The organism is Janthinobacterium glycogeni (assembly GCF_051380725.1).
Taxonomy (GTDB): Bacteria; Pseudomonadota; Gammaproteobacteria; order Burkholderiales; family Burkholderiaceae_D; genus Janthinobacterium.
On the sequence record NZ_JBNYXP010000004.1, the window covers coordinates 56,102 to 282,633 of the forward strand.

A 226,532-nucleotide genomic window follows, 5' to 3' on the forward strand; every position below is an offset into this window, starting at 1 on the left:
AAGCCAGGTTATCGCGGCCATGTACAAGGGCACGCCCTTGCAGCAACCGGTCAGCGCCGGCTTTGCCGTGCGCGACGACGTGACGAAGGAATTGACGGGAGAAATGCAGGCGGCCAACCGCAACGCCATCAGTACCAAGGGCTTCGAACTGGAAGCGCAGCGCATTGCGCGCTTGATGAAGGACAAATACAACCTCGGTTTCGTCGACGTGGGCGGCTGGGATACGCACGTGGGGCAGGGCGGCGCCAGCGGCTACCTGGCGGGGCGCTTCGACGAACTGGGGCGGGGGCTGGCCGCGTTTTCGCAGGAAATGGGCGGCGAGTGGCGCAATACCGTGGTGGTGGTGGTCAGCGAATTTGGCCGCACCTTCCGCGAAAACGGCAACCGCGGCACGGACCACGGCCACGGCAGCGTGTTCTGGGTGCTGGGCGGCGGCATCAAGGGGAAACAGGTGGCGGGCGAGCAGGTGGCGATGTCGCAGGCGACGCTGTTCCAGAACCGCGACATGCCCGTGCTCAATGAATACCGGGCCGTGCTGGGCGGCTTGCTGCGCCGCACCTTCGGTTTGACACCGGCGCAACTCGATCATGTGTTTGCCGGCGTCAAGCCGGTGGAGCTGGGCCTCGTATAAATCAGCGAAACTCCGTGGTACGCTACGCCTGCGCAACTGGCGCGTAGCCTGGCACCTATCAAAACCTACTGCGCGTCGTAATTTGCGGCCTGCGATGCTCACTGTACCTTCGTACAGTTGCGCTTCTCAGCCATAACTTCCTTCCGCTCGCTACGGTTTTGTTAGGCGCTATAAGCCCGTACACCTTTAAAGGGTGCGGGGCAAGAATGGAGTGGCATGAACGATACCCAGCGCGACATCGTCAGCGCAGGCTTTTCCCTGGCCCTGATCGCCGTGACGGCCTTCGTCATGCAGCGTTTCTTTTTGCCGCTCGTGTGGGCCGGCATCCTGTGCGTGGCCACGTGGCCCCTGTACCTGCGCGTGCGCGCGGCGCTGGGCCAGCGCACCATCATCGCGGCCGCCGTGCTGACCCTGGCGTTCGCCTGCATTTTCATCATCCCCGTGCTGTTCGGCGTGGCGCAGGCGGCGCGCGAAGTGCCCGTGCTGGCCAATTTCGTCGTCCATGCGAATACCGACGGCTTGCCCGTGCCGGACTGGGTGGCGCACATTCCGCTGGCCGGCAGCGCCATCGGCGACTGGTGGCAAGCCACCCTGAGCCAGCCCCACGGCCTCGGCCACTTCTTTGCGGGCAGCGCCGTGGGCGGTTTTCATTCCGCGCGCGACATGCTCAAGGTGCTGGGCGCGGACGTCTTCCACCGCCTGGTCGACTTCGGCCTGGCCTTTTTATGCCTGTTTTTCTTCTACAAGGATGGCGAAGCGCTGACGCGCCAGATCACGGCCGTCGGCAGCCATTTTTTGCGTCCTGAACGGTGGGGCCGCTATGCGCAAAAGATCCCCACGGCCATCCGCGCCACCGTCAACGGCCTGGTGCTCGTGGGCCTGGCGGAAGGCGTGCTGATCGGCTTCGCCTACGCGATTGCCGGCTTGCCGTCGCCGGCCCTGTGGGCGTTCGCCACCGGCATTTTGGCCATCATCCCGTTCGGCGCGCCGCTCGCTTACCTGTGCGCGGCCGCTTTGCTGGTGTTCCAGGGCAATGTTGGCGCCGCCATCGGCGTGGCCGCGTGGGGCACCGTGGTGCTGTTCGTGGCCGACCACTTCGTGCGCCCTGGAATGATCGGCAACGCCACCCGCTTGCCTTTCCTGGCCGTGTTGTTCGGCATCCTGGGCGGCGTGGAAACCCTGGGCCTCGTGGGCCTGTTCATCGGCCCCGTCGTGATGGTGCTGTTCGTAACCCTGTGGTACGAAGCGAATGTGTCTGACAAGGTGCTGTCAGTGCCAACACCTGCCAGCCCGGCCGCACCGGAACGCACGCAGTAATGAGGGGGCGGCCAGCGTTGCCGCTGGCCGGTACTGGGCGTTCCCGGCGTGGCCGGGCGAGCTGACTTTAAAACAATGTGCGAGCACCTTGTTTTAAAGTCATTCTTAATGCGCCTTGGATAGAATAAGCAACCAACGGCGCATCAGCAGCACTTCAACATAGCCCGGCTCGATGCCCGTACCGCACTCGATCAAGGGATTGACCGTGTAGTAGCGCTTGCGGAAGTCGCGGCAGACGAGGATTTCGCGCTTGCCCATGCGGACGAGGAAAGAGCTTGGGGCGTATTCCAGGCCGAACCGTGAGCCAAAACCGCTATTCAATGTTGCCATGACAATTCCTTTGAGGGAGATGTGTTGAACGAGTCATCAGAATAGCATAACTACTGTATAAATACACAGCTACTGTATGAATAAACAGTATTTTTTTGCTGGTGTGGTTTTTTTGATCATCGCCAGGAACATGAAAGAGAGATCAGTTTGCAAGAGAATAATGACATGGGCATGACGACGGGCTGGACCATGAAACTGCGCCGCTTCGTCGAGGCGCGCCTGTCGCCCGAGGGCGAACTGGGCCTGCATATGACGGTGGGCGTGGCCCTGATGCTGGTGGCCATCGTGGTCTTCCACGAGATCGCCGAAGCCGTCATGGGCATGACCCAGATCACCGTGATCGACCTGCAGGTGGCGCAGTGGTTCAACCAGCATGCCGTGCCGTGGATCACCAGCGTGCTGCTGGTTGTCACGCATATGCATGGCGTGATCGGCGCCATCACCCTGGCCGTCCTGCTGGGCTGGTATCTGCACCGCAAGGGCGCAGATTACTGGCTGTTTACCCTGGTCATCACCATGCCGGGCGTCATGTTTTTGAACCTGCTGTTAAAGTACATTTTTGTGCGCGCGCGGCCCAGCTTTGACGAGCCCATCCTGCAGACGGCCTTGAGCACGTACAGCTTTCCCAGCGGCCATACTGCCACCTCGACAGCTTTGTACGGCTTGCTGGCCGCCTACCTGATTTGCCAGACGGCGCCGGGCGCCTGGGGCAAGCGCATCGTCATCGCGCTGGGCGCCTTCCTGATGGCGTCGCTCGTGGGCTTCAGCCGCATTTATCTGGGCGCGCATTACCTGAGCGATGTGCTGGCGGCCATGGCGGAAAGCTATGGCTGGCTGGCCATCTGCATCGCCGGCGTGTCGACCCTGCGCCGCCGCCGGCATATCCGGCAAACCAAATAAGGGGAAACCATCCTGAGCAAGATTGCAGTCATCATCAACGGGGGCGCCGGTTGCGGCTACGCGCCCGACTGGGCGCAGCAGCTCGAAGCGAAATTCGCCGCCGCGGGACTCGACGCCGCCATTACCCTGGCGCAAAGCGGGGCAGAGATGATTGCCACGGCCGAGCAGGCCTTGCGCGATGGCGCGCCCATCGTCGTGGCCGGCGGCGGCGACGGCACCATCAATGCCGTCGCGTCCATCGTCGTCGGCAGCGGCACGCCGTTTGGCGTCTTGCCGCTGGGCACCTTGAACCATTTCGCCAAGGATTTGAATATCCCGCTTGACCTCGATGCGGCGATTGCCAACGTGGCGCAGGGTGTGCCGCACCAGGTCGACGTGGGCGAAGTCAATGGCCGCATCTTCCTGAACAATTCCAGCCTGGGCCTGTATCCCGATATCGTGCGCGACCGCGAAAAGCAGCAGCGCCGCCTGGGACGGGGCAAGTGGCTGGCCTTCAGCTGGGCGCTGCTGGCCGCCTTGCGCCGCTATCCGTTTCTCAGCGTGCAATTGAAACTCAACGACGCCGTGCATGCGCGGCGCACGCCTTTCGTCTTCATCGGCAATAATGAATACCTGATGGAAGGCTTGAACATCGGCGAGCGCGAGCGCCTCGATGGTGGCCAGCTGAGCCTGTACGTGGCGCAGCGTCCGGGCCGCCTGGGCCTCGTGCGCCTGGCCCTGCACGCGCTGTTCGGCAAGTTGTCGCAGGCCAAGGATTTCGATGTGCTGACGGCCACCGACCTGGAGATCGCCACGCGGCACCGCCGCCTGCGCGTGGCCACCGATGGCGAGGTGACCGTGATGAACACGCCGCTGCGCTACCGCATCCGCACGGCCGCGCTCGAAGTGATCGTGCCGGCGCCCGTGCCAGCCGCCAGCTAGGAGAACGCCATACGTACCATCGTGCATTTGTCAGATTTGCATTTCGGCCGGGTCGACGCGGACTTGCTGGCGCCCTTGCGCGCGCTGGTCGAGCGCCTGGAACCGGATGTGGTGGTGGTCTCCGGCGACCTCACCCAGCGGGCCCGCAGCGCCCAGTTCCAGGCGGCGCGGCAATTTCTCGACAGCTTGCCGGGGCCGCAGATCGTGGTGCCGGGCAACCATGACGTGCCCCTGTATAACGTCTTTTCCCGCTTCCTGACGCCGCTGGTGAAATACCGGCGCCACGTGACGGGCGATTTGTCGCCCGAATACGTGGATGAGGAAATCGCCGTGCTGGGCATCAATACGGCCCGTTCATTGACGTTCAAGGATGGCCGCATCAGCCACGAGCAGATCGATTTCCTGCGTGAACGCCTGGGCCGTTTGCCGCCCGGTTTGACGCGCATCATCGTCACGCACCATCCATTCGACTTGCCCGAGCACTTCGATGAAGACGATCTGGTGGACCGCGCGCCGCAGGCGCTGCAGATGTTTTCCGAATGCGGCGTGGATTTGCTGCTGGCGGGCCATCTGCATGCGAGCGTGGCGGGCAATACGGCCGAGCGCTACAAGATCGCCGGCTACGCGGCCCTGATGGTGCAGGCGGGCACGGCCACGTCCACGCGGGGCAGGGGCGAGTCGAACTCCTTCAATGTGCTGCGCGTGGAAAACAGCTGCATCAGGGTTGAGCGCTACAGCTGGAATGAAGACAGCGCCGATTTTGAAAAGGTCAGCACGGAAGCGTTCGAGCGCCAGGGCGGCGTGTGGGCCAGCTTGCGGCCGCTGTAGGTCGGATTAGCGGGGCGAAGCCGCGCGTAATCCGACGCTATTGTTGGCGGTGGTGGTAGTTTTCGTGATGGTGTCGGCTGACGCTGATGTCGGCTTACGCTGCGCTAAGCCGACCTACGCCGACCTGCGCCGACCTGCGCCGACCTGCCGGGGCACAGTTCTGTGCCTTACAGCCAGTAGTTCATGAAGCGCGCCGCCCATTCCTTCATGCGGTCGGAGAGGGGCCGTGTTTCCCATTTCGCCCTGGTGATCTCTTCCGAGTCGCGCAAGTCTTCCTGGAAGGCGTTTTCCATTTCCCTGCCGAAGCTGTCGCCCAGCACGATCACGTTCAGTTCGCTGTTATGCAGGAAGCTGCGCATGTCGATGTTGGTCGAGCCGACCGTCGACCAGGCGCCGTCGATGACGGCCGTCTTGGCGTGCAGCACGGCCAGTTTCAAATGAAAGATGCGGATGCCGCCGGCCAGCAGCTGGTCGTACAGCGCGTGTCCCGCATGGAACACGAGGCCGCTGTCGGACACGCCGGGCAGCACCACGGTGACGTCCACGCCCCGCTTGGCGGCCGCGACCAGCGCGTCGACCGTCTGCTGGTCGGGCACGAAATAGGCGGACGTGATGTGGATCGATTTCTTGGCTTCCTGGATGGCCAGGATGTAGGCCTTGTAGATTTCAAAGCCGCCGTCCGGCTCGCTGGCCACCACGCGCACCAGCTTGTCGCCCACTTCGGAAAGCACGGGGAAATAATTGGCGTCCGGCAAGTCGGCCTGGTCTTGCTGGGCCCAGGTGCGGATGAACAGCCACTGGAAGGCGGCCACGGCCGGGCCTTCCACTTTCACGTGGGTGTCGCGCCAGCCCACGTCCTTCTTGTCGGTGGGTTTCGATTTCGAGCGGAACAGCGAGCTTTTCGCATAGGTGTCGCTGATGTTGATGCCGCCCGTAAACGCCGTCTTGCCGTCGACGATCAGGACCTTGCGGTGGTCGCGGTTGTTGATCTTCCAGTCGTCGCCCTTGAGCCTGGCAGGATTGACGGGATTGAACGCCACCAGGTGCACGCCGGCCGCGCGCATGCGCTCAAAAAACGCCTGCGGCACGCCGATGGTGCCCACGCTGTCGTAGATGACGTTGACCGTCACGCCCGATTGCTGCTTTTCGATCAGCATGTCGGCAAACTTCAGGCCCAGCGGGTCCTGGTCGAAGATATACGTTTCCAGGTTGATGCTGTTCTTCGCTTCGCTGATGGCCTGGAACATGGCGGCCATGGTTTGCGGGCCGTCGAACAGCAGGGTCACCTTGTTGCCCTTGATCAAAGGCACACCCGTGGCCGCCTCTTCCAGCGCGGCCTGGGTCTTCAAGTCCATGCCGGACTTGGCCCAGCGCTTGTTGAGCAGGGCGGCCCGGCTGTTGACGTTCAGCATGGCGCCCTTGCCCGTGATCACATTCGGCCTGGCCACGGGTTCCAGGGTAGTGTTGAGGTTCTTGACATTGGGCAGCGAGGCGCATGCAGCCAGGGTCCAGCACAGCAGGAGGGCGGTGAGACAGGGTTGCATGCGCCTGGCGGTCATTTTTGAGCCTTGGTTGTGGGTGACAGGTTTGCCGAATCGTCGGCCAGTGCCAGTGGCGGCGGGTTTTTCGAGCCGAAGAAGAAGACGATGGGTGAGCGCAGGAAGCGCTTGCCCAGGATCTTCAGCAATTGCATGCCGTGCTTGAAGCGCACCTGGCGCGAACGCAGCGCCACCCACAGGGCCAGGCCGAAGCTGACCAGCAGGTTGGCCGTGCCGATGGCGAAGATGCCCGACAGCGACTTGACGGCCAGCTGCCAGCTCATATTGTGGTCGAGTCCCACCAGGGCCGTCGCAAAGTTGGCGGCCGAGAAGGTGATGTGGCGGATATCGATGGGCAAGCCGATCAGGAAACCCAGGGTGCCGATGGAACCCAGCAAAATACCGAAATAGAAGTTACCCATCAGCCCGCCCAGGTTGTTTTCCAGGTACAGGCCCAGCCGCTGCAAGCGGTCCTGGCCGATCACGCGGCCCAGGCCGCGCAATTGCGCGATGCGCTGCGCCCAGCGCGTGTAGAGGGCCTGGTTGTCGTAGTAGCCGGAAATCAGGCCCGCCACGAACAGGCACACGCCGGCGATCATGGCGTAGAAGATGGCGGGGCTGCCGATGGGGTCGATATCGTGCAGCAGATGCATGGCTTTTTCCGGCGATACCAGGTTGTGCCCCGTGATCGCCTTGTAGCCGAGCGCGATCAGCCACGCCGTGGGGATGGCCGTCGCCAGGTTGCCCAGCACGGCCATGTTTTGCGTGCGGAAGACCTTGTTGATCAGTTCGGCCATGCTGTCGAGGTCGATATTCCGGCCATCCTTGCTGTGCAGGCCGGCGGCGATGCGCGAAGCCGTCATGGCCGGCTGCTTGGTGGCCACCGTAAAGTGCAGCAAGTGGATGAACATGAAACCGATCGAGTAATTCATGCTGAACATGAACGCTTCGACCAGCGGCGCCGAGCGCAAATACGACATCAATATCTTGAACAGGGCCATGAAGCCGATGATCACGCCCGCGCCCGCGGACGAGAGGAACATGGCGCCCATTTCGCGGCGGTTTTCCGCGATGTAGTGCTCGCCCGTGCGGCTGGCGTTTTCCGTCACATTGCGCGCCAGCAAGTTGATATTGTCGGAAAACAGGTCGCTGACCTTGTATTTGTGGTTGTGCGCGCGTATCAATTCCAGCGCCAGCCCCACGGCGCCCGCGCGGCGGCGGCTGACGGGTTGCGGGTGCAGCAAGTCCTGCGTGGCGTCGACCGTGATGGCGGCGATGTCCACGTTGTTCGATGGGGGCAGCTCGCCGCTCGTGTCGACGAGGAACAGCAGCTTGCGCAGGCGCTCGATGCTTTGCGCCAGCGCCACCAATAAATACGTGAGGGGAATGCTGGTGCCCTGGTACAGCGCCTTCTTGCGGATCTTGGCGATGACGGCGTCGCACTGGTCCAGCATCACCAGCAAATGGCGCGCATCCTCGATGTGCTCGATATCGCCCTGCAGCAGGCTCGTGTAGGCGTCCAGGTAGGCATTCACTTCCGTGTTCTGCACCATGAACGGCGACTGGAACACTTCAATTTCGCTGTGGAAACGCGTCAGTTCCGGTTCCAGGCCCATGGCGCAGACGCGGTAGGACAGGGTGCGGATGGCGTCGAGCATGCCTGGCAACATGATATTGCCGTCGCCCACGGCCAGTTCGACCTCGTCGCTGGTCAGTACGTCGAACAATTCCAGCCAGTCCGTGGCGGGCACGTTGCTGATCCACAAATAATCAGTCTTCAGGTACAGCACCTGGTCGAGCGCGTCGTTCAGGTATTCGTCGCCGAGGGCGGGCGGCAGCATGCGGTAGGCGATGCGGCGTTTTAATTCTGTAAAGAAACCGCTGTTCGACAGCACGCCGATGTCGGTGTACAGGCTGGCGTGGCGGCGCGCGGCCAGCACGCGCAGCACGTATTCGTGCAGGGCGCGCGCTTGCGCGGGGTTACCTTTGAGAAGCTGGCGCAGGGTGCGCACGTTGGCGATCGCGGTAGCGCTGTCGTGAGGGCGCTTGGGACGCAGTGAGTTGAATAATTCCACCAGCAAGTCGATATTGCTGGAGTTGGGGTCAATGCGTTCGAGGATAGCTAGCATGCAGAAAAAACGGGCGAGCCGCTGTCGGTAAAACCAGTAGTGTACCGCCTGCGTCAGATCGCGCAACGTTCGCCACCGAACATTGCTTTACGGCAGGGCCTGCAATTCACGCCATTTTGCCGCATATTGGCACAAACATGGTCAATCTTGCGTGTTGTCAGTGCGCGACGTGTTTCTTGAGGCTAAGCTGAAGTTTCTGTTGTACAACGCACGGATGGCTGGACAAAAAGCGAGGATAAGGTAACACTTGGATCAGACACACAGCGCATGTCCTGATCAATACCGGGTAGTTTACTTTTCACGTCACCGAGATATTTATCATGAAGACCTCGTATTTTGCGCTTGCTGTGATAGGAATGGGGCCTTTCGCGCTGGGCGCGACGGCCCAGGCTGCCGATGGCGCGGGCAATGCCGCATCCACCAACGTTGCCGTGTACGGCGTGCTCGACGCGGGCATCGTGGCCGAGCGGGGCTGCGCCCCCGGTTGCGCCGGCACCAGGGTGTCCGGCGGCGTCGCCTCCGGCTCGCGCCTGGGCGTGCAGGGGCGCGAAGCGCTGGGCAACGACGTCTCCGCCGTCTTTACGCTGGAAGCGGGCGTCCATAACGACACGGGCCAGTCGGAAGACGGCCGCTTGTTCGGCCGCCAGGCCTACGTGGGACTCGACAGCCGCCTTGGCGCGCTGACCCTGGGGCGCCAGTACAACCTGCAATACCTGGCGCTCACCGACGTCGCCGACCCGTTCAAGGGCGGCATGGCCGGCAGCGCCAGCAACCTGGCCGGCTACAGCGTGAAACGCTACGACAATACCGTCAAATACGTGACGCCCGCCTTGCGCGGCGTGACGGCCAGCGCCATCTACAGCTTCGGCGAGTCGCCGTACAGCAGCGCCAACAACCGCGCGTATGGCGCCACCCTCGGCTATTCGTCCGGCGCCGTGAATGTCAGCGTGTCGCACCAGCGCAAGAACAATTTCATCCTCGCCTCCGGCACCTTGCCCGCCATCGACATGTCGGCCCGCAACACCCTGATCGCGGCGAACATCGACCTGAAAGTGGCCACCGCCTTTGCCGCAGTGGGCGTGAACAAGGGCTATGGCAGCTCACCGTGGGACCCGAACAATGCCTACAGCTCGCTGGCCCTGTCGATGTCGTCGTCGGACAGCCGCGACACCCTGCTGGGCGTGTCCGTGCCCGTGGGCGGGTTCAAGCTGCTGGCCTCGTACGTGCGCAAGGACGACCGCGACCTGGCCAACCGCGACGCCAAACAGGTGGCCGTCGGCCTCACGTATTCCCTGTCAAAGCGCAGCGATTTCTACGCGTCCTACGCGAAGATCCACAACAAGAACGGCGCCCGCTACACGGTGGGCAATGCCAGCGATGCGGGGCGTGGCGACGCCGCCTTCAACCTGGGTTTCCGTCACGGCTTCTGACCAGCGGCGGCGGACGGGGCAGGGCACGTTGCTCCCAGCCACTTGCCCTTGCTCGTCACGTTCACCTGTTCCGGCGTGCCGCGCGCGCTGGTCACAACCGCCAGCTGCATGCTGAAGGCCTGGTCGCCATGGAAGCGCACCTGGCCTTCGCCGCTCGATTTCGGATTCGCACAGGTGAACGATACGTTCATGCCGCCCGCGGTGTCCGTGTTCTTCGAGGTGCAGTCGCCGGGCTGGCCTGTGGGAATCTGCTTGCGCGCCGCCATGTCCGGCGTCACGCACGCCGTCACGCGCACGGCGCCGTCGGCGCCCACGGTGGGCATGGCCATGCCGCGGCTGGCGGCCATGCTTTCCAGCTGCTTGCGCTGATCGGGAGGAAGGTTGCCCAGTTGCTGCAGCACCATGGACATGGCGTTGTCGGTGGCGGCGTCGGGTGACGCCATCTTGTTGTCGACTTGCCACAGGCCAGGCTTGATGGCGGCGGATGGCGAGGCGGCCATGGCGCCGGCCTGGCTGCCCAAGGCGGCGCAAGCGAGCAGGGTCAGGCGTAGCAGCGAGTGTTTCATGTCGGCGTCTCCAAAAAAGGCAGGCCCCAGCATACGGCATGGCAAGCGGTGCACGCTTGCCATTGTGTTACAAACTGTGATCGGGCTCGATGCGGCGCACGTCCACGCTGGCGATGCGACGCTCGTCGGCCTCGAGGATTTCATAGCGCAGATCGTCGAGTTCCAGCACTTCGCCCACGGCCGGCATGTTTTCGAAATGCGCCAGCAGGAAGCCGGCCAGCGAGTTGTACTCGCCGTCTTCGCTGACCAGGGTTTCCGTCTCGAACACTTGTTCCAGGTAATGCAGGTCCGTCGCGCCATCGATGCGCCAGTGGCCGGGACCGAGCACTTCCACATCCGGCTGCTCGTCCTCGTCGGGGAATTCGCCGGCGATGGCTTCCAGGATGTCGATCGGCGTGAGCACGCCTTGCACGGTGCCGAACTCGTCGACCACCAGCACCAGCTGACCGCGCGAGCGCTTCAGGGTTTCCATGGCTTTCAGCACGCCGGCCGCTTCCGGCACGACGACGGCTTCGCGCATGCTGGCCGGGTCGATCTTGCCGCGCGAGACGAGGTCTTCGATGAGGTCCTTGCTGCGCGCGATGCCGACCACATTGTCGAGGTCATCATTGCAGACAGGAATCATGCTGTGCGGCGTGTCGCGCAGCAGTTGCAGCATCTTCTCGCTGCTGTCGTTGAGGTTGACCCAGGAGACGTCGCCGCGCGGCGTCATCACGGAGCGGATCGAGCGTTCGGCCAGGGTCAGCACGCCGCTGACCATGTTGCGCTCCTCCACGCCAAAGGCGGACACGTCGGGCAATTCCTTGACTTCGTGTTCTTCCACCGCTTCGCGGCCCTTGCGCCCGCCCAGCAGGCTCAGCACGGCTTGCGCCGTGCGGTCGCGCAGCGGGGCGTTCGACTGCAGCTTGAGGAAGTTGCGGCGCGCCAGCTGGTTGAAGAACTCGATGACGATCGAGAAACCGATGGCCGCGTACAGATAGCCTTTCGGAATGTGGAAGCCCAGGCCTTCGGCCACCAGGGAGAGGCCGATCATCAGCAAAAAGCTCAGGCACAGCACGACGACGGTGGGGTGGGCGTTGACGAAGCGCGTCAGCACCTTCGAGGCCAGCATCATGACGACGATGGAAATGACGACGGCCGCCATCATCACGTACAGATTTTCCACCATGCCGACGGCCGTGATGACGGCGTCGAGCGAAAAGACGGCGTCGAGCACGACGATCTGCGCCACCACGAGGCTGAAGCCGGCGTAGACTTTTGGTCCCGTCTGGGCATGCGTGACGCCTTCGAGGCGTTCGTGCAGCTCGCTGGTGGCCTTGAACAGCAGGAACAGGCCGCCGATCAGCAGGATCAGGTCGCGCCCCGAAAACGAGAAGGCCCATATGGAAAACAAGGGCGTCGTCAGGGTGACCAGCCAGGAAATCAGCGAGAGCAGACCCAGGCGCATGACGAGAGCCAGGGTCAGGCCCAGCACCCTGGCCTTGTCGCGCTGGTGCGGCGGCAGCTTTTCGGCCAGGATGGCGATGAAAATCAGGTTGTCGATACCCAGTACGATTTCCAGTACGACCAGCGTCAGCAGGCCGACCCAGATTGTCGGGTCAAATAACCATTCCATGTGTGTAACCTTGTAAAGTCAGTAAGTATCAAGCTTGCCTGGCGGCCAGTGCCCCAGGGAACGATGTTGCTATTGCGTGATGTGGCGGCGGACGCGCGGCGGCCGGGTGGCCTGCCGCGCGTCCGCTTCGGCAAGTGCCCCCGGTCCCGCTTGCCAAATGATGGCGCAAAACGGCGCCTCCTGGCGCGAGGTCGGGTATAGCGTAATGGGATCGTTGTCGCATTCGTCGGCGTCGCAGCTGTCGCCGGGCTGGCCCGCATGGGCGCCGGGATCAAGGCAATCGGCGATGATGGCAGGCGTGGCAGTAACGCCGGCCGCGACTGCATGCTGGAATGGGGAAGGGCTGGCGTCAGCCATGCTGGCGAACGCCTGGGGTAAGGCAATGAAGACAAAAAGGCAGAGCAGGACGAGAGCTCGTCTCATATACAGGCAGATAGTTCTGGAACCGTGGAGTATAACACGCGCGCATAACAGCCCGATGACAGGCACTTGCGTAACTGACAAGTATGACGTAAATTGCGAGAGCAATGATTTCCCTGGGCAGCGAAGACGCAGCGCGGGTCCATGGCAATTCTTGCGTTCGTATTCCATTGCGCCCGCTTTTGCGCTCGTCTAATAACGTAGTGTTACCAGGATTCCGACTTGAAACCTATTACCGCCCTCCTGCTTGCCGCCGGCATCCTCTCGCCGTCGTTCATCCTGGCCGCCACCCCGGTCGAAGCCGCCCCGACCGAGAAAACCGGCAAGGCCGCACCGAACCGTGCCGCCGCCGTCAAAGTCACGTCCGTCGAAGGCATCACCGAATACCGCCTGGCCAATGGCTTGCGCGTGCTGCTGTTTCCGGACGCCAGCAAGCCGACCCTGACCACCAACATCGTGTACCTGGTCGGTTCGCGCCATGAAAACTACGGCGAAACGGGCATGGCCCACTTGCTCGAGCACTTGCTGTTCAAGCCCAGCGCCAACTTCGGCGTCAGGAAGGGCACGAAAACCCCTGTCGAGATCCTGAATTCGACGGGGGCCGATTTCAACGGCACCACCTGGTACGACCGCACCAATTACTACGCCACGTTCCCGGCCAACGACGACAACCTGCGCCAGATGCTGGCCATGGAAGCGGACCGCATGGTCAACGCGGCCATCGACCAGAACGACCTGTGGAACCCGGTCACGAAAAAGGGCGAGATGACCGTCGTGCGCAACGAGTTCGAGATGGGCGAGAGCGACCCGATCGGCGTGACGAGCGAACGCATCCAGGCCGTCGCCTACGACTGGCACAACTACGGCAAGTCGACCATCGGCGCCCGTTCCGACATCGAGCAGGTCAACATTCCCCGCCTGCGCGCGTTTTATCATAAATATTATCAGCCGGATAACGCCGTGCTGATGGTGGCGGGCCGCTTCGATGAAGCGAAGGTCTTGAAGCAGATCAATGAACTGTTCGGCAAGATCCCGAAACCGAAGCGCGTGATCGAACCGACCTACACGGCCGAACCGGTGCAGGACGGCGAGCGCGCCGTGACGGTGCGTCGCAGCGGCGGCACGCAGTTCGTCGGCGCCGGCTACCACGTGGCGCCGTCCGGCAACCCGGACGCTGTCGCCATCGAGGTGCTCGGTCACGTGCTGACGGACGCGCCCGCCGGCCGCCTGCACAAGGCGCTGGTGGAAACCAAGCTGGCCAGCAAGATCGAATACAACTCGGTGAGCAACCTGGAGCCGGGCTACAACCTGTTCGGCGCCCTGGTGCCTGTCGATGGCAACCTCGACGCGGCGCAAGCGGCCATGCTGAAAGTGCTCGAAGAACTGAAGTCGCAGCCGATCACGGATGCGGAAGTGGCGCGCGTGAAACAGCAGCTGAACAAGCAGGTCGAACTGATCACGTCGAACACAGCGCGCATGACGATCGCCCTGACGGAGTCGCTGGCGGCCGGCGACTGGCGTCTGTTCTTCCTGCAGCGCGACCAGCTCGACAAGCTGACGACGGCGCAGGTACAGGCGGCGGCCGAGAAATACCTGAAAAGCTCGAACCGCACCCTGGGCCGCTTCATCCCCACCGATGCGCCGGACCGCACCGTCGTGCCGGCCTATGCCGACGTGGCGCCGCAACTGGCCGGTTACACGGGCCGCGCCGTCGTGGCGCAGGGCGAAGCGTTCGACCCCAGCCCCGACAATATCGAAGCGCGCACCACGCGCTTCACCTTGCCGAACGGCTTGAAGGGCGCCTTGTTGCCGAAGAAAACCAAGGGCAATACCGTCAGCGTCGTGTTGAAATTGCAGCTTGGCAGCGAAGAGAGCTTGCGCGGCAAGGGGCAAGTGGGCAGCTACACGGCCAATCTGCTGTCGCGCGGCACTGATAAGCTGTCGCGCCAGGAAGTGAAGGACAAGTTCGACCAGCTGGGCACGCAAGTGGCCATCACGGGCGGCGCCGAGGGCGTGACCGCCATGCTGATGGGCAAGCGCGAGAACTTGCCGGCCGCCATGGACCTGCTGGCGCAAGTGCTGCAAAAGCCGGCCCTGAGCGAAACGGAATTTCTGGAGTTGCAGCGCGAGCGCGTCGGCCGCGCGGAGCAGGAATTGCCTGAACCGCAGCCGCTGGCCGTGAACGCTTTCCGCCGCCTGCTCGACGCCACGCCGGAAGGCCATGTGCGCCACGTGGCCACCTTGCCGGTCGAACTGGCGCAATGGAAAGCCATCAAGGTTGCCGATGTGAAAGCCTTCCATGGCGCCTACTATGGCGCGTCGAACGCCACTTTTGCCGCCGTGGGCGACTTCGACCCGGCCGCGCTGAAGGCGCAAGTGGCCAGCCTGTATGGTAGCTGGAAGACGCAGCAGCCGTATGTGCGCATTCCCGACGCCGTCAAGTCGGTGAGCGGCGAGAAAGTCACGCTGGAAACGCCGGACAAGGCGAACAGTGTGCTGTTTGCCATCCAGCCGATTCCCCTCAAGGATGACGCCGCCAGCTATCCGGCCTTGCTGATCGCCAATCACATGCTTGGTGGCGGCGCCTTGCGCAGCCGCCTTGCCGACCGCATCCGCCAGAAGGAAGGCCTGTCGTACGGCGTCGGTTCGCAAGTGAGCATCCCGTCGCGCGAACCGGCCGGCTACTGGATGGCCTACGCCATCAGCGCGCCGCAAAATACGGTCAAGGTGGAAGCGGCCTTGCGCGAGGAAATCGCCAAGGTGCTGGCCGACGGGTTCTCGGAAGCGGAACTGGCCGAGGCGAAAAAGGGCTGGCTGCAATCGGAAGAAGTGAGCCGCACGCAAGACAGCAGTCTGGCCAGCGGCCTCGCCAGCTACCTGGCGCAGGACCGTACCATGGCGTACGACAAGGACCTGGAAGCGAAAGTGGCCGCCTTGACGCTGGCGCAAGTGAACCAGGGCTTGCGCGAGTACCTGAAGCCATCGGCCGTGTCGATCGTGACGGCGGGCGACTTTGCCAAGGTGGCGAAAGAGGGTGACAGCGGCGCCAAGGCGACGACGTCGAAATAAGCTGCTTCAAAATAAGCTGCTTTAAATGGAAAAAACCCGCTGGCAAGTGACCTTGCCAGCGGGTTTTTTTACGATCTTGATTTTGATGTCAACATCCCGACACCGAACAAAACCGTAGCGAGCGGAAGGGAGAGGTGGCCGAGAAGCGCAACCGTACTTTAGTACGGGAGCGCCGAGCCGGTGAGCATCGCAAGCCGCCTATACCGACGCGCAGTAGGTTTGGTTCGGTGTTACCCCCGCGGGGCTAGCTCTGCTACGTAGATTTCCACGCGGCGATTGCGTGCGCGTCCGGCCGCATCCGCATTCGAGGCGATCGGCTCGCGGGCGCCGCGGCCTTCCGTGACGACGCGCGTCGGCGACACGCCGCGCATGGCCAGGTAGTCGCGCGTGTGGGCCGCGCGTTCCACTGACAGCGGTTCGTTGATGGAATCGCTGCCCGTGCTGTCCGTGTGGCCGATGATGCTGACCGTGGTGTTCGGGTTTTCATTCAGGGTGGCGGCAAAACGGTCGAGGATGGGGCGGAAGTTGCCCTTGATGTCGGCGCGGTTGGTGTCGAAGGAAATATCGCTCGGGATTTCCATTTTCAGGCGGTTATCGGCCGTTTGCGACACTTGCACACCAGTACCCTGTGTCGCTTGCTCCATCGCGCGCTTCTGGTTTTCCATGCGGTTCGACCAGATATTGCCGACCACGGCGCCAGCGGCTGCACCGATCAGCGCGCCGCCGGCCGTGCGGCCGCTGCTGCCGCCACCGGTGGTGCCGCCGATCAAGGCGCCCAGGCCCGCGCCGATGCCGGCACCCGTGGCCGTGCCACGTTGCGTCGAGGACATATCCGCGCAGCCGGTGGCGGCCAGCGCGATCACCAGCATGCCGATCAGGGATGTGGCGCCAGGGCCTTTTTTGAATGCTTCTTTCATGGATTTTCTCCTTGTTTTGTTATTGGGACATACCCAGGAATTACCTGCACACGTTACTGCAAAATGCCGCAGTGTGCCAGTGCGCGCACACTGTACGCAAAAGGCGGAAAAAGGGCGGCGCCCGTTTGCACGCGCGCCGCCCCTGTCTGGCCAATAGATGGGCCTCTATAAACCGCGCCCGCTGATCAGACGCAACAGGATCATGATGACTGCCACCACCAGGAGGATGTGAATGAAGCCGCCAATGGTATAGGAAGTTACCAGGCCCAGCAGCCAAAGAATAATGAGTACGACGGCGATTGTATACAGCATGATATGTCCTCCGAGAGTAATGTATGGATGACGGCGGCTGCCTTGGCCTTGCGCTGTCATCAGTTTTTTGTCATTGCGCGGCGACCGGGTCGCTGAACGCTTATGCCATGACTAAGTGTCTACTTTGTTTTCATTGCGTTCTGTACGCTGTCGTACACAAGGCTCAACTAGCGGGAGCGGTCGGCGTGTTCATCGGCCATGCCCGGTATCCAGGCCAGCATGCCGGCCATGCCGACGGCGCCGGCCAGGCAGCTGACCATGCCGCCGGTCAACAGCAGCATGACGCCAAACACGGGCGCGCTTGTTTGCACGGGCGCCAGGTCCAGCGCGCAAAAGCCCAGCGCGGTGGCCAATATGCCGCCACCGATAAAGCCGAGCCAGATCCGGTGACTGTTTGTCTTGTCGTTTTTCATCGCACCTCCTTGAAGATATTCGTTGAACTTTCTTGAATGCATCATCTCGCGGGAAGGCAAACTCATCTGTACGCCAACGAACATTGTCAAAAAGAAAACGCCCGGACTGGCCGGGCGTGTGTTGAATTTGCAACTAATCGCGGCAGCGGCGCCGCCGCGCTTCGCTTAGCCCATGGCGCGCAAGCCGCCGTTGACGACGCGCACGCGGTCGCCCTGGCGCCAGTTCGGCGCGGCGCTCTGGTGCACGGTGCGCGTCTTGCCGTTATCGAGGCGCACGACGATGTTGTAGCTGCGCGTGGCGCGCACGCTGCCTTCGATCTGATTGCCGGCCACGGCGCCGCCTACGGCGCCCAGCACGGTGGCCAGCTGCTTGCCGTGGCCGCCGCCTACCTGGTTGCCCAGCAAGCCGCCGACGACGGCGCCGCCGGCCGCGCCCACGCCGCTGCCTTCGGCGCGCGTATTGACTTCATGGATGGCTTCGATCACGCCGCAATTGCCGCATACCTGCGGCGCCGGCGCCGGGGCGGCCGCGTATTGCTGTTGCGGTTGCTGCTGCGGCTGGCGCACTGGTTGCTGCTGCTGCGGCGGCAGGGCGGCCAGCGGTTGCGCGCCGGCAGGCTGCAGATTCGCTGGCGGCTGGTTCGCCTGCAGGTTGGCCATCTGTTCGGCCGAGGTGCCGGCCGCCAGTGGCCGGCTGTCGCTCTGGGACGAAGGCAGCCAGCCCATCAGGGCCGCCGTGCCGACGCCGCAGAACAGCAGGACGGCGACGGCGGCGGCAAGTACCAGCGGATGGAGGGATTTGGTGGTGGTCATGGAAAGCTCCTTGTTTTTTAAAATAATGAAATGGGTCGTGCTGTTATCCGTGCATGCGGCCAGTGTGCTGTACCGCTTGCCGCGCTTCCGTGCGTCACCGTACATACATGGACGGTACTGCACCGTAGGCTAAGTAAAAATTATGTCGAGTTGTAACGACACCAAGGAAAAGCAATGCCACTAACGAACGCCAGCATGACCCTGTCCCGCGATACAGGCCGATCCGGCCTGGGGTCGTCCGTGGGCGCGCCTGACGCCGGCAACCGCTTGCTGGCCAGCCTGCCCGAGCACGATTTGCGGCACCTGACGGCGCTGTTCGATACGGTCACGGTCGAGGTAGGCGAGGTGCTGTACGAACCGGGCCAGCCTATCGGCCACATTTATTTCCCCCGCGACTGCCTGATCTCGCTGCTGGCCGTGGCGGAAGGCCGCATGACCCTGGAAGTGGGCTCGGTCGGCCGCGAAGGCGTGCTGGGCGCGTCCGTCGCGCTCGGTCATGACCTGGCGCAAGTGCGTGCCGTGGTGCAACGTTCCGGCACGGCCAGCCGCATCGCGCGGGCCGATTTCTGCGCCGAGTTCGCCCAGCTCGAGTCCCTGCAGCGCTTGCTGTACCGCTACACGGACACCCTGCTCGCGCAAGCCATCCAGATTGCCGTGTGCAGCCGCTTCCACGTGCTCGAGGCGCGTCTGGCCCGTTCGCTGCTGATCACGCGCGACCGCCTGCAATCCGAAAAATTTCACCTCACGCATGAATTCCTCGCCCATACCCTGGGTGTGCGGCGGGTAGGCGTGACCAAGGCGGCGAGCGCGCTGCAACAGCAAAAACTCATCACTTACAGCCGCGGCAACATCGAAATCCTCGATTCGGCTGGTCTGGAATCCGTCTCCTGCCGCTGCTACGAGCTGGTCAAGGACAGCGGCAGCATCGGCATGGCCAACGTCTTCGTCTGACTTTCCTCGCTTGCCTTGCATCAGGCTTGCCTTCATTCCGCTTGCTTTTATCCTTGTGCCGCAGACGCAAAAAAGCGGGGCGGGCGCCTGTGCACCCGCCCCGCTTTCTTGAGCAACGATTACTTCGGTTTGACCTGGTTACCGATCACGCCGCCGACAGCGGCGCCGCCGATTGCGCCGACAGCGCTGCCGCCGGTCAGCACGGAACCGGCAACGGCGCCGACGCCAGCGCCGATGGCAGTGTTTTTATCCTGGCCGGACATGTTGGCGCAAGCCGTCAGGCTCAGCAGCAGGGCGGCAACGGAAGTGGTAGCGGCGATTTTTTTAATGATTTGCATGATAGTTCTCCTATGAATTCAGACCTCGTGGCGCCGGCATGGTATGGGCCGGATGACTTCGTGACGCCGTGTGTTTCAGGCACGATCACAGCATAGAATTGCGGCAAGGCAGGGTCTGTTCGGCAACGCACATAGGGGTGTAACAATTGTAAAGGCGCCCAAGTGGCGTTCAGCGCACCTTGCGCACGGTTTTCCCCGGCTTGGGCGCCACCGGTTTCACGCGCGCCTGGGCCAGCAGTGCCGCGCATTCGCTATCCTCGACGGGGCCGGTATTAACCAGCGGCAGCAGCGCCGCCACGGGCGCCACCACGGCCAGCGCCAGTGCGCCGCCGGCGCGCAAGGCCAGCACGCCCTTGTCGACGCTCACGTCGGGCTTGCTGAAAGTGCCATGCACGTACAGGGGCGAGCGCAGCGAAAAGACGCGCAAGCCCTTGCTGTCCGGCCGCAGGGTCAGGTCCAGCCGTTCATCGGCCAGGTTCACCGTGCCATCGATATGCAGGACGGCATCATCCGTGTCGACGATGAACTGGCGCGTGCGCATCAATCCTTTGGTGACGGCGAAATCGGCGGCCATGCAGTTCAACTTGACCTGCTTGTCGCCAGACAGTTTGGCCAGCACGACACTGCCGATATTCAAGCCCATTTCTTCCAGCAGCAGCTTACTGATGCTGCCCCGGTTGATCAGTGCGCGCACTTCGCCGTTCGAGCTGCCCAGCAGGGTGGCGACGGAATTGCCCGTGGCCGACAGCGAAGCGTCGCCGTTGATTTCGCCCACGCTGGCTTGCAGGGCGGGCAGGCGGGGAAACAGTTGCTGGATGTGCAGATGGCGCGCGCTGGCCTTGAGTTCGGCCGCGATGCCGTTGGCGATGACCTTGCCGCTGCCGTCGAGCTTGATTTGCGACGTCAGGGTGCCGCCCGCCACGTTGAAGTTGAGCGGCATCAATGACAGCACGCCATCCGTCAGCACCAGATGCGTGTCGAGCTTGCTGATCGGCAGCTCGGCGTCGCGCGTGATCTTGTCGGCCGTGTATCGCACGTCGGCGTCCAGGCTGGTCCAGCGCTCCGTCTTGAACGTTTCCACCGGCAGCACGCGGCCGGCCGGCTGCGTCGATGCCACGCCCCGTTCCTTCTTGCTGGCGCTGGAATCGGCGCCCACCAGCGGACCGAGGTCGGAAAATTGCAGCAGGCGCGAGTGGACTTCTCCCGTCAGGCGCTTGCGCGGCGTGCTGGCGGAAAAGGCCAGCTTGCCACTGATGTCGCTCGATCCCACCTTGCCGCTGAACTTGTCGTACACCCACTCGCCGCCGCGCGGCGCCAGGGTGCCCGTCAAATGGCCTTCCGTGCTGAAGTGCGGCGTTTCCGGCAGCAGCACGCCCGTCAATGGATACAGGCGCGCCATGCTGGGTCCGGATAGCTTCAGGCGCACGTCGAGCGCGGCCAGGTCTGCCGGGCGCGTCAGCGTGCCTTCGATGGCCACGCTGCTGCCGCTCGCGCGCATGTCGGCCTGGATGGGGAAGGGTGTGCCTTGCCGCTGCAGCGACAGCACGCCGCCCGCCTTGCCGCCACCGGTGACGGTTTCGCCGTGGTAGGTGCCCGACAGTTTCCACGCGATGCCGTAGCGCGCATCGTCCGCGATGGTGTCGACATCGGCGCGCATCGCCGTCTTGGTGACGTCATCGTCCAGATGTATCGTGCCCTTGCTGAAGACCACGCCTTGCAATTCCAGTTGCCACGGCGATGGTTGCTCCTGCTTGTCGAAGGTCCAGTTGTTCTTGCCGTCCTTGTTGCGCAGCAAGTGCACCTGCGGCGTGTCGAAGCGCAATTGCGGAATGATGATTTTCTTGTCCAGCAGGGCCAGGGGATTGAGCGAGAACGCCAGCTGGCTGACGGTGGCCAGCTGCGCCTCGTCGTCCGTCCCTGCCCAGGCGCTCGGATTGCCCAGGCGCACATCCTTTGCCTGCAGGTGCGGCCATGGCAAATAGTCGCGCCAGCTTTGTTTGCCTCCAGTCGTGGGCTGCTGCCACGTCAGCGTCAGGTCGCCCTCGATGGCGAACGGTCTCCCCAGCGCTTCGCTGGCGCGCGCATTGAGCCAGGGCTTGGCGCTGTTCCAGTCCATATTTATCAGGACGATGGAGGCGGTGACGGGCAGGGCGATGAGCACGGCGGCGCTGGCGAGCGAGATTTTCTGACGGCGGGACAGTTGCATGGTAGACGATTCTTTCTGGACAAGTATTCACGATGCTACAGGAATCGCTCCTAAGCCGGGCCCGTTTCTCGCTTTTACGGTCCGGCACGTGCGCTGGCGCACGTTGCCGATGCAAGTATTGTCGATTTCTTACTCTATGTGCGGCACCGAACGGATATGCGGGGAGCCGGAGCCTATAACGTCTACATCAAACGCCGTTCCTGATTCCAGATGCACCGACGTATGAACCCTAACGCTAAACATTCTCCAGGAGAAAAAAAATGACAAACCGAGATTCCAAGATATCCCCATTGGCCGCCTTGGCCGCCTGCGCCACGGCCGTTGTCCTGATGACGGGCTGCTCCAGCCTGAAAACGCCAGCCACGGCAGACGTCGCCGTGTCGCGCGCCGCCGTCGATAACGCCGCCAGCGCCGGCGCCGCCGACCTGGCACCCGATGAAATGCGTTCGGCCCGCGAAAAAATGCGCATGGCCAACCAGGCGCTGAAAGACCGCGACTACAAAACAGCGCGCGACCTGGCCGACCAGGCGCAAGCCGATGCCAAGCTGGCGCAAAGCAAGGCCAACTCGGCCAAGGCCACCAGCGCCGCCGATGAAATCAACGAGAACATCCGCGTCATGCGCGAAGAACTCGACCGTGCCAATCAGCAAGCCCCAAAACAATAACTAACAACAATAACAGGACCCCATCATGAAAAAAGCTACCTACACCACCATTCCCGGCCTGCTGGCCATGGCCGCCCTCGTTGCCGCCTGCAGTTCCGCACCGACCACCACCAGCCTGCTCGACCAGACCCGCGGCGACTACATGGCGGCGCAATCGAACCCGATGGTATCGACCTATGCGCCACGCGAATTCCGCGAAGCCAGCGCTGCGCTGGAAGCGGCCAACGCCGCTGCCACGCGGCAGGAAGATAGCGAAAAAGTCGACAAGCTGGCCTACCTGGCCAAGCAAAAGATAGCCACGGCGCAAGAAGTCGCCAAGCAGAAAGCGGCTGAAGCCGATATCGCCAACGCCGGCAAGCAGCGCGACCAGTTGCGCCTCGATGCGCGCACGCAGCAGGCTGACCAGGCTACGGCCCGTGCCCAGTCGGCGCAAGCGGATGCGGAAGCGGCCAAGGCCCAGGCTCAGGCTGCCGAAGCGTCGGCCCGCGATGCGCAAGCCCGCGCCGCCGGCCTGGAAGCACAGCTGGCCGATCTGGCCGCCAAGAAAACCGAACGCGGCATGGTCATTACCTTGGGCGACGTGTTGTTTGGCACGGACAAGGCGAACCTGACGGCCGATGGCGTGAATACGGCGCGCAAGCTGGCCGAGGTGTTGAAAAACAACCCGCAGCGCACCGTGCTGATCGAAGGTTTTACGGATAGCACGGGCGGTTCCGCGCACAACCTGGAATTGTCGCAACGCCGCGCCGAATCCGTGCGTAATGCGCTGCTGGAGCAAGGCATCAGCCGCGACCGCATCGCCACGAAAGGCTATGGCGCCGCCTATCCGGCCGCCGGCAACGATACGGCGGCAAACCGCCAATTGAATCGCCGTGTGGAAATCGTCTTGTCGGAAGATAACACGGCCATTCCCGCCCGCCGTTAAAGCACCAGGCCAAACCTGCTGCGCGTCGCCACTTGCGGCCTCCGATGCTCACTGTGCCATAGCACAGCTGCGCTTCTCGGCCACAATTCACTGCCGCTCGCTACGGTTTGGCCTGGTGTTTGCTTTGTTCGTAGGCAGCACCGGCCGAATGTTGGCCGGTGGATACCCATGTAATACTTGAAAGGAAGCATCATGACCCAAACATCTGTTGAGATTCCAGCTGGCATCGATACGGCCGCCATCCGCGCTGCCGCCAAAAACCTGGACGACGGCGCCGTGACGGCCGGCTACCAGGGCGACCGCCAGGAGTTGATCACCCTGTTGAATGGGGCGCTGGCCACCGAACTGGTGTGTATTGCGCGCTATAAACGCCATTACTACACGGTGAGCGGACGCGACAACGGCAGCATCAAGGCCGAGTTTCTTGAGCATGCGCAGCAGGAGCAGGAACACGCCGACTGGCTGGCCGAACGCATCGTGCAACTCAATGGCAAGCCAGATTTTAATCCTGCAACATTGCTTGCGCGCAGCCATGCCGAGTATGATGACTCCGAAGACGTGCAAAGCATGGTGCGTGCCAATCTGATCGCGGAACGGGTAGCGATCGAGTCGTATCGCCAGATGATCGTCAAAATCGGCGACAAGGACCCGACCACACGCCATTTGTTGATCAAAATCATGGCTGTCGAGGAAGAGCACGCCGATGACATGCGCGATCTAATGGAATAGTGTTTTTGAGTAAAGTAGGTATAGTAACTACATTCATCCACAGCTAAGGAGCTAAACCATGTTGGAAAACAATATCACCACCGTCAATAACGATGTCAAAACCCTGGTCAAGGATGCGCAAGCCCTGTTCAGCGCCGCTGCCGCCCTGACCGGTGAAAAAGCCGATGAAGTGCGCATCAAGGGCATGAAAACCCTGGACGCCGCGCTGGCCAAGGCGCACGAAGCGCAAGCGTCGGCCATCGTCGCCACCAAGCAGATGGCTGCCCAGGCTGACGGTTATGTCAAGGAAAACCCATGGCGCACGGTAGCCGTCGCCGCTGGCGTCGGCGTACTGGTCGGCTTCATCCTGGGCCGCAAGTAATCCATTGTCAGGAGCGATATGGACAAGTCTGCTTCGTCTCACCAGGGGCCGGGATTGATCGGCTCGGTCGCCGGCCTGGCCAAAAACGCCGTCGGACTGATGTTGTCGCGGCTGGAACTGGCCACCATCGAACTGTCGGAAGTGCGCAATCACATGCTGCAGCTCGTGGTCATTTTCGCCCTGGCGACCGTGGCGGGCTTGTTCGCCATCGCTTACGGCAGCGTACTGATCGTTTTCCTGGCCTGGGATAGCCTGGGCTGGAAGATCCTGGCGATCATGACGGTCGTGTTCGTACTGCTGGCCATCGCGCTGGTCATGTATGCGCGCGCCATGCTGCGTCAAGGCAAGCTGTCCATGCCCGCCACCATGGCGGAATTGAAGGCCGACCGCGACATGCTGATGTAAGCGGGCTCACGAGGAGAATTCATGTCGGAAACCGACAAACTGGCGGCGCAAGCCGCCCGCAAGCGCATGCTGATTGCCCAGGGCGAAATGTATCGCGTGGGCATCGTGCATGCGCGCGCCAACGTGGGCTATGCCCTGCGTCCCGAATCGCTGCTGCAGGGCGTGGTCGAAACGGCGGTCGGCTTTGCCGGCCACCGTGTCGAGTCCCTGCTGGCGCCGGGCGGCATGCGTTTACAGGGCGCCATGCCCTACGTGCTGACGGCGCTATCGTTTATCGGACGCAAGAAGCTGGTCAAGCCGGCCCTGGTCCTCGTGGCCGTGGCCGCCGTTGCCGCCAGCTGGCTGCGCCGCAAGCGTTGAACGCCAGCCGCACAGGAACGCCGTCATTGACGGCGTTTTTTTTGGCTCTGTCCTCGTAAAATAGGGGACATGCCGGAATCTTCCCATGGCGGTGCTGTCTGACTCTGCATACCCACCACACAGGGAGCAGATCATGCAGCCAGCCAAATGGATCCGCTTTATCGCGCAGTTTGCGCAGTTGAACCGGCGCCAGCGGCAGACAGGCATGGCCCTGCTGCGTGGCAACACGCCACACGACGCGACCGTCGCGTTGCTGGAAAGCGTGGCGCAGCCGCGCCTAGCCTGTCCCGCCTGCCGTTCGGCTCACCTGCATCGGCATGGCCATGCGCATGGCTTGCAGCGCTACCGCTGCGTGCCTTGCGGGCGCACCTTCAATGCGCTCACCGGCACGCCGCTGGCCCGCCTGCGCCATAAATCGCTGTGGCTCGACTACGCCGATTGCTTGCTTGCATCCGATTCCGTGCGCAAGGCGGCGCTACAACTGGGCGTGCACCGCAACACCACGTTTCGCTGGCGCCACCGGTTTTTATCGTTGGCAAAAACGGACCGGCCGCATGGCCTGCATGGCATCGCCGAGGCCGACGAGCTATATGTGCTGGAATCGGAAAAGGGCTCCAGGCAGATGACGCGTCCGGCCCGCCGCCGTGGCGGCCGTGCGCAACGGCGCGGCATATCCAACGAGCAAGTCTGCATCCTGGTGGCGCGCGACCGCACGGGCCAGACCCTCGATTTCGTCACAGGCAGAGGCGCGTTGACGAAGGCGCAGCTGCACCGCTGCTTGTTGCCCGTCATCGACCAGGATATCCTGCTGGTCACGGATGGCCATGCGGCCTACCGGGCGTTTGCGCGGGAAGCGGGAATCAGCCACCAGGCCGTCAACTTGCGCGCCGGCATCCGCGTGCAGGGCGCCGCGCACGTGCAGAACGTCAATGCGTATCACAGCCGCTTGCGCGAATGGTTAAGGCCGTTTCACGGCGTGGCCACGCGCTACCTGCCCAATTACCTGGGATGGCGCTGGATACTCGATGCCAGGCGCATCCGCTCACCCGAAACGTTATTGAAAGCAACGCTGGGTGCATTCCCACATCTGACGGTGACATAGCCTTTTTTTTTGCCTGCACCCAAGGTCCGACGCGCACTGACGCAATCCCTTACAATGATTCACGCCGTATTTTGCGCGGCGGACAGAGGGGCCATCTTGATGACGAATTCGAAGACACCGATCAATCAGTTAAATCCCTCGCGCCTGCGCATCGTGCTGGTGCTGCAGGGCGGCGGCGCACTGGGCGCCTACCAGGCCGGCGTCTACCACGCGCTGCACGAACATGGCCTGGCGCCCGACTGGGTGGTGGGCACCTCGATCGGCGCCATCAATGCCGCCATTCTGGCAGGCAACAAGCACGAAGACAGGCTCGTGCGTCTGAAACAGTTCTGGCAGCGTGTGGCGCACCGCGACAGCGTCGATATGAATCTGGTGTCGGACCAGCAGCGCCGCTCGAACATCTGGCTCGCCACGCTCGATACCGTGCTGCGTGGCGTGCCCGGTTTCTTCAAGCCGCGCGCCTTTAGTCTGTTTCCCGTCGGAATCGCCGTCAAGCCGGAAGAGGCCAGCTTCTATGACACCAGCGACCTGGCCGATACCCTTGAGGAACTGGTCGATTTCGATTACCTGAACCAGCCCGGCGGCATGCGCCTGACGGTCAACGCTTTGCGCGTCAAATGCGGCAGCCTCACCAGTTTCGACAGCCAGCAGCAGCTTCTGACGGCGGACCATATCCGCGCCAGCGGCGCCTTGCCGCCCGGCTTTGCCGGCGTGCGCGTCGATGGCGATTTATATTGGGACGGCGGCCTGTACTCAAACACGCCGCTGGAAACCGTGCTCGACGACACCCCCCACGTCGATACCCTGGTCTTCATGGTCGACCTGTGGAGCTCGGAAGGGCCGGAACCGACCACCCTGGACGAAGTGCAGACGCGGCAAAAGGACGTCACCTTCGCGTCGCGCTCGAAGCGGCATATCGCCGATTATGTCAATACGCACACCTTGCAGCGCAAATTGCGCGAGCTGTACGCCGGCCTGCCCGATACCAAGCACAACCGTCAGCAGACGGAAGAGCTTGTAGCGCTGGGCTGCGACAGCACCATGCACATCGTGCGCCTGCCGTACGCAGGGCGCGACTGGCATATGGCGGCCAAGGACATCAATTTCTCCAAGGGCTCCATCGAGTGGCGCTGGGAGCAGGGCTACCAGGATGGCTTGCGCGCGATCAAGGCGGCCGGCTGGCTGGCCTTCGTCACGGAAGACACGCCGCTCGTGGTGCACGAGTTGCCGCCCTACGAGCGCGACGCTGCCTGATCAGGCAGCGTCGATATAACATGCGCATCACTGCGGATGGGCCGCTTCGCGCAGTTTTTCCGCGTTCGCCATGTCTTGCCGGTAAGTGTCCTGCGCTTCCTTCAGGCAGGTGGCGCGCGTGGCGGACGGTTCCGAACGACATGCTTTTTTGGCCTCGGCCAGGGCGGCGGCGATTTCCTTGCGCAAAGTGCGCAGCTGGGCTTGCGCCGTGCTGTCTTCCTGGTACCAGCGTTGCGGGTCGCCCGGCTGTGGCGTGGCCGTCTGCGCCAATGCCATCGGCGCCAGGCTGCAGGCGAACAGGGTGGCCAAGAGTGTGTTGTGGATAGTCATGATATTTCCTCCTTGAAATAAAAAAGGCGCCGTAGCGCCTTTTTTTACAACCTGCCCGTCAGTAATAGCAGGATCAGTATCACTACGACCAGGCCGGCGATGCCGCTGGGGCCGTAACCCCAGTTGCGGCTATGCGGCCAGGTGGGCAGGACGCCGACCAGGGCCAGGATCAAGATGATCAGAATGATGGTGCCCATGGCAACTCCTTGTTATGGTACGACTCATGCGGATGGCGGATGCCTGCTGACAAGCTCCGCCGAGAATTAATAGCGGTAGACGCGGCCGTCGACGACGCGCACGCGGTTGCCCGGGCGCAAATCGTTCGCGTTGTCCTGCACCACGGTGCGGTATTCGCCGTTGTCGAGACGCACGCTGATCTGGTAAGCCTGCGCCTGCTGCCTGCGGCCTTCGACCTGGTTGCCCACGACGCCGCCGGCGACGGCGCCCGCCACGGTGGCGGCCGTGCGTCCGCTGCCCGAACCGATGGTATTGCCCAGCAGGGCACCGGCGATGCCGCCGACCACGGCGCCCGCGCCGCTGGTTTGACCGCCACCCTGCACGATCTGGATGGAGTCGACGGTGCCGTACATGGCGGACTCAGGCTGGTTGGCCGGGTAATATTGTTGCGACTGGGTAGGGCCGGTGGCACAACCGCTCAGTACGGCGGTGGCGGCGAGCATCAGTGCAGCCAAGGTGGCGTTGGTTTTCATTTTATTCTCCTGACGAGGTGAGGGTGTAGTGCCATCTTAGTCATGCCCCTGTCCCCGGTCTGTACGCTGCCGCACGTACTTATTTGCGGTCGAAAAGGGTATTGCGGGCTGGAGCGATCCGGCAAAAACGTTGTTATTTCTCCATATTGACCTTCCGCTTTCAAAATAAATTACTTGTGTACGGCAGCGTACAGAAGAGCGGCGGCGATCCACGTAAAACGGTAGTCATGCCAAGCAGACATGCTTGCTACCACCAGGGAGAAATACAACATGAACAAGAATAAGCTCTTCACCGCCATCGTAGTCAGCCTGGCATGCGCCGCTTGGGGCGGCCAGGCAGTGGCGGCCACGCCGGAAGCAAAAGCAGCTTACAAGGCGGCCAATGAACAGGCTGGCCTGAATTACAAACTGGCGCATGCCGAGTGCGAAAAAATCACGGGCAACCCGAAGGATGTCTGCATCGCCGAAGCGAAGGCCGTGCGTACCTACGATGAAGCCGTGGCCCAGGCGCAATACACGAATACCCTGCGTGCCTACACCAAGGCGCGCATCAAGATTGCCGATGCCAACTACGACGTTGACCTGGCCCGCTGCAATGCGCTGACGGGCAACGACAAGGATGTCTGCGTCAAGCTGGCCAAGTCCACCAAGGTGGCGGCCCTGGCCGACGCCAAGGCGGACAAGAAAGTCATCGAAGCGCGCAGCGATGCGCGTGAAGCAAAAAGAAAAGCCGAGTACAAGGTCGCGACAGAAAAATGCGATGCATTGGCCGGCGCAGCCAAGGATGACTGTATCAAGGCTGCAAAAACCCAGTTCGGCTACTGAGCTCCTTCCGGCGCGCAGTCACCAAACTGGTATAAGAAGCTCATTGTGAGCACATTGATTGACCACTCCTAAGGAAAAAACCATGAAATTCACTAAATCTATCGCTACTGGCCTTTTCGTCGCTTCCCTGTTCGCCGTGGCAGGTTGCGCTTCGACCCCAACCAAGGAAGGCACGGGCGAGTACATCGACGACGCGGCCATCACCACCAAAGTGAAAGCCAGCATCTTCAATGAGCCTACCCTGAAATCGACGGAAATCAACGTTGAAACCTTCAAGGGCGTGGTTCAGCTGAGCGGCTTCGTGGCCCAGCCAGCCGATGCCGCCAAGGCCGGCGAAGTCGCCCGTGGCGTCAAGGGCGTGAAGTCGGTGAAAAACGACATCCGCGTCAAGTAATGGCCTGACCTGCCGCAGCGGCCAGCCCTACGGCTGGCCCTGCGGCCCTCCACCGACCGTCGCGGGAATCGCATGCATATCCAGCCTACAGATACCCCGCCCGAGCCGGTGGCGGCTGCCTCCACCGAGCCTGTCGGGCCACCTCCCGACGCGCCAGTGGAGCACCCGGACGCATCCCTGCGTTTGCCGCTGCACGTCAATGCACGTGGCATGGCCCTGGGCATCATCGCCACCTTCAGCTTCATTTATGCGCTGCAGTGGGCACAGAAATTCCTCATTCCCGTCCTTTTCGGCATTTTCATTGCCTACACCCTCAATCCCGTCGTCGCCTGGCTGGAAAAGCTGCGCCTGCCGCGCGCCATCGCCGCCACGGCCGTCACGGCCCTGATCCTGTTCGGCTCCTTCGTCGTGGTCGAGCGCGTGCAGGGCGAATTCGAATCCATCGTGGAAGAGTTGCCGGCCGCCACGCACAAACTGTCGCGGCTGATCGCCGCCAATACGGGCGGCAAGAACAGCACCTTCCAGAAGATGCAGGCCGTGGCCAATGAAATCGAGCAAGTGGCCGCCGGCGCCGAGGCGCGCCGCAATAACCGCCGGGCCGCCGCCGCCGAGGCGCCCAATTTCAAGATCATGGACTGGGTCTGGGCCGGTTCGCTGGGCCTGGTGGGCTTTCTCAGCCAGGCCACCATGGTCATCTTCCTCGTGTTTTTCCTGCTGCTGTCGGGAGATACCTTCAAGCGCAAGCTCGTCAAGCTGACGGGACCGTCGCTGAGCCGCAAGAAGGTCACCGTGCACATCCTGGAAGACATTAATACATCGATCCAGAACTATATGTTCATGCTGCTCGTCACGAATGGCTTGCTGGCCGTCCTGATGTGGATCGCCCTGCGCGTGATCGGCCTGGAAAACGCGGGCGCCTGGGCCATCGTGGCCGGCTTGTTGCACATCATGCCGTATTTCGGGCCCTTGCTCATCACCATCTCCACGGGGCTGGTCGCCTTTTTGCAGTTCGAATCGCTGGAAATGGTCTTGCTGGTCACGGGCACGTCGATGGCCATCGCCACCCTGGTGGGCACCTTTGTCACCACCTGGATGACGGGGCGCATCGCGCGCATGAATCCCACGGCCGTGTTCATCAGCCTGCTGTTCTGGGGCTGGCTGTGGGGCGTCTGGGGCTTGCTGCTGGGTGTGCCCATCATCGTCATCGTGAAGGTGGTCGCCGAGCGCGTGCAGGGCATGGAAGTGGTGGCGGAGCTGCTGGGCGAATAGCTTGCGGCAACGCCAAGAAAAACGGCGTCCGCGGGCGCCGTTGTTGCATCCGGAGCGACACCTTACGACTGGTGGCGTTTCAGTATCTTCACTTGCACGTCGCCGTCGTCCGTCTTCGGCATATCTTTCATGCTGCCCAGCTGCAAGGCGAACTGGCGTGTAAATTCGGCGCCCAGGAAGAAGATTTGCGCCGAGTAATACACCCACAGCAGCAGGGCTACCAGCGAACCGGCGGCGCCATAGCTGCTGGCCACGCCGCTATTGCCGATATACACGCCGATCGCATATTTCCCCAGTGAAAACATGAAAGCCGTGCCCACGGCGCCGATCACCACGTCGCGCCAGGACAGGCGCACGCGCGGCAGCATTTTATAGATGACGGCAAACAGGCTGGCGATGACGGCAAAGCCGATCAGGTTCGACAGGATGGTAAACAGCACGGCAGTGTCTTTCCACACTCCTTCCCAGAAGTTGGCGAGGATGGCCATGGCCGCGTTGACCACCAGCGACACCATCAGCAGGAAGGCCAGCACCAGTACCAGGCCAAACGACAGCAGGCGCGTGCGCACCATGTCCCAGGCGCCCGCTTCCTTCAAGGGCGGCACCTGCCAGATTTCATCAAGGCTGGCTTTCAGTTCGGCAAACACGCTGGTGGCGCCAAACAGCAGCAGGGCGCTGGCGATGAGGGTGGCGATGCGGCCCTGTTCATGGTTTTTCGCGCCGGCCAGCACGAGCTGGATGGCTTCGGCGCCCTGCGTGCCCAGCAAACCCTGCAGTTGCCCCATCAGCTCGCCGCGCGCGGCGGCCGGGCCATAGAAGAAGCCGGCGATGGCGATCACCAGCACGAGGATGGGAGCGATGGAAAACAGGGTGTAATAGGCGAGGGCGGCGCCCTTGCTCGAGGCGCGGTGTTCCAGCCATTCGGTGACGGAGCAGACGACGACGCTGCGCATCTGCTTGCTGAACGGCGCGAGGCCGGCCAGTCTGGGATAGCGGGTAGAGAAATTCATGATGGCTTTCAATGCAAAAAAGGGGCGCGAGCCCCTTTTTTTTAATTCACAAGTGGCGGACCACTGTCGAGCTTACTGCACGCGGCGTTCGATGGTGATTTGTTCCACTTCAACGCGGCGGTTAGGTTCCAGGCACTTGATCAGGTCGGCACGTTTCTTGTTGTTGCACTCCACGACCGGATTGGTTGAACCCTTGCCTTCAGCCGTCAGACGGTTGGCGGCGACACCGTGGGCGACCAGGTATTCCTTGACTGCATCAGCGCGCTGCTGCGACAGTTTCAGGTTGTACTTGGGCGAACCGATACGGTCGGCATAACCACTGATGACGACGTTGTTGACGTCCGGCGATGCGTTCAACACGCGCGCGATTTCGTCGAGCTTGGTTTGTGTCGGGCCCAGCTTGGCGCTGTCGAACGCGAACAGTTCCGTTGCCGACATCGTCACTTTTTCAAAGCGTGGTGGCGGTGGTGGCGGTGGCGGCGGCACGACCACGACGACTTCTTCACGCACTGGCGGCGGTGGCGGTGGCGGCGGCGGTGCAGGCGGTTTGTCGAACGCGTAGTTCAGGCCCACGGTGACGTAGTAGTTGTTGGACTTGCTGCTCGGGTCGAAGGTATTGCCGCGCAGGAAACCGTGCACATTGCGCACGTCAGCCTGCAGGGACAGCTGCTCCGTGATGCTGGACTGGAAACCCAGGCCCACGCTCGCGTATGGCGAGCTCTTCGTGCGTTCACCGAAGGCGAAGCTGGTGTCCTTGTCGCGCTGCATGCCGGCACCGACCAACAGGAAAGGACGGAAGGCTTTGCGCGAGAACATGTACAAGCCGTCTACGCCCAGCGTATTTTGCTGGTAGCGCTGACCGCCATCCTTGGAACGGGCATACGTGGTGCCCAGCTGGATATCCCAGTCCTGGGACACAGGCTTACCGAAACGCAAGCCTGCGCCATAACCGGTTTTATCCGTGGCGAAGTCGGAATCTGGCTTGAGTGCGTTGATGCTAGGTTGAATATACCAGGAGGGATTGATTTCCTGGGCCTGTGCGCCGAGGGCGGAGCACAGGACTGCGGCGGCAACGGCGATTTTTTTTAGATTATTCACAAGTAACTCCCAACGTTGATAAGAGATTTTCTCTACGGCATCAAAGACACATCGTGCTACACGTGCTATTGCTTGATATAGACCACACTTCCAGGTGCGCATTCTTGTGATAAATGCACTGCTGTTGGACTAGAGAATACGATTGCAGGTTCAGGTGGTCGGTGCGCTGGCGCACAAAGCATTGTGGTATATCAATAGTGTTGCAGATTCACGACAAGGATTTTGGTGTTGAAAAAAACTAAACTTATTGGTGAAACTTTTACAAGCACGGCCCTTTCCTGACACCGCCGCTACAGGCAATCGTACGACTTTCACCTGCATGCCACTGTATATTAGCAACAATGATGAGCTTGATAACTAATATTACATTGATGTTGTATTACTGCCGCGTTCTGTTGCTTTTCCGGGCTTCCGCCAGGCAACTTTTGCGCGCCGCAGCCAGCTCCGCCACTTTTCCTCAAGGAGTTATCCGTGCCTGACCTGTCCCGTGTTCTTACTTCCCCGCTGTCTGGCAAGCTGGGGCCGCTGTGCCTGCTGCTGTCGCTGGGCCTGGCGGCGCCAGCGTGGGCCGATAGCGGCGTGTCCCTGTTTTCACCGAGCGGCACGGTCAAGGCCGTGCGCCAGGTGCGGGCCCAGTTCGCCACGCCGATGGTGCCGTTCGGCGATATGGGCTTGCCCGCGCCGTTCGCCATCGATTGCGGCAAGGCCCAGCCGGCCGTCGTGGCGGGCGCGGGTCGCTGGGCCGACGAACGCAACTGGAACTTCGATTTCGAGCGCGACTTGCCGGCCGGCGTGGCGTGCAGCTTTACCTTGAAGCCGGGGCTGAAGGATCAGGCGGGCCAGGCCTTGCAGGGCACTGGCGCTTACCGCTTTTCCACAGGCGGCCCGGCCATCGTCGAGGCCGTACCGTATGACGGCCAGCCGTACATCGATGAAAACCAGATCTTCGTGCTGGGCCTCGATGCTGCGCCGAACGAGGCCAGCGTGGCTTCCAACGCGTATTGCCGCGCCGATGGCATCAATGAAAAGATTCCCGTGCGCCTGCTCAAAGGCAAGGAGCTGGAGCAGGTATTAACTTTGCGCAAGAGCTTTCTCGACCGCTACCTGACCGTGTACTTCAAGAAGCGGGGCGTCGTGTGGAAAGCGGGTATGCCCGTCGCGAGCAAGGGCGCGCCGCCGCTGCCCGTCACCGTGCTGCAATGCAAGCGCAGCTTCCCCGCCAACGCCAAGGTGTCGCTGGTGTGGGGCGAGGGCATCGCCAGCGCGAGCGGTATCGCCACGGACAAGGCGCAAACCCTGCAGTTCAAGACGCGTCCCGACTTCACGGCCAAGTTCAGCTGCGAGCGCAGCAACCCGAAGGAGCAATGCATACCCTTCCTGCCCATGCGCGTGCAGTTTTCCGCGCCCGTGAGCGCGGCGCAGGTGCGCGCCATGACACTGAAGGGGGGCGGCAAGACCTATGCGCCGACGATATCAAAAGAGGAAGAAAAGGCGGAATTCTTGTACGGCGCCACCTTCAACGGTCCGTTTCCCGTGCAGGCCAGCTTTGTGCTGAACTTGCCGCCGAAACTGACGGATGATGCGGGCCGCGCCTTGCTCAACCGCGCGCGCTTTCCCATGACGGTGCGCACGGGCGAACAGCCGCCGCTGCTGAAGTTTCCGGCCCCGTTCGGCATCATCGAAGCGAAGGGCGACGGCTTGCTGCCCGTGACGGTGCGCAATATCGAGCCCGTGCTGTCGGGCAAGGAAATCGCGCAGCCAGCCGCCGCCACGGGCGCCACCTTGCGCGTGCCCGACAATGACGACAAGTTCATCATCGAGTGGATGCAGCGCCTGGCCGGCAATGGCGACGGCGGCGAATACTGGCAGCCGTACGCCCAATATGCGGGCAACATGGGCAAATCCGTGCTGGCGGACGCCGCCGGCACGCGGCCCATCAGCCTGCCGCGTCCCGATGGCAGGAAAACTTTTGAAGTGATCGGTATCCCGCTGCAAAAGCCGGGCTTTTATGTAGTCGAGCTTGCCAGCCCCATCCTCGGCAAGGTGCTGCTGGGCAAACCGACGACCGCGTATATCCGCACGGCCGCGCTGGTGACCAACCTGGCGGCCCACTTCAAGCATGGCGCGCAATCGTCGCTCGTGTGGGTGACCTCGCTGGACAAGGGCGCGCCTGTCGCGAAGGCGCAAGTGGCCGTGCGCGACTGCGCCGGCAAGCTGCTGTGGCAAGGCGCCACGGGCGCGGACGGCGTGGCGCACATCCCCGGCGAGCTGGCCAATTCCAGCTGCAAGAACAATGGCCGCTATTTCATCAGTGCGCGCAGCGGCGGCGACATGACCTTCACCCTGTCGGACTGGGTGGGCGGCATCGAAGCGTGGCGTTTCAATCTGCCCACGGACGACACGCGCGCCGACAACACCCTGCTGGCCACGGTATTCGACCGCACCCTGCTGCGCGCCGGCGAAACCGTGCACATGAAGCATTTCATCCGCAAGCACACGGCCGAGGGCATGAGCCTGGTCGACAAGAACAACGGCCCCGGCAGCGCCACCTCCATCGTCATCACGCACCAGGGCAGCGACCAGAATTACCAGTTGCCCCTGCGCTGGTCGGCCGGCGGCACGGCGGAAAGCGACTGGGTCATTCCCGCCGACGCCAAGCAGGGCGAGTACAGCGTGACGATGGCGGGCCGTCCTTCCGGCAGTTTCCGCGTGGAAGCGTTCCGCGTGCCGACCATGAAAGCCGTGCTGCAGGGGCCAAAGGCGCCCGCCGTGCAGGCGAAGCAGCTGGCGCTCGACGCGCAAATCACGTATCTGGCCGGCGGCGCGGCGACCAACGCGCCCGTCAAGCTGCGCACGGTGCTGCAGGACAAGAGCGTGACGTTTGCCGATTATCCCGATTTCAGCTTCAGCAATGGCGACGTCAAGGAAGGCCTCGTCAAGCAGGGCACGGGCTACGACGACGATGAGGGCGAGTGGCAGGACGAAGGCCATGGCGCGGGTGTTGCCGGCGCCGGCGCGACGGCCGCGCGCACGCAAAGCCTGACCCTGGACAAGGCGGGCGGGGCGCGCATCGTCATCGACCAGCTGCCGCAGCTGTCCACGCCGCGCGACCTGGTGGCGGAAATGGCGTTCCAGGATGCAAATGGCGAGACGGCCTCGGTGGCCACGCGCGTGCCGTTGTGGCCCTCCAACTATGTGATCGGCATCAAGCCCGACGCCTGGGCCTTGAGCAAGGATGCCTTCAAGTTCACGGTGGCCGTGCTGGGCACCAATGGCAAGCCCGTGGCGAACGCCCCGGTCGCCGTGGATTTCTTCCAGCGCAACAGCTATTCGCACCGCCGGCGCCTGATCGGCGGCTTCTATGCGTATGAAAACAGCAGCGAAGTGGTCAAGCTGGGCCCGGCCTGCAACGGCAAGACGGACAACAAGGGCCTGTTGATGTGTGACGTGAAGGCGCCCGCCAGCGGCAACTTGATTCTGCGCGCGCGCACGCAGGATGCGTCCGGCAATGCGGCTGTCGCCAATCGCGACACCTGGGTGGCCGGCAGCGGCGACTGGTGGTTCAACGCCAGCGACAACGACCGCATCGACGTCTTGCCGGAAAAGAAACGCTATGAACCGGGCCAGGAAGCGAGCTTGCAGGTGCGCATGCCGTTCCGCTCGGGCACGGCCCTGATCACGGTCGAGCGCGAAGGCATCCTCGACACGTATGTGCGCCAGCTCAATGGCCGGGAACCGGTGGTGAATATCCCCGTCAAACCGAATTACGCGCCAAATGTGTATGTGTCCGTGTTTGTCGTGCGCGGGCGCGTCGATGGCGTGCAGCCGACGGCCCTGGTCGACCTGGGCAAGCCGGCCTACAAGATGGGCATCGCGCCGCTGAACGTGGGGTGGCAGGCGCATGAACTGAACGTCATGGTGGTGTCCGACAAGGAAGTGTATAAAACGCGCGACAAGGCGGAAGTGTCCGTGCGCGTGCGCCGCGCCGATGGCAAACCGCTGCCGGCCGGCGCCGAAGTGGCGCTGGCGGCCGTCGACACGGGGCTGCTGGAATTGATGCCCAACGATAGCTGGAAGCTGTTAGATACCATGATGGCGCAGCGCAGCCTGCAGGTGGAAACGGCGACGGCGCAGATGCAGGTGATCGGCAAGCGCCATTTCGGCCGCAAGGCCTTCCCGGCCGGCGGTGGCGGCGGCAAGGGCGCCAGCCGCGAACTGTTCGACACCCTGCTGTTCTGGAAGGGCACCGTCAAGCTCGACGCCAAGGGCGAAGCGACGGTGCAAGTGCCGCTCAACGATTCCTTGACGGCGTTTCGCATCGTTGCGATTGCCAGCGCCGGCAAGGAATTGTTTGGCACGGGCAGCACGGACATCCGCAGCTCGCAAGACTTGATCCTGCTGTCGGGCTTGCCGACCCTCGTGCGCGAAGGCGACCAGTTGCGCGCGGGCTTTACGGTACGCAATACCTCGGCCGCATCCTTGAGCGTGGACCTCAACGCCAGCGCGGCCGGCAAGGCCTTGCCGCGCCAGAGCTTGACGTTGGCGGCGGGCGAGGCGCGCGAAACGGGCTGGGATTACCAGGTGCCGCTCGGTGCCCAACAGATTGTGTGGGAGATCGGTGCGAAAGCAGGAAACCATAGCGATAAACTGAAAATTACGCAAAAAGTGGGCCAGGCCACGCCCGTACGCACGTATCAAGCCACCTTGCAGCAGATCGACAAGCCCATCAATATGTCCGTGCAAATGCCGGCCGGCGCCTTGCCGGGCCGGGGCGGTATCCAGACCAGCTTTGTGGCCAGGCTGGGCGGCGAGCTGCCCGGCGTGCGCGAGTACATGGCCGCCTACCCCTACACCTGCTTCGAGCAAAACACCTCGAAGGCCATCGCCCTGCAAGACCAGGAGGCGTGGAACAGGCTGGCCGCCAGCCTGCCCGCCTACCTGGACGGCGACGGCTTGCTGAAATACTTCCCCATCATGGAGCAGGGCAGCGACAGCCTGACGGCTTACGTGCTGTCGGCAACGAAAGAGGCGGGCTACGCGATTCCCGAGCAGACGAAAAACCGCATGGAAGCAGCCTTGACGGCCTTCGTGCAGGGCAAGATCGTGCGCCGTTCCGCGCTGGCTACGACCGACCTCGCCGTGCGCAAGCTGGCCGCGCTGGAAGCGCTGTCGCGTTCCAATAAAGTGCCGCCCGATGCGCTGGAAAGCATCAGCATCAGCCCGAACCTGTGGCCGACATCGGCCGTCATCGACTGGAGCTTGTTGCTGCAACGCACGCCAAGCCTGGCGCGCCGCGATGCGCTGCAGGCCGAGGCGCAGCAGATCTTGCGCAGCCGTTTGAACTTCCAGGGCACGACCATGGGCTTTTCCACCGAGCGCAAGGATAACTGGTGGTGGCTGATGGTCTCCGGCGATGTCAACGCCAACCGCCTGCTGCTGGCCGTGATGGACGACCCGGCGTGGAAAGACGACATCGGTCGCCTGGTGCGCGGCAGCATGGGGCGCCAGAAGAAGGGCCGCTGGGATACGACGGTGGCCAACGCCTGGGGCACTCTGGCCATCAATAAATTCTCGGCCAAGTTCGAGTCCACCCCAGTGACGGGCGCCAGCGCCGTCAAGCTGGGCGGCGATACGCAAGCGCTCGTGTGGAATGGCGCGGCGAAAGTGGGGCCCGTTCTGCAAGCGTGGCCGAAGGGCACGGACACCCTGGGCCTGGCGCACAGCGGCACGGGCAAACCGTGGGCCACCGTGCAAAGCCTGGCGGCCATCCCGCTCAAGGCGCCCGTCTCCAGCGGCTACACGATCAAGAAAACCGTGACGCCCGTGGAACAGAAGACGGCGGGCGCGTGGTCGCGCGGCGACGTCTACCGCGTGCGCCTGGACTTGTCGGCGCAGGCGGACATGAGCTGGGTGGTGGTCGACGACCCGATCCCGGCCAGCGCCACGGTGCTGGGCAATGGCCTGGGCCGCGATTCGCAGCTGCTGACGGCCGGCGAAAAATCCACGGGCTGGGTCTGGCCCACGTTTGAGGAACGGGCCTTCGACGCCTTTCGCGCCTATTACGCTTTCGTGCCGAAGGGTAACTGGAGCGTGGAATACACGGTGCGCCTGAACAATGCCGGGGATTTCAGCCTGCCGGCCACGCGCATCGAAGCCATGTATTCGCCCGAGATGTTCGGCGAGTCGCCGAATGCGAATGTGAGGGTGGGGCAGTGAAGAAGTTAATTTTTGTCATGGGTTGCTTGCTGGCCAGCCCGGTCTTCGCCGAGGCGGTGCTGACGCCGGCCCAGGTGCAGGCCGCCTACCGCAGTTCGGAAGCGCAATTGCTGGACCGCGGCGGCGCGCCGCTGCAATCCTTGCGCGTGGACATGAAGGTGCGGCGCCTGCCCTGGGTGCCGCTGGCCGACATCTCGCCCGCCGTGCAACAGGCCGTGCTGCTGGCGGAAGACCAGCGCTTCATGCGCCATGGCGGCGTGGATGTGTCCGCGCTGGCCACGGCCGCCTGGGATAATCTGTTTTCGAAAAAGCCCCGGGGGGCCTCGACCATCACCATGCAGCTGGCGGGCCAGCTCGACGCGGACTTGCAGGCTCAAGCGGGCGGACGCAGCCTGCGCCAGAAATGGGACCAGATGCGTGCCGCCCAGGCGATCGAGGATAGCTGGAGCAAGGCGCAGATTTTCGAAGCATATCTGAACCTCGTATCGTTCCGTGGCGAGCTGCAGGGCGTGGCGGCCGCCTCGTACAGCCTGTTCGGCAAGGCGCCGTCGGGCCTGAACCAGACGGATGGCGTCATCCTGGCCAGCCTCGTGCGGGCGCCGAACGCGCCGGCGGCCACCGTCACGCGCCGCGCCTGCGCGCTGGCGAAGGAATGGCGCATGGACAGCAGCTGCCAGCTGATCGGCCAGCGCGTGCAGACGGCCTTGCAGCGCACGGCCCTGTACGCCGACCTGGCCCCCGCGCCGCAAGTGGCGCAGCAACTGTTGAAGCAGCCGGGCGCGCAGGTCGCCAGTACCCTGGACGGCGCCTTGCAGCGTTTCGCGCAGGACAACCTGCGCCAGCAACTGGCGTCCTTGCGCGAGCGCAATGTCAACGACGGCGCCATCATCGTGCTAGACAACCGCAGCGGCGAGATCCTCGCCTATGTCGGCAATGCGGGCGGCAGCCACGTCGATGGCGTGACGGCCCTGCGCCAGGCCGGTTCCACATTAAAACCATTTTTGTATGAACTGGCCATCGAGCGCCGGCTGATGACGGCCGCCTCCGTCATGGACGACTCGCCGCTCGACGTCGCTACGGCGTCCGGCATGTATGCGCCGCAAAACTATGACCGCAATTTCAAGGGTTACGTCAGCGCCCGCACCAGCCTGGCCAGTTCGCTCAACATTCCCGCCGTGCGCACGGTGCTGCTGACGGGCCAGGACGGCTTTTATAACCGCCTGAAGGAAGTGGGCCTGTCCAGCCTGACGGAACCGGCCGAATACTATGGCCCTTCGCTGGCGCTGGGCTCGTCCGAGGTCACCCTGCTGGAACTGGCCAACGCCTATCGCGCGCTGGCCAATGGCGGGTTGTACAGTACGGCCAGCCTGCAGCCGGGCCAGGCTGGCAAGGATAGACGCCGCGTGATGGAAGCGGGCGCCGCCTTCATCGTGGGCGACATCCTGGCCGACCGCGCCGCGCGCAGCATGACCTTTGGTTTACGCAACGAACTGGGAACGAATTTCTGGAGCGCCGTCAAGACGGGCACGAGCAAGGACATGCGCGACAACTGGTGCATGGGTTACTCGGCGCGCTACACGGTGGGCGTCTGGGTGGGCAACTTCGATGGCAAGCCCATGTGGGACGTGTCGGGCGTGACGGGCGCCGCGCCCGTGTGGCGCGACGTCATGGATTACCTGCACAAGAACGTGCCCAGCCACGCGCCGAAAGCGCCGCCAGGCGTGCTGCAGCAGATGGTGGCGTACCAGCCCGCGCTGGAAGCGCCGCGCCGCGAATGGTTTATCGCCGGCACGGAAAGCCCCGTCATCGCCGTGCTGGGCGACACGGTGAAGCCGGCCGCCATCGTGTATCCGGCCGAGGACAGCATCCTCGCCATCGACCCCGACATCCCGCCCGCCCTGCAGCGCGTGTTCTTCCAGGCCCAGGGCAGCCACGCCTTGCGCTGGGTGCTCGACGGCAAGGACATGGGCGGCGCAGCGGAGAGCATCAGCTGGCGCCCCGTGCCGGGCAAGCATGCGCTGGCCCTTGTCGATGGCGCCGGCAAGACGGTGGCGCAGGTGGCGTTCCAGGTGCGGGGGAATGCCTTGGCGCAGCTTGCCGCACAGGGAAAATAATCAGTTCGATGGATAATTCGCCGGGTCGATGGCTGGCGTGACGTAATGCCGCAGCACATCGCCGCCGTGCGGATGCTTTTGCGTGCGGCGTTTTTCGTCCGATGGCGGACTCACCAGCACGATGGTCGCTTCTTCCGGATTGCGCAGATTCACCACGGCGCTGACGCCGCCGTCGCGGTAGCTGCCCATCACGGCTATGGCCATCTGCACGAACAGGGTGGCCGCGCCCGTGTTGCCCAGGCGCTGGTCCGTATCGATCCACTGCGCCGTGTTGCCGCTGTCGAGTTCCGTGCCGCCATCTTCCGCATGGCTCAACAAGGTCTTGTGCAATGCAATCAGCTGTGCCTGATTGCCGCCCGTGGCGGCGACCAGGCGCGCCGGCGCGGCGGGCCGCTCGGCTTCCGGCAAGCTGCGCAGGGCCTCCTGCCAGCCCGCCTGCAAGGCGTGTTCGCGCCGGTCGCGGCGCGTCAGCGGCTTGCCGTGTTCATCCGTCATCCTGACGAACGTGGGCCTGTGGATGAAGCCGAAGGTCGGCAGGCGGTCCAGTTGGGCCAGCTGTTCCTTGTTGAAGGGCACAGGAAACCAGGGCGTGGGTTGCCAGTCTTTCGGTGGCTGATAAGTCTTGTGCTGGAGCTTGTCGAACATGCTGAAGCTGCCCGTGCCACGGATGTCGGGGCGCTGCGCGAATTGTGCGGCGACGGGCAGCCATTCGGCAACTAAAGGTGGGCGCTGCGTAATGGCTGACGGATCGCTTTCCAGGCGTGCCTGCGGCACGGTTCCTTTCAGATGATCGTATGCCAGATACAGCCGCCGCGCCACGCCGTAGGTATTCAAATCATCGACGCTGTCTTCGGGTGGCGCATCGTCATAGGCGAACTTGCGCACGGCGTCGATGCGCTCGCGCCGCGCCAGCACGAACAGGGCGGAGGCGTCGGGCATTTCGGGGATGTAGCGGCCGTCCTTGACCAGTGATGGCGAATCAATGGGCCGGTACAGATCGCGCGTGGGCGTGCTATCTTCGGAATTGAGCACGATGTAAGGTACGTCGGGGTTGGCGTCAAAAAAGGCAAACACGTCTTCCAGGATACGGTCCGGATGCTCGCTGAAGCGGCGCGGGCCGGCAATGAACAGATGCCAGTGCAGGCCGGAGGGTGCGGCGCCAGCGGCCAAACCTATTACCGGTGCATCGGGGCGGTCCAGCATGCGTGAATTAAAGATCGGTGGTTCTGCGTTAAACACGGGCACGCCAAAATACATGGGGATGTACTTTGCGCCATTTTCCAGCGCATCACCACTGCGCCCCCCCGACATCCCGGATCTTTCCATGGCATCCCATGGATATTTTTCCTTGTCCTGTTCGCGGATACTGGCATAGGCGTTTCCCTTCTGCAGGGCTTCCCACAGCTTGCCCTGACGATACTTGTCCAGGGTGACGCCGAGGCCGATAACCTCGAGCACATATTCCCGCTTTTCCTGCTCGCTTGGCGCCGCCTGCTGCACTTGCGGCTTTGCGATGGGCACAGGCTTGGACGAATGCAGCCAGCGTGCGCCAAGCAATGCGGCCGCCACGATGGGTGGGATCAGCAACAGCCATTGCAAGTGCTTCCATATTTTGCTGCTCATCGTTGCCTCCAGCAAGAAAGGTGAGTGATTGCTCAGTGCGGACCAAAGCAGTAGCAGTGCCAGTGCACCAAGGCCAGCACCGAGCGGATACGTCAAGCGAGGAAGCAAGTTGTTCATTTTGGGATGTCATCGCTGGCTTTGTGGACGACTGGCGTGATGACCGATTCGGTGCGTTTGCCCGTGACGGTTTCACACACGACGGTGGAGGGCAGGCCAGCTTCCAGGGCAGGTAACCAGGCCGGTAGCACTCCCGAACTGTAGTACTGGGCATTACCTTCGATAATTTGTCTGTGTTGTGTGGATTCAGATGCCCAATAGATACCAAATTGCGTCAAGAACTCTTCCCATCTGCGAATAGACGGCCGGTGAGGTATCAGTGCATCTCGTTGCATTCGCCAATCCGCCACCGCACACAAATACCGGTAAAACTTCGGATCGCTCGAGGCCTTGCCGCCACCGATGGCCACATCATATGCCGTCACGTTGCGGTGGTTTTCCGCGTTGCCGATGATGGCCCCGTGGAAGGATTTGGGGCTGACCTCGTTCTGCCAGCGTTTGCGCGCCTGGTTTGGGGTTTCCAGTGGATCGATGTACAGCAGGTCGCCGCCGCGCGGGTAGCGGGCCACGCGTTCCAGCTTGCGCCAGTCTCCCGGATCTTTGCCCAGATTGAGCGCTTGCTCCACCTGTTTGAGTGCCGACGGACTGAAGGGGCCATAGTTGTACTCCGATTTCCGGTCGTGCAGGGGCCGAGGATCGTCGACGACTTCCCTCGGGAGTTTTCGCACGCCTTTTTTACTGGTAATGGCGATGGCCGCATCGATCGGGTCGACCTCTTCGCAGGGTCCTTGCTGGTCGCGCGGCAGCCTGGTCTGGTCGGAATCCTTGGGGAACTGCCCAGGGCGGATCTCGCCGCCGTCCAGCACGGCGGCCCTGGGCACGCGCAAGGCTTCGCCATTGATCGTGCGCAAGCCTTCGCGCCGACCCGCCTCCGTGGAAAAGATATTCCATTTTCCGGGTTTGACGGGCGGCCACGGCGCCTCGTCATGTATGCCGCGATGGCCACGGTTGGCGCCGGCCACGTGGGCATGGTCGTCCTCGCCGTCCAGGCGCAGGGCGAAGTCGTGCGGCGGCAAGCCCACCAGCACCGGCCCGTTGTTCTTGCCGGCCGCATCGAACCGCTGTTTATTGGTGAAGACGCGCTGGTAGAATCCCGCCCCCAGTTCCGCCAGCGGCTTGCGCATTTGATACTCCTTTTCCCAATTAGTGGGACCGGCGCCCCAGATACCTCCCTCCTTCTTGCCCTTGCTTGTCGACAGGCCATGGCCGTTCTGATGATCGGGTATGCCTTGCCAGCCGATGCCTTGCATATTGTCCAGCGCCACAGTCATGTCTTCGGGGCAAAAGTACAGGTAGACCTTGCCCCGGTTGTCGCGGTCCGCTTCCGCGCGCCATGCAGCGCCCGCCATGCCGTGACAGACTGCGTGATCCTTGATCTGCGCAAAGGCGGGACTGGCATGCTTTTTTTCGACCACGCCCTGCACGATCTGCACCAGGGTTTGCAGGCGCGCATGAAAGGTCTGGCGGTCGTTGATGGCCATGTACTGCGTGCGCATGACCGCATCCTGGCCACCGCCAAAGATGCGGCTGGTTTCTGCCGCGCCGAAAAACATGGTCGTGTCTTCCTCCAGGCTGTAGGGGGGATGCGTGAGGATCAGCGTGTCGGCGGGCCGCTTGCCCTCGTCGAGCAGGAAGGCCTGTGCCAGCAGCGAGATCAGACAGCCCTGGCTGTGCGCGACGATGGAGACCACGTCATCGCTGTCGTAGTCGCGGATCATGGCGATGAGGGCCGCCAGGCGCTTGGCGGCCAGCACCATGTACATGCGCCCGGGCGCCGTCATCAGCGGGCGCACGGGGTCGCCGCCCACGTCGTAGGGCGAGAACAGCCCCTTGTTCCACATGTCGGGCAGGGTGTTGGTGGCGTTGCCGAACGGGCCGCCGTTCTTCGACATGTCCTTGTCCAGGCGATTGCCATAGCGGTCCGTGTTCTGGCCGTTGACCACTTTGCTGGCGTTGCCTTGTTCGCGAAAGCCCCAGTAAAACGGGATCACGGGGCTGTACGTCGTGTCATCAGGCTGGCGCTTGAAAAAGATGGCGTCCGGATCGGCGATGGTTTCACGCTTGTCGGCCTCCTGCGGCAGGCGGTAGGTGGCCGGGGTGAAAACGTGGCCGCCGCCATACATGCGCGCATCGAGTCCCTGGCAGAGTCCCTTTTCCACGGCGCCGAAACTGGTGCCGACATCGTTGACGCCATGGATGACGATCACATTGCCGGGCAGTTCAGGGCGGATGCGCACGATGGCTTCCTGCATGCGGTCGTAGTGCAGCAGGGCGGTACGCTTGCCGCTGCTATAGGGAAGTTTGGGATACGCCATCGCCGCTCCATGCTGGCCAGACAGGACAGCGTAGAGCGGCGGGATGGCGGATTAATTGCGTTTACGCAAGCATTGGGGAAAAGATGGCAGTGATGCCGGGAGCGATGTCGCTACCGCTTGGCCAGCGTCTTGTCGGCCAACCCCGGCGCGCCCCACAGCAAACCGAGCCAGACACAGAACGACAGGCCCCGGTGCAGCGCCACGAAGCACAGGCCGAAAATCAGGCCGCGCGCGAACGGGTTCGTGTGCGGCACGCGGGCACTATCGAGTAGGAACATCGTGGCGACGGCGGCGACCATCGTGACGGGCAGCATGAACCACCATTTGCGTTCGATGGGCGACATGGCTTCCTAAAAAAGTGGGTGTCACCGATTCTAGCGCAAAAATTGCCAAAAATTACGGCGCACTGATGATGTTCGTCAGCGCGATGCGGTACGCGGGCTGCACGTCGCCATCCTTGTCCAGCTTGTCCGTCATGATCACGCCGTAGCCTTGCGCGTACCACACGTATTCGCCGCTCTTGCCACGGCTCTTGCCACCGACGTCGCGCAGTTCGAACTTGCAGGCGTCGGGGAAGCGGCGGCCGCCCAGTTCCAGGCGTTCCCAGCCCAGGAAAGTGATCGAGAAATCGCGTTTATCGGTGCGCGTGGAGGTGGTGATCTTGTCGGACAGGCCCGCCAGCGGGTAGTGGGTGTCCGTTCGCGTGTCCGTGAACTGCACGCGCACTTCCTGGCCGGCGCGCATGTTGGCGGGGATGGCGGACTGCGGCGTGTAGACGTTCTTGCTGCGCACGGTACCGTCTTCGTTGTAGTGGATCGCGCCCGTCAGGAATACCTGGCCGTCGCGGATATCCTGGTAGGACGTGGCCAGCAGCACGCCGCCGTCGAGGATCAGCTGCGTGCCCTTTTGTTTCTTGCCTTCGAAGGTTTCCTCGACGTTGACTTGCGCATCGCCATTGTTCTTGCTGAACTTGATGCCCGTCGTCAATTCCATGCACTCGCCCACCGTGGGCGCCGCCTGTGCACCGGCGGCGGCCAGTACGCCTGCCGCCACCATCGTTTGCCATGCTGCTTTCATTGCCATCCTTGTTATTTTTAATGATGCGATGATAGCGTGCGGCTACTGTTCATGAGTGCACGATTGCCTTATGCTGGAGGCGCGGGCGGCATCAGGACCACCTGCGACTGGCATCAGCGGGCCGCGCGTTTCGCGGCAGGGATCGTTGCAGGAGTTAGCCCATGACATTACGATTATCGATATTGCTGTCCCTGCTGTGCGGCGCGCTCGCGCTGCCAGCCGCGCAGGCGGAAGATGTGCCCTATGCCATGCGCGCCGCTTCGGCGCCTGTGCAAGGCGCGCTGGATCTGGGCTTCATGAATGAGGCGCCCAACCGGAAATTCAAGCGGCGCGTGGACTTGTCCGCCATCACCCGCGCCGACGACCTGGTGATCGTCAAGGCTGCCATCAATCCGATCGTGCAATTTTTCCAGGTGACAGGGCAAGTACGCCAGCCTGCGCATGCGATACGGATGGTGACGACCCGCAACGGCGAACTGGCCTTGATCAAGCCGCCGCGTATCGATGAATACAATTATCTTCTTGCGCGCCGCTTATGCAACTGGACCGTGCATGACGCACAGACCATCAGCTTGACGGTCGAGTTCGTGGGACTCAGTCATACTCAGCTCCACTATTCCAACACCTATGTCTTTGTCGAACGCTATGGCACGTGGCTGTTCGACCGCCACGTGCTGTAGTTCAGCGCGTCGCCGCTGCGCTGGCGGCCGGGGTGTCCGGCGTCGCCACGGGCTTCCCGCGCCGCGTGCGTTTGTCCGTGCGCGTCTTGGCGGGCTTGGCGTCGTGGATCAGCTTGCCTTTGTTGTCCAGCTTGTCGGACTGGTCCGATTGCTGGCCCGGATCGTTGGCATTGTTGGTGTGGTTGCCCGTCTGGTTGACATTCGTCGTTGACTGGGCTTGTACCCAGGCGCCGCCGACGGTCATCAGGGTGGCGGCCAGCAAGAGAGCGGCGGTTTTCATGGTAGTGTCCTGTGCAAAGATGTAGATGAGCCTGCATTCTTGCACAGGAGGCCGCCCGCACGGGTAGGACGCCGCCGCATGGCTGTGTCGGCTATTTGCCCATGATTATCGAAATTGCTCCGTCGAGATATCGAAGCGCTTGAGCTTGTCGTACAGGGTTTTCTTCGGGATATTCAAAGCTGCAGCCGCCTCGATGACGTTGCCATTGTGGCGGCGCAAGGCTTCCTCGATGATGGAAATCTCGAAGGTGTCGACTTGCTCGGCCAGGGATGCCTCGCGGCAGCCGGCCGGGCTCAGGGTATCGTCGAGCAGGCCCAGCACGAAGCGGTCGGCCACATTGTGCAGTTCGCGCACATTGCCGGCCCAGCGCTGCGCCATCAATGACGCGATCAGTTCGCCGCTGACGAGGGCGGCCGGCTGGCCATAGCGCAGCGCCGCCTGCAGCACGAAAAACTCGAACAGCAGCGGGATATCCTCGCGCCGGTTGCGCAGGGCGGGGAGCGTGAGGCTGGCCACGTTCAGGCGGTAGTACAGGTCGGGACGGAATTTCCCCTGTTCCGCCAGGACATTCAAATCTTCCTTGGCGGCGGCGATCACGCGGAAATTGACGGAAATCAGCTTGTTGGAACCGAGGCGCTCGACTTGCCGCTCCTGCAGCACGCGCAGCAGCTTGACTTGCAGGGCCAGCGGCATGCTTTCGATTTCGTCGAGGAACAGGGTGCCGCCGTTCGCGTATTCAATCTTGCCGATGCGCTGGCGCTGCGCCCCCGTGAATGCCCCTTCCTCGTGGCCGAACAGTTCCGATTCAAAAATCGATTCGGGCAGGGCGCCGCAGTTGATCGCCACGAAAGGGTGGTCGCGCCGTTCGCTGAAGTCGTGCAGGCAGCGCGCGATCAGTTCTTTTCCCGTGCCCGTTTCGCCCAGGATGATGATGTCGGCGGACTTGGGCGCCAGGTTCAGCACCAACTGGCGCACCTTGGCCATGGCCGCGCTGCGGCCCACGATGCGCGCCTCGATGCCGACCCGTTGCTCGAGCTGGCGGCGCAAATTCATGTTTTCCAGCACCAGATGGCGTTTATCCAGGGCGCGGCGGCATACTTCCACCAGCAGGTCGGCGGAAAACGGTTTTTCGATGAAGTCGTAGGCGCCGCGGCGCATCGCGCCCACGGCCATCGACACGTCGCCGTGGCCCGTGACGAGGATGACGGGCAGGCTGGCATCCTGCGCCACGGCGATATCGAGCAGTTTCAAGCCATCCATGCCGGGCAGCTTGATGTCGCTCAATAAAATGCCGGCAAATTCGGGCACCAGGTAGGGCAGCGCTTCCTCGGCCGTGGCGACGGCCGTCACTTGCAATCCCGCCAGTTCCAGCGATTGCCGGGCGCCCTTGCGCACGACGGCGTCGTCTTCCACCAGCAGCACTTGCATGCCTTCAAAATTATTCTCGTGCATCGGGTGTTTCCTCTGTCTCTGTATTCTTTTCCCCCGGGGCGCAGCTCAGGGTGATGGTAAATTGCGCGCCGCCCCCTTCCTGCGCGCTGCGGTTGCGTACGGCCAATGCGCTGCCGGCCGCGCGCAGTATGCCAGCGCTGATCGACAATCCCAAGCCCAGCCCGTGTTCCTTTGTGGTATAGAAGGGGTCGAAGATCTTGTCCAGCGAGGCCAGCGGAATGCCGGGGCCATTATCGGTGATATGCAGCACGGCGAGGTCGCCTTCGCGGCGCACCTGGAACCAGATTTGCACTGGTTCGCTTTCCGGCACGGCATCCATGGCGTTGGTGATCAGATTAGTAAACACCTGTTCCAGGCCGATGGCGTTGCACAGCACGATGATGTCGTCCTCAAGCCAGCTTTCATGCAGGGTCAGGCGTTGCGAATTCTTGCGCGTGCGCATTTGCAGCATGGTTTGCGCAAACGCCTGGCGCACGCTGACGGGTTTGCGTGCATCGCCGCTGCGCCGCGCAAAGCCTTTCAATTGCGAGGTCACATAGCCGAGGCGCTTGACGAGGTCGGAAATGGTCGACAGGTTGTCGAGCGCATCGTCGATCTGGCCCCGCGCCAAAAAGACCTTGGCATTGTCGGAAAACGTCTGCAGGGCGGCCAGCGGCTGGTTCAGCTCATGCGTGACGCCGGCCGCCATCTGGCCGATAGCCGCCAGCTTGCCGCTTTGCACCAGTTCCGCCTGGGCGTAGCGCAAGGTCTGCTCGGCCCGCTCGCGCTCGGCCACTTCTGCCTGCAGGCGGCCGTTCGCGTGTACGAGGTCGGCCGTGCGCTGCTCGACCTTGATTTCCAGCTGTTCATAGGCACGGGCCAGCGTCTGCTGCGCGTTGAGCTTGTCGGCGATGCGGCGCCGGCGCTGGCGCGCATACATCAGGGCCAGCAGCAGCAAGGCCCAGCCCAGCGCGGCGGCGATGGCCGCGTTGCGCGCCGCCTCGTTGACCTGGTCGAGTTCGGCCAGCACCGTGATTTGCCATTGCAGCGGACCGAGCGCGCGGTTCACGGCCAGGTAGTCCACCTTGTCGGCGCTGCCGGACAGGGCGGGGATGTCGCCCGTCTGCGGACGCTCCAGTGTCATGACGCTGGCGCCGTCGGCGAACTGGCGCTGCACCTGGTGCGGCAAGATGGGCAGATTTTCTTGCAGGAACTGGCGCTGTTCGCTGATGTCTTTCTTGGCGGCAGGCGACAGCGGGGCCAGGGTCTTGAACTTGAAGGCGGGTGTGGTGGCGAGAATGATCACGCCATTCGCATCCTTGACCCAGATCTGCTCGCCCGCGCCGGGCGTGCGCCACGATTGCTCGATCCAGTCCAGGTTGACCTTGGCGGCGACGATGCCGATGATGCGCCCGTCGCGCTGCACGGGCTGCGAAATGAAATAGCCGGCCTCGAAGGTGGAAAAGCCGATGCCGTAGAAGCGGCCGATGCCGCCCGCGATGGCGTTCTTGAAATACGGACGGAAACCGTAGTTGACGCCCACATACGAGCTGCGGTCTTGCCAGTTGCTCGACGCCAGGGTCGTGCCCTTGTCGTCGAGCACGTAGACGGCGAAGGCGCCCGCGCGGCGGTTCATGTCGACCAGATAGGCGTTGATCTGCGTAACCTTGTCGGCGCTGGGCCGCTCCAGCAGCTGCGCCACGGCATCGCTCTGGGCCACGGCCAGGGGCAGGAATTCGTACTTGTTGAGGGCGCCGCCGATGGACGCCGCATACAGTTCCGCGCGCGAATCGAGCGTGCGGTGCAGTTCATCGAGCTGGCGCTGCTGGACCCAGGCATACGAGGCCCACGTCAGCGCGGCCAGCGAGCCCACGGCCAGCAGGGGGCCGAGCGCGGGTCTCAGGGTCCATTTGCCGAATGCCATGGTGCTCCGTGTGTCGGGTTAAGCTTGCGTGCGCAGCAAAGAAGGAATGGTAGTGTACGGCGGGATTCACCCGAATGGGTGAATCCTGATTTATGACTGACATGCAAACTTGCAGTGTCTGACAAAACCGTAGCGAGCGGAAGGGAGAGGTGGCCGAGAAGCGGAACCGTACTCTAGTACGGTGAGCATCGCAGGCCGCCTATACCGACGCGCAGTAGGTTTGGTCAGACACCACTAATCTGCTGTGCTGGCCATGGTTTCGGCATTGTGATGACGTTGCTGCTCTTCCATCACCATCTCGCCCAGCATGCGTTTCAAGCGGTTGAACTCGGGGTCGCTCGGGTCGCGCGGGCGGGGCAGGTCGATGGCCACATCGCGCTTGATGGTGCCGGGACGGTAGGTCATGACGATGGTGCGGTCGGCCAGGTAGATCGATTCCTCGATCGAGTGCGTGACGAAGACGATGGTGGTGCCGAAGACTTTCCAGATTTTCAGCAATTCATCTTGCAGGTTGCGCCGCGTCAAGGCGTCCAGCGCGCCGAAGGGCTCATCCATCAGCATGATCGGCGAATCGAGGGCCAGCACGCGGGCAATGGCCACGCGCTGGCGCATGCCGCCGGACAAGTCTTTCGGGTAGCGGGCACGGAATTCCGTCAAGCCCAGCATGCTCAGCAGCATGTCGACCCGTTCCTTGATCTCGGCCGGCGTCTTGCCGGCGATTTCCAGGCCAAAGGCGATATTGCTCTCGATGGTCATCCATGGAAACAGCGCGTATTCCTGGAACACCATGCCGCGGTCGGGACCGGGTTCGGTGATCAGCTTGCCGCCGGCCAGGATCTGGCCCGACGTCGGCTGCGAAAAGCCGGCGATGGCGTTGAGCAGGGTCGACTTGCCGCAGCCGGATGGCCCCAGCAGGCAGATGAATTCGCCGCTGGCGATTTCCAGGTTGATATCCTTCAGGGCGATGACGTCCGCGCCGCCCGTGGTGAAGATTTTATTGACTGCATTGATATTGATCGTGGTCATGGCCGTTCCTCTCAGTGTTCCAGGCCGCGGTGCCACTGCAGCAAATGATTATTCAGGGCATTCATGGCGATATCGATGGCCAGGCCGAACAGGCCGATGGTGAACATGCCGGCGATAATCTTGTCGGACCAGAAGTACTCGCGCGCTTCCAGGATGCGGAAACCGAGGCCGCTGTTGACGGCGATCATTTCCGCCACGATCACGACGATGAAGGCCGTGCCCATGCCGATGCGCGCGCCGGCCAGGATGTAGGGCGTGGCGGCCGGCAGGATGACGCGGCGGAACATGGTCATCTGGCTGGCGCCCAGGTTGCGCGCGGCGCGGATATAGATGCCGTCGACCTGGCGCACGCCGGCGATGGTATTCATCAGCACGGGAAAGAAGGAACCGATGCTGATCAGGAAGAAGGCGGGCGGGTTGCCCAGGCCGAACCACAAAATCGCCAGCGGGATGTAGGCGATGGGCGGAATCGGGCGCAGCACCTGCACCAGCGGATCGAACAGTTTATAGATGGTCTTGTTGGTGCCCATCAGCAGGCCCAGCGGCAAGGCCAGGCCGGCGCCGATGGCAAAGCCGCCCAGCACGCGCGACAGGCTGGCCCAGGCGTCATGCGGCAGTTCGCCGGAGAACATCCACACCAGGTAATTGCCCGCTTCGGGCGTGTACGCCTGCATGGGGATCAGGTATTCATACCACTTCACGACCACGGCCACGGGCGAGGGCAGGATTTGCGGATTGATCCAGCCAAACGTCGACATGGCTTGCCACAACAGCAGCACGGCGACGGGCACGGCGGCGCCGTGCGCGAAGCGTCTCATCATTTGAATATTCATCGTGACACTTTCAGATTAGCGTGGTCGTGATTAGCGTGGTGCGTAAGACTTCTTGGCTTTTTCCAGCAGGTCCAGCTTGACCCAATCCTGGGCGGCAGGCGCCTTGGCCATGCGGCCGACGCCGAATTTCACCATGTAGTCGGTGGTCAGCTGCACGTGGCTCTGCGTGATGTCTTCCGTGAAGATGGCGTTGTCGATGGCGTCGCGGTAATCGTCGGACGTGATCTGGTTCTTGAACATCGATTCGCGCACGTATTTTTCCGCCAGTTTCGGGTCGGCAAGGAAGGCGCGCGTGGCGGCGACGAAGCAATCCATGAAGCGCTGGGCCACGGCAGGTTTCTCTTTGTACATCTTTTCCGTCATCACGAGCGCGCGCACGGGCTCGCCCAGCGGCGTGTCGTAGGGCTTGATGATGGCCGCGCCGTATTTCTTGTGGATGGCCTGGGTCGAGTACGGCTCGGACTGGCTCATGACGTCGATATCCTTGGTCAGCAGCGCCTGGTTCAGGTCCGGGTAGCCCATGTACAGGATCTGCACGTCCTTGCCCGGCTTGTCGGACCAGGTCAGCTTGGCCTTGGTCAATTCGGCAAACAGCAGGATCTCCTGCGGGCCGCCGCGCGTGACGCCGACTTTCTTGCCTTTGAGGTCGGCGATGCCCTTGATGTTCAGGTCTGGGCGGCCGACGATCTGCACGCCGCCCTTGGCGAAGCCGCCCACCAGGTACACGGGCAAGCCAGTGGCGCGGCCCGTGATGGCCGCTTCCAGCGCGCTGGCGGACACATCGATTTCGCCGGCGATCATGGCCGGCACGATGTCGAGGCCCTTGGCGAAGATGCGCTCTTCAATTTTCAGGTCGTATTTCGGCGCGATTTCCTTCATGTAGGCGACGGCGCCGTAATGGGCGAATTTCAGGTTGCCCAGGCGGACCAGGTCGGCCGCGTGGACGGCCAGCGGGAATTGCGCGGCCAGTGCGACGGCCACGGTCAGTGCCTTGGTGTTCAGGAAGGACGAGATGCGGAAGGTGCGTGCCATGCTGTTGTCTCCAAAAGGTAGATGGTTTTTATATTCGGTGAGGCTGCCGCTCTGGTGGCGGTTATGAAAATATAAAAGCATCTTCCGTGCCAGTGGAGCGCATTTTGACGTTTATTGCAAGTGATTGTTTATAAAGGTTTAATTTGCATCTATTGAAAATGGGAAATGACGGGATTCCGTCTTTCCGCACGTAGAGAGAAAAGACTGTGCGGATTGCCGCATTTTGATTGGCTGCTACGGTGCCGGCTTGTACTGCCGCATGCCGGTGAACCTTCAGGGCGTGGCCGACTCCAATCGTAAAAAAACGCGTTGCAAACAGGCCGGCAACGCGTAACTCCCCCGTGGAGTAGGAGCGGCGCCGCAGGGACGCCTGATGGATGGGCTTGGCGTCTGCCGGCCTCGACTCCAGGCTTTACTTCGGCGCCGTGGCGGGCGGCAGTGCCGGCGCGGTGGCCGGATCGGTCAGCGGGGCAGGCGGTGTTGTGTTGCCCGGGCCCGCTTCCGGCGTGGCTGGCGTGACGGGAGCGGGCATCACTTGTGGGGCGGAAGCGGGGTTGGGCGCCGTTTCCGGCAGCGGCGCTTCGGCGGGTTTTTTGCAGGCGGACAGGGTGATCAGGGCGGCGGCGGCCAGCAGAGTAGGCATGTTCATGATGGTTCCTTTGCAAAGTATCAAGATGGGTTGGCGCGATGCGGACGGCGGGTGCCGCGCGCGAAGCTTGAATTTATTACAAGAATGCCGACGCTTCTGTTCGCTATTTCACTTTGTGCGCGCATGGAGGCACAGCGGTTTAGATGCTTTTTATAGATGCCCAAGAGAAATAATTCAGTAAGGCAATATTTTTCACTTTCTTGCTTCTAATGTTCGTTAACGCACAGACCAGTGAGTAGCAGGATGGCATTCTGTGCCCAGACGCTCAGGATTCGTGGTGTTCTGGTATAAAAATTGCCAAGAACTTAACAATCCGGGCTACCGGCAATCGTTTAAAAGGAGTATTCAAATGCATGCAATGACTCAGTCTCACGTGAAGAGCGAATTAAAGGCAGCGCACCAGGAACTTCGTAGCCCCGAAAAAGGCTCGCAAATGGTAGAACGCGCAGCACCGATCCCCCCGGAACGCATGAATCCCATTTCCATGGCACCGATCGAGCGCGTGCGGTCGACGTCGGCCACCCTGCGCCGCATCGAAAACATGCAAAAGCTGATCGGCGAATTGTCGCTGCACGAGATGCTGGCCGACGAAATCGCCTGGTTCCTCAAGTTTTCGCCATCGGGCGCCCGCAAATACATCCGCGACCTGCGCGAAGCGGGCGTGATCGAACTGGCCCGCTACATCGAAGGCACCGCCACCTACCTGGGCAAGGCAGTGTACCAGCTGACGCCAGACCCTGAGCGCGTGCGCGCCTTCCTGGCCGCCATCGTCCAGCCGAAACGCGAAGGCGCGCCACCGCGCAAGGACCGTCCCGGCTTGCGCGAGCAAAGCATGGCAGGCAGCGGCCGCCACTTCCACATCCTGGCCGATGACACGCATTACGCCATCCGCGTCAACCGCGGTCCCGTGACGCGCGATCCGCTCGTCGCTGCATTGTTCGGCGCGCCACAGCAAAAATCGGCCGAGTAGTACCCGACGTTGTTGTCGGGTGCGGTGACGTTGCAATGAAAGCCGGGTAACACCCCGGCTTTTGGCGTTGGCGCTCGCCCCTTGATCTTGGCGGATTGAAAAGATGTTAATCAACCCCATGTGGGCTGGACTGCCCGCCCGTTCCGATGCGGGTTTATTCGAAGGAGCTTGTCCTTGTCTGCCTACGCCGCCCTGTTATCGTCTCCGCCACTGCCCTGCCTGAAACGGGACTCCGCATGAATCCGCTGCTGTGGATCGGCCTCGTCACGGCCGCCATCGTCTTTTCATTATGGTTCCCCCGCTGGCGCCTGAAGCGTGCCCTGTCCAGGCCCTTGCCGCCGGAGGGGCTGGCCGTGCTGGAAAAGAATATCCCCGTCTATCCGCGCATGCCGGCCCCGCTGCAGCAGCAATTGTGCCGGCTCGTCGTGCAATTTTTGTATCAGAAGAAATTCGTCGGCTGCGGCGGCCTGGAGATCACGGACGAGATGCGCTACACGATTGCCGGCCAGGCCTGCTTGCTGCTGCTCAATCGCCAGACGCAGGTGTATCCCGAGCTCGACACCATCCTCGTGTATCCGACGGAATTCATCGTTACGCGCGATGAAGTGGGGCCGGGCGGCGTGGTGACGCCATCGGCCAATGGTTTATTGGGCGAATCCTGGGGCGATGGCCGCGTCGTGCTGGCGTGGGACCACGTGCAGCGCGGTGCGGCCGACTGGACCGATGGCCACAATGTCGTGCTGCATGAATTCGCCCACCAGCTCGACAGCGAATCGGGCGCCGCGAATGGCGCGCCCTACCTGCCCAGCGTGTCGAGCTACCGCAGCTGGGCCACGGTGCTGTCGCGCGACTTCGACAACCTGCGCCACGACGCCATCTACCAGCAGCAAAGCGTGATGGACCATTACGGCGCCACGAATCCCGCCGAATTCTTTGCCGTGGCCACGGAAACCTTCTTTGAAAAGCCGTACCAGATGGCCGAGCACCACGAAGAACTGTATGCGCAATTCTTGCAGTACTACAAGGTCGACCCGCGCGACTGGATGGCGCCGCCCGTGGAGCCCGAGCACATGGCCTCGCCATTCCCCAACTACGCACCGCACTGGTAAGGGAGCTTCAGCCCAGCAGCCGCTGTTTCAGCGCGGGATAGCTGCTGCGCGAGACGGGGATGCCCGTGCTCGTCTGCGTATCGAGCGCGTATTTTCCGCCCGCGGCGATATGCAGCCGCCTGAAGCCCAGGCTGTTGACGATGTAGGAGCGGTGCACGCGCAGGAAGTGGGGCGGCAGCAGGGCCATGAGCTTGTCGATCGGCAAGTCGTGAAAGCACTGTTCGCCGCTGCGCAGCACGATGTTGCTGTAGTGGCCATCGGCTTGCACGTGGTCGATCTCGGCCATGGCGATCCATTCCAGCGCCCCGCGTTTCTTGACGGCCAGCGAGGCCGCTTCCGTATGCCGCCCAGTATAGCGCTGCAGCGCCTTGTGCAGCCGTTCGCGGCTGAAGGGCTTGGCAACGAAGTCGAGCACGCCGAACTCGAAGGCCGTGATCGAGCGTTCCGCGTGGGCCGAGACGATGATGGTCTGGAACGGGGCTTGTTGGGCCAGGCGCAGCAGGTCATAGCCGTCCGCGCCATGCAGGTTCAAGTCCAGCAGCAGCAAGTCGATCTGCCCCTGCGCCAGGGCGGCCAAGGCTTGCGGCACATTGTCATGCAGCACGAGATTGCCGAGGCGCGCGCCGAAATGCGCGCGCACCTCGCGTTCGAGACCTTGTGCGATCAGCGGTTCATCTTCCAGTATCAATACATTCATGGCGCCGCCGGCAAGGTGAAAATGAGGCGCCAGCCTGCCGGATGCTGTGCGCAAGTATAGTTGGCCGCGTCGCCGAACACGGCGTGCAGGCTGGCGCGGATGTATTGTTCGCCCACGCCGCTGCCCGCATGCGGACGCGCCTCGCCTTCCGGCAAGACCAGGGTGAGCACCTGCGTTTGCGCCAGCCTGGCGCTGCGCAGGATAAACAGGGCGCCGTGGCGGTAGCGGTTGTGACTGAATGCATTTTCCAGCGCCGTCAGCAAGATGGCGGGCGGCACGGTGACGCCGGCCGCCTCGCCGTCGAGCTGCAGGCGGCATGGCTGTTGCAGCCGCGTGCCCATGATGCTCAGGTAATTCTCGCACAGGGCCAGTTCCTGCGTCAGGGCGATGCTGGGCTGCTGGGCAAATTCGTTGAGCATGCGCAACTCGGCACCGAGCGCCTCGATGAAGGTTTCGGCCGCCTGCGGCGATTGCGCGTTGAGCTCGCTGATCAGGCTGAGGGAATTCATCAGGAAATGCGGCTGCATGCTTTTGCGTAAGAGCTGGTTTTCCAGCTGCTGGGCGCGCGCCGCCTTGCTGCGTTCGCCCAGCAGCTGCGCCAGCAATTGCGCGCATAAAGGCAGCAGCAGGAAGCACACGACGAGGGCGAAGCCGCCTTCGGCAAACTGGCTGCCCGTCAGCAGGAACAGCGCACACGAAGCGAGCGCGATCAAGGCGCCGCCGCGGCTGCCCGGCAGGCGGCGCCACAGGGCGCCCAGGTTGAGCGCCAGGCTCGCCGCCAGGCCCGTCAGAAACATCCACCAGCAGCGCGCGTCGAAATGCGTGGGCAATGCGCCGGCTAGCGCGATGCCCGTCAGCAGCACCGCCGCCGCCAGCGGCCAGCGCGGCAGGCGCCAGGCCGTATAAAAATACAGGGGCAGCAGGGCGGAAAACAGCCAGGTCAGGGCGCTGACGGCATACAGGCGCGGCAGGTGCCAGGGATAGGCATAGCCGGCAAAGCTGCGCCAGAGCTCCGCCACCAGCAGCAGGGAAGCCGCCAGGCACAGCGCGGCAAACACGGCCCAGTGCCGCTGCCGCTGGTACAGTGCCGTCAAGGCGAGAAAGAGCAGGGCGGCGGCGCCCAGCGCTCCGGCCAGCAGCAGCGGCGGCAGCCGGTACCAGGCCAGCGCCGCGCGGTAATCTTGCCGGTCGACCAGGTACAGCGCATAGAATGGCGACGTCAGCTGCGCCGATACTTGCTGCGTCGACAGCAGCAGGCGCAGGTGGTGCTTGCCCATGGCCAATTGCTGCGGCGTCAGGTGGATGGCGAAGTCGATGTCGCCCGCACCTTCCCCGCTGGCCTGGCGGGCCGGCTGGCCATTGCTGCCGATCAAGACCCCATCGAGCCACAGTTCGCTGGAAGCCAGCGCCGACAGCACCAGCAATTGCGTCGACGACGGCGTGGCGGCCAGGGCGACTTCGCGCTCCACGCACAGCAGCCGGCCCGGCCGGAGCAGCTGCTGCAGCGAGGCGGGTGCAGACGGGGTGTTGCCGCAGGTGCGCCAGCCTTCGTCCAGCGAGAGCTTGTCCATGCCCATGGCGAAACAGGGCAGAGCCATGCAGCAAGCGAGGCAATACCGCAGCAGGTAGCGCAAGAGGGTGGGCATGGCGGGCATTGTAGCTGCTCATTTGCCAACCCTTTGCAACATTTTCATCGACGTCGGTGCCGTTCATGCACGGCAAGTGCATTTCGTGCACGGTGCGCCAACCGTATGTGAAAGACATTTACCATGCATCAGCGCCGTGCTGTGTACACGGCCCTCACCATGGAATGAAGACTATGCAAAGCAGCAAATATTACTGTTTCGCCGGCGCGCTGGCGCTGCTGTGCGGTGCGGCGCAGGCCGCATCTCCCCCTTCCGCCGCGCTGGCCGCGCGCCTGGCGGACTTCGATGGCTGGGTTGCCCAGCGCATGGGCGCGGAGCGCATCCCTGGCGTGACCGTCGGCTTCAGCCAGGGCGACGTGGAATGGGTCAAGGGTTACGGCTATGCCGACGTGGAAAACCGCGTGCCGGCCACGGCCGAATCGAGTTACCGGCTGGCGTCCGTTACCAAGCCGATGACGGCGGTGGCCATTTTGCAGTTGGTCGAGCAGGGCAAGGTCGACCTGGATGCGCCCGTGCAAACCTATGTGCCGTATTTCCCCGTCAAGCCGTTTCCCGTGACGGTGCGCCAGCTGCTGGGCCACCTGGGCGGCATCGACGCCTACCGCGACAGCAGGGTGGAACAGCATTTCAAGGAGCACAAGGATACGCGCCAGTCCATCGCCGTCTTCGAACAGTTCGACCTGGTCGCCGAACCGGGCACGCGCTTCCGCTACACCAGCTATGGCTACAACCTGCTGGGCGCCGTCATCGAGGCCGCCTCGGGCGAAAGCTATGGCGGCTACATGCGGCGCCACGTGTGGGGGCCGCTGGGCATGGACGCCACCGTGATGGACGACCCGGACGCCGTGATCGCCCACCGCGTGCGCGGCTACCGGCTGGATGGCAAGGAGTGGAAGAATGCGGAATTCGTCGACATCAGCAGCCGCTTTTCGGCCGGCGGCACGCGCGCCAGCGTGCCCGACATGCTGGCCTTCGGCCGGGGCGTTCACGCAGGCAAGATCCTGTCGGCGGCCAGCGTGGCCGCCATGGTGCAGCCGATGGCCACGCGCGCGGGCCGCTTGACGAATTACGGCATGGGCTGGGAAATCCTGCCGACGGGCGGGCGCTACGCCATCGCCCACGGCGGCCAGCAGCCGGAAACCGTTACCTACCTGTACAGCTTTCCTTCGCGCAAGCTCACCATTGCCGTCGCCGCCAATCTCGAGCGCGTCAATCCCGAAGCTTTCGTGCAGCGCCTGTTCGAAGTGGTCACGGGCGAACCGTGGCAGCTGAACACGTATATCGCCGACGCGGGCGCGCAGCGCGCCTACCAGGTGGCGCAAGGCCTGTTCGAGGAGGGCCGCGCCTACGTCGAACGCACGGATCAGGCGTATGCCGATGCGGCCGCCACGCGCGCAGCCTTCACGCACATCAACCGCCAGGCGCTGGCGCCCGACGCCCAGGCGGCGCGCGCCTACATCGAGGCGGCCCGCCATCCCGCGGGCGGCCGCGTGTTTCTCGCGGCCGGCGCCAGCATGGCCCGGGCATTGCGCGAATCGGGCGCCGACCTGCATCAATACTCGCGCGGCGGCGCGCTGGCGTTTGCGCGCGACTATGTACGCTTGTCGCAAGATGCAAAGGCCGGCACCGTGCCCCGTTTCGACCCCGCCTTCGAGCAAGCCATCGTGGCCCTGGCGGCCAGCTGGGACCGCACGGCCGCCATCGCCTGGCCGCAGGCGCCCGCGACCGTCGCGGAACTGGACGGCAGGCTGCGCGCGGCCTTCCGCGGCCAGCGCGCCTATCCCGATTTCGTGCCCGAGTTGCAGGAGCTGGCGCAAGCGTCGGCCGCGCGCGGCGAGGCGGAGGCGGCGCTGGCGGCCAGCCGCCTGGCCGTGGCACTGTATCCGCTCAGCGACCGCGCGCATGCGCTGCAAGGCTTGACCCTGCTGCGCGCCGGCAAGTGGGAATCCGCCCTCGCGGCCCTGCGCCTGGCGCTGGCCCGCGATCCGCTGGGCGCGGCCAGCCCGGCGGCGCTGAACCTGGAAGCCTACCGTTTGAAAAGCAGCGGCGCCGTGACGCAAGGCATGGCCGTGCTGCAGGCGGCCGTCAGCCTGCATCCGCGCGACGCGAATCTGCACGATAGCCTGGCCGAGTTTTATGTGGAGCAAGGCTTGCGCCCGCAGGCCGTCGAGGCTTACCGCCAGGCATTGCAGCTCGATCCCCGCTATCCGGGCGCCGTGGGCGCCAGGGCGGCGATCATTCGCTTGGGCGGCGAGACGAAGGCGCAGGCGCCGTAGACGACGCCTTAGATGAATTCTTTATAAGCAAGGCTGAAAAGATTCCTTTTTGGAAATAAGGGCGCTGCGGTTTAATGGCGGCATTCGTTATCCACCAGAGGAATCCCATGCAGACCCGCCTTCATTTCGCCGCCCTGTTATTCACCAGCATCGCCTTCACGCAGGTGGCGCAAGCGGACCAGCTGGCCGCCATCAAGGCGAAGGGCGAGCTGGTCTGCGGCACCCTGGGCACGGACGAGCCGAACAGTTTCATCGACGCCAGGTCGCGCCAGCTGGTCGGCTATGAAGTGGACCTGTGCCGCGCCATCGCCCAGGGCCTCGGCGTCAAACCCGTCGTGAAGCAGCTGGCCGTGGCCGCCCGCATTCCCGAACTGCAGCAGGGCCGCATCGATATCCTGACGGCGTCCTTGACGCACAACAAGGAACGCGAAGCGCTGATCGACTTTTCCCTGTCCACGTTTTACACGGGCCAGCGCGTGCTGGTCAAAAAAAGCAGCAACATCACGACGGTCGCGGGTCTGGCCGGCAAAAAAGTGCTGACCGTCAAGGGCGGCACGCAGGAACCGAATATCCGCAAGGCCGTGCCCGGCGTGGACGTGGTGACGTTCGAGACGGCGGGCCAGGCCTATCTCGGCTTGCAGCAAGGCAAGGGCGTCGGCTATGTCGACGATGAAGTCTCGCTGCTCAACAACTACGCCAAGCTGGGCGCCGCGCAAAAAGACTACATTGTGCTGCCGCAAAACATCAGCCAGGAAGTGTTTGCCTTCGGCATCCGCAAGGGAGAAGCGGGCCTGAAGACGGCCGTCGACCAGGTGCTGCGCGGGCTGGAAAAATCGGGCGAGGCGGAAAAGCTGTTCTTCAAATGGTATGGCCCGACGAGCAATGTGAAGTTCCAGAAGCGCACCTTCAAAATCGAATCGGACAAGATCGACGCCTAAGAAAACCTACTGCGCGGCGCGCTTTGCGGCCTGCGATGCTCACCGTGCTCCAGCACGGTTGCGCTTCTTAGCCGCAAATCACTGTCGCTCGCTACGGTTTTCTTAGGCATCAATGATATTTCACCATCATGCTCCAATTTGATCTGAACTTTTTGCTGGCCGGCGACTACCGCGACTGGTTGCTGTCCGGCTTGCTGCTGTCCTTGCGCCTGATGGGCATCACCTTGCTCCTGTCGCTGCCGCTGGCGTGCGGCGTGGCCATGCTGCGTCTGGCGCCGTCGCGCCTGCTCAACGGCCTGGGCGCCGCGTATGTCGAGCTGATCCGCAACGTGCCCTTGCTGGCCCACTTCCTGTTCTGGTATTTCGGCGCGCCCGAATTGCTGCCCGACACGTGGAAGGAGCGCTTGTATGCCGGCAATATCGAAGCCGTCAGCGCCGTCACAGCCCTGACTTTATATACGGCCGCCTATATGGCGGAAGACATCCGCAGCGGCATCCGCGCCATTCCTGCGCAGCAATTCGAGGCGGGCCGGGCGCTGGGCTTCAGTTTTCTCGCCACCATGCGCCTGTGCATCGTGCCGCAGGCGCTGCGGCTGGCCGCGCCGCCGCTGCTGTCGCAAACCCTGAACCTGTGGCAAAACACCAGCATCGCCACCGTCATCGGCGTGGCCGAGCTGATGTACCAGACGCAGCGCGTGGAAGCGGCCTCGTTCCGCAGCGTGGACGCCTTCGTCTTTGCCAGCGTGGCCTACCTGGCCGTCTCCCTGCTGATCGCGGGCCTGGCGGCCTTGCTGCAAAAGAAGGTGTCCTGATGGGGGAACTGATCCACGATTACTGGCTGTATTTCCTCGTCGGCCGCTATCCCGAGGGGCCGCTGGGCGGCCTGGCGCTGACGGTGCTGCTGGCCAGCCTGGCGCTGGTACTGAGCCTGCCGTTGGGCTTGTTGCTGGGGCTGGCGCGTTTGAGTCCCTGGCGCCTGCTGCGCTGGCCCGTCGCCGCGCTGATTCACGTGGTGCGGGGGATTCCCTTGCTGCTCGTCATCTTCTGGGCGTATTTCTTCCTGCCCAGCATCACGGGCCACGAAAGCGGCCAGTTCGGCACCATGCTGGCGGCCCTCGTCATCTTCGACGGCATTTATCTGGCCGAGATCGTGCGCGCCGGCATGCAAGCCGTGCCCAAGGGACAGGTGGAGGCGGCCCGTTCCCTGGGCTTGAACTATCTGGACAGCATGCGCTCGGTGGTGCTGCCGCAGGCGCTGCGCCACATGCTGCCGTCCCTGGTGAACCAGTTCGTCTCGACCATCAAGGAAACCTCGCTCGGCTATATCATCGGCTTGGCCGAAGTGTCGTTCATCGCCTCGCAAGTGAACGGCCTCGTGCTGACGAAACCCGTGCAAGTGTATTTCCTGCTGGGCATGACGTATTTTGTTTTGTGTTTCAGCCTGTCGCGCGCCGCCTTCTGGCTCGAGCGGCGCCAGGCGCGTCTCCTGAAAGCGGCTGCATGATTACCTTTGACAACGTCAACAAATACTATGGCGGGTATCGCGCCTTGAACGGCATCGATGAACACGTGGCCAAGGGCGAGGTGCTGGTCGTGTGCGGGCCGTCCGGCTCCGGCAAGTCGACCCTGATCCGTACCATCAACCGCCTGGAGCCGATCGCGTCGGGCCGCATCACGGTGGCCGGCCAGGACATCCACGCGCCGGGGCTGGACGTGAACGCCTTGCGCTCGCATATCGGATTTGTGTTCCAGCAATTCAACCTGTTTCCGCACTTGTCCGTGCTGGACAATTGCGCGCTGGCGCCGCAGCGCTTGCGCGGCCTGACCCGCCGCGAAGCGCAAGAGCGGGCGCTGGCCCTGCTGGAACGGGTGGGGCTGGCGCACAAGGCGCACGCCATGCCGGCGGCCTTGTCGGGCGGGCAGCAGCAGAGGGTGGCGATCGCCCGCGCGCTGGCCATGCAGCCGCCGCTGATGCTGTTCGACGAGCCCACCAGCGCGCTGGACCCGGAAATGGTGGGCGAGGTGCTGCACGTGATGCGCGACCTGGCGCAGGGCGGCATGACGATGGTGTGCGTGACGCATGAAATGGGCTTTGCGCGCGACGTGGCGGACCGCATCTGGTTCATGGACCACGGGCAAGTGCTGGAACGGGCCACGCCCGACGAGTTCTTTGCGCGGCCGCAACATGCGCGCGCACAGCAATTCCTGGCCGATATCCGCAGCCCATATGGGGCGCCGGCCTGAGGATTTCTGGGCTGTGTGCGCAAGCGAACGGTATCGTGGCGCCGTCCGGCGCACGCTATCGGAGTGGCGCACGGGGCGCCCGCAGCCGACCAGGAGGGCACATCATGTCACGCATCATCGCAGGTCATTTTCAGTTGCAGGAGCAGATAGACGCCGCGCGCGCCGCCCTGAACCAGGCGGGCTTTCCCGATAGCCGCATCAGCGCCTTCTTCGTCAACCAGCCGGGCCAGCACGACTTGCACGCGCTGGGCGGCGACCGCGACATCTCGCCGGGCGCCAAGGAAACGCCGGCAGGCGTGGTCGAGGGCGTGGCCGTCGGGGCCGCCGTGGGTGCGGGCATCGGCGCGGCCACCACGCTGGCGACGGGGCCGCTGGGCCCGGTAGTGGGCGCGCTGGTGGGCGCCCACGTGGGCTCGCTCTACAGTTTCAACAAGATGAAGGAGGCGGGCGAAGCCGAGAAGAATGGCGAAAACAACGGTGAAAACCGCCGCCAGCCGCGGCATCCGGGCATGCTGATCGCCGTGGCGCTGGGCGGCCTCGACGAGCGCGAACGGGCGCTCGAGGCGCTGCACCGGCTGGGCGCCGAGCATATCGAGGAAGCGGAGGGCACGATCGCCAATGGCGACTGGCATGACTTCGATCCGCTCAGCATTCCCGTGCTGGTGGCGTGAATCGGCGCCTCTGTGGCGCAAAATGCATAAATTCCGCGCTGCATGAAATTTAGGTATGATCCTTGTTAGTATTCGTAATTATTGGTAAACAATGCCGACAGGGATAGTTTCCGTGTGCCCGAAGTGACACTGGACCAAGGTGACTGCCCGTAATACTTGCCTCGCATGCTAACGAGTATGGATAGGAGGGCGCGTCATGACACAGGCATGGTTCATTCTGACACGGGCCGATGGGCGCGACATCTGTGCGCCCTCGCCGGCACAGCTGGCCGATGCGCTGGCCGAGGTCTACCGTGGCGGCGCCGTCACGCCGGACGGCAGCCCGGCCGCCGTCCTGTTGCGCTTTGGCTACGACGATGGCTTGATGTATCAGGTCGAAGTCGCTAGCGGAGGTGAAGTCACTTTCGAGGAATGGTCGGACCGCGATTGCGAAATCGCCCTGGCCACGCCGCGCCACATGTCGGCCCTGCCGCAGGACGCCGCGCTGCAGCTGTGGCAGTGGCTGGCGCAGCGCCAGGTGGCGAAGATCCGCAGCCAGCCCTGGCAGGGCGGCTAGCCCTGCCGTCTTTCCAAAGGTCTAGTGCGCCATCAGCACGGGGATCGTCATGCTTTGCAAGATCGTGCGCGTGACGCCGCCGAGGATGGTTTCGCGCAGGCGCGAATGGCCATACGCCCCCATCACCAGCAAATCGGCCGACAGGTCGGCCGCCTGCGACAGCAGCGCTTCGCCGATATCGCCGCGCCGCACGCCACCGCCATCGAGCAGATGCAGCCGCGCTTCCACGCCGTGGCGCGCCAGGTAGTGCGTCAGTTCCGCGCCCGGTTGTTCGCCATGCTCGGCGGCATGCACCTGGGCGTCGAAGATGGCCACGTGGACTTGCCCGGCGCGCTGCAGCAGGGGCAGGGCGGCGCTCACGGCGCGGCTCGCTTCCTTGCTGGCATTCCAGGAAATGAGCACATTGCGCGCGGCCGCCGGCGGCGCCAGCAGGGGCAGCGGCGGCGCATACGGCACGATCAGCACGGGGCGGCCCGAATGCAGCAGCACATAGGCGGGAAAGTCGCGCATCACGGACGGCGATTTATCCTTGGCATTGTATTGGCTGATGACGACCAGGTCCGCATAGCGGGCCAGCAGGCTGATGCCGCCCGCCGCCTCGTCGTCGAGCACGCGCTGTTCGAACGAGGCGACGCCGGCCGCGCGCACCTGTTGCTCGAAACCGTCGAGGGCGCGCGTGGCGCGGTCGCGCAGGAAGTTGAGGTGCAGGCTCAGGTTCGGGTCTGCATCGAGGTCGGGCTGGTGCTGGTACAGCAGACGCGACACGCCCGTCAGGGCCACGCCCGTCAGGTGGCCGCCGCACGCCTGGGCGATGCTGGCCGCCGCTTCGATGCGGGCGACGCGCCCGGCGCTGTCGTCGATGTGGAGCAATACGGTTTTATACGTCATGGCCTGTCCTCTCGCTGTGCAGTAGCGGCCATTCTGGCACAGTCCGGGGCGCCGGCCGCGCACGACTGCGGCCGGCAGGCGGCGTTTCAGCTCATGGCGATGATGATGATGTCGGCGTCGCAGTTGCGGTAATGAATCACGATGACGATGATGCGCCGCAATTGCGCCGCCTTTTGCGCCACGTCCGGCATGCTGCGGCTGGCGCGGTTCTTCATCGTCACCTGCACTTGCGAGGCATCGCTGACGGGAATGCCCATGGCTTTCAAGGCCGCTTTCGGATTGGCCATCAGGGCCAGCGCATGCTGTGGATCGAGCTCCGCCTGATGCACCGATTCCACGTCGCTCATGCCGGGATTGATGTCGTTGAACAAGTCCCTCAATGCTTCTGTATCGTCCTGGATTTCCATCGCGTTCTCCCTGTGAGTCTTACCGTCAAGCAAAGTCCGCACGGCTTGCCTGTCGAGGTGCCATCACCTCTCAGGGAAGTATAATTTTGATCATTTTCCCTGCATCGATGCAGCGCAGACGGACGCTGCAATATGCAGGCTCAGCCTTTGATCTGGCGCAAGGCACCGTTCAAAAGCGCCACCTACACTTGATCCCACGCAGAACAACCATAACAAGCGGGGAGAGACAGCAATGAAGGAACAAAAAGTAGCGCTGGTCACGGGCGGCATGGGCGGCCTGGGCACGGCCTTGTGCCGGCGCCTGCATGCGGCGGGCTTTGCCGTCGTGGCCGCGCATACGCCGGGCAATGCACGGGTGGCTGGCTGGCTCGACGAGCAGCAATCGCAGCAGTACTATTTTCATCCGCTGGCGCTCGACGTGACGGACTTCGCCGCCTGCAGCGAAGCTGTGGCAAGCGTGCTGGCGCGGTTCGGCCGCATCGACGTGCTGGTCAACAACGCCGGCATCACGCGCGACCAGAGCATGCGCAAGATGGAGTTGCCGCACTGGTCCGAGGTGATGCGCACCAATCTCGACAGCCTGTTCAACATGAGCAAGCAGGTGCTGGAACCCATGCTGGAAAAGAAATGGGGACGCATCATCAATATCTCGTCCGTCAATGGCCAGAAGGGTGCGTTTGGCCAGTGCAATTACGCGGCCGCCAAGGCGGGGGTGCATGGTTTCAGCAAGGCGCTGGCGCTGGAAGTGGCGCGCCACGGCATCACCGTCAACACGGTTTCGCCCGGCTACCTGCGCACGCAGATGGTGACGGCCGTGCCGGCCGATATCCTGGAAACGAAGATCCTGCCGCAAATCCCCCTGGGCCGCCTGGGCGAGCCGGACGAGGTGGCGGCCCTGGTCGCTTACCTGGCGTCCGATGAGGCGGCATTCGTCACGGGGGCAAACATCGCCATCAATGGCGGACAGCACATGAGTTAAGCAAGCGTACAGCTTGCATAGAGGCAATGGCAGTAGAGGAGACCCGTCCACCCAGCCGGCGCACAGACGTTGGCGGAGGACGGCAGGCAGCATGGTAATTACGCTGGAAAACAAGGGGCAGGGCAGCGATGCCTTGCCCTTTGTTGTCGTGCCGCCGTTAAGGTAAGGTCATGGGATGGAGCGCCGGGCCTTTTCCAGCCGCGTCTGGCAATCGATGCACAGGCGCGCTTCGGGGCGGGCGTTCAGGCGCGACAGGCCGATGGCTTCGCCGCAGTTGTCGCACAGGCCGTAGCTGCCGTCGGCAAACTTGGCCAGCGCGTGCTTGATGATGGCCAGCTGCGCCTGATTGTGCTCGGCCGCTTCGCTGACGAGGGCGTTCAAGGTGCGCACGCTGGCGTTGTCGGCCGGCGAGGCTTCGATTTCATTGAGCAGCGAGGCGCGCGCGTCCGCTTCGGCCGCTTCGTTCTCTATCTGTTCCAGCAACGCCAGCTTGCGTTGCTCCAGCACGCCTTGCAGGCGCTGTAGCTGGTCTTGCGGCAATCCATTCATGGCTGTCCCCGATAGGCTTCTCTCCTCTATGGTAGTCCAGGATGGGCGCTTCTGCTTGCGCTACTACCCGCGCCGCGTTTGACGCGGCGCAGGCAGGCGCGGGCCGTTCTATGCTGGCTCTTTCAGGCAGTTGACCATCCAGGCCACGCCGAACTGGTCTTTCAACATGCCGAAGCGTTTGGCCCAGAACGTTTCTTCCAGCGGCATCTGGATGGTGCCGTCGCGCGCGAGCGCGCTGAAGGCCCGTTCTGCCTCCTCCGGCGTATCGACGGTCAGGCAGATCGCGCTGCCGCTCATGCCCTTGGCGCCCTCGTCGCAGCCGCCGTCCGAGCCCATCAGCATGGTGGGGCCCAGCTGCACGGAACCGTGCATGATCTTGTCGTACCAGTCTTCCTTGACTTGTTCCTGGGCCGGCGAGCCCCGATACGGCATCAGGCACAGGTCCGTGCCCTGCAGGTGCTGCCGGTAGTATTCCAGCGCTTGCGCGCAGTTTCCATTGAATTGCAAATACGGTTCGATACGCATATTGGTCTCCTCTGGCAATCGCCCCGCAGGCACGATTGCCAGGCGGGGACGTCCCAGTATAGGCGCTCGCCGGCCGATTTCAATCAGTCCGGCGCCATCTCTTGCAGTCGCTCACGCACCTTGCCCAGGGTGCTGAGGATGCGCTCGGGATTGCCGGCCAGGACGGCACTGCCCAGATGTAACAAACTCGTCGACAGGCTGATCCAGTGCCGCACGTCGTCGTTGCGGGCGATGCGCAGGCGCACCGTGTCGAGCAGGCCGCTGAGCTGGCGCTGCGCCGTTTCCAGTCCCATTACGGTGTGCCCGGCGGCATCGGCATACAGCTGGTTGGCTTGCTGGCGCAGGGCCACTTCCAGGGCGAAGACGGCTTGCGCCTGGCTATGGCTGATGCCGTTTTCTCCCTGGCTGGCGCGCTTTCGGATGGCGCGCATGACGGCGCCGTGCAGGGTGACGGCCGCCTGCGACAGGCTGTCGGCCAGTTGCTCGACGCGCATGGCGCTACTGAGAGCCGCTTCGCGGCGTTCGCTTCCGCTGCTCCTGCCTACCGATCCGTCCATCTTGCCTCCGTGGTGGTGAGGGCGGCGGCCAGCTGTGCGTGGTCGCGCGCCAGTGCCGCCAGTTGCCGGCGCGCCAGGGTGTGGCGCAAGCCAAGCAGCCGGTACTCTTCGGTTTTGCTTTGCTGCATGGTTTTCGCCAGCACGGCCAGCAGGCGCTGCTGCGGCGTGTCGGCATACGCGATTTCCACGTCGAGCAAGCCGAGCACCATGTCGCGCTCGTTATCGCCGCTCTTGTCGTACAGCACCAGCAAGCTGTCGAGCGCGGCCAGCAAGGCTTGCAGCGGCGCGTCGCCGTCGTGCAGCACTTGCGCCAGGTGCGCCTGCTGGCTGGCGGCCCCGCCCAGGCGCGACAGTTGCTGCAGCAACAGGGTGTAGGCGCTGACATGACGGTCGTCGATGCCGCTGCCGGGCCAGGCGCGGATGGCGGCGCCGGCGCCGGCCAGTTCCGGCTGCACCTCATACGCATCGGCATCGGCCAGACGGCCCAGCGCCTGCAGGTACAGGCGCACGGCCTGCGCCAGGCGCGCGACATCGGCCTGCGCGGCGCGGCGTTGCGCGTCGAGCAGGCGTTCGCGCGCGTCTTCGGCGAGCGACAGATAGGGGCGGGCGCGCTGGTAGCTGTCCACGTGGCGCTGCGACAGTTCGCCGAAGGCCGTCAAGGCATCGCTGCCGGCGGCCAGGGCGCGCACTTGCGCCAGGTCGGTGCGCGGACTGGCGCAGCCGCCCAGCGCGACGGCCAAGAAGAGGCTCAGGAACAGGTTGAGGCAAAGGGCGCGGCGATGGCGGGCGGGCAGGGTGGACACATCACCTCTCGACAGGAAATACTGTATGGAAAGGTATTGTCGTGCCGGCCTGCGTTGCACGCCTTGTGCGGGCGCAAGCGCGCTGCGATCAGGCGCCTATCGTGCCCATGGTGGTGGTCAACTGTTCGCGCCAGCCCAGTCCGGCTACGGTGTCGCTGGCGGGACGGTATTCGCAGCCGACCCAGCCTGCGTAGCCGACCTGGTCGAGCAGCTTGAACAGGTGGCGGTAATTGATCTCGCCCGTGCCCGGTTCGTGGCGGCCCGGCGTGTCGGCGATCTGGATGTGGCGGATCAGGGGCAGCAGGGCGCGGATAGTGTTGCTCAGTTCGCCCTCCATGCGCTGCATGTGATAAATGTCGTACTGCAGGAAGATATTGCTGCGCTGGCAGTCGGCGATGATATCGGCCGCCTGCTGGCTATGGTTCAGAAAGTAACCGGGCATGTCGTAGCGGTTGATCGGCTCGATCAGCACGTTGATGCCGTGCGGCCGGCAGGCGTCGGCCGCAAATTGCAGGTTGCCGATCAGGCTTTGCCGCGCCCGCTCCAGGCTCATGCCGGGCGGCACGATGCCGGACATGCAGTGCAGCTGCTTCGCCCCGAGCGCCAGCGCATAATTGAGCGCCAGTTGCACGTTGCTGCGAAATTCCTCGCCCCGGCGCGGGTCGCAGGCGATGCCCCGCTCGCCGTGTTCCCAGTCGCCGGGCGGAAAGTTGAAGACGGCCAGCTGCAGATGGTGGCGTTCCAGCCGCATGGCGATCTGCCGCGCCTCGACGGCATAGGGAAACAGGAATTCGACGGCATCGAAGCCCGCTTCCCTGGCGGCGGCAAAGCGGTCCAGGAAGGGCAGTTCGGTAAACATCATGCTGAGATTGGCAGCGAAGTTCGGCATGGCGGCACGCAGGTGTGGAAGATGGACACTATCCTAGCCCAAATCGGCAAAAGGTGGCGTGCATGAAAAAACCGTTCCAGAAGCAAGTCCTGGAACGGTTTTGTCGTCTTTTTGATAAAGACAAACGCCGCCTGAAAGCGTAGCGAGCGGGAGTGATATTGCGTCGAGTCGCGCAGCCGTACTGGAGTACGGCGAGCAACGCAAACGCAATAGCGCCCCGCGCAGCAGCTTTCAGGCCGCGTTTTAACGGCCGCGGCCGCCGGAGCGATGCGACGCCGCCGAACGCGGCGCATTGCCGGAACGGTTGCCGCCGCCACCGCCGCCCGATGGGCCGGCGCTGCGTGGCTTGGCGCCGCTGCCGCCGGTTTTCACGCGCACCACGGCGCCGGCTGGCGCGCGGCTGTTGTTGCGGTGGCCGCCGGTGCCGCTGCGCAATTGCACTGGCTGGGCGCGGGCGTTCAGGTCCGGTTCGAAGCCCGGGATGACTTCACGCGGCAGGGTTTGCTTGATCAGCTTTTCGATGTCTTTCAACATTTCGTGCTCATCCACGCAGACCAGCGACACGGCTTCGCCCTTGGCGCCGGCACGGCCCGTGCGGCCGATACGGTGCACATAGTCTTCCGGAATATTCGGCAAGTCGTAGTTGACGACGTGCGGCAACTGGTCGATATCGATGCCGCGCGCGGCGATGTCGGTGGCGACCAGCACTTGCAGGGTGCCGTCCTTGAACTCGGACAGGGCGCGCGTACGCGCCGACTGGCTCTTGTTGCCGTGGATGGCCAGGGCGCCGATGCCGTCCGCGCCCAGCTGCTCGACCAGCTTGTTCGCGCCATGCTTGGTGCGCGTAAACACCAGCACTTGCGTCCAGTTATTCGACTTGATCAGGTAGGACAGCATCGGGTGCTTCTTGTCGCGGTCGACGGGATGGATCTTTTGCTTGATCACTTCCACGGTCGAATTGCGGCGCGCCACCTCGATCATGGCCGGCTTGTTCAGCAAGCCGTCGGCCAGGGCCTTGATTTCTTCCGAGAACGTGGCCGAGAACAGCAGGTTCTGGCGTTTCGGCGGCAGCACGGCCAGCACTTTCTTGATGTCGCGGATGAAACCCATGTCGAGCATGCGGTCGGCTTCGTCGAGGATCAGGATTTCCACTTTCGACAGGTCGACGGTGCCCTGACCCATGTGGTCGAGCAAACGGCCCGGCGTGGCGACGAGGATGTCGACGCCATGCTTGAGCTGCTTGATTTGCGGGTTGATGCCGACGCCGCCGAAGATCACGGTGGAGTTCAGCTTGGTGTACTTGCTGTAGGCGCGCACGCTTTCCTCGACCTGCGCGGCGAGTTCGCGCGTCGGTGCCAGGATCAGGGCGCGGATCGGGCGCGTCGAGGTGTTGCTGGTGATGGACGCGCCATTGGCGTCCGTCGACAGGCGGTGCAGCACGGGCAGGGTGAAGCCGGCCGTCTTGCCGGTACCGGTTTGTGCACCGGCCAGCAAGTCGCCGCCAGCGAGCACGGCGGGAATCGCCTGCGACTGGATCGGGGTCGGCACGGTGTAGCCGTGTTCGGTAACGGCACGTACGATAGCGTCGGACAATCCGAGGGAGGAAAAGGACATGGTAACTTTATTGTGAGATCGGCCTGTCGCCATCGTGGGGCGCCAGTCGCAGGCAATCAGATTAGGGGTCGAAAGACAGCGGCAAGGGGACTGGTCATATGTGCCGCACACGCGAAGTATAACAGCATGGCAAAAAACCGCCGAGTTTGTTTAAAGTATGCAATGCCACAGGTAAAAGAAAGATATGGCTAAAGCGCGCCTTTGCATGTCGTTCTTCATTATTATTCCCTGTGGCACTCCATGCGCGGGATTCGCCGCGGCGCCGGGTGTTCATTCCTGGAGGAATATCATGCGTATCGCTGATCTTCGCATCGCCACCCGCCTGTACGGCGGTTTCGCCACCATCGTCCTGTTGCTGGCCGCCCTGGTCACCGTCGCCACATTGAACGTCTCGCGGCTGGCCGACGCCAATGCCATCAATACCCACACTTACCAGGTACTCGCTGAAAACAGCATGATCCTGGAAAGCCTGATCAATATGGAAACGGGCCAGCGCGGCTATGTGATCACGGGTGCGGAGGCCTCGCTGGAACCGTACAAGGCGGGGCAGGCCGCGTTTGGCGCGCACCTGGACAAGGCGCGCGCCCTGACCAGCGACAATCCTGCCCAGCAGGAGCGCCTGGCGAAGCTCGATGCCGCCAAGCAAGCCTGGCTGGCCGGCGCGCTCGAACCCGTGATCGCCCTGCGGCGCGCCGTGGCGCAGGGCACGGCGGCCATCGAGCCCGTGCTGGCGCTGGAGAAGGAGGGCCGGGGCAAGCAGGGCATGGATGCCATGCGCGCATTGCTGGGCGAGATCGGCCAGGCGGAAACGGTGCTGCTGGCGCAGCGCGCGGAAGCGGCGGCGGCCTTGCAGGCGCGCACGCACTGGACCTTGCTGGGCGGCGGCGCGGCGGCGCTGGTCCTGGCCGCCCTGATCGCCTGGTGGCTGGCGCGCAACATCAGCGTGCCGCTGCGTTCGGCCATCGACGTGGCCAGGCAGGTGGCGCAGGGCGACCTGACGGTGCAGGTGGAAGTGCGTTCGAAGGACGAGACAGGCGAGTTGATGCAGGCCTTGAAAGACATGACGGCCAGCCTGCTGCGCATCGTCACCGAAGTGCGCGGCGGCACGCAGGCCATCGCCACGGCGTCGCGCCAGATTGCCTCGGGTAATCTCGACCTGTCCGCGCGCACGGAACAGCAGGCCAGTTCGCTGGAACAGACGGCGTCCTCGATGGAAGAACTGACCAGCACGGTACAGCAGAACGCGCAGAATGCCAGCGAAGCCAACGGGCTGGCGGCGTCGGCTTCCGCCGTGGCCGGCAAGGGCGGCAGCGTGGTGGCGCAAGTGGTCGACACCATGGGCTCGATCAACGACTCGTCGCGCAAGATCGTCGATATCATCGGCGTGATCGACGGCATCGCCTTCCAGACGAATATCCTGGCCCTGAACGCGGCCGTCGAGGCGGCCCGGGCGGGCGAGCAGGGGCGCGGCTTTGCCGTCGTCGCCACCGAGGTGCGCAACCTGGCACAACGTTCGGCTGGTGCCGCCAGGGAGATCAAGGCCCTCATCAACGATTCGGTGACACAGGTGGAGAACGGCGCGCGCCTGGTCGACGAGGCGGGCCACACCATGCACGAGATCGTCGACAGCGTGCACAAGGTCAGCAGCATCGTCGGGCATATCTCGTCTGCCAGCGACGAGCAACGGGCCGGCATCGAGCAAGTGAACCAGGCGATCAGCGAAATGGACCAGGTGACCCAGCAAAACGCTGCGCTGGTGGAAGAGGCCGCCGCAGCGGCGGAAGCCATGCAGGAGCAGGCCGCCCGGCTGGCCGATGCGGTGAGCGTGTTCAGGACGGCGCAGGTGGACGCCGTCGCCACGCCGGCACCTCGGCCCGCCGTGCGCCGTCCCGCGCCGCCCAAGGCGGCGCGCGCGCCCGCCCGTCTCAGCGGCAAGCCCGTGGCGCGCCATGCGCCGCAAGTTCCTGCCGGCAAGCAGCGTCCGGGGGACGATGAGTGGGACGAGTTTTAGCACCGGTGTCTAGTGCATGCGACAGCTGTCGCAAATAGCGCTTGCGTGCATGTGACTGTTGTCGCATAATTGTGTCAATAGTCACTCAAAGGATGCACCATGAGCACGCCCTCCGTCACCGAACTGTCGTTATTGAAAGCCTTGTGGAAAGACCACCCGCTGTCCGCGCGCGAATTGCATGCCCGCGTGGAAGAAGAGCTGGGCTGGTCGTTTTCCTCCACGCGCAAGACGCTCGAGCGCATGCTGGACAAGGGCATGTTGCTGCAGCGCAGCGTGCACGGCGTGCTTGTGTACGAGTCCAACGTGGACAAGGTGGCCACCCTGGCCGCATTCGCCCACGACTTTGGCCGGCGCGTGATGGAAATCGACAGTCCCTTGCCGGTCAGTATGTTTACGGGCAGCAAACTGGTGGATCAGCAGGAACTGGCGGCGCTGGAACAACTGCTGCACGACTGGCCGGCGGACGCGAAGGAATAGGCCATGACCCTGTTCGCCCTGACCTTGTTGCAGGCGACGGCCGCCTGCCTGTTCGCCGGCTTGCTGCTGCAAGGCTTGCTGCACCTGGCGCAGGGGCGCTGGCCCGCGCTGGCCGCCCAGCGCAGCCCATGGCTGGCGGCCGCGCTGGTGCTGGCCGCCGTGTTCCTGCTGCCGCTGCTGCCGCAGGGCCAGCAGATCAGCGTGGTACCCGAGTTCAGCCTGCCTGCCGCCGCGCAGGCAGCGCCCGAGGCGGTTTTGCCGGTGGCCGCGCCCGCGCTGCGCCCCGCGCCCCTGCCTGCGCCGCTGCTCGACGCGCCATCGGTGACGGCCTGGCTGAGCATGCTGGCCACGCTCTGGCTGGGCGTGTATCCGCTGGGTCTGGCCGTGCTGGCCTGGCGCCGCTGGCGTAGCCGCAGCACACTGCGGATCTTGCTCCAGGCGGCGCAGCCGCTGGCGCCGGCAGCCCTGGCCGCGCATGGCGCGTTTGCGCCGGCGCAACTGCGCCAGCTGCAAGCCCAGCGCACCGCCGTGCTGGAAATCGACGCGCCCATCTCGGCCATGCTGGTGGGCGTGTGGCGGCAACGTTTGCTGTTGCCCGCGCATTTGCGGCAATTTACGGCCGAGCAGCAACAACTGGTCATCGAACACGAGCTGACGCATGCGCGCCGCCGCGATCCTGCGCTCCAGTTGCTGGCCAGCGGCGTGCAACTGCTGTTGTGGTTCAACCCGGCAGCGCGCTGGCTGGCAGGCAAGCTGGCCTGGGCGCAGGAACTGGGCTGCGACCGCCATGTGCTGGCTGGACGTCCGCAGCAGCAGCGCCGGGAGTATGCGGCCGCGCTGGTGCGCCAGCTGGGCCTGCAAACCCGTTCCCCTGCCGGCCTGGCGTTTGGCGGCCAACCCGACAGCATGCTGGAACGCGTGGCCCGCATGCGCGACAGCAGCGCCGCCAGTATGCCCTGGCGCGCCCGGCTGGCCATGGGCCTGGCCCTGTGCGCACTGGGTGCGGCCAGCGTGGCCTTGCAGCCGGCACTGGCCTTGCAGCCGGCACGGGCCTGGACGTCGGCTTCGTCCGTTGCCGGCCCGGCCCCGCTTGCGGCGGCGGCGCCTGTCCATGCGCCGTGGCGCAATCCGCTCGCCACCATGCGCGTCACGGGTTTCTTTGGCGTGGTGCGCCCCATCACGCAGAAGGGCTTGCGCGGGATTGACCTGGCGGCGCGGCGCGGCACGCCCGTGCAGGCAGTGGCCGATGGCATCGCCACGGTGACGCAGGACGACTGGCTGGGCAAGGCCGTGCACATCGCCCATGGTGGCGGACTGCAATCGGTATACGTCCACCTCGACAGCGTCGCGCTGGAAGATGGCGCCATCGTCGAGGCCGGCCAGCGCATCGGCACGGTGGGCGACACGGGCCGCGCGACGGGGCCGCACCTGCACTTCCAGGTGCGCCAGGATGGCCGCCTGCAAGATCCGCAGCGCTGGCTGGCCGGCCTGGATGCCAGCGCCAGCGAGCGGGCCCTGCGCATGCGCAAGGAGCAGTTCGGCCGCTGACGCCGTACGGTTTTTTGTCACCCAGGAACAACAAACGGGGTCGGGCTCGGCAGGGTCGGCCTCGGCGTGATGTGCCTGGTTTTCACTGAAATATCCTTTCTTCGGGAATCCCCATGCGATTGAGTATCTTGTTGTGCAGCCTCGTGCTGCCGTTGACGGCGCACGTCCGTGCCGACGACATTCTCCCCTCCGTGACGGTCCATGCGGGCAAGGCGGAGCAGCGCCGCAACGACACCGTCGCCGCCATCGTCGTCGGCCATGATGAATTGATACGCCAGGGCGACCGCGTGCTGTCCGACGCCCTGAAGCGTCTGCCCGGCATTTCCATCGGCGGGCCGTCCGGCGCGGCTGCAGGCGCCGCTGGCGGGCAAATCCAGATGCGTGGCCTGGGCCAGGGCTATACCTTGATCATGCTCGATGGCGTGCCCGTGGCGCCCGGCTTTTCGCTCGACGCCCTGGACCCGGAACTGGTCGAGCGCGTGGAAATCATGCGCGCCGCCACGGCGGAATTTTCCACCCAGGCGATAGCCGGTTCCATCAACATCGTGCTGAAAAAGTCGGGCGGGCGGCGCGAACGCACGTTCAAGCTGGGCGCGTCCGCCAGCCACGGCATGCCCGCCGGCAGCGCCACCGTGCAGTGGTCGGACAAGGATGGACGCCTGTCGTACGCGCTGGCTGGCACGCTCAGCCACACGGGACGCGAAGCGCTGCTCGACGAGTGGAGCCGCGAATTCGACGGCGCGGGTGCGCCCACAGTGGTGCGCCACGTGCCGCTCACCGAGCGCGTGACGAGCGACGGCATCGAGCTTGCGCCCCGCGTGCAATGGGCGCTGGCGGGGGAGGGCAGTCTGGCCTGGCAAAGCCTGGTCAACGTGCGCCGTCTGGCCAGCCGCCGCCTCGCGCTGGAAACGGCTTACCTGGGCGGCACGACCGCCTATCCGGAGAACCAGGCCCATTTCAACCGGGATAGCAGTACCGTGCGCAGCGACCTGCACTGGCTGCGCAAACTCGACCATGGCGCCAGTCTCGACGTGAAGCTGGGCGCCAGCGTCAACCACCGCGCCAATGATTATCTGTTCCTGGGCCGCGGCGCGGCGCCGGGACAGGGCATCACGCGCCTGGTCGATTCAGGCCTGGACGAGGTGGGCGTGCAGGCGAGCGGCACCTACCGCCGCGCGCTGGGCGAACACCACACGCTGGCGGCGGGCTGGGATGCGGGGCACCGCCGGCGCACGGATTTTCGCCGCGAACGCCAGCAGGAGCCAGGCGGGTCGCCCGTGCTCAGCGACGAAGACTATGCGGCCACGGTGCGGCGCCTGGCCATGTTCGCGCAGGATGAATGGGAACTTTCCGCGCATTGGTCGCTCTACCTGGGCTTGCGCTGGGAAACCTGGCGCACGGCCAGCGCCACGGGCGGCGGCGAGCCGGTCGATGTGCGCGCGCAGGTATGGAGCCCCTTGCTGCAAAGCCTGTGGAAATCCGGCGGCAAGCAGCAGGTGCGCATGGCCGTTACGCGCACCTACAAGGCGCCGCAGATTGTCGAGCTGATCCCGCGCCCGTACATGGTCGACAATGGCAACAGCCCCACGAATCCCGACAACCAGGGTAATCCGGCGCTGCGCCCTGAACTGGCGTGGGGCCTCGATGCCGCCTATGAATACTATCCGGTCGCTGGCGCCATGCTGGGCGCCAGCGCCTCGCTGCGGCGCATCAGCGACGTGATGGTGGAGCGCCTGTACCAGGACAATGGGCGCTGGGTGAGCACGCCCGTCAACCATGGCCATGCCGGCGTGCGCTCGATCGCGCTGGAAGCGAAGCTGCCCTTGACGGCGCTGTGGGCGGGCGCTCCCGCGCTGGACTTGCGGGCCAACGTGGCGCGCAACTGGTCGAGGCTCGATGCCGTGCCCGGCCCCGATAGCCGCCTCGACAGCCAGCTGCCGTGGAGCGCCAACGTGGGAGGGGATTACCAGCTGGCCCGCCTGCCCCTGAGCCTGGGCGCCGACCTGAATTACCAGGCGGGAGGACGCTCGCGCGAGTCCGGCCAGCTGCTGGCCTGGCAGGGCGGCAAGCGCGAACTCGATATGTACGCGCTGTGGAAAGTCAGCGACAGGCTGCGCCTGCGCCTGTCGGGCGCCAACCTGCTGGGGCAGGATTACCGCACGCGCAGCCTGTATGCGGACGGTGCGCGCAGCCTGCTGCGCACGATCGATACAGGCAGCTACCGCATCTGGCGGCTGATGCTGGAGGGCGCCTTGTAGCGAGCCTAGTCGTCGATCTCGTCGACGGTGTAGCTGACGCCCTGCACTTCGAGGTAGCCGCGCACGGCGTCCAGGCCGTGCCACGGGTCGGGGCGCAGGTGCTGGCATATATACAGACCGGTGTCCGTCAGCCTGGCGTCGGTGTCGGGCATGGCGGCGCCGGTTGCGCGCGGCGCCTGCGGCAGTGCCGCCAGCAGCTGTTCGAGGTGCTGGCGCTGGCGCGGCGCCAGGCTGGCCGCGATCCTGAATTCAAATCCCATGTTCTTCCCCTTGTGCGTCTGTCGGTGTGCTTATTTTATATCATCGAAAAAATTGCACATAGCTTGGCATTCTTTCCGTTTTTGTTTTCAAAGTATCTCGTCCATACTGCATAGCACTGGCCCGGCACACGCAGCGTGACGCAAGGGCAGGAGCAAAAATGCCGTACCAGGACATCTCTTTTTCATATTCAATTATTTTCACTAAGGAACACATCATGCCTATCGCCACCGCCCAAGCCGCCCAAAAACTGCTGACCCCGAACGATCATACCCTGATCATGATCGACCACCAGTCGCAGATGGCGTTCGCCACCCGCTCGATCGACCTGGCCTTGCTGCGCAACAATGCGGCCCTGGTGGCCAAGGCGGCAGCGGAATTCAAGGTGCCGGCGATCTTGACGACGGTGGCCGCCAAATCGTTCTCCGGCCCTATTTTTGACGAGATCCAGTCCGTCTTCCCCGAGCAGGCGCCGATCGACCGCACCAGCATGAATACCTGGGAAGACGCGCGCATCGCCGACAAGGTCAATGGCTACGGCAAGGGCAAGATCGTGCTGGCCGGCCTGTGGACGTCCGTCTGCATCGTGGGCCCTGCGCTGTCGGCGCTGGAGCAGGGCTTTGACGTGTACGTGATCGCCGACGCCAGCGGCGACGTCTCCGACGAGGCCCATGCGATGGCCATGCAGCGCATGATACAGGCGGGTGCGCAGCCGATGACGTCCGTGCAATACCTGCTGGAACTGCAGCGCGACTGGGCCCGCGGCGAGACCTACAACGAGACGGTGGCGACGGCCGTGGCGCACGGCGGCGGCTATGGCCTGGGCTTGATCTACGCCAAATCCATGTTCAACGCCAGCGAAGGCCATTGATTGTTCACTGACTCGGGCTCTGCCGCCCGCCGGCGGGGCCGTGTTTTCACCTGATTCGGGAGTTCCCATGCACGCACACACGATCTTGCTCAATGGCCGTTTCCACACGGTCGACAGGACGCAGCCGCTGGCGTCCGCCGTCGCCATCGCCGATGGCAAATTCCTCGCCGTGGGCGACGTCGAAGACGTGATGCGCCATCGCGGCCCCGCCACGCAGCTGATCGACCTGGGTGGCCGCACCGTGATTCCCGGCCTGAACGACTCGCATCTGCACCTGATACGGGGCGGCTTGAACTACAACCTGGAACTGCGCTGGGAAGGCGTGCCCTCGCTGGCCGACGCCCTGCGCATGTTGAAGGAGCAGGCCTTGCGCACGCCGAATCCGCAATGGGTGCGCGTGGTGGGCGGCTGGACGGAGTTCCAGTTCGCGGAAAAACGCATGCCGACCCTCGACGAAATCAACGCGGCCGCGCCCGACACCCCCGTCTTCATCCTGCACCTGTACGACCGGGCCCTGCTGAACCGCGCCGCCCTGCGCGCCGTCGGCTACGACAAGAACACGCCGAACCCGCCGGGCGGCGAAATCGTGCGCGACGCGGCCGGCAACCCCACCGGCTTGCTGATCGCCCGGCCGAACGCCATGATTTTGTATGCGACCCTGTCGCAAGGCCCCAGGTTGCCGCTGGAATGGCAGGTGAACTCGACGCGCCAGTTCATGCGCGAACTCAACCGTCTCGGCGTCACCAGCGCCATCGACGCGGGCGGGGGCTTCCAGAATTATCCCGAGGATTACGCGGTCGTCGACGAGCTGGCGCAAAAGGAGCAGCTGACCATCCGCATCGCCTACAACCTGTTCACGCAAAACAAGGGCGCGGAATTGCAGGACTTCCAGAAGTGGACCGGCATGGTGAAACCGGGCGACGGCACGGATTTTTACCGGCATAACGGCGCCGGCGAAATGCTGGTGTTTTCCGCCGCCGACTTCGAGGATTTCCTCGAGCCGCGCCCCGAACTGGCGGCCGGCATGGAAGACGAGCTGGAAAAGGTCGTGCGCCACCTGGTCGAGCAGCGCTGGCCGTTCCGCCTGCACGCCACCTATGACGAATCGATCGGCCGCATGCTCGACGTGTTTGAAAAGGTTAACCGCGACACGCCGTTCGGCGGCCTGTACTGGCTGTTCGACCACGCGGAAACCATCAGCGCGAAAAATATCGACCGGGTCAAGGCGTTGGGCGGCGGCCTGGCCATCCAGCACCGCATGGCTTTCCAGGGCGAGTATTTTGTCGAGCGCTACGGTGCCGAAGCGGCGAAGGCCACGCCGCCCGTGCAGCGCATGCTCGACGCGGGCGTGCCCGTCGGCGGCGGCACGGACGCCACGCGGGTCGCCAGCTACAACCCGTGGACGGCGCTGTACTGGCTGGTATCGGGGCGCACCGTGGGCGGCCTGGCCTTGACGGATGCGGCGGGCAGGCTGTCGCGCGACACGGCGCTGGAGCTGTGGACGGCGGGCAGCGCCTGGTTCTCTAGCGAGCAAGGCAAGAAGGGGCGCATCCGCGAAGGCATGCTGGCCGATCTGAGCGTGCTGTCGGCCGATTATTTCGCTGTGCCGGAAGAGGCGATCAAGTCCATCGAATCCATGCTGACCATGGTGGGCGGCAAAGTCGTCTACGGCCAGGGGGAATTCACGGCGCTGGCGCCGCCGGCCATCCCCGTGCTGCCTGAGTGGTCGCCCGTGCGCGCGGTGCCCGGCCATTACCGGCCCGCGGCCGGGCCGGTGCAAGCCATGCTGCCGCACCAGTGCGCGGGCGCCTGCGGCGTGCATGCGCATGCGCACGACCGGGCGCGCAAGTCGGCCGTGCCGGTTGCCGACTTTTCCGGCTTCTGGGGCGCCCTGGGCTGCAGCTGCTTCGCTTTCTAGATGGCGGTCAAGCCTTATTTGGAAATGCGCAGGATGGCCGAGGCGAGCCGCGTGAAACATGGGCTCAGCTCGCTTTCGGTGGCCGCATAGCAGTACAGGCCCGCAGGTTCGGCCGGCTTGCGGCAAGCCGCTTTCGCATCGGTGGTATTGGCCAGGCAGCGCAGCAAGTCTTCGCCCAGCTCGTTGTCCGGCCCTTCCTTGGTTTTCAGCGAGGCGCCCATGCCCAGGGTAAAGACGAAAATGCCTTCCTGGCGCGCCTTGGCCGCCATCGCTTCGACCAGGTTGCGCGAGGCGCGGTGCACATTCGTCCATTGCGCCTGCGCCGTGGCGGTGGAAGCGGTCACGACGCGGGGGGTATTGGTGACGATGGGAAACTCGCGCCGCGCCGCGTCATTATTCGCGTTATACCATGCGGGAAGCGCGGTGATCTGCTTGGCGTCGCAAGCGCCGTACTGGAGCGAGTCGCTCACTTTCATCCTGTACAGGCCCGCCAATGCCGGGTTTTGCAGTTTCGGAAAGGTGGCGAGGCCGCCTGCGTTCTGGCATTTGTTGTCCTTGGTGGGGAAGTACGAGGAAAACGCCGCCGGCGAGCCATCGGAAAAAAACACGATGACGCGCAGGCTGGAGCGGTCGACCTGCGCGATATCGTTCAGCTGCTCGCGTGCCTGGAACATGCCGGCGGAAGAGTTGGTGCCGCCGACAAAGGCGAATTGATCGATCTTTCCACCTTTCATGGTCATGCCGCTGCGGTCGAACCCGCGCTTGACCTGCCTGATCGGCACGTCGATTTGCGCTTCCGAGGCGAAGTGCAGCAAGCCGACCCGGTCGACCGTGGCGTTGAATTTGTTCAGGAAGGACTTGCCTGCCGCCCGCACGGCGTCCGCATTGTTTTCCAGCGAACGCGACGTATCCATCACCAGCACCATGTCCAGGTCCTTGCGGATGGTTTGCGCGCTGGCGGCCACGTCCAGGGTCTTGAAGCCGAGTACGCCCATCAGCGAGACGGGCAGCGAGGCGCTGGCCGCGACGTCGATGGTGACGGTGCCTCTGTCGAACACCACGCCGACGGGATGGAGGACCGGCGTCGAGAGCAGGAAGTGGTCCGGATAATTGACGTTAAAAAAATCCCTTGCCGACTGGCGCGCACTGTCCCGCTGTTCTTCTTCCGAATTGCCCGCGGTGACGCCGCGCGCCGCCGCCAGGCTGGCCGCGTCGACGGCCGCATTGAGCTTGGCCTTGACGAAGTAGCCGAGGGCGGAATCGATGGCCAGGCCCACCGAGGCGATCAGGACGACGGCCGACAGCGCCACCATGATCAGCACTTGGCCGCTTTGCCGCTTGTGTGGAATGCGCATCAGAATACCGTCATCGAAGTGAGGTTGGGCGCCAGCACGGGCGTCGTGCTGTTGCCAAATTTCAATGTGCCGAACAGCATGTCGAAATTGTAGAACGTTTCCACGGCGTAGATCAGTTCGCCATCGGCCAGCTGGCTCTGCATCAATGCCACCGTGGGGGCGTATTCGTCCCTGGCGATGCCTGTGCACGTGCCATTGCTCCAGCTGCCGCATTGCCACACCTGGCTGGCGGGCAGGTAGCCGCTGGCCTTGGCGCCGGCATCCCAGCGGTACTGTTCCAGCACGATATTGCGCAAGCCGCTCTTTGCCGTGTAGCCCATGATCTTGGTGATGTAGATCATGCCGCGCTTGTTCATGTCCAGTGGCGGCGTGCTGGCGGCCAGCGCATTCATGATGGTCTGGCCCGAGCCGCTCAGGTCGGACGTGGAGCGCGAGGCCAGGTTGGCGCCTTCGCGGCTGATGTTGAGCAGGATGGTCTTGGCCTGGATGGCGCGCGACAGGTCGGCCAGCATGAACAGCAGCAAGGCCAGCAAGGGCAGTACGATGGCAAATTCGATGGCGGCGATGCCGCGCTCGGCGCGGCGCGGAAAACGGAGAGTTGGCGCGCGCATCACAGACCGCCAAAGCTTTCATTACGCATGGTGGCCGCCACCACGAAATGCGCCTGGCCATCCCGGAACAGGGCACGGATCAAAGGCGTGGCAAACGCCCAGCGGCAATCGACGGAAATGACGACGATATCGCCTGCCTGGCCGAACATGGCGGCGCCCACCGCATCGCTGCCGTTGACGGAGATCACGGGGCTGACCTTGTCATACATGCCCATGGAACTGTCGCGTATTTTTTGCATGACGGCGTGGTAGCGCTGCTGGTTGGCGCTGTCGGGGTCGAGGTCCTTGGCCCCCGTGACGGCATAGCGCGCGCCTTCGCGCACCGCGTGCTGCATGGTCATATTGGCAAAATACGCCATGCTCAATTCAATGATGCCGATTATCAGCATGAGAAAGACCGGTGTTATCAGGGCCAATTCGACCAGGGTGGCGCCACCCTGTCCGCTTGGCTTGCGGAATATGCGGGAATCGGCCTGTTTTAAACGCATGGGATTAATCCGGTTAGGTGCCGCGATGAAGAATGTCGGGCGGATGGTGTTTCGCCATTTGACTGGCGATTATTCTATATCGATTTTCAAGGGCATGTCTTCCAATTAAATTATTACAGGTCAAGATAATCGTAATTAACTGCCTTATTTGAATTGTGCCGGCCCCGTCCCCGCAGGGCCGGGAGTACTATGCGCGGGTATGAAAACAGGCTTGATGTCAGGATTGTCCTGCGTGCAGGCAAAGACTTGTTTTGCAAGGTGATGCAATAAAAATGCTGCAATGTAAGCAACAGCAGCGATGGCAGCAGCGATGGCGCGCCGGCGGCGCGCCCGCCCCGGCCGCGCTGCCCATCCATCGGCATGCGCCCGGCATGCGGCGACCGCTGGCGTGGGTCACGCACCGCGTTTGCGCGTGCCGGCCCAAGGCCTCTTCCTTCGTGCCCCCATGACTTCCTCCCCTGCGCGCGGCAACAGAGCAGAGGCGCGCGCGGACGAGGCTGGCAATCCGATTCGGATCAATAACATTCCCCGAAGGGAATGGGCTACACGTTAAGAGGTAAAGCATGTCAACAAACAATGTCATCCGCGTCATGCTGGTGTCGGACCACAAGACCTGGCTGTGGGGCCTGGAGCAGCTGCTCGCCGGCGCCCAGCCGGCAATGCAGGTGGTGGCCAGCGCCACCGAGATCGACGGCGCGCTGCTGCTGGCCCGGACCCTGTGTCCCGACGTCATCGTGCTTGACGCCGACCTGGGCTGCGGCGGCGCCTGCGCCATCGATTATCTGCCGCAGCTGCTCGGCAATGGCGTCTCGCGCGTATTGCTGTTCAGCGGCACGCAGGACCAGGCCGAGTGCGGGCGCGCCGTGCGCAGCGGCGTGCGCGCGGTGGTGGGCAAGGAGACGCCCGTCAAGCAAATGGTCGACGCCATCGCCCGCCTGCATCAGGGCGAGTTGTGCCTGGCCCCGGCGCTGCTCGACAGCATGCTGGGGGGGCTGAACAAGCCGGAAGCGGCACCCGATCCGGAAGAGCAGCGCATCGCCAGGCTGACGCTGAAGGAGCGCAAGATCGTTGCCATGATGGTGGAAGGAAATGGCGCGCTGAACCGTGCGATCGCCCAGCGCGCTTTTATCTCGGAGCAAACCTTGCGTAATCATCTGACATCGATCTACAGCAAGCTCGATGTCACCAACCGCCTGGAATTATATGTGTACGCCACCCGCAACCGGCTGGCCGAGTCCATGCCTGCGGAGGGGTAGTACATATGTCCTGATTATAGACAAAAAATTAAGATGGTTTGTACTGTGCATAAAATGACTTTTCTCTGATTCGATTTAATGTTTGTTTATATAAAATACACGCATCAGAAATTGGCAAATAAAAACAAGGTGAGTGTTTTTATTTTCAGACTGTATTTTCAGTTTTTATCATGTTTAAAACTTGACCTGAAAGGGAATAATATGAATTACATTAAAAACTTTATCGCCGAAGAAGATGGCGTGACCGCCATCGAATATGCGCTGATCGCTGCGCTGGTGGCTGCGGCGCTGGTCACGGCCGTCGGCTATTTCACCACCGGCCTCGATGGCGCCTTCAAGGCCATCGGCACCAAGCTGACGGGCGCGGCGATCTAAGACGCCCGCCCACCGCGCTGCACCCCGGCAGGCCAGCCGCCCATGCGCACTGGCCTGCCGGCTCCCGCCCAACGATGCGCATGCCGTCATGCGCTCGGCTTGCATCAGGTACACGATGGACCCTCATTCTTTCTGGACGTTCAGCCCCGCCATAGTCTTGTGGGGGCTGCTTGCCGCCGCTGTCTGGCATGACGTGCGCCGCCGGCGCATTCCCAACCGGCTGGTGTTTTCCGGCGCCTTGCTCGGCGTGCTGCTCAACAGCCTGGCCTTGCCCGGGCTGACGCCGGCCGGTCCGTGGCTGGCGCTGGGCGGCCTGGCCGTCGGCCTGGGCTTGCTGCTGCCCATGTATGCGCTGAAGGCGCTGGGCGCGGGTGACGTCAAGCTGATGGCGATGGTGGGGGCGTTTCTGGGCCCGCGCCCCGTCGTGCTTGCCGTGCTGTGCAGCCTGCTCGCGGGCGGCGTGCTGGCGCTGGCCGTCGCCCTGTGCCAGGGCACGCTGCGCCAGGCGTTGGGCAATGCCCGGCAATTGCTGCTGCAAGGCTGGCTGCGCGCCGCCGCAGGCGAAATGCCGCGGGTCGATGCGCCCGCCGTGCCGGGCGGCAGCTTGCCGTACGCGATCGCCATTGCCGCCGGCACCGCCATCTGGCTGGCCCTGGCGGCAGGCGGGTATGCATGAGGTGCCCGTCCGGAAACCCAAGTTTTACCAAGAGGAAAAATCATGAGAAATAGCCGCGTTGCGATCGTGCTGCTGCTGGCGTTGCTGATGGCGGGGGGCGCCGTGCTGGCGGCCGCACGCTGGATGTCAGGGCAGGGTGCGCCGGCCAGCCAGACGGTGATGGTGGCGCTGGTCGATATCGGCGTGGGTGCGAAGGTGACGCCGGCCATGCTGCGCGGCATGGACTGGCCGGTGGGCGCCATGCCGCCGGGGGCGTTTGGCGAGGCCGGCGCGCTGGACGGGCGCATCACGCGCAGCGCCGTCAGCCGGGGCGAGCCTGTGCTGGAAAGCAAGCTCGCGCCGCCCGGCGCCACCGGCGGCCTGTCGGCCATCGTCGCGGCCGGCAAGCGCGCCATGACCGTGCGCGTCAACGACGTGGTGGGCGTGGCCGGCTTTGCGCTGCCGGGCAACTTCGTCGACATTCTCGTGCATACGCAGGATGACCGCGCCAGACCGGCGGGCGGCGGGCCGCTGGCCATTTCCAAGATCGTGCTCGAACGCATCCTGGTGCTGGCCGTGGCGCAGGAATCCGGCCGCGACGACAACAAGCCCAAGGTGGTCAACGCCGTGACCCTGGAGCTGACGCCGGAGCAGGTGGAAAAGCTGGACCTGGCGCGCAGCGTGGGCAGCCTGTCTCTGGTGCTGCGCAACCAGGTCGATCCGGCGCCCGCCGACACGGGCGGCGCCACCAAGGAGTCGCTGCTGGAATGGAAGGCGCCGGCGGCAGCGCCCGTGCGCGCGGCGCGGCGCCAGACAGCCCCGGCACGCGCTGCCGCGCGCGACAGCATCACCGTCATCAAGGGCATGGATACCAGCGTCCAGCAATTTTAAATCAGCAGGCAAGCAAGGATGATCGATGAATACATTTCGTAAGCACGCCGCGGGTGCGGGCATGCGCCTGGCCCTGGCATTGGGCGGCGCGGCGGCGGGCCTGGCCTGGCCCGGCAGCGCCGGCGCGGCGGCGCCTTCCCGGCAGGCCGTCATGACCCCAGTCGCGGCGCCGCCCATGTCGCTGGGCGCCGATATCGCCCGCCTGGGCGCGCCCGTGCGCATCGCCGTGGGCAAGTCCACCTTGCGCAGCCTGAGCCTGCCGGTGTCGCAGATCGCCGTCAACGATCCGCGCGTGGCCGGCGCCAGGATGCTGGGCTCGTCCAGCCAGCTGTTCGTCTGGGGCCTGGCCCCGGGCAGCACCAACCTGATTTTGTGGGACCGGCAGCAGCGCCCCGTGATCGTCGATATTGAAGTCGAGATCGATGTCGAGGGCTTGCAGGCGCAGCTGGCCTATGTCTTCCCCGGCGAGCATGCCGTCAAGGCGGGCGCGGCCGGCGGCAGCATCGTGCTGTCGGGGCAGGTCAGCGACAGCGTCAAGGCCAGCCAGATCCTCGAGATGGCGCAAGCCTACGCCCAGCGCGGTGCGGGCGAAGCGGCGGCGCCGGCCGACGGCGCCGCCAATGTGGCCGGCGGCGTCAAGGTCATCAATATGTTGACGATCGCGGCGCCGCAGCAGGTCATGCTGGAAGTGAAAATCGCCGAAGTGTCGAAGACCCTGGTCGACCAGCTGGGCGCCAGCGTGGGCATCAGCGGCACGCGCGGCAACTGGACCTACGGCCTGCTGTCGAACCTGCTTAGCGGCCATCCCGGCCAGCTGGGCGCCGTCAACGGCAAGAACGGCAACGGGCTGACGCTCGATGCGCAAAAGCGCGACGGCCTGGTCAAGGTGCTGGCCGAACCGAACATCATGGCCATCAGTGGCCAGGAAGCCAGTTTCCTGGCGGGCGGCAAGATTTTCATTCCGGTGGCGCAAGACAGCACCACCAACAAGATCACGCTGGAGGAAAAGGAATTCGGCATTGCCGTCAAGTTCACGCCCACCGTGCTCGAAGGCGGGCGCATCAACCTGAAGGTGGCGCCGGAAGTGTCGGAGCTGAACCGCGAAGGCATCGGCATCACCACCGGCGGGGGCGCTGCCGCCAATGCGGTGCTGCCGGCCTTTACCACGCGGCGCACCACCACGACGGTGCAGCTGTTCGACGGCCAGAGTTTTGCCGTGGGCGGCTTGATCAAGAACAATGTGACGACCAATATCAAGGCCTTGCCCTTCCTGGGCGAGATTCCCGTGCTGGGCGCGCTGTTCCGCAGCAGCGATTTCCAGACGGACCGCACCGAGCTGGTCTTCATCATCACGCCGCACCTGGTCAAGCCGCTCGACAGCGAGATCGTGTTGCCGACCGATGCCTATGTGGCGCCCAGCCGCGGCGAGTTCTTCTTGCAAGGAAAAATGGAAGGCGCCGCCGCACCACGGCCGCGGCAGGATGCGGCCACGCAGACAGCGCCGGCCGGTCCGGACATTCAATAGGAGCACATCATGCAGCATCCCGTTTCCCTCTCCTTGCTGCTGGCCGCCCTGGCCGCCAGCGGCTGCGCCGCCACCCCGAACCTGGACCGCCAGTTCGGCCACAGCGTCGAGCAATTACGCCTGCGGCAAGTGTTGTCGCCGCAGGCGGGCGCGAACCGCGACCCGGTGGGCGGCATGGACGGCAAGGCCGCCCAGGCCGCCTACGCGGCGTATCAGAAAAGCTTTGCCGCGCCCGCGCCGCAAGCGGCCGCTTTCACCATCGGCGTCGGGGCGCGCAAGTGAATCTGGCGCCGTCACCACAGAACCAGCAAGGCCTATCGTGAAAATCGCCATCAATTCCAGGGATGAAAAAACGCTGTCCGCACTGGGCCAGCTGCTGCGCAGCCGCAACCGGCTCGACGAGATCGAGGCGGGCGGCGAAACGCTCGAACCGCTGCAGGCGGCGCAGTCGCCGCCCGACGTGCTGATCTTCGACCGTCCGTCGAACGACGGCGCCGACCTGGCCGCCATCGAGCGCCTCAGCAACCTGCATCCGCGCATGGCCTTCATCGTGCTGTGCCATCAGCAGCCGCCCGAATTCCTGCTGCAGGCCATGCGCGCGGGCGTGCGCGACGTGCTGCCGTTTCCCGCCGCACCGGCCAGCCTGTATGCGGCGCTCGAACGCATCGAGGAAAAGCTGGAGCGGCGCGAGCATGGCAATGGCAAGGTGCTGGCCTTCATCTCGTGCAAGGGCGGCAGCGGCGCCACCTTCATCGCCAGCAACCTCGGTTATGCGCTGGCCGCCGGCGGCCAGCAGCGCGTGGCCCTGATCGACATGAATCTGCATTTTGGCGACGCTTCGCTGTTCGTCTCCGAGAACAAGCCGCTGGCCACGCTGTCGGACGTCACGCGCGACATCCACCGGCTCGATTCCTCTTTCCTGGGATCGAGCATGCTGCACATCCTGCCCAACTACAGCGTGCTGGCCGCACCCGAAGACCCGGCCCACGCCAGCGAAGTGGCGCCCGAACACATCGACGCCATCATCCGGCAAGCCAGGCGCCAGTACGATTTCATCGTGCTCGACGTGGGCCGCAACCTCGACGCCGTCAGCGTGCGCGCGCTGGACCACGCCGACATGATCTTCCCCGTCCTGCAGGCGACCTTGCCCTACATCCGCGACGGCAAGCGCCTGCTGGGCATGTTCCGCTCGCTCGACTACGCCAGTGACAAGGTGCATATCATCGTCAACCGCCACGACAAGGGCGGCGAGATCCGCCTGCGCGACCTGGAAGCGGCCTATGGCACGGCCGTCTACCGCACCGTGCCCAATCACTACGCTTCGGCGGCCGCCTCGGTCAACCAGGGCGTGCCGATTTTACAGCTCGACAAAACCAGCCCGATCACGCGCTCGCTGCAGGAATTCGCCGCCAGCCTGGCCGGCGGCGCGGCCAGCACGGCGCGCCAGGGCTGGCTGGGCCGCGTCCTGCGGCGCGCCTGATCCACTTGCTTGATCCATGCCTTAGAACAGGAGCATTCCATGGCTACTTCCCCCATCGCCGCCTTGTCCATCCGCGAACGGCTCGGCAGCGCCAAGATCGCCGCGCTCGCGCCGCAACGCATGGCGGCCATCGACAACCGCGGCTACCGCGACCTCAAGCTGCGCATCCATGGGCTGCTGCTCGAACGGGTCGACCTGGAAAGCATGCAGCGCCTGTCGCAGGAGCGCATCCGCGAAGAATTGCGCGGCCTGGTCGAGCGCTTGCTGGACGAAGAGGCGGTGGTCATCAACGAGGCCGAGCGCAGGAGCCTGACGCGCGACATCCAGCACGAGATGCTCGGTTTCGGGCCGCTCGAAACCCTGCTGTCGGACGCCAGCGTGTCGGACATCCTCGTCAACGGCCACAAGCAGGTCTATGTGGAGCGCGGCGGGCGCCTCGAGCTGACCGACATCTGCTTCGACGATGACGCCCATTTGATGAAGATCATCGACAAGATCGTCTCGCGCGTGGGCCGCCGCATCGACGAATCGAGCCCCATGGTCGATGCGCGCCTGCCCGACGGTTCGCGCGTTAACGCCATCATCCCGCCGCTGGCCATCGACGGCCCCGTGATGTCGATCCGGCGTTTTTCCGTCGATCCGCTGCGTCTGGCCGACCTGGTTGCCTACCGCAGCATGACGGCCGAGATGGCCGAGGTGCTGCAGGGCCTGGGCAAGGCGAAGATGAATATCCTCATTTCCGGTGGCACGGGCAGCGGCAAGACCACCATGCTCAACGTGATTTCCGGCTTTATCGGTCAGACCGAACGCATCGTCACGGTGGAAGACGCGGCCGAACTGCAGTTGCAGCAGCCGCACGTGGTACGGCTGGAAACGCGTCCGCCGAATATCGAAGGCAAGGGCGAAGTGAGCCAGCGCGCGCTGGTGCGCAATGCGCTGCGCATGCGTCCCGACCGCATCATTCTGGGCGAGGTGCGCGGCGCCGAGGCGCTCGACATGCTGGGCGCCATGAACACGGGCCATGAAGGCTCGATGGCGACCATCCACGCCAACACGCCGCGCGACGCCATCACGCGGCTGGAAAACATGATCAGCATGGCGGCCGCCAACCTGCCCAGCAAGGCCATCCGGCAGCAGATCAGCTCGGCAGTGTCGGTGGTGGTGCAAGTGTCGCGCCTGATCGACGGCAAGCGCAAGGTGACGTCGATCCAGGAAATCACGGGCATGGAAGGGGAGGTCATCACGATGCAGGAAATCTTCAGTTTCCGGCAGACGGGCGTGGCCGAGGGCGGCGCGGTGGTCGGGCATTTCTCGGCCAGCGGCATCCGCCCGCGCTTTCTCGAACGCCTGAACAGCTTCGGCATCGGCGTGTCGGCCTCGCTGTTCGAACCTGCCGCGGCGGGGCGCTGAGCCGCCATGCTTTCCTATCTTGTCTATCTGTTTATTTTCCTGGCCGTCCTGCTGCTGGTAGCCGGCGCCTGGCTGGCGTGGCAGGCGGCGCGGGGGCCGGGCGCGGCGCGCGTGGCGCGGCGCCTGCAAGCCATGTATACGGCCAGCGATGGCGAACAGGCGCTGTCGATCGCCAAGCAGCGCCCGCTGAGCGCCTATCCCTTCCTGCAAGGCGTGCTGGAAGGCTTGCCCGGCGCGGGGCGCATCGAGCAGCTATTGCTGCAGGCGGGCATGCGCTGGCTCGTGGCCGGTTTCCTCGGCTATTGCGCACTCGGTGCGCTGGCCGGCCTGCTGCTGGCCGGCGCGCTGCCGCTGCCCTGGTATGTGCGCCTGGGCCTGGGCGCGGGCGGCGCCATGCTGCCATATCTGCTGGTGCGCCGCGCCAGAAGCCGGCGGCTGGCGCGCATCGAGCAGCAGCTGCCGGATGCGCTCGACCTGATGGGCCGCGCCATGCGCGCCGGCCATGCGTTTCCCACCGCGCTGAAAATGGTCGGCGAGGAGATGACGGGGCCGCTGGCCGAGGAATTCCGTGCGGTGTTCGACGAAGTCAGTTTCGGCGTCGCGATGGCCGATGCGCTGGGCAACCTGGCCGCGCGCGTGCCCAGCACGGACTTGCGCTATTTCGTCATCGCCGTGCTGATCCAGCGCGAAACGGGCGGCAACCTGACTGAATTGTTGGGCAGCATCAGCGCCATCATCCGCGACCGCCTGAAATTGCTGGGGCAGGTGCGCGTGCTGTCGGCCGAAGGGCGCATGTCGGCCTGGGTCCTGGGCCTGCTGCCGTTCGGTGCGGCGCTGATGATGCATGTGATGAATCCGCAGTTTATCGCCGTGCTGTACACGGATGGGGGCGGGCGCAAGATGGTTGCCGTATCGCTGGGCTTGCTGATGCTGGGCGTACTGTGCATCAGAAAAATTATCAATATCCGGGTGTGACATGAAAGAAAAAACACGATGAGCAACATGAGTACGGCGCAGCTGGCCTTGCTGGGCCTGCTGTTCCTGATTGTTTTCGCGCTGGCCCTGCTGGTGCTGCGCCTGTTCGCCGGCACTGCCGTGCAGGGGCGGCTGCAGGCGCTGGGCGATGCCGGTGCCGCCGGCGACCGCGGGCGCCATGCCCGGCGGCGCTGGCTGGCGCATGCCGTCAGCCTGACGCGCCCGCTGGCCCGATTGTCGCTGCCGGACGAGGGCTGGGAAAGTTCGCCCATCCGCAGCCGCTTTGTGCATGCAGGCTGGCGCAGCCAGGCCGCGCCCGCGCTGTTTTACGCGGCCAAGACAGCCTTGTTCGTGGGCTTGCCGCTGCTGGCGTATTTCCTGCTGCGCCACGGCGGGCACAATATGCTGTTGTGGCTGGTCGCGGCGGCCGCCCTCGGCTATTACCTGCCCAATGTCTGGCTGTCGCATTGCCTGAAACAGCGCCAGCGCGAAGTGTTCGAAACCTTCCCCGATGCGCTGGACCTGATGACGGTGTGCGTCGAAGCGGGGCTGGCGATGGATGCGGCGCTGGCGCGCGTGGCGCAGGAAATCGGCTTGAAAAGCGCCGTCCTGGCCGAGGAGCTGCAACTGGTGACCTTGGAACTGCGCGCCGGCAGCGCCAAGGACAAGGCCTTGCGCAACCTGGCCCTGCGCACCGGGGTGGAGGACGTGGATGCGCTGGTGACTTTGCTGATCCAGGCCGAGCGCTTCGGCACGAGCATCGCCGCATCGCTGCGCGTGCAGTCCGACCAGCTGCGCACCAAGCGGCGCCAGCGCGCCGAGGAAACGGCGGCCAGGATCGCCCTCAAGCTGCTGTTCCCGCTGATCTTTTTTATCTTCCCGTCGCTGATGGTGGTGCTGATGGGACCGGCGTTCCTGCAGATTTACCGCGTGCTGCTGCCGGCCATGCGGGGCGGCTGAGGGCTGGCCGGGGGGGCAAAAAAAAAGCTGCCGGAGTTTCCTCCGGCAGCTTTTTTTACATCAGGGCGCGTCTGGCGATCAGGCGAATGGCGCCAGCAGGGTGATCATCTGGCCGAAGATCTTCGGGCTGGCGGCGATGACGTCGCCCTTGTGCAGGTAGTCCGATTCGCCGGAAAATTCACCGACGATGCCGCCCGATTCCGTGATCATCAGGGCGCCGGCGGCGATATCCCAAGGCTTCAAGCCTTTTTCATAGAAGCCGTCCAGACGGCCGCAAGCGACGTTGGCCAGGTCCAGCGCGGCCGAGCCGGCACTGCGCACGCCCTGGCTGCGTTCGGCCATGATCTGGTACATCTTCAGGTATTCGTCGAGCGCGCGCGGGCCGGCGCCGTGGCCGGTGCCCAGCATGGCGTTCGAAATGCGGTCCAGCTTGGTGACGCGGATGCGTTTTTCGTTCAGGTAGGCGCCGGCGCCCTTGGTGGCCGTGAACAGGTCGTTGCGTACCGGATCGTAGATGACGGCTTGCGTGACGACGCCGCGATGCGCGAGCGCGATCGAGATGCAGTATTGCGGGAAGCCGTGGATAAAGTTGGTGGTGCCATCGATCGGGTCGATGATCCACTGATATTCATTCTCGTCGTGCGAGTTGGCGGAAGCTCCCGATTCCTCGGCCAGGAACGCGTGGTCCGGGTAGGCTTTGGACAGCACCTCGATGATGGCTTGTTCGGCCGCCTGGTCGATGTCGGTGACGAAATCGTTATGTTGTTTTTCCGTGACGACGACGCGGTCGAGGTCAAATGAGGCGCGATTGATGACGGCGGCGCCGCGGCGGGCGGCTTTGATCGCCGTGTTGAGCATTGGGTGCATGTGAGCTTCCGTTAAAAGCACGCGACCGCCCATGGCCGCCTCGCGGCGCCGGTACGATAGAGTGCAAGAATGAATTAAAGAGCGGAGCGGTGCCGAAGTGGTTAAAATCCCGGCCTGGAGTCAGCGTTGTGTGACTCCGTTTCCCGAAATTTCCTGTATCGATACCGCGCAATAGCGCTATTTTAAATGAATCTGCCCGAAATCAACACGTCTCTTTTCAACCGCCTGCGATTTATTCTTGTCGAAACTAGTCGTCCTGGCAACATTGGCGCCGTCGCGCGCGCCATGAAAACGATGGGTTTTTCCGATCTGGTGCTGGTCAACCCCCGTTTTCCCGATGCCTTGACGGATGCGGAAGCGGTGGCCTTCGCCAGCGGCGCGCAGGATATTTTGTCCGGCGCGCGCATCGTCGGCTCGATCGCCGAGGCGCTCGAAGGCTGCAATTACGCGGCCGCCGTGTCGGCGCGCCTGCGCGAATTCTCGCCGCCCGTCACGGCCCCGCGCGCCATCGCCGCGCAGCTGGCCGCCAGCGCAGACCTGCATGCGGCTGTCATTTTCGGCAACGAGCGTTTCGGCTTGCCCAACGAGATCGTCGAGCAGTGCAATGTGCTGATCAACATTCCCGCCAATCCCGAGTATTCCTCGCTGAACCTGTCGCAGGCGGCGCAGGTCGTCGCCTACGAATGTCGCGTGGCGGCCCTCGGCGATGGGCAAATCGCCAGTCCCGTCGGTTTCCACGGCGACGCGGCCAGCCTGGCGCAGGTCGACGGCATGTATGCGCACCTGGAACAGGCGCTGGTCGCCATCGACTTCCTCGACGCGGACAATCCGAAAAAGCTCATGCCAAGGTTGAAACGCCTGTTTTCGCGCACGGGGCTGGAAACGGAAGAAGTCAACATCCTGCGCGGCATCGCGCGGCATATCCTGGCGGTCGTCAAAAAAGGCCCATGATCGAGACCCGGCTGCTGCGCCAGTTCATCGCCGTCGCCGAGGAACTCAATTTCCGGCGCGCGGCCGAACGGCTGCACATGGCGCAGCCGCCGTTGTCGCAGGCGATATTGCGGCTGGAAGAGGCGCTCGGCTACCCCGTATTCGAGCGCACGAACCGCAAGGTCAGCCTGACGCCGGCGGGGGATGCTTTCCTGGCCGCGGCGCGCCAGGTGCTGGCCAGCCTGGAAGAGGGCGTGGCCGCCACGCGCCGCGTGGCGCAGGGCATCGAAGGGCACTTGCGCCTCAGTTTTATCCACATCACGCCGTACGTCCACGTGCTGGACGCCTTGCGCGCCTTCCGCGCCGCTTCGCCCGCCGTGCAATTCACCTTGCGCGAAGCGTCGACGCAGCAGCAGGTCGAGTGGCTGGAGCGGGGCGAGGTCGATATCGCCCTGCTGCGCGCGCCCGGCCGCAGCACGCCGGGCCTGCGCTTCGAGCGCCTGTCGGGCGAAGACATCCTTGTTGCGCTGCCGTCGAACCACCGCTGCGCGGGGCAGGCGCGCGTGGGCCTGGCGGACCTGGCCGGTGACGATTTCGTCGCCTCGCCGCGCGAGCTGGGCCAGGGCTTCCACGACCAGCTGGCCAGCCTGTGCCTGCATGCGGGTTTCGTGCCGCGCGTGGTGCAGCAGGCGCGCCGGCTGCAAACAGTGCTGGGACTGGTGGCGGCCGGTTTTGGCGCGGCCCTGCTGCCGGCCAGCCTGGGCGCTTGCGCGCCAGCGGGCGTCGTCATGCTGCCGCTGGCAAGCAGCGCGCCCGAGGCATTGCGCCAGCTCGACCTGTACATGGCATGGGACCCGCGGCGCACCTCCGCCGTGCGAGAACGGCTGCTGGTGCAGCTGCGGCGGTCTGCCGCTCAGTGAGACGTTAAACGTCTCGTTTCAAGATAAATAAGATATTTTACAGATGGTGGTGCAGGGGGCAGCATGGCGTTTTTGATTGTCAGGAACTGCCATGTCCACCATGTCCTCGCGCGCAGTGCTGCCGTCCGCCACGCTGCCATCCGCCATTTATCTGCTTTCCCTGTGCAGTTTTGCCTTTGGCTTGTCTGAATTCATCGCCGCCGGCCTGTTGAGCCCCATGGCGCGCGACTTGCACGCCAGCGTGGCGGCGGCCGGCGGCGCCATCGCCGCGTATGCGCTGGGCGCGGCCATCGGCGCGCCCATCCTGACGGCCCTGCTGGCGCGCCGGCCCACGCGCCAGGTGCTGGTGGCCACCATGCTCGTGCTGGCGGCCGGCAGCATGGCCATGGCGGCCGCGCCGGCGTTGGGCGCGCTGCTCGGTGTGCGTTTTGCCGTGGGCCTCGCGCATGGCGTGTTCATGGCCGTCGCCTCGCATGCGGCCACCAGCCTGGTCGACCCGTCCCGCGCGGGACGGGCGCTGTCCGTCGTCTGGCTGGGCCTGACCCTGGCGCTGGCGTGCGGCGTGCCGCTGGGGACGTGGCTGGGCGCCGTCTCGTCGTGGCGCTGGGTATTTACGGCCATCGGCGTGCTGGCCCTGTGCGGCGGTGCCGGCTTGCGCTGCGCCATGCCGGCCGCGCGCCAGCAGCTGGCTGCCACGTCGGCGCTGGCCAGCCTGCGCGCCATCCTGCAGCTACCCCTGCTGCTGGCGGCCGGCGTGGCGGCGCTGGTCAGCGTGGCCACCTTCAGTTTTTTCACGTATGTCTCGCCCTTCCTGCTGCAGCTGGGCGGGCTCGATGCGGGCTGGCTCAGCGCCGCCATGCTGTGCTTTGGCGTGTGCGCCATCGGCGGCAACCTGCTGGGCGGCTGGTGCGCGGATCGTCCCCACGCGCTGCGCTTCACCGTGCTGGCCCTGGCCGCGCTGGCGCTCAACCTGCTGGGGTTTTATGCGCTGCGCACGCATCCCCTGGCCATGCTGGCCCTGTGCGGCTCCCTGGGCTTGCTGTTCTTCGCCCTCGTCACCCTGTCGACCATGCGCTTGCTTCGTCTGGCGCAGCGGCATTGCCCGGGCAGCGATGCGGTGGCGGCGGGCTTGAATATCGCCGCCTTCAATGCGGGCACGGCTGCCGGCGGCGCGCTGGGCGGCGTGCTGATCGTCGCGTTTGGCTTGCCCGGCATCGCCATCGGCGGGGCGCTGGCGGCAGTGCTGGCCATGCTGCCGCTGTGCTTACAGTCGCGCAAACTAGACGCGCCGCTCTAGTTTTTGCGTTCAAACGCCCGCTGCCTTTGGCGTACACTGGCTTGCAAAAGGCCGTACACAACAAGGGGAGACATGGCAATGGAGACATGCAGATGCGACGCAGATCGTTTCTGAAACTGGGCTTGCTCGGCGCCTGTGCGCTGGCCGCCGGCGGCGCCGCCTACCGGCTCGTGCGCGGACCGGCGCCCCCTGGCCGTTTCGTGCTCGACGGCGAAGCGCGCGCGGCGCTGGCGGCCATCGTGCCGGCCATGCTGGGCAGCGCGCTGCCGCAAGATACGGGCGATACGGGCGCGCGGGCCGCGGCGCTGGACGGCGCCATCGCCGGCGTGGCCACGGCCATCCATGGCTTGCCGCTGGCGGCGCAGCAGGAAGTGCAGGATTTGTTCGGCCTGCTGGCGCTGGCGCCCGCGCGGCGCTTTGTCGCCGGCGTAACAGGTGGCTGGCGCGAAGCCGATCCGGCCCAGGTGGCCGCCTTTCTGCAGGCGTGGCGCACGCACCGCCTGGCCACCCTGCAGACGGCCTACCTGGCCCTGCATGATCTGATCCTCGGTGCCTGGTACGCCGATGCCGCCCACTGGTCCGACATCGGCTATCCGGGACCGCTGCCCGAACTGAGCGCATAAGGCATCCATGAGCACATCCCCCATTCCTGACCCCATCGCCATCGGCGTGGCCAAAGGCTGGAACGTCATCGACGCCAGCAGCCTGAGCACCGACCGCAGCTTCGAAGCCGATGTCGTCGTCATCGGCAGCGGCGCCGGCGGCGGCGTGACGGCGGAAATCCTCGCGCTGGCCGGCCTGAAGGTCCTGATCGTCGAGGAGGGCGGCTTGAAGTCCTCGCGCGATTTCAAGATGCGCGAAGCGCAGGCTTATCCCGCGCTGTACCAGGAATCGGCCGCGCGCAAGACGCGCGACAAGGCCATCAACATTTTGCAGGGCCGCACGGTGGGCGGCTCGACCACCGTCAACTGGACCTCGAGTTTTCGCACGCCGCCCGGCACCCTCGAATACTGGCGCCTGCATTTTGGCTTGTCCGGCTATGCCGTCGACACCATGGCGCCGTGGTTCGCCATGATGGAGAAGCGCCTGCACGTGAGCGACTGGGCCGCGCCGCCCAACGAAAACAACGATTTATTGCGCCGTGGCGCCGCGGCGCTGGGGATTCCGACTGCCGCCATCCGGCGCAACGTGAACGGCTGCTGGAATCTCGGCTACTGCGGCATGGGTTGCCCGACGAACGCCAAGCAGTCGATGCTGGTGACGACCATCCCGTCGGCGCTGGCGCTGGGCGCGGGCCTGCTCGTGCATGCGCGCGCCGAACGTTTCAGCTTCAAGGGCGAGCGCGTCGACAGCCTGCAGGTGACGGCGCTCGACGCGGCCGGGCAGGCGCCCACGGGTGTGCGCCTGACGCTGCGCGCCAAACACTTTGTGCTGGCCGGCGGCGCCATCAATTCGCCGGCGCTGCTGCTGCGCTCGCAGGCGCCCGACCCGCACGGCTTGCTGGGCCGGCGCACCTTTCTGCATCCGACCGTGGTGTCGGCAGGCCTGTTTACGCAGCGCGTCGACGCCTATGCGGGTGCGCCGCAGACGATTTATTCCGACCATTTCCTGCACACGGCGCCCATCGACGGCCCCATCGGCTACAAGCTCGAAGCACCGCCTTTGCACCCGCTGCTGATGGCCACCACCATGGGCGGCTTCGGCGACGAGCATGCGCGCACCATGCGCGAATTTCCCCATGCGCACGCCTTGCTGGCCTTGCTGCGCGACGGATTTCACCATGAGGCGGCCGGCGGCAGCGTCTCCATCGACAGCTTCGGCGCGCCCGTGCTCGACTATCCGCTCACGCCTTTCATCTGGGATGGCGTGCGGCGCGCGCTGCTGTCGATGGCGGAAATCCAGTTCGCCGCCGGCGCGCGCAGCGTGTATCCCGTGCATGAGCTGGCCAGCCACTACACGAGCTGGGCGCAGGCGAAGCAAGCCATCGACGCCTTGCCGATGAAGGCGCTGCTGGCGCGCGTGGTGTCGGCCCACGTGATGGGCGGCTGCGCCATGTCGGACGATGCGCGCCTGGGCGTGACGGGCGCGGATGGCCGCTATCACGGCGTGCGCAACCTGTCCGTGCACGACGGCGCGCTGTTCCCCACCTCGATCGGCGCCAATCCGCAACTGACGATTTATGCGCTGGCCGCGCGCCTGGCCAGCGGCCTGGCGCAGGAGCTGACGGGCAAGCCCGCGCCCGTTCCCGTCGCAGGCTCGGCATGATCGCGCGCATTCTCAGGTGGCTGCTGCTGCTGCAAGTGCTGGCCGTGCTGGGGTTGGCGTACCTGGCCATGCAGGCGTGGGGCGTCGCCTCGCCCGCCATGGCCCTGCTGCTGGCGGGCGCCATGCTGCTGGCTGTTCGCGCGCTGATCGTGGCGCGCAATTTCTGGCAGAGCCGGCGACTGGGCAGCCCCGTGCCGGCGGAATACCAATTGGGTGCCGGGGGCGCCGCGCGCCTGTTTTTCGGCGAGCTGCGCGCCACGCTGTGGACCTCGTCGTGGGGCATGCTGCGCCCGCGCCTGCATGCGGCCGACACCATCGCTGGCCAGGGTCTGCCGGTGCTGCTGGTGCACGGCTATGTGTGCAACCGGGGCTACTGGACAAAGCTGAGCCGGCAGCTGGCGCAGGCGGGCATCGCGCACGACGGCATCGACCTGGAGCCGATAGGCGCCGATATCGAGGACTTCGTGCCGCAGGTCGAGCAAGCGATCGAGGCGCTCTGCGCCCGCACGGGCAGCGACCGCGTGATCATCGTCGCCCACAGCATGGGCGGCCTGGTGGCGCGCGCCTGGCTGCGCCATTACGGCGCGGCCCGCGTGGCGCGCATCGTCACCATCGGTACGCCGCATCACGGCACGGCGCTGGCCAACCTGGCGGCGGGGACGAATGCGCGGCAGATGAGCCGCATCGACGATGCGCCCAGCGGCTGGCTGGCGCAGCTGGCCGCCAGCGAGACGCCGGAAACGCGCGCGCTGATCACGTCGATCTATTCGCATCACGACAATATCGTCGTGCCGCAGTCGTCCGCGCAGCTGCCCGGCGCGCGCAATCTCGCCTTTGGCGGCATCGGCCACGTGGCGCTGGCCAGCGACGCGCGCGTGCTGCGCCGGCTGCTGGCAGAAATCACTATCAAGAACGAAGTCGCCCAGCCCCCGTCGGTCCCCCATTTCGCCTGAGTCCTGTTGTGTTTTGTCTGCATGGCAAGACTGTCTCTTTTGACTCTGCTGTTGCCGCTGTTTAACAGCGCAAGGGGCAGAAAGTGCTGTTTTCCACTGGCGTACTGTATTAAGCTAACGTCAGAAGATCGCCGGAGAAAATTTGTTCATGAGGCCGCTTGCGCCGTTCCGCAGGCGTCCGGACGCGAGATATTTCTCTGGATGTATGGCAAGATATTGTAGGATTGCTATGTAGGCGCGCATGCGGAAAGATCAACGCAGGCGGAAAATGAGTCCATGCAGCTTTTATTGGGGGCGCTAATTGTCCGCACGTATACTGATTATCGAAGATAACGCCACCAATATGGAATTGATGGTGTACTTGCTGCGCGCCTTCGGGTACACGCCGCTGGCCGCCTATGACGGCGAAGAGGGCGTGCGCATGGCGCGCAGCGAATTGCCCGACCTGATCATTTGCGACGTGCATTTGCCCAAGCTCGACGGCTATGGCGTCGTGGCGGAGCTGAAGAAAGACCCGCTGCTGCGCAAGATTCCTGCCTTGGCCGTGACGGCGCTGGCCATGGTGGGCGACCGCGAACGCCTGCTCGAAGCGGGCTTCAATGGCTACATCGGCAAACCGATCGAGCCCGACCTGTTCGTCGCGGAGCTGGAGTCTTTTTTACCCGGGGCGCCGTCGACGCCAGCTAAAAACGACATAGCCACCATCCTGATCGTCGATGATCATGTGCTGAACCGCGAGTTCCTGACCGCTCTGCTCGGCTACGGCGGCCACCGTCTGCTGGAGGCGGCCAATGGCGCCGATGCGCTGGAAATCCTGCGCACCGAGCGGCCGGACCTGATCATCTCCGACATCCTCATGCCGAACATGGACGGCTACGAATTCGTCACGCGCGTGCACGCCGATCCCGCGCTGACCGACGTGCCCATCATCTTTTATACGGCCACTTACCGCGAGCAGGAAGCGATCCTGCTGGCGCAGGCGTGCGGCGTGCGCTGGGTGCTGCCCAAACCGTCCGATCCCGAGGTTATCGTGCGCACCGTCAACGAGGCGCTGGGGCTGATGCCGGCGGCCCAGGTGGCGGCGGGGCCGGGCGCGGGCGGCGGAGCGGCGCTTCCCGCCACGGGCAAGCTGGCCGGCATCGAGCATCAGGTCAGCGGCTACCTCGACGAACTCGAATCGAGCAGCCAGCAGATTTCGCAGCTGGCCAGCCAGCGCGAGGGCCAGGCCGCGCTTCCCGAGGACCTGGGCGTCATGACGGAGCGCCTGTCGCGCTCGCTGTCGAGCCTGCAGGCGGTCAGCCTGCGCCTGACGGCCCTGATCGAACTGGGCATCGAACTGGGCGCCGAACGCGATCCGCGCGCCCTGATCGAGGCGGGCTGCAAGGTGGCGCAGAATATCTGCGTCTCCAAGTACGCCTGCATCGGCGTGCTGGAAGAGGGCGCCGAAAAGCTCAGCTATTTTTCCTCGTGCGGCGCCGAGAAAAACCTCGAGCGCATCGCCAGCGCGCCGCGCACGGGCATTTTGAACCGCTTGCTGGAACAGCGCCAGCCCTACCGGGTCAACGGCTTGAAGGGCGATCCCGGCGCGCTGGGCCTGCCCGACACGCACCCGCCCGTGCATTCCTTCCTGGGCGTGGCCATCGCTTCGCGCGAACGCAGCCACGGCTGGCTGTATCTGGTCGACAAGCTGGGGGCGCATGAATTTTCCGAAGTCGACGAGCGGGTCGCCGCGACGGTGGCGGCGCAGATCGCCGTCGCCTACGACAACCTGCTGCTGTACGACGAGATCAAGCGCCATCACGAGCAGCTGACCCTGGATATGGCGGCGCGCATCCGTCTCGATGAGGACTTGCGCCGCTTCCGCCTGGCGATGGATGCCACGGCCGACGCGATTTTCCTCGTCGACCGCGCCGGCATGTGCTTCGTCGACGTCAACCAGACGGCTTGCCGCATGCTTGGTTTCGAGCGCGAGGATTTCCTGCGCGTGGGGCCGGGCCGCGCGCACGAGGGCGAATCCCAGCTCGAAGAGCTGTACAACAAGCTGCTGGCCGGCGACCAGGGCGGCCCGATGACGGAACTGCAGCTGCAGCGCAAGGATGGCTCGCCGCTGTCGGTGGAAGTGCAGCGGCGCACCCTGCGCTCGGGGCAGAGCTGGATCCTGGTGGCCGTGGCGCGCGACATCACCGAGCGCAAGGATGCCGAACAGCGCCTGATGAAGCTGGCCCATTTCGATACCTTGACGGGCTTGCCGAACCGCAGCCAGTTTTTCGCCTCGCTGACCCATTCGCTGGCCCAGGCGGCCGAACACCAGTGGGCCGTGGCCGTGCTGTTCATGGATGTCGACCGCTTCAAGAATATCAACGATACCCTGGGCCACACCATCGGCGACGACCTGCTGCGCCAGTTTTCCAGCCGCCTCGTCGATTGCCTGCGCGTGCGCGACACCATCGGCCGCTTCGGCGGCGACGAATTCGCCGCCATCCTGCTGCTGCCCGAAGGCGCCCAGCATGCCGTGGGCGTGGTCGACAAGATCCGCGAGGCGATGCGCAAGCCCTTCGACTTGCAGGGCCACGAGGTGACGGTGACGGTCAGCATCGGCATTTCCGTGTTCCCCGAGGATGCGGTCGATGCGGATACCCTGATTCAATACGCCGACACGGCCATGTACCGCGCCAAGGAAGCGGGGCGCGACGCCTTCCGCTTCTTCACGGCGGAAATGAATGCGCAATCGATGGCGCGGCTGGACATGGAAAACGCCTTGCGGCGCGCCATCGACAACGAGGAATTCGTGCTGTTCTTCCAGCCCAAGGTGAACATCATCTCGGGGCGCATCAGCGGCGCCGAAGCCCTGATACGCTGGCGCCGTCCCGGCCAGGGCATGGGCTCGCCGGCCCTGTTCATCCCCCTGCTGGAAGAAACGGGTCTCATCGTACGCGTCGGCAACTGGGTGCTCGACGAGGCGTGCAAGAAGATCAGCGAGTGGGGCGCCAGCAGCATCGGCCCCGTGCACCTGTCGGTGAACGTGTCGGGCATCCAGTTCTTCGTCGGCGGCCTGGAAGAGGAAGTGCTCAAGGCCATCCGCAAGTACGATATCGCGCCCGACCTGCTGGAACTGGAGTTGACGGAAAGCTCGCTGATGTCGAATGCCGAGGAAACCATCTCCGTGCTGCGCAACCTGAAGGCGCTGGGCATCCAGATTTCCATCGATGATTTCGGCACCGGCTATTCCAGCCTGGCCTACCTGAAGCGCTTCCCCATCGACAAGCTGAAGATCGACATCGCCTTCGTGCGCGAAGTAACGAGCAATCCGGACGACGCGGCCATCGTGCTGGCCATCATCAGCATGGCGCACAGCATGAAACTGGACGTGATCGCCGAAGGCGTGGAAAACGATGCGCAGCTGGCTTATTTGCGGCGCCACGGCTGCGACGAGATGCAGGGCTATTATTTCAGCCGCCCCGTGCCGCAGGAAGAATTCGAGCAGATGCTGATGAAAGGCCAGCAGCTGCAGGCGCCGCAGGATGCGGACAGCGAAGAGCAGCAAACCTTGCTGATCGTCGACGACGATGTCTTCATGCTCGACGTGCTCAGCGACTTCCTGGCGCAGGACGGCTACCGCATCCTGACGGCGCAGACGGCGGCCGAGGGCTTCGACATCCTGGCGCGCCACAAGGTGCAGGTGATCCTGTGCGACCAGTGCATGCCGCTCATGAGCGGCACCGAATTCATGGAGCGGGTCAAGCACCTGTGCCCCGACACTTTCCGCATCATGCTGTCGGCCTTTGCCGACCTGACGCCCATCATGGCGGCCATCAACCGCGGCGCCGTCGACCGCTTCTACACCAAGCCGTGGAAAGGCGCCGTGCTGCGCGAGAATATCCGCGAAGGCTTCCGCCTGCACAAGCTGCTGCATGGCCCCGTGAAAGCGGCGGCTTAGGCGTTTGCTGCGCGCAAGCAGCCGGCCGCAGCGTGCGCTGGCGCACCGTGAGCAGCAGCTTTCCATCGAATTAGACTCCCGTCTCTAGTTTTGCTCTCTAGAATAAAAACATCCATGTAGTGGCATGGCCTTTCACATGACGGGAGCTGGCGATGGTAAAGAAATTGAAGGAACTGGCGGAAGACACGGAATTGGCAAGCGCCGTGCGCTCGTCCGCGCAGCAGATCTGGCAAGCGGGCCTGGGCGCCTTCGCCAAGGCGCAGGAAGAGGGCGGACGCGTGTTTTCCCGGCTGGTGAAGGAAGGCACGGAATTCCAGAAGCGCGCCGAAGACAAGGTGGCCGATGTCAGCGGCAGCGTCGGCAAACTGGCCGATGGCGTGGGCAAGCAGGCCAGCGGTTCCTGGGACAAGCTGGAACAGGTGTTTGAGGAGCGCGTGGCGCGCGCACTGGCCACCATCGGCGTGCCCATGCAAAACGATATCGCCGCGCTGCACGCCAGGATCAATGCCTTGAGCGTGCAGGTAGCGGCGCTGTCATCCAGGGCCGCTCCGGCGGTCAAGCCGAAGGCTGCGGCCCAGCCCGTGGTAAAGGCGGCGCCGAAAGCGGCACCGAAGGCGGCCGTCGTCAAGGCACCGGTCAAGACGACAGCCAAGACGCCCGCCAAGACGCCCGCCAAGACGCCCGCCAAGACGCCGGCCAAGGCGGCGCCGCGCACCGCGGTCAAGCCCGTGAGCAAGCCCGCCGCCAGGCCGGCGGCGAAGAAAAAAGCATCGCCGGCCTGAGCCGGTGCCGCATCTCTCCAGCCTGCGCGAGCAGGCTTTTTCTTGCCCTGGCTTTTCGTTGGCGCCCGGGGGCGGAGTGTTTCATTACAGCTATCTTAGGTGGTATGCTTGAGGCAGAACACAGAGAGATTGCCCGCCATGCTACAAAAAGCACCACGCCGTACCCGCGAACGCATCCTGGAGTTGTCGCTGCGCCTGTTCAATGAGTTTGGTGAGCCGAATATCACGACGACCGTGATTGCGGAAGAGATGAACATTTCGCCGGGAAACCTGTATTACCACTTCCGTAACAAGGACGACATCGTCAACTCGATCTTCGTCCAGTTCGAGGCGGAAATCGAACGCATCCTGACCGTGCCCGACGGGCGCCGCTCGAATATCGAGGATGTCTGGTTGTATCTGCACCTAATGTTCGAACTGATCTGGCGCTACCGCTTTTTCTATCGCGACCTCAACGATTTGTTGTCGCGCAACCGCAAGCTGGAATTGCACTTCAAACTGATCCTGGCGCACAAGATCAAGGTGGCCACGCAGCTGTGCGAAGATTTGCGCAGCGAACAGTCGCTCGAGGCGTCGGACATGGAAGTGGCCGCCATGGCGACGAATATGGTCGTCGTCGCCACCTACTGGCTGTCGTACGAATACGTGCGCAATCCGCGCAAGTACAGCGAGCAGCAATCGATGTCCGATGCGCTGGCGCGCGGCTGCTACCAGGTGCTGTCCCTGATCGGCCCCTATTTGCGCAATGAAACGCATTTGCTGTTTCGCAAACTGTCGGAAGAGTATGTGACCAAACTCAAGAACGACTGACGCTGCTGCTGGCGCCACGTCGTCCATCACTGGAGAGAGATATGGCTTGGAAACAATTCCCCTATCCGGACGAAGCATATGTCTACACGCCGCAGACCCTGGAAGCGGCCTGGGCGCGCCTGCATGCGGGCGATGTGGAACCGTTTCCCACGCACCCTGCGCTGGTGCAAGCCTGGCTGGCCTTCCATGCGGGCGACTTCGAGCGGGCCGTGAAGCTGGGCCTGGCTGTCGGCGTGCCCGGCTATGCGGTGGCGCACAAGGCCACCTGCATCTACGCCACGCACCTGGAAGGCAACGACAGCCAGAAACTCGACATGTACGAGGAGGTGGCCGAGCGCTGCGAGCGCCAGCAGAGCGAGCAGCCGGACAATCCGGCCGGCTACTACTGGCATGCCTACAGCCTGGGCCGCTACGCGCTCGGTACTTCCGTCGTCAAGGCCCTGGCGCAAGGCATGGGCGCGCGCGTGCGCAACAGCCTGGACCGCACGATGACGGTGGCGCCCATGCATGCGGAAGCGCATATCGCGTTTGGGATTTATCATACGGAAATTATCGACAAGGTCGGCGCCATGATAGGGGGGCTGACCTATGGCGCCAACAAGGAAGACGGCTACCAGCACTTCAAGACGGCGCTGGCCCTGACGCCATATTCGGCGCTGGCGCACAGCGAATATGCGCGCGCATTGAATATGCTCGATGGAAAGAAAAAGCTGGCGGAAGCGCTGGCCCTGTATGAAAAGGCGGCCGAGTGCATGGCACTGGACGCCAAGGAACGCCTCGAAGTCGAGGCGGCGATCGATGAATTGAAAGGGTAGGGATACTGTGATCAAGGCTTTATGTGTGTATTGTGGCGCCAACGCGGGCGTCTCGCCGGACTATGCCGTGGCGGCGCGCGAACTGGCGCGCGTGCTGGTGGCGGAAAATATCTCGCTCGTGTATGGCGGCGGCAAGGTGGGCCTGATGGGCGTGATCGCCGATGAAGTGCTGCGCCTGGGCGGCGAAGTGACGGGCGTGATTCCCACCCAGCTGGTGGAGCGCGAAGTGGGCCACATGGGCTTGACGCGCCAGTTCATCGTGAAGGACATGCATGAGCGCAAGGCGATGATGGCCAGCCTGTCCGACGCCTTCATCGCCATGCCGGGCGGCTATGGCACCCTGGAAGAACTGTTCGAGATGCTCACATGGGCCCAGCTGGGCTTGCATGCCAAGCCTATCGGCCTGCTCAATGTTGACCGTTTCTATGATGGCTTGATTGCTTTCGTGCAAAACGGCAAGGAGCAGGGTTTCATTCGCCCGCAGCACGCGGCGTTCCTCAATGCCGACGCCGATCCTGCCGCGCTGGTGCAGCGCCTGAAGGAGTGTGCGCCGTAACGCCGTTTTTGTCTGGCCGTGCTTCCGCCGTCAGGCAACTATTTTCCCTGTCGCTTGAAAGGGCCATGCAGTACGCACTGCATGGCTTTTTTATTTCCGCATGGGAAAATTGATCGGCCCTGATGAGTTAATTAATAAAAATATGGCAAAAAAATTGCAGTGAAGGCATGTTTTTTTGAAAATGAAGATGCTTTTTAGGTATGGCTGTGGTCTACTGACATGGTTCAAAAGTTAGGAATATCGGACACCGACGAGCGTTGTACAGACTCCCCAAAAAAGGTGCCGGTCCATTTCAAGTTGCCACAACCACGCTACTTCATCATCTCGAAAGGATGCTATTTTGAAACCTATGACCTTCTTGCGCGCGACCGCTGTCGCCGCCATCCTCGCCGCTGGCGGCGCCCACGCGCAAACCACCACGATCACTTTCGATCCGCTGGAACAACCCGGCCACTTCGCTTCCCTGTTCCCCTCCTATTCCGAAGGCGGCTACAATTTCGATAGCAGTTTCCTGGGTCTGTTGAGTTCGGCACATCAAAGCAGCTTCGCCTACGCCGGCTCGGCCGGCCTGGGGGCGACAGCGCTGTCGACAACGACCCTGTCGCGTGCCGACGGTGGCGCTTTCTCGCTGAGCTCGATCAGCCTGGCCGACTTCGTGAGCTTGCCGGGTTCCTTCGACGTCACGTTTGTCGGCCACCAGGTGGGTGGCGGCACGGTAACGCAAACCTTCAGCCTCAACGGCAGCCATACTTTCAGCAATTACAACTTCACGGGCTTCGACAATCTGCTGTCGGCATCGTGGAAAGAGGGCGCCTTCCGTACCTTCCAGGTCGACAATATCTCCGCCAGCGTGAGCGCCGTGCCGGAACCGGCCACCTACGGCATGCTGCTGGGCGGTTTGGGCCTGCTGGGCTTCATGCTTCGCCGCAAGAACGCCGCCTGAACCTGAACCTGAACCTGGCGCCGGCCACGCCGGCGCGCCAGTCGCCATGTAAAAAGCCGCCTGTTTTGCAGGCGGCTTTTTTACGCCATCCGGCGCCAGCCTTTACGACCACAGGCGCTGGCCTGCCAGGTCGAGCTGGGTCAGGTACAGGCGCACGTCGAATTCGTACTGGTGGTATTGCGGTTCCATATATGTGCACAGCTTGTAGAAGGCTTTGTCGTGCTGCTTTTCCTTGACGTGCGCCAGTTCGTGCACAGCGATCATGCGCAGGAATTCCAGCGGCACTTCCTTGAACATGGTCGCCACGCGGATTTCATGTTTTGCCTTGAGCTTGCCGCCCTGCACGCGCGAGATCGAGGTATGCAAGCCCAGCGCATGCTGGATCACATGGATCTTGCTGTCGAACGCCACCTTGTTGATCGGGTCGGCATTGCGCAGGAATTCATTCTTCAAGTCCTGCACATACTGATATAAAGCCTTGTCGTTGCGCACATCGTGCGCGTTCGGGTAGCGTTTTAACAACACTTCGCCCAGCTTGTCTTGCGCGATCAGTTGCTGCACTTGTGCCTGCGTTTGTTCGGAATAGGCGCTCAGGTATTTCAGGGATGGCTGCATGCGGGGAAGGGCGGGACGTGGCGCGGAGGTATCGGTAAGGCGAGAATGTACCATACCGCCGCGCCCTGCGCTGCGCCAGCCCCTGCACGGAGCCGCCAGGGCCGCCCTGTGCCTTCCCGCGCCAAGCCGCGCGTGGCCGGGCTAAGCCGCTCAGCCCGGCCAATCCCGCCAGCCCGGTCAGCCCTTGTCGTCTTCGTCCTTGCCGCCCTGCCGGCCGCTGCCGCCGCTGCGTCCCGCCGTGCTGCTGCGGTTTTCATTGGCGCGCTGGGCCGATTGCCGGCTTTCGCCGCCTTTCCTGCCGATTTCCGCCATGTGTTCGCGGTTGCGGCTGACGGCTTCACCGCCTTTCTGCCCGGCACGGCGTGCTTCTTCCGAGTCGAATTCATGCGCCGTGCCCTTTTGATGGGCTGCCTGGCCGCCCTTGCTGGCAATTTCGCGTTGCTGCTCCTCGTTCATGGCGGCGAAACCGCGCTTGGCCGGGCCTTTGGCGCTGCCCGATTCGCCGGCTTTCTGGCTGCTGCCAGCGCCTTTGCCCTGTTCATTACCTTGATTGCTAGCCATGTCGCTCTCCTTGCTGTCAAGTGGGGGTCAAGTGGTTTGTGCAGGCGCTCAATGCGCCTGATCGGATTGCCTGCCGGTATCGTGGCTGCGGCCCGCGCCGTCGCGGTGGCCCGTGGCGTGCATTTTTTCGATCATTTCACGCTGGCGCTGCGTGGCTTTTTCCGTTTCCTCGGCCGTCTTGCGCACCACTTCGTCAGCGAAGGCCACGGCCGTGCGGCTCGTTTCGGGCAGGTGGTTCTCTGCCGTGCGGTTCATCTCGACATTGGCGTTGGCGACGAGATTGCCGAGCTGCTGCTGGTATTGCTGCAGCTTGTTGCTGCTTGGCTGCAACTGGCTGGCGGCCAGCGACATGAACTCGCCCGTGTCGCGCGCGCCCAGCAGTTGCTGGCTGGCGTTGCTCCACTCCTGCAGCAAGTCTTGCGCCAGCCGCAGATGCAGCTCGCTCAATTGCTGCGCCGTATCGAACATCTTGCGCGATAGTTCCGTGGCGAAATTGCATTGGGCCTCGAGATGGGACTTCAGGGCCGGGCTGAGACTGGGAAACATACTGTTTGTGAACATGTTCTACCTCAATGAAAAGCTGATCCAGAAAACACCCGGCGCACCGGATGCGGCGTATGGTGAAACAAGCAAAGAGATAGACGCCGGATGGCGTGCCAGGTTCCACGCCAGTTACCGGTTTGGCGCGAGAATGGGGCTCGGCAGGCGCAAAAACGCGATGACCTTGTGTTAGATCAAATGAACGCCAGTTAGCTCGCTGCGGCTGGCAGCCATGCTGTTTGTGTGGAAAATGCCGGCTTACCGGCCCGGCCGTGCGACAATAGCCGGCTCGCGGCAGCGCAGCCGATGGCCGGCGCGCGTGGCTGAGCCGAGCATAGCCCTAATTTTTTGCCTTTTCCGCGACCATGACGCATCCCGAATACATCCTGACCCTGTCCTGCCTGGACCAACGCGGCATCGTGCACCGCGTGTCCGGCTTCCTGGCCGATCACGGCTGCAACATCCTCGATTCCGCCCAGTTCGGCGACCAGGAATCCCGGCTGTTCTTCATGCGCGTGCATTTCGCGCTGGAAGACGGCGCCGTCAGCGACGCCCAGTTGCGCGGCGACTTCGCCGACCTGTCGCAAGCCATGCAGCTCAATGGCCCCTTCCATGGCCAATTGCACGATGCGCGCGTCAAGCCTCGCGTCATGCTGATGGTGTCGAAGATCGGCCATTGCCTCAACGATTTGCTGTTCCGCTACAAGAGCGGCTTGCTGAACGTGGAAATTCCCGCCATCGTGTCGAACCACATGGAGTTCTACCAGCTGGCGGCCAGCTACAATATTCCCTTCCACCACCTGCCGCTGGCGGCCGGCGCGCCGGAAGCGGCCAAGCTGGCGCAGGAAGCGAAGATCATCGAGCTGATGGAGTCGCACAAGATCGACCTGGTGGTCCTGGCGCGCTACATGCAAATCCTGTCGCCGGGCCTGTGCCAGGCGCTCGACGGCCGCGCCATCAATATCCACCACTCCTTCCTGCCCAGCTTCAAGGGCGCCAAGCCGTATGCGCAGGCGCATCACCGCGGCGTCAAGCTGATCGGCGCGACGGCCCACTTCGTCACGGGCGACCTGGACGAAGGCCCGATCATCGAGCAGGACGTCGAGCGCGTCGACCATGCGATGGATGCGGAAACGCTGACGGCCATCGGCCGCGACGTCGAGTGCGTGGTGCTGGCGCGCGCCGTGAAATGGTTCGTCGAGCATCGCATCCTGAAAAATGGCGACAAGACCGTGGTTTTCCGCTGATACCGACTTCACTATTTACTTTACCGAGACAGAAACACGATGGCCCTCAAAGCAACCATTTTCAAAGCCGATCTGCAGATCGCCGACATGGACCGCAACTACTACCAGGATCACGCGCTGACCCTGGCGCGCCACCCGTCCGAAACGGACGAGCGCATGATGGTGCGCCTGCTGGCGTTTGCCATCCATGCCGACGAGGCGCTGACCTTCACCAAGGGCCTGTTCGATACCGAAGAGCCCGATCTGTGGCAGAAAGATTTGACGGGCGCCATCCAGCTGTGGATCGAAGTGGGCCAGCCGGACGAAAAACGCATCCTGAAGGCCTGCGGCCGTTCGGAACAGGTCATCGTCTACAGCTATGGCGCAACCAGCCACATCTGGTGGAAGCAGATCGCCAACAAGCTGGAACGGGCAAAAAACCTGACCGTGATCAACCTGCCATCCGAGGCGGCGCAAGACATGAGCAAGCTGGCGCAGCGCAGCATGCAGCTGCAATGCACGATCCAGGATGGCCAGATCTGGCTGACCGACAGCGTCAACACGGTGCTGATCGACCGCGAACCGGTGAAGCCGGCGCGCTGATGTTGATGGATTGAAATGCAGAAAGCCCGGATCGCTCCGGGCTTTTTGCATTCTGATCGATCAGTTCGGTGCGTTGCCGAGGCGTTTGATGCTGCTCGAACGCTGCATGCTGCGGCTGATGCGCGGATCGCCGTAGTAGCTCACTTCGCCCGAGCCGCCGATGCTGATGCTCAGGTCATCCTTCGCCCACACGGTGGCCTCGCCCGAGCCGCCGATGCTTACCTGCACCTCGCGCGCGGCCAGGCGGCCCGCCTGGATATTGCCCGAGCCGCCGATCGACGCCGTCAGCTGCTCCGTCTTGCCGCTGGCCTTGAAGTTGCCGCTGCCGCCGATGGCCACGGCCACCTGGCGGCTGTCGAGGCCGCGCGCGTCGATGGAACCGGAGCCGCCCACGTCGAAGCGCAGATTCTCGGCGCGCAAGCCCGTTGCCGTGATGTTGCCCGAGCCGCCCACGCTGACGCGTTCCACCTGGCGCGCCTGGATGACGATGGTCAGGCTGCTCTGACGGAAGTTGGTATTGCGCTTGGCGGGGCGGATGCGCAAGGTGCCGTTTTCCACGGCCGTCTCGATCAGCGGCAGGATATTGTCGTCGGCTTCGATGGTGATGCTGTCCGTGTTGCCGATGCGCAGTTCGACCGTGCCGGGCACGTTCAGCGCCACGGCATGGAAACTGCCCACTTCGCGCGTCTGCTTTTGCAGCTTGCCGCTGCCCTGGATGTTGTTGCCGGAAATCCAGTCGAGCGGCGAGGCCAGCGCTGGCGCGGCCGGGATGGCCAGCGCGCAGGCGGCCAGCAACAGGGCGGTGGCGGCGCTGGCGCGGCGGCGGTGGAAAAGTGTCGGTGTCATTCTTGCTCCCTGTTTTGAATTGGACTGCAGGCATGGTAGGCCAGCCGGCCGCGCCTGCGTAGCGCGCTGCGACAGACTGCGCCAGTGGTGGCATGGAATGCGCGAGGATGCGACAGGATGGCATGAGGTATCATGCCGGTATTGGACATACGACGAGCGGCACGCGCCGCTCACACTACTGGAATTACATGCTGATCATCACCATCAAACAGGGCAAGGAAAAGAGCTTGCTGGGCCAATCGTGGATTTACGCGTCCGCGATTGAAAAAGTCGAAGGCAAGCCGCAGGAAAAAATGAAGCCTGGTTCGACGGCCATCGTGCAGAGTTCTTCGAAACAATTTATCGCCCGCGCCGCCTACAATTCGAAGTCGCAGATCCGCGCGCGCATCTGGAGCTTCAAGGAAGACGAACCGGTCGACCACGCGCTGATCAAGCGCAGGGTCAAGGCCGCCATCGAGAAAAAACTGCCAGCCATCAAGAAGGCGGGCGAGAACCAGTTGTTGACCCTGATCAAGGGCGAAGAGGAAGGCTTGCCGGGCCTGGTGGTGCAGCTGTTTGGCGGCGTGCAAGGCTATCTGATCTGCGAATTCAACGCCGGCGGCGTCGATGCGTGGAAAGTGGCCATCGTGCAATCGCTGATGGCGTCCACGGGGTGCGTCAACGTGTACGAGCGCTGCGACGACCTGATGCGCAAGGGCGAAGGCTTGCCCCTGATCGACGGCGCCCTGGCCGGCGAAGAGCCGCCCGATGAAGTCATGCTGACGGACAACGGCGTGCGTTATGCGCTGGACCTGAAGACGGGTCACAAGAGCAAGTTCCGCTGAGAACAGCTGCTTGACGTGAAAAAACCGGCGCTGGCCGGTTTTTTTATTGGCTTACGCCATGAACACACTGGCGGGAACATTGAACCGTTGTGTCAGGGCCTTGATCTGCCGCACATTCAATGCTCGCTTGCTGCTGAGTATTTCAGAGACGACGCCCTGGGTGCCAATTTCCGGCAGGTCGGATTGCGTCAGCGCATGCTGTTCCATCAACAGGCGCAGTGTCGCGGCAGGCGAGATGGCGGCAGGCGGAAAATGCTCCTGATCGTAGTCGCCGATCAGCCGGCCGATACTGTCAACCAGACCGGCCAGCGGATGCTGTTCATCAGCCGCCCCGGCATCCAACAGATGATGCAATACGCTGACAGCCTGTTCATAAGCGGCCGCATCAGGAATTGCCTGCAGAGGAACGAGCTTGGACAGGGCTTGATAGTGGACAGTGATTTCCGTAATCATTTCACGATGCATCAGGGTTGCCATGCGTCGTACTCCTTATGCGTCAATACTTCCCGGATGAATAGCAGCTGGCGATTAAAGTGAATCGCGGCGATGATCCGGTACTTGTTGCCGCCGATATTAAAAACATAGTAATCACCGACGCAATCGGTGGCGTTAAATGTCGACTTCAGCACGGCGAAATTGGCAAACGGCCGCGATTCGATGATCTTGCGCCACGCTTGCATGGGTTCGCCCGCCAGGGGGTGTTTTCTGGCGAAATCCATCAAAGCCTTGTTGGCGACGATGCGCATATGTCAAAGCGATGCCGTGACGAAGTGATATCGTGATGTACAGATTATCTCAATTTGAGATAATCGTCAAACGGCTCTACTCCAGCGGCACGCTGCGGTACTTGTTTACCTCCAGCGCCGACACCGCCGGCGCATCATTGCCCCACGACGCGCGCAGATAGGTCACCACGGCGGCCACTTCCGCATCATCCATGACGGGGCCGAACGGCGGCATGCCATACGGGCGCGGGTTGCCTGCCGTCCCGGGCGCGAAGCCGCCGTTGAGCACGAGGCGGATGGCGTTCACGGCGGATGCCGTCGTCAGCGCGCGGTTGCCGGCCAGCGGCGGGTAGCCGGGCGGCACGCCCTTGCCGTCGGCCTGGTGGCAGCTCGCGCATTGCGCTTCATACAGTTTCGCGCCCAGCGCCAGCTGCTGCCTGGCTTGCTCCGACGTGTCGCGCGGCGCCCGTTGTGCGGGCTGCGCCGGGCCGGGCAGGCTTTTCAGGTAGACGGCCATCGCTTGCACGTCGCTCGTCTCCATGTGCTGCAGGCTTTGCCGCACGACTTCCGCCATGGGGCCGAAGACGGTGGCGCGCGGCGACACGCCCGTTTGCAGCAATTCCACGATATGCGCCGTGTCCCAGTCACCGAGGCCCGCTTCCGCGTCCGACGTCAGCGACGGCGCATACCAGCCCAGCACGGGGATCAGGCCGCCCGACAGGCCGTCGTCGCTGCCGCCCAGGGTCGTGCGGCTGCTATGGCAGGCGCTGCAGTGGCCCAGGCCCTGCACCAGGTAGGCGCCGCGGTTCCATTCCATGCTTTTACTCGTCAGCGGCTGGTACACGCCCGGCTTGAAATACAAGGCGCGCCAGGCGGCCAGCGCAATCTGCTGGTTGTAGGGGAAGCGCAGCGCGTGCGGCGCGTTCGCCTGTTTGTGCGGCGGCACGCTCTGGAAATACGCATACAGGGCGTCGCTGTCTTCGCGCCGCACCTTGGTGTAGCTGGTGTAGGGAAAGGCCGGATACAGCAGCCGGCCGTCTTTCGACTTGCCGTTGTGGATGGCGCGCCAGAAATCGTTGGCCGTCCAGCTGCCGATGCCCGTTTCCTTGTCGGCCGTGATGTTGGGCGAGAGCACCTTGCCGAACGGCGTCTGCAAGGCCCGTCCCCCCGCGTAGGGCACGCCGCCGCGCGTCGTGTGGCAAGCCATGCAGTCGCCCGCCTTGGCCAGATAGGCGCCGCGCGCGACCAGCTGTTCCTGGCTCAGGGTGCTGGCCACGGTGGGCGGACCCATGTCGTCCGCCGGCCACAGCAGGAATTTGACGCCGGCCGCCACGATGGCAGCGCCGGCAATCGCGATCATCCATTTTTTCATGGCGCCACCTGCGCATGGGAGCCCGGCACGCCGCCGCAATGCAGGGGCAGGGGCACGGCGATGCCGCTGGCGGGGCGCGCGTCGGCGCTGGCCACTTGCGTGCCCAGCCAGGCCGAGACGGCGCCCACGTCCGCGTCCGACAGGCGCTGCGCCACTTGCGCCATGCAGTCGGGCGCGTGGGCGCGGCGGACGCCGTTCTTCCACGCACCGAGCTGGGCGTTGATATAGTCGCGCGGCAAGCCCAGCAAGCCGGGGATGGCAGGCGCCACGCCGGCCAGCTGCTGGCCGTGGCAGGCGATGCAGGCGGGAATCTTCTTCCCCGCATCGCCATGCAGCACCAGCTGCTTGCCGCGTTCCAGGGCCGTCGTGCCGGCGCCGCTGGGCTGGGCCGGCGGCGGGGCAGGGTGCTGCGCCGCAAAATACTCGGCGATTTCGCGCAGGTAATCGTCGGGCAAGTGCTCGACCATGTAGTTCATCATCGGATACTGGCGCCGTCCCTCGCGAAAGTTCAGCAGCTGGTTGTACAGGTAGCCTGAAGGCTTGCCGGCGATGCGGGGAAAGAAGGCGTCGTGGCGCTCCTTTGGCGCATGGCAGGCCGTGCACGCCTTGATGCGCTGTTCCAGGCTGTCGTGGCTGGCGGAGATGGCGGCGGGCGCGGCCAGCGCCGTGCCGGGCAGCGCGGCGGCCAGGGCCAGGGTCAGCACCGGCACGAGGGGGGAATGCAGTAGCATGGAGAGTTGCATGGAAAAGTAACCTGTCTCGTCGGTCGATTATGGCGTGCCGGTGTTGCTGCCCGGATGTTGTTACCCTAGCATATAACGGGTGCTGTCACTGTGACAGGATCAGTTGTGCAATAAAACTACGGATCAGTTTGAGGAGCAGGGTTGAAACGATATGAGGAATTGGCGGAAGAAGTCGCCGCCATGATAGCCACGCAGTTGTTGTTGCCTGGCGATAAATTGCCGTCCGTGCGCCAGCAGCATGCGCGCAGGGGCGTGAGCCCATCGACGGTGTTCCAGGCGTATTATTTGCTCGAAGCGCGCGGCATGATCGTCTCGCGTCCCCGCTCAGGCTATTACGTGGCGCCGCAGCGCGCCGCGCTGGCGCCCGAGCCGGACAGTTCCCATCCGCTCGACGCCAGCACCACCGTCGACGTCAGCGATCTCGTGTTCGAAGTGCTGGGCGCCGCGGGCGCGCGCGATATCGTGCCCTTCGGTTCGGCCTTTCCCAGCCCGCAGCTGTTCCCCATGGAACGGCTGGCGCGGGCCGTGTCGGCCAGCATGCGCCGCCTCGACCCGTGGAGCACCGTCACGGATCTGTCGCTGGGCAATGCCGAGCTGCGACGCCAGATCGCCCTGCGCTACCAGCTCGACGGCGTGCCCGTTTCCAGCGACGACATCGTCATCACGAATGGCGCGCTGGAAGCGCTGAACCTGTGCCTGCAAGCCGTCACGCGGCCCGGCGACACGGTGCTGATCGAGTCGCCCAGCTTCTATGCGTGTCTGCAGGCGCTGGAGCGGCTGGAACTCAAGGCGGTGGAAATTGCCACCAGCCCCCGTGACGGCGTCGACCTGGCCGCGCTCGAGGAATTGCTGCAGCGCCACCGGCCCAAGGCGTGCTGGCTGATGACGAGTTTCCAGAACCCGCTGGGCAGCCTGATGCCGCCGGAAAAGAAGCGCGCGCTGGTCGAATTGCTGGCGCGCCATGGCGTGCCGCTGATCGAGGATGACGTGTATGGCGAGCTGTATTTCGGCAAGCAGCGTCCGGGCCTGACGAAAAGCCACGACAGCGCGGGCCTCGTCATGCATTGCAGCTCGTTTTCCAAGACCCTGGCACCCGGTTTCCGGCTGGGCTGGGCCGTGGCGGGCCGCTATGCGCGCCAGGTCGAGCGCTTGAAACTGACGACGAGCCTGTCGGCGCCCATCCCCCTGCAGATGGCGCTGGCCGATTACCTGGCGCAGGGCGGCTACGACCGCCATTTGCGCCAGCTGCGCCTGACCCTGGCGGCGCAGCAAAACACCATGCTGCAAGCCATCGCCGTGCATTTTCCGCCCGGCACGCGGGTGACGCGGCCGCAGGGCGGTTATTTCGTCTGGGTGGAGATGCCGACGGGCATCGATGCGCTGGCCCTGCACCGCAGCGCGCTGGCGGCCGGCATCAGCATCGCGCCCGGCCCCATCTTTTCCGCCACGCGCGCGTTTCGCCACTGCATCCGCCTCAACTATGGCCACCCGTGGAGCCCGCAACTGGAAGAGGCCATCGCCACCCTGGGGCAGCTGGCGCAGATGGCGGCAAGCGGCACATGAAAAAAAGTCCTTGCGCCAGCAAGTGTTTCATTCCAAAAGGAAATATTGCTGTTATATTGAAGTATCTATAACTAATGATGGGAATGATAATGGATAACACGCTGCCGGAACCGGGTCGTACGCAAGATACGACGCTGGCCATTCTGTCCCACGTTGGCGGCCTGTTCACCAGCTGGGTGGCGCCGCTGATCATTTACCTGATCAAGAAAGACGATGCGGATAAATTCTCGGCCGAGAACGCCCGCGAGGCGCTCAATTTCCAGATCACCCTGATCATCTGGTATTTCGCCTGCTTCATCCTGTCGTTCGTGCTGATCGGCCTGTTCCTGTTCTGGATCGTGGCGCTGGCCAACCTGGTGTGCTCGATCGTCGCGGCTGTGAAAGCCAGCAACGGCGTCACGTACCGCTATCCCCTGACCTTGCGCCTCGTTAAATAAGGCTGCGCCGGCCGCCGGGTTTCAGCCCGGGCGGCCGGGCAGTGTCAGGAAGGAAGCAAAGTCGGGCGCCACCGTGCTGGCAGCCCCTGTTTCGTGCGACCACAGCACGACTACCGGCTCGCCCGATGACCCCGTTTGCGCATAGTCAAAACAATAGTAATCGCCCGTGCCGAACTGGGCAAAGGGCAGCAGGGCATGGGCTTCGTCGCCTGCGCCCGCATTCTCCAGCCATTCCTGCCAGCCTTCGCGGTAATGGCGCGTGATCGATTCCCACGTCTTGCGCGCGTTGGCCGCGTCGTAGACGGGAAACACGCACAAGGCGCCCAGCGCGCGGCCATTGTTGACCAATAACCATTGCGCGTAGGACGCAGGCAGTTCGCGCCCCAGCGCCTGTTCCGTCAAGCGTGGTGCCGATGGACTTGCTCTTGCTCATGCTGCAAGACGGCGCGCCGGCTCAGGCGGCGACAGGCGGCGGGGCGGGCGGCGTGCTGGCGCGCGGGGCTTTTTGCGGCGTGACTTTGCCGCCTTCGGCGATCCAGCGGCGGTACACGCGCAGGGCCACTTGCGCATCGTCGGCCGCATACAGGATCTGCTTTTCCGTCAGGCGCGAGGTGGCCCAGTTGGTGGTGGAGATCTTTTTCGATTTCTGCAGGTGCAGGCCGAAGAACTTGGCCACGGCCGTCTTCGCGCCCAGGTCGTTGCGCTGGCCGCCGCGCAGGGCGACGGACAGGTCGAGCACCTGGGCCGGCGCTATGCCCAGCTTGTTGCGCAGGCGCTTGACGTCGTCGGACAGGCCAAAGCCCACTTTCAGGGTAGTGGTCGATTCGAGGATGGCTTTGAGTTCGGCCAGGGCCGGCGCCGGCGTGCTGCCCACCTGGAACAGGTAGGCGATGTCGTCGGTGGCCAGCTGGATCAGATGGGGCCCCGTGGAGGACTCGCCCTTGACGAACGTCGGCTTCGATTCCGTATCGAAGCCGATGGCGTCCGCTGCCAGCAGGGCGGCCATGGCCGCCTGTGCCTCATCGCTGGTGCGTACCAGCTTGACGTGGTCGAGGGCGATGCCTTGATACGGGGGGAGTGGCGGTACGGCAGCTGTGTCCATGAAACCGGATCAGCCTTTGCGCGAGAATTTCGCGGTCAGCTGATTCAGTTTTTCCAGGCGCAAGCGGTTCGCTTCTTCGGCGGCCGCCGCGTCGCGCTCGGCTTTCTTGCGCTCGGCTTCCTTCTTGAAGCGTTGCTGCAAGACTTGCGTGGCGTGGTCGCGGTGGGTTTGCGTCACTTCCGCGCCGGCCGTGCCGTCGAGGTCGTAGCGTACCTTGGCCTTTTCCATCACGCGCAGGTAGCGCAGCGAACCCGTGTGGATGCCCAGCGCCGTGCGCATCAGCTTGCGGTCCAGGTCCGGCAGGCGCGCCAGGATCTGCTTGTCGATGCCGATCGACAAGGGCAGGCAATCGCGGAATGGCGGGAATTGCTCCTGGAACTGTTTCAGCAGGGCGCGCGCGGTCAGGCCGGCAGGCGCCGGCGTGGTCGCTGCGGCCGGTGCCGCCGCTGGGGCTGCATCGACTGGCGTGTCAGGAGTGGTGGCTTGCTGGTCTGGCGTGGAGCTGGTCATCGACATCATTGGTTGGGCTATAAAAGGGGAGCATAGCACGCGCCACAGGCAAGTGCATTGTCTTTTTTGGCAACTTGACCTGCGATAAGCGGCTTCGCGCTACAGCGGACACAGCGCGAAATACGGGAAATGTGTATAATGTCGGCTTGCGCTGATGACTGGACCCCGTTTTTGATGGTCTGGCTCAGGTGTGCAGGGGATAGGAGCAGTGCGGTGCAGGGCCATCATTATTGATATTTTTGATATCAGATATTTTGCTTATCAATTATCCAGATAACTGGCCTTCGTGCATAATCTTGCTCTCCGCTGTGTCTTCACTGAACAACAATAGATTCAAGCCCGTTCTGGTACGGGCTTTTTTTCATTCCGCAATGTACATCGCTTATTTATCTGACCCGGCTTCGGCCCCGCCGCTCCTCATGACGGATGCGCGGGCTTTGAACGTCCCGATAGACAGGCGCCGCTGCCGTTAACACGGCAGCCGCAACAATACGCTCCATCGAGTCCGGTTTCGCAGGCTTAGGTGGAATCATTCACTTCGCGCCGACACCATCTGGTCTCGCATTAAGAGATATCTCATGAAGAATACGCCAAAAACTTTAACGTTGTCCGCCAAGGCGCCACGCCCAGCCGCGGCGCCACTTGCCGTACCCAAAACGACTTTATCTTACTTCATCGATAATGCGCAAGCGAATCCGGAAGCCAGCGTCACGACGGCGCCCACCGTCGTCACCGTGGTGAAGAAAAGCCGCTCGCGCCTGGCCGCCGTGCCGCCGGCCGACGCGGCTGCCGAAGCGCCAGTGGCGGCTGTCGAAGCCGTTGCCGAAGCGGCCGAGGTAGCCGAAGCGGCACCGGCCAAAACGCCAAGCGTGAAGGTCGCCCCTGGCGCCAAGGCCCCGGCCGCGCCGCGCAAGGTCAGCGAAAGCGCCGCCACGAACAAGGTGGTGACGGCAGCCCGCGCGAAAGTCGTGCGCGCCAAGCCTGAGGCGGCGCCCGTGACCATCATCACCGGTGCGCAAGTGGTCAGCAAGACCACGGACGCCGATGCCCTGGCCGCCATCGATACCTCGAATTACTTCCTGCCGACCGTCAAGGTGCCGGGCCGCCGTGGCCGCAAGCCGAGCGAATTCACGCCGGAAAACGATGAAGTGGCAGCACTGAACGCCGTCGAGCGCGCCGAACTGAAGGCCGTATCGAAAGCGCGCGACCGCAAGGCCAAGGGCGGCCTGGCGGACGCATTGGGCGATCCGGAAGCCTCGGCAGCGGACCTGGAACGCCGCCGCAAGCAGATCACGGGCTTGATCAACATGGGCAAGGAACGCGGTTTCCTGACCTATGCCGAGATCAATGACCAATTGCCGGAAAACATCATCGATCCGGAAGCGATCGAAGGCATCATCGCCACTTTCAACGACATGGGCATCGCCGTCTACGAGCGCGCCCCTGACGCGGAAAGCCTGTTGTTGACTGACAACGTCGCCACCGTCACCAGCGACGATGAAGTGGAAGCGGCTGCCGCGACGGCCCTGTCGACGGTCGACTCCGACTTCGGCCGCACCACCGACCCCGTGCGCATGTACATGCGTGAAATGGGCGCCGTGGCGCTGCTGACGCGCGAAGGCGAGATCGAGATCGCCAAGCGCATCGAAGGCGGCCTGAAGGATATGATCCAGGCCATTTCCGCCTGCCCGACCACCATCGGTGAAATCGTCGCCCTGTCGCAAAAAATCGCGCGCGACGAAATCAAGGTCGATGAAGTGGTCGACGGTTTTGTCGACTTGAACGAAAGCAATGCCCCGGCGCCTGCCGCTGCCGCCGCGCCCGTCGCTGCCAGCGGTGACGACGAGGAAGAGGAAGAGGAAGCCGAGGAAGAAGACGGCGACGCCAACGGCGGCGCGGCCGGTTTCTCCAGCGAGCAGTTGGCCCAGCTGAAAAAGAATGCGTTGGAGAAATTCAACGTCATTTCGACGCAGTACGACAAGATGCGCAAGGCGCCCGAGGGTTACAACTCGAAAGCCTACATCAAGGCGCAGGAAGCCATTTCGCAGGAATTGCTGGGCATCCGCTTCACGGCCAAGGTCGTCGAAAAGTTGTGCGACACCCTGCGCGGCCAGATGGAAGAAGTGCGCCACATCGAGCGCGCCGTGCTGGAACTGTGCGTGAACAAATGCGGCATGCCGCGCGCCCACTTCATCAAGGTCTTCCCGGGCAATGAATGCGACCTGGAATGGGTCGACCGCGAAGTCGATTGCAAGTACCCGTACAGCGCCATCCTCAGCCGCAACGTGCCTGCCGTCAAGGAACTGCAAAAGAAGATGATCGACCTGCAAGCGCGCGTTGCCCTGCCGCTGGCGGATTTGCGCAAGATCAACAAACAGATGGCTGCCGGCGAAAAGCGCGCGCGTCACGCGAAACGCGAAATGACGGTCGCCAACTTGCGCCTGGTCATTTCGATCGCCAAGAAATACATCAACCGCGGCTTGCAATTCCTCGACCTGATCCAGGAAGGCAACATCGGTCTGCTGAAGGCCGTCGACAAGTTCGAATACCGCCGCGGCTACAAGTTCTCGACCTACGCCACCTGGTGGATCCGCCAGGCCATCACGCGTTCGATCGCCGACATGGCCCGCACCATCCGCGTGCCGGTGCACATGATCGAAACGATCAACAAGATGAACCGTATCTCGCGCCAGATCATGCAGGAAACGGGCAGCGAACCGGATCTGGCGACCCTGGCCGTCAAGATGGAAATGCCGGAAAACAAGGTGCGCGAAATCATGAAGATCGCGAAAGAGCCGATTTCCATGGAAACGCCGATGGGCGAAGATGGCGATTCGCAACTGGGCGACTTCATCGAAGACAACACGACCCTGGCGCCGCTGGACGCCGCGCTGCACGCATCGATGCGCAACGTGATCAAGGAAGTGCTGGACTCCCTGACGCCGCGCGAAGCGAAAGTGCTGCGTATGCGTTACGGCGTGGAAATGTCGAACGACCACACCCTGGAAGAAGTGGGCAAGCAGTTCGACGTGACGCGCGAGCGCATCCGCCAGATCGAGGCGAAAGCCATGAGCAAGCTGCGCCAGCCTTCGCGCTCGGACAAGCTGAAAACCTTCCTGACGCAAAACTAGAGATACCTGTCAGAACCTACTGCGCGTCGTGACTTGCGGCCTGCGATGCTCACTGTACTAAAGTACAGTTCCGCGTCTCGGCCACCATTCACTTCCGCTCGCTACGGTTCTGTCAGGTGTCGCGATAGTTGTTGAGTATGTTTAAAAAGAGGCGCAAGCCTCTTTTTTTTCGCCCGTCCCCGGCGTCGCCTTACAGAAAATGCATGCGCTGGCCCGTCACGCCGACGCGGTGACGGCGCCGCAGCTGGTACAGCGCCACGCCGCTGGCGGAGATGAGGAAGGTGATGACCAGCCAGTCCAGCGGGTTGCGGCGCGGCGGCGCCGGCGACGCTTGCGAGGGCACGGCGAAGGCCTGGAATTTATGCCCCGTGTAGACGGCGCCCACCACCAGGCCGGCGTCCGTGATCTTGTTGGTCAGGTACAGGCCGTCGTCGCGGCGGCGCACCGTCATCACGCCTTCCTTGTAGACAAAGGTCATCGGTTCAAAGCCGTTGATGTTGACGCTGCCGACGACGTGCCCGGCCGCGTTGACGGCCGTGGCGTAGCTGTCGCCCTGGCCGATCATGGCGCCCAGGTCGAGCATGCGCTTGCCATCCCAGGCAAACGCGTGCCAGCGGCGCTTTGCCGTTTCCGAGGCGCCCACGATCAGGCCTGCGTCATTGATGGCGGTGGCCGAGCTGATGCGCCCGCCGGGCAGGGTGCCGATTTCCCGCATGCCCGCGCCGGGGTGGTAGACGAAGGCGCGCCGGTAGCCATCGTCGCGCTGGGCCGTGCCCACCACCACGCCATGGCTGTTCAGGCCGCTGGCATAGCTGCTGGCGCCGCCCAGGGTGCCCAGGTCTTGCAGGCTGTGGTCGGCTTTTGTCACAAAGGCGTGGAAATCGCCGGCGCTGGTATCGGCATAGCCGGCCACCTGGCCGCCTTGTGCGATGGCCGTGGCATAGCTGCTGGTGCCGCCCAGGGTGCCCAGGTCGCGCATGCCGCCCGCCGCGTCGTAACGGAAGGCGTGCCAGGCGCCGCTGGCCGTTTGCGCCGAACCGACCACCACGCCATGGATATTGATGGCCTTGGTGAAACCCTCGTCGCCGCCCAGGGTGCCCAGCTCGCGAAGGCGGCCATGCTGGTACGTCACTGCGCGGCGCCGTCCTTCTTCTTCCATGATGATGCCGGCCACCAGGCCGGCCGGGTTCAGGTCGGACGCGATGCTGCCGTTGCCATCCCTTTCACCAAAGCCCCGTTCGGCATAGATGGCGGCGTTGGCGGTGGAAACGGCGGCCAGCAGGCACAGGCCGAGCAGTGGGGCGGGGAAGCGGGTGTGCCGTGGCGGCATGATAGTTTCCTCAAAGAAAAAAACTTACTATACTTTCTAATGCTGAAAATACATACTTAATTTTCTACTGTTTTTGCTAATTTTTGTGTTGTGTCATGGTTGGCTGGCGCGCCTTTCCTGGACCTCGGCAGGTGGATGGCCAGCACCGTACCCTGGCCGGCCTGGCTGTCGATGCGCAGTTCGCCGCCCAGCGCGTGGACGCGTTCGCGTATGCTTTTCAGTCCGAAGGCGGCCCGCTTGCCGTGGTCGCCCGGCTGTATGCCGATGCCGTTGTCGCTGATGCGCAGCACGATGGCATCCGCATCCTGCGCCAGCGCCACTTCCACTTCGCTGGCCTGGGCGTGGCGCACGATGTTCGACAGCGATTCCTGCAGCACGCGGAAGATGGCCGACGTCTGGCGCTGATCGAGGCCCAGGTCCGGCGCCTCGCTGTCGAGCGTGAGCCGGTAGCGGATGGCGCCGCGGCCCTCCATCTGGCGGAGCAGCCATTCGGCCGCCGGACCCAGTCCCAGTTCGAGGGTACTGGGATGCAAGTCATTGATGATGGCGCGCACGGAGCGGATGGTGGTGTCGATGGTGTCGAGCACGCGCTGCGCGTGGCGGTGCAGGCGCGGGTGGGTCTTGGCCGTGCGCGCGTGCAGCAGCGACACATCGATGCGCAGCACCATCAGGTTCTGGCCCAGGTCGTCATGAATGTCGAGCGCGATGCGCCGGCGTTCCTCTTCCTTGATCGTTTGCTGGTGGTCGCTCAGTTCACGCAGCTGGGCCAGGGTGCGCTCCAGGTTTTCCTCGTTGCGCTTGCTGTCGGTGATGTCGATGGCCATGGCGATGATCATCTGCGGCAGCCCTTCGGCGTCGAAGATGGGTTTTTTGTGGGTCTGCAGCAGGCGATTTTCCTGCAGCTGCGCGTTCCATACCAGTTCTTCGCGTATCACCACCTGGCGGCTGGCAAACGCTTCCTGGTCCGCCGCGTGGAAGCCCATGTTCTGTTCCTTGGGGAAGTGCTGCAGGTCGCGCCCGTCGGCGATGTCCTGCTGGCGCACGCCCCATTGCTGTTCGCAGGCCTGGTTCATCAGCACGATGCGCGAATCGGCATCCTTGAGGAACAGCGACAGGGGCATCATGGAAATGATGTCCTGCAGCCGTTCTTCGCTGCGCGCCAGGGCCGCTTCCGTTTGCGCGCGCATGGCGATTTCCGCTGATAACTGGAGATTGACATCGAGCAACTGGGCCGTGCGCAGGGCCACGCGGCTTTCCAGCTCCGCATGGGCGACGCTCAATGCATGTTCGGCCCGCTTGTGTTCGGTAATGTCGCTGGCCAGCACGAGCGCGCCTGTCAGGCTGCCTTGCTGGTCGTACAGGCAGCGGCCGCTGATCATCGCCCAGCGTTCCGAGCCGTCGGCATGCCGGTAATGCAGTTCTCCCATGCAGCTATCCGTGGCTGTCTGGCGCAGCGGACACAGGCGCAGCAAGGTCGCTTCGTCGTGGAATTCGCTCATCTTGTGCCCCAGCAGCTTTTCCGCTGGGACGCCCAGCATGTCGCACAGGCGTTGGTTGATATGCAATATCGTGCCTTGCACATCCGTTTGCCACATGCCGTCCTGCGCCGCCTCGCTCAGGTCGCGGTAGCGCATGGCGCTGGCGTCGAGCTGCAGGCGCGTGCTGGCGAGGTGGGCGCGCAGCTTGCGCAGCAGCCACATGGCTGTGCCGGCGGCGGCAGCGAGCAGCAGCAACAGCCAGATATGTTCCCAGTAGTCGAGTTCCTGCCAGGCCGCGCCCGCCAGCCAGCCCAGCATGACCAGGACGAGGGTGGCGCATGCCGTACTCAGCATTTCAATCGACCATTTGCTCATACGCGTCCCTGGCGTCATCGTTGGCCGCTGCGGCGCACGTGGCGCCGGAGTGGGAAAAGTATCCGACGCTAGTGTAATACCAAATGTTGTTTTATTGAGAATATTTTTCCATTTGGAAAGCAAAAGGGCCGGCCCTTGCGGTGCCGGCCCCTGCCTGCCACAGACGACCAGGCGCGATCAGCCCGTGTTGCGCAGGCCGGCCGCCACGCCATTGATCGACAGCTGGATGCCGCGGTGCACCCTTTCATCGATCCGGCTTTCCGCCGACAGGGCGCGGTTGCGCTTGATCAATTCCACCTGCAAGTGGTTCAGCGGATCGAGATAGGCGAAGCGGTTCTGGATCGAGCGGGCCAGCAGCGGATTACCCGCCAGGCGCTCCGTGTTGCCGGTGATTAGCTCGAGGCAGCGCAAGGTGTTGCCATGCTCTTCCGTGATGCGCTTGTAGATGCGTTCGCGCAAGTCCTGATCCGCCACCAGTTCCGCATAGCGCGAGGCGATCGCCAGGTCCGTCTTGGCCAGCACCATGTCCATGTTCGACAGCAGGGTGGCGAAGAACGGCCATTCGGCATACATGGCGCGCAGGGTGGCGATCCTGTCATCTTGCGCGGCGCCGTCGGCCTGCTGGATCCAGGCCTCGATGGCGCTGCCGAAGCCGAACCAGCCCGGCAGCAGCAAGCGGCACTGGCCCCAGGAAAAGCCCCAGGGAATGGCGCGCAAGTCTTCGATGCGCTGGTTGGCCTTGCGCGAGGCGGGCCGCGAACCCAGGTTCAGCTCGGCGATTTCCGCGATCGGCGTAGCCGAGAAGAAATACTCGGTAAAGCCCGGCGTTTCATACACGAGGTGGCGGTAGGCGTGATAGGCGAGGTCTGACAGCTGCGCCATCACCGCTTCGAACTGCGCCAGCTGGCTGGTGCGGGCCGGATTGGCTTCCTGCGGCGCCAGGCTCGCTTCCAGGGTGGCGGCCACCAGCAATTCCAGGTTGCGCCGGCCGATTTCCGCATTGGAAAACTTCGAGGCGATGATTTCGCCCTGTTCCGTCAGGCGGATCTGGCCGTTGACGGTGCCCGGCGGCTGGGCCAGGATGGCTTCGTAGCTGGGTCCGCCGCCACGGCCCACCGTGCCGCCGCGGCCATGGAACAGGCGCAGCTTGACGCCGGCCTTCTGGAAGTCGGCCACCAGCGCCAGTTCCGCCTTGTACAGTTCCCAGTTCGACGTCAGGAAGCCGCCATCCTTGTTCGAGTCGGAATAGCCGAGCATGACTTCCTGCAATTGTCCCTGCTTGGCGATCAGTTGTTTGACCAGGGGCAAGGCCATGAGTTCGCTCATGATGCCGGCCGCGCGCTGCAGGTCGGGGATCGTCTCGAACAGGGGGATGACCATCAGCTCGCACGTGCTGTCGCCGGCGCCACCCGCCTTCCAGTCGGTGCGCAGCAAGCCTGTTTCCTTTTGCAGCAGCAATACTTCCAGCAAGTCGGACACGGTTTCCGTGTGCGAGATGATGTAGTTGCGGATGGCCCGCGCGCCATAGCGCTGGCGGATGTCGCGCGCCGCGCGCAGGATCGCCAGTTCGGAATCCGTTTCCGTGGCGTAGCTGATGTAAGGCGAGTACAGCAGGCGCGGCTGGGCCAGTTCGTTCAGCAGCAGCGCCTGCTTGTCTTCCTCGGACAGGGTCGTGTAGTCGGCGGCCACGCCGCTTTTCGCGAACAGGTCGGCCAGCACGCGTTCGTGCACGTCGGAAGTCTGGCGCATGTCGAGCGACGCCAGGTGGAAACCGAAGATGTCGGCCGCGCGCGCCAGGGTCGCCAGGCGGGGGCGCACAAGGGCCGCGCCGTGGTGCGACTCGAGCGAGGCGACGATGGTGCGCAGGTCAGCGACAAAGGCGGCCGCGTCGGGATAGGCCGCCGCGGCGCCCACTTCCTTGCGCAGGATGTTGGTGGCGCCCAGGGCGCGCGCGGTGGCGGCCAGGCGCGCATAGATGCCGATCAGGGCGCGGCGGTACGGTTCGTCGCTGCGGTGCGGCGAGGCGTCCGGCGACTGGTCGGCCAGCGCCTGCAGTTCGGCGCTCACGCCCACCATCAGGGTCGAGACGGACAGTTCCGCGCCCAGCGCATGCACTTCGTCGAGGTAAAAGTCGAGGATGGTGGTGGCGTGGCGCGCCAGCGCGTGCTGCATGGTACCCGCGTTGACGTTCGGGTTGCCGTCGCGGTCGCCGCCGATCCAGCTGCCCATCTGCACGTAGGCGGCATTGATCGGCTCGATGGTGCCGTTGCCGTTCGGGTACTCGGCGGCGATGTCTTCCTCGATGTCGTCGTACAGGCCCGGCAGTTCGCGCAGGAAGGTGATGCGATAGTAGGACAGGGCGTTTTCGATTTCGTCGGCCACCGTCAGCTTCGAGTAGCGCAGCATGCGCGTCTGCCACAGGGTGGCCACGCGCGAGCGCAGCAGCTGCATGTTGGCCTGCCGTTCCTTCGGCGTCTGCGGCAGGTCGCGCTCGGCCAGCAGGCGGGCGATGTCGTGCTCGGCGTCGAGGATGCTCTTGCGCTGCACTTCCGTCGGATGGGCCGTCAGCACGGGCGCGATCAGGGCGTCCTGGAAGAACGTGTCGACCGTCTTGCGGGGCACGCCGGCGGCGCGCAGTTTTTTCAGCGCGAAGCTGACGCTGCCCTTTTGCGCGGGCGAACCGGCCAGCAGGTGGGCGCGGCGGCGGCGGATGTGATGCTGGTCTTCCGCAATGTTGGCCAGGTGCGAAAAGTAGGAAAAGGCGCGCACGACGGAAATCGTCTGTTCGCGGCTCAGTTCCTTCAGCATGGCGTCGAGTTCCAGCGCGGCGTCCGCGTCCGCTTCGCGGCGGAAGCGCACGGAAGTCTGGCGTATGGTTTCCACCACATGGAAGACGGCGTCGCCTTCCTGTTCGCGCAGCACGTCGCCCAGCAGGCGGCCCAGCAGGCGGATATCTTCTTTCAGTGGCGCGTCCTTGTCGGAGCCGGCCGCTGGAACTATTTCTGGTGCTACTGCGTCATTGAGCATAATAAAGAACCAAAGTAAGTGTAAAAGCAAGGGAATGTGGATCGCACCGGGCGTTTGGCCGCAGAGGGGAGGGGGCGCATGATAAAATTTGTGGTCTTCAACATGGACGCTAGCCTGACTTGGCCTTCTAGGCTAAGGGATAACGATTATAGCGAGGCCGGGCGCCATTCCGATACAAATTGATATCGGAATGGTGAATTGGCAACGACAACGACAGCCACAGCGAAAGAACTTGTTTTGAAAGCATCCGAATTGACCCAAAATATTCCTTCCCGCCTGGTGATCGCCACGCGCGAGAGCCGTCTTGCCATGTGGCAAGCCGAACATGTGCGCGCGCGCCTGGCCGCCCTGTATCCGCAGTGTAGCGTTGAAATTCTCGGCATGACCACACGCGGCGACCAGATTCTGGACCGCGCCCTGTCCAAGGTAGGCGGCAAGGGCCTGTTCGTCAAGGAGCTGGAAGTGGCGATGGAAGAAGGCCGCGCCGACCTGGCCGTGCATTCGCTCAAAGACGTGCCGATGGAGTTGCCGGAAGGCTTTGCACTGGCCGCCATCCTCGAGCGTGAAGACCCGCGCGACGCGTTCGTGTCCAACGATTACGCCAGCCTGGCCGAGCTGCCGCACGGCGCCGTCGTCGGCACCAGCAGCCTGCGCCGCCAGTCGCTGATCGCCGCGCGCTACCCGCACCTGACGATTCTGCCCCTGCGCGGCAATCTCGACACCCGCTTGGGCAAGCTGGACCGTGGCGATTACGCCGCCATCATCCTGGCCGCCGCCGGCCTGAAACGCCTGGGCCTGGCGTCGCGCATCCGCGCCGTGCTGGCGCCGGAAGACAGCCTGCCTGCCGCCGGCCAGGGCGCGATGGCGATCGAGGTGCGCGCCGGTCGCGCCGACGGCGTCGACATGACGGCCCTGCTGGCGCCGCTGAACCACACGGCTACGGCGCAAGCCGTCACGGCCGAGCGCAAGGTGTCGAAGATTTTCGGCGGCAGCTGCCAGATTCCGCTGGCCGCGTTCGCCACGGTCGAGGGCGAACAGATGCGCTTGCGCGCCATGGTCGCCACGCCGGACGGCGCGCGCATGGCCAGTGCCGATGTCAGCGGAGCTGCCGGCGCGCCGGAACAGCTGGGCGAGCAAGTGGCCGAACTGCTGCGCGGGCAAGATGCCGCCGGCATCCTCGCCTCGTGCTTTGTTACGCCCGACAACCATGAAGGCCTGGCGCCGCATGCCTGACAGCGTGGTGATCACGCGGCCCGCGGCGCAAGCGGGGCCGCTGGCCGCCCGGATCGCGGCGCTGGGCTGGCCCGTGACCCTGTTGCCGCTGCTGGAAATCCACGCGCTCGATGGCGATGATGAATGCGCGCAGCTGCAAGCCGTGCTGGCGCGCTTGACTGATTACGACCTGGTGGCCTTCGTCTCGCCCAACGCCATCGATTGCGTCTTTGCGCACCTGCCCGCCTGGCCGCCAGGCGTGCCGCTGGCCGTGGTGGGCGAGGGCAGCCGGATGGCATTGGCCGCGCATGGCGTCACGCAGGCCAACGCCAGCATCACCAGCCCGCTCGACACGGCGCGCAGCGATTCCGAACATTTATTATTGGCGCTCGACTTGCCGGCCCTGCGCGGCAAGCGCGTGCTGATCGTGCGCGGCGATGGCGGACGCGATTACCTGGCCGACGGCTTGCGCGCGGCCGGCGCCGAAGTCGAGTTCATCACGGCCTACCGCCGCAAGGTGCCGATGCTGACGCCAGCCTTGCGGGCGACCCTGGAAAACCTGTTGCAGCATAATAACGACTGGATCATCACCAGCTCGGAAGCGCTGCGCGGTTTGCTGGCGCTGCTCGAGGAATTGGATGCTGAAAAGACGGCTGTTGTGAAAATGCAACAGCAACATCTGATCGTGCCGCACGCCCGCATTGCACAAACGGCGGCGGCCCTGGGTTTTGCCCGTGTCACCCTGACAGGATCAGGCGACGCAGGAGTGCTCGCCGCGTTACAATCACGACCATGAACGAAATGCCTACACTCTCCGAACCGAATGCAACGCCTGGCAGCGCCGTGAAGACGGCGCCGCAGGCGGCCGACCAACCTGCCGGCCGCGCGCCGACCCTGCTGGAACAGCTGCAAAAGCCCATGAGCATCGCCGTCATCGTGCTGGCCGTGCTGCTGGCGGCGCAAAGCTGGTCGTCCAGCAAGCAGATCCGCAACCTGCGCGAAGAAGTGGCCAAGCGCCTGCAAAAGGGCGATGTCAGCAACGCCGAAACGGGCGTGCTGGCGCGCACCGTGCAAGAAGGCACGAAAGAGCTGGAAATCAAGGTGGGTGCGCTGGAAAACCGCCAGAGCGAAACGCAAAGCCAGCAGCTGGCCCTGGAACAACTGTATAACGACTTGTCGAAGAACCGCGACGAGTGGGCGCTGACGGAAATCGAGCAAGTGCTGTCGACGGCCAGCCAGCAGCTGCAACTGGCCGGCAACGTGCCCGGCGCGCTGATCGCGCTGCAAAACGCGGACCGCAGCCTGTCGCGTTCCGACAAGCCGCAATTCATCACCATCCGCCGCGCCATCGGGCGCGACATGGAAAAACTCAAGGCCCTGCCCAGCGTCGATTCGACGGGCGTGGCCCTGCGCCTCGACGCCGTGATCGCCCAGGTCGATTCCCTGCCGATGCTGTCCGACGAAACGCCTGCCATGCCGGCCGCGCCGGAAAAGCCGGGCAAGGGCAAGTCCGTGCGCGATGCCAGCGGCAAGCTGGTGGGACCGCCGGCGCCGGAACCGCTGCTGCAAAAAGTGCGCGACGGCTTCAATACCTGGAGCGGCGACATGTGGGCCGACGTGCGTCAATTGATACGCATCCGCCGCGTCGATACGCCGGAAGCGCTGATGCTGTCGCCGACGCAATCGTATTTCTTGCGTGAAAACGTCAAGCTGCGCCTGCTCAATGCCCGCATGGCCTTGTTGTCGCGCAATGAAACGGCGTTCCGCAACGACTTGATCGCCGCGCAGGATGCGCTGGCCAAGTATTTCGACACCCGCGCCAAGAGCACGCAGACGGCGCAAGCCCTGCTGCGCCAGGTGCAGGGCAGCAACCTGGCCATCGAAATGCCAACCTTGTCCGACAGCCTGACTGCTGTGCGCAACTACAAAGCGAAGTCCTGAGCCCATGCGTCTATTTCTCTGGTTACTCGCCCTGATGGCCGCGGCGATCGGTATCGCCGTGACGGCCCGTTTCAATCCCGGCAACGTGGTGCTGTTCTATCCGCCTTACCGCATCGATTTGTCGCTGAACTTCTTCCTGCTGCTGCAGGTCGTGCTGTTCGTGCTGCTGTATCTGCTGGTGCGCGCCGTGCGCGCCACCGTGCGCATGCCGGCGCAAGTGGCGGCCTACCGCCAGCGCAAGCGTGAGCGCGATGGCAACAAGGGCTTGCGCGAAGCCTTGAAAGCCCTGTTCGAAGGCCGTTTCGGCCATGCCGAGAAGGCCGCCTTGCGCGCCGCCGAGCTGGACGAAAACGCCGGCCTGGCCGCGCTGATCGGCGCGCGCGCCGCGCACCGCATGCGCCAGTCCGAACGCCGCGACAGCTGGCTGGCCCGCGTCGAAGGCGACGCCAGCCTGAAGACGGCGCGCTTGATGACGGTGACGGAATTGCTGGTCGACGACCACCAGCCGGAAGCGGCGCTGGCCGCCGTGCGCGAACTGAACGCCAGCGGCACGCGCCATATCCACGCGCTGCAATGGTCGCTGAAAGCCGAGCAGCAGGCGAAGAACTGGCCGGAAGTGCTGCGCCTCGTGCGTTCGCTCGACAAGCACCGCGCCCTGCATCCGGCCCTGTCGTCGCGCCTGCGCGAGCTGGCCTACGACCATTTGCTGTCCGACCCGTCGCATGACGCCGAATCCTTGCTGCGCGTATGGTCGACCGTGCCGAGCAGCGACCGGGTCAAGCCGTATATCGCCTGCCGCGCCGCCACGGCCCTGAATGCGCGCGGCCTGCATGACGAAGCGCGCCTCGTGTGCGAAGAGTCGCTGGCGGCCGACTGGGACGAGCGCGTCGTGCGCGCCTACCGCGAAGCGGCGGCGCCAGCCGGCACGCCGGCCCTGCTGCTGCAGATCGAGCATTGCGAGCAATGGCTGAAACAGCGTCCGCTCGATGCGGAACTGGCGCTGACCCTGGGCACCTTGTGCCTCAAGCAAAAGCTGTGGGGCAAGGCCCAGCGCCACCTGGAGCAGGCGTTGTCCGACGCGAACGAGCCGCAGATGGTGCGCGACGCGCACCTGAAGCTGGCGCAGATGCACGACGCCTTGCAGCAGACGGAACAGGCTGCCGGCCATTACCGGCAATGCGCGCTGGCCACCATCCTGTAACGTGAGTATTCAGACGTAAAAAAGCCGTTCAGTGCAGACTGAACGGCTTTTTTTATGCGCGCACCCCGGGGCGAAGTGCGCTGCTGCCTTACAAATTACTTCTTCGAGCTTTACTTCTTCGTTACCGCAGTGCCTTCAGGCAAGGCATACGCGACCAGGGTGTCGCTCATCTTCGTGCCCAGCGAACCGTGGCCGCCGGCCATGACGACGACGAACTGGCGTCCCGATTTGTTCGAGACATAGCTCATCGGCGTAGCCTGGCCGCCGGCCGGCAGGCGGGCTTTCCAGATCACCTTGCCGTTGCTGACGTCGTAGCCGCGGATGTAGTAGTCGAGCGTGCTGCTGAGGAAGGTCACGCCGCCGCCCGTGGTGACCATGCCGCCCAGGCTGGGGACGCCCAGCGGCAGGGGAATCGGCACGGGACCGCTGTCGCGCGTGGTGCCGTTCTTGTGCATCCACACTTTTTTCATGGTGCGCAGGTCGACGGCGGCCACATAGCCCCATGGCGGTGCCTGGCATGGGAAGCCCAGCGGCGACAAAAAGGCCTTGATTTCCACGGCGAACGGGACGCCCGTCTGCGGCTGCAAGCCCATTTCACCGCCCGTGCCGCCCTTGGCCGTCGTTTCCGCGCGCGGCACGAGTTTTTCCAGGAAGCCCATGTAGTCAGGGTTGACGATCAACAACTGGCGCACGGGGTCGATGGCCGCGCCGCCCCATTCGAAGATGCCCAGCGGGCCCGGCGAGATGACGGCGCCCTTGCCAGCCGTTTGCGGCGTGAACGGGCCTTCATAGCGGCGTTCCTTGAAGATGATGCGGCAAGCGAGCTGGTCGAACGGCGTGGTGCCCCACATGTCCGCTTCGCTGATATTACGCTCAGGCAGGAAGGTCAGGGCCGAGAACGGCTGCGTGGGCGACAGGGTGTCGCCGGCGGCAGGATTGCTCGTCGGTACGGGTTTTTCCGGCGCCGGCACGACCAGGCTGCCATCGCGGCGGTCGATCACGTAAATGTCGCCGCGTTTCGTCGTGGCCACGACCGATGGCACTTTGCCTTTCGGCGTGTCGATGTCGACCAGACTCGGCTGTCCGCCGATGTCCATGTCCCAGATATCGTGGTGCACGGTCTGGTAGACCCAGCGTACTTTACCGGTCGCCAGGTCCAGCGCGACGATGGCGCTGTTGAATTTTTCGCCATTCTTGTTGCGGTTGCCGCCCCAGGTATCGGGGGTTTCATTACCCATCGGAATGTAGACCATGCCCAGCTTTTCATCGATGCTGGCCACGCCCCACGAGTTGGGCGAGTTGTTCGTGTAGTTCTTGCCTTCAGGGAAGGGCTTGGTATCTTCCGGCGTGGCCGGGTCCCAGTTCCACATCAGCTTGCCGGTGACGGGATCGTAGCCGCGGATCACGCCCGATGGCTCTTCCGTCGAATGGTTGTCCGTCACGCTGGCGGCGATCACGGCCATTTTCTGCGAGACGGCCGGCGGCGAGGTCGGCATCAGGAAACCGCGCTTGATCATGGCCATGTTTTTATACAGGTTGACGACGCCGTTGTTGCCAAAGCTCTTGCACGACTCGCCCGTATCGGCGTTGACGGCGATCATGGTGCCGTCCATGGTCGGCGCCAGGATGCGGCGCGGGCATTCCATGCCGGCCGCTTCGGGGGCAGGGTTGTTCTTGGCGCGGCCCGCGTTCACGTCCCAGTAGGCGACGCCACGGCAGATCATGTGCTGGTAGCTGGCCGCATCGCGGTTGATCTTCGGATCGTGGCGCCAGATTTCCTTGCCCGTGTCCGGGTTCAGGGCGATGACGATGTTGTGCGGCGTGCACAGGTACAGCATGTCATTGACCTTCAGCGGCGTGACTTCGTTGGCGATCTCGCCCGGGTCGTTCGGCCCCTTGAAGTCGCCCGTGTGGTAGGTCCAGGCTTCCTTCAGGCCGGAAATATTGGCCGGCGTGATTTGCGCGGCCGGCGCATAGCGGTCGCCATAGCCGGAGCGGCCATACGCGGACCAGTCGTTGTGCTCGACGCCGGGCGCCAGGTCGCCCGTGGCGGTGGCGGCCATGTTTTCGGCCGGCACGTCGCCATGCAGGTCATGGTAGTCCTGGAACAGGGCGATGACGCCGGCGATGACGGTCAGGGCCACGGCGGCGCTGAGGGCCGTGCGTCCCAATTGCGGCTGTTTCGCCGCGGCGGGCGGGGCCAGGCGGCGGCTGACGAAGGGCAGCAGCAGCCAGACGGCGGCGGCGAACCAGATGTCGAGGCGCGGCAGCAATTGCCACCAGTCGAATTTCACTTCAATGAGGGACCAGATCAGGGTGGCGAGCAGCAGCAGCGCCATGCACGGTTGCGCGCTGCGCTTGCCCTGGAACACCAGTACGCCGGACACGAGCATGCCGATGCCGGCCAGCAGGTAGTACCAGGAGCCGCCGAGCGTAGCCAGCCAGATGCCGCCGCCCAGCAGGGCGAGACCAAACAGAATGAAAATAACGCCGGTAACCTTTAATAAAGGCCCGGGCCGGAAAGAGGGAATCATCATATTCCTTTTTGCAAGGATTTATCGGTGGCGCGTTGAAAGCGCCATAGTGAATTCAGGGAAGGCGTCGATTGCAGAATATACAAAGTTTGGAATCACCAGAATGTGATAGTTTATCAGAATTGATGATTGTCTTCTGGTCGCGCCATTTTTTGGCGAGGCCGCCATTTGAATCAAATAAATGCTTCAGATAAGCGCAACTATTATGCTGGATGAGCGAGTCGCGGGGCTGGAAGGGGGGGGGGCCATGGATGTTGAGGCGGCCGCGTTATCACGTGCTGGCAGTGCGGGGAGAATAAGCCTGAAACAGTTGTTATAAGTGGCTGCAAGAAACGCAATGCCGCTTATAATAACCCTATCTGCCGCATGGTAATATTGAAATGAAAATATGACGACATTGCAGGTATAAACTCGGGGCTGACCGTAGTAATGCTTAAGTGTTTCTGCTTATTATTCCAAATGACCTGTTTATTCTCTCGACAGCAACTTGCGCATGCCGGACGGCCGTGCTGGCGAGTGTTGCTGGCCGGACGCGCAAATCACCGGCGGGCCGCTGCTGCATCGCACAAGCTGCCTGTACTTCGCTATAATTGCGCGGTTAAAACACCATCCGCTAATGAGGAACCCCATGAGTTTGAATAACGTCTCTTCCGGCCGCGACCTGCCGAACGATTTCAACGTCGTCATCGAAATCCCGATGAATGCCGATCCGATCAAGTACGAAGTCGACAAGGAAAGCGGCGCGATCTTCGTCGATCGCTTCATGGGTACCGCCATGCATTACCCGTGCAACTACGGCTACGTGCCGAACACCCTGTCGCCGGACGGCGACCCGGTCGACGTGCTGGTCATCACCCCGTTCCCGCTGATCCCGGGCGTGGTCGTGCGCTGCCGTCCTATCGGCGTGCTGAAAATGACCGACGAGTCGGGCGAAGACGCGAAAGTGCTGGCCGTGCCAGTCGATAAGGTTCTGTCGATCTACAGCCACTGGCAAAAGCCGGAAGATCTGAACGAGCTGCGTTTGCGCCAGATCCAGCATTTCTTTGAGCACTACAAAGATCTGGAAAAAGGCAAATGGGTCAAGATCGACGGCTGGTACGGTCCTGACGTGGCCAAGGAAGAAATCCTCGGCGGCGTCGCCGCCTACAAGGCCGATGCTGCAAAGGCCGCTTCCTGATTAGCCGCCGCGCCCGCAAAACCGCGGCCTGCCGCCGGTTTCCTGGCGTGTGCGAGTAAAAAACGCCTCCTGCTATCATGGCAGGAGGCGTTTTTTTTTGCCATCCATATCATGCTTGCCGAGAATAAAGCTGTTTTATCGCGCTTAATTTGTTGTAATAAAGTTAATTTTTAACAATTGATAAGGAGGTCGAGATGCATACCGGGCATTTATTCATGCGTTCGTGGTGGGTACTGGCCTTGCGCGGGCTGGCAGCCATCGTCTTTGGCGCGATCACCCTGGCGTGGCCGGGCGTCACCGTCCTGTCGCTGCTGATGGTGTTTGCCGCCTATGCGCTGCTGGGCGGCGGTGCATCCGTCGTGGGTGCATTCAGCAACCGCAAGCATGGCGGCGACTGGTGGGCGTTGTTGTTGCTGGGTATCTGCGGCCTGGCCGTCGGCATATTGACCATCATCAACCCGCTGCTGACGACGTTTGCCTTGATCGTCATGATCGGCGTCAATGCCCTCGTTTCCGGCGTGTTCGATATCGTGCTGGCGATCCGCCTGCGCAAGGCCATCGAGGGCGAGTGGCTGCTGGTGCTCAATGCCGTCGTTTCCATCGCCTTCGGCAGCCTGATCCTGCTGTTTCCCGCCGCCGGCACGTTTGCCCTTGTGTGGATGATAGGCGTGTATGCCTTGCTCACGGGTATCTTGCTGCTGACCCTGGCGTGGCGCGCCTACAAGCTGCAGAAGGATGGCCCCGCCGCTTCCACGCCGGGCCGTTCGGCTGCCTGATCGCCGTCGCATACGCGATGAGCAATGCTCCCCGCCGGCCGGCCGGGAGCATTTTTTATGCGCGAAACGGGCTGTGCTCGTTCAATTCATCGAGATAGGCGTCGATGCCGCCCCGTTCGCGCTCAAGGAAGCGCTGCACGGCGTCGGCAAAGGCCGGATGGGCCAGCCAGTGGGCTGACCAGGTCTTTTGCGGCAGGAAGCCGCGCGCCATCTTGTGCTCGCCCTGGGCGCCGCCTTCGAAGGTGGCGATGCCGTTGGCGATGCAAAATTCCAGCGGCTGGTAGTAGGCCGTCTCGAAGTGCAGGCAGGGCACGTGCTCGAGCGCGCCCCAGTAGCGGCCATACAGGGTGTCGGCCGTGTGGATCACCAGCGAGGCGGCAATGGCCCGGCCGTCGCGCTCGGCGATCACCAATAGAATGTTCTGCGGCATGCTGAAGGCTATGCGCCGGAAGAAATCCAGGCTCAGGTAGGGCGAGGAGCGGTGTTCCGCATAGGTATTGCTGTAGCAGCGGTGGAACAGCTTCCAGTCCGCGTCCGTGGCGTCCATGCCGCGCACCTGGCGCATGGTCACGCCCGCTTCCCGCACCTTGCGCCGCTCGGCGCGGATGTTCTTGCGTTTCTTGTGTTCCAGGGTGGCGAGGAATTGCTCGAAATCCGTATAGCCGGGATTGAGCCAGTGAAACTGCACGCCGCTACGCATCAAGTAGCCGGCCTCGGTCAGCTGGCGCGCCTCGCTTTCCGGCGGGAACAGGATATGGCAGGACGACACGTCGGCCGCTTGCTGCTGGGCCTGCAGGAAGCCCAGCAGGGCGGCGCGCGCCTCGCCGTCGCGGGCCAGCAGGCGTGCGCCGCTGACGGGCGTAAAGGGAATCGCCGACAACAGTTTCGGATAGTATTCGAGGCCATGCTGCTGATAGGCGTCGGCCCAGGCCCAGTCGAACACGTATTCGCCATACGAGTGCATTTTCAGGTACAGGGGCAGGGCGGCGGCCAGCGTGTCTCCTTGCCACAGCGCCAGGTAATTCGGCTGCCAGCCCGTGTCCGCGCTGGCGCAGCCGGACTCGTGCAGCGCGTGCAGGAAGGCGTAGGAAAGGAAGGGATTGGCCTCCGCCTGGCTGGCCAGCAGTTCAGACCAGGCCGCTTCGCCAATTTCAGCCAGGGTAGTGACGATAGCCGTGCGATAATTCATTGTTGTAGTGTGCATTCATCACTCTCGGGGCGCCACCATCGGCCTGTGTGCCCCTGTCTTGTTTAATAGAACGAAAATATCCATCATCATGACAGTCAAAGTCGCAATTGCTCAAATGAATAGTACGGTCGGCGATCTGGCCGGCAACCGTGCCAAGATCTTCGACCTTTCCCGCCGCGCCTTTGAAGCGGGCGCCGATATCGTGCTCACGCCGGAGCTGTCGCTGGTCGGCTATCCACCCGAGGATCTGTTGCTGCGCAATGCATTCTACGCAAAAACGCAGCAGGCGTTTGCCGCGCTGGCTGCCGACCTGGTCCAGTTCAAGGATTTGCACGTGGTGGTGGGCTTGCCCCTGCAGGACGAGAAGGGCGTGCGCCACAATGCCGCCTCCGTGCTGCTCAATGGCGAAGTGCTGGGCACTTACCGCAAGCACGATTTGCCGAACACGACCGTGTTCGATGAAAAACGTTACTTTACGTCGTCTGACCAGGCTTTCGTGTTTGGCGTGAAGGGTGTGCGTTTCGGCATCAATATCTGCGAAGACACGTGGTTCGAGCACGCGCCGATGCGCGCCCGCGCGGCTGGCGCCCAGGTGTTGCTGGTGCCGAACGGCTCGCCCTACCATATGAACAAGCAGCATCTGCGCTATGAAACCATGCGCAAGAACGTCAGCGCGCAAGGCATGGCTCTCGTGTATGCCAACCTGGTCGGCGGCCAGGATGAGCTGATTTTCGATGGCGACTCGTTTGTCATGGATGCGGCCGGCACGATTTGCGCCCAGCTGCGTCATTTCGAGGAAGACTTGCAACTGGTCGAGTTCGACGGCGCCACGCCCGTGCCGCAGCCGCTGGCCGCGCCGTTGACCACCGAGGCGCAGGTGTACCAGGCGCTGGTGCTGGGCGTGCGCGACTATATAGGCAAGAACGGTTTCCCGGGCGTGCTGATCGGCATGTCGGGCGGCGTCGATTCCGCCCTGACCCTGGCCATCGCCGTCGATGCGCTGGGCGCCGACAAGGTGCGCGCCGTGATGATGCCGTCGCAATTTACGGCCGATATCTCGTGGATCGATTCGCGCGACATGGTAAAACGCCTCGATGTGCGCTACGATGAAATTCCGATCAAGCAAACCTTCGACGCCTTCCGCGCCACCCTGGCGGACGAGTTCGCCGGACTGGCGGAAGACGCGACGGAAGAGAACATCCAGGCGCGCATCCGCGGCACCTTGCTGATGGCTCTGTCGAACAAGCATGGCAGTATCGTGCTGACGACGGGCAACAAGAGCGAGATGGCTGTCGGCTATTGCACGCTGTACGGCGACATGGCGGGCGGCTTTGCCGTGATCAAGGATATCGCCAAGACGCTCGTGTACCGTTTGTGTGCCTGGCGCAACAGCGTGTCGGACGTGATCCCCGAGCGCATCCTGACGCGCGGACCGTCGGCAGAACTGCGCGCCGACCAGCTGGACCAGGACTCGTTGCCGCCATACGACGTACTCGACGGCATCATGCAGTTGTACATGGAAGAAAACCGGCCGATCGCCGAGATTATCGAGGCTGGCTACCCGCCGGCCGATGTGGCCCGGGTCACGCGCCTGATCAAGATCAATGAATACAAGCGGCGCCAGTCGCCGGTGGGCATCCGCGTCACGCACCGTGGCTTCGGCCGCGACTGGCGTTATCCCATTACGTCGAAGTTTTACGAATAACGTGGGCAACCCCGCCAAACCTACTGCGCAGCTCACTACCGGGCATCCGTTGCTCACCGTACTAAAGTACGGCTCCGCTACTCAACCCGGTATTGAACTTGCTCGCTACGGTTTTGCGGGGTCCCGTTAAGCCAGCTAATGAAGAACTGACGATTACCAATAAGGAGAAAGCCATGAAACAGATTACCGCCATCATCAAACCATTCAAGCTCGACGAAGTACGCGAGGCGCTGGCCGATGTGAACGTGACGGGCTTGACCGTGACGGAAGTGAAGGGCTTCGGCCGCCAGAAGGGGCATACCGAGCTGTACCGTGGCGCCGAGTACGTGGTCGACTTCTTGCCGAAAGTCAAAGTCGAAGTGGTGGTGGACGACAGCGTGTCGGAATTGGTGGTCGATGCCATCATCAAGGCGGCCCGCACGGGCAAGATCGGCGATGGCAAGATCTTCGTGCGCGACGTGGAGCAGGTCATTCGTATCCGCACGGGCGAGACCGGCCCGGACGCTGTTTAAGTTGTCTTGCCGGGGTCTATGCCAGCAATGTTGTCGGATTAGGCTCGTTGAGCCTAATCCGACCTACTGCCTGATATACGTTGCTACGCGTAGGTCGGGTTAGCGCGCCAGCGCGTAAGCCGACGCTGCTGAGCCAAAAAAACTGCAGGATTGCGCATCAGCGCCCCAGGCGCATGTCGAATTTCCAGCAGATCAGGCGCAGTATCGTGATGCCGCTGGCGCTGGTCCATAGCGCGAAGTCGTGCTCGGCGCCGAAGTGCATCTGCAATAAATAAGCCCAGCAGCCGAAGAACGCGCAGATGGCGTACGGTTTGCCGTCGCGAAACACCATCGGCACTTCGTTGCAGACGATGTCGCGCATCACGCCGCCGAAAATTCCCGTAATGACTCCCATCATCGACGCGATGAAGATCGGCATGCCGGCGCGCATGGCTTCGGCCACGCCGGCGATGGCGAACATGCCCAGACCGATGGCGTCGGCGATGACGATCAGGCGTTCCGAGACGATCTGGCGCAAATGCTGGATCAAGGGCGCGGCCGTCAGGGCCAGCACGAAGATCAGGATCGCGTATTCCTGGTGCGAGACCCAGAACAGGGGCCGCTTGTCGAGCAGGATGTCGCGCAGGGTGCCGCCGCCGAATGCCGTGATGAAGGCCACGACGAACACGCCGACCAGGTCCATGCGTTTGCGGCGCGCCTCGATGAAACCGGAAAACGCGCCCACCAGGATGGCGATGACCTCGATGATCTTGATCAGCGAGCCAGGCGGCAATTGGGGTGGCATCATGGGTGGAGCGCGTGCACGAGACGCTAAGCAGGAAATAATTGTCACAGGTTAACATGACACGGCCCCGAATGGTGACAAACGGGGCCGTGTGCAGTGCGGAACTGGTAACTGAATTGTAATTGCTTGCTGTCAAGCCTAGCGGATCGGCTGCAGCGCGGAAGAAAGTAATACCACCAGCGCGCCATCGCCCCCTTCGGAGCGGCGCGCCTGGCAAAACGCGATGACTTCATCCTTTTGCACGAGCCAGCTGTGCACCATCGATTTCAAGACCGGTTCCTGGCCTTTCGAGCCGAAACCCTTGCCGTGGATCACGCGCACGCAGCGCAGCTTGCGCCGCGTTGCCTGGTTCAGGAAGGCGCCGATGCCGTCGCGCGCCTCATCGCGGCGCAAGCCGTGCAAGTCCAGCTCATCCTGCACGGGCCAGTGGCCCTTGCGCATCTTCTTGACCACGTCCGGTCCCACGCCGGGGCGGGCGTAGTTCAGGGCCGGATCGTTTTCCAGATAATGGTCGACCTCGAACAAGTCCGACAGCGACTCGCGCAGCACGGCCGCAGCGTCCTCTTCCGGCGTCAGCTTGCGCGCCGGCTGCTGGGCCGCCATATTGCCCGCCTTGGGCACGCTGGGCACGTAGCGGTCCGACTCGGGCAGGCGCTTGACGCCGCCGATGCTGGCCTTGAACAGATTGCTCTCCACGGCCTGCACCTTGGCTTGCTTGGCGCGCTCGGCCTCGGCCTGGGCGCGCGCGTCCGCCTGCTCCTTGAGCTGCTTGCTGACCGCTTTCAGGTCGGCAAAGTCTTTCATCGACGCCATGCGACGCTTACTCCTGGCCTTCCAGGTAGCGCTGGGCGTCCAGTGCTGCCATGCAACCCGTGCCGGCGCTGGTGATGGCCTGGCGGTAGATGTGGTCTTGCACGTCGCCGGCGGCAAACACGCCCGGCGCGCTGGTGGCGGTGGCCATGCCTTCCAGACCCGTCTTGGTCTTGATGTAGCCGTTGTGCATGTCCAGCTGGCCTTCGAAGATGCCCGTGTTCGGCTTGTGGCCGATGGCGATGAAGACGCCATGCACGCTCAACGCTTCGACCTTGCCGTCGATGGTCGATTTGATGTTCAAGCCCGTCACGCCGCCTTCGTTGCCCGTCACTTCGTCCAGAGTGTGGTTATATTTCAACACAATCTTGCCTTCGGCGACCTTGGCGTTCAAGCGGTCGATCAGGATGGCTTCGGCGCGGAACTTGTCGCGGCGGTGGATCAAGGTGACTTTATTGGCGATGTTCGACAGGTACAGCGCTTCCTCGACGGCCGTGTTGCCGCCGCCGACGACTGCCACTTCCTGGTTGCGGTAGAAGAAACCATCGCAGGTGGCGCAGGCGGACACGCCCTTGCCCATGAATTCCGCTTCCGACGGCAAGCCCAGGTATTGCGCGGATGCGCCCGTGGCGATGATCAGGGTGTCGCACGTGTATTCGTGGCTGTCGCCCTTCAGGCGGATCGGTTTTTCATTGAGGAAAGTGGTGTGGATGTGGTCAAACACGATTTCCGTATTGAAACGCTCGGCATGCTGCAGCAAGCGCTGCATCAGGTCCGGACCTTGCACGCCCATCGGGTCGCCGGGCCAGTTTTCCACGTCGGTGGTGGTCATCAGCTGGCCGCCTTGTTCCACGCCGGTCACCAGCATCGGGTTCAGGTTGGCGCGGGCGGCGTAGACGGCGGCGCTGTAGCCGGCTGGGCCGGAGCCGAGGATCAAAACGCGGGCGTGTTTGGTAGTGGTCATGGGAGGCTTCTCTATGAGTGGGGTCTATCCGAATTGGGGGCATACGCGCGAAGAACAAGGCTGTATTGCGCTTGCGCAAGCAATCCTCGATTATAGACCAAGCCGCCTGTAGCGACGAATCGTGGGGCCGTCCGGAGCATATATGGCTTAGAATACTTCCTTATTATGGGAAATTCCCTTTCAGAAACATTTTTCACCTTGCAGCGCTTCCCAGAATGACTAAACCAGCCCAGGCCAATCAAAATAGCTACACCCGAAAACCGGTCGAACGCCGGCCTTTGCCCAACCGGCTGGTACGGCTGCTGTCCGAGGCGCGCTGGTTCGCGCTGGCCGCGTTTGCCCTGTATTTCGTACTGATCCTGGCCAGCTTCAACAAGCTCGACCCCGGCTGGTCGCATGCCACCAACGTCGACAAGGTGGCCAACCTCGGTGGCAAGCTCGGTGCGACCTTTTCCGACCTGTTGTTGTATATCTTCGGTTTTTCCGCCTGGTGGTGGTGCGTGTGGCTGCTGCGCACCGTGTGGCATGGCTATCGCCGCCTGAGTAAGCGCTTCCTGCTGGAAGAGGAAGAGGTGGAGCGCGAGCACCATGTCGAGATGCTGATCCGCATCGTCGGCTTCTCGATCATGCTGATCGGCAGCATGGGCCTCGAATACCTGCGCATGGCGAAAAGCCTGCACGTGCAGCTGCCGCGCGACCCGGGCGGCGTGCTGGGCCAGCTGGTGGGGCACTCGGCCCACGTGGCTTTCGGCTTCACGGGTGCTACTTTATTACTGTTGCTGCTGTTCGGCCTGGGCTTTTCCCTGTTCTTCCATGTGTCCTGGTTGCAAGTGGCCGAACGCATCGGCGGCGCCATCGAAGACGCGTTTAATTGGTTCGTGCTGCGCTACCAGGACCGCGAAGACCGCCGCCAGGGCGAAGTGGCCGCCGTGCGCCGCGACGAGGTGGTGGTCATCGAACGGGCCAAGCACGTGGAAAAGCACGTGGCCGCACCGCCCGTGAAGATCGAGCCGCAGGTCGTCACCGTCGTCAAATCCGAGCGCGTGGAAAAGGAACGCCAGGCCCATCTGTTCGAGAATCTGGGCGATGGCAAGCTGCCGCCGCTGTCCCTGCTCGACGAGGCGCCGCCCGTGGTGGAAACGGTGTCCGTGGAAACCCTGGAATTCACGAGCCGCCTGATCGAAAAGAAATTGTCCGACTTTGGCGTGGATGCCAAGGTAGTGGCCGCTTACCCCGGCCCTGTCGTCACGCGCTATGAAATCGAGCCGGCCACGGGCGTGAAGGGCAGTCAGATCGTCGGCCTGGCGCGCGACCTGGCCCGTTCGCTGTCCCTGACGTCGATCCGGGTGGTGGAAACCATTCCCGGCAAGAACTACATGGCGCTGGAGCTGCCGAACAGCAAGCGCCAGATCGTGCGCCTGACGGAAATCCTCGGCTCCAAGGTCTACAACGACGGCGTGTCCAGCCTGACGATTGCGCTGGGCAAGGATATCGCCGGCAAGCCCGTCGTGGCCGACCTGGCCAAGATGCCCCACTTGCTGGTGGCCGGCACCACCGGTTCCGGTAAATCCGTGGGCATCAATGCGACGATCCTGTCGCTGCTGTACAAATCCGACCCGCTCGACGTGCGCCTGATCCTGATCGATCCGAAGATGCTGGAAATGTCCGTCTACGAAGGCATCCCGCACTTGCTGGCGCCCGTCGTGACCGACATGCGCCAGGCCGGCCACGCGCTGAACTGGGCCGTGAACGAGATGGAGCGCCGCTACAAGCTGATGAGCAAGATGGGCGTGCGTAACCTGGCCGGCTACAATGCCAAGATTGCCGACGCGAAAAAGCGCGAAGAACACATCCCGAATCCGTTCAGCCTGACGCCGGATGCGCCGGAGCCGCTGGAAAAACTGCCGACCATCGTCATCATCATCGACGAGCTGGCCGACCTGATGATGGTGGTGGGCAAAAAAGTCGAGGAATTGATCGCGCGTATCGCGCAAAAGGCGCGCGCCGCCGGCTTGCACTTGATTCTGGCCACGCAGCGCCCATCTGTAGACGTGATCACGGGGCTGATCAAGGCAAACATTCCGACGCGTATCGCCTTCCAGGTCTCGTCGAAGATCGACTCGCGCACCATTCTCGACCAGATGGGCGCGGAAACCCTGCTGGGCATGGGCGACATGCTGTACATGCCGCCCGGTACCGGCCTGCCGATGCGCGTGCACGGCGCGTTTGTGTCCGATGAGGAAGTCCACAGGGTCGTCAGCCATCTGAAGCTGCAGGGCGAACCGAATTACATCGAGGGCATCCTCGAAGGCGGCACCCTGGAAGGCGACGGCGCCGAAGGCGGCGCGTCGGGCGAGGGCGGCGGCGAGGCCGATGCCCTGTACGACCAGGCGGTGGCGGTGGTGCTGAAAAACCGCCGCGCCTCGATTTCGCTGGTGCAGCGTCATTTGCGCATCGGCTACAACCGCGCAGCCCGTCTGCTCGAGCAGATGGAGCAGAGCGGGGTGGTATCAACCATGCAATCCAATGGCAACCGGGAAATCCTGGTGCCGGCGGCGAGTAGTGAACAAGGGTAACGGAATGAAGAATACGACTTTCGCAGCAAAAATGATCATCGGTGCAAGCAGTGTCGCCTGCAGCCTGCTGTTCGCGGCCAGCGCCTCGGCCAGCGCGTTGGAACAGTTCAAGAGCTTTGCGGCCGGCACCAAGTCGGCCAAGGGCGAGTTTGTGCAGCGCCAGGTCAAGAAGGCGGACGCCAGCGGCAAGGCGAAAGTGTCGACTCCAGCCAGCGGCACCTTCGAGTTCGCCCGTCCAGGCAAGTTCATCTGGACCTACCTGAAGCCGTACGAGCAGCTGCTGCAGGCGGACGGCGACAAGCTGTATATCTATGACAAGGACTTGAGCCAGGTGACGGTCAAGAAACTGGGCGACGCGCTCGGTTCCTCGCCAGCCGCGATTTTGTTCGGCAGCAATGACCTGGAAAAGAACTTCACCCTGGCCGAAGCGGGCACGCGCGATGGCCTGGAATGGCTGAAAGCGACGCCGAAAGCCAAGGACACGACGTTCGATGAAATCACCATCGGCCTGCGCAACGGCGTGCCGGAAGCGATGGAATTGCGCGACTCGTTCGGCCAGACGTCGGTGCTGGCGTTCAAGAATTTCCAGAAGAATCCGGCCCTGTCTGCCAATCACTTTAAATTTGTCATGCCCAAGGGCGCGGATGTCATCAATAATTGATTATTGACCTCCTGTTGTTGACCGGCCTCGCAGCGATGCGGGGCCTTTGCATTCTTACCCGGTACATATTATGGCGGACCTCTTTTCCACCGCACCGCGCCAGCCGCTGGCCGAAGCCTTGCGGCCTGCGACTCTCAACGAAGTCATCGGCCAGACGCATCTGCTGGGCGTGGGCAAGCCGCTGCGCCTGGCGTTCGAGGCGGGCAAGGCCCATTCGATGATCCTGTGGGGGCCGCCCGGCGTGGGCAAGACGACGCTGGCGCGCCTGATGGCAAACGCGTTTGACAGCGAATTCATCGCCCTGTCGGCCGTGTTTGCCGGCGTGAAAGATATCCGCGCCGCCATGGACCAGGCCCGCCACAGCCTGGACCAGTTCGGCAAGCACACCTTGCTGTTTGTCGACGAAATCCACCGGTTTAATAAATCGCAACAGGACGCCTTGCTGCCGTTTGTCGAATCGGGCCTGGTGACGTTCATTGGCGCGACGACGGAAAACCCCAGCTTCGAAGTCAATTCGGCGCTGCTGTCACGCGCGCAAGTGTATGTATTGAAGTCGCTCAACGAAGACGAGATGAAGCAGCTGCTGGCCAAGGCGCAATCCACGGCGCTGACGCATTTGACGTTCGACGAGGCGGCCGCCGATACCCTGATCGGCTACGCGGATGGCGATGCGCGCCGCTTTTTGAATTTGCTGGAACAGGCGGAGACGGCCGCCAGCTCGACGGGCACGACGAAGATCGACGCGGCCTTCGTCGACAATGCGCTGACCTTGAATTCGCGCCGCTTCGACAAGGGCGGCGACAATTTCTATGACCAGATTTCCGCCCTGCACAAGTCCGTGCGCGGTTCGAACCCGGACGCGGCCCTGTACTGGTTTTGCCGCATGATCGACGGCGGCGCCGACCCGCGCTACCTGTCGCGGCGCATCGTGCGCATGGCCTGGGAAGACATCGGCCTGGCCGACCCCCGCGCCTTGACCATGGTCAATGATGCGGCGGAAACGTATGAGCGCCTCGGTTCGCCCGAAGGCGAGCTGGCGCTGGGCCAGGCCGTGATCTACCTGGCGATTGCCGCGAAAAGCAATGCCGGCTACAACGCCTTCAATACGGCCATGGCCTTCGTCAAGAAGGATAAATCGAAGGAAGTGCCCGTGCACTTGCGCAATGCGCCGACGAAACTGATGAAGGAACTCGGTTACGGCCACGCCTACCGCTACGCGCATGACGAGCCCGATGCCTACGCGGCCGGCGAAACGTATTTTCCGGACGGCATGGCGGAACCGGGCTGGTACCAGCCCGTGCCGCGCGGGCTGGAAAGCAAGATTGCCGACAAGCTGGCCTGGCTGCGCGAGCTTGACCGCAAGGCAGGCAAGGGCTGAGGCTACAAGCCCAGCAATGTAAAACCGTCGTCCTGCGGCGCGTAGCCGACCAGCTGGCGCGTGGCCGCGATCGACAGCCGTTTGTAGCGGTTGTCCGACACGCCATGCGCGACGTGGTAGCCGGGCGGCACGTCGGCGGCGATGCAGCGGGCCAGCAATTGCACCACGTCGCGCTCGCTGATGAAGGCGGCGATGTCGCGCGCGCTGTGCTGTTGACCTTTCTCAAACTGCGCCACGTTGGCGATGCGCACGGCGATCGCCGTCATGCCATGCTGGTGCGCGAAGGCCGACGCCACGCCTTCGCCGAAGGCCTTGCTGGCGCCATACATATTGGCCGGACGCGCCGGCATGTCTTCATGCACTTGTACGTCGAGCGGATAGCCCTCGATGGCTTGCGCGCTGCTGGCAAACACCACTCTTTTCACTCCCTGTGCCTGCGCCGCGCGGAAGAGGTTGTGCGTGCCGACGATGTTTGGCTGCAGCAATTGCGCATCAAAATTGGCGCTGGCGTGCGGCACGCCGGCCAGGTGCAGCACCACGTCGATGCCGGCGCAGGCGGTCAGGCAGGCGGGATGGTCGGCCACGTCAAGCTGAATGAAAGGGCAGGGCGCTTCGGCCAGCCCGTCCGTGTGCAGGTCGGCCAGGCGCAGGGAGAATTCCCCGTGCCGGCGCTTCCAGAAAGCGGTGCCGATGATGCCGGCGGCGCCCGTGACGAGGACGCGCAGTGGTGATGCTTGAGTCATGTATTCCTTGTATTGAGTGTGTGAGGCAGTGCCAGCTGCAGCCAGCGCAGCAGGGCGGGGCGCGGTGCGGATGTTCCATGCACGCGGATGCGTCCGCTGCCCACGGCTTCGACCAGCACCAGCCCGTCATTCGGTATCGTGTAGCGTTCGCCGCTGCGCAGCACGCAATCGTCGAACTGGGCGTAGGCCGTGATCCAGGCCGTGCCGGACAGGCATTCGATGACCTTGGCGTGCGCTTGCTCCAGGCGCAAGGGCCGTTCGCTGGGTAATTCGTGGTCGGTATGCATGGCATCACTCCTGTTGTGCTGACAGGAACAGCTTAGGCGCATGCGGCAAACCATGACAGATGCAGGAAAACGAAATTGTGATGAACACAGAGCACTTCGTCGTACACTGTGCTTGTCAAAAAATCGGGCAACTGTATCTGTGCGTGCCGCGTGCGGCAGCCGCATACTGAAGGGATGAATATGAATGCGCCTTTGAATCTGTACGAGCACCTGGCCAACGAGCTGGGTGCTTTGATCGACGCGCGCGTGTTCGCGCCCGGCGACCGCCTGCCGTCGATCCGCCACCTGGCGCAGCAAAAGCGCATTTCCGTCAGCACGGTGATGCAAGCCTTGCGCCTGATGGAAGACCGGGGACAGGTCGATGCGCGGCCCCAGTCCGGCTATTTCGTGCGCCACCGGGCGCCACGCCGCCCGTGCAGCGCCGACGCCCAGCACCTGAAGGAGCCGGCCTTTGTCGGCATCAACAACCTGTTGATGCGCGTGCTCAAGGAGAACGAGACACCTGGCATCGTGCAGCTGGGCACGGCCTGGCCGCCTGACGAAATATTGCCGATCAAGCGCATGCAGCGCACCATCAGCGCGGTGGCGCGGCGCGATCCTGTTCTGCTCAGCAAGGTCAGCTGCTATGACGTCAGCGAAGGCAATTTCCTGCGCCAGGTGGCGCGCCGCGCGCTGGACTGGGGCAAGCTCGATCCGACGGAAATCGTCGTGACGAATTCCTGCACGGAAGCGATCAGTCTGTGTCTGCGCGCCGTCGCCAGGCCGGGCGACACCATCGCCATCGAGTCTGCCACGTATTTTGTGCTGCTGCAGATGATCGAAAGCCTGGGCATGAAGGCGCTGGAAATTCCCACGGACCCGAAGACGGGGCCGTCGCTCGACGCGCTCGAGCTGGCCTTGCGCGCCGGCCTCGTGCAGGCCTGTCTGTTCGTGCCGAACGCAAATAATCCCCTGGGCTGCGTCATGCCGGAAGCAAACAAGAAGCGCCTGGCGGGCCTGCTGTCGGAATTCAATATTCCGTTGGTGGAGGACGATGTGTATGGCGACCTGTGTTTCGCGTCGCAGCGTCCCTGGCCCGTGAAGGCTTACGATACGAGCGGTAACGTTTTATTGTGCTCCTCGTTTTCCAAGGCGATCACGCCCGCGTCGCGCGTCGGTTACGTGCTGGCCGGGCGTTTCGCGCAGGAAGTGGCCTTGCTGAAAACCGTGTCGAGCGGCGCCACCAGCCATTTCTTCCAGGCCGTGCTGGCCGATTTTCTGGAAGGCAGCAGCTACGACCAGCAGCTGCGCAAGATGCGGCGCACCCTGGTCCAGCGCATCGCCCGCATGTCCGACGCCGTGGCGGCCAGCTTTCCGCTTGAGTGCATGCTGTCCGAGCCGCAGGGCGGTTTCGTGTTGTGGGTGCAGATGCCGCCACAAGTCGATGCGCTGGCTCTGCATGGCCAGGCGATTGCGGACGGCGTGGCGTATATGCCGGGCCAGCTGTTCTCGGCCTCGGGCAAGTTCGGCAATTATCTGCGCCTCAATTGCGGCAATGCGTGGACGCCGCGCATCGAGCAGGCGATCGGCCGCCTGGGCCATCTCGTTAAGGACGCCTTGTAGAACGCCTGTCAAAACCTACTGCGCGGCGCGCTTTGCGGCCTGCGATGCTCACCGTGCTCTAGCACGGTTGCGCTTCTTAGCCACAAATCACTGCCGCTCGCTACGGTTTTGTCAGGCGTTGTTCATTCCCTTGTTTTCCCTTCAGTCCCCGTTTTTCACCGTTCGCTCCCTGTTTTTCGCCGCTGGTCGCAAGCCGGTGTCGTTGTTCGCGGCCGTTGGCTAAAGTACCACCATACCAAGCGCAGTTAAATGAACAAACCAACCAGGAGTTACATCATGCACGCACTGAAAAACATGGAAATCACCTTCGTCGCCGCCGCCATCATCGCCATCGGCGCCAGCTTCGCCACCGCCGGCGCGAATACCGTGGAAGTGAGCGCCAGCAGCAATGTCATCGCTCAAGCCGTGGACGCGAAAATGCCCGTCGTTACCGTCAGCGCCCGCCGCCTGACCGCTGCCGAAAAAGCCGCGTTCATTTAAGCAATAAGCCAAGCGGAAAATGTAAAGCGGGCGCGAGTGTCCAGGCATGCCGCCATGACGATGGCAGAGCGTATGCAAAACTCATAGAGAACTGAACGGGTCTTGGTACAATGAGTGCTTTCGATACATCGGCACCGCCATCCACCCATGATAGATATCCAACTTCTCCGTAAAGACATCGCCACCGTCGCAGAACGCCTGGCGACGCGCAAATTCCAGCTCGACGTGGCAGGTTTTACCGCCCTCGAAGCCGAACGCAAGGCGATCCAGACGCGCACCGAAGAGCTGCAGGGCAAGCGCAATGCGCTGTCCAAGCAAATCGGCATGTTGAAAGGCAAGGGGGAAGACACCTCGGCCGTGATGGCGCAAGTGGCCGGCCTGGGCGATGAGCTGAAAGCCGATGAAGCGGCCCTGACCCTGGTGCAAGCCAAGCTGAGCGATTTCATCATGGCCGTGCCGAATTTGCCGCATGAATCTTCGCCCCTGGGCACGGACGAGTCGGGCAACGTGGAAGTGCGCAAGGTCGGCACGCCGCGCACCTTCGATTTCGAAGTCAAGGATCATGTCGACGTGGGCGCTCCGCTGGGCCTGGACTTCGAAGTGGCCACCAAGCTGACCGGCTCGCGCTTCTCCGTCATGAAGGGCGGCATCGCCCGCCTGCACCGCGCACTGGCGCAATTCATGCTCAACACCCACGTGGACGAGCACGGCTACACGGAATGCTATACCCCGTACATGGTGAACGCCGATTCCTTGCGCGGCACGGGCCAGCTGCCGAAATTCGAAGCCGATCTCTTCTCGGTGAAAAAAGGCGGCGCGGAAGGCGAGGGCGAGACCTTCTACCTGATTCCCACGTCGGAAGTGTCGCTGACCAACATCGCGCGCGATGAAATCCTGGCGCTCGATCAATTGCCCCTGAAAATGACGGCCCACACGCCATGCTTCCGCTCGGAAGCGGGCAGCTACGGCCGCGACACGCGCGGCATGATCCGCCAGCACCAGTTCGACAAGGTGGAAATGGTGCAAGTGGTGCACCCGGATACCTCGTATCAGGTGCTCGATGAAATGGTTGGCCACGCGGAAGCGATCTTGCAACGCCTGGGTCTGCCATACCGCGTGATGTCCTTGTGCACGGGCGACATGGGTTTCGGCGCCACCAAGACCTTCGACCTGGAAGTGTGGCTGCCGGCGCAAAACACCTATCGCGAAATCTCGTCCCTGTCGAACTGCGAAGCCTTCCAGGCCCGCCGCATGCAGGCGCGTTTCCGCAACGCCGCCGGCAAGCCGGAACTGGCGCACACCCTGAACGGCTCCGGCCTGGCAGTGGGCCGCACCCTGGTCGCCGTGCTGGAAAACTACCAGCAAGCGGACGGCAGCGTCGAGATCCCGGCCGTGCTGCGCCCGTACATGGGCGGCCTGACGCATCTGAAGGCCTGAAAGCTTAGGGCAGCCGGATGAATGGAAGGCCTAAAATAGTCCTTCCATTTTTTCAAGCGGCTGCTATAATCTTGCCTTCTCGCAGCAATGCGAGGAAAGACCGCAGCAAATGGAGAGGTGGCAGAGTGGTCGAATGTACTTGACTCGAAATCAAGCGTACGTTAAATCGTACCGTGGGTTCGAATCCCACCCTCTCCGCCAGAACAAATAGAGAAAGCTCCCGCAAGGGAGCTTTTTTTATTTGTGGCGGCGAAGAGGAGCAAGGCGCCTGCGCGCCTTGCGCGTGGGATTCGAAGACGAGCGCGTACTCGCGCGAGGCTCCCCGAATCGTCCAATTGATTTTCACGCGTGCGCCAAGGCGGCGTCTACAAAGGCGAGCTGCGCCTTGTACGGGGCTCCCCAAACCGCCCATATGGTTTTTGCTTTGATGAGCAAGATTAGCGATAAACCCCCTACCCAACCCAACAACACCCATGCTAAAATAGCGCCTCGTTCAAACAGGCATGCCAGTTTGAATGAATAGACCGCAGTAAACGGAGAGGTGGCAGAGTGGTCGAATGTACTTGACTCGAAATCAAGCGTACGTTAAATCGTACCGTGGGTTCGAATCCCACCCTCTCCGCCAGAATACATAAGAGAAGCTCCCGCGAGGGAGCTTTTTTTATACCCGCAACGCCAAAAAACCACCAACGTATCAATGCAGGTAGAAAAAACCGCCCAAAGCGCGCAGCGCAAGGCGTTTTTTCCTCCATTCAGACTTTGAAAGCCAGCGTCCCCACTACCGCAAGCTAGTGCACGAGCTTGGCCACCGCAAACGCCACGCCCGACATAGCAATTATCGTCCCCACGCACGACAGAATGACAGCCGACTTCGCCTCAGCCACATCTGACTTGGTCGCATAATTGGAGCGCACCACAGCGAGGTCCAGTTTCAAGCCACTGACATCCGTCTTGAGAACGCCGACATCGGTCTTGAGAGCAGCGATATCCGTTTTCAGACCAGCAACATCCACCTTGAGGCCAGTGACATCCGTTTTCACGCCAGCCACATCCACCTTGATGCCAGCCACATCAACCTTCAAATCAGCAACGTCCAGCTTCACACCAGCCATGTCTTTTCCCAGTGCGTTGACTTGCTCGTCCATGGCGCAATCCTCCATGCTTGTCACTGCATGCTCCTCGCTTTTTTCACCGCTGTCAAACAGTGTCCCGAGGGTATCGCGCATGGCTTTGCTATTGCTTGCCAGGCGTTGCGCCAGCCCCGTCACGCGCTGCAAGTCGGCCACTCCTTCGCCCTGTAGCTGACCCGTGGCAGTCTGCAATTCGACGGTGATCTGTTCGCCGAGGCTGGTAGCAACCCGCATCCATGCCTCGATCTTGCGCTGGCGTGACTGTTGCGTCAGCGCGCCATGCCGCACCTGCGTATCGCTCAGCTTGTGCATGCTGTTCATGCCACGTCCTCTTCGCTTGGGGCCGATGCCGATGCTGTCCACGCTACCTCTCGCCGATGGCGCCCGCCTTGACCCCGCTCACCCTATGGTAATCTACCGTATCCCCATCCTGCCCCCACCAATAAAACTAATGAGCCGATTCTGGAGCAACATCGTCAGCGAGCTGACCCCCTACGTCCCGGGCGAGCAGCCGAAACTGCCCGACCTGGTCAAACTCAACACCAACGAAAACCCCTACGGCCCATCGCCGCAGGTGCTGGCCGCGCTGCGCGACGCCAGTAACGACAGCCTGCGCTTATATCCTGATCCCACGGCCAGCGAACTGAAGCAAACCCTGGCCGACTACCACGGCTTGAACAGCGCGCAAGTGTTCGTCGGCAACGGTTCCGACGAAGTGCTGGCGCTGGCCTTCATGGCCTTGCTCAAGCACGATGCGCCGCTGCTGTTCCCGGACATCAGCTACAGCTTCTATCCCGTGTATTGCAAGCTGTACGGCATCGCATACCGCACGGTCGCGCTCGACGAATCCATGCGCATCCGCCCGGAAGATTACCGGGGGCCGTGCGGCGCCATCATCTTCCCCAATCCCAACGCGCCGACGGGCGTGGACTTGCCGCTGGCCGGCGTGGAAACTCTGCTGCGCGACCATCCCGACGCCGTGGTGGTGGTCGATGAAGCGTATGTGGATTTCGGCGGCGAGAGCGCCGTGGCCCTGGTCGACCGTTATCCGAACTTGCTGGTGGTGCAGACGTTCTCGAAATCGCGCTCCTTGGCCGGCTTGCGCGTGGGCAGTGCCTTCGGCCACCCTGACCTGATCGAGGCGCTGGAAAGAGTGAAGAACAGTTTCAACTCGTATCCGCTGGACCGGCTGGCCCTGGCCGGCGCCGTGGCTTCGCTGCATGACGAAGCGTATTTCCAGCAGACGCGCCAGGCCGTCATCGCCAGCCGCACACAGCTGACGGCGGACCTGACGGCATTGGGCTTCGAGGTACTGCCGTCGGTGGCCAACTTCGTGTTTGCCCGCCACCCGCTGCATGACGCGGCGCAACTGGCGGCCGGCTTGCGCGCCCGCTCCGTGATCGTGCGCCATTTCAATGCACCGCGCATCAGCCAGTATTTGCGCATCAGCATCGGCAACGAGGGCGAATGCGCCGCGTTGATGTCGGCCTTGCGCGCAGTGCTGTGACGCCATGCTGACCTTCGTTCCTGCCAGCCTGGCCGATGGCGAAGCGCTGGCCAGCCTGCGCGTGGCCGCCATGCGCGACAGCCTGGAACGCATCGGCCGCTATGACCCGCAGCGGGCGCGCCAGCGTTTCCTGGCCACGTTCGACCCCGCATCTACCTGGCAGCTGCGAGAAAGCGGCGCGCTGGCCGGCTTTTATGTGTTGCGGCCGCAAGCGGATTATCTATTGCTCGACCACCTCTACCTGGCGCCCGCATGCCAGCGGCAAGGCATGGGCGCGGCCGTGCTGGCGCGCGTGTTTGCCGAGGCCGATGCGGTCCGCAAGAGTGTGCGCGTGGGCGCCTTGCGCGGCAGCGAGGCGAACCGCTTCTATGTGCGTCACGGCTTCTTGCCCGATGGCGAGGAAGAGTTCGACCTGTATTACCGGCGGCCACCCGCGCCTTGAGGCTGCCGACGGCGGCTGTTTGTGCAACAATAATCGGATTCATACATCGACAGGACGGACAATATGGCAAAAGTGGCATTCATCGGTTTGGGCGTCATGGGTTTCCCTATGGCAGGCCACCTGGCGGCGGGCGGACACGACGTCACCGTGTACAACCGCAACCCGGCCCGCGCGGCCGCCTGGCTGGAGCAGCACAAGGGCAGCAGCGCCGCCACGCCGGCCGCCGCCGCTGCGGGCGCCGAGTTCGTGTTTACGTGCATCGGCAAGGATAACGACCTGTATCAAGTGATCCTGGAAGAGGGCGGTTTGCTGTCCGCCATGGCGCCGGGCAGCATCCTGATCGACCATACGACGGCCTCGGCAGAAGCGGCGCGCACCATCCACGCGGCGGCGAAAGAGAAGGGCGTGTTCTTCCTCGACGCGCCCGTGTCCGGCGGCCAGGCGGGCGCGGAAAACGGCAAGCTGACGGTGATGGTGGGCGGCGACGCGGAAGCGTATGCGCGCGCCGAACCCGTCATCGCCCTGTTTTCGCGCGCCGTCACCTATATGGGCGCGTCCGGTTCGGGCCAGCTCACAAAAATGGTCAACCAGATCTGCATCGCCGGCCTCGTGCAAGCTTTGAGCGAAGGCATCGCCTTCGCGGAAAACGCGGGCCTCGATGCGGCGCTCGTCGTCGACGTGATTTCCAAGGGCGCGGCGCAGTCGTGGCAGCTGGAAAACCGGGGCAAGACCATGATCGAACGCAAATTCGACTTCGGTTTCGCCGTCGACCTGATGCGCAAGGACCTGGGCATTTGCCTGGCCGAAGCCAAGCGCAACGGCAGCGACTTGCCCGTGACGGCCTTGACGGACCAGTTCTATGGCGAAGTGCAGCAAGCGGGCGGCAACCGTTATGACACGTCCAGCCTGATTACCCGTCTGAACAAAAAGTAATCTTTCAAGCTCCAGCAACGGCGGCGCGTCCCTGCGAAAGGGCCGCGCCGCTCGTCGTTTACAGGGGTGAAAAATAAAAAACGTCAGTTTCCGGAACATCCGGTTTCGATTTTCATGGAAAAGCATGGACTTCGCTAGCTCATCGTGTATTATTAAAAAACGAGATGAAATGTCCCAATTTTTAAAACATTATGAGCGGACCCGCATGAAAACCAACTCCTCAGCGATAACACGCGTTGTCGACAAGAACATTCCCTACCTGTCGTCCGCAGTCGCCATCTGGCGTCCCCGCGCCGTGCTGCGCAGCTGGCCCGGCGTAGCCATCGCGCTGGTGATCGCCCTGTCGGCCACCTTTATTTCAAGCAATTACGGCGGCCCCCAGCTCCTGTACGCGCTGTTCTTCGGCCTGGCCTTCCACTTCCTCGCGTCCGATCCCACCTGCAAGCCCGGCATCGAGTTTTGCAGCAAGGTGCTGCTGCGCACCGGCGTGGCCCTGCTGGGCGCGCGCATCACCTTCAACCAGATCGCCTCGGTCGGCGTGACGCCCTTATTGATCGTCGTCGGCGGCCTGATCGCCACTCTGGGTTTCGGCTATCTGCTGGCCAGGTGGCTGAAACGCCCCATCACGGAAGGCATCCTGTCCGGCGGTTCCGTCGCCATCTGCGGCGCGTCGGCTGCGCTGGCCATCTCGGCCGTGCTGCCGCAAACCAAGGAAAACGAAAAATTCACGCTGCTCACCGTGGTGGGCGTGACGTCGCTGTCCACCCTGGCCATGATCGTCTACCCGCTGCTGGTCAAACTGCTGGGCTTTGACCCGACGGAAGCGGGCGTGTTCATCGGCGGCACCATCCACGATGTGGCGCAAGTGGTGGGGGCGGGCTATCTGGTCAGCAATCACACGGGCGACGTGGCCACCTTCGTCAAGCTGACGCGCGTCGCCTGTCTCGTGCCCGTCGTGCTGGGCTTGTCGATCATGTTCAAGCGCAAGGATGGCAAGAGCGAGGTCGATGCGCCGCCGCTCGTGCCCTTCTTCCTGATCGGCTTTGTCTGGCTGGTGATTACCAACAGCTTGGGCCTGATTCCGCAGGAAGTGAATGGCTGGATCAACAATGCCTCGCGCGCCTGCCTCGTCATCGCCATCGCCGCACTGGGCGTGAAAACGTCGTTCCAGTCGCTGGCCTCGCTGGGCTGGCGTCCCGTGATCATGCTGGTGATGGAAACGGTGTGGATCGCCGCCTTCGTCGCCATCGCCGTGCTGCTGACGCGCTAAGCGAGCCGGGCCCGCCATGAAGATCCTCGTACTCGGCGCCGGCGTGGTCGGCACGGCATCGGCCTGGTACTTGCGCCAGGCGGGCCACGACGTGCGCGTGCTCGAGCGCCAGGCGGGCGCGGCGCAGGAAACCAGCTTCGCCAACGGCGGACAGATTTCCGTCTCGCATGCGGAACCGTGGGCCAATCCCGCTACCCTGCGCAAGGTGCTCACATGGCTGGGCAAGGATGATGCGCCGCTGCTGTTCCGTCCCCGCCTGGACGCGTTGCAATGGCAGTGGGCCTTGCACTACCTGCGCGAATGCCTGCCGGTCAGGGTGGCGCGCAATATGCGCCAGATCGTCGCCCTGGCCGAGTACAGCCGGCAGAGTTTGCAGGCGCTGCGCCGCGAGACGGGCATCGAGTATGACCACCTGCAGCGGGGCATCTTGCATTTCTATACGGACCAGCAGGAGTTTGACAAATCGCAAATGGGCGCCGCGCTCTTGCGCGAACTGGGCTGCCCGCGCAACACCGTCAGCGCCGATGAGGTGATACGCCTGGAACCGGCCTTGCGCCACGCGCGCGGCCAGATCGTCGGCGGCGACTTCACGGCCAGCGACGAGTCGGGCGACGTGCACTTGTTTACCACGGCGCTGGCCGCGCGCGCCGCCAGGGCCGGCGTGGATTTCCAGTACGGCACCACCGTGACGCGGCTGCTGGCCGATGGCGAACGCGTCACCGGCGCGGAATGCATCGACGCGCACGGGCGCCACCGCCTCGAGCACGCGGACGCCGTGGTAGTGGCCATGGGCAGCTTTTCCGCGCCCCTGCTGCAGCCGCTGGGCATCCGATTGATGCTGTATCCGGGCAAAGGTTATTCCGCCACTTATCCTATTCTCGACTCCGTCAGCGCACCGTCCGTCTCGCTGACGGACGACGGCCACAAACTGGTGTTTTCGCGCCTTGGCGAGCGCCTGCGCGTGGCGGGCACGTGCGAGCTGAACGGCTACACGCGCGAACTGAACCCCGTGCGCTGCGCCGCCATCACCCGCCGCGTGCAGGCCCTGTTTCCCCACGCCTGCGATTACAGCGACCCCGTCTACTGGGCCGGCTTGCGCCCCCTGACACCGTCGAACGTTCCCTATATCGGCGCCACGCGCTACCGCCAGCTCTACCTCAACACGGGCCACGGCACCCTGGGCTGGACCATGGGCTGCGGCGCGGGCAGGGCGCTCGCCGACCTCGTGTCGGGACGGCGGCCGGAAGTCGATTTTGCGTTTTGCGGCGAAGCCCCCTGGCACGAGGCCGCTTTGGTTCAACTTAGGAGAGCACCACGATGAGAGACGACGCCACCCCCAGCCAACCATCGACCGGCCTGACCCTGGCCGGCACCACCTACCAGTCGCGCCTGCTGGTGGGGACTGGAAAATACAAGGATTTCGAGGAAACGCGCCTCGCCATCGAGGAAAGCGGCGCCGAGATCGTCACCGTGACGATCCGCCGGGTCAACATCGGCCAGGAAAAGGGCGAGCCGAATCTGCTCGACTTCATTCCGCCATCGAAATACACGATTTTGCCCAACACGGGCGGCTGCTACAACGCGCGTGACGCCGTCTACACCCTGCAGCTGGCGCGCGAGCTGCTGGGCGGACACCCGCTGTGCAAGCTGGAAGTGCTCGGCGATGAAAAGACCCTGTTCCCGAACATGCCGGAAACCTTGAAGGCGGCCGGGGAGCTGGTGCGCGACGGCTTCCAGGTGATGGTGTATTGCAGCGACGACCCGATCCAGGCGCGCATGCTGGAAGACCTCGGCTGCATCGCCGTCATGCCGCTGGCGTCATTGATCGGCTCGGGCATGGGTATTTTGAACCCGTGGAACTTGTCCTTGATCATCGAGCAAGCCACGGTGCCCGTGCTGGTCGACGCCGGCGTGGGCACGGCGTCGGACGCGGCCATCGCCATGGAACTCGGTTGCGACGGCATTTTGATGAATACCGCCATCGCGGCGGCGCGCGAACCGATACGCATGGCGCGCGCCATGGAACTGGCAGTGCAGGGTGGACGCGAGGCTTACCTGGCCGGACGCATGCCCCGGAGAGCAGGCGTCATGAGCGCGTCGCCCTCGTCGCCGATGGCCGGGCTGATCGCCTGAGCCAAGTTTGTAGCACCGTAGTTGATTATCGTTTCAAGCGTTTATAAAAACCACAATACCTGGAGATGACATGAAACACACACTCGTAGCGGCAGCCATCCTGGCCTCCTTCCTTGCCGGCAACGCCAGCGCCCAATCGTCCGTCACCGTGTACGGCTTGCTCGACGCGGGCCTGACGTCCGAACACGGCGGCGCGGACGGTTCCGTCACCAAGCTGGCCACCGGCGTGCAGTCGGGCAGCCGCATCGGCTTCAAGGGCACGGAAGACCTGGGCAACAATTTGAAAGCCAACTTCTTGCTGGAAAATGGCCTCGACGTGGACACGGGCGCCAACCGCCAGGGCGCCTTGTTCGGGCGCAAGGCCTACGTGGGCCTGTCCGGCGGCTTCGGCGCCGTGAACCTGGGCTTGCAGCACAACCCGCTGTTCACCGCGCTGGACAATATCGATCCGTTCGAGACGGGCATGACGGGCGCCTCGATCAACCTGATGAGCGTGGCCAGCCTGCGCACGAAAAATTCCATCATGTACGAGACGCCGAAGGTCAAGGGCCTGTCGGCCTCGATCATGTATGGCCTGGGCGAAAAACCGGACAGCAACACCCTGGGCCGCACCATCGACTTTTCCATCGACTACGCCAACGGCCCGTTGGTGCTGACCCTGGCGCATGACAACCGCAAGGATACGCCGCTGAACACGGCGAAAGTGACCTTGTTGGGCGGCACCTACGACTTCGGCCCCGCCAAGCTGCTCGCCGCGTATGAGACGGACAAGGACGATGCGGGCACGGATTTCCGCAACTACATGCTGGGCGCGTCGGCCCCCGTGGGCGCGGCGGGCAGCGTGATGGCCTCGTACATCCGCAAGGATGACCGCACGAACGCGCGCCGCGGCGGGCGCCAGCTGGCCATCGGCTACACGTATGCCTTGTCCAAGCGGACGAATCTGTACACCTCGTACGGCCGCATCAGCAACGATGGTGCAGGCACCAACTTCGTCGGTGACGCATCGAGCGGGGGCAGCGTGCCCTTGCCTGGCCATAACTCGAGCGCCTTCACGGCCGGCATGCGCCTGAAGTTCTAAGGCGCGGCGCAGGACGCATCGATGGCGGGCTGTCTGTTGCGGATAGCCCGCCATTGTTGTTTCAGCAGTGGGTCAAAGTCACGGATTCCGGATTCAGGAATGAAACAGTCCGATTTTTCATGAATTTTCATTGACAGCGCATTTCGCAACCGTTAAATTGAACACGTATTTCAAATATCGGAACAAAATATACCGATTTTTCATAAAACCGTAAGGAGACTGAGCCATGACCGATTTGTCCGACCAAAAAGCCGCCGCCGCTGCCATTCCAGTGGGCCCGCAAAAGATGACGCCTTCCGAAGCGTTCGTGGAAACCCTGGCCGCCAATGGCGTGACCGACATGTTCGGCATCATGGGCTCGGCCTTCATGGACCCGATGGATATTTTCGCCCCGGCCGGCATCCGCTTGATTCCCGTCGTGCACGAGCAGGGCGCCGGCCACATGGCCGACGGCTATGCCCGCGTCTCGGGCCGCCATGGCGTCGTCATCGGCCAGAACGGCCCCGGCATCAGCAATTGCGTCACGGCGATTGCCGCCGCCTACTGGGCGCACACCCCGGTCGTGATCATCACGCCGGAAACGGGCACGATGAGCATGGGCCTGGGCGGCTTCCAGGAAGCGAACCAACTGCCGATGTTCGAGGAGTTCACGAAGTACCAGGGGCACGTGACGAATCCCGCCCGCATGGCGGAATTCACGGGCCGCTGCTTTGACCGCGCCATGTCGGAGATGGGCCCGACGCAACTGAACATTCCGCGTGACTATTTCTATGGCGAGATCAAGGCGGAAATTCCAAAGCCGAACCGCCTGGACCGTGGCGCCGGCGGCGAGCAAAGCCTCAACGATGCGGCCGAACTGCTGGCCAAGGCCAAGTTCCCCGTGATTATCTCGGGCGGCGGCGTGGTCATGGGCGAAGCGATCGAGGAATGCAAGGCCCTGGCCGAGCGCCTCGGTGCCCCCGTCGTCAACAGCTATCTGCATAACGACTCCTTCCCCGCCAGCCACCCGCTGTGGTGCGGCCCGCTCGGCTACCAGGGGTCGAAGGCGGCCATGAAACTGATCGCCCAGGCCGACGTCGTCGTTGCCCTCGGTTCGCGCCTGGGACCGTTCGGCACCTTGCCGCAGCACGGCATGGATTACTGGCCGAAGAACGCCAAGATCATCCAGATCGACGCGGACAACAAGATGCTGGGCCTCGTGAAAAAGATTTCGGTGGGCATTTGCGGCGACGCCAAGGCGGCCGCGAAAGCGATTATTGCCCGCCTCGATGGCAAGACGCTGGACTGCGACGCCACGCGCGAAGCACGCTATGCCACCGTGCAGGCCGAGAAGGCCGCGTGGGAAGAGGAGTTGACCAACTGGACCCATGAAAAGGATGCGTACAGCCTGGACATGATCGAGGAGCAGAAGAAAGAGCCGGGCAACTACCTGCACCCGCGCCAGGTCTTGCGCGAGCTGGAAAAAGCCATGCCGGAAGACGTGATGGTGTCGACCGACATCGGCAACATCAATTCGGTGGCCAACAGCTATCTGCGCTTTGAAAAGCCGCGCAGCTTCTTTGCGGCGATGAGCTTTGGCAATTGCGGCTATGCGTTCCCGACCATCATCGGCGCGAAAGTGGCGGCGCCGCATCGTCCGGCCGTGTCGTATGCGGGCGACGGCGCCTGGGGCATGAGCTTGATGGAAACGATGACCTGCGTGCGCCACAATATTCCCGTTACCGCCGTGGTGTTCCACAACCGCCAGTGGGGCGCGGAAAAGAAAAACCAGGTGGATTTCTACAACCGCCGCTTCGTGGCCGGAGAACTCGACAACCAGAGCTTTGCGGAAATCGCGCGGGCCATGGGCGCCGAAGGCATCACGGTCGACAAGCTGGAAGACGTGGGTCCGGCCCTGAAAAAGGCCATCGACATGCAGATGAATGAAGGCAAGACCACCATCATCGAAATCATGTGCACGCGCGAGCTGGGCGACCCCTTCCGCCGCGATGCGCTGAGTAAACCAATTCGTCATCTGGATAAATATAAAGACTATGTTTGAGTTGCTGGTGTTGTTGGATTACGCCCTTTGGGCTAATCCCACCTACCCAACCTACGCAACCTACGCAATTGACGCGTGGTGCTGGCGTAGGTCGGATTAGCCGGGCGAAAGCCCGGCGTAATCCGACATCACCCTGACCGATCCTTGTATGACCCCGGCTTGCCGGGTTTTATGTGCCGGAGCCATCTTTATGCTTGCGTGGTTCCGGCACTTTTTTTACCGAACTGGAGTACCCATGAAAGCCCTGCACCGCATCATCGCCCAAGCCCGCGCCGTGCCGAAAAACATCGTCCTGTGCGAGGGCGGCGATGTGCGCGTGCTGCAGGCGGCAGCGCGGGCGGCCAGCGAAGGGCTGGCGCATATCACCCTCGTCGGCAAGCCGGCCGCCATCCTGGCCCTGGCGCACGAGCACGGGCTGAACCTCGATGCCGTGCGCCTGGTCGACCCGGCCACGTCCGACGAGTCGGAACACTATGCCCAGCAATTGTTTGTGCTGCGCCAGGCCAAGGGCATGACGGTGGAGCAGGCGCGCATCGCCGTGCAGGATCCCTTGTGCTACGCCAACCTGATGGTGCGACTGGGCGACGCCGACGGTTGCGTGGCGGGGGCCGTGCACACGACGGCCGACGTGGTGCGCAGCGCCATCCAGATCATCGGCGTCGACCCGGCCTTCAAGCTCGTGTCGAGCTTTTTCCTGATGATGCTGTGCGAACCATTTCACAGCCTCAAGGGCGGCTTCATCTTTTCCGACTGCGCCCTGGTCGTGGACCCGAAGGCCGAGGAACTGGCCGACATCGCCATGGCCGCCGCCGACAGCGCGCAAGCCTTGCTGATGGAAGAGCCGCGCGTGGCCATGCTGTCGTTTTCCACCAGCGGCAGCGCCCACCATGCGGCCGTCGACAAGGTGCATGCGGCCACGGACCGGGTCAAGGCCCAGCGTCCGCTGCTGGCCATCGATGGCGACGTGCAGCTCGATGCGGCCATCGTGGCCGAGATTTCTCAGCGCAAGGTCAAGGATTCCGTGGTGAATGGACGCGCGAATGTGCTGGTGTTTCCGAACCTGGACGCGGGCAATATCGGCTACAAGCTGGCCGAACGCATGGGCGGCGCCGTCGCCATCGGCCCCTTGCTGCAAGGCTTGAACAAGCCCGCCAACGATTTGTCGCGCGGCTGCAGCGCCGACGATGTGTATAACGTGATTGCGGTGACGGCCGTGCAGGCCCAGGGTGGGCGCTGAGTTGTTCAGCTTGCCCGTGCTGGCGCTGCTGGGCGTGGTGGCCGCCGGCACGTATTTCCAGACCGTCACGGGCTTTGGCCTGGGCATGATCGTCATGGGCGTGGCCAGCGGTCTGGGCCTGGCGCCCGTGCCCGCGCTGGCGGCCCTCGTCAGTTTATTGTCCCTGGCCAATTGCCTCGTGGCCTTGCCGGGCGCCTTGCACCACCTGGACTGGCGCGCCATCCGTGCGGCCAGCATCGGCTTGCTGCCAGCCATGGCGGCCGGCGTGTTGCTGTTGGGATACCTGGACCAGGCGTATGCGCCCTTGCTGAAGCTGCTGCTGGGCGCGGCCATCGTGTATGGCGGCGTCAGCATTTTGCTGCAGGCGCCGCCCGGTCCCGGCGCAGCCGACAGGCGCAGCTTCTTCATCAGCGGCGTGTGCGGCGGCCTGTTCTCGGGCCTGTTTTCGCTGGCCGGCCCGCCCCTCGTGTACCAGTTTTATCGTCAGGAAATGAGCCTGACCACCATCCGCTACAGCCTGATCTTCCTGTTCGCCATCAGCGCGGGCGGACGCTCGCTGATGGCGGGCAGCCAGGGCCAGCTCGATGCGAAAGTCTTGCTGCTGTGCGCGCTGGCCCTGCCAGTCGGCGTGCTTGCCACCATGGCCGGCAAGCGCTACCCGCCGCCGATCGCCCAGCGCGGCATGCGCCGCATCGCGTTTGCCGTGCTGACCGCCATCGGCATTTCGCTGATGGCGGCGGCCGTGCCGCAGCTGCAGGCCTAGGCCTTGAACGTCAACAAGGGTTTCAGTCGGGCCACCGATTGCAGCAAGCCCGCTTCCTCCTGCGCGGCGATGACGGGACCGATCTTCTTGTAGGCCATCGGCGCTTCCTCGACGCGGCGTTCCTCGCGCAGGGTCACGCACTGGAACGCCATCTCGTCGCCGCCCACCGTGGGCCGCATGGCGCGCATGGCCTGGCGGCGGATGCTGCGCCCCGCGCCATGCGAGCACGACCACAGCCAGTCGGGATTGCCCATGCCTGTCGCCACATAGGAATAATCGCCCATGGAGCCGGGGATCAGCGCCAGGTCGCCTGCGCGCGCCGGCGTGGCGCCCTTGCGGTGGATGTTCATGCCGTGTTCGCGCAAGATGACGTTGTGCGGCACGTCCACCACCAGACGGGACTGATCTTGGGCATACACTTGCGACAGGCTGTCGCGCACCAGTTCGGCCAATACCATGCGATTGACCCAGGCATAGCGCGAGGCCACGCCCATGGCGTCCATGTATTCGCCGGCCAGTTCGCCCGTCAAGCCGTACAGGCCAGACTGCGGGTGGCGCAGGCCTTTCGGCCATGCCTCTTTGGCGCGGTCCATCCAGCGGCTGCCGACGAAAAAGCCCACGTCGCGGCTGCCGCTGTGGATCATGACGACCACTTCGCCCGGCACCAGCCCGTGCCGGTACGCGGCGTGGCGGTCCATGACGGCGTCGACCAGCTGGATTTCCACGAAATGGTTGCCCGATCCCGTGGTGCCCAGGCTGGGGTCGCGTATCACTTCGCGCGTGCCCACCAGCGCTTCGGGCGCATGGCGCAAGCCGCCGCCCAGTTCGCGCAGGGCGATGCAATCGTCGAGCTCGCGCAACAGGCGTTCCTTGTCGACCCGTGGCCACAAGCCCTCATTGTGCAGGCTGTCGATGAAGGCTTCCGGCCCCACGTCGAACAGGGCGGCAAACGCCTTCGAGCGCAGCGGCACGTTGCGGCCGTCTTCCAGCAGCACATGTTTGAGCTTGGCGAGCAGTTGCGGCTTGCGCGCCTCGAACTGGGCCAGGCTCAAGCCGGTCGTGATCAGGCGCATGCCGCAGGCGATGTCCGTGCCGGGGATGGCGGGGATCACCATGTCGGGGCTGGTGGCGACGATGCTGCCCACGGGCGCAATGCTGCCAGGGTGGAAGTCGGGCGTGGCGCACGCCTTGCAGACATGGCCATCCTGGCCCGGTACGGCGACGGCGGCAAATTCCATCAACTGGCGCACGGCTTTTTCCTCGAGCGGAAAGTTGTGGGGCAGCAGCACGGACGCCTGGGCGTGCGGATTGCTGAGTGTATAAATGCCGTCGGCATAGGCGACAGCGATACCCTGGCGGCGCAGGGCTTTTTGTAATCTGGATAGGGGAAACACGATTCTGCTCCGGAAATAACGAATGCACGGCCATTTTGCAAGGGCCATGTTTGTTTTCCACGCAGCAGCGACAGGAAGTGCCGCCAGCTTAGCAAACTTCGTGCGGATTGCAAAGCGGGGGCATGCACAAGCGTGCGCACAATAGGCTGCGCCACTTGCAAAATAATCAAACAGCCTTTATATTCGCGGTTCTTTCTCGAACCTCTTCCTTATTGGAGCCAAAAGTGCCTCGCTACTTCGCCATCACCTGCTAACGCTGACGAAATGCTCTCTGCAGCATCGTTCGGCGCGTTGACGCCCCCGATTGCTGCGGCACTGTTTTTGCTCCCTCCGCACACGTATCCGAGACCCAGGTCTTGATCGTCCACGCCCGAACACGTCGTCAGCACCCCTGACCCTGTATGGACACGCCCCGGTGAACGCGGCGTGGGACGCTATGTTTTTACAATCTTTGCCCTTATTCAAATACCCGCGCACGCCGCACCTGGAAGGCTCGCGCCTGCAGGACGGCGATGACGGTTCCGACCAGATGCCGCTGAAAAAGCTGGCAGGCCGGTACGTCGTCATCGAGGAAAAAATCGATGGCGCCAACTCCGCCGTGTCATTCAGCGATGCGGGCGAGGTGCTGCTGCAATCGCGCGGCCATTACCTGGCGGGCGGCGGCAGCGAACGCCAGTTCAACCTGCTCAAACCGTGGGCCCATGCGCATGAACACGCCTTGCTGGGCTTGCTGGAAGACCAGTATGTGCTGTTTGGCGAATGGTCTTACAGCAAGCATTCCGTGTTTTACGACCGCTTGCCCCATTACTTCAACGAGTTCGACGTGTATTGCCGCCGCAGCCAGATGTTTTTGTCGACGGCGCGCCGCCACGCCATGCTGGCCGGCTCGCCCGTGCTGTCCGTGCCCGTGCTGTATGCGGGATTGATGCCGACTTCGCCCAAGCAGCTGTGGCAGCTGCTGCGCCATTCGCTGGCCAAGTCCCGATTGTGGCGCGACGCCTTCGAAGGCGTGGTGGCGCGCGAACGCCTGCCTTTGGACCTGTGCTGGAAGCAGACGGACAAGTCCGACCACGCGGAAGGCCTGTACCTGAAGGTGGAAGACGACGAGCAAGTGCTGGCCCGCTACAAGCTGGTGCGGCATGACTTTACGCAAACCATCCTCGACAGCGGTTCGCACCACAGCGCGCGGCCCTTGATCCCGAACCAGCTGGCCGACGGCGTCGACCTGTACGCGCCGCAGCCGCTGGTGACGTGGGAGAGCCTGGGCTTGCACACCTGCCAGTCGCTCGACGAACTGGCAGCATTCTCAAGGAGTACGAAATGATGAATTGGAAAACCCTGCAGCAACTGGTGCCGCCGGCGGGCCAGTCGCCCGATTTCAATGCCTGCCTGGCCGCCTTCCCGCAACTGGAACTGGCGAAGACGACGCCGCAAAACCCCGTCTACCACGCGGAAGGCGACGTGTGGACGCATACGATGATGGTGGTGGAAGCGCTGCTGGCCATGCCCGACTATCAGCAAGCCACGCGGGCGCAGCAGGAAATCGTGTTCCTCGCCGCCTTGCTGCACGACGTGGCCAAGTGCAGCACCACGGTGATCGACCCGGTGACAGGCGCCATCGGCCAGCCCGGCCACTCGCGCAAGGGCGCCCTCGATGCGCGCATCGCCCTGTGGGATTGCGACGTGCCGTTTGCCGTGCGCGAGGAAATCTGCCGCCTGATTAACGTCCATCAAGTGCCGTTCTTTGCGCTGGAAACGTCGCGGCGCGGCGTGACGCCGGAATTTACCGTGCGCGAACTGTCGTGGCAAGTCGATATCCGCCTGCTGGCCATGCTGGCAGAAGCCGATATCCGCGGCCGCGTCTGCCCCGATCCGCAGCGCATTTTGGATGCCATCGAGCTGTTCCGCGAACTGGCGCGCGAGGAAGGCTGCTATGGCCAGCGCAGGGTCTTCGTCGACGATCACACGCGCGTCAAATATTTTCGCGGCGCCGAGGCGCATCCCGACTACCCGCTGTTTCAGGAATCCGGTTCGCACGTGATCGTCATGTCGGGCTTGCCCGCATCGGGCAAGAATACCTGGGTGGACAAGCACCATCCGCGCCTGCCCGTCGTCTCGTTTGACGATGCGCGGATGGCCTTGGGCTTGAAGCACGGCAAGAACGAGGGGCAGGTGGGCGACTATGCGGAAGAGCGGGCGCGCGAACTGTTGCGCAAGGGTGAGCCGTTCGTGTGGAACGCCACCCATCTGTCCAAGCTGATGCGCGAAAAGACGCTCAACCTGCTCTATAAATACCATGCGCAGGTGGAACTCGTGTACCTGGAGCAGCCGCGCAAGGAATTACTGCGGCGCAACGGCCAGCGCGACACCTCGCTCAGCAACAAGAAACTGCAATCGATGCTGTGGAACTGGGAAATCCCGCTGCCGATGGAAGCGCATACCGTGCGTTACTGCGTCGATTGAGGCGCCAGCAAAGCTGCGGCGCTTCCTTCGTCCGCTTGTTTGATCGTTTCCTGAGAAATCAAAATAACAATACTTATTTTTAAAATTGCAACAAACTGAGTATATTGCGACTTTTTCATTTATTACAATGAATTGCCTGGATAGCGGTATTGCCGGGCTGCGGCGCGAGGGGTTTCCCTCGCGTTTCCCGTGTGAATCACTGCATGATCCACGTCCCCTCATTGAATGAACAGGAGTCATCGATGCACAAATCTCTCATCGCACTGGCCGCCGCCGTGCTAGGCCTTGGCGCCGCATCTTCCGCCCAGGCGGCCACCCAGACCATCAGCTTCAGTGCCGACCGTGCCCTGGGCGCTACCAATTGGTCAGACACCCTGGGACTGGGCAAGTTCGACAGCAGCCTGGGCACCTTGACGTCGATCAAGTTCCATCTGGAAGGGGGCGTGCAGGGCAGCGGCAAGGTGGAAAGCCTGGACGCCGGGGCTTCCGACGTGACCCTGAGCCTGGCCTCGTTGCTGACCTTGTACCGTCCCGACAACTCCACCCTGCTGGTGGCCAATCCGCTGTTCACGCAGACGTTCGCCCTGAGCGCCTTCGATGGCAGCATCGACTTCGCGGGAACGTCGGGCGCCAGCACGGGTCCCCGTTCGAGCACGGGGTCGAACAGCTACACGAGCGCCAGCGCCAGCGACTTTGCCCTGTTTTCCTCGGCGGGCGGCGGTTTGATTTACCTGGGCTTGAATGCCATCGGTTCCTCGACGGGCAGCGGCGCGGGCAATTTGTTGACGCAGTTCCAGACGGCCGCTTCCGGCCGCGTGGCCGTGACATATGAATACATCAGTGCCGTGCCGGAACCGGAAACCTATGTGATGTTGCTGACGGGGCTGGCGCTGGCCGGCGTGATGGCGCGCCGCCGCAAGCCCCGCGCCTGATCAGCGCCGGCCGCGCCCGCCGATCAGCTGGGCGATCTCGCTGAACAGCTCATTGTTCAGCGAGGCGGGCAGGGTGGTGGCCAGGCTGCGGCTGTAGTAGGCGCCCAGGTCCAGGCCCAGGCCCAGCCCGCAGATTTCCACGGCGCCCTGTGCTTCGCGGCGCGCCACCACCTGTTTCAGATGCTGCGCCAGGTAAAACTCGTCATTGGCCAAGTTCGTGGCCGTATCCATCGGGCAGCCGTCGGACACGACGAGCAGGATGCGCCGCCGTTCCGGGCGCGCCAGCATGCGCGTGCACGCCCAGTCCACGGCTTCGCCATCGACGCCTTCGCGGTACAGGTCCGCCTTCAGCAGGGCCGCGATGTCGGGGCGCGCGCGGCGCCAGCTCGTCTCGCCATCCTTGAAAACCATGTGCACGAGTTCGTTCAAGCGGCCCGGGTTGGCGGGCGAACGGGCGCGCATCCAGTCGCGTTTCACTCGTCCCCCATTCCAGGCGCCCGTCGTAAAGCCCAGCAATTCCGTGGCGATGCCCGCCTGGTCCAATGCGCGCAATAGAATATCGAGCAGCACGGCCACGGATTCCGCATGCGTCTTCATGGAGCCGGAGCAATCGACAAGAAAAGTGACGAGGCAATCGGCCTGCGGCAGGAATTGTTCCTTGCGGAACAGTCGGCGCTCCGACGGTGAGCTGATCAGCTGGGCCAGGCGGCGACCGTCGATATAACCCTCTTCTTCGCCGAACGACCAGCCGTCGCGCTGCGGCACGGCCAGCAATTGCGTGAAGCGCCGCGCCAGGCGTGCCGTGTTGATGCCCAGGCTGGCGATGCGACCATCCATGCGTTCGCGGTATTCCAGCAGCAGGGCGTGGCGCACCAGCTCGCCCGCTTTTTCTTCGCGGTCGTAGGTCGTGGAGTAAGTTTGATAGCCGCCCTGGCCATCGCTGAAGGCGCGGCTGTCGCCCAGCGGTGCGGCATCGGGAAGGTGGTCGTTGTCGCTGTCGAAATCGAGCAGCAGCTTGAACGCCGCCTGCGCCTTGGCGTCGCCTGCCTCATCCTGGCTGCCGTCGCGCGCCGCCTGCGCCTCTTTCAGCATGGCGTCGACGGCATGGGCGATGGCCAGCGCATGGCGCGCAAAGGCGGCCTGGTCGGCGCGTTGGCGGCGCAGTCCGGCCAGGTCGCCGCTCAATGCGGAGGACACGGACCAGCGTGTGGCTTCAATAAAATCTTCCGTCTTTTCCAGTACGGGCCGGGCCGTCAGGCGCGACCAGCACATCTGGAATACTGTGTACAACAGCAAGCCCGAAGCGCCCTCGGCCAGGCCGGAATCGTAGAACGCGTGCGACCACGCCGTAAAACGGTGGCGCAGGTTGGCGATGACGCCCGCATGTTGATCCGGCGCAAGCGTTTCCACCCTGAGCTGCTCCAGCAGTTCGAAGACGAGGCGCGCCACGGGTTCGACCGGACACAGGGACTTGTGCAAGGCGGCGTCCGTATGCAACAGCCGCAGTGCCACGCTGTCGGCCGCGCCGCGCAGCGAGGGTAAATCCTGCAGCGCCACATCGGCTTGCAGATGGGCCGCATGGATGGGCAGCGGACGGTGGCCGTCGTGCAGGCGCCGGCCCCGGTAGCGTATTGAGGGCGAAGCGCTGAGGGCGCGGATGGCGCCCGCGCACAGTTCATCTGTATCCTGCTGCGCGCGCGTGTAGGCGGCGGGCGCGGTCGCTTCGGTACTCATGGCGCCGTCGCCAGCAATTCCTCATTGAAACAGCGCTGGTAATACTCGGCCACCATGGGCCGTTCGGCCTCGTCGCATTTGTTGAGGAAGGACAGGCGGAAGGCCAGGGCCGGGTCGCGGAAGATCTGGCAATTTTCCGCCCAGGTAATCACCGTGCGCGGCGACATCAGACACGCCAGGTCGCCCGCCGCATAGCCGTGGCGCGTGAGGCTGGCCACGGCCACCATGCTGCTCGCCAACTGGCGGCCCGCCTCGTCGTTCATGGCGGGAACCCTGGCCAGCACGATCGCCGTTTCCTCGTCCTGCGGCAAATAGTTCAACGTGGCGACGATGTTCCAGCGGTCGATCTGCGCGTGATTGAGCACTTGCGTGCCGTGGTACATGCCGTTCAGGTTGCCCAGGCCCACCGTATTCGACGTGGCGAACAGGCGGAAGTGGGGGTGGGGCGTGATGACCCGGTTCTGGTCGAGCAGGGTGAACTTGCCGTCGCGCTCGAGGATGCGCTGGATGACGAACATCACGTCGGGACGGCCCGCGTCGTACTCGTCGAAGATCAGGGCCACGGGGCGTTGCAATGACCAGGGCACGATGCCTTCCTGGAATTCCGTCACCTGCTGCTGCTCGCGCAGCACGATGGCGTCCTTGCCGACCAGATCCAGGCGGCTGATGTGGCCGTCGAGGTTGACGCGCACGCAAGGCCAGTTCAGGCGCGCGGCCACCTGCTCGATGTGCGTGGACTTGCCCGTGCCGTGCAAGCCTTGCACCATCACGCGTCGGTTGTGGCTGAAGCCGGCGAGTATCGCCAGGGTCACGTCCTTGTTGAAACGGTAGGCGGGGTCGATGTCGGGCACGTGCGGGTCGCGCTCCGTGAAGACGGGCACGAGCAGGTCGCTGTCGATATGGAACAGGCTGCGCACGGATTGTAACGTTTGCGCTGCGGCGGCGGGGGGATGTTGGCGTGAATCTGGCACCTTGTTCTCCTGGTCTGGCCGCAGCATGGGTGCCGCAGCGGTTATGAATTACCTGCTTGCAATGCGTCGTCGTCCCCGCCCGTCGTCGGCATGGTTTCCGATTCGATGGCGGCCAGGGCTTGCGCGGCGCGTTGCAATGCTGGCAAGAAATGTAAAGCCTTGTCGTGCGTCAAACGGATGATGGGCGCCTGGATGGCCACGGCCAGGTTCGAGCGGCCGTTCGGGTTCGGCACCAGCACGGCCACGCACAGCAGGCCGGGCAGGAATTCCTCGTCGTCCAGCGCGTAGCCGTTGCGGCGCACCAGTTCCAGTTCGCGTTCCAGCTTGACGGGGTCCGTTTCCGTCTTGTCCGTAAAGCGCGTCAATTCCATGTGGCCCAGCAGGCGGCGCCGTTGCACGGGCGTCATTTGCGCCAGGAACAGCTTGCCGCTGGACGAGCAGTGGGCCGGCACGCGCGAACCCGGATGCAGGTAGAAGCGCAGCGGGGCCGCCGTTTCCACCCGGTCCAGGTACACCACTTCGCTGCCGCTGAAGGCCGTCAGGTTGCAGCTTTCGCCCACTTCCTCGACCAGCTGACGCAAGACCATGCGGCGGGCGCCATGGAACGTATTGTTAATCAAGAGGTTCGACGCCAGGCGGCGCAGGCGCACGCCCGTGCTGTAGTGGCGGCCATCGCTTTCGCGCTGCAGCACGCCCACGCTTTCCAGCTGTTGCAGCATGCGGTGCAAAGTGGGCTTCGGCAGCCCCGTTTCTTCCACCAGCGCTTGCAGCGACAGCAGCTGGTCTTTCTCGGCAATCACTTCCAGCAAGGCAAACAAACGCATCGTGGGCGTGTCGCCTTCCAGTTTTTCCGGCTCAAGTTTTGGGGATGAAATCATGTCCATGGTGGCCTCGGTTGGGTAGCAATGAGTGTTACTTCAGCATATTTCATTTTCGAACTCAAATTGTACCGTTTCCTCGAAATTCTGTTTGACTTTTGATTGCCGAACGCTTAAATTGAATTGTATATCAAATTTCGGAACAAAATATACCGTTTTTTGATAAATATATTGATAAATACGCTGCAGTTCATTACCACAGACCAGGAGACACCCATGAATGACATGACCGAGCAAAAAGCCGCCGCCGCAGCGGCCATTCCCACCGGCCCGCAAAAGATGACGCCTTCCGAAGCGTTCGTGGAAACCCTGGCCGCCAATGGCGTGACCGACATGTTCGGCATCATGGGCTCGGCCTTCATGGACCCGATGGATATCTTCGCCCCTGCCGGCATCCGCTTGATTCCCGTCGTGCACGAGCAGGGCGCCGGCCACATGGCCGACGGCTATGCGCGCGTCTCGGGCCGCCATGGCGTCGTCATCGGCCAGAACGGCCCCGGCATCAGCAATTGCGTGACAGCCATTGCCGCCGCCTACTGGGCGCACACCCCGGTCGTGATCATCACGCCGGAAACGGGCACGATGAGCATGGGCCTGGGCGGCTTCCAGGAAGCGAACCAGCTGCCGATGTTCGAGGAGTTCACGAAGTACCAGGGCCACGTGACGAATCCCGCCCGCATGGCGGAATTCACGGGCCGCTGCTTCGATCGCGCCATGTCGGAGATGGGCCCGACGCAACTGAACATCCCGCGTGACTATTTCTATGGCGAGATCAAGGCGGAAATTCCAAAGCCGAACCGCCTGGACCGTGGCGCCGGCGGCGAGCAAAGCCTCAACGATGCGGCCGAACTGCTGGCCAAGGCCAAGTTCCCCGTGATTATCTCGGGCGGCGGCGTGGTCATGGGCGAAGCGATCGAGGAATGCAAGGCCCTGGCCGAGCGCCTGGGCGCCCCCGTCGTCAACAGCTACCTGCACAACGACTCGTTTCCCGCCAGCCACCCGCTGTGGTGCGGTCCGCTCGGCTACCAGGGGTCCAAGGCGGCCATGAAACTGATCGCCCAGGCCGACGTCGTCGTCGCCCTCGGTTCGCGCCTGGGACCGTTCGGCACCTTGCCGCAGCACGGCATGGATTACTGGCCGAAGAACGCCAAGATCATCCAGATCGACGCGGACAACAAGATGCTGGGCCTGGTCAAAAAGATTTCGGTCGGCATCTGCGGCGACGCCAAGGCGGCCGCCAAAGCCATCCTGTCACGCCTGGACGGCAAGACCCTCGATTGCGACGCCACGCGCGACGCACGCTATGCCACCGTGCAAGCCGAGAAGGCCGCGTGGGAAGAGGAGCTGACCAACTGGACCCATGAAAAGGATGCGTACAGTCTGGACATGATCGAGGAACAGAAGAAGGAGCCGGGCAACTACCTGCACCCGCGCCAGGTCTTGCGCGAGCTGGAAAAAGCCATGCCGGAAGACGTGATGGTGTCGACCGACATCGGCAACATCAACTCGGTGGCCAACAGCTATCTGCGCTTTGAAAAGCCGCGCAGCTTTTTTGCGGCGATGAGCTTTGGCAATTGCGGCTATGCGTTCCCGACCATCATCGGCGCCAAGGTTGCCGCGCCGCACCGTCCGGCCGTGTCGTATGCAGGCGACGGCGCCTGGGGCATGAGCTTGATGGAAACGATGACCTGCGTGCGCCACAACATTCCCGTCACGGCCGTGGTATTCCACAACCGTCAGTGGGGCGCTGAAAAGAAAAACCAGGTCGATTTCTATAACCGCCGCTTCGTGGCCGGAGAACTCGACAACCAGAGCTTTGCGGAAATCGCGCGGGCCATGGGCGCCGAAGGCATTACTGTCGACAAGCTGGAAGACGTGGGGCCGGCCCTGAAAAAGGCGATTGACATGCAGATGAATGAAGGCAAGACGACTATCATCGAAATCATGTGCACGCGCGAACTGGGCGACCCCTTCCGCCGCGATGCGCTGAGTAAACCAATTCGTCACCTGGATAAATATAAAGACTATGTTTGATGTGATGGTGTTGTTGGATTACGCCCTGGCGGGCCTCGGCGGCCCCGCTAATCCGACCTACCCAATCTACGAGACTGTGTAGGTCGGATTAGCCGGGCCCCGGCCCGTCGTAATCCGACATGGCGTTGTGACCAAATTCTCACAGATTGTCACGAAAACATCATAATTTCATTAAAGAATACAAGGCGTCCCGTTTTTTGAATTATTTGATTTGACAAGGCCATGCTTAAGGCTTAAATTCAATAAAAGACAAAAAACGGAACGTAGCGTATCAAAAACGATTTACGGAGACCACCATGAACCACCCTGTACCGCACACCGACGCCGTCACCACCGACTTCCTGCAAGCGTTCGGCGATGCCTGGAACCGCCACGATATCGAGGCCCTGATGGCCGCCATGGCCGACGACTGCGAATTCCACGCCGTGGCCGGCCCTGACTTGCTGGGCAAGAGTTTTGTCGGCCGCGACGCCGTGCGCGCCGGCTTCGAACTGGCCTGGCAAACCTTTCCCGACGCGGCCTGGCTCAACCCGGAACACTTCGTCAGCGGCCAGCGCGGCGTGACGGAATCGACGTTTGCCGGCACCAAGGCGGACGGCACGCGCATCGAAGCGCGCATGGTCGACATCTTCACTTTCCGCGACGGCAAGATCGCCGTGAAGAACGCCTTCCGCAAGGATCGCCCGCCGGTCGTCACGGCTGCCAAAGCCTGAGCCAGTACGTTCACCAGGAATGATCATGAACAAACCTGTCGACACCCCATCTGACGTACTGGGCAACAGCACCGCCGCCCGCACGCCCTACGATCCCGCCTTCGATCCGCTGGTGGCCCAGCGCCCCGGCCACGGCAATGCCTACGCGCCTACCTACTGGATCGGCACGGCTGGCGAACCGCCTGCCGACGACGGCCCCATCACGCATGACATCGACGTCGACGTGGCCATCATCGGCTCGGGTTTTACCGGCCTGTCCTGCGCCATCTTTCTGGCCCAGGAACACGGCATCAAGGCCACCGTGCTGGAAGCGAACCGGGTCAGCTGGGGCTGCAGCACGCGTAACGGCGGGCAGGCCCAGTGCACGACGGGCCGCCTGAAGCGTTCGCAGTGGATCGCGCGCTATGGGCTGGAAACGGCCCTGAAACTGCACACGGAAGTGTGCGACGCGATGGAAACGTTCAAGAAGATCACGGCCGACATCGATTGCGACCCGCAGCCGGGCGGCCACCTGTACATCGCCCACAAGGCGAAAGCCATGCCCGCGCTGGAAAAAGAAGCCAAGGTCATGCGTGAGATCTTCAAGTACGACGCGCGCATCCTCGACGCCGACACCGTCAAGCGCGAATTCGTCGATGACAAGGAAGCGGCCGGCGCGCTGCACGAGCCGGAAGGCATCGGCATCCACGCGGGTAAGCTGGCCTTCGGCTACCTGCGCAAGGCGCGCGCGCTGGGCGCCAAGGTGCATCCGTCCAGTCCCGTGATGGGCTGGGAAACGCGCAACGGCGTGCATTACCTGCAAACGCCGGGCGGCGTGGTGCGCGCCCGCGCCGTGGCCGTCGCCACGGGCGGCTACACCTCGCCCCATCTGCATCCGCAGGTGAAGAACCGCTTGCTGCCGATTCTGTCGAATTCGCTCGTCACGCGCCCGTTGACCCCGGCGGAAATCGAGGCGTGCAACTTCCGCACCCACCAGGTGATCACGGATACGCGCATCTTGCGCCACTACTACCGTTTGATGCCGGACAACCGCGTGCAGATCGGCAGCCGCAGCGCCATCACGGGCGCCGACGCGCCGGACGACAAGTACAAACAGTTTTTGATCAACGATCTGCACCGCAAGTTCCCCGCCTTGACGGGCATCGCCATCGATTACTCGTGGTGGGGCTGGGTTGACGTCAGCCACGACATGATGCCGCGCATCGTGCAACCGGATCCGAAACAATCGATCTTCTATTCGCTCGGTTATGGCGGCAACGGCGTCATGTATTCGGCGCAGGCGGGCCGGCGCATGGCCGAGCGCATCGCGGGCAAGGCCAGCGACACGGGCTTGCCGATCTTCAATTCGAAACTGCCGTACCCGAACATGATGGAACTGGTCGAGTCGCAAGCGTTCGCCCCGTTCCGCCGCCTGGGCCAGCGCTTCCTGTACCGCTGGTATCACTTGAAGGATGAAGTGTTTTAAATAGTAATCGCAGTAGCCGTCCTAAGCCGTCGCATGGTTGACAAAGAGCAACCAGCGGCGCCTCCCGCAAGGGATGAGATTGCCCGAACGTTCACACATAACAATAAATCTTGGAGTGAGACATGAACACTAATACGAGCAAAAACACGGTTTTTTCAACGATGCGCCGCGCCGTCCTCGGCACCCTGGTGCTGGGCGTGGCGGTCGCATCAAGCGGCACGGCCTTCGCGCAAGGCAAGGAAGTGACGATCGCCTACCAGGAAATCAACGGTCCCTTCCTGGTGGCGATCGCCAGCGGCGAAGTGGAGAAAACCACCGGCTATAAAATCAACTGGCGCAAGTTCGATTCGGGCGCCAAGGTAGCCACCGGCATGGCGTCCGGCGACGTGCAGATCGGCGTCATCGGTTCGAGCCCATTGACGGCGGCCGTCAGTCGCGGCGTCGACCTGCAGCTGTTCTGGATCATCGACGACATCAACGAAGCCGAAGCGATGGTGGCCCGCAATGGCGCCGGCATCACCAAGCCGACGGACTTGCGCGGCAAGAAGATCGCCGTGCCTTTCGTTTCCACCACGCACTTTCACACCATGTTCGCGCTGGAAACGTGGGGCATCAAGCCCACGGAAGTGAAATTGCTCAACATGCAGCCGAACCAGATCGCCGCCGCCTGGGAGCGGGGCGACATCGACGCGGCCTTCGTGTGGGACCCGGCCTTGAGCAAACTCAAGCAAAACGGCAAGGTGCTCGTCACTTCCGGCGAACTGAGCAAGAAGGGCAAGGCCACGTTTGACGGCATGGCTGTCGAACGCGCCTGGGGCGAAGCGAATGCGGATTTCATGGCCAAGTTCGTCAAGGTGATGGCCGCTGCCGACGCCGACTACCGCGCCAATCCGAAAGCGTGGACCATCGATTCGCCGCAGGTGAAAGCCAACGTCAAGCATTCGGGCGCGGCCGCCAAGGACGTGGCAGCTTCCGTGGCCCTGTATGCCTACCCATCGCTGCAGGAACAGGCCTCGCCTGCCTGGCTCGGTGGCGGCGCGAAGGGGGGCGTGGCGCAAGCCTTGCTGGCCACGGCGCAATTTTTGAAGGGCGAAGGCAAGATCGACACCCTGGCTCCCGATTACGCCAAATATGTGACACCCAAATATGCACAGGCCGCCGGTCTGCTGAAGTAAACGTTGTGCGATGGCGCGCCTGCGGGCGCGCCGACTGAACAGAATGCGTTGAACAGAACTGTGGGGACACGATGGAAAATCTGTACGTCAAGGATGTCAGCGTGATTTATCCGGGCAAGACGGCCGGTGAACGCGTACATGCCTTAAATAATATCAATCTGACCATCAATAGCGGCGACTTCGTCGTCGCGCTGGGTGCCTCGGGCTGCGGCAAGACCACCTTGCTGAGCCTGATGGCGGGCTTTATCGCTCCGTCCAAGGGCGAGATCATGTTGGGCAGTAACAAGGTGGAAGGGCCGGGCGCCGACCGTGGCGTCGTTTTCCAGAAACATGCCTTGCTGCCCTGGCTGAACGTGATGGAAAACGTGGAATTCGGCTTGAAGCTGCAAGGCGTGCCGAAAGCCGTGCGGCGCGAACAGGCGGCCAAGAACCTGGCGCTGGTCGGCTTGAAGGACTTTCACGACAATATGATCTACCAATTGTCGGGCGGCATGCAGCAAAGGGTCGGCATCGCCCGCGCCCTGACCAGCAATCCCGCCATGCTGCTCATGGATGAACCGATGGCGGCGCTCGATGCGCTGACGCGCGAAACCATCCAGGAATTGCTGCTCGATATCTGGGCCAAGTCCAGCACCATGTTCTTCTTCATTACCCACAGCGTCGACGAGGCGCTGTTCCTGGCGAACCGGCTGATCGTCATGTCGCCCCGCCCGGGCCGCATCACGCATACGTATGAACTCGATTTCAACAAGCGCTTCCTCGAGTGCCGCGATGCGCGTGCCGTGAAATCGAGCCCGGACTTCATCAAGATGCGCGAAACGGTGCTCAACATCATTTATGGCGACGAACGCGCCGTCAATAAAGAGCTGGAGGTGTCCCATGCATAGCCCATCCGTCGTGGGATTTCCTCCCACCACTGCCAAGCGCGCCGGTTTTTTTGGCCGCCTGTTCGCCCCCCGCTGCGCCATGCCCGGCGAAGCGTTCGGCGCGCCGGGGCAGGGCAATTCCAGCCGCATTGCCACCGTCACCGTCATCGCCGTGCTCCTGCTGTGGTTTGGCGTGACGGCCAGCGGCATGGTGAAACCCCTGTTCCTGCCGTCGCCGCAAGCTGTCTATGAAAAATTCATCATGGCGGCCACCACCGGTTTCGGCGGCGCCACCCTGTGGGAACACACGGTCGCCAGCCTGGTGCGCGTATTCGGCGCCTTCGGCCTGGCTTGCCTGTTCGCCATTCCCGTCGGCGTGATGATGGGCGTCAACCGCGTGGCGCGCGGCATCTTCGATCCCTTGATCGAGTTCTACCGTCCATTGCCGCCGCTTGCTTACTTGCCACTGGTCATCATCTGGTTCGGCATCGGCGAATTCTCGAAGGTCTACCTGATCTTCCTGGCCATCTTTGCGCCGATGGCCATCGCGGCCCGCGCCGGCGTCAGCTCTGTTTCATTGGAGCAAATCCACGCTGCCTATTCGATGGGCGCCACGCGTTTCCAGGTGATCGTGCACGTGATCCTGCGCGCCGCGATTCCGGAAATCCTTACCGGCATGCGCATCGGCATCGGCGTGGGCTGGACCACCCTGGTGGCGGGAGAAATGGTGGCGGCCACGCGCGGCCTCGGCTACATGGTGCTCAGCGCTTCCGAGTTCCTGGCCAGCGACGTGGTGATCATGGGCATTATCGTGATCGGCTTCTTCGCTTTCCTGTTTGATTTGATGATGCGCTACCTCGAACGTACCCTCGTGCCATGGAAGGGCAAGGTGTAAGACGTTCCCGGGAGTGGCGCGCACGCCACAAGTGTTGCCGCCGCTCCCTTTTTTTTAACCAGCAATAACTCAGCCATACCCCGTACGTATCCTCCAGCGCGTTGCTCCCTCGGGCGACGCGCCGGGCCGCTGCATTTCCAGATTGACTTATGGAATGCGGCCAACCAGACTGATTCACACGATGTATCGATGCTGCTTGACGGTGTTGCTCAAATAAAACAAAGCCGCGCGGCAAGAACAAGCCGCAGCAGGCAGGGCGCACCGAGCTTCAGAGATTTTCAGGAGACAAAACATGATTAGCGAATCGCATAACAGTACCGGCTTGCAGCACTCGCTGAAGCAACGCCACATGAGCATGATCGCCATCGGCGGCGTGATCGGCGCCGGCCTCTTCGTCGGCAGCGGCGTCATCGCCAAGGCTGCCGGCCCGGCCGCCATCCTTTCCTTCCTGCTCACGGGCGGCCTGGTCGTCCTGATCATGCGCATGCTGGGCGAGCTGGCCTCGTCCCTGCCCGTGGTCGGCTCCTTTTACGAATATGCGCGCCTGGCCTTCGACGACAAGCCGAAGGTGTCGAAATTCCTCGGCTTCATGAGCGGCTGGATGTACTGGTATTTCTGGGTTGTCGTCGTGGCCCTGGAAGCCATCGCCGGCGCCAAGTTGGTCAACTTCTGGCTGCCCGACGTACCGTCGTGGGCCATCAGCCTGGTACTGCTCGTCTCGATGACCGTGCTCAACCTGTTCTCGGTGAAGGCGTTTGGCGAATTCGAGTTCTGGTTCGCCTCGATCAAGGTGGTCGCCATCGTCGTCTTCCTGTTTGTCGGCGCCCTGTTCATCACGGGCAGCTTGCCTAACAGCATCCCGACCCTGGGCTTTTTGACCAGCCATGGCGGCTTCATGCCCCACGGCTGGGGCCCTGTGCTCAGCGGCGCCGTCGCCGCCACGGCCTTTTACTCGGGCGCCGAAATCGTCACCATCGCCGCCGCCGAGACGTCGGACCCGGCCAAGGCCATCGCCCGCGCCACCAATTCCGTCGTCACCCGCGTGCTGATGTTTTATGTCGGCTCCATGTTCGTCGTCGTCTGCATCGTGCCGTGGGATTCGCCGGCCATCGCCACGCCCTTCGTCAGCGCCCTGACCGTCATGAACATCCCGTATGCGGCCCACATCATGAACGCCATCATCCTGACGGCCGTGCTGTCGGCCTTGAATTCCAGCCTGTACGCCTCGTCGCGCATGATCTTCGCGCTGACGCGCCGCGGCGACGCCCCGACGGGCCTGGTCAAGCTGAGCAAGAATGGCGTGCCCATCCGCGCCATCCTGTTCAGTACCCTGTTCGCCTACTTCGCCATTGCCGTCTCGTATGTGTCGGCCGACCTCGTGTTCCCCTTCATCGTCAATTCCTACGGCATCCTGATCCTGTTCGTCTACCTGCTCATTGCGATATCTCAATTGCGCCTGCGCCGCCGCCTGGAACGCGAATGCCCGGAACGCATCAAGGTGCGCATGTGGCTGTTCCCTTATCTGACGTATTTCACCATCATCGCCATGCTGGTGATCCTGGGCGCCATGAGCGTGTCGTCCGATACGGAGCAGCGCGTGTCGTTCTGGTTCGGCCTGCTGAGCGTGGTCATCATGAGCGTCATGTACTACATCAAGAAGCTGGTCAACGACGACCGCGACGGCGGCGCCACCGCCGACACCAAAGTGGAGCTCAAACATGTCTGATATGACCTTGTTGCCCGCCGGCCGGCGCCGCTTCCTGCGCACGACGGCCGCCTTGGGCGCCGCCGCCGTGGCGGGGCCGACGCTTGCCGCCTCCGTCACCTTGCCGTTTGAAAACGGCGAGCGCGAACTGGTGGCCTTTCCGCAAAAGCGCCCGCTGATCCTGTTGACCAGCCGCCCGCCGCAGCTGGAAACGCCGTTCAGCGTGTTCAATGAGGGCGCGATTACCCCCAACGACGCGTTTTTCGTGCGCTATCACTGGAGCGGCTTGCCTACCAGCATAGACGGCGGCAGCTACCGCTTGCGCATCGGGGGCCTGGTGAAGACGCCCTTGGAACTGTCGCTGGCCGAACTGAAGCAGCTGGCCGAGCCCGTCGACGTGGTGGCCGTGACGCAATGTTCGGGCAACAGCCGCGGCTTTTTCGCCCCGCGCGCGAATGGCGGGCAGCTGGGCAATGGCGCCATGGGCAATGCCCGCTGGACGGGCATCTCCCTGAAAACCGTGCTGGAAAAGGCCGGCATCGCGGCCAGTGCCGTGCAGGTGGCCTTCAATGGCCTGGAAACGCCGCCCGTGGGCGACGGTCCCGACTTTCAGAAAGCCTTGTCGGTCGAGCACATCATGGCCGGCGACGTCATGCTGGCCTGGGCCATGAACGGCGAGGACATTCCTTTTCTGAACGGCTACCCGCTGCGCCTGATCGTGCCAGGGTACTACGGCACCTACTGGGTCAAGCACCTGAGCGACATCACCGTGCTCGACAAGCCCTTCGACGGCTTCTGGATGAGCACGGGCTACCGCATCCCCGACAACGGTTCCGGCTTCATCGAGCCGGGTACACCCGTGGGCAAGACGACGCCGATCAGCCGCCTGAACGTGCGCTCCTTCATCACCAGCGTGCAGGATGGCGCGCAAGTGAAGGCCGGGCGCGACCTGGCCTTGCGCGGCATCGCCTTCGACAGCGGTCACGGCATCAGCGAGGTGACCGTCTCGGTGGACGGCGGCCAGACGTGGCAGGAAGCAACGCTGGGCAAGGACCTGGGACGCTTCTCGTTCCGCGAGTGGACGATGGTCATGAAGGCGCCGCGCAAGGGCCGGCACGTGCTGATGGTGCGCGCCGTCAACCGCATCGGCCAGAGCCAGCCGATGAAAGCCCTGTGGAATCCCATGGGTTATATGCGCAATGTGGTGGAAACCACGCGCATCCAGGCAGTGTGAGGAGAATACCATGCTGATAAGAACACTCGCCGCCGCCGTGACTCTGGCGCTTGCCGGCAGCGCCGGCGCGCTGGAGATCCACTTGCCGCCGGAAACGGCGACCTACAAACCCAGCGAATTGCCTGGCTACCTGCTGGTGCAGCGCAACTGCATGACGTGCCACGCGGCCCAGTATGCATCGAGCCAGCCGCCCGCTTCGCCGCGTGCCTACTGGGAAGCGACTGTCAAGAAGATGAAAAAGCCGTTCGGCGCGCAGTTTGACGATGCGGACATGCCGGCCATGGTCGATTACCTGGTGAAAACCTATGGCGCGGAGCGGGGCGCCGCGGCGCCTGCGCCAGCGGCGAAGCCGGCCGCCGCCGTTGTTCCCGCCGCCAGCGGCAAGGACGTCAAAACCTTGCTGGCGGCGAACGGCTGCATGGCTTGCCACGCGATCGACCAGAAGGTGGTCGGCCCCGGCTTTGCCGAGGTGGCCGCCCGCTACAAGGGCAAGGATGGCGCCGCCGCCGTGGCGGCGCATATCCGCCAGGGCGGCGCCGGCAAATGGGGACCCGTGCCCATGCCGCCGTTCAGCCAGCTCAGCGAAGCCGATGCCGCCGCCCTGGCCAACTATGTGCTGTCCAGGTAAAGCCAGCCCGGCCCGGCCGCATTCCTGATTTCCCCTTCCTCTCCTGCCAGCATCCGGCCACCGGCCCTCGGGCCGATCCGCCGGATGCCTGCCGCGCCACTGTTCCTCGCTGCGATCCACGCAAGCCACCGTCCCCCATGCGGCATCGAATAAATAAGTTTTCAATAAGAGTATTTATCTATTGATAATTTATTTTTGCAAGAATGTAACACGCCTATTTGCAACAAAAAAGTGTGTCATGGGAAGTAGATCTACGTATGTAAAAAATAACATTGTTTTGTATTGCGGTAATGCCAATGTCTTGCCTGTAGTACCGGCACGCGGTGTGCGTGGAATAGCATGTTGATAGTGACATAATTTTAATATCGTTGTGTTGGAGCAACGAATTTCTTCGCGGAAAGGCGCATTTTCTCGGGATTTTACGGGGTTTTCGGCTATTGCTGCCGAGGACGCGCCAATGTGGGGAGCGAGTGCGTCAGACAGGTATTTTCCCGTCGGATGAGGGGCTAAAATAGATGAATGTTGCTGACGGGAATCTAATTTTTCATCTGTCATCATATTTAACAATGATGTCAGTAAGATATTTTCCTGCAGCTCCCGTATTCCCCGTCGGTGCGGCCCCTAGCGGCATGCCCGGCGCGGGCGCGCCGCCTGAAAGGATGACCTTGAACACCAAATTATTTCCCCTGACCCTGCTGGTTCTGATCCAGAGCGTCTATGCCGTCGATCCTCCGGGCGCCGGCAGCCAGCTGCAGCAGATTCCCGTCGCACCCCAGTTGCCGAAAGCGCCGCCCGCCATCCGCGTGCAGCAGGGCAATGTGCCTGCCACCACCGTGGGCGATGCCACGCGCATCACCGTGCAGCGCCTGCGCATCACGGCGCCGCCCGTGTTTGCCGAGAGCGAACTGGTCGCCGCCACGGGTTTTGTCCCCGGCAGCGAGCTGACCCTGGGGGAATTGCGCGCCATGGCGTCAAAAATTGCCAGTTATTACCAGAACCGTGGCTATTTCCTCGCGCAGGCGTATCTGCCCGCACAGGACATCGAGAATGGCGTCGTTGCCATCGACGTGCTGCCGGGCCAGTATGGCCAGGTGCAGCTGCGCAACCAGAGCAATCTGTCCGACGGCCTGGCCGGCGCGATACTGGCCGGCCTCGACGGACAGGTGATCGCCACGCCGCCGCTCGAGCGGCGCTTGCTGCTGCTGTCGGACTTGCCGGGCGTGCAGGTCAGCTCGACCCTGGCGCCGGGTGCTTCGCTGGGCGCGTCCGACCTGATCGTCGACGTGCAGCCCGGCTCGCGTTTCAACGGCAGCATCGACCTGGACAACCAGGGCAACCGCTACACGGGCCGCAACCGCATCGGCGCCACCTTGAACATCAACGAGCTGGCCGGCATCGGCGACGTGGCCACCATGCGCGCCTTCACCTCGGCCGACGGCTTGAACTATGGCCGCCTGGCCTATCAGGGGCAGGCCGGCCTGCTGCGCCTGGGCGGCGCCTACACGTATATGGATTACAAGCTGGGCAAGGAATTTGCCGTGCTCGACGCCAAGGGCACGGCGAAGATCGCCAGCGCGTATGGCAGTTATCCGCTGATCCGCTCGCGCAGCAACAATCTGTATGCGCAAGTGAGCTACGACGACAAGAAATTCCAGGACAGGACGGAATCGACGGGCAGCGTCAACGACAAGACGGCCAAGGTGTGGATGTTGAACCTTAACGGCGACAGCCGCGATGGCTGGGGCGGCGGTGGCGCGAGCACCTATTCCGTCACGTATACCACGGGCAAGATCGATATCGAGACGCCGGTGGCCTTGCTGATCGACCAGCTGACGGTGAAAAGCAACGGCCACTTCAACAAGCTTGCCTTCAATGCGGCGCGCGTGCAAAGCCTGGGCGGCGAGACGAGCTTGTTCGGCGTGATCAGCGGCCAGGCGGCGTCGAAAAACCTCGATGTCTCCGAAAAGATGGGCCTGGGCGGCGTGGGCGGCGTGCGCGCCTATCCGGGCGGCGAGGCATATGGCGACCAGGGCTACGTGCTGAACCTGGAACTGCGCCGCAACGTGACGTCCTTCACGGCGTTTCCCGGCCAGCTGCAGGTGCTGGCCTTTGCCGACACGGGCACCGTCAGGCTGAACCGCGATGCCTGGAGCGCCGGCGAGAACCGCCGCACGCTCAGCGGCGCGGGCGTGGGCGTGACGTGGACGGGCGCCAATGCGCTCGTCCTGAAGGCGTATTACGCACACAAGCTGGGCAACGCCAAGGCGACTTCGGCGCCGGATGCGGCGGGCCGTTTCTGGCTGCAAGCCATCAAATATTTCTAATTAAGACAAGTTAATACAATCAGGACACTGCCATGAACCGCATCTACCGCTCCATCTGGAACCAGGCCACCGGCGCTTACGCCGCCGTTTCCGAAAACGTCAAATCCGCCGGCAAGCGCTCGATGCCCGGCAGCAGTGGTGGCGGGGCGCATTTTGCCTTGACCAGCATGGCGGCGGCGCTGATGCTCGGTTACGGCTCGCTGGCCCTGGCGGGGCCGGCGGGCGGCACGGTGGCGGCAGGACAGGCAACGATCAACGGCGCGCCGGGATCTACCGTCATCAGGCAGGGCAGCCAGAACGCCGTCATCAACTGGGCCAGCTTCAATATCGGCAAGGGCGAATCGGTGCAGTTCCAGCAGCCCAACAGCAATGCGGTGGCGCTGAACCGCGTGCTGGGCGGCGACGGCACGACTATCCTGGGCAACTTGTCGGCCAACGGCAAGGTGTTCATCGTCAATCCGAACGGCATCCTGTTCGGCCAGGGCGCGTCCGTGAACACGGCCGGCCTGGTGGCGTCCACCTTGGATATTTCCAACGCCGACTTCATGGCGGGCAAGTACCAGTTTTCCGGCAATGGCACGGGCAAGGTCCTGAACCAGGGCAGCATCAACGCGCCGGGTGGCTATGTGGCCCTGCTGGGCGCGCAGGTATCGAACGAAGGTACGATCCAGGCACGCCTGGGTTCGGTAGCCCTGGCGGCGGGTAAGGCGATCACGCTGGACGTGGCGGGCGACGGCTTGCTGAATGTGGCGGTGGACCAGGGCGCCGTGGGCGCGCTTGTCAATAACGGCGGCATGATCAAGGCCGATGGCGGCAGCGTGGTGCTCACGGCGCAGGCGGCGGGCGACTTGCTGAAAACCGCCGTCAACAACACGGGCGTGATCGAGGCGCACAGCATCGACACGCGCGGCGGCACGATCAAGTTGCTCGGTGACATGCAAAGCGGCACGGTGAACGCGGCCGGCACCCTGGACGCCAGCGCGTCCGATGGCGGCAATGGCGGCTTCATCGACACCTCGGCAGCGCACGTCAAGATCGACGATGCGCTGAAGGTGACGACGGCATCGAGCAAGGGCCTGGCCGGCACCTGGCTGATCGACCCGACCGATTTCAATATCGCCGTTTCCGGCGGCGACATGACGGGCGCTTTCCTGAGCAACTCCTTGAAATCGGGCAATGTGCAAATCCAGAGCGTGTCGGGCGGCAGCGGCACGCAGGGCAACATCAACGTCAACGATAACATCAACTGGACGGCCAACAAGCTGACCCTGACGGCGCAAAACAATATCAACATCAACAAGGCCATGCGCGGCGCGGGCACGGCCAGCCTGGCCCTCGAATACGGCCAGAACGCGCTCACCGCCGGCAATCAGTCCACGTACAACGTCAAGGCGGAAGTCGATCTGCCATCGGGCAACAACTTCAGCACCAAGCTGGGCAGCAATGGCAGCGTGACCGTGTATCAGGTGATCAACAGCCTGGGCGCATTCAACAGCACGAGCGGCAACGACGTGCAGGGCATGCAGGGCAATTTGTCCGGCAACTATGTGCTGGGAAGCAATATCGACGCGCTCGGCACCTCCGGTTGGGATGGCGGCAAGGGGTTCGCGCCCATCGGCAGCGATGCGACGCCATTCACGGGCACGCTCGATGGCCTGGGCCATGAAATCGTGGGATTGACGATCAACCGCCCTGAAGTGCCCGTCGGGATGTTCGGCAATATCGGCGCCGCCGCTGCTGTGCGCAACCTGAGCTTGAGCGGCGTGAGCGTTGCCGGATCGGCCGCCACCTATAGCAGCACCTATGCGGGCATAGGCGCGCTGGCCTCCGTCAACAATGGCAAGATCGATAACGTGCACAGCAGCGGCGACGTGAGTGGCTCCGGTTACGTCAATCTGGGTGGCCTGGTCGGCATCAATGCCGGCACGATCAGCAATAGCCGCGTTTCCGGCACCGTGGTCTCCGCCGGTGATCCCGGGCCGGGCGGCTATGGCGCTGCAGGCGGCTTTGTCGGCCTCAACGCTGCTGGCGGCTTGATCAAGAGCAGTTCCAGTTCCGCCACCACCAGCTCCACGCGCTACGTTGCCGCCGGGCTGGTCGTCAACAATTCCGGCACGATCAGCGATAGCTATGCAACGGGCACTGTTAACGCGGGAGCCAACTATGGCGGTGGCCTGGTCAGTTTTAACAATGCCACGATTACCAATAGCTATGCGACAGGCGCGATGAACGCCTCGGGCAGTGCCGGTGGCCTGGTGGGAACCAACAACGACGCCGGCGCCATCATCAGCAATAGCTATGCGACAGGCAAGGTGACTTCCACCGGCGGCTATGTCGGCGGCCTGGTGGGGCTGTTGCGCGGAACCTTGAACAACAGCTACGCGACGGGCGACGTGCAGACCACCGGGCTGGCAGGCGGCATCGTCGGCTATAACGTGGGCGGCGTCATCACGAATGTGTATACGACGGGCAAGGTGACGGGCGGCGGCGCCAGCGTCGGCGCCATCGTCGGCGAGCATAACGGCGGTAGCGTCAACCGCGCCTACTTTGACAACACGATTAACTCCAGCCTGAATGGCATCGGCCAAAGCTTCAATGGCGCCACCTCGAATGCGCAAGGGCTGAGCACGGCGCAGATGCTGGTATCGAGTAATTATGTGGGCTTCAATTTCACGACCACGGGCGGCGCGACGGGCAACAACTGGGTCATCGTCAGCGGCGATGGCTCGATCAATGGTGCGACCGCCGGCACGCGCCCCATGCTGGCGTCGGAGTGGTCGAATACCATCAATTCGGCGCACCAGCTGCAATTGATGACGATGAATAAATCGGCCAGCTACACGCTGGGCAGCAGTTTCAGCGCCGCCACGACGGCAGCCAATGGCAAGGATGTATGGGGAACGACAGGTTTCATTCCCGTCGGCACGGCGGCTTCCGCCTTCACTGGCAGCCTGGACGGCACCGGCCATATCATTTCCAGCCTGAACATCGCAAAGGCGGGCGTGAGCGATGTGGGCCTGTTCGGCGCCATCGGCAGCGCGGGCACGGTGGCGAATGTGGGCCTGTCCGGCGGCAGCGTGGCGGGCGGCACCAATGTGGGCGCGCTGGCCGGCCGCAATGCGGGCACGATCAGCGGCAGCTTTGCCACCAGCGACGTGACGAGCACCTCCACCGGCGGCGGTCTGGTGGGCAGCAATACGGGCACGGTCGCGGACAGCTATGCCAGCGGCGCCGTGAGCGGCACGAGCGCCGTCGGCGGCCTGGTGGGCAGCAATGGCGGCAGCGTCGCCAACAGCTACGCGAACGGCAGCGTGAGCGGTTCCAGCAATGTGGGCGGCCTGGCGGGCGCCGGTGCTGGCAGCGTCACGGGCAGCTACTGGGACACGCTGAGCAGCGGCCAGGCGGCCAGCGCGGGCGGCACGGGCATGACGACGACGCAGCTGAAGAATCTGTCAAATTACACGGGCGCCGGCTGGGAACTGGCGCAGATGTGGGTGGTCTACGACGGCCAGAGCGCGCCATTCCTGCGCTCGTTCATGAAGCAGATCGCCGTGCGCGTGTCCTTCGACAGCAAGGTGTATGACGGCGTCGCCTACGCGGGCGGCAGCAATAGCGTCACGTATTCGAACACGGTGGCAGGCGCCAGTCTGCTGGGCACGCCCGTGTATGCGGGCAATGCCGCCGGCGCCGTCAATGCGGGCACCTATGGCGTGTCGGCCAGCGGCCTGTACGCTTCGGGCGGCCAGAGCGGCTATGCGATCAGCTATATCGATGGCGGCCTGGTGATCACGCCCAAGTCCGTCACCCTGAGCGGCGCGGCGGTGGGCGACAAAGTGTACGACGGCACCACCGTGGCCGCCATCAGCGGCACCCTCAACGGCGTGCTGGCGGGCGACCTGGCCAATGTCAGTTCGACCGTGAATGGCACGTTTGCCAGCAAGAATGCCGGAAACGGCATCGCCGTGACGGTCAACGCGGCCCTGGGCGGCAGCGCCGGGGGCAACTATGCGCTGGTGCCGGTGAACGGCTTGACGGGCAATATCAGCAAGGCCACCATCAGCGGCGTGAGCGGTATTGTTGCTGGAAACAAAGTGTATGACGGCACGGCCACGGCCAGCCTGAACACGGCGGGCGCCACGTTTGCGGGCATGATCGGTGGCGACAGCCTGAGCGTGTCGGGCGCCAGCGGCAGTTTTGCCGACAAGAACGCGGGCACAGGCAAGACGGTCAGCATCAGCGGCATCGTGCTGGGCGGCACGGATGCCGGCAACTACAATTTGACCGGCACCACGGCCAGCAGCAGCGCCGATATCAGCAAGGCCACCATCAGCGGCGTGACCGGTATCGTTGCCGGAAATAAAGTGTACGACGGCGGCACGGCCGCCAGCCTGAACATGGCTGGGGCGTCGTTCACGGGCATGGTGGGCGGCGACAATCTGACGGTCTCGGGCGCCAGCAGCAGCTTTGCCGACAAGAACGCCGGAAATGGCAAGACGGTCAATATCAGCGGCATGATCCTGGGCGGCACGGACGCTGGGAATTATGATTTTACCAATGCTACGGCCAGCAGCACGGCCAATATCAGCAAGGCCACCATCAGCGGCGTGAGCGGTATTGTTGCTGGAAACAAAGTGTATGACGGTACTGCCACGGCCAGCCTGAACACGGCGGGCGCCACGTTTGCGGGCATGATCGGCGGCGACAGCCTGAGCGTGTCGGGCGCCAGCGGCAGTTTTGCCGACAAGAACGCGGGTACAGGCAAGACGGTCAGCATCATCGGCATCGCGCTGGGCGGCACGGATGCCGGCAACTACAATTTGACCGGCACCACGGCCAGCGGCACAGCCGATATCAGCAAGGCCACCATCAGCGGCGTGACCGGTATCGTTGCCGGAAATAAAGTGTACGACGGCGGCGTGGCCGCCAGCCTGAACATGGCTGGAGCATCGTTCACGGGCATGGTGGGCGGCGACAATCTGACGGTCTCGGGCGCCAGCGGCAGCTTTGCCGACAAGAACGCCGGAAATGGCAAGACGGTCAATATCAGCGGCATGATCCTGGGCGGCACGGACGCTGGGAATTATGATTTTACCAATGCTACGGCCAGCAGCACGGCCAATATCAGCAAGGCCACCATCAGCGGCGTGAGCGGCATTGTTGCTGGAAACAAAGTGTATGACGGCAGCACGGCTGCCAGCCTGGATGCGGCGGGTGCCACGTTTGCGGGCATGATCGGCGGCGACAGTCTGAGCGTGTCGGGCGCCAGCGGAAGTTTTGCCGACAAGAACGCGGGCACAGGCAAGACGGTCAGCATCATCGGCATCGCGCTGGGCGGCACGGATGCCGGCAACTACAATCTGACCGGCACCACGGCCAGCAGCAGCGCCGATATCAGCAAGGCCACCATCAGCGGCGTGAGCGGTATCGTTGCCGGAAATAAAGTGTACGACGGCAACACGGCCGTCAGCCTGAACACGGCAGGTGCCGCTTTCAGCGGTATGGCCGGCGGCGACAACCTGACGGTCTCGGGCGCCAGCGGCAGCTTTGCCGACAAGAACGCTGGCAATGGCAAGACGGTCAATGTCAGCGGCATCGTGCTGGGCGGCACGGACGCTGGCAATTACAACCTGGCCAGCGACACGGCCAGCAGCAGTGCCAATATCAGCGCCAAGGCGCTGACGTTGACGGGCTTGACTGGCAACAATAAAGTCTACGACGGCACAGCCAGTGCGAACCTGACCGGCGGCACCCTGAATGGCCTGGTCAATTCGGAGACCCTGGCCTTCACTGTCCAGGGGGCAAGCTACAGCGACAAGAACGCGGGCATGGGCAAGGCCATTACGGTGGGCGGCGTGACCTTGAGCGACGGCAGCGGCCTGGCCGGCAACTACACGCTGAGCACGCCAAACGGCATGACGGGCGATATCGCGAAGGCAACGATTTCCAGCATTAGCGGTTTGAGCGCCCTGGACAAAATCTATAACGGCAGCCTCAACGTCAGCCTCAGTCCCGGCCAGGCGGTGATCAACGGCAAGATTGCTGGCGACGATGTGCAATTGGTCAGCGCGAGCGGTGCATTCACGGATAAAAACGTGGGCAGCAACAAGGCCGTCAATATCACGAATATCACCTTGTCCGGTAGCGATCTGGTCAATTATGACTTCCTCAACAATACGGCCAGCGCCACGGCCAGTATCACGCCCAAGGCCGTCACGCTCTCCGGTGTGACTGCAGGCAATAAAGTCTACGATGGCACGACAGCGGCAGTCTTGTCGGGCGGCACCCTGACCGGCATGGTCGAGGGGGAAACGCTGGGCTTCAGCGGCGGTGTCGGCAGCTTTAGCGACAAGAATGCCGGTACTGGCAAGGTGGTGACCATCAGCGGCGCCAGCTTGCAGGATGGCACTGGCCTGGCCAGCAATTATGCCTTCAGCAGTCCCGCCAACGTGAACGCCGACATCAGCAAGGCGACCATCAGCGGCGTGACGAACGTGGCCGTCAACAACAAGACCTATGATGGCTCGGCCATGGCCACGCTGAACGGCGCGGCGACCTTCAATGGCATGGTGAACGGCGACAGCCTGACCGTGGCCGGCAACGGCGCCTTCAGCGACAAGAATGCGGGCACGGGCAAGACGGTGGCGGTCAGCGGCATCACCCTCGGCGGCGCCGATGCGGACAACTACAACCTTGCCAGCACCGTTGCCAGCGGCACGGCCAGCATCACGCCGGCGTCCATCAGCGCCATTGCCGGCATCGTGGCGGCAAACAAGGTGTATGACGGCGGCACGGCGGCCAGCCTGAACCTGGCGGGCGCCAGCTTCAATGGCATGCTGGCCGGCGACGTCCTGAGCCTGGCCGGCGGCCCCGTCCTTGGCGCGTTCAGCGACAAGAATGCGGCAACGGGCAAGACCGTGAATATCAGCGGTCTGGGCCTGGCCGGCGCCGATGCGGGCAATTACGTATTGGCCAGCAGCCTGGCCACCACCACGGCCGATATCACGCCGGCGGCCCTGACGGTCAGCGCCACCGGCATCAACAAGGTGTACGACGCCAGCACGAACGCCGTCGTTTCCTTGCGCGACAACCGTATCGGCAATGATCAGCTCAATATTGCCAGCAATGGCGCCAGTTTCAGCGACAAGAATGCGGGCGCGGGCAAGACGGTGACGGTGGCCGGCATACGCCTGAGCGGGGCGGATGCGGGCAATTACGTGGTCAACACCACGGCCAGCACCACGGCCACGATCTCGCAGGCACCGCTGACGGTGAAAGTCGACAATGCGGTAAAAGGCCAGGGACGCGCCAATCCGGACTTCAGCGCCAGCTACAGCGGCTTGCTCGGCGGGGACACGCTGGCCGCCGAAGTGAGCGGCAACCTGGCGTTCGGCACGCCGGCGACGACGGCTTCCGCGGCTGGCAACTATCTGGTTTCGGCATCGGGCCAGGCGTCGAACAATTACGCCCTGAACTATGTAGACGGCGTGCTGAAAGTCAATCCGACGGAAGCGCTGCAAAGCGCCGTTGCGAACGTGATCGCGGCTGTCGCCGTGGCGCCGTCGCAGGGCAATATGGTGCAGGCCGACATGATCGTCAGTGGCGAGACGGCGCCAGGCAAGCCTGCCGCCGCGCAGGATGCGCCGCGCGAGGCAGAGAAGGGCGGCTCGGGCAGCGCACCGGTAGTGCAGCTGGCCGGCAACGTCGTCAGCAATGTCTTGCCAGGCTTGCGCCTGAGCGTGGTCGACAGCGGCTTGCGCCTGCCGGTCGAGGTTTCCGTCGGTACGCGCCAGGACACCCAGTAAGGCCCGCCGCGTCACCATATGCCGGCGCCGGAGTGCCGCTTCGTGTTTCGAGGCGGCATTTTCATGCCTTCGCATCGTCGCAACACTTTTACAATGGCTGCATCATCCTTGTTTTCCGTCAGAGGCGCAGCGCTGAACAGAAAGTACAATCGCATGACATCCCATTTCATTGGCGTGGCCGGCCTGCCACGCGCCGGTTCCACCTTGCTGTGCCAGCTGCTGGCGCAGCACCCCGACCTGCATTGCGAAGGCAACAGCTCGCCCCTGTGCAACGCCTTGCTGGGCATGCGGCGCATGGTCAGCGACGACACCTTTTTCCTGTCGCAGCTCGATAGCACCTTCGATGCCAGTTATGGCCATCTGAAAACGGCCATGCAGGGTTTCCTGCGCGGCTGGTACCAGGATTGCGGCAAGCAGGGCGTGGTCGACAAGAACCGCGCCTGGCTGCATTGCGTGGAGATGCTGCTGCAACTGGCGCCGGAAGCGAAAATCATCGTCTGCGTGCGCGAGCTGGGGCAAGTCTACGGCTCCATCGAGGCGCAGCACCAGCGCACCATCCTGCTCGATTTCGTCGACCACCTGGCCGACTTCGACCGCCTGGGCCGGGCCGACATGCTGTTTGCCAAGGACCGCACCATCGGCGCTCCCTTGAGCTCGCTGCATGCCGTGCTCGACCTGCCTGCCGATGTGCAGCAGAAGCTGTACTTCGTGCGTTTCGAAGACTTGATGGCGCGGCCGGTGGAATGCATGTCGCACTTGTACGCGTGGCTGGGCCTGGCGCCATTCCAGATCGACCCGCACGATCTTGCCGTGGGTATCCAGGAAAGCGACAGCCATTACCGCATGAAATACACGCACCGCCAGCAAGCGACCATCAGCGCGCCCAAACCGCATGCGATACCGCCGCGCATCCAGGCGCAAATCGAAGATGCGTATGGCTGGTTTTATGAGCTGTATTATCCGCAACACCAACGCGCGACAACGCCATCTGCCTGAAAACCCGGGCGGCAGTGCTAATACCACTTGCCGCGCGGCTGCCGGCGCGGTATTGCCGGCAGCTGGCGCAAATCCTTCTTTTTTCTCTTCCCTGACTCTTCGCCTGGCGCACCGTGGCCGGACCGCATGAAGTCACTGGTATTGTAAAAAACACTGTTGTATAAAACCACTTGACTACCAATTTCGGGCGTCGCATTCTCTGTGCAGAAAGCCGATGCTTCGCTGTGCTTTCTTTACGTACAACATAAAAAGCTACTTCGATAGTTTTCGTATAACGTTCAGGAGACAATGTGAAGACACGGCAATCAAGCCGGCTGGCCACGCCATTCATGGCCGGCCTGCTGGGCAGCGCGCTGCTCGCTTGCGGCGGCAATTCCACCACCGAACCCCCCTCGACACTGCTGGCCGCCGCGGCTGCCAGCGACAGTTGCGCGGCCTGGAGCGCCGCTGCCGTCTACACGGCGGGCCAGTGCGCCGTCTACGACGGCAAGGTGTACCGGGCCAAATGGTGGGTGCAGGGCACGGCACCGAGCAACGACCAGTGGGGACCGTGGAGCCTCGATACCACCACCCCGACGCCCACCCCGACGCCCACTCCCACGCCGACTCCCACCCCAGGCGTGCCCACCAAGGCCCAGGCCGAGGCGAACGAGGCGGCGCTGACGAACAACGATTTCTTCCGCAAGGTCAAGGCGTCGATCCGCACCCTGGGCAATGCGGCCGTCGAAGCCGTGCAGCCTGGACTGGCCGGCAATCCGCTCAACGTCAAACGCGTCGAACGTCTGCTGCCGGCGGCGAAGTGGGATTATTATTTTGCCGCGCGCGATACAAGCTACACCTACCAGCGCTTCCTGCAAGCCGTGGCCAAGTTTCCCGCCGTGTGCGACGACTACAGCGACGGGCGCAATGCGGACGCCATCTGTCGCCACAGCCTGGCCACCATGTTCGCCCATTTCGGGCAGGAAACGGGCGACCATAACGCCAGCAGCCCGCTGCCGCAATGGCGCCAGGGCTTGAAGTATTTGCGCGAACTGGGCTGCGACGAGACGGGCGCCGGCTGCGGCTACAACGTCGAGTGCGCCGATCCCGTCTTCAACAAGGTGTGGACCTGCGGCAAGAATGCCGACGGCAGCTTCAAGAAGTATTTCGGCCGCGGCGCCAAGCAGCTGTCCTACAACTACAACTACGGCCCCTTCTCGCAAGCCATGCATGACGGCGACCAGTCCGTCTTGCTGAAGAATCCGGACCTCGTCGCCTCGACCTGGCTGAACCTGGCGTCGGCCACGTTCTTCTTTGTCTATCCGCAACCGCCGAAGCCGTCGATGCTGCATGTGCTCGATGGCACGTGGGTGCCGAACGCGGCCGACACGACGGCTGGTGCGGGCAATAACTTCGCCACCACCATCATGATCATCAACGCCGAATGCGGGCAGGGAACGGAAAAGCAGGCCGCGCAAAACCGCATCGATTACTACAAGCAGTTTGCCGCCGACATGGGCTGGGATTATTCCGGCGAACAATTGTCTTGCGCCAACATGCAGCGTTTCACCCCGGCCAGTTCCGCTGCCTACAACATCTATTGGGAAAAGAACTGGAGCGCCGGTGGCGACAACCAATGCCAGCTGGTCAGCTATCAGACGCCGTACAGCGCGTTGATCGCGGGGAACTACGTGAAATGCGTGGAAGCCAACTGGAATGTGAAGTTGCAGTAGCAGTCTATGCAGGACAGCCGGCCAGGGATAACAGTTGACAAGAGCCCCATCAGGGGCCTGCAACGCGCTCTCGATGTACAACCATAATGGAGACCCATACCACATGAAATCGAATGCATTATTGATGGCCTTGCTCAGCGGCGTACTCGTCGCTTGCGGCGGCGGCCAGGAAGGCACGACCGCCACGCCAAACACCCTGCTCGCCGCCGTGGAAGCGTGCGCCGTCTGGGATGCCGCCACCGTCTATACGGGCGGCCAGTGCGTGCTTTACCAGGGCGTCACCTACAAGGCCAAGTGGTGGACGCAGGGCAATGTCCCCAGCGCCACCGACCAGTGGGGGCCATGGGCCGTGACGGATACGCCGACGCCGACACCGACACCGACACCGACACCGACACCGACACCGACACCGACACCGACACCAACCCCGACGCCAACGCCAACGCCAACGCCGACACCGACGCCAACGCCGACGCCAACGCCAACGCCAACGCCAACGCCAACGCCGACCCCCACGGCTTGCCGTCCGGACGGCCTGATTTCGGCCGTGCCGAACGTGCCGTATTGCAAGGTGTACGATGCGAACGGGCGCGAGGTGCTGGGCAATGGCTTGAACCGGCGCATCGTCGGCTATTTCGCCAGCTGGCGCACGGGCGCCGATGGCAGCCCGACTTACCTGGTGAATAACCTGCCGTGGGACAAGATCACCCACCTGAACTACGCATTCGCTTCCGTCGATCCGGCCACGTCGAAGATCGCCATTGGCAGCGGCGCGGCCAATCCCGACACGGGCCTGACCTGGCCGAACGTGCCGGCGGCGGCCATGGACCCGTCCTTGCCGTACAAGGGGCACTTCAACTTGCTGGCGCAATACAAGAAGAAGTACCCGGGCGTCAAACTGATGATTTCCGTGGGCGGCTGGGCCGGCAGCGGCGGCTTCTACACGGCCACGACGAACGCGGACGGCAGCATCAACACGGCCGGCATCAACACCCTGGCCGATTCCATGGTGGCCTTCGTGCGCCAGTACAACTTCTTCGACGGCGTCGATGTCGATTACGAACACCCGACCACCAACAATGAAGCGGGCAATCCGAACGACTTCGCCGTCTCGAAACCGCGCCTGGCCGGCCTGATGACGAGCTACAACGTGCTGCTGAAAGTGCTGCGCCAGAAGCTCGACGAAGCGGCCGTGCAGGACAATAAATACTATCTGCTCACCATCGCCGGTTCCGCCTCGGGCTGGGTCTTGCGTGGCGAGGAAAATATGTCGGGGTTGAAATATCTCGATTACGCCAGCCTGATGAGCTACGACTTGCACGGCGCGTGGAACCAGTATGTGGGACCGAACGCGGCGCTGTTTGACGACGGCAACGATGGTGAGTTGCGTGCCGGCAATGCCTACCAGTACCAGAACATTGGTTACCTGAACACGGACTGGGCCTATCGCTACTACCGGGGCGCCATGCAGGCGGGCCGCATCAATATCGGCGTGCCGTTCTACACGCGGGGCTGGAAGGATGTCACGGGCGGCACGAATGGCTTGTGGGGCACGACGCCGCTGATCAGCTCCACCGTCACCTGCGCCGGCACCAAGACGTGCGGCACGGGCGCCACCGGCATCGACAACGTCTGGTACGACCTCGACTCGCAGGGCAAGCCCACGCCAGGCGGCGGCAACCCCATCTGGCATGCGCTGAACTTGCAGAACGGCATCGTGCCGAGCTACCTCGACGCGTATAAGGTCACGGACAAGGCGCTGGTGGGCACGTATGTGCCGTACTACAGCAGCACCATGGTGGCGCCGTGGCTGTGGAATGCGACCAAAAAAGTGTTCATTTCCACGGAAACCACGCAGTCGATCGCGGCCAAGGCCCAGTACATCGTCAATAACAATATCGGCGGCGTGATGATCTGGGAAATGGCGGGCGACTATGCCTGGGATGCCACGCGCAATGGCGGCAAGGGCGAGTACTTCATGGGCACCACCCTGACGGATGTGCTGTACCAGGCCTTCCGCACGGCTGGCGCGTACGGCAACAAGCGTGCCGAAATCGCCATGCCGGCCACGGCGGCCAACGTCAGCATCAGCCTGGGCGGCTGGAAGCTGGGCGACAACAACTTCCCCATCAATCCCGTGATGACGGTGAAGAACAACACCACATCGACCCTGCCGGGCGGCACCGTGGTGGAGTTCGACTATCCCGTGTCGGCGCCATCGGACATGAGCGACCAGTCCGGCTTCGGCTTGACGGTGATCAATGCCGGCTACACGGGGCCGAACAATATCGGCGGCTTCACAAAGAACTACAACCGGGCCCGCTTTGCGATTCCCGCCTGGCAATCGCTGGCGCCGGGCGGCTCCGTGGCGCTGACCCTGAACTACCGCTTGCCGATCTCGGGGCCGGCCAACTATACGGTCACCGTGGGCGGCACCAAGTATGCGCTGACGCAGGAGTATCCGGAATTGCCGGTGGCGCTGCCGTAAGCAGTGATGCGGTAGGGTAAACAGAGAAGGGCGGAACCGCGGTTCCGCCCTTTTTTATGCAGCTTTCTGTGTAGTAAAACGCCGGGCAAAACCGTCGCGAGCGGCAGTGATTTGTGGCTAAGAAGCGCAGCCGGGCTAAAGCCCGGTGAGCATCGCAGGCCGCAAAGCGCGCCGCGCAGCAGGTTTGGTTCGGTGTTTAGAACCAGGTTTCCACCTGGAAACCGTAGGAGGTGCCGCTGGTATTGTTGTTGTAGATCGGGCCGCCGTTGTTCGACGCGTTGACCGAGGCGGTGGCCGCATCGTTCCATTTGCCGTAGGTGACGAAAGCGCGCAGTTCAGGACGCGACCACAGGCCAGGGCCGGCCGAGATCGTCGGGGCGATGGTCAGCTTGGTCAGGCGCTTGGCCGGCAGGCCGCCCCCTTGCGTCACGCGGTCCGTGCCCAGTTCGCCCACCAGCTTGAAGTTGTTGGTGAACGCGTACACGGGACGCACGCCGACCGAGGTCCAGGTCGAGGAACCGTTGGCGTTCGATTCGTCTTTTTGCCACAGGGCGACGAATTCCATGCCGAAGTTGGCCATCGGCTGGATCGCCATGTCATTGAAGATGCGCGTGCGTTTCACGTCCGAACCGAAATTGGTGTCGCCCGACGCGCCGAACTGCGCGCCCTTGCCGGTGCCAGGACCGACGCCGTACTGCACGCCGAAGGTATTGCCGCCGCCGAAGACTTTCGCCTGGCGGTGGAAGGCCGACAGCTGCCAGCCATTGTGCTTCTGGCCAAACGCGTCGTTGTCCTTGCCTTCGCCGATGATGTAGGTCGCGGCCAGGTCCAGCGTGCCGTTTTCATTGACGGGAATCTCGCCGTAGATGAAGTTCTGGCGCACGGCCGACTTGGTGCTGACGACGCCGGTCTTCGACACGGTATTGATGTCGTTGTCCTTGAAGAAAGCGTACGAGAATTTACCGGGGCCTGCGGGAATGCGGTCCAGGCCGGCGCCCGTGCCGTTCATGTTGATGTACTGCAAGTCCAGCATGTGGATGTCAGGACGGTAGTAGAAGCGCTTGCCGATCCAGGCCGTGCCGCCGTTCAGGAAATCGAGTCCCTGCGCTTCGACATAGGCCTTGACGATGCCCAGCTTGTTGTCGCCGAAATCGGAATTTGGCGCGTAAGCGTTGACCCAGATGGTGGCCAGGTAGTTCACGCCGCCGGACTGGGCGACGGACTTGGTGTAGCCGAATTCCGTGTAGGCGTCGCACTCATTGCCCAGACGATATTTCATGGTATTGCCGCCCAGGCCGAAGCAGCCTTGCGAACCGCCGCCGCCCGAGGTATTGCTGCCGGCGCCGGCGCGCAGGTAGCCATGGAAGCCTTCAGCGTCGCTTGGGTACATGGGGTCGGCCATGGCGGAAGCGCTGGCGATGGCCAGGAGCAGGGCAGGTAAAGTTTTCAATGCAGTGCGATTCATGCGGTCTCCAGAAGAATGTTGGTGGTAGCGGTGGCGCCCCGGAAGGCCGGTCACCGCACACGGTCTAATGCCGAAAACCAAGTCTAGCAGCGCTTTTTTAACCACCCTGATACAAATCGAACAAGTACCGATACTTTCTTTCAAAGTGTTGTTTTTACTCAATATCGATACTCTGGTGCATAGAGGGGGTGCAAAAGAGTATCGAATTGCGGTTTTGGAGTATCAGAAAGTATCAAAGTCCGGTGCTACATTGTGGTCGTGGTGCTAAGTACCTGAGCATTGCCAACGACAAAAAACACTGGAGACACACAATGAAACGTTCCGCCATTGCCGCGCTGTGCGCCGGCGCGCTCTGCCTCAGCTCGTCCGCTTTTGCCGCAACCGACCTCGTCATCGCCACCGTCAACAACGGCCACATGATCGAAATGCAAAAGCTCAGCAAATTCTTCGAGCAAGCCAATCCCGACATCAAGCTCAAGTGGGTGACCCTGGAAGAGGGCGTCTTGCGCCAGCGCATGACCACCGATATCGCCACCAAGGGCGGCCAGTTCGACGTGATGACCATCGGCCTGTATGAGACGCCCATCTGGGGCAAGAAAAACTGGCTGATCCCGATCAAGCCGGACGCCAGATACGATATCGACGATCTGCTGCCCGCCATCCGCGAGGGACTGTCCGGCGACGGCAAGCTGTACGCGTCGCCGTTCTATGGCGAAAGCTCGATGATCATGTACCGCAGCGACCTGGTCAAAAAAGCGGGCGTGACCATCGAGGACCGCCCCAGCTGGAACCAGCTGCGCGACGTGGCGGCCAAGCTGCACGATCCGGCCAACGGCGTGTACGGCATCTGCCTGCGCGGCAAGCCGGGCTGGGGCGACAACATGGCGCTGATCACCACCATGGCCAATTCCTACGGCGGCCAGCTGTTCGACATGCAATGGAAGCCGCAATTTACCAGCAAGCCGTGGAAGGACGCGGTCACCATGTATGTCGACCTGATGAAGAAATACGGCCCGCCGGGCGCGGCCGCCAACAGCTTCAATGAAAACCTGGCGCTGTTCAACCAGGGCAAGTGCGGCATCTGGATCGACGCGACGATCGCCGCCTCCTTCATCACCGATCCGAAGCAAAGCAAGGTGGCCGACAAGGTGGCGTTCGCCCAGTCGCCCGTGGGCGTGACGGAGCGGGGCGCCAACTGGCTGTGGATCTGGTCGCTGGCCATCCCGTCGAGCTCGAAGCATCCGAACGAGGCGCAGCGCTTCATCAACTGGGCCACGTCGCCCGATTACGTGAAACTGGTGGCCAAGAAAACGAGCTGGGCCAACGTGCCGACGGGCACGCGCAAGTCGACGTATGCCAGCCCCGAGTTCCAGAAAGTGGCGAAATTCGCCGCCGCCGAAGGCAAGGCCCTGGCCACCACGCGTGCCGTGCAAAGCACCTTGCCGCCATCGCCGTACGTGGGTGTGCAATTTGCCTCGATCCCCGAATTCCAGGTGATCGGCGTGGCCGCCGGCCAGCAGATGGCGGCAGCGCTGCTGGGCAAGGTGACGGTGGACCAGGCGCTGGAATTGTCGCAGCAGACGGCGGAAAGAGAAATGCGTAAGGGCGGCTATTACAAGTAATAGGATAGCCTGACCAAACCTACTGCGCGTCGCGCTTTGCGGCCGGCGATGCTCACCGTACTAGAGTACGGTTGCGCTTCTCGGCCACAAATCACTGCCGCTCGCTACGGTTTTGTCAGGCATCTTTGCTGTGCTGTTTGGTTTGTAACACAGGTGATGTGACTGGCCTTGCTATTGCGCTAGATCACTCACCTCACGTCCCAAGAGAATCCTATGAAACGCATTATCCCCCGGACTTTGCTGACGCCGGCCGTGCTTGCCGTCTCCGTCATTTCCGTGATCCCGCTGCTGATCACCCTGTATTACGCGTTCGTGCGCTATTCCATGCTCGATCCGAGCGGCCATCCTTTCCATGGGCTGGCCAATTTCCATTTTTTCTTTACCGATGCCTCGTTCCTGCCTGCCTTGCAGAATACGTTTACCCTGCTGTTTGCCGTCATGCTGATCACGGTGGTGCTGGGCACGGCGCTGGGCTTGCTGATCAATGAAGCGTTCCCGGGGCGCGCCATCGTGCGCGTGCTCTTGATTTCGCCGTTTCTCGTCATGCCGGCCGTCAATGCCCTGATGTGGAAGAACATGCTGCTCAACCCGATCTACGGCCTGTTTGCGCAAATCAGCATCTTCTTTGGCGCCACGCCCGTCGACTGGCTGTCGGCCCACCCCCTGTTTTCCATCATCATGATGGTCTCCTGGCAATGGCTGCCGTTTGCCTGCCTGATCTTCATGACGGCCCTGCAATCGATGGACCGCGAACAGTTGGAAGCGGCGCGCATGGATGGCGCCACCTATCTGCAGCAGTTGCGCTACCTCTACATTCCCCACCTGGGCCGCGCCGTCTCGGTGGTGCTGATGATCGAGATGATCTTCCTGCTGTCGATCTTTGCGGAAATCTTTACCACCACGGGCGGCGGTCCCGGCTTCGACACGACCACCATCACCTTCATGATTTATCAGCAGGCGCTGCTGTCGTATGACGTGGGAGCGGCCTCGGCCGGTGCCCTGTTCGCCGTGCTCATCGCCAACATCGCCGCCTTCTTCCTGATGCGCGTCATCGGCAAGAATCTGTCGAAATAAGGAGACCTTGATGCATAGCAAACTCAATCTGTATGGCCGCACGGCCGCCGCCTGGCTGTGCGCGCTGCTGCTGTTCTTTCCCATCTTCTGGCTGGGCCTGATGGCCTTCAAGACGGAAGGGCAAGCCATTTCCACGCCGCCGCTGCTGTTTTTCACGCCGACCTTGGACAGCTTCCGCGAAGTGCTGGCGCGCGACAATTACTTCGGCTACGCGTGGAACTCGCTGTTTACCAGCGTGGCATCGACGGCCATCGGCCTGCTGATCGCCATCCCGGCCGCCTATTCGATGGCCTTCTTCCCCACGGGCGGCACCATCGGCTTGCTGAAATTCATGCTCAGCTCGCGCTACATGCCCGGCGTGGGCGCCCTGATGCCCATCTATATCTGCTACCAGTACTTCGGCCTGCTCGATACGCGCATCGGCTTGACCATCATGTTCATGCTGATGAATCTGCCCATCATGATCTGGCTGCTGTACACGAGCATGAAGGAGCTGCCGCGCGAAATCCTCGAGGCCTCGCGCATGGACGGCGCCACCGTGTGGGATGAATTCCGCCACGTCGTGCTGCCCCTGTCCGTAGGCGGCATCGCTTCCACCGCCCTCGTATGCATGGTGTGGTCGTGGAATGAATCGTTCTGGTCGCTGAACCTGGGCGCGTCGAACGCGGGCACCCTGGCCTGGCTCATCGCTTCGTATTCGAGTCCCGAAGGCCTGTTCTGGGCCAAATTGTCGGCCGCTTCGCTGATGGCCATCGCGCCCATCATGGCGCTGGGCTGGTTCTGCCAGAAGCAACTGGTCCAAGGGATGACCTTTGGCGCAGTCAAGTAAACGAAAGAATAGAGACACATATCATGGCTTACCTTCAACTGAGCAATATCGAAAAATTCTTTGGCGAGCACCGCGCCATCAAGGGCATCGACCTGGAAATCCAACAGGGCGAGTTCGTCGTCTTCGTGGGGCCGTCGGGCTGCGGCAAATCCACGCTGCTGCGCCTGATCGCGGGCCTGGAACCGATCGACGGCGGCAAGCTGTCGCTCGACGGGCGCGACATCACGAATGTGCCGTCGTCCAAGCGCGACCTGGCGATGGTGTTCCAGTCGTATGCGCTGTACCCGCACATGACGGTGTTCCAGAACATGTCGTTCGCCTTGAAGCTGGCCGGCGTCGATCCCGCCATCATCCGCGAAAAGGTGGACAAGGCGGCCGCCATCCTCGACCTTGGGCGTTACCTGGAACGCACGCCGAAGGAACTGTCGGGCGGCCAGCGCCAGCGGGTGGCCATCGGCCGCGCCATCGTGCGCGATCCGAAAGTGTTCCTGTTCGATGAACCGCTGTCGAATCTCGATGCGGCCCTGCGCGTGCAGACGCGCATCGAGATCGCCAAGCTGCACCGCGAACTGGGCGCCACCACCATCTACGTCACGCACGACCAGGTCGAAGCGATGACCCTGGCCGATCGCGTGGTGGTGCTGCGCGACGGGCAGATCGAGCAGCATGGCTCGCCCCTGGAATTGTATGACCGTCCCGCCAACCGCTTCGTCGCGCAATTCATCGGCACGCCCAGCATGAACGTGGTGCCGGCCGACGGGGCGCCGCAGCTGCTGGCGCAGGCGGGCAGCGCGGCGCAGGCGGACGGCTTCGTCGGCATCCGACCCGAGCACGTGCACCTGGGTGCGGCGCAGCCGGGCAGCGTGCCCGTCACCGTCGACCTGGTGGAGTCGCTGGGCGTGGAAACCCTCACCTATGTGCGCTTGCCGAACAATGTGCAGGTGGTGTCGCGCGGGGCGGAGCGCAGCAGCCTGCAGCCGGGCCAGCAGACGCATTTGACGTTCGAGCCAGGCTTCGTGCATTATTTCGACCGTGCCGGCAAGACCTACGCGGCGGCGAAAGGAGCGCTGTAATGGACGCCATCGCATTGAAGCAGGCGAACCTGGCCAAGCTGCCGTCGAACGTCGCCGTGCCCGCGTATGCGCGCGAGACGCTCGTTCCCGGCATCGTGCATATCGGCGTGGGCGGGTTTTTTCGCGCCCACCAGGCCGTGTACCTCGACGATTTGCTGGCCTTGCCCGGCAACGCAGAATGGGGATACTGCGGCGTGGGCCTGCTCGCGCATGACGCGGCCATGCGCGACGCCATGCGGGCGCAGGACGGCTTGTACACGGTGGTCGAGCGCAGCGCGGCCGGCGACTCGGCACGCATCATCGGCTGCATCGGCGACTACCTGTATGCGCCCGACGAGCCGCAGGCCGTGCTGGAAAAGCTGGCCGACCCCGGCACGCGCATCGTCGCGCTGACCATCACGGAGGGCGGCTACTATGTGAACCAGGGCACGGGCGAATTCGATGCGGCCCACCCCGACATCGTGCATGAACTGGCGCACCCCGAGGCGCCGCGCTGTTCGTTCGGCTACCTGGCCGCCGCGCTGGCCCTGCGCCGCCAGCAGGGACTGGCGCCATTTACCATCATGTCCTGCGATAATCTGCAAAACAATGGCGATGTGACGCGCAAGATGCTGCTGGCCTTTGTCGCCTTGCGCGACGCGGAACTGGCGCGCTGGCTGGCCACGCATGGCAGCTTCCCCAACAGCATGGTCGACCGCATCACGCCGGCCACCACCGATGAACACCGGGCGCTGGTGCGCGACAGCTTCGGCATCGTCGACGCCTGGCCCGTCGTGTGCGAGCCGTTCCGCCAGTGGGTCATCGAAGACGAGTTCCCGCAGGGCCGCCCGGCCTGGGAAAAGGTGGGCGCGCAGATGACGCACGACGTGCTGCCGTATGAAAAGATGAAGCTGCGCTTGTTGAATGCCAGCCACCAGGCCCTGTGCTACATCGGCATGCAGCTCGGTTACACGTTTGCGCATGAAGCGATGGCGGATGCGTGTATCCGCGCGCTCGTGCGGCGCATGATGGATGACGAGGTCACGCCTTTGCTCGATAGTGTGGAAGGCATCGATCTGGAACGGTACAAGGCCACCCTGATCGAGCGCTTTTCGAATCCGGCCGTGCGCGACCAGCTGGCGCGCATCGGCACGGAGGGTTCGGCGCGCATCCCGAAATTCGTGCTGCCGTCCGTGCGCGAAGCGCTGGCCCGGGGCGGCGCCATCACGCTGCTGGCGTTTACCGTGGCGTGCTGGTTCCGCTACCTGGAAGGCCGCGACGAGCAGGGGCGAGAGATGCCCCTGAACGACCCGTATGCGCCGCGCCTGCGCGCGCTGGCGCTGCAGGGCGGGGCCGACGCCGCGGCGCTGCTGTCCTTGCGCGAGCTGTTTGGCGACCTGTCCGACACACCCGCGTTCACGCAGGAGGTGGGGCAGTCGCTGGCCAGCCTGTATGAACGGGGCGCGCGCGCGGCGCTGGAACAGATCGTCGCCTGACGGGGAGGGCGCGCCATGCCACGCAAGGCCGATGCGTCGCTGCCGCAGATGGAGCTGGAACAGCAGCGCGACGCCACGCCCGGCTTCGAGCCGAAAGGCAGTTTCGGCTTTATTCGTTACCTCGAGCACGGTTTTCCGAATGCGCTGGTACGCTGGCACTATCACGACGAGTACGAACTGCACCTGATCGTCGAGAGCAGCGGCAAGGTGTTTGTCGGCGACTACATCGGCCAGTTCACACCCGGCCACCTGGTGCTGACGGGGCCGCGCGTGCCGCACAACTGGGTCTCGCTCGACACGCCGGCCGAGGGCGTGGCCCTGCGCGACATGGTGATCCAGTTCGGCCATGCGCCGCTGGCGTCGATGGCGGCCGCCATTCCTGAATTGAAGGGCATCTTCCCGCTGCTGCAACGCGCCCTGCATGGCGTGGAATTCTTTGGCGTCAGCGAGCAGTCGCTGCGGCGCTTCCGGCGCATCCGCAACACGAGCGGCCTGCCGCGCTTCATCGAATTTCTCACCTTGCTGGGCGAGCTGGCGCAGACCAGCGATTACCAGCTGCTGTCGACGGTGCCGATGCAGTCGAGCGACGACGACGTGGCGCTGGCGCGCATCAGCTCCGCCATCAACTTCATCGTGCACAATTACAGCAGCCAGTTCTCGCTGAAACAGCTGGCCGAGCAGGTGGACATGCCCGAGCGGACGTTTTCGCGCTTCTTCCGCAGCGCCACGGGCAACAGCTTCACGGATTTCGTCAACCGCCTGCGCATCAACAAGGCGTGCCAGCTGCTGATGGAGACGGAGCGCTATGTGAGCAACATCTGCTACGAGGCGGGTTTTAACAATGTGGCCAATTTCAACCGGCGCTTCCTGGAATTGAAGGGCATGACGCCGAAGGAGTTTCGCCAGCAGGCGCTGGGCCGTTTTGGCGAGTGAAGCTTTTTGAGGTACATTCGATGGCACGGGCGGGGACAGCCTGAGAGAGACAAGCATGGAATACCTATGGCAGAAGGACAGCGAGCGCAAGGCGCCCGAGCTGGAACGCGAAAGCTACGACGGCATCATCAATTACCTGGAACATGGCTATCCCAGCTCGCGCGTGCGCTGGCACTGCCACGAAGAGTATGAGCTGCACTTGATCGTCGCCACCAGCGGGCGCTTGTTCGTGGGCGACTATATCGGCGAATTCTCGCCCGGCCACCTGGTGCTGACGGGCCCGCGCCTGCCGCACAACTGGATTTCCAATGTGATGCCGGACGGCGGCGTGGCCCTGCGCGACATGATCGTGCAGTTCGCCCACGCGCCGCTGGCCGGCGCCGCGCGTGTCATCCCCGAATTGCGCGAGCTGCTGCCCCTGCTCGAGCGCTCCAGCTATGGCGTGGAATTTTTCGACATGGGCCACGAGGCCGAGCGCCACCTGGCGCGCATCCGCGCCACGCATGGCGCCGAGCGCTTCGCCGAATTCGTGCAATTAATGAGCAAGCTGGCGCGCACGGCCCACTACCGTCTGCTGTCGAGCGCTTCCCTGCGTTCCTACGACGATGACGCCACGCTGGCCAAGGTCAATTCCGTCCTCAACTACATCACGGACAATTACCGCGAGCCGATTTCGGCGGAAATGCTGGCCGAGCAGGTGGGCATGTCGCTGAGTAAATTCTCGCGCTTCTTCCGCAAGGCCACGGGCAACAGCTTCACGGACTTCGTCAGCCGGCTGCGCATCAACAAGGCTTGCCAGCTGCTGATGGACACCGACCAGTATGTGTCCAATGTCTGCTATGACGTGGGGTTTCAGAACGTGGCCAATTTCAACCGCCGCTTCCTGCAGGTGAAGGGCGTCACGCCGAAGGAATTCCGGCGCCAGGCCGATGGCCGCTTCGGCGGCATCGGCGGGCCTGTTGCGGATACGCCACCACCGTGATGCCTGTCATGGGCTTGTCACTTTGAACAGTTATCCTCCACGGCTTCAACCCTACCCTAGCCGAGGAATGCATGAACACTGCCGTAACGTCGACCCCGAAACTGACCCTGCTGGCCATCGCCGCCGGCCTGGCCCTGGCCGCCTGCGGCGGCAGCGATAATCCGCCGGCGGAACCATCCAAGCCCGTGGCGCAGACGGGTGTGTTCCTCGACGGCGCGGTGGAAGGGCTCGATTACGTGGCCGGCGGCGCGGCCAAGGCCAGCACCAACGCCAAGGGCGAATTTATTTGCAACCCGGGCGATACGGTGGCCTTCAGCGTGGGCGGCCTGGCCCTCGGCTCGGCGCCATGCGGCGCCGTCGTCACGCCGCTGGCGCTGGCCGCCAGCACGAATGTGGCGGACGACAAGGTCGTCAACCGCCTGCTGGCGCTGCAATTGCTCGATGACGACAGCGATCCGTCGAACGGCATCAGGCTGACGGCCGAAGTGAAGGCCGCGCTGGCCGGCAAGACGCTGGACTTTGCCGCCGCCCCGGCCGTCTTCAACGCGGCCCTGGCTGCGCATTTGACCGCCGTGGGCGCGAAATTCGCCGGCCGCACGGTCGATGCGGAGCGCCGCGCCCTCGTGCGCGAGCATTTCGAGGATACCCTGGCTTCGAAAGCGGGCGCGCCCGTCAACGAAGCGCTGACGCAAGCCAATCCGGTCGGCGAAGTGAAAGTGACCGTGACGCGCTACCAGATCCAGGCGGCTGACAAGTTCTACGTGCCGTACGAAGGCGCCAACGCCAAGATCAAGGCAGAATTCCCGAACGGCTTCCTGCCGTCGTATGGCTCGGGCCTGGCCTACAAGGGCAAGAACGCGGCGGGCGACCTGGAATTCTATGGCTTGACGGACCGCGGCCCGAACGGCGACGGCCCGATGGTGCCCGATCCATCGGGCAAGGGCACGATCGGCAGCAAGATCTTCCCGTCGCCCACCTTTACGCCTTCGTTCGGCGTGATCACGGTCGGCAAGAACGGCGCCGTGCTCGGTTCGTCGACGCCGATCAAGGTATCGGCCACGGTCAACAGCTCGGGCTTGCCCGTGCCCGTCGGCGCCGTCGGCAATTCGGCCGAGATTCCCGTCATGGATGCGATGAAGTTCGACGCGACCGGCAAGGCCGTCTTCAATGCGGGCGGCCTCGATTCGGAAGCCATCGTCGTCGATGCCAAGCGCAATGCGCTGTGGGTGTCCGACGAATACGGTCCGTTCATCGTCAAGATCGATGCCGCCACGGGCGTCATCCAGGCCAAGTACGAGCCGGGCAAGGGCTTGCCGGCGCTCTTCGCCAAGCGCCGCGCCAACCGCGGCATGGAAGGCATGACGCTCGACACGAGCAACGACAAGCTGTACGCCTTCCTGCAAAGCCCCTTGTCCGACGGCACGGCGCCCTACACGGTGACGAAGAAGAATGAACAGGTCGAGCGCTTCGCCCGCTTCACGCGCTGGATCGAATTCGATCCGGTGACGGGCAGCAGCGGCAAGATGTATGCGTATCCGCTCAACGCGGCCGACTACCAGGATGGCCGCACGGGCAACGCCAAGCTGGGCGACATGGTGGCGCTGGGCGGCGGCAAGTTCCTCGTCATCGAGCAGGGCGCCGCGCCGTCGGGCAAGGTATTCAACAAGCTGATGCTGGTCGAACTGAAGGGCGCCACCGACATCGCGGCCGCCGCCTTCAACGCGACGACCTCGGACCTGGAAAAGAGCAGCATGGGCGGCGCGGCCGTCAATGGCGCCGACTGGGCCGCCGTCACGCCGCTGAAGAAAACACTGCTGCTGGACTTGAACGCCATCGGCTGGGCGGCGGAAAAGGCGGAAGGCCTGACCCTGATCGACGACTCCACCATCGCGCTGGCCAACGACAATGACTTCGGCCTGAAAACCAAGGTCTTCGACGCGAATGGCGTGGAAGTGGCGGACGCCGACGTGACCAAGTGCACGGTCGATGCCAACGGTACCATCGTCACGAGCGCCACGACCGGCTGCAATGCCGCCAACACCATCCGCGTGGCGCGCGGCGACGACCGCGAACGCCCAAGCCGGCTGTGGATCGTGAAGTTCGCCAAGGCGCTCACTGCGTATTGAACGATGGTGGATGTGTCGGATTACGCGGCGCGCGCGCCGCTAATCCGACCTACGCATGGAAAAAACCGCACTGTGCTGGGATGCACCGTGCGGCTTTTTTGTTATGAAGAGCGAACGTAGATCGGATTAGGCGGGGCCGCCGAGGCCAAAGGCCGTAATCCGACATTCATCCGATTACTTCTTGGTGTAGGTATTGAGCCAGTCCAGCACCGTGTGATGCCACAGCAGCGAGTTCGCCGGTTTCAGCACCCAGTGGTTTTCGTCCGGGAAGACCAGCAGCTTGCTCGGGATGCCGCGGCGCTGCAGCGCCGTGAAGGTGCCCAGGCCTTGCGCGGTAGGGATGCGGAAGTCCAGGTCGCCCTGGACCACCAGCATCGGCGTCTTCCAGTTCTTCACGAAGTTCACGGGGTTGAACTGCTCGTGCTTGGCCGGGGCGTCGTAGTAGGTGCCGCCGTTTTCCCACTCGGTGAACCACAGCTCTTCCGTCGCGTAAGCCATGCCGCGGTTGTCGAACACGCCGTCGTGGTTGACCAGGCATTTGAAGCCGTCCGGCCAGTTACCGGCGATCCAGTTCATCATGTAGCCGCCATAGGACGCGCCCAGCGCGCAGCTGCGCTCGCGGTCCAGCCATGGGAATTTTTTGGTGGCCGCTTCCAGGCCCTTTTGCAGGTCGAGCAGCGGCTTGCCGCCCCAGTCGCCGCTGATGGAGTCCGTGAATTTCTGGCCATAGCCGGTGGAACCGTGGAAGTCGATGAAGACGGTGGCGTAGCCGGCGCCCGCATACACTTGCGGATTCCAGCGGTAGCTCCAGCTGTTGCCGAAGCTGCCCTGCGGGCCGCCGTGAACGAGGAAGGCGACCGGATACTTTTCGCCGGCCTTGGCGTTCCATGGCTTCATGACGTGACCGTAGACGGTTTCGCCATCCGCGCCCGCGAACGAGAACTGCTCATATTCGCCGAAGCGCACGTTGGCCAGCGCTTGCGCATTCTGCTTCGTCAGCTGCACCATCGGTGCCGATTCGGACCTGGCGTCGAGCTTGCGCGTGTACAGCTGCGCGCCCGAGGCCAGGTTCGCTTGCGTCAGCACGATGGTGTTGCCGCGCACGTCGAAGTCGCCCACGGCGCCCTTGCCCGTCAGCGCATTGACCTTGCCGCTGGCCGCGTCGATGTGGAACAAACGGTGCTGGCCCACGTCATCGGCGGCGACGAGGAAAGCCTTGCCGTCCGGCGTCCAGCGGAAGTCGGCCACGGAACGGTCCCAGTCGCCGGCCACGGTGCGTTTCTTGCCCGTGGCAACGTCCATCAGCACCAGATGAAAACGGTCCGCCTCGAAGCCCGGCTTGGTCATGGCGACATACGCCAGGGTGCGGCCATCGGGCGAATACGTGGCTTTTGCATCCCAGGCCGGATTGTCGGCCGTGAGGTTGCGCGGCGCCTGGCCGCCGGTGGCCGGAATCGTGTAGACGTCGAAGTTGGTCGACCACGCTTCCTTGCGGCCGGCCACGCGCACGGAGAAGGCCACCGTCTTGCCGTCCGGGCTGAAATGGTATTCGCCATTGTCGCCGAACGGTTTCGATGGCGCGTCGCCATCGAGGGTGCCGCTCAGGCTCACGGGCGTGGCGCTGACCTTGCCGGTCGCGTCGATCGGCGCCGAGTACAGCGCGTTGCGGCGGCCGTCGGCCCAGGTATCCCAGTGGCGCACGAACATCTGGTCGTAGACCATGCCGCTGGCCTTGTTTTTCGCTTTTTCATCGAGGCGCTTCTTCGTGCAGGCGATGTCCGCGCAATCGAGGAAGACGCCCATGCTGAAGGCCAGGCGGTCGCCCTGCGGCGACAAACGGTAGGTGTCGACGTCCAGCGCCAGGTCGGTGACCTTGGCCGCTTCGCCGCCGTTCAGGGGCAGCTGCCACACTTGCGAGGAGCCGGAACGGCCGGACAGGAAGTAGATGGCGTCGCCGTTCGGCGACCATTGCGGGTCGCTGGCGCTGGCGTCGCCGCGCGTGAGCTGGCGTGGCGCCGCATTCGGCGCGCGCAGGTCGATCATCCACAGCTGCGTGTTGCCGCGGTTCTTGTCCAGGTTGGTGGTGCGCACCGTGTAGACGACGCGCGTGGCGTCGGGCGACAGCACGGGACTGCCCACTCTTTCCATGGCGACCATGTCCTCGACGGTGAAACCGCGCGGCGCGGCCGGCGCCGGTTCCGCAGCAGCGGCGGTGGTGGCCATGGCGGCACTGAATGCTCCCAAGAGCAGCAGACGTAAACTCATTCAAACTCCCGATTCTGATGACGACGTTATCGATATGGTATTGACGTGGCCGGCTGTACCGCCGGCAGCCCGACATCATAGCAATAAAGACGCGCCTGCTGCGGGAGTTGACCGCCGGTTAGCCGGCCGGCACCGCCAGTTGGTCGAGCACCACGTGGCCCAGGAAACCGCCCCGGCTGACGGCCGGCAAGCCCGCCTCGATGGCGTGGGCAAAGCGGATGCCGGGATCGTCTTCGAGCGCCGCCAGCACGCGCGCCACGTGCGGATAGTCGCTTAAGCGTGCCAGCTGCAGCGGTTCGGCCCAGCGCGCCGTGGCGGCCAGGTAGGCGTCGGCAATCGTCGGCGCGGCATCGGAAGCGAGCCAGGCGCGGCCATCGAGCAGGCGTTCCAGATGCGCCAGGCTTTTGTTGACCTTCTCGACGGCCATTTCGCGCCAGACGGCCGCGCGCGCATCGCCTTCTGCCGCGCGCGACGCCTGGAAGGCGGGCATGAAGGCGGCGTGGAAGGTCGTGTGCAGGAACGACAGCGCGCTGTTCAGGTGGTCGTATTGCGGCGTGCCCTGCGCAAAGCCCAGGCCGCTCTCCGGCGCGCGGGCGGCGAGGTGCAGCAGGATCGCCATGCTTTCCAGCAGCGGCGTGCCGGCGGGCGTGAGCAGGGCCGGCGTCTGGCCAAGCGGATTGATGGCGAGAAAGGCCGGATGTTGCTTGCTGGCCGGATCGCGCGCTTCCACGCGGGCCAGGCGATAGGGCAGGTCGCTCCATTCGAGGGCGGCGATGGCGGCAAACGAGCAGCCGAACGGCACGCTGTAGATCAGGGTGGTTTCCAAGTCGAAACTCCATAGGGGTGAGGGAAGGGCAGTCTACGGCTTATGGTTACTATTTGGAAGAAGGCAGAATAATGTGGTATAGGTACATTTTTTATACCAGGTGGGACGCGAACCATGAAAGAGAATGTCTCCGGCTGCGCCGTGGAAGAAGCGATGCGACTGCTGGGCGGGCGCTGGAGGATGGTGCTGCTCAGTTACCTGATGGCGGGGCCGAAGCGCTTCAGCGAAATCCGCCGCGCCGTGCCGAATATCTCGCAGCGCATGCTGACCCTGGACTTGCGCGCGCTGGAAGAGGCGGGCTTGCTGACGCGCACGATTTACGCGGAAGTGCCCGTCAAGGTGGAATACCGACTGACGGACGAGGGCCTGCGCCTGCGGGAGCTGGTGGAGATGCTGCGCGCCATCGGCCTGCGCCTGCGCGGCCAGGCGGATGGTGGCGGCGTCTTTCTCGCGCCCGATGCCGTGGATAGTTCTCTATAGAAACAGCTGTTTTTATGTAAAGTGCTAGACTGCCGGCCTTTGATCACTATTTTCCGACACCCATGCGCCTGACATCCCTCGCCCTGACCGCCGCCGCCCTGTTCGCCGCCTTGCCGGCCCAGGCCGCCACCATGCCCACGCTCGAACACATCCAGGCCGCCGTGCAGGCGGGCGTGGCCAAGACCCAGGCCAAAATGCAATCGGCTGTGCCGGTACCGATCGCCGTCAAAGTCACCAGCTTGACCGGCTGCCAGGAGTCTCAGGAAGTTCCGGGCGAAGTGGTATGCCTGGTCGCCATGAGCGCGGGCATGCGCGATGCTTTCATGGTGCTGCCGCTGCGCAACGAGAACGGTACCTGGGTCGGCGTCGAGCGCAAGCACGCGAAATTCGCGGGACCGTCGCCGGCCGAGGCGCAAGCGATGATACGCGCCTGGGCCAAGGAAGAAGTGGCGCGCGATCCGGAAGCGGCCAAGGATGTGCAGATGCAGGAAGCGCAGAGCACCATGCAGGTCAAGGCCGTCAACGAGTGCGACGTCAAGCGCAAGACGGGCTATCTCGTATGCGATACGGAATTGAGCGTGCCGAGCCGTCCGGAAGGCATCAAGACGGAACTGACCTTCATGCTGGACGGCGGCGCCTGGCGCTACGTGCCGCGCTAAGCTGCCGGCGACATGCCGCGCGCCCAGCGGCCTGACATCCCTTTCCCCATAGCGCCAGCCCCACTTCGGGGCGTCTGGCGCTGGCGCACTTCTTTCCTGCACATCCAGCCTGCTGGCGGCCCACGGGGCCGCCGCCATGCATATCGCAGTCCTCATCGTCCTCATCGGCATAAGACATACAGTTCAGTGTAGCCAATATGGCCGAATTGATATATTTGTTGGCTCAATATTTTCATAAAATGAAAATGATAGAATTGGTGATTATTTCATTGTTTGTTGTGATTTTGCCATATAAAGCAATATATTTGGCGTAATCATTATTATTTGGCGTATGATATTGATAATGCGTATGTAAATGCTGCGATCTGAATGTCTGGAGAACCGCCGTGCTGAAAAAAATAACGAGTAGCGAACTGATGCTGGGAATGTATGTCGAACGTCTGGGCCGTTCCTGGCTCGATACCCCTTTCTGGACGCGTTCTTTTTTGCTGGAGTCGCCGGCTGACCTTGAGCGTATCCGCTCGGCACGCCTGTGCGAAGTGTGGATCGACACGACGCGCGGGCAGGCGCCGCAAGTCGCGCCGCCCGCCGCGGCAGCCATTCCCGAGGCCGCGCCAGCAGCTGTACCCGCAAGCAAAACCGGCGCCGTCGCCGATCCGGGTCCGCCCCGCTCGCGCGAGGAGGAGCTGGCGCGCGCCCGGCGCCTGATCGAACGCTCGCGCCAGGCCGTGCAGACGATGTTCGACGAGGTGCGCATGGGCAAGGCCTTGTCTGCGGAGCAAGCCTACGAACTGGTCGACGATATTGCCGCCTCGATGCAGCGCGGCGGCGATGTCCTGCTGGGCCTGGCGCGCCTGAAATCCGCCGACAATTACACGTATATGCACTCGGTGGCCGTGTGCGCGCTGATGACGGCGCTGGCCAGGGAACTGGGCCTGGCGCCCGAGCAGGTGCGCTCGGCCGGCCTGGCGGGTTTGCTGCACGATATCGGCAAGATGGCCGTGCCCTCCGCCATCCTCAACAAGCCGGGCAGCTTGAGCGAAGCGGAGTTTTCCTCCGTGCGCGCCCATCCGGCCGCCGGCCACCGCATGCTGCAGGAAGTGGGCGAGATCGACCCGGTGGCGCTCGACGTGTGCCTGCACCACCATGAAAAACTCGATGGCAGCGGCTACCCCAAGGGGCTGCGCGGCGAGGAAATCAGCCTGTTTGCGCGCATGGGGGCCATCTGCGACGTGTACGACGCGATCACCTCGAACCGGCCGTACAAGCAGGGCTGGTGCCCGGCCGATTCGCTGCGCCGCATGGCAGGCTGGCGCGGCGGGCACCTGGATGCGCAACTGTTTGCCGCCTTCGTCAAATGCCTGGGCATCTATCCGCAGGGCACCCTGGTGCGGCTGCAGTCGGAGCGCCTGGCCGTGGTGGTGGGGCAGGCGCCGGGCAAACCGCTGACCCAGCCCACCGTGCGCGTGTTTTTTTCCATCCGCGCCGGCACCCGCATCGCCCCGACGCTGCTCGACCTGGCCGCGCCGGGCTGCCAGGAGCGCATCGTTTCCACGGAAAGCGCAGCCCAGTGGCGCTTGCAGGACATCGACCGTTACTGGGCCGGCGAACCTGCCGTGGCATGACGGCCGGCAGGACCGGAATAAAGTGCATTTTGTTAACAATAAAATATTAAAATAATGGTGCCAGTGCCGTGCCCCCTTTGCTGGCTGGCGACCGTTCTTTGTCCGCAAACCCGTCACCGTACGGGCTACTTTTGAGGATGTGACCATGCGACTCAATCTTCCCGTCAGCGATACCGAGATCACACTGAGCGATACCGAGACCATCGTCTCGACTACTGACTTGCAAGGCAATATCACCTATGCCAACCCGTATTTCATTGCCGTCAGCGGTTACAGCGCGGAAGAATTGATCGGCGCGCCGCAAAATATCCTGCGCCATCCGGACATGCCGGTCGAAGCGTTCGCCGATTTCTGGGCCACCATCCGCTCGGGACGCTCGTGGAGCGGCATGGTGAAAAACCGCTGCAAGAGCGGCGATTATTACTGGGTGCTGGCGAACGTGACGCCGGTGGTCGAAGACGGCGTGGCCGTCGGCTACATGTCCGTGCGCACCAAGCCGACGCGCCAGCAAGTGGCGCAGGCGTCCGCCCTGTATGCGCGCATCAAGGCGGGGCAGGCCGATGGTATCGTCATCAGCCAGGGCGCCGCCGTGCGCACGGGCTGGCTGGCCAGGCTGGCGCGCTTGCGCGACCTGCCGCTCGGCATACGCATCGGCTGGAACCTGGGCTTGCTGAGCCTGGTATTACTGCTGCAACTGGCGTGGAATGCAGGCGTGTTGCCGGATGCCGCCCACGGCTGGCTGACGGGCCTTTCCGTGCTGGCCTTGTGCGCGATCGTGTATTTCTGGCACAGCTTGCACCACGCCGTGCTGCAACCGTTACAGCAGGCGCGCCAGGCCTGCGACGTGATGGCGGGCGGCGACCTGACGGGCGAGCTCGATACCACGCGACGCGACGAGATGGGGCAGTTGCTGCGGTCCTTGCGCCAGTTGCGCGTGAACCTGCATTCCATCGTTGGCGACGTGCGCGGCAATTTCCTGCGCATCAGCATGGCCAGCCAGGAAATCGCCGCCGGCAATATGGATTTGTCGGGCCGCACGGAAGCGCAGGCGTCGGCCCTGCAGCAGACGGCCTCGAGCATGGAAGAGCTGGCCGCCACGGTGCAGCAAAACAGCGGCAACGCCGTGCAGGCCAGCGACATGGCGGGCAAGGTGCATGGCCTGGCGGGGCGCGGCGGCGAAATCGTCGGCCAGATGGTGAACATGATGGCGGACATTGACGCCTCGTCGAAGAAGATCGGCGAGATTACGGGCATCATCGAAGGCATCGCTTTCCAGACGAATATCCTGGCCTTGAACGCGGCCGTCGAAGCGGCGCGCGCGGGCGACCAGGGGCGGGGTTTTGCCGTCGTGGCGGGCGAAGTGCGCAGCCTGGCCCATCGCAGCGCGGCGGCGGCCACGGAAATCAAGCAATTGATCACGGCGTCGCTGGAGCAAGTGCAGGCGGGCGCGAAGCTGGCGCAGCAGGCGGGCGCCAGCAGCGCCGAAATGCTGGGCGCCGTGCAGGGCGTGCACGGCATCATGGAAGAGATCGCCTCGGCGTCGCGCGAGCAAAGCCATGGCATCGGCCAGGTCAACATGGCCGTCACGCAAATGGATGAAGTGACGCAGAAGAGCGCGGCGCTGGTCGAGGAATCGGCGGCCGCCTCGGCATCGCTGCAAGGCCAGACGTTGCAGCTGGAACAGGCGATGGCCCTGTTCAAGCTGGAACGCAGGCGTACTACAGCAGGCGCTCTGACAACGCCTTGAAGGGCACCTCGGGGACGAGAAAGGCGAACGGTTTTGACATGGGCGGCAACTGCCCGAGCAAGCCGCAGTCGGCGCGCGAGGCCGTCAGCGCTTGCACTTGATCCACATCAACGGGCAAGTCGATTTCGCCGAAGACCAGCTTGCCGTTGCGCGGCACGGGCGCGATGGCCGCATCCTGGAAAGCGAGGAAAGCGACGGCGTCGCGCCAGTTGCCGAACAGTTGCTGCCAATCGGCATCGAGGTCATGCTCCGCCGTGATGGCCGCCTGCACATCGAGCGCGGGCGCGCTGCCGGCGCCGCTGGCAATGCTGCAGCGCGCTTGCGTGGCGCTGACCTCCAGCGTCATGTTGGCGGCCAGGTGCGTGGGCAGGATGTCGCTGAACAGGCGCGTGCCCAGCGCGTGCGGCAGGCTGGCCATGATGTTTTTCAAAAAAACCACGCAAGGCACATCCGGCGCGCCCGCTGGCGTGCGCTCCAGGTACAAGCGCCAGTTGCTTTGCAGGGGCGACGGCAGCAGGCGGCGCAAGGGGCCGAGCAGGGCCGGGCCGAAGTGCCCGTGGCGGTAGGTCAGCACGGTGAATGGCGTCTTGCCGTCGCGCTGCCACAGGGTCACGCCGGCGGGCAGCAATCGCTGCGCGGCGTCGGCGTCGACCTGCCAGCTCACGTAGACGACGTCGCGCACGTCGCTGTGCAGGGGCAGGAAGGGCAGGCGCGACAGGATCGCCTGGCGCGCGTTGGCAAAGCGCGTGCAGTTGGCGAGCGCGGCAAACACGCGCCCCGGCCAGCCCGCGCGCGGGTGGCGGTAAGTGTTGTCTTGCAATTGAAAACTTTCGGGGAAAAAACGGAGGGGTAACACTTGCGTAACAGCGCCCGTCCTCATCATCGCGAGCGGCAGCGATGTGTGGCCGAGATGCGCAGCTGTGCCGGAGCACAGCGAGCATCGCAGGCCGCCGCGCAGCCGATGTGGGCGGGCGCCACTATTACTGCATGTGCCAGCCGTGGCTGACGACGATCGACTGGCCGCTCAGGGCGTTCGACGGGAAGGCGGCCAGGAAGATGGCCGTTTGCGCCACGTCCTGCGTGGTGGTGAATTCACCGTCGATGGTGTCTTTCAGCATCACTTTCTTGATCACGTCTTCCTCGCTGATGTTCAGCTGGGCCGCCTGTTCGGGAATTTGCTTGTCGACCAGCGGCGTGCGCACGAAGCCGGGGCAGATGACGTTGGCGCGGATGCCGTCTTTCGCGCCTTCCTTGGCCACCACCTTGGCCAGGCCCAGCAGACCGTGCTTGGCCGCCACGTAGGCGCTCTTGAATGGCGAGCCTTCGTGCGAGTGCACGGAACCCATGTAGATGATGGCGCCGCCGCGGCCCGCCTTGATCATTTCGCGCATGCAGGCGCGCGTGGTGAGGAAGGCGCCGTCCATGTGAATGGCCAGCATCTTTTTCCATTGGTCGAACGGGTAGTCGACGACGGGGCTGATGATCTGGATGCCCGCATTGCTGATCAGGATATCGATGCCGCCGAAGTGGGCCACGGCATCGGCCACGCCCTTGTCGACTTGTTCTTCGCTGGAGACATCCATGGCGACGGCAAACGCCTGGCCGCCCGATTGCTTGATTTCCTCGGCCGTCTTGCTGGCCGCTTCCAGGGCCAGGTCGGCGATGACGACCTTGGCGCCCTGTTTTGCGTATTCGATGGCCATTTCCTTGCCGATGCCGCTGGCGGCGCCGGTAATCAGTGCGACTTTGTCTTTGAGTTGCATATTAATCCTTTGCATTGCGGGTTGGAGTGATCGTGGAAAACCTGACTATGCCAGTATAGCGAGAAAACGGCTGCGCATGCCCCGCGCACGCCTAAACGGCTTGCTGCCGGTCAAGCTGCCGGTCAAGCATCTGCTGCAGTCGCCAGGCGCCGGGATTGGTGCCCGACCAGGTGCGAAACGCGTGGTTGAACGCGCTTTGTTCCTGGTAGCCGAGCAGGAAGGCGATGTCGACCAGCGACAGGTCCGGCGCGCGCAGATAGTCGCGCGCCAGGGCGTACCTGGCCTGGTCCAGCAGGGCCTGGAAGCTGGTGCCCGCGTCGGCCAGCTTGCGTTGCAAGGTGCGCGGCGTTACAGCCAGGGCGGCGGCAACGGTGGCCAGCCGCGCCGAACCCTGACGCAAGCCGCCCACGATGGCCGCGCGCACCTGCGCGTCGATGGTGCGGCCAGTGTCTGTTTCAGCCTCGCGCTGCGCCAGCAATTGTTCCGCATGCCGGCACAGCACGGGATACAGGCTGACGTCCGCGTTCGGCACGGGCCATTCCAGCAATTGCGCATCGAAGGTGGCCGTGTTGGCGCAGGCATTGAAGGCGGGCAGGCTGCCCAGCACGCGCACGTATTCGTCGCGGTGCGCCGCGTGGCGCAGCAAGTCTCCGCCGCCATCGTGGGTAAAGGCCAGCCGGGCCGGCGGCAGCGGCATGCCCGCCAGCCAGTCGCCGCACACCTTGACGCCGGCAAAGACACTGTCGACCAGGTGCCGGCTGGCGCCCGGGTAGTTGCTGGCCCAGCGGTAATGGGCGATGGCGCCGTCGCGCTGCAGGGTCGAGCGGCCCAGGTCGTGCGCCAGCCGTTCATAGCGGGCCGTCTGTTCCAGCGCCTGGCCCACATTGCTGCAACTGAGCAGTATCAAGCCATAGGCGCTGTACGTGCCCATGCGCACGCGCTGGCCCACGTGCAGGCCGAAATGCGCGTCGCCCGCCAGCTGTGCTGCCGCATCGAGCAGGCGCACGTAGTCGCGCGCGGCCAGGGCCGGGCTGGGCGCGGACGCTTCCAGGCCGTGCGGCGCCACGCCGGCCGCCTGCGCCAGGGTGACGCTATCGATACCGTGGGCGCTGGCCGCTTCCAGCAGCGGCAGCAGATAGGCGCCGGCGACCCGGCCGTCAGTGCTTGTCATGATGGAACAATGCGATTGTCATGAAAAACCAATACCCTTCGTCTGTGGCGGCATATGCTATTGATCTAGCAAGAAAATCAGGCAAGAACAGTATAGCAAGCCGCCGTGGCGCGCAACTGGCCGAACACAGGGGATGTCCATGCAACGCTGGAATGGCTGGGGAGATGAAAGCATCGTGTATGCGCTGAGCGGGGATGCGCTGGCATTCCTGCGCGAGCGCCTGGGGCCGGGCAGCGGCATAGTCGACGCCAGCTTCGACGACGCCTGCGCGCAGGTGCCGGCCTCGCGCCTGGCGCCGCATCCGCTGATCGACACCCAGCCTGCCACACGCGTGCGCCATGCGCTCGGTCAAAGCCTGCCCGACTGGTTTAAATTACGCCACGGCCGCATCGGCGCGGTGCCCGACGGCGTGGCCTTTCCCGACAGCGCGCTGCAGGTGCGCCAGCTGCTGGCGTATGCGCGTCAGGCGTGCGTGACCGTCATTCCCCATGGCGGCGGCACCAGCGTGGCCGGGCATTTGACGGTGGCGGCGGGGCCGCGCCCCGTGCTGTCGATCAGCCTCGTGCGCCTGTGCGCGCTGGGCCACCTGGACCGCGAAGCGCAGCTGGCCACGTTCGGCGCGGGCGTGTATGGCCCCGACCTGGAGGCGCAGCTGCGCGCGCATGGCTACACTCTGGGCCATTATCCGCAGTCGTTCGAGTATTCCACGTTGGGCGGCTGGATCGCCACGCGCTCGTCGGGCCAGCAATCCTTGCGCTATGGCCGCATCGAGCAGCTGTTCGCGGGCGGCGAGGTGGAAACGCCGTCCGGCACCTTGAGCATCCCCACGTTTCCCGCCTCGGCGGCCGGCATCGACCTGCGCGAAATGGTGCTCGGCTCCGAAGGGCGGCTGGGCATCGTGACGCAGGCGACCGTGCGCGTCTCGCCGCTGCCCCCGTATGAGACGTTCCACGCCGTGTTTTTCGCCGACTGGGGCCAGGCGCAGGCGGCCGTGCGGACGCTGGCCCAGTCGCGCCTTTCCCTGTGCATGCTGCGCCTGTCGAACGCGGTCGAAACGCAAACCATGCTGACTCTGGCCGGCCATAAAAAACTCGTGGGACTGCTGGAACGCTACCTGTCGCTGCGCGGCTGCGGCGAAGGCAAGTGCATGCTGATGCTGGGCGTCAGCGGCGACGAGAAGCCGGCGCGCGCTGCCCTGCGCGCGGCGCTGGCGCTGGCGCGGCGGCACGGGGGCGTGCACGTGGGGCGCCACATGGGCGACAAGTGGAAGCAGGGACGCTTTCGCAACGTCTACCTGCGCAACGGCGCGTGGGAGCACGGCTATGTCATCGACACGGTGGAAACGGCCGTCGACTGGCCCCGCGTGGCGCCCATGATGGCGGCGCTGGAACAGGCGGGCGTCAATGCGCTGGCGCAGCACGGCGAGCAGGTGCACGCGTACACGCATTTGTCGCACGTGTATGCGCAGGGCGCCAGCGTCTACACGACGTATGTGTACCGGCTGGCGTCCACGTACGAGGAAAACATGGCGCGCTGGCGCAGTTTGAAAGACGCGGCCGGCGCCGCCATCGTCGCCAACGGCGGCACCATCAGCCATCAGCATGGCGTGGGCACGGACCACGCGCCGTGGCTGATGGCCGAAAAGGGAGCGCTGGGCATCGCCGCCATGCGTGCGCTGCTGCGCCAGTTCGACCCGCAGGCCATGATGAATCCCGGCAAACTGCTGCCCGAGACCGGAGGCCCATCGTGAACAGGGCCGGTCTGCCTGACGTCCTGGCGCGCGGCTGGGATGTGCTGATCGTCGGCGGCGGCATCACGGGCGCCGGCATCCTGCTCGAAGCGGCGCGGCGCGGCCTGGCGGCGCTGCTGGTGGAGCAGCGCGATTTCGCCTGGGGCACGTCGAGCCGATCATCAAAGCTGGTGCACGGCGGCTTGCGCTACCTGAAGCAGGGACAGTTCGCCATGACGCGCGAGTCGGTGCACGAGCGGGTAGCCTTGCTGGCGGATGCGGCGGGGCTGGTCGAGCCGCAAGGTTTTGCCTTCGGCGACTACACGGGCAGGAAGCCGGGGCGGCGCCAGTTCATGCTGGGCCTGGCCATCTACGACGTGATGGCGGGCAAGCGCGCGCGCCGTTATGTCGATGCGTCTGACTTTGCCATGCTGGCGCCGCACGTCCGGCGCGACGAGCTGCGGGGCGGTATGCTGTACCAGGACGCCAAGACGGACGACGCGCGCCTGGTGCTGCGCGTGCTGCAGGAGGCACGGCGCCATGGCGGCGTGGCCGTCAATTACCTGGGTGTGGCAGCGCTGCTGCGTGAAGGGGATAAGGTCGTTGGCGCCACCTTGAACGATGCGGTCGATGGCGCGACATTCACCACGCGCGCGCGCCTGGTGATCAGCGCCACTGGCGCCTGGGCCGACGCCTTGCGCGGCCAGGTTGGAGCGCAGCCGAAGCTGCGGCCCCTGCGCGGCAGCCATCTGCTGCTGCCCGCCTGGCGTTTGCCGCTGGCGCAAGCCGTCAGCCTGATGCACCCGCGCGATGGCCGACCCGTGTTTGCGTATCCGTGGGAGGGCGTGACCCTGGTGGGCACCACCGATGTCGACCATGGCGCGAGCCTGGACCTGGAGCCTGCCATCACGCGCGGCGAACTCGATTACCTGCTGGCGGCGCTGCAGTGGCAGTTCCCGCAGCTGGCGCTGGGCGAAGACGACGTGCTTGCCACGTTTGCCGGCGTGCGCCCCGTGATCGACAGCGGCCGGCTTGACCCGTCGAAGGAGGCGCGCGAACATGCGCTATGGCTGGAAAACGGCTTGCTGACGGTGGCGGGCGGCAAGCTGACGACGTTTCGCGTGATCGCCCTCGACGCATTGCGCCGCGCCGCGCCGCTGCTGCCGGGCTGGCAGGCGGATTTGCGGCCGCTGCCGATTTTCGACGCCACGCCGCCCCTGTCTGGCAAGGCCTTGCTGCTCGATGGCGAGCAGCGCGAACGCCTGCTGGGCCGTCATGGCGCGGCCGCGCAGGCGCTGTGCGATGCAGCGCAGGACGGCGAGCTGGCGCCGATTCCCGGCACGCAGACGCTGTGGGCGCAGCTGCGCTGGGGCGCGCGCAGCGAGGATGTGCGGCACCTGGACGACTTGCTGCTGCGGCGCACGCGCCTCGGTTTGCAGCTGGCTGGCGGCGCGCTTGCTATCATGCCGCGCCTGCGCGCCATCTGCCAGCATGAACTGGGCTGGGACGATGCGCGCTGGGAGGAAGAACAGCGGCGCTATCTGGCCCTGTGGCGCCGCCATTACAGCGTGCCGCAGGGCGATTGAAAAACCATAAAAAATAAGGAGAACATCATCGACACCACCCTGTTTGGCCAGCCACTGGCGCTGGGC

At 63.5% G+C, this 226,532-nt stretch carries 197 protein-coding genes and 2 tRNA genes (1 of these 199 cut by a window edge); 123 read left to right on the forward strand and 76 right to left on the reverse strand.

Features of this window, described 5'->3' with window-relative positions:
- Both ACQ4W4_RS11135 and ACQ4W4_RS11140 read left to right on the forward strand, forming a co-directional pair.
- Positions 1–631, forward strand: partial view of a DUF1501 domain-containing protein gene (locus ACQ4W4_RS11135; protein WP_436542069.1) — the 3' portion only. 554 nt of this gene lie to the left of the window's left edge; only the last 631 of its 1,185 coding nucleotides appear in the window; its start codon lies beyond the left edge, outside the window; its stop codon occupies positions 629–631.
- Positions 632–847: 216 nt separating this feature from the next.
- The gene (locus ACQ4W4_RS11140) at positions 848–1,948 is read left to right on the forward strand and encodes an AI-2E family transporter (RefSeq protein ID WP_436542070.1); all 1,101 of its coding nucleotides are present in this window, start codon (positions 848–850) and stop codon (positions 1,946–1,948) included.
- Between the two features lie 105 nt (positions 1,949–2,053).
- Here ACQ4W4_RS11140 and ACQ4W4_RS11145 read toward each other — a convergent pair whose 3' ends face one another.
- Positions 2,054–2,278 carry a hypothetical protein gene (locus ACQ4W4_RS11145; RefSeq protein WP_010396348.1) on the reverse strand — a complete coding sequence of 75 codons (225 nt, stop codon included), beginning with the start codon at positions 2,276–2,278 and terminating at the stop codon, positions 2,054–2,056.
- Positions 2,279–2,425: 147 nt separating this feature from the next.
- Here ACQ4W4_RS11145 and ACQ4W4_RS11150 point away from each other — a divergent pair, with 147 nt between their 5' ends.
- The 3 genes from ACQ4W4_RS11150 to ACQ4W4_RS11160 are packed head-to-tail and all read left to right on the forward strand — an operon-like array spanning position 2,426 to position 4,927.
- Complete coding sequence (locus tag ACQ4W4_RS11150) at positions 2,426–3,178, forward strand: phosphatase PAP2 family protein (RefSeq protein WP_436542071.1); 753 nt, start codon at positions 2,426–2,428, stop codon at positions 3,176–3,178.
- Between the two features lie 12 nt (positions 3,179–3,190).
- Positions 3,191–4,099, forward strand: a complete 909-nt coding sequence (locus ACQ4W4_RS11155) for a diacylglycerol/lipid kinase family protein (RefSeq protein WP_436542342.1) — start codon at positions 3,191–3,193, stop codon at positions 4,097–4,099.
- 9 nt (positions 4,100–4,108) lie between these two features.
- The gene (locus tag ACQ4W4_RS11160; protein WP_436542343.1) at positions 4,109–4,927 is read left to right on the forward strand and encodes a metallophosphoesterase family protein; all 819 of its coding nucleotides are present in this window, start codon (positions 4,109–4,111) and stop codon (positions 4,925–4,927) included.
- Positions 4,928–5,094: 167 nt separating this feature from the next.
- Here the strand turns inward: ACQ4W4_RS11160 and cls are convergent, their stop codons facing one another.
- A complete protein-coding gene (gene cls, locus ACQ4W4_RS11165; protein ID WP_436542072.1) occupies positions 5,095–6,471 on the reverse strand; it encodes a cardiolipin synthase in 1,377 nt (458 codons plus the stop codon).
- An 11-nt stretch (positions 6,472–6,482) separates the two neighbouring features.
- Positions 6,483–8,594: a site-specific recombinase gene (locus ACQ4W4_RS11170; protein ID WP_436542073.1), complete on the reverse strand. Its 2,112-nt coding sequence runs from the start codon at positions 8,592–8,594 to the stop codon at positions 6,483–6,485.
- Between the two features lie 356 nt (positions 8,595–8,950).
- Here ACQ4W4_RS11170 and ACQ4W4_RS11175 point away from each other — a divergent pair, with 356 nt between their 5' ends.
- A complete protein-coding gene (locus tag ACQ4W4_RS11175) occupies positions 8,951–10,024 on the forward strand; it encodes a porin (protein ID WP_436542074.1) in 1,074 nt (357 codons plus the stop codon).
- Here ACQ4W4_RS11175 and ACQ4W4_RS11180 read toward each other — a convergent pair.
- The 3 genes from ACQ4W4_RS11180 to ACQ4W4_RS11190 form a co-directional block, all read right to left on the reverse strand.
- Complete coding sequence (locus ACQ4W4_RS11180) at positions 10,012–10,590, reverse strand: DUF3617 domain-containing protein (RefSeq protein WP_436542075.1); 579 nt, start codon at positions 10,588–10,590, stop codon at positions 10,012–10,014. The genes ACQ4W4_RS11175 and ACQ4W4_RS11180 overlap by 13 nt on opposite strands.
- A gap of 67 nt (positions 10,591–10,657) precedes the next feature.
- Entirely contained in the window at positions 10,658–12,205 is a 1,548-nt protein-coding gene (locus ACQ4W4_RS11185) for a TerC family protein (protein WP_436542076.1), read from the reverse strand.
- A gap of 69 nt (positions 12,206–12,274) precedes the next feature.
- A complete protein-coding gene (locus tag ACQ4W4_RS11190; RefSeq protein ID WP_436542077.1) occupies positions 12,275–12,562 on the reverse strand; it encodes a hypothetical protein in 288 nt (95 codons plus the stop codon).
- 285 nt (positions 12,563–12,847) lie between these two features.
- Here ACQ4W4_RS11190 and ACQ4W4_RS11195 point away from each other — a divergent pair, with 285 nt between their 5' ends.
- A complete protein-coding gene (locus ACQ4W4_RS11195; protein WP_436542078.1) occupies positions 12,848–15,694 on the forward strand; it encodes a M16 family metallopeptidase in 2,847 nt (948 codons plus the stop codon).
- A gap of 230 nt (positions 15,695–15,924) precedes the next feature.
- On the opposite strand, the gene ACQ4W4_RS11200 is transcribed toward ACQ4W4_RS11195, so the two are convergent.
- The 4 genes from ACQ4W4_RS11200 to ACQ4W4_RS11215 form a co-directional block, all read right to left on the reverse strand.
- A complete protein-coding gene (locus ACQ4W4_RS11200; RefSeq protein WP_436542344.1) occupies positions 15,925–16,563 on the reverse strand; it encodes a YiaD family glycine zipper/OmpA-like lipoprotein in 639 nt (212 codons plus the stop codon).
- Between the two features lie 213 nt (positions 16,564–16,776).
- Positions 16,777–16,923, reverse strand: a complete 147-nt coding sequence (locus ACQ4W4_RS11205; RefSeq protein ID WP_121670992.1) for a lmo0937 family membrane protein — start codon at positions 16,921–16,923, stop codon at positions 16,777–16,779.
- Positions 16,924–17,090: 167 nt separating this feature from the next.
- Positions 17,091–17,336 (reverse strand): hypothetical protein, encoded by a 246-nt coding sequence (locus tag ACQ4W4_RS11210; RefSeq protein ID WP_436542079.1) that lies wholly within the window; start codon positions 17,334–17,336, stop codon positions 17,091–17,093.
- A gap of 165 nt (positions 17,337–17,501) precedes the next feature.
- Positions 17,502–18,149, reverse strand: a complete 648-nt coding sequence (locus tag ACQ4W4_RS11215) for an outer membrane lipoprotein (RefSeq protein ID WP_436542080.1) — start codon at positions 18,147–18,149, stop codon at positions 17,502–17,504.
- Positions 18,150–18,323: 174 nt separating this feature from the next.
- Between ACQ4W4_RS11215 and ACQ4W4_RS11220 the strand changes: the two genes are divergently transcribed.
- A complete protein-coding gene (locus ACQ4W4_RS11220; protein ID WP_436542081.1) occupies positions 18,324–19,100 on the forward strand; it encodes a Crp/Fnr family transcriptional regulator in 777 nt (258 codons plus the stop codon).
- Between the two features lie 119 nt (positions 19,101–19,219).
- Here the strand turns inward: ACQ4W4_RS11220 and ACQ4W4_RS11225 are convergent, their stop codons facing one another.
- Both ACQ4W4_RS11225 and ACQ4W4_RS11230 read right to left on the reverse strand, forming a co-directional pair.
- A complete protein-coding gene (locus ACQ4W4_RS11225; RefSeq protein ID WP_096234572.1) occupies positions 19,220–19,438 on the reverse strand; it encodes a YMGG-like glycine zipper-containing protein in 219 nt (72 codons plus the stop codon).
- A gap of 169 nt (positions 19,439–19,607) precedes the next feature.
- The gene (locus ACQ4W4_RS11230) at positions 19,608–21,644 is read right to left on the reverse strand and encodes an AsmA family protein (protein WP_436542082.1); all 2,037 of its coding nucleotides are present in this window, start codon (positions 21,642–21,644) and stop codon (positions 19,608–19,610) included.
- 260 nt (positions 21,645–21,904) lie between these two features.
- On the opposite strand from ACQ4W4_RS11230, the gene ACQ4W4_RS11235 reads away from it, so the two are divergent.
- The 8 genes from ACQ4W4_RS11235 (at position 21,905) to ACQ4W4_RS11270 (ending at position 27,445) form a co-directional block, all read left to right on the forward strand.
- The gene (locus tag ACQ4W4_RS11235) at positions 21,905–22,309 is read left to right on the forward strand and encodes a DUF4398 domain-containing protein (RefSeq protein WP_436542083.1); all 405 of its coding nucleotides are present in this window, start codon (positions 21,905–21,907) and stop codon (positions 22,307–22,309) included.
- A gap of 25 nt (positions 22,310–22,334) precedes the next feature.
- The gene (locus ACQ4W4_RS11240) at positions 22,335–23,234 is read left to right on the forward strand and encodes an OmpA family protein (protein ID WP_436542084.1); all 900 of its coding nucleotides are present in this window, start codon (positions 22,335–22,337) and stop codon (positions 23,232–23,234) included.
- A 192-nt stretch (positions 23,235–23,426) separates the two neighbouring features.
- A complete protein-coding gene (locus ACQ4W4_RS11245) occupies positions 23,427–23,963 on the forward strand; it encodes a ferritin-like domain-containing protein (RefSeq protein WP_099380109.1) in 537 nt (178 codons plus the stop codon).
- 58 nt (positions 23,964–24,021) lie between these two features.
- On the forward strand, positions 24,022–24,324 hold the full coding sequence (locus tag ACQ4W4_RS11250; RefSeq protein WP_034758939.1) for an ElaB/YgaM/YqjD family protein: 303 nt from the start codon (positions 24,022–24,024) through the stop codon (positions 24,322–24,324).
- A gap of 18 nt (positions 24,325–24,342) precedes the next feature.
- A complete protein-coding gene (locus tag ACQ4W4_RS11255) occupies positions 24,343–24,729 on the forward strand; it encodes a phage holin family protein (RefSeq protein ID WP_070224915.1) in 387 nt (128 codons plus the stop codon).
- 21 nt (positions 24,730–24,750) lie between these two features.
- The gene (locus ACQ4W4_RS11260) at positions 24,751–25,089 is read left to right on the forward strand and encodes a hypothetical protein (protein WP_436542085.1); all 339 of its coding nucleotides are present in this window, start codon (positions 24,751–24,753) and stop codon (positions 25,087–25,089) included.
- A 133-nt stretch (positions 25,090–25,222) separates the two neighbouring features.
- Positions 25,223–26,191 carry an IS1595 family transposase gene (locus ACQ4W4_RS11265; RefSeq protein ID WP_436542086.1) on the forward strand — a complete coding sequence of 323 codons (969 nt, stop codon included), beginning with the start codon at positions 25,223–25,225 and terminating at the stop codon, positions 26,189–26,191.
- A 99-nt stretch (positions 26,192–26,290) separates the two neighbouring features.
- Entirely contained in the window at positions 26,291–27,445 is a 1,155-nt protein-coding gene (locus tag ACQ4W4_RS11270) for a patatin-like phospholipase family protein (RefSeq protein WP_436542345.1), read from the forward strand.
- Positions 27,446–27,472: 27 nt separating this feature from the next.
- Here the strand turns inward: ACQ4W4_RS11270 and ACQ4W4_RS11275 are convergent, their stop codons facing one another.
- The 3 genes from ACQ4W4_RS11275 to ACQ4W4_RS11285 form a co-directional block, all read right to left on the reverse strand.
- Complete coding sequence (locus tag ACQ4W4_RS11275) at positions 27,473–27,775, reverse strand: hypothetical protein (RefSeq protein ID WP_436542087.1); 303 nt, start codon at positions 27,773–27,775, stop codon at positions 27,473–27,475.
- 44 nt (positions 27,776–27,819) lie between these two features.
- A complete protein-coding gene (locus ACQ4W4_RS11280) occupies positions 27,820–27,972 on the reverse strand; it encodes a DUF3309 family protein (protein ID WP_010396415.1) in 153 nt (50 codons plus the stop codon).
- Positions 27,973–28,038: 66 nt separating this feature from the next.
- The gene (locus ACQ4W4_RS11285; RefSeq protein ID WP_070224919.1) at positions 28,039–28,485 is read right to left on the reverse strand and encodes an outer membrane lipoprotein; all 447 of its coding nucleotides are present in this window, start codon (positions 28,483–28,485) and stop codon (positions 28,039–28,041) included.
- Between the two features lie 270 nt (positions 28,486–28,755).
- Here ACQ4W4_RS11285 and ACQ4W4_RS11290 point away from each other — a divergent pair, with 270 nt between their 5' ends.
- The 3 genes from ACQ4W4_RS11290 (at position 28,756) to ACQ4W4_RS11300 (ending at position 30,973) form a co-directional block, all read left to right on the forward strand.
- Positions 28,756–29,310, forward strand: coding sequence for a hypothetical protein (locus tag ACQ4W4_RS11290; RefSeq protein ID WP_046682431.1), 555 nt, complete (start codon positions 28,756–28,758; stop codon positions 29,308–29,310).
- A gap of 82 nt (positions 29,311–29,392) precedes the next feature.
- Positions 29,393–29,704, forward strand: coding sequence for a BON domain-containing protein (locus ACQ4W4_RS11295; protein WP_034758914.1), 312 nt, complete (start codon positions 29,393–29,395; stop codon positions 29,702–29,704).
- Between the two features lie 72 nt (positions 29,705–29,776).
- Positions 29,777–30,973 carry an AI-2E family transporter gene (locus tag ACQ4W4_RS11300; RefSeq protein WP_436542088.1) on the forward strand — a complete coding sequence of 399 codons (1,197 nt, stop codon included), beginning with the start codon at positions 29,777–29,779 and terminating at the stop codon, positions 30,971–30,973.
- A gap of 62 nt (positions 30,974–31,035) precedes the next feature.
- On the opposite strand, the gene ACQ4W4_RS11305 is transcribed toward ACQ4W4_RS11300, so the two are convergent.
- Entirely contained in the window at positions 31,036–31,983 is a 948-nt protein-coding gene (locus ACQ4W4_RS11305; RefSeq protein ID WP_436542089.1) for a YihY/virulence factor BrkB family protein, read from the reverse strand.
- 72 nt (positions 31,984–32,055) lie between these two features.
- Positions 32,056–33,081 carry an OmpA family protein gene (locus tag ACQ4W4_RS11310; RefSeq protein WP_436542090.1) on the reverse strand — a complete coding sequence of 342 codons (1,026 nt, stop codon included), beginning with the start codon at positions 33,079–33,081 and terminating at the stop codon, positions 32,056–32,058.
- A 471-nt stretch (positions 33,082–33,552) separates the two neighbouring features.
- Here ACQ4W4_RS11310 and ACQ4W4_RS11315 point away from each other — a divergent pair, with 471 nt between their 5' ends.
- Positions 33,553–39,297: an alpha-2-macroglobulin family protein gene (locus ACQ4W4_RS11315; protein WP_436542091.1), complete on the forward strand. Its 5,745-nt coding sequence runs from the start codon at positions 33,553–33,555 to the stop codon at positions 39,295–39,297.
- A gap of 17 nt (positions 39,298–39,314) precedes the next feature.
- Positions 39,315–41,411, forward strand: coding sequence for a penicillin-binding protein 1C (gene pbpC / locus ACQ4W4_RS11320; RefSeq protein WP_436542346.1), 2,097 nt, complete (start codon positions 39,315–39,317; stop codon positions 41,409–41,411).
- On the opposite strand, the gene ACQ4W4_RS11325 is transcribed toward pbpC, so the two are convergent.
- The 4 genes from ACQ4W4_RS11325 to ACQ4W4_RS11340 all read right to left on the reverse strand — a co-directional run bounded on the left by ACQ4W4_RS11325 (position 41,412) and on the right by ACQ4W4_RS11340 (position 46,543).
- Positions 41,412–43,034, reverse strand: a complete 1,623-nt coding sequence (locus ACQ4W4_RS11325) for a type VI lipase adapter Tla3 domain-containing protein (protein ID WP_436542092.1) — start codon at positions 43,032–43,034, stop codon at positions 41,412–41,414. It lies immediately after the preceding gene.
- Between the two features lie 113 nt (positions 43,035–43,147).
- Entirely contained in the window at positions 43,148–45,466 is a 2,319-nt protein-coding gene (locus ACQ4W4_RS11330) for a T6SS effector phospholipase Tle3 domain-containing protein (protein WP_436542093.1), read from the reverse strand.
- Positions 45,467–45,576: 110 nt separating this feature from the next.
- Positions 45,577–45,810, reverse strand: coding sequence for a hypothetical protein (locus ACQ4W4_RS11335; protein WP_436542094.1), 234 nt, complete (start codon positions 45,808–45,810; stop codon positions 45,577–45,579).
- A 52-nt stretch (positions 45,811–45,862) separates the two neighbouring features.
- Positions 45,863–46,543 carry a hypothetical protein gene (locus ACQ4W4_RS11340; protein WP_436542095.1) on the reverse strand — a complete coding sequence of 227 codons (681 nt, stop codon included), beginning with the start codon at positions 46,541–46,543 and terminating at the stop codon, positions 45,863–45,865.
- A gap of 161 nt (positions 46,544–46,704) precedes the next feature.
- On the opposite strand from ACQ4W4_RS11340, the gene ACQ4W4_RS11345 reads away from it, so the two are divergent.
- A complete protein-coding gene (locus ACQ4W4_RS11345) occupies positions 46,705–47,223 on the forward strand; it encodes a hypothetical protein (protein ID WP_436542096.1) in 519 nt (172 codons plus the stop codon).
- Position 47,224: 1 nt separating this feature from the next.
- Here ACQ4W4_RS11345 and ACQ4W4_RS11350 read toward each other — a convergent pair whose 3' ends face one another.
- The 7 genes from ACQ4W4_RS11350 to ACQ4W4_RS11380 all read right to left on the reverse strand — a co-directional run bounded on the left by ACQ4W4_RS11350 (position 47,225) and on the right by ACQ4W4_RS11380 (position 54,398).
- Complete coding sequence (locus ACQ4W4_RS11350; RefSeq protein ID WP_436542097.1) at positions 47,225–47,503, reverse strand: hypothetical protein; 279 nt, start codon at positions 47,501–47,503, stop codon at positions 47,225–47,227.
- 105 nt (positions 47,504–47,608) lie between these two features.
- Positions 47,609–48,955: a sigma-54-dependent transcriptional regulator gene (locus ACQ4W4_RS11355; RefSeq protein ID WP_436542098.1), complete on the reverse strand. Its 1,347-nt coding sequence runs from the start codon at positions 48,953–48,955 to the stop codon at positions 47,609–47,611.
- A complete protein-coding gene (locus tag ACQ4W4_RS11360; RefSeq protein WP_436542099.1) occupies positions 48,942–50,858 on the reverse strand; it encodes a sensor histidine kinase in 1,917 nt (638 codons plus the stop codon). Before ACQ4W4_RS11360 ends, ACQ4W4_RS11355 begins: the two co-directional genes overlap by 14 nt.
- A gap of 234 nt (positions 50,859–51,092) precedes the next feature.
- Positions 51,093–51,884 (reverse strand): ABC transporter ATP-binding protein, encoded by a 792-nt coding sequence (locus ACQ4W4_RS11365; RefSeq protein ID WP_034786306.1) that lies wholly within the window; start codon positions 51,882–51,884, stop codon positions 51,093–51,095.
- Between the two features lie 11 nt (positions 51,885–51,895).
- Positions 51,896–52,705 carry an ABC transporter permease gene (locus ACQ4W4_RS11370; RefSeq protein ID WP_436542100.1) on the reverse strand — a complete coding sequence of 270 codons (810 nt, stop codon included), beginning with the start codon at positions 52,703–52,705 and terminating at the stop codon, positions 51,896–51,898.
- Between the two features lie 42 nt (positions 52,706–52,747).
- Complete coding sequence (locus ACQ4W4_RS11375; RefSeq protein WP_436542101.1) at positions 52,748–53,749, reverse strand: ABC transporter substrate-binding protein; 1,002 nt, start codon at positions 53,747–53,749, stop codon at positions 52,748–52,750.
- Between the two features lie 412 nt (positions 53,750–54,161).
- Positions 54,162–54,398 carry a hypothetical protein gene (locus ACQ4W4_RS11380; protein ID WP_436542102.1) on the reverse strand — a complete coding sequence of 79 codons (237 nt, stop codon included), beginning with the start codon at positions 54,396–54,398 and terminating at the stop codon, positions 54,162–54,164.
- A 433-nt stretch (positions 54,399–54,831) separates the two neighbouring features.
- Between ACQ4W4_RS11380 and ACQ4W4_RS11385 the strand changes: the two genes are divergently transcribed.
- Both ACQ4W4_RS11385 and ACQ4W4_RS11390 read left to right on the forward strand, forming a co-directional pair.
- The gene (locus ACQ4W4_RS11385) at positions 54,832–55,368 is read left to right on the forward strand and encodes a winged helix-turn-helix domain-containing protein (RefSeq protein WP_080698807.1); all 537 of its coding nucleotides are present in this window, start codon (positions 54,832–54,834) and stop codon (positions 55,366–55,368) included.
- 236 nt (positions 55,369–55,604) lie between these two features.
- Positions 55,605–56,477 carry a M90 family metallopeptidase gene (locus ACQ4W4_RS11390; RefSeq protein ID WP_436542103.1) on the forward strand — a complete coding sequence of 291 codons (873 nt, stop codon included), beginning with the start codon at positions 55,605–55,607 and terminating at the stop codon, positions 56,475–56,477.
- 7 nt (positions 56,478–56,484) lie between these two features.
- Here ACQ4W4_RS11390 and ACQ4W4_RS11395 read toward each other — a convergent pair whose 3' ends face one another.
- Positions 56,485–57,174, reverse strand: a complete 690-nt coding sequence (locus ACQ4W4_RS11395) for a LytR/AlgR family response regulator transcription factor (protein ID WP_436542104.1) — start codon at positions 57,172–57,174, stop codon at positions 56,485–56,487.
- A complete protein-coding gene (locus ACQ4W4_RS11400; protein ID WP_436542105.1) occupies positions 57,171–58,820 on the reverse strand; it encodes a histidine kinase in 1,650 nt (549 codons plus the stop codon). Before ACQ4W4_RS11400 ends, ACQ4W4_RS11395 begins: the two co-directional genes overlap by 4 nt.
- Positions 58,821–58,993: 173 nt before the next feature.
- Between ACQ4W4_RS11400 and ACQ4W4_RS11405 the strand changes: the two genes are divergently transcribed.
- The 7 genes from ACQ4W4_RS11405 (at position 58,994) to ACQ4W4_RS11435 (ending at position 65,505) form a co-directional block, all read left to right on the forward strand.
- Positions 58,994–61,096 (forward strand): serine hydrolase domain-containing protein, encoded by a 2,103-nt coding sequence (locus ACQ4W4_RS11405; protein WP_436542106.1) that lies wholly within the window; start codon positions 58,994–58,996, stop codon positions 61,094–61,096.
- Positions 61,097–61,203: 107 nt separating this feature from the next.
- A complete protein-coding gene (locus tag ACQ4W4_RS11410) occupies positions 61,204–62,034 on the forward strand; it encodes a transporter substrate-binding domain-containing protein (protein WP_436542107.1) in 831 nt (276 codons plus the stop codon).
- 128 nt (positions 62,035–62,162) lie between these two features.
- Positions 62,163–62,846, forward strand: a complete 684-nt coding sequence (locus ACQ4W4_RS11415; protein ID WP_436542108.1) for an amino acid ABC transporter permease — start codon at positions 62,163–62,165, stop codon at positions 62,844–62,846.
- On the forward strand, positions 62,846–63,538 hold the full coding sequence (locus tag ACQ4W4_RS11420) for an amino acid ABC transporter permease (protein WP_436542109.1): 693 nt from the start codon (positions 62,846–62,848) through the stop codon (positions 63,536–63,538). Before ACQ4W4_RS11415 ends, ACQ4W4_RS11420 begins: the two co-directional genes overlap by 1 nt.
- A complete protein-coding gene (locus ACQ4W4_RS11425; RefSeq protein ID WP_436542110.1) occupies positions 63,535–64,278 on the forward strand; it encodes an amino acid ABC transporter ATP-binding protein in 744 nt (247 codons plus the stop codon). Before ACQ4W4_RS11420 ends, ACQ4W4_RS11425 begins: the two co-directional genes overlap by 4 nt.
- 104 nt (positions 64,279–64,382) lie before the next feature.
- A complete protein-coding gene (locus ACQ4W4_RS11430) occupies positions 64,383–64,949 on the forward strand; it encodes a glycine zipper domain-containing protein (protein WP_436542111.1) in 567 nt (188 codons plus the stop codon).
- A 196-nt stretch (positions 64,950–65,145) separates the two neighbouring features.
- Entirely contained in the window at positions 65,146–65,505 is a 360-nt protein-coding gene (locus tag ACQ4W4_RS11435; RefSeq protein WP_077401630.1) for a hypothetical protein, read from the forward strand.
- Between the two features lie 21 nt (positions 65,506–65,526).
- Here ACQ4W4_RS11435 and ACQ4W4_RS11440 read toward each other — a convergent pair whose 3' ends face one another.
- The gene (locus ACQ4W4_RS11440) at positions 65,527–66,393 is read right to left on the reverse strand and encodes a universal stress protein (protein ID WP_436542112.1); all 867 of its coding nucleotides are present in this window, start codon (positions 66,391–66,393) and stop codon (positions 65,527–65,529) included.
- 86 nt (positions 66,394–66,479) lie between these two features.
- Entirely contained in the window at positions 66,480–66,800 is a 321-nt protein-coding gene (locus ACQ4W4_RS11445) for a hypothetical protein (protein WP_152254522.1), read from the reverse strand.
- Between the two features lie 232 nt (positions 66,801–67,032).
- Here ACQ4W4_RS11445 and phbB point away from each other — a divergent pair, with 232 nt between their 5' ends.
- Positions 67,033–67,779 (forward strand): acetoacetyl-CoA reductase, encoded by a 747-nt coding sequence (gene phbB, locus ACQ4W4_RS11450; protein ID WP_436542113.1) that lies wholly within the window; start codon positions 67,033–67,035, stop codon positions 67,777–67,779.
- A 168-nt stretch (positions 67,780–67,947) separates the two neighbouring features.
- On the opposite strand, the gene ACQ4W4_RS11455 is transcribed toward phbB, so the two are convergent.
- The 6 genes from ACQ4W4_RS11455 to ACQ4W4_RS11480 form a co-directional block, all read right to left on the reverse strand.
- On the reverse strand, positions 67,948–68,328 hold the full coding sequence (locus tag ACQ4W4_RS11455; protein WP_436542114.1) for a TraR/DksA family transcriptional regulator: 381 nt from the start codon (positions 68,326–68,328) through the stop codon (positions 67,948–67,950).
- 108 nt (positions 68,329–68,436) lie between these two features.
- On the reverse strand, positions 68,437–68,853 hold the full coding sequence (locus ACQ4W4_RS11460) for a VOC family protein (RefSeq protein ID WP_436542115.1): 417 nt from the start codon (positions 68,851–68,853) through the stop codon (positions 68,437–68,439).
- Between the two features lie 83 nt (positions 68,854–68,936).
- Entirely contained in the window at positions 68,937–69,410 is a 474-nt protein-coding gene (locus ACQ4W4_RS11465; RefSeq protein WP_083287293.1) for a hypothetical protein, read from the reverse strand.
- On the reverse strand, positions 69,395–70,213 hold the full coding sequence (locus ACQ4W4_RS11470) for a hypothetical protein (protein WP_436542116.1): 819 nt from the start codon (positions 70,211–70,213) through the stop codon (positions 69,395–69,397). Before ACQ4W4_RS11470 ends, ACQ4W4_RS11465 begins: the two co-directional genes overlap by 16 nt.
- 88 nt (positions 70,214–70,301) lie before the next feature.
- Positions 70,302–71,102: a 2-oxo-tetronate isomerase gene (gene otnI / locus ACQ4W4_RS11475; protein ID WP_436542117.1), complete on the reverse strand. Its 801-nt coding sequence runs from the start codon at positions 71,100–71,102 to the stop codon at positions 70,302–70,304.
- Positions 71,103–71,345: 243 nt separating this feature from the next.
- Positions 71,346–72,716 (reverse strand): DEAD/DEAH box helicase, encoded by a 1,371-nt coding sequence (locus ACQ4W4_RS11480; protein ID WP_230517670.1) that lies wholly within the window; start codon positions 72,714–72,716, stop codon positions 71,346–71,348.
- 289 nt (positions 72,717–73,005) lie between these two features.
- Here ACQ4W4_RS11480 and ACQ4W4_RS11485 point away from each other — a divergent pair, with 289 nt between their 5' ends.
- The 4 genes from ACQ4W4_RS11485 (at position 73,006) to ACQ4W4_RS11500 (ending at position 79,010) form a co-directional block, all read left to right on the forward strand.
- Positions 73,006–74,727, forward strand: a complete 1,722-nt coding sequence (locus tag ACQ4W4_RS11485; RefSeq protein ID WP_436542118.1) for a methyl-accepting chemotaxis protein — start codon at positions 73,006–73,008, stop codon at positions 74,725–74,727.
- A gap of 99 nt (positions 74,728–74,826) precedes the next feature.
- A complete protein-coding gene (locus ACQ4W4_RS11490) occupies positions 74,827–75,204 on the forward strand; it encodes a BlaI/MecI/CopY family transcriptional regulator (protein WP_436542119.1) in 378 nt (125 codons plus the stop codon).
- A gap of 3 nt (positions 75,205–75,207) precedes the next feature.
- Positions 75,208–76,752, forward strand: a complete 1,545-nt coding sequence (locus ACQ4W4_RS11495) for a peptidoglycan DD-metalloendopeptidase family protein (protein WP_436542120.1) — start codon at positions 75,208–75,210, stop codon at positions 76,750–76,752.
- A 113-nt stretch (positions 76,753–76,865) separates the two neighbouring features.
- On the forward strand, positions 76,866–79,010 hold the full coding sequence (locus ACQ4W4_RS11500; protein ID WP_436542121.1) for a TonB-dependent receptor plug domain-containing protein: 2,145 nt from the start codon (positions 76,866–76,868) through the stop codon (positions 79,008–79,010).
- A 5-nt stretch (positions 79,011–79,015) separates the two neighbouring features.
- Here ACQ4W4_RS11500 and ACQ4W4_RS11505 read toward each other — a convergent pair whose 3' ends face one another.
- On the reverse strand, positions 79,016–79,270 hold the full coding sequence (locus tag ACQ4W4_RS11505) for a hypothetical protein (protein WP_436542122.1): 255 nt from the start codon (positions 79,268–79,270) through the stop codon (positions 79,016–79,018).
- A gap of 215 nt (positions 79,271–79,485) precedes the next feature.
- On the opposite strand from ACQ4W4_RS11505, the gene ACQ4W4_RS11510 reads away from it, so the two are divergent.
- A complete protein-coding gene (locus tag ACQ4W4_RS11510) occupies positions 79,486–80,139 on the forward strand; it encodes a hydrolase (RefSeq protein ID WP_436542123.1) in 654 nt (217 codons plus the stop codon).
- Between the two features lie 67 nt (positions 80,140–80,206).
- The gene (locus tag ACQ4W4_RS11515; protein WP_436542124.1) at positions 80,207–82,057 is read left to right on the forward strand and encodes an amidohydrolase; all 1,851 of its coding nucleotides are present in this window, start codon (positions 80,207–80,209) and stop codon (positions 82,055–82,057) included.
- A gap of 14 nt (positions 82,058–82,071) precedes the next feature.
- Here ACQ4W4_RS11515 and ACQ4W4_RS11520 read toward each other — a convergent pair whose 3' ends face one another.
- Genes ACQ4W4_RS11520 through ACQ4W4_RS11530 form a run of 3 tightly spaced genes read right to left on the reverse strand, consistent with a single transcriptional unit; the run spans position 82,072 to position 84,511 of the window.
- Positions 82,072–83,412 (reverse strand): vWA domain-containing protein, encoded by a 1,341-nt coding sequence (locus ACQ4W4_RS11520; RefSeq protein ID WP_436542125.1) that lies wholly within the window; start codon positions 83,410–83,412, stop codon positions 82,072–82,074.
- A complete protein-coding gene (locus tag ACQ4W4_RS11525) occupies positions 83,412–84,023 on the reverse strand; it encodes a TadE/TadG family type IV pilus assembly protein (RefSeq protein WP_436542126.1) in 612 nt (203 codons plus the stop codon). The genes ACQ4W4_RS11520 and ACQ4W4_RS11525 overlap by 1 nt, the downstream gene beginning before the upstream one ends.
- Positions 84,023–84,511 carry a TadE/TadG family type IV pilus assembly protein gene (locus ACQ4W4_RS11530; RefSeq protein WP_436542127.1) on the reverse strand — a complete coding sequence of 163 codons (489 nt, stop codon included), beginning with the start codon at positions 84,509–84,511 and terminating at the stop codon, positions 84,023–84,025. The genes ACQ4W4_RS11525 and ACQ4W4_RS11530 overlap by 1 nt, the downstream gene beginning before the upstream one ends.
- A 563-nt stretch (positions 84,512–85,074) precedes the next feature.
- On the opposite strand from ACQ4W4_RS11530, the gene ACQ4W4_RS11535 reads away from it, so the two are divergent.
- From ACQ4W4_RS11535 to ACQ4W4_RS11580, 10 genes are all read left to right on the forward strand, one after another.
- A complete protein-coding gene (locus tag ACQ4W4_RS11535; RefSeq protein WP_436542128.1) occupies positions 85,075–85,767 on the forward strand; it encodes a LuxR C-terminal-related transcriptional regulator in 693 nt (230 codons plus the stop codon).
- A gap of 201 nt (positions 85,768–85,968) precedes the next feature.
- Positions 85,969–86,142, forward strand: a complete 174-nt coding sequence (locus ACQ4W4_RS11540) for a Flp family type IVb pilin (protein ID WP_436542129.1) — start codon at positions 85,969–85,971, stop codon at positions 86,140–86,142.
- A gap of 115 nt (positions 86,143–86,257) precedes the next feature.
- A complete protein-coding gene (locus ACQ4W4_RS11545; protein WP_436542130.1) occupies positions 86,258–86,818 on the forward strand; it encodes an A24 family peptidase in 561 nt (186 codons plus the stop codon).
- A gap of 42 nt (positions 86,819–86,860) precedes the next feature.
- Entirely contained in the window at positions 86,861–87,688 is an 828-nt protein-coding gene (gene cpaB / locus ACQ4W4_RS11550) for a Flp pilus assembly protein CpaB (RefSeq protein ID WP_436542131.1), read from the forward strand.
- Between the two features lie 25 nt (positions 87,689–87,713).
- A complete protein-coding gene (locus tag ACQ4W4_RS11555) occupies positions 87,714–89,213 on the forward strand; it encodes a type II and III secretion system protein family protein (RefSeq protein ID WP_436542132.1) in 1,500 nt (499 codons plus the stop codon).
- Between the two features lie 9 nt (positions 89,214–89,222).
- A complete protein-coding gene (locus tag ACQ4W4_RS11560) occupies positions 89,223–89,495 on the forward strand; it encodes a hypothetical protein (protein WP_436542133.1) in 273 nt (90 codons plus the stop codon).
- A gap of 37 nt (positions 89,496–89,532) precedes the next feature.
- Positions 89,533–90,693: a CpaE/TadZ family protein gene (locus ACQ4W4_RS11565; RefSeq protein ID WP_436542134.1), complete on the forward strand. Its 1,161-nt coding sequence runs from the start codon at positions 89,533–89,535 to the stop codon at positions 90,691–90,693.
- 63 nt (positions 90,694–90,756) lie between these two features.
- Positions 90,757–92,103 carry a TadA family conjugal transfer-associated ATPase gene (locus ACQ4W4_RS11570; RefSeq protein WP_436542347.1) on the forward strand — a complete coding sequence of 449 codons (1,347 nt, stop codon included), beginning with the start codon at positions 90,757–90,759 and terminating at the stop codon, positions 92,101–92,103.
- Positions 92,104–92,109: 6 nt separating this feature from the next.
- A complete protein-coding gene (locus ACQ4W4_RS11575; protein ID WP_436542135.1) occupies positions 92,110–93,078 on the forward strand; it encodes a type II secretion system F family protein in 969 nt (322 codons plus the stop codon).
- Between the two features lie 18 nt (positions 93,079–93,096).
- Entirely contained in the window at positions 93,097–94,038 is a 942-nt protein-coding gene (locus tag ACQ4W4_RS11580) for a type II secretion system F family protein (protein WP_436542136.1), read from the forward strand.
- Positions 94,039–94,116: 78 nt separating this feature from the next.
- Here ACQ4W4_RS11580 and ACQ4W4_RS11585 read toward each other — a convergent pair whose 3' ends face one another.
- Positions 94,117–94,896, reverse strand: coding sequence for an inositol monophosphatase family protein (locus ACQ4W4_RS11585; protein ID WP_436542348.1), 780 nt, complete (start codon positions 94,894–94,896; stop codon positions 94,117–94,119).
- Positions 94,897–95,091: 195 nt separating this feature from the next.
- On the opposite strand from ACQ4W4_RS11585, the gene ACQ4W4_RS11590 reads away from it, so the two are divergent.
- From ACQ4W4_RS11590 to ACQ4W4_RS11645, 12 genes are all read left to right on the forward strand, one after another.
- Positions 95,092–95,856 (forward strand): RNA methyltransferase, encoded by a 765-nt coding sequence (locus ACQ4W4_RS11590; protein WP_436542137.1) that lies wholly within the window; start codon positions 95,092–95,094, stop codon positions 95,854–95,856.
- Complete coding sequence (locus ACQ4W4_RS11595; protein WP_436542138.1) at positions 95,853–96,755, forward strand: LysR substrate-binding domain-containing protein; 903 nt, start codon at positions 95,853–95,855, stop codon at positions 96,753–96,755. The genes ACQ4W4_RS11590 and ACQ4W4_RS11595 overlap by 4 nt, the downstream gene beginning before the upstream one ends.
- Positions 96,756–96,846: 91 nt before the next feature.
- Positions 96,847–98,052, forward strand: coding sequence for an MFS transporter (locus ACQ4W4_RS11600; protein WP_436542139.1), 1,206 nt, complete (start codon positions 96,847–96,849; stop codon positions 98,050–98,052).
- Positions 98,053–98,138: 86 nt separating this feature from the next.
- Positions 98,139–98,675, forward strand: coding sequence for a hypothetical protein (locus ACQ4W4_RS11605; RefSeq protein WP_436542140.1), 537 nt, complete (start codon positions 98,139–98,141; stop codon positions 98,673–98,675).
- A gap of 7 nt (positions 98,676–98,682) precedes the next feature.
- Entirely contained in the window at positions 98,683–100,317 is a 1,635-nt protein-coding gene (locus tag ACQ4W4_RS11610) for a GMC family oxidoreductase (protein WP_436542141.1), read from the forward strand.
- Positions 100,314–101,270 carry an alpha/beta hydrolase gene (locus ACQ4W4_RS11615; protein WP_436542142.1) on the forward strand — a complete coding sequence of 319 codons (957 nt, stop codon included), beginning with the start codon at positions 100,314–100,316 and terminating at the stop codon, positions 101,268–101,270. The genes ACQ4W4_RS11610 and ACQ4W4_RS11615 overlap by 4 nt, the downstream gene beginning before the upstream one ends.
- Before the next feature lie 301 nt (positions 101,271–101,571).
- The gene (locus tag ACQ4W4_RS11620; protein ID WP_436542143.1) at positions 101,572–105,207 is read left to right on the forward strand and encodes an EAL domain-containing protein; all 3,636 of its coding nucleotides are present in this window, start codon (positions 101,572–101,574) and stop codon (positions 105,205–105,207) included.
- A gap of 152 nt (positions 105,208–105,359) precedes the next feature.
- Positions 105,360–105,989, forward strand: a complete 630-nt coding sequence (locus ACQ4W4_RS11625; RefSeq protein WP_436542144.1) for a phasin family protein — start codon at positions 105,360–105,362, stop codon at positions 105,987–105,989.
- 138 nt (positions 105,990–106,127) lie between these two features.
- Entirely contained in the window at positions 106,128–106,799 is a 672-nt protein-coding gene (locus ACQ4W4_RS11630; RefSeq protein ID WP_034758777.1) for a TetR/AcrR family transcriptional regulator, read from the forward strand.
- A 41-nt stretch (positions 106,800–106,840) separates the two neighbouring features.
- The gene (locus ACQ4W4_RS11635; protein ID WP_436542145.1) at positions 106,841–107,614 is read left to right on the forward strand and encodes a tetratricopeptide repeat protein; all 774 of its coding nucleotides are present in this window, start codon (positions 106,841–106,843) and stop codon (positions 107,612–107,614) included.
- Positions 107,615–107,624: 10 nt separating this feature from the next.
- Entirely contained in the window at positions 107,625–108,170 is a 546-nt protein-coding gene (locus ACQ4W4_RS11640) for an LOG family protein (RefSeq protein ID WP_046682536.1), read from the forward strand.
- Between the two features lie 349 nt (positions 108,171–108,519).
- On the forward strand, positions 108,520–109,113 hold the full coding sequence (locus ACQ4W4_RS11645; RefSeq protein ID WP_436542349.1) for a PEP-CTERM sorting domain-containing protein: 594 nt from the start codon (positions 108,520–108,522) through the stop codon (positions 109,111–109,113).
- A 102-nt stretch (positions 109,114–109,215) separates the two neighbouring features.
- Here the strand turns inward: ACQ4W4_RS11645 and ACQ4W4_RS11650 are convergent, their stop codons facing one another.
- The 3 genes from ACQ4W4_RS11650 to ACQ4W4_RS11660 form a co-directional block, all read right to left on the reverse strand.
- Positions 109,216–109,728: a YgjP-like metallopeptidase domain-containing protein gene (locus ACQ4W4_RS11650; RefSeq protein ID WP_436542350.1), complete on the reverse strand. Its 513-nt coding sequence runs from the start codon at positions 109,726–109,728 to the stop codon at positions 109,216–109,218.
- 177 nt (positions 109,729–109,905) lie between these two features.
- Positions 109,906–110,289: a KGG domain-containing protein gene (locus ACQ4W4_RS11655; protein ID WP_436542146.1), complete on the reverse strand. Its 384-nt coding sequence runs from the start codon at positions 110,287–110,289 to the stop codon at positions 109,906–109,908.
- A 48-nt stretch (positions 110,290–110,337) separates the two neighbouring features.
- On the reverse strand, positions 110,338–110,850 hold the full coding sequence (locus ACQ4W4_RS11660) for a phasin family protein (protein ID WP_436542147.1): 513 nt from the start codon (positions 110,848–110,850) through the stop codon (positions 110,338–110,340).
- 344 nt (positions 110,851–111,194) lie between these two features.
- Here ACQ4W4_RS11660 and purU point away from each other — a divergent pair, with 344 nt between their 5' ends.
- Entirely contained in the window at positions 111,195–112,076 is an 882-nt protein-coding gene (gene purU, locus ACQ4W4_RS11665) for a formyltetrahydrofolate deformylase (RefSeq protein WP_436542148.1), read from the forward strand.
- A 39-nt stretch (positions 112,077–112,115) separates the two neighbouring features.
- Positions 112,116–112,658, forward strand: coding sequence for a YaeQ family protein (locus ACQ4W4_RS11670; protein ID WP_034786185.1), 543 nt, complete (start codon positions 112,116–112,118; stop codon positions 112,656–112,658).
- A 60-nt stretch (positions 112,659–112,718) separates the two neighbouring features.
- Here ACQ4W4_RS11670 and ACQ4W4_RS11675 read toward each other — a convergent pair whose 3' ends face one another.
- Positions 112,719–113,504 (reverse strand): head GIN domain-containing protein, encoded by a 786-nt coding sequence (locus tag ACQ4W4_RS11675; protein WP_436542149.1) that lies wholly within the window; start codon positions 113,502–113,504, stop codon positions 112,719–112,721.
- A 188-nt stretch (positions 113,505–113,692) separates the two neighbouring features.
- Here ACQ4W4_RS11675 and ACQ4W4_RS11680 point away from each other — a divergent pair, with 188 nt between their 5' ends.
- Positions 113,693–114,328: a class I SAM-dependent rRNA methyltransferase gene (locus ACQ4W4_RS11680; protein WP_436542150.1), complete on the forward strand. Its 636-nt coding sequence runs from the start codon at positions 113,693–113,695 to the stop codon at positions 114,326–114,328.
- Positions 114,329–114,379: 51 nt separating this feature from the next.
- Here the strand turns inward: ACQ4W4_RS11680 and ACQ4W4_RS11685 are convergent, their stop codons facing one another.
- The 4 genes from ACQ4W4_RS11685 to ACQ4W4_RS11700 all read right to left on the reverse strand — a co-directional run bounded on the left by ACQ4W4_RS11685 (position 114,380) and on the right by ACQ4W4_RS11700 (position 117,156).
- Complete coding sequence (locus tag ACQ4W4_RS11685; protein WP_326457249.1) at positions 114,380–114,805, reverse strand: helix-turn-helix domain-containing protein; 426 nt, start codon at positions 114,803–114,805, stop codon at positions 114,380–114,382.
- On the reverse strand, positions 114,793–115,074 hold the full coding sequence (locus ACQ4W4_RS11690; protein WP_436542151.1) for a type II toxin-antitoxin system HigB family toxin: 282 nt from the start codon (positions 115,072–115,074) through the stop codon (positions 114,793–114,795). Before ACQ4W4_RS11690 ends, ACQ4W4_RS11685 begins: the two co-directional genes overlap by 13 nt.
- A 76-nt stretch (positions 115,075–115,150) precedes the next feature.
- Complete coding sequence (locus ACQ4W4_RS11695) at positions 115,151–116,425, reverse strand: c-type cytochrome (RefSeq protein ID WP_436542152.1); 1,275 nt, start codon at positions 116,423–116,425, stop codon at positions 115,151–115,153.
- Entirely contained in the window at positions 116,422–117,156 is a 735-nt protein-coding gene (locus ACQ4W4_RS11700; protein ID WP_436542153.1) for a c-type cytochrome, read from the reverse strand. The genes ACQ4W4_RS11695 and ACQ4W4_RS11700 overlap by 4 nt, the downstream gene beginning before the upstream one ends.
- A 153-nt stretch (positions 117,157–117,309) precedes the next feature.
- On the opposite strand from ACQ4W4_RS11700, the gene ACQ4W4_RS11705 reads away from it, so the two are divergent.
- Together ACQ4W4_RS11705 and ACQ4W4_RS11710 are read left to right on the forward strand one after the other, a co-directional pair.
- Entirely contained in the window at positions 117,310–118,731 is a 1,422-nt protein-coding gene (locus ACQ4W4_RS11705) for an aminotransferase-like domain-containing protein (RefSeq protein ID WP_436542154.1), read from the forward strand.
- A gap of 89 nt (positions 118,732–118,820) precedes the next feature.
- Positions 118,821–119,168 carry a DUF4870 domain-containing protein gene (locus ACQ4W4_RS11710; RefSeq protein ID WP_436542155.1) on the forward strand — a complete coding sequence of 116 codons (348 nt, stop codon included), beginning with the start codon at positions 118,821–118,823 and terminating at the stop codon, positions 119,166–119,168.
- A 21-nt stretch (positions 119,169–119,189) separates the two neighbouring features.
- Here ACQ4W4_RS11710 and ACQ4W4_RS11715 read toward each other — a convergent pair whose 3' ends face one another.
- From ACQ4W4_RS11715 to ACQ4W4_RS11725, 3 genes are read right to left on the reverse strand one after another with little or no spacing between them, the layout of a single operon-like run.
- Positions 119,190–119,570, reverse strand: a complete 381-nt coding sequence (locus ACQ4W4_RS11715; protein ID WP_436542156.1) for an SMI1/KNR4 family protein — start codon at positions 119,568–119,570, stop codon at positions 119,190–119,192.
- Between the two features lie 52 nt (positions 119,571–119,622).
- Entirely contained in the window at positions 119,623–120,270 is a 648-nt protein-coding gene (locus tag ACQ4W4_RS11720) for a 3'-5' exonuclease (protein ID WP_436542157.1), read from the reverse strand.
- 9 nt (positions 120,271–120,279) lie between these two features.
- The gene (locus tag ACQ4W4_RS11725) at positions 120,280–120,789 is read right to left on the reverse strand and encodes a ProQ/FINO family protein (protein WP_034758713.1); all 510 of its coding nucleotides are present in this window, start codon (positions 120,787–120,789) and stop codon (positions 120,280–120,282) included.
- A gap of 569 nt (positions 120,790–121,358) precedes the next feature.
- Here ACQ4W4_RS11725 and rpoD point away from each other — a divergent pair.
- On the forward strand, positions 121,359–123,911 hold the full coding sequence (gene rpoD, locus ACQ4W4_RS11730; RefSeq protein WP_436542158.1) for an RNA polymerase sigma factor RpoD: 2,553 nt from the start codon (positions 121,359–121,361) through the stop codon (positions 123,909–123,911).
- A 190-nt stretch (positions 123,912–124,101) separates the two neighbouring features.
- Here the strand turns inward: rpoD and ACQ4W4_RS11735 are convergent, their stop codons facing one another.
- From ACQ4W4_RS11735 to ppc, 3 genes are all read right to left on the reverse strand, one after another.
- On the reverse strand, positions 124,102–125,241 hold the full coding sequence (locus ACQ4W4_RS11735; protein WP_436542159.1) for an HAF repeat-containing protein: 1,140 nt from the start codon (positions 125,239–125,241) through the stop codon (positions 124,102–124,104).
- A 56-nt stretch (positions 125,242–125,297) separates the two neighbouring features.
- Positions 125,298–127,094: a PAS domain-containing sensor histidine kinase gene (locus ACQ4W4_RS11740; protein WP_436542160.1), complete on the reverse strand. Its 1,797-nt coding sequence runs from the start codon at positions 127,092–127,094 to the stop codon at positions 125,298–125,300.
- Between the two features lie 177 nt (positions 127,095–127,271).
- On the reverse strand, positions 127,272–130,121 hold the full coding sequence (ppc, locus tag ACQ4W4_RS11745) for a phosphoenolpyruvate carboxylase (RefSeq protein WP_436542161.1): 2,850 nt from the start codon (positions 130,119–130,121) through the stop codon (positions 127,272–127,274).
- 237 nt (positions 130,122–130,358) lie between these two features.
- Here ppc and hemC point away from each other — a divergent pair, with 237 nt between their 5' ends.
- The 4 genes from hemC to ACQ4W4_RS11765 are packed head-to-tail and all read left to right on the forward strand — an operon-like array spanning position 130,359 to position 134,475.
- On the forward strand, positions 130,359–131,354 hold the full coding sequence (gene hemC / locus ACQ4W4_RS11750; RefSeq protein ID WP_436542162.1) for a hydroxymethylbilane synthase: 996 nt from the start codon (positions 130,359–130,361) through the stop codon (positions 131,352–131,354).
- The gene (locus tag ACQ4W4_RS11755; protein WP_436542163.1) at positions 131,347–132,129 is read left to right on the forward strand and encodes a uroporphyrinogen-III synthase; all 783 of its coding nucleotides are present in this window, start codon (positions 131,347–131,349) and stop codon (positions 132,127–132,129) included. Before hemC ends, ACQ4W4_RS11755 begins: the two co-directional genes overlap by 8 nt.
- Positions 132,126–133,274, forward strand: coding sequence for a uroporphyrinogen-III C-methyltransferase (locus ACQ4W4_RS11760; RefSeq protein ID WP_436542164.1), 1,149 nt, complete (start codon positions 132,126–132,128; stop codon positions 133,272–133,274). The genes ACQ4W4_RS11755 and ACQ4W4_RS11760 overlap by 4 nt, the downstream gene beginning before the upstream one ends.
- A gap of 4 nt (positions 133,275–133,278) precedes the next feature.
- Positions 133,279–134,475 (forward strand): heme biosynthesis protein HemY, encoded by a 1,197-nt coding sequence (locus ACQ4W4_RS11765; protein WP_436542165.1) that lies wholly within the window; start codon positions 133,279–133,281, stop codon positions 134,473–134,475.
- A 110-nt stretch (positions 134,476–134,585) separates the two neighbouring features.
- Here the strand turns inward: ACQ4W4_RS11765 and ACQ4W4_RS11770 are convergent, their stop codons facing one another.
- On the reverse strand, positions 134,586–137,012 hold the full coding sequence (locus tag ACQ4W4_RS11770) for a membrane-bound PQQ-dependent dehydrogenase, glucose/quinate/shikimate family (RefSeq protein ID WP_436542166.1): 2,427 nt from the start codon (positions 137,010–137,012) through the stop codon (positions 134,586–134,588).
- A gap of 625 nt (positions 137,013–137,637) precedes the next feature.
- On the opposite strand from ACQ4W4_RS11770, the gene ppa reads away from it, so the two are divergent.
- Positions 137,638–138,186, forward strand: coding sequence for an inorganic diphosphatase (gene ppa, locus ACQ4W4_RS11775; protein ID WP_326456220.1), 549 nt, complete (start codon positions 137,638–137,640; stop codon positions 138,184–138,186).
- A gap of 194 nt (positions 138,187–138,380) precedes the next feature.
- Positions 138,381–138,962: an HdeD family acid-resistance protein gene (locus ACQ4W4_RS11780; RefSeq protein ID WP_436542167.1), complete on the forward strand. Its 582-nt coding sequence runs from the start codon at positions 138,381–138,383 to the stop codon at positions 138,960–138,962.
- Between the two features lie 55 nt (positions 138,963–139,017).
- Here ACQ4W4_RS11780 and ACQ4W4_RS11785 read toward each other — a convergent pair whose 3' ends face one another.
- On the reverse strand, positions 139,018–140,151 hold the full coding sequence (locus ACQ4W4_RS11785) for a GNAT family N-acetyltransferase (RefSeq protein ID WP_436542351.1): 1,134 nt from the start codon (positions 140,149–140,151) through the stop codon (positions 139,018–139,020).
- 88 nt (positions 140,152–140,239) lie between these two features.
- Here ACQ4W4_RS11785 and ACQ4W4_RS11790 point away from each other — a divergent pair, with 88 nt between their 5' ends.
- Both ACQ4W4_RS11790 and ACQ4W4_RS11795 read left to right on the forward strand, forming a co-directional pair.
- Entirely contained in the window at positions 140,240–141,856 is a 1,617-nt protein-coding gene (locus ACQ4W4_RS11790; protein ID WP_436542168.1) for an NAD+ synthase, read from the forward strand.
- Positions 141,857–142,029: 173 nt separating this feature from the next.
- A complete protein-coding gene (locus tag ACQ4W4_RS11795) occupies positions 142,030–142,368 on the forward strand; it encodes a P-II family nitrogen regulator (RefSeq protein ID WP_034758685.1) in 339 nt (112 codons plus the stop codon).
- 157 nt (positions 142,369–142,525) lie between these two features.
- Here the strand turns inward: ACQ4W4_RS11795 and ACQ4W4_RS11800 are convergent, their stop codons facing one another.
- The 3 genes from ACQ4W4_RS11800 to trxB all read right to left on the reverse strand — a co-directional run bounded on the left by ACQ4W4_RS11800 (position 142,526) and on the right by trxB (position 144,926).
- Positions 142,526–143,155: a trimeric intracellular cation channel family protein gene (locus ACQ4W4_RS11800; protein ID WP_034786156.1), complete on the reverse strand. Its 630-nt coding sequence runs from the start codon at positions 143,153–143,155 to the stop codon at positions 142,526–142,528.
- 135 nt (positions 143,156–143,290) lie between these two features.
- Positions 143,291–143,965: a Smr/MutS family protein gene (locus ACQ4W4_RS11805; protein WP_436542169.1), complete on the reverse strand. Its 675-nt coding sequence runs from the start codon at positions 143,963–143,965 to the stop codon at positions 143,291–143,293.
- 7 nt (positions 143,966–143,972) lie between these two features.
- Positions 143,973–144,926 carry a thioredoxin-disulfide reductase gene (trxB, locus tag ACQ4W4_RS11810; RefSeq protein WP_034758671.1) on the reverse strand — a complete coding sequence of 318 codons (954 nt, stop codon included), beginning with the start codon at positions 144,924–144,926 and terminating at the stop codon, positions 143,973–143,975.
- Positions 144,927–145,141: 215 nt separating this feature from the next.
- On the opposite strand from trxB, the gene ACQ4W4_RS11815 reads away from it, so the two are divergent.
- From ACQ4W4_RS11815 to ACQ4W4_RS11825, 3 genes are all read left to right on the forward strand, one after another.
- Positions 145,142–147,502 carry a DNA translocase FtsK gene (locus ACQ4W4_RS11815; protein ID WP_436542170.1) on the forward strand — a complete coding sequence of 787 codons (2,361 nt, stop codon included), beginning with the start codon at positions 145,142–145,144 and terminating at the stop codon, positions 147,500–147,502.
- 31 nt (positions 147,503–147,533) lie between these two features.
- On the forward strand, positions 147,534–148,163 hold the full coding sequence (lolA, locus tag ACQ4W4_RS11820; protein WP_258194916.1) for an outer membrane lipoprotein chaperone LolA: 630 nt from the start codon (positions 147,534–147,536) through the stop codon (positions 148,161–148,163).
- 70 nt (positions 148,164–148,233) lie between these two features.
- Entirely contained in the window at positions 148,234–149,541 is a 1,308-nt protein-coding gene (locus ACQ4W4_RS11825; RefSeq protein ID WP_070304040.1) for a replication-associated recombination protein A, read from the forward strand.
- Positions 149,542–149,543: 2 nt separating this feature from the next.
- On the opposite strand, the gene ACQ4W4_RS11830 is transcribed toward ACQ4W4_RS11825, so the two are convergent.
- On the reverse strand, positions 149,544–150,284 hold the full coding sequence (locus ACQ4W4_RS11830) for an NAD-dependent epimerase/dehydratase family protein (protein ID WP_436542171.1): 741 nt from the start codon (positions 150,282–150,284) through the stop codon (positions 149,544–149,546).
- Positions 150,281–150,571: a DUF2917 domain-containing protein gene (locus ACQ4W4_RS11835; protein ID WP_436542172.1), complete on the reverse strand. Its 291-nt coding sequence runs from the start codon at positions 150,569–150,571 to the stop codon at positions 150,281–150,283. Before ACQ4W4_RS11835 ends, ACQ4W4_RS11830 begins: the two co-directional genes overlap by 4 nt.
- Positions 150,572–150,751: 180 nt before the next feature.
- Here ACQ4W4_RS11835 and ACQ4W4_RS11840 point away from each other — a divergent pair, with 180 nt between their 5' ends.
- The 5 genes from ACQ4W4_RS11840 to ACQ4W4_RS11860 all read left to right on the forward strand — a co-directional run bounded on the left by ACQ4W4_RS11840 (position 150,752) and on the right by ACQ4W4_RS11860 (position 154,715).
- Positions 150,752–152,173: an aminotransferase-like domain-containing protein gene (locus ACQ4W4_RS11840; protein ID WP_436542173.1), complete on the forward strand. Its 1,422-nt coding sequence runs from the start codon at positions 150,752–150,754 to the stop codon at positions 152,171–152,173.
- Between the two features lie 276 nt (positions 152,174–152,449).
- Positions 152,450–152,653: a hypothetical protein gene (locus tag ACQ4W4_RS11845; RefSeq protein ID WP_152253237.1), complete on the forward strand. Its 204-nt coding sequence runs from the start codon at positions 152,450–152,452 to the stop codon at positions 152,651–152,653.
- 147 nt (positions 152,654–152,800) lie between these two features.
- Positions 152,801–154,090, forward strand: coding sequence for a serine--tRNA ligase (serS, locus tag ACQ4W4_RS11850; protein ID WP_436542174.1), 1,290 nt, complete (start codon positions 152,801–152,803; stop codon positions 154,088–154,090).
- 111 nt (positions 154,091–154,201) lie between these two features.
- Positions 154,202–154,291: transfer RNA gene (locus ACQ4W4_RS11855), tRNA-Ser, on the forward strand.
- A gap of 334 nt (positions 154,292–154,625) precedes the next feature.
- Positions 154,626–154,715, forward strand: a tRNA-Ser gene (locus ACQ4W4_RS11860).
- Positions 154,716–154,878: 163 nt separating this feature from the next.
- Here the strand turns inward: ACQ4W4_RS11860 and ACQ4W4_RS11865 are convergent.
- On the reverse strand, positions 154,879–155,541 hold the full coding sequence (locus tag ACQ4W4_RS11865; RefSeq protein ID WP_436542175.1) for a hypothetical protein: 663 nt from the start codon (positions 155,539–155,541) through the stop codon (positions 154,879–154,881).
- Positions 155,542–155,671: 130 nt separating this feature from the next.
- Between ACQ4W4_RS11865 and hisC the strand changes: the two genes are divergently transcribed.
- From hisC to ACQ4W4_RS11915, 10 genes are all read left to right on the forward strand, one after another.
- Positions 155,672–156,727: a histidinol-phosphate transaminase gene (gene hisC / locus ACQ4W4_RS11870; protein WP_436542176.1), complete on the forward strand. Its 1,056-nt coding sequence runs from the start codon at positions 155,672–155,674 to the stop codon at positions 156,725–156,727.
- 4 nt (positions 156,728–156,731) lie between these two features.
- Complete coding sequence (locus ACQ4W4_RS11875; RefSeq protein WP_436542177.1) at positions 156,732–157,169, forward strand: GNAT family N-acetyltransferase; 438 nt, start codon at positions 156,732–156,734, stop codon at positions 157,167–157,169.
- Between the two features lie 63 nt (positions 157,170–157,232).
- Positions 157,233–158,102: an NAD(P)-dependent oxidoreductase gene (locus tag ACQ4W4_RS11880; protein ID WP_436542178.1), complete on the forward strand. Its 870-nt coding sequence runs from the start codon at positions 157,233–157,235 to the stop codon at positions 158,100–158,102.
- A 205-nt stretch (positions 158,103–158,307) separates the two neighbouring features.
- A complete protein-coding gene (locus ACQ4W4_RS11885) occupies positions 158,308–159,372 on the forward strand; it encodes a YeiH family protein (RefSeq protein ID WP_092718840.1) in 1,065 nt (354 codons plus the stop codon).
- A gap of 16 nt (positions 159,373–159,388) precedes the next feature.
- On the forward strand, positions 159,389–160,693 hold the full coding sequence (locus ACQ4W4_RS11890; protein WP_436542179.1) for a D-amino acid dehydrogenase: 1,305 nt from the start codon (positions 159,389–159,391) through the stop codon (positions 160,691–160,693).
- Positions 160,690–161,505, forward strand: coding sequence for a thiazole synthase (locus ACQ4W4_RS11895; protein ID WP_436542180.1), 816 nt, complete (start codon positions 160,690–160,692; stop codon positions 161,503–161,505). Before ACQ4W4_RS11890 ends, ACQ4W4_RS11895 begins: the two co-directional genes overlap by 4 nt.
- 70 nt (positions 161,506–161,575) lie before the next feature.
- Positions 161,576–162,586 carry a porin gene (locus tag ACQ4W4_RS11900; protein ID WP_436542181.1) on the forward strand — a complete coding sequence of 337 codons (1,011 nt, stop codon included), beginning with the start codon at positions 161,576–161,578 and terminating at the stop codon, positions 162,584–162,586.
- Positions 162,587–162,812: 226 nt separating this feature from the next.
- Positions 162,813–164,627, forward strand: a complete 1,815-nt coding sequence (gene xsc, locus ACQ4W4_RS11905; protein ID WP_436542182.1) for a sulfoacetaldehyde acetyltransferase — start codon at positions 162,813–162,815, stop codon at positions 164,625–164,627.
- A 235-nt stretch (positions 164,628–164,862) separates the two neighbouring features.
- Positions 164,863–165,864 (forward strand): phosphate acetyltransferase, encoded by a 1,002-nt coding sequence (gene pta / locus ACQ4W4_RS11910; protein WP_436542183.1) that lies wholly within the window; start codon positions 164,863–164,865, stop codon positions 165,862–165,864.
- A 1-nt stretch (position 165,865) separates the two neighbouring features.
- Positions 165,866–166,627 (forward strand): TSUP family transporter, encoded by a 762-nt coding sequence (locus ACQ4W4_RS11915; protein WP_436542184.1) that lies wholly within the window; start codon positions 165,866–165,868, stop codon positions 166,625–166,627.
- On the opposite strand, the gene ACQ4W4_RS11920 is transcribed toward ACQ4W4_RS11915, so the two are convergent.
- Positions 166,624–168,021: an RtcB family protein gene (locus ACQ4W4_RS11920; protein ID WP_436542185.1), complete on the reverse strand. Its 1,398-nt coding sequence runs from the start codon at positions 168,019–168,021 to the stop codon at positions 166,624–166,626. The genes ACQ4W4_RS11915 and ACQ4W4_RS11920 overlap by 4 nt on opposite strands.
- Positions 168,022–168,457: 436 nt before the next feature.
- On the opposite strand from ACQ4W4_RS11920, the gene ACQ4W4_RS11925 reads away from it, so the two are divergent.
- The 3 genes from ACQ4W4_RS11925 (at position 168,458) to ACQ4W4_RS11935 (ending at position 171,416) form a co-directional block, all read left to right on the forward strand.
- The gene (locus ACQ4W4_RS11925) at positions 168,458–169,345 is read left to right on the forward strand and encodes an RNA ligase family protein (protein ID WP_436542186.1); all 888 of its coding nucleotides are present in this window, start codon (positions 168,458–168,460) and stop codon (positions 169,343–169,345) included.
- Positions 169,342–170,484, forward strand: coding sequence for an AAA family ATPase (locus ACQ4W4_RS11930; RefSeq protein ID WP_436542187.1), 1,143 nt, complete (start codon positions 169,342–169,344; stop codon positions 170,482–170,484). Before ACQ4W4_RS11925 ends, ACQ4W4_RS11930 begins: the two co-directional genes overlap by 4 nt.
- 242 nt (positions 170,485–170,726) lie before the next feature.
- Positions 170,727–171,416: a choice-of-anchor E domain-containing protein gene (locus ACQ4W4_RS11935; RefSeq protein ID WP_436542188.1), complete on the forward strand. Its 690-nt coding sequence runs from the start codon at positions 170,727–170,729 to the stop codon at positions 171,414–171,416.
- Here ACQ4W4_RS11935 and ACQ4W4_RS11940 read toward each other — a convergent pair whose 3' ends face one another.
- Genes ACQ4W4_RS11940 through ACQ4W4_RS11950 form a run of 3 tightly spaced genes read right to left on the reverse strand, consistent with a single transcriptional unit; the run spans position 171,417 to position 174,999 of the window.
- A complete protein-coding gene (locus ACQ4W4_RS11940; protein ID WP_436542189.1) occupies positions 171,417–173,150 on the reverse strand; it encodes a cobaltochelatase CobT-related protein in 1,734 nt (577 codons plus the stop codon).
- Complete coding sequence (locus tag ACQ4W4_RS11945) at positions 173,147–174,121, reverse strand: AAA family ATPase (RefSeq protein WP_436542190.1); 975 nt, start codon at positions 174,119–174,121, stop codon at positions 173,147–173,149. Before ACQ4W4_RS11945 ends, ACQ4W4_RS11940 begins: the two co-directional genes overlap by 4 nt.
- Before the next feature lie 41 nt (positions 174,122–174,162).
- Complete coding sequence (locus ACQ4W4_RS11950; RefSeq protein ID WP_369811606.1) at positions 174,163–174,999, reverse strand: IclR family transcriptional regulator; 837 nt, start codon at positions 174,997–174,999, stop codon at positions 174,163–174,165.
- Between the two features lie 225 nt (positions 175,000–175,224).
- Between ACQ4W4_RS11950 and xsc (ACQ4W4_RS11955) the strand changes: the two genes are divergently transcribed.
- The 9 genes from xsc (ACQ4W4_RS11955) to sorB all read left to right on the forward strand — a co-directional run bounded on the left by xsc (ACQ4W4_RS11955) (position 175,225) and on the right by sorB (position 185,714).
- Positions 175,225–177,033, forward strand: coding sequence for a sulfoacetaldehyde acetyltransferase (xsc, locus tag ACQ4W4_RS11955; protein WP_436542352.1), 1,809 nt, complete (start codon positions 175,225–175,227; stop codon positions 177,031–177,033).
- A 296-nt stretch (positions 177,034–177,329) separates the two neighbouring features.
- Positions 177,330–177,746 (forward strand): nuclear transport factor 2 family protein, encoded by a 417-nt coding sequence (locus ACQ4W4_RS11960; RefSeq protein ID WP_436542191.1) that lies wholly within the window; start codon positions 177,330–177,332, stop codon positions 177,744–177,746.
- 25 nt (positions 177,747–177,771) lie between these two features.
- A complete protein-coding gene (locus ACQ4W4_RS11965) occupies positions 177,772–179,211 on the forward strand; it encodes an NAD(P)/FAD-dependent oxidoreductase (protein ID WP_436542192.1) in 1,440 nt (479 codons plus the stop codon).
- 122 nt (positions 179,212–179,333) lie between these two features.
- The gene (tauA, locus tag ACQ4W4_RS11970) at positions 179,334–180,386 is read left to right on the forward strand and encodes a taurine ABC transporter substrate-binding protein (protein WP_436542193.1); all 1,053 of its coding nucleotides are present in this window, start codon (positions 179,334–179,336) and stop codon (positions 180,384–180,386) included.
- 71 nt (positions 180,387–180,457) lie between these two features.
- Positions 180,458–181,273 carry a taurine ABC transporter ATP-binding protein gene (locus tag ACQ4W4_RS11975; RefSeq protein ID WP_071324509.1) on the forward strand — a complete coding sequence of 272 codons (816 nt, stop codon included), beginning with the start codon at positions 180,458–180,460 and terminating at the stop codon, positions 181,271–181,273.
- 79 nt (positions 181,274–181,352) lie between these two features.
- On the forward strand, positions 181,353–182,147 hold the full coding sequence (locus ACQ4W4_RS11980; protein ID WP_058049276.1) for an ABC transporter permease subunit: 795 nt from the start codon (positions 181,353–181,355) through the stop codon (positions 182,145–182,147).
- A 292-nt stretch (positions 182,148–182,439) separates the two neighbouring features.
- On the forward strand, positions 182,440–183,873 hold the full coding sequence (locus ACQ4W4_RS11985; protein WP_436542194.1) for an amino acid permease: 1,434 nt from the start codon (positions 182,440–182,442) through the stop codon (positions 183,871–183,873).
- Between the two features lies 1 nt (position 183,874).
- Positions 183,875–185,086, forward strand: a complete 1,212-nt coding sequence (gene sorA, locus ACQ4W4_RS11990; protein ID WP_436542353.1) for a SorA family sulfite dehydrogenase catalytic subunit — start codon at positions 183,875–183,877, stop codon at positions 185,084–185,086.
- Between the two features lie 10 nt (positions 185,087–185,096).
- The gene (sorB, locus tag ACQ4W4_RS11995) at positions 185,097–185,714 is read left to right on the forward strand and encodes a SorB family sulfite dehydrogenase c-type cytochrome subunit (protein ID WP_436542195.1); all 618 of its coding nucleotides are present in this window, start codon (positions 185,097–185,099) and stop codon (positions 185,712–185,714) included.
- Positions 185,715–185,903: 189 nt separating this feature from the next.
- Here the strand turns inward: sorB and ACQ4W4_RS12000 are convergent, their stop codons facing one another.
- Complete coding sequence (locus tag ACQ4W4_RS12000) at positions 185,904–186,272, reverse strand: hypothetical protein (RefSeq protein WP_436542196.1); 369 nt, start codon at positions 186,270–186,272, stop codon at positions 185,904–185,906.
- 107 nt (positions 186,273–186,379) lie between these two features.
- On the opposite strand from ACQ4W4_RS12000, the gene ACQ4W4_RS12005 reads away from it, so the two are divergent.
- From ACQ4W4_RS12005 to ACQ4W4_RS12025, 5 genes are all read left to right on the forward strand, one after another.
- Positions 186,380–188,038, forward strand: coding sequence for a ShlB/FhaC/HecB family hemolysin secretion/activation protein (locus ACQ4W4_RS12005; protein ID WP_436542197.1), 1,659 nt, complete (start codon positions 186,380–186,382; stop codon positions 188,036–188,038).
- Between the two features lie 32 nt (positions 188,039–188,070).
- Positions 188,071–195,840, forward strand: coding sequence for a YDG domain-containing protein (locus tag ACQ4W4_RS12010; RefSeq protein ID WP_436542198.1), 7,770 nt, complete (start codon positions 188,071–188,073; stop codon positions 195,838–195,840).
- Between the two features lie 153 nt (positions 195,841–195,993).
- A complete protein-coding gene (locus ACQ4W4_RS12015; RefSeq protein WP_436542199.1) occupies positions 195,994–196,836 on the forward strand; it encodes a sulfotransferase family protein in 843 nt (280 codons plus the stop codon).
- Positions 196,837–197,126: 290 nt separating this feature from the next.
- The gene (locus tag ACQ4W4_RS12020; protein WP_436542200.1) at positions 197,127–198,548 is read left to right on the forward strand and encodes a glycoside hydrolase family 19 protein; all 1,422 of its coding nucleotides are present in this window, start codon (positions 197,127–197,129) and stop codon (positions 198,546–198,548) included.
- Between the two features lie 103 nt (positions 198,549–198,651).
- Entirely contained in the window at positions 198,652–201,036 is a 2,385-nt protein-coding gene (locus ACQ4W4_RS12025; RefSeq protein ID WP_436542201.1) for a chitinase C-terminal domain-containing protein, read from the forward strand.
- Positions 201,037–201,232: 196 nt separating this feature from the next.
- Here ACQ4W4_RS12025 and ACQ4W4_RS12030 read toward each other — a convergent pair whose 3' ends face one another.
- Entirely contained in the window at positions 201,233–202,501 is a 1,269-nt protein-coding gene (locus ACQ4W4_RS12030) for a maltoporin (RefSeq protein WP_436542202.1), read from the reverse strand.
- Positions 202,502–202,812: 311 nt separating this feature from the next.
- On the opposite strand from ACQ4W4_RS12030, the gene ACQ4W4_RS12035 reads away from it, so the two are divergent.
- From ACQ4W4_RS12035 to ACQ4W4_RS12070, 8 genes are all read left to right on the forward strand, one after another.
- Positions 202,813–204,123 (forward strand): ABC transporter substrate-binding protein, encoded by a 1,311-nt coding sequence (locus ACQ4W4_RS12035; RefSeq protein ID WP_436542203.1) that lies wholly within the window; start codon positions 202,813–202,815, stop codon positions 204,121–204,123.
- A 213-nt stretch (positions 204,124–204,336) separates the two neighbouring features.
- Complete coding sequence (locus ACQ4W4_RS12040) at positions 204,337–205,197, forward strand: carbohydrate ABC transporter permease (protein ID WP_436542204.1); 861 nt, start codon at positions 204,337–204,339, stop codon at positions 205,195–205,197.
- 10 nt (positions 205,198–205,207) lie between these two features.
- Positions 205,208–206,026 (forward strand): carbohydrate ABC transporter permease, encoded by an 819-nt coding sequence (locus ACQ4W4_RS12045; protein WP_436542205.1) that lies wholly within the window; start codon positions 205,208–205,210, stop codon positions 206,024–206,026.
- Positions 206,027–206,049: 23 nt separating this feature from the next.
- Complete coding sequence (locus ACQ4W4_RS12050; protein WP_436542206.1) at positions 206,050–207,099, forward strand: ABC transporter ATP-binding protein; 1,050 nt, start codon at positions 206,050–206,052, stop codon at positions 207,097–207,099.
- The gene (locus ACQ4W4_RS12055) at positions 207,099–208,574 is read left to right on the forward strand and encodes a mannitol dehydrogenase family protein (RefSeq protein WP_436542207.1); all 1,476 of its coding nucleotides are present in this window, start codon (positions 207,099–207,101) and stop codon (positions 208,572–208,574) included. Before ACQ4W4_RS12050 ends, ACQ4W4_RS12055 begins: the two co-directional genes overlap by 1 nt.
- A gap of 15 nt (positions 208,575–208,589) precedes the next feature.
- Complete coding sequence (locus ACQ4W4_RS12060) at positions 208,590–209,507, forward strand: helix-turn-helix domain-containing protein (protein WP_436542208.1); 918 nt, start codon at positions 208,590–208,592, stop codon at positions 209,505–209,507.
- Between the two features lie 55 nt (positions 209,508–209,562).
- Entirely contained in the window at positions 209,563–210,489 is a 927-nt protein-coding gene (locus ACQ4W4_RS12065) for a helix-turn-helix domain-containing protein (RefSeq protein ID WP_436542209.1), read from the forward strand.
- A 71-nt stretch (positions 210,490–210,560) separates the two neighbouring features.
- Positions 210,561–212,615 carry an esterase-like activity of phytase family protein gene (locus tag ACQ4W4_RS12070; RefSeq protein WP_436542210.1) on the forward strand — a complete coding sequence of 685 codons (2,055 nt, stop codon included), beginning with the start codon at positions 210,561–210,563 and terminating at the stop codon, positions 212,613–212,615.
- A 174-nt stretch (positions 212,616–212,789) separates the two neighbouring features.
- Here ACQ4W4_RS12070 and ACQ4W4_RS12075 read toward each other — a convergent pair whose 3' ends face one another.
- Together ACQ4W4_RS12075 and ACQ4W4_RS12080 are read right to left on the reverse strand one after the other, a co-directional pair.
- Entirely contained in the window at positions 212,790–214,880 is a 2,091-nt protein-coding gene (locus tag ACQ4W4_RS12075; RefSeq protein ID WP_436542211.1) for a S9 family peptidase, read from the reverse strand.
- 118 nt (positions 214,881–214,998) lie between these two features.
- Positions 214,999–215,706: a glutathione S-transferase family protein gene (locus ACQ4W4_RS12080; RefSeq protein ID WP_436542212.1), complete on the reverse strand. Its 708-nt coding sequence runs from the start codon at positions 215,704–215,706 to the stop codon at positions 214,999–215,001.
- A 114-nt stretch (positions 215,707–215,820) separates the two neighbouring features.
- Here ACQ4W4_RS12080 and ACQ4W4_RS12085 point away from each other — a divergent pair, with 114 nt between their 5' ends.
- From ACQ4W4_RS12085 to ACQ4W4_RS12100, 4 genes are all read left to right on the forward strand, one after another.
- Positions 215,821–216,186: a winged helix-turn-helix transcriptional regulator gene (locus ACQ4W4_RS12085; protein ID WP_436542213.1), complete on the forward strand. Its 366-nt coding sequence runs from the start codon at positions 215,821–215,823 to the stop codon at positions 216,184–216,186.
- A gap of 62 nt (positions 216,187–216,248) precedes the next feature.
- The gene (locus ACQ4W4_RS12090) at positions 216,249–216,845 is read left to right on the forward strand and encodes a hypothetical protein (RefSeq protein WP_436542214.1); all 597 of its coding nucleotides are present in this window, start codon (positions 216,249–216,251) and stop codon (positions 216,843–216,845) included.
- Positions 216,846–217,231: 386 nt separating this feature from the next.
- Entirely contained in the window at positions 217,232–218,470 is a 1,239-nt protein-coding gene (locus ACQ4W4_RS12095; RefSeq protein WP_436542215.1) for a cyclic di-GMP phosphodiesterase, read from the forward strand.
- Positions 218,471–218,615: 145 nt separating this feature from the next.
- The gene (locus tag ACQ4W4_RS12100; RefSeq protein ID WP_436542216.1) at positions 218,616–220,217 is read left to right on the forward strand and encodes a methyl-accepting chemotaxis protein; all 1,602 of its coding nucleotides are present in this window, start codon (positions 218,616–218,618) and stop codon (positions 220,215–220,217) included.
- Here the strand turns inward: ACQ4W4_RS12100 and ACQ4W4_RS12105 are convergent.
- The 3 genes from ACQ4W4_RS12105 to ACQ4W4_RS12115 all read right to left on the reverse strand — a co-directional run bounded on the left by ACQ4W4_RS12105 (position 220,189) and on the right by ACQ4W4_RS12115 (position 223,151).
- Positions 220,189–221,037 (reverse strand): DUF2071 domain-containing protein, encoded by an 849-nt coding sequence (locus tag ACQ4W4_RS12105; protein ID WP_436542217.1) that lies wholly within the window; start codon positions 221,035–221,037, stop codon positions 220,189–220,191. The genes ACQ4W4_RS12100 and ACQ4W4_RS12105 overlap by 29 nt on opposite strands.
- A gap of 160 nt (positions 221,038–221,197) precedes the next feature.
- Positions 221,198–221,980: a 3-hydroxybutyrate dehydrogenase gene (locus ACQ4W4_RS12110; protein WP_070312327.1), complete on the reverse strand. Its 783-nt coding sequence runs from the start codon at positions 221,978–221,980 to the stop codon at positions 221,198–221,200.
- 91 nt (positions 221,981–222,071) lie between these two features.
- The gene (locus ACQ4W4_RS12115) at positions 222,072–223,151 is read right to left on the reverse strand and encodes an AraC family transcriptional regulator (protein WP_436542218.1); all 1,080 of its coding nucleotides are present in this window, start codon (positions 223,149–223,151) and stop codon (positions 222,072–222,074) included.
- Between the two features lie 139 nt (positions 223,152–223,290).
- On the opposite strand from ACQ4W4_RS12115, the gene ACQ4W4_RS12120 reads away from it, so the two are divergent.
- Positions 223,291–224,901 (forward strand): FAD-binding oxidoreductase, encoded by a 1,611-nt coding sequence (locus ACQ4W4_RS12120; RefSeq protein ID WP_436542219.1) that lies wholly within the window; start codon positions 223,291–223,293, stop codon positions 224,899–224,901.
- Positions 224,898–226,466: a glycerol-3-phosphate dehydrogenase/oxidase gene (locus ACQ4W4_RS12125; RefSeq protein ID WP_436542220.1), complete on the forward strand. Its 1,569-nt coding sequence runs from the start codon at positions 224,898–224,900 to the stop codon at positions 226,464–226,466. The genes ACQ4W4_RS12120 and ACQ4W4_RS12125 overlap by 4 nt, the downstream gene beginning before the upstream one ends.
- Positions 226,467–226,532 lie beyond the last annotated feature (66 nt).

What these genes read in the sequence shown, in the direction of transcription:
- ACQ4W4_RS11140 (WP_436542070.1), top strand. Translation starts at nt 848, where the DNA reads ATGAACGATACCCAGCGCGACATCGTCAGCGCAGGCTTTTCCCTGGCC.
- ACQ4W4_RS11145 (WP_010396348.1), bottom strand. Translation starts at nt 2,278, where the DNA reads ATGGCAACATTGAATAGCGGTTTTGGCTCACGGTTCGGCCTGGAATAC.
- cls (WP_436542072.1), bottom strand. Translation starts at nt 6,471, where the DNA reads ATGCAACCCTGTCTCACCGCCCTCCTGCTGTGCTGGACCCTGGCTGCA.
- ACQ4W4_RS11170 (WP_436542073.1), bottom strand. Translation starts at nt 8,594, where the DNA reads ATGCTAGCTATCCTCGAACGCATTGACCCCAACTCCAGCAATATCGAC.
- ACQ4W4_RS11175 (WP_436542074.1), top strand. Translation starts at nt 8,951, where the DNA reads ATGGGGCCTTTCGCGCTGGGCGCGACGGCCCAGGCTGCCGATGGCGCG.
- ACQ4W4_RS11180 (WP_436542075.1), bottom strand. Translation starts at nt 10,590, where the DNA reads ATGAAACACTCGCTGCTACGCCTGACCCTGCTCGCTTGCGCCGCCTTG.
- ACQ4W4_RS11185 (WP_436542076.1), bottom strand. Translation starts at nt 12,205, where the DNA reads ATGGAATGGTTATTTGACCCGACAATCTGGGTCGGCCTGCTGACGCTG.
- ACQ4W4_RS11190 (WP_436542077.1), bottom strand. Translation starts at nt 12,562, where the DNA reads ATGGCTGACGCCAGCCCTTCCCCATTCCAGCATGCAGTCGCGGCCGGC.
- ACQ4W4_RS11200 (WP_436542344.1), bottom strand. Translation starts at nt 16,563, where the DNA reads ATGCTGGTGATCGCGCTGGCCGCCACCGGCTGCGCGGATATGTCCTCG.
- ACQ4W4_RS11205 (WP_121670992.1), bottom strand. Translation starts at nt 16,923, where the DNA reads ATGCTGTATACAATCGCCGTCGTACTCATTATTCTTTGGCTGCTGGGC.
- ACQ4W4_RS11210 (WP_436542079.1), bottom strand. Translation starts at nt 17,336, where the DNA reads ATGAAAAACGACAAGACAAACAGTCACCGGATCTGGCTCGGCTTTATC.
- ACQ4W4_RS11215 (WP_436542080.1), bottom strand. Translation starts at nt 18,149, where the DNA reads ATGACCACCACCAAATCCCTCCATCCGCTGGTACTTGCCGCCGCCGTC.
- ACQ4W4_RS11220 (WP_436542081.1), top strand. Translation starts at nt 18,324, where the DNA reads ATGCCACTAACGAACGCCAGCATGACCCTGTCCCGCGATACAGGCCGA.
- ACQ4W4_RS11225 (WP_096234572.1), bottom strand. Translation starts at nt 19,438, where the DNA reads ATGCAAATCATTAAAAAAATCGCCGCTACCACTTCCGTTGCCGCCCTG.
- ACQ4W4_RS11230 (WP_436542082.1), bottom strand. Translation starts at nt 21,644, where the DNA reads ATGCAACTGTCCCGCCGTCAGAAAATCTCGCTCGCCAGCGCCGCCGTG.
- ACQ4W4_RS11235 (WP_436542083.1), top strand. Translation starts at nt 21,905, where the DNA reads ATGACAAACCGAGATTCCAAGATATCCCCATTGGCCGCCTTGGCCGCC.
- ACQ4W4_RS11240 (WP_436542084.1), top strand. Translation starts at nt 22,335, where the DNA reads ATGAAAAAAGCTACCTACACCACCATTCCCGGCCTGCTGGCCATGGCC.
- ACQ4W4_RS11245 (WP_099380109.1), top strand. Translation starts at nt 23,427, where the DNA reads ATGACCCAAACATCTGTTGAGATTCCAGCTGGCATCGATACGGCCGCC.
- ACQ4W4_RS11250 (WP_034758939.1), top strand. Translation starts at nt 24,022, where the DNA reads ATGTTGGAAAACAATATCACCACCGTCAATAACGATGTCAAAACCCTG.
- ACQ4W4_RS11255 (WP_070224915.1), top strand. Translation starts at nt 24,343, where the DNA reads ATGGACAAGTCTGCTTCGTCTCACCAGGGGCCGGGATTGATCGGCTCG.
- ACQ4W4_RS11260 (WP_436542085.1), top strand. Translation starts at nt 24,751, where the DNA reads ATGTCGGAAACCGACAAACTGGCGGCGCAAGCCGCCCGCAAGCGCATG.
- ACQ4W4_RS11265 (WP_436542086.1), top strand. Translation starts at nt 25,223, where the DNA reads ATGCAGCCAGCCAAATGGATCCGCTTTATCGCGCAGTTTGCGCAGTTG.
- ACQ4W4_RS11270 (WP_436542345.1), top strand. Translation starts at nt 26,291, where the DNA reads ATGACGAATTCGAAGACACCGATCAATCAGTTAAATCCCTCGCGCCTG.
- ACQ4W4_RS11275 (WP_436542087.1), bottom strand. Translation starts at nt 27,775, where the DNA reads ATGACTATCCACAACACACTCTTGGCCACCCTGTTCGCCTGCAGCCTG.
- ACQ4W4_RS11280 (WP_010396415.1), bottom strand. Translation starts at nt 27,972, where the DNA reads ATGGGCACCATCATTCTGATCATCTTGATCCTGGCCCTGGTCGGCGTC.
- ACQ4W4_RS11285 (WP_070224919.1), bottom strand. Translation starts at nt 28,485, where the DNA reads ATGAAAACCAACGCCACCTTGGCTGCACTGATGCTCGCCGCCACCGCC.
- ACQ4W4_RS11290 (WP_046682431.1), top strand. Translation starts at nt 28,756, where the DNA reads ATGAACAAGAATAAGCTCTTCACCGCCATCGTAGTCAGCCTGGCATGC.
- ACQ4W4_RS11295 (WP_034758914.1), top strand. Translation starts at nt 29,393, where the DNA reads ATGAAATTCACTAAATCTATCGCTACTGGCCTTTTCGTCGCTTCCCTG.
- ACQ4W4_RS11300 (WP_436542088.1), top strand. Translation starts at nt 29,777, where the DNA reads ATGCATATCCAGCCTACAGATACCCCGCCCGAGCCGGTGGCGGCTGCC.
- ACQ4W4_RS11305 (WP_436542089.1), bottom strand. Translation starts at nt 31,983, where the DNA reads ATGAATTTCTCTACCCGCTATCCCAGACTGGCCGGCCTCGCGCCGTTC.
- pbpC (WP_436542346.1), top strand. Translation starts at nt 39,315, where the DNA reads ATGGGTTGCTTGCTGGCCAGCCCGGTCTTCGCCGAGGCGGTGCTGACG.
- ACQ4W4_RS11325 (WP_436542092.1), bottom strand. Translation starts at nt 43,034, where the DNA reads ATGAGCAGCAAAATATGGAAGCACTTGCAATGGCTGTTGCTGATCCCA.
- ACQ4W4_RS11330 (WP_436542093.1), bottom strand. Translation starts at nt 45,466, where the DNA reads ATGGCGTATCCCAAACTTCCCTATAGCAGCGGCAAGCGTACCGCCCTG.
- ACQ4W4_RS11335 (WP_436542094.1), bottom strand. Translation starts at nt 45,810, where the DNA reads ATGTCGCCCATCGAACGCAAATGGTGGTTCATGCTGCCCGTCACGATG.
- ACQ4W4_RS11340 (WP_436542095.1), bottom strand. Translation starts at nt 46,543, where the DNA reads ATGAAAGCAGCATGGCAAACGATGGTGGCGGCAGGCGTACTGGCCGCC.
- ACQ4W4_RS11345 (WP_436542096.1), top strand. Translation starts at nt 46,705, where the DNA reads ATGACATTACGATTATCGATATTGCTGTCCCTGCTGTGCGGCGCGCTC.
- ACQ4W4_RS11350 (WP_436542097.1), bottom strand. Translation starts at nt 47,503, where the DNA reads ATGAAAACCGCCGCTCTCTTGCTGGCCGCCACCCTGATGACCGTCGGC.
- ACQ4W4_RS11355 (WP_436542098.1), bottom strand. Translation starts at nt 48,955, where the DNA reads ATGCACGAGAATAATTTTGAAGGCATGCAAGTGCTGCTGGTGGAAGAC.
- ACQ4W4_RS11360 (WP_436542099.1), bottom strand. Translation starts at nt 50,858, where the DNA reads ATGGCATTCGGCAAATGGACCCTGAGACCCGCGCTCGGCCCCCTGCTG.
- ACQ4W4_RS11365 (WP_034786306.1), bottom strand. Translation starts at nt 51,884, where the DNA reads ATGACCACGATCAATATCAATGCAGTCAATAAAATCTTCACCACGGGC.
- ACQ4W4_RS11370 (WP_436542100.1), bottom strand. Translation starts at nt 52,705, where the DNA reads ATGATGAGACGCTTCGCGCACGGCGCCGCCGTGCCCGTCGCCGTGCTG.
- ACQ4W4_RS11375 (WP_436542101.1), bottom strand. Translation starts at nt 53,749, where the DNA reads ATGGCACGCACCTTCCGCATCTCGTCCTTCCTGAACACCAAGGCACTG.
- ACQ4W4_RS11380 (WP_436542102.1), bottom strand. Translation starts at nt 54,398, where the DNA reads ATGAACATGCCTACTCTGCTGGCCGCCGCCGCCCTGATCACCCTGTCC.
- ACQ4W4_RS11385 (WP_080698807.1), top strand. Translation starts at nt 54,832, where the DNA reads ATGGTAGAACGCGCAGCACCGATCCCCCCGGAACGCATGAATCCCATT.
- ACQ4W4_RS11390 (WP_436542103.1), top strand. Translation starts at nt 55,605, where the DNA reads ATGAATCCGCTGCTGTGGATCGGCCTCGTCACGGCCGCCATCGTCTTT.
- ACQ4W4_RS11395 (WP_436542104.1), bottom strand. Translation starts at nt 57,174, where the DNA reads ATGAATGTATTGATACTGGAAGATGAACCGCTGATCGCACAAGGTCTC.
- ACQ4W4_RS11400 (WP_436542105.1), bottom strand. Translation starts at nt 58,820, where the DNA reads ATGCCCACCCTCTTGCGCTACCTGCTGCGGTATTGCCTCGCTTGCTGC.
- ACQ4W4_RS11405 (WP_436542106.1), top strand. Translation starts at nt 58,994, where the DNA reads ATGCAAAGCAGCAAATATTACTGTTTCGCCGGCGCGCTGGCGCTGCTG.
- ACQ4W4_RS11410 (WP_436542107.1), top strand. Translation starts at nt 61,204, where the DNA reads ATGCAGACCCGCCTTCATTTCGCCGCCCTGTTATTCACCAGCATCGCC.
- ACQ4W4_RS11415 (WP_436542108.1), top strand. Translation starts at nt 62,163, where the DNA reads ATGCTCCAATTTGATCTGAACTTTTTGCTGGCCGGCGACTACCGCGAC.
- ACQ4W4_RS11420 (WP_436542109.1), top strand. Translation starts at nt 62,846, where the DNA reads ATGGGGGAACTGATCCACGATTACTGGCTGTATTTCCTCGTCGGCCGC.
- ACQ4W4_RS11425 (WP_436542110.1), top strand. Translation starts at nt 63,535, where the DNA reads ATGATTACCTTTGACAACGTCAACAAATACTATGGCGGGTATCGCGCC.
- ACQ4W4_RS11430 (WP_436542111.1), top strand. Translation starts at nt 64,383, where the DNA reads ATGTCACGCATCATCGCAGGTCATTTTCAGTTGCAGGAGCAGATAGAC.
- ACQ4W4_RS11435 (WP_077401630.1), top strand. Translation starts at nt 65,146, where the DNA reads ATGACACAGGCATGGTTCATTCTGACACGGGCCGATGGGCGCGACATC.
- ACQ4W4_RS11440 (WP_436542112.1), bottom strand. Translation starts at nt 66,393, where the DNA reads ATGACGTATAAAACCGTATTGCTCCACATCGACGACAGCGCCGGGCGC.
- ACQ4W4_RS11445 (WP_152254522.1), bottom strand. Translation starts at nt 66,800, where the DNA reads ATGGAAATCCAGGACGATACAGAAGCATTGAGGGACTTGTTCAACGAC.
- phbB (WP_436542113.1), top strand. Translation starts at nt 67,033, where the DNA reads ATGAAGGAACAAAAAGTAGCGCTGGTCACGGGCGGCATGGGCGGCCTG.
- ACQ4W4_RS11455 (WP_436542114.1), bottom strand. Translation starts at nt 68,328, where the DNA reads ATGAATGGATTGCCGCAAGACCAGCTACAGCGCCTGCAAGGCGTGCTG.
- ACQ4W4_RS11460 (WP_436542115.1), bottom strand. Translation starts at nt 68,853, where the DNA reads ATGCGTATCGAACCGTATTTGCAATTCAATGGAAACTGCGCGCAAGCG.
- ACQ4W4_RS11465 (WP_083287293.1), bottom strand. Translation starts at nt 69,410, where the DNA reads ATGGACGGATCGGTAGGCAGGAGCAGCGGAAGCGAACGCCGCGAAGCG.
- otnI (WP_436542117.1), bottom strand. Translation starts at nt 71,102, where the DNA reads ATGCCGAACTTCGCTGCCAATCTCAGCATGATGTTTACCGAACTGCCC.
- ACQ4W4_RS11480 (WP_230517670.1), bottom strand. Translation starts at nt 72,716, where the DNA reads ATGTCCTTTTCCTCCCTCGGATTGTCCGACGCTATCGTACGTGCCGTT.
- ACQ4W4_RS11485 (WP_436542118.1), top strand. Translation starts at nt 73,006, where the DNA reads ATGCGTATCGCTGATCTTCGCATCGCCACCCGCCTGTACGGCGGTTTC.
- ACQ4W4_RS11490 (WP_436542119.1), top strand. Translation starts at nt 74,827, where the DNA reads ATGAGCACGCCCTCCGTCACCGAACTGTCGTTATTGAAAGCCTTGTGG.
- ACQ4W4_RS11495 (WP_436542120.1), top strand. Translation starts at nt 75,208, where the DNA reads ATGACCCTGTTCGCCCTGACCTTGTTGCAGGCGACGGCCGCCTGCCTG.
- ACQ4W4_RS11500 (WP_436542121.1), top strand. Translation starts at nt 76,866, where the DNA reads ATGCGATTGAGTATCTTGTTGTGCAGCCTCGTGCTGCCGTTGACGGCG.
- ACQ4W4_RS11505 (WP_436542122.1), bottom strand. Translation starts at nt 79,270, where the DNA reads ATGGGATTTGAATTCAGGATCGCGGCCAGCCTGGCGCCGCGCCAGCGC.
- ACQ4W4_RS11510 (WP_436542123.1), top strand. Translation starts at nt 79,486, where the DNA reads ATGCCTATCGCCACCGCCCAAGCCGCCCAAAAACTGCTGACCCCGAAC.
- ACQ4W4_RS11515 (WP_436542124.1), top strand. Translation starts at nt 80,207, where the DNA reads ATGCACGCACACACGATCTTGCTCAATGGCCGTTTCCACACGGTCGAC.
- ACQ4W4_RS11520 (WP_436542125.1), bottom strand. Translation starts at nt 83,412, where the DNA reads ATGCGCATTCCACACAAGCGGCAAAGCGGCCAAGTGCTGATCATGGTG.
- ACQ4W4_RS11525 (WP_436542126.1), bottom strand. Translation starts at nt 84,023, where the DNA reads ATGCGCGCGCCAACTCTCCGTTTTCCGCGCCGCGCCGAGCGCGGCATC.
- ACQ4W4_RS11530 (WP_436542127.1), bottom strand. Translation starts at nt 84,511, where the DNA reads ATGCGTTTAAAACAGGCCGATTCCCGCATATTCCGCAAGCCAAGCGGA.
- ACQ4W4_RS11535 (WP_436542128.1), top strand. Translation starts at nt 85,075, where the DNA reads ATGTCAACAAACAATGTCATCCGCGTCATGCTGGTGTCGGACCACAAG.
- ACQ4W4_RS11540 (WP_436542129.1), top strand. Translation starts at nt 85,969, where the DNA reads ATGAATTACATTAAAAACTTTATCGCCGAAGAAGATGGCGTGACCGCC.
- ACQ4W4_RS11545 (WP_436542130.1), top strand. Translation starts at nt 86,258, where the DNA reads ATGGACCCTCATTCTTTCTGGACGTTCAGCCCCGCCATAGTCTTGTGG.
- cpaB (WP_436542131.1), top strand. Translation starts at nt 86,861, where the DNA reads ATGAGAAATAGCCGCGTTGCGATCGTGCTGCTGCTGGCGTTGCTGATG.
- ACQ4W4_RS11555 (WP_436542132.1), top strand. Translation starts at nt 87,714, where the DNA reads ATGAATACATTTCGTAAGCACGCCGCGGGTGCGGGCATGCGCCTGGCC.
- ACQ4W4_RS11560 (WP_436542133.1), top strand. Translation starts at nt 89,223, where the DNA reads ATGCAGCATCCCGTTTCCCTCTCCTTGCTGCTGGCCGCCCTGGCCGCC.
- ACQ4W4_RS11575 (WP_436542135.1), top strand. Translation starts at nt 92,110, where the DNA reads ATGCTTTCCTATCTTGTCTATCTGTTTATTTTCCTGGCCGTCCTGCTG.
- ACQ4W4_RS11580 (WP_436542136.1), top strand. Translation starts at nt 93,097, where the DNA reads ATGAGCAACATGAGTACGGCGCAGCTGGCCTTGCTGGGCCTGCTGTTC.
- ACQ4W4_RS11585 (WP_436542348.1), bottom strand. Translation starts at nt 94,896, where the DNA reads ATGCTCAACACGGCGATCAAAGCCGCCCGCCGCGGCGCCGCCGTCATC.
- ACQ4W4_RS11590 (WP_436542137.1), top strand. Translation starts at nt 95,092, where the DNA reads ATGAATCTGCCCGAAATCAACACGTCTCTTTTCAACCGCCTGCGATTT.
- ACQ4W4_RS11595 (WP_436542138.1), top strand. Translation starts at nt 95,853, where the DNA reads ATGATCGAGACCCGGCTGCTGCGCCAGTTCATCGCCGTCGCCGAGGAA.
- ACQ4W4_RS11600 (WP_436542139.1), top strand. Translation starts at nt 96,847, where the DNA reads ATGTCCACCATGTCCTCGCGCGCAGTGCTGCCGTCCGCCACGCTGCCA.
- ACQ4W4_RS11605 (WP_436542140.1), top strand. Translation starts at nt 98,139, where the DNA reads ATGCAGATGCGACGCAGATCGTTTCTGAAACTGGGCTTGCTCGGCGCC.
- ACQ4W4_RS11610 (WP_436542141.1), top strand. Translation starts at nt 98,683, where the DNA reads ATGAGCACATCCCCCATTCCTGACCCCATCGCCATCGGCGTGGCCAAA.
- ACQ4W4_RS11615 (WP_436542142.1), top strand. Translation starts at nt 100,314, where the DNA reads ATGATCGCGCGCATTCTCAGGTGGCTGCTGCTGCTGCAAGTGCTGGCC.
- ACQ4W4_RS11625 (WP_436542144.1), top strand. Translation starts at nt 105,360, where the DNA reads ATGGTAAAGAAATTGAAGGAACTGGCGGAAGACACGGAATTGGCAAGC.
- ACQ4W4_RS11630 (WP_034758777.1), top strand. Translation starts at nt 106,128, where the DNA reads ATGCTACAAAAAGCACCACGCCGTACCCGCGAACGCATCCTGGAGTTG.
- ACQ4W4_RS11635 (WP_436542145.1), top strand. Translation starts at nt 106,841, where the DNA reads ATGGCTTGGAAACAATTCCCCTATCCGGACGAAGCATATGTCTACACG.
- ACQ4W4_RS11645 (WP_436542349.1), top strand. Translation starts at nt 108,520, where the DNA reads ATGACCTTCTTGCGCGCGACCGCTGTCGCCGCCATCCTCGCCGCTGGC.
- ACQ4W4_RS11650 (WP_436542350.1), bottom strand. Translation starts at nt 109,728, where the DNA reads ATGCAGCCATCCCTGAAATACCTGAGCGCCTATTCCGAACAAACGCAG.
- ACQ4W4_RS11655 (WP_436542146.1), bottom strand. Translation starts at nt 110,289, where the DNA reads ATGGCTAGCAATCAAGGTAATGAACAGGGCAAAGGCGCTGGCAGCAGC.
- ACQ4W4_RS11660 (WP_436542147.1), bottom strand. Translation starts at nt 110,850, where the DNA reads ATGTTCACAAACAGTATGTTTCCCAGTCTCAGCCCGGCCCTGAAGTCC.
- purU (WP_436542148.1), top strand. Translation starts at nt 111,195, where the DNA reads ATGACGCATCCCGAATACATCCTGACCCTGTCCTGCCTGGACCAACGC.
- ACQ4W4_RS11670 (WP_034786185.1), top strand. Translation starts at nt 112,116, where the DNA reads ATGGCCCTCAAAGCAACCATTTTCAAAGCCGATCTGCAGATCGCCGAC.
- ACQ4W4_RS11675 (WP_436542149.1), bottom strand. Translation starts at nt 113,504, where the DNA reads ATGACACCGACACTTTTCCACCGCCGCCGCGCCAGCGCCGCCACCGCC.
- ACQ4W4_RS11680 (WP_436542150.1), top strand. Translation starts at nt 113,693, where the DNA reads ATGCTGATCATCACCATCAAACAGGGCAAGGAAAAGAGCTTGCTGGGC.
- ACQ4W4_RS11685 (WP_326457249.1), bottom strand. Translation starts at nt 114,805, where the DNA reads ATGGCAACCCTGATGCATCGTGAAATGATTACGGAAATCACTGTCCAC.
- ACQ4W4_RS11690 (WP_436542151.1), bottom strand. Translation starts at nt 115,074, where the DNA reads ATGCGCATCGTCGCCAACAAGGCTTTGATGGATTTCGCCAGAAAACAC.
- ACQ4W4_RS11695 (WP_436542152.1), bottom strand. Translation starts at nt 116,425, where the DNA reads ATGAAAAAATGGATGATCGCGATTGCCGGCGCTGCCATCGTGGCGGCC.
- ACQ4W4_RS11700 (WP_436542153.1), bottom strand. Translation starts at nt 117,156, where the DNA reads ATGCTACTGCATTCCCCCCTCGTGCCGGTGCTGACCCTGGCCCTGGCC.
- ACQ4W4_RS11710 (WP_436542155.1), top strand. Translation starts at nt 118,821, where the DNA reads ATGGATAACACGCTGCCGGAACCGGGTCGTACGCAAGATACGACGCTG.
- ACQ4W4_RS11720 (WP_436542157.1), bottom strand. Translation starts at nt 120,270, where the DNA reads ATGGACACAGCTGCCGTACCGCCACTCCCCCCGTATCAAGGCATCGCC.
- ACQ4W4_RS11725 (WP_034758713.1), bottom strand. Translation starts at nt 120,789, where the DNA reads ATGATGTCGATGACCAGCTCCACGCCAGACCAGCAAGCCACCACTCCT.
- rpoD (WP_436542158.1), top strand. Translation starts at nt 121,359, where the DNA reads ATGAAGAATACGCCAAAAACTTTAACGTTGTCCGCCAAGGCGCCACGC.
- ACQ4W4_RS11735 (WP_436542159.1), bottom strand. Translation starts at nt 125,241, where the DNA reads ATGCCGCCACGGCACACCCGCTTCCCCGCCCCACTGCTCGGCCTGTGC.
- ACQ4W4_RS11740 (WP_436542160.1), bottom strand. Translation starts at nt 127,094, where the DNA reads ATGAGCAAATGGTCGATTGAAATGCTGAGTACGGCATGCGCCACCCTC.
- ppc (WP_436542161.1), bottom strand. Translation starts at nt 130,121, where the DNA reads ATGCTCAATGACGCAGTAGCACCAGAAATAGTTCCAGCGGCCGGCTCC.
- ACQ4W4_RS11755 (WP_436542163.1), top strand. Translation starts at nt 131,347, where the DNA reads ATGCCTGACAGCGTGGTGATCACGCGGCCCGCGGCGCAAGCGGGGCCG.
- ACQ4W4_RS11760 (WP_436542164.1), top strand. Translation starts at nt 132,126, where the DNA reads ATGAACGAAATGCCTACACTCTCCGAACCGAATGCAACGCCTGGCAGC.
- ACQ4W4_RS11765 (WP_436542165.1), top strand. Translation starts at nt 133,279, where the DNA reads ATGCGTCTATTTCTCTGGTTACTCGCCCTGATGGCCGCGGCGATCGGT.
- ACQ4W4_RS11770 (WP_436542166.1), bottom strand. Translation starts at nt 137,012, where the DNA reads ATGATGATTCCCTCTTTCCGGCCCGGGCCTTTATTAAAGGTTACCGGC.
- ppa (WP_326456220.1), top strand. Translation starts at nt 137,638, where the DNA reads ATGAGTTTGAATAACGTCTCTTCCGGCCGCGACCTGCCGAACGATTTC.
- ACQ4W4_RS11780 (WP_436542167.1), top strand. Translation starts at nt 138,381, where the DNA reads ATGCATACCGGGCATTTATTCATGCGTTCGTGGTGGGTACTGGCCTTG.
- ACQ4W4_RS11785 (WP_436542351.1), bottom strand. Translation starts at nt 140,151, where the DNA reads ATGAATTATCGCACGGCTATCGTCACTACCCTGGCTGAAATTGGCGAA.
- ACQ4W4_RS11790 (WP_436542168.1), top strand. Translation starts at nt 140,240, where the DNA reads ATGACAGTCAAAGTCGCAATTGCTCAAATGAATAGTACGGTCGGCGAT.
- ACQ4W4_RS11795 (WP_034758685.1), top strand. Translation starts at nt 142,030, where the DNA reads ATGAAACAGATTACCGCCATCATCAAACCATTCAAGCTCGACGAAGTA.
- ACQ4W4_RS11800 (WP_034786156.1), bottom strand. Translation starts at nt 143,155, where the DNA reads ATGATGCCACCCCAATTGCCGCCTGGCTCGCTGATCAAGATCATCGAG.
- ACQ4W4_RS11805 (WP_436542169.1), bottom strand. Translation starts at nt 143,965, where the DNA reads ATGGCGTCGATGAAAGACTTTGCCGACCTGAAAGCGGTCAGCAAGCAG.
- trxB (WP_034758671.1), bottom strand. Translation starts at nt 144,926, where the DNA reads ATGACCACTACCAAACACGCCCGCGTTTTGATCCTCGGCTCCGGCCCA.
- ACQ4W4_RS11815 (WP_436542170.1), top strand. Translation starts at nt 145,142, where the DNA reads ATGACTAAACCAGCCCAGGCCAATCAAAATAGCTACACCCGAAAACCG.
- lolA (WP_258194916.1), top strand. Translation starts at nt 147,534, where the DNA reads ATGATCATCGGTGCAAGCAGTGTCGCCTGCAGCCTGCTGTTCGCGGCC.
- ACQ4W4_RS11825 (WP_070304040.1), top strand. Translation starts at nt 148,234, where the DNA reads ATGGCGGACCTCTTTTCCACCGCACCGCGCCAGCCGCTGGCCGAAGCC.
- ACQ4W4_RS11830 (WP_436542171.1), bottom strand. Translation starts at nt 150,284, where the DNA reads ATGACTCAAGCATCACCACTGCGCGTCCTCGTCACGGGCGCCGCCGGC.
- ACQ4W4_RS11835 (WP_436542172.1), bottom strand. Translation starts at nt 150,571, where the DNA reads ATGCATACCGACCACGAATTACCCAGCGAACGGCCCTTGCGCCTGGAG.
- ACQ4W4_RS11840 (WP_436542173.1), top strand. Translation starts at nt 150,752, where the DNA reads ATGAATGCGCCTTTGAATCTGTACGAGCACCTGGCCAACGAGCTGGGT.
- ACQ4W4_RS11845 (WP_152253237.1), top strand. Translation starts at nt 152,450, where the DNA reads ATGCACGCACTGAAAAACATGGAAATCACCTTCGTCGCCGCCGCCATC.
- serS (WP_436542174.1), top strand. Translation starts at nt 152,801, where the DNA reads ATGATAGATATCCAACTTCTCCGTAAAGACATCGCCACCGTCGCAGAA.
- ACQ4W4_RS11865 (WP_436542175.1), bottom strand. Translation starts at nt 155,541, where the DNA reads ATGAACAGCATGCACAAGCTGAGCGATACGCAGGTGCGGCATGGCGCG.
- hisC (WP_436542176.1), top strand. Translation starts at nt 155,672, where the DNA reads ATGAGCCGATTCTGGAGCAACATCGTCAGCGAGCTGACCCCCTACGTC.
- ACQ4W4_RS11875 (WP_436542177.1), top strand. Translation starts at nt 156,732, where the DNA reads ATGCTGACCTTCGTTCCTGCCAGCCTGGCCGATGGCGAAGCGCTGGCC.
- ACQ4W4_RS11880 (WP_436542178.1), top strand. Translation starts at nt 157,233, where the DNA reads ATGGCAAAAGTGGCATTCATCGGTTTGGGCGTCATGGGTTTCCCTATG.
- ACQ4W4_RS11885 (WP_092718840.1), top strand. Translation starts at nt 158,308, where the DNA reads ATGAAAACCAACTCCTCAGCGATAACACGCGTTGTCGACAAGAACATT.
- ACQ4W4_RS11890 (WP_436542179.1), top strand. Translation starts at nt 159,389, where the DNA reads ATGAAGATCCTCGTACTCGGCGCCGGCGTGGTCGGCACGGCATCGGCC.
- ACQ4W4_RS11895 (WP_436542180.1), top strand. Translation starts at nt 160,690, where the DNA reads ATGAGAGACGACGCCACCCCCAGCCAACCATCGACCGGCCTGACCCTG.
- ACQ4W4_RS11900 (WP_436542181.1), top strand. Translation starts at nt 161,576, where the DNA reads ATGAAACACACACTCGTAGCGGCAGCCATCCTGGCCTCCTTCCTTGCC.
- xsc (WP_436542182.1), top strand. Translation starts at nt 162,813, where the DNA reads ATGACCGATTTGTCCGACCAAAAAGCCGCCGCCGCTGCCATTCCAGTG.
- pta (WP_436542183.1), top strand. Translation starts at nt 164,863, where the DNA reads ATGAAAGCCCTGCACCGCATCATCGCCCAAGCCCGCGCCGTGCCGAAA.
- ACQ4W4_RS11925 (WP_436542186.1), top strand. Translation starts at nt 168,458, where the DNA reads ATGTTTTTACAATCTTTGCCCTTATTCAAATACCCGCGCACGCCGCAC.
- ACQ4W4_RS11930 (WP_436542187.1), top strand. Translation starts at nt 169,342, where the DNA reads ATGATGAATTGGAAAACCCTGCAGCAACTGGTGCCGCCGGCGGGCCAG.
- ACQ4W4_RS11935 (WP_436542188.1), top strand. Translation starts at nt 170,727, where the DNA reads ATGCACAAATCTCTCATCGCACTGGCCGCCGCCGTGCTAGGCCTTGGC.
- ACQ4W4_RS11940 (WP_436542189.1), bottom strand. Translation starts at nt 173,150, where the DNA reads ATGAGTACCGAAGCGACCGCGCCCGCCGCCTACACGCGCGCGCAGCAG.
- ACQ4W4_RS11950 (WP_369811606.1), bottom strand. Translation starts at nt 174,999, where the DNA reads ATGATTTCATCCCCAAAACTTGAGCCGGAAAAACTGGAAGGCGACACG.
- xsc (WP_436542352.1), top strand. Translation starts at nt 175,225, where the DNA reads ATGACCGAGCAAAAAGCCGCCGCCGCAGCGGCCATTCCCACCGGCCCG.
- ACQ4W4_RS11960 (WP_436542191.1), top strand. Translation starts at nt 177,330, where the DNA reads ATGAACCACCCTGTACCGCACACCGACGCCGTCACCACCGACTTCCTG.
- ACQ4W4_RS11965 (WP_436542192.1), top strand. Translation starts at nt 177,772, where the DNA reads ATGAACAAACCTGTCGACACCCCATCTGACGTACTGGGCAACAGCACC.
- tauA (WP_436542193.1), top strand. Translation starts at nt 179,334, where the DNA reads ATGAACACTAATACGAGCAAAAACACGGTTTTTTCAACGATGCGCCGC.
- ACQ4W4_RS11975 (WP_071324509.1), top strand. Translation starts at nt 180,458, where the DNA reads ATGGAAAATCTGTACGTCAAGGATGTCAGCGTGATTTATCCGGGCAAG.
- ACQ4W4_RS11980 (WP_058049276.1), top strand. Translation starts at nt 181,353, where the DNA reads ATGCCCGGCGAAGCGTTCGGCGCGCCGGGGCAGGGCAATTCCAGCCGC.
- ACQ4W4_RS11985 (WP_436542194.1), top strand. Translation starts at nt 182,440, where the DNA reads ATGATTAGCGAATCGCATAACAGTACCGGCTTGCAGCACTCGCTGAAG.
- sorA (WP_436542353.1), top strand. Translation starts at nt 183,875, where the DNA reads ATGACCTTGTTGCCCGCCGGCCGGCGCCGCTTCCTGCGCACGACGGCC.
- sorB (WP_436542195.1), top strand. Translation starts at nt 185,097, where the DNA reads ATGCTGATAAGAACACTCGCCGCCGCCGTGACTCTGGCGCTTGCCGGC.
- ACQ4W4_RS12000 (WP_436542196.1), bottom strand. Translation starts at nt 186,272, where the DNA reads ATGATGACAGATGAAAAATTAGATTCCCGTCAGCAACATTCATCTATT.
- ACQ4W4_RS12010 (WP_436542198.1), top strand. Translation starts at nt 188,071, where the DNA reads ATGAACCGCATCTACCGCTCCATCTGGAACCAGGCCACCGGCGCTTAC.
- ACQ4W4_RS12015 (WP_436542199.1), top strand. Translation starts at nt 195,994, where the DNA reads ATGACATCCCATTTCATTGGCGTGGCCGGCCTGCCACGCGCCGGTTCC.
- ACQ4W4_RS12025 (WP_436542201.1), top strand. Translation starts at nt 198,652, where the DNA reads ATGAAATCGAATGCATTATTGATGGCCTTGCTCAGCGGCGTACTCGTC.
- ACQ4W4_RS12030 (WP_436542202.1), bottom strand. Translation starts at nt 202,501, where the DNA reads ATGAATCGCACTGCATTGAAAACTTTACCTGCCCTGCTCCTGGCCATC.
- ACQ4W4_RS12035 (WP_436542203.1), top strand. Translation starts at nt 202,813, where the DNA reads ATGAAACGTTCCGCCATTGCCGCGCTGTGCGCCGGCGCGCTCTGCCTC.
- ACQ4W4_RS12040 (WP_436542204.1), top strand. Translation starts at nt 204,337, where the DNA reads ATGAAACGCATTATCCCCCGGACTTTGCTGACGCCGGCCGTGCTTGCC.
- ACQ4W4_RS12045 (WP_436542205.1), top strand. Translation starts at nt 205,208, where the DNA reads ATGCATAGCAAACTCAATCTGTATGGCCGCACGGCCGCCGCCTGGCTG.
- ACQ4W4_RS12050 (WP_436542206.1), top strand. Translation starts at nt 206,050, where the DNA reads ATGGCTTACCTTCAACTGAGCAATATCGAAAAATTCTTTGGCGAGCAC.
- ACQ4W4_RS12055 (WP_436542207.1), top strand. Translation starts at nt 207,099, where the DNA reads ATGGACGCCATCGCATTGAAGCAGGCGAACCTGGCCAAGCTGCCGTCG.
- ACQ4W4_RS12060 (WP_436542208.1), top strand. Translation starts at nt 208,590, where the DNA reads ATGCCACGCAAGGCCGATGCGTCGCTGCCGCAGATGGAGCTGGAACAG.
- ACQ4W4_RS12065 (WP_436542209.1), top strand. Translation starts at nt 209,563, where the DNA reads ATGGAATACCTATGGCAGAAGGACAGCGAGCGCAAGGCGCCCGAGCTG.
- ACQ4W4_RS12070 (WP_436542210.1), top strand. Translation starts at nt 210,561, where the DNA reads ATGAACACTGCCGTAACGTCGACCCCGAAACTGACCCTGCTGGCCATC.
- ACQ4W4_RS12075 (WP_436542211.1), bottom strand. Translation starts at nt 214,880, where the DNA reads ATGAGTTTACGTCTGCTGCTCTTGGGAGCATTCAGTGCCGCCATGGCC.
- ACQ4W4_RS12085 (WP_436542213.1), top strand. Translation starts at nt 215,821, where the DNA reads ATGAAAGAGAATGTCTCCGGCTGCGCCGTGGAAGAAGCGATGCGACTG.
- ACQ4W4_RS12090 (WP_436542214.1), top strand. Translation starts at nt 216,249, where the DNA reads ATGCGCCTGACATCCCTCGCCCTGACCGCCGCCGCCCTGTTCGCCGCC.
- ACQ4W4_RS12100 (WP_436542216.1), top strand. Translation starts at nt 218,616, where the DNA reads ATGCGACTCAATCTTCCCGTCAGCGATACCGAGATCACACTGAGCGAT.
- ACQ4W4_RS12110 (WP_070312327.1), bottom strand. Translation starts at nt 221,980, where the DNA reads ATGCAACTCAAAGACAAAGTCGCACTGATTACCGGCGCCGCCAGCGGC.
- ACQ4W4_RS12115 (WP_436542218.1), bottom strand. Translation starts at nt 223,151, where the DNA reads ATGACAAGCACTGACGGCCGGGTCGCCGGCGCCTATCTGCTGCCGCTG.
- ACQ4W4_RS12120 (WP_436542219.1), top strand. Translation starts at nt 223,291, where the DNA reads ATGCAACGCTGGAATGGCTGGGGAGATGAAAGCATCGTGTATGCGCTG.